General features: G+C 61.8%; 198 protein-coding genes, 6 tRNA genes and 3 pseudogenes (1 of these 207 only partly in view). 132 read left to right on the top strand and 75 right to left on the bottom strand.

The features are described 5' to 3' along the window. From pcaQ to ACIPZ8_RS17245, 5 genes are all read left to right on the top strand, one after another. Positions 1–358, top strand: partial view of a pca operon transcription factor PcaQ gene (gene pcaQ, locus ACIPZ8_RS17265; protein ID WP_400725487.1) — the final stretch only. Its footprint begins 575 nt before the window's first position; 358 of the gene's 933 nt are visible here — the last part of the coding sequence; its start codon lies beyond the left edge, outside the window; it ends in the stop codon at positions 356–358. A gap of 500 nt (positions 359–858) precedes the next feature. Further along, positions 859–1,614, top strand: coding sequence for an FKBP-type peptidyl-prolyl cis-trans isomerase (locus tag ACIPZ8_RS17260; protein ID WP_027918134.1), 756 nt, complete (start codon positions 859–861; stop codon positions 1,612–1,614). A 280-nt stretch (positions 1,615–1,894) separates the two neighbouring features. After that, entirely contained in the window at positions 1,895–2,335 is a 441-nt protein-coding gene (locus tag ACIPZ8_RS17255; RefSeq protein ID WP_400725484.1) for a YkvA family protein, read from the top strand. A 102-nt stretch (positions 2,336–2,437) separates the two neighbouring features. Further along, entirely contained in the window at positions 2,438–2,776 is a 339-nt protein-coding gene (locus tag ACIPZ8_RS17250) for a multiprotein-bridging factor 1 family protein (RefSeq protein WP_400725481.1), read from the top strand. Next, on the top strand, positions 2,773–3,141 hold the full coding sequence (locus ACIPZ8_RS17245; RefSeq protein WP_027918137.1) for a hypothetical protein: 369 nt from the start codon (positions 2,773–2,775) through the stop codon (positions 3,139–3,141). The genes ACIPZ8_RS17250 and ACIPZ8_RS17245 overlap by 4 nt, the downstream gene beginning before the upstream one ends. Here the strand turns inward: ACIPZ8_RS17245 and ACIPZ8_RS17240 are convergent. Then, the gene (locus ACIPZ8_RS17240) at positions 3,104–4,051 is read right to left on the bottom strand and encodes an EAL domain-containing protein (RefSeq protein ID WP_400725478.1); all 948 of its coding nucleotides are present in this window, start codon (positions 4,049–4,051) and stop codon (positions 3,104–3,106) included. The genes ACIPZ8_RS17245 and ACIPZ8_RS17240 overlap by 38 nt on opposite strands. A 114-nt stretch (positions 4,052–4,165) precedes the next feature. After that, positions 4,166–6,247 (bottom strand): carboxy terminal-processing peptidase, encoded by a 2,082-nt coding sequence (locus tag ACIPZ8_RS17235; RefSeq protein ID WP_400725475.1) that lies wholly within the window; start codon positions 6,245–6,247, stop codon positions 4,166–4,168. Positions 6,248–6,390: 143 nt separating this feature from the next. Between ACIPZ8_RS17235 and ACIPZ8_RS17230 the strand changes: the two genes are divergently transcribed. Next, positions 6,391–7,353: an NAD(P)H-quinone oxidoreductase gene (locus ACIPZ8_RS17230; RefSeq protein ID WP_400725472.1), complete on the top strand. Its 963-nt coding sequence runs from the start codon at positions 6,391–6,393 to the stop codon at positions 7,351–7,353. 118 nt (positions 7,354–7,471) lie between these two features. Here the strand turns inward: ACIPZ8_RS17230 and ACIPZ8_RS17225 are convergent, their stop codons facing one another. The 6 genes from ACIPZ8_RS17225 to ACIPZ8_RS17200 form a co-directional block, all read right to left on the bottom strand. Continuing rightward, positions 7,472–8,125 carry an HAD family hydrolase gene (locus ACIPZ8_RS17225; RefSeq protein WP_400725469.1) on the bottom strand — a complete coding sequence of 218 codons (654 nt, stop codon included), beginning with the start codon at positions 8,123–8,125 and terminating at the stop codon, positions 7,472–7,474. A 14-nt stretch (positions 8,126–8,139) separates the two neighbouring features. Further along, on the bottom strand, positions 8,140–9,129 hold the full coding sequence (locus tag ACIPZ8_RS17220) for an ABC transporter ATP-binding protein (protein WP_400725466.1): 990 nt from the start codon (positions 9,127–9,129) through the stop codon (positions 8,140–8,142). A 1-nt stretch (position 9,130) separates the two neighbouring features. Continuing rightward, positions 9,131–9,925, bottom strand: a complete 795-nt coding sequence (locus ACIPZ8_RS17215; RefSeq protein WP_103449557.1) for an ABC transporter permease — start codon at positions 9,923–9,925, stop codon at positions 9,131–9,133. Next, a complete protein-coding gene (locus ACIPZ8_RS17210; protein WP_400725463.1) occupies positions 9,915–10,754 on the bottom strand; it encodes an ABC transporter permease in 840 nt (279 codons plus the stop codon). The genes ACIPZ8_RS17215 and ACIPZ8_RS17210 overlap by 11 nt, the downstream gene beginning before the upstream one ends. Continuing rightward, positions 10,751–11,557: an alkaline phosphatase family protein gene (locus tag ACIPZ8_RS17205; RefSeq protein WP_400725461.1), complete on the bottom strand. Its 807-nt coding sequence runs from the start codon at positions 11,555–11,557 to the stop codon at positions 10,751–10,753. The genes ACIPZ8_RS17210 and ACIPZ8_RS17205 overlap by 4 nt, the downstream gene beginning before the upstream one ends. A 146-nt stretch (positions 11,558–11,703) precedes the next feature. After that, the gene (locus tag ACIPZ8_RS17200) at positions 11,704–12,768 is read right to left on the bottom strand and encodes an ABC transporter substrate-binding protein (protein ID WP_400725458.1); all 1,065 of its coding nucleotides are present in this window, start codon (positions 12,766–12,768) and stop codon (positions 11,704–11,706) included. A gap of 317 nt (positions 12,769–13,085) precedes the next feature. On the opposite strand from ACIPZ8_RS17200, the gene ACIPZ8_RS17195 reads away from it, so the two are divergent. Beyond that, positions 13,086–13,799 carry a UTRA domain-containing protein gene (locus ACIPZ8_RS17195; RefSeq protein ID WP_400725455.1) on the top strand — a complete coding sequence of 238 codons (714 nt, stop codon included), beginning with the start codon at positions 13,086–13,088 and terminating at the stop codon, positions 13,797–13,799. 4 nt (positions 13,800–13,803) lie between these two features. Here the strand turns inward: ACIPZ8_RS17195 and ACIPZ8_RS17190 are convergent, their stop codons facing one another. The 7 genes from ACIPZ8_RS17190 to minC form a co-directional block, all read right to left on the bottom strand. After that, entirely contained in the window at positions 13,804–15,957 is a 2,154-nt protein-coding gene (locus ACIPZ8_RS17190) for a mechanosensitive ion channel family protein (RefSeq protein ID WP_400725452.1), read from the bottom strand. A 44-nt stretch (positions 15,958–16,001) separates the two neighbouring features. Continuing rightward, positions 16,002–16,169, bottom strand: a complete 168-nt coding sequence (locus ACIPZ8_RS17185; RefSeq protein WP_165837385.1) for a hypothetical protein — start codon at positions 16,167–16,169, stop codon at positions 16,002–16,004. Between the two features lie 143 nt (positions 16,170–16,312). Continuing rightward, positions 16,313–17,602 carry a M18 family aminopeptidase gene (locus ACIPZ8_RS17180; RefSeq protein WP_400725449.1) on the bottom strand — a complete coding sequence of 430 codons (1,290 nt, stop codon included), beginning with the start codon at positions 17,600–17,602 and terminating at the stop codon, positions 16,313–16,315. Between the two features lie 44 nt (positions 17,603–17,646). Further along, the gene (locus ACIPZ8_RS17175) at positions 17,647–18,282 is read right to left on the bottom strand and encodes an RluA family pseudouridine synthase (RefSeq protein WP_027918149.1); all 636 of its coding nucleotides are present in this window, start codon (positions 18,280–18,282) and stop codon (positions 17,647–17,649) included. 84 nt (positions 18,283–18,366) lie between these two features. Further along, entirely contained in the window at positions 18,367–18,621 is a 255-nt protein-coding gene (gene minE / locus ACIPZ8_RS17170) for a cell division topological specificity factor MinE (RefSeq protein WP_003252572.1), read from the bottom strand. A 3-nt stretch (positions 18,622–18,624) separates the two neighbouring features. Further along, complete coding sequence (gene minD / locus ACIPZ8_RS17165) at positions 18,625–19,437, bottom strand: septum site-determining protein MinD (RefSeq protein WP_054893840.1); 813 nt, start codon at positions 19,435–19,437, stop codon at positions 18,625–18,627. A 100-nt stretch (positions 19,438–19,537) separates the two neighbouring features. Continuing rightward, positions 19,538–20,302, bottom strand: a complete 765-nt coding sequence (gene minC, locus ACIPZ8_RS17160; RefSeq protein WP_400725444.1) for a septum site-determining protein MinC — start codon at positions 20,300–20,302, stop codon at positions 19,538–19,540. Positions 20,303–20,413: 111 nt separating this feature from the next. On the opposite strand from minC, the gene ACIPZ8_RS17155 reads away from it, so the two are divergent. Continuing rightward, positions 20,414–21,349, top strand: coding sequence for a lipid A biosynthesis lauroyl acyltransferase (locus tag ACIPZ8_RS17155; RefSeq protein WP_159409265.1), 936 nt, complete (start codon positions 20,414–20,416; stop codon positions 21,347–21,349). Positions 21,350–21,364: 15 nt separating this feature from the next. Continuing rightward, positions 21,365–22,513 (top strand): patatin-like phospholipase family protein, encoded by a 1,149-nt coding sequence (locus ACIPZ8_RS17150; RefSeq protein WP_400725441.1) that lies wholly within the window; start codon positions 21,365–21,367, stop codon positions 22,511–22,513. Positions 22,514–22,525: 12 nt separating this feature from the next. Here the strand turns inward: ACIPZ8_RS17150 and ACIPZ8_RS17145 are convergent, their stop codons facing one another. Then, positions 22,526–23,269 (bottom strand): VacJ family lipoprotein, encoded by a 744-nt coding sequence (locus ACIPZ8_RS17145; protein WP_400725658.1) that lies wholly within the window; start codon positions 23,267–23,269, stop codon positions 22,526–22,528. 76 nt (positions 23,270–23,345) lie between these two features. Continuing rightward, positions 23,346–24,644, bottom strand: a complete 1,299-nt coding sequence (locus ACIPZ8_RS17140; protein ID WP_400725438.1) for a serine/threonine protein kinase — start codon at positions 24,642–24,644, stop codon at positions 23,346–23,348. A gap of 189 nt (positions 24,645–24,833) precedes the next feature. Between ACIPZ8_RS17140 and ACIPZ8_RS17135 the strand changes: the two genes are divergently transcribed. Then, positions 24,834–25,187, top strand: a complete 354-nt coding sequence (locus tag ACIPZ8_RS17135; RefSeq protein WP_400725436.1) for a hypothetical protein — start codon at positions 24,834–24,836, stop codon at positions 25,185–25,187. Between the two features lie 141 nt (positions 25,188–25,328). Here the strand turns inward: ACIPZ8_RS17135 and ACIPZ8_RS17130 are convergent, their stop codons facing one another. Beyond that, positions 25,329–26,894: a beta (1-6) glucans synthase gene (locus ACIPZ8_RS17130; RefSeq protein WP_400725433.1), complete on the bottom strand. Its 1,566-nt coding sequence runs from the start codon at positions 26,892–26,894 to the stop codon at positions 25,329–25,331. A 197-nt stretch (positions 26,895–27,091) separates the two neighbouring features. On the opposite strand from ACIPZ8_RS17130, the gene ACIPZ8_RS17125 reads away from it, so the two are divergent. The 3 genes from ACIPZ8_RS17125 to ACIPZ8_RS17115 all read left to right on the top strand — a co-directional run bounded on the left by ACIPZ8_RS17125 (position 27,092) and on the right by ACIPZ8_RS17115 (position 30,140). Continuing rightward, on the top strand, positions 27,092–27,952 hold the full coding sequence (locus ACIPZ8_RS17125; RefSeq protein WP_400725430.1) for a glycine betaine ABC transporter substrate-binding protein: 861 nt from the start codon (positions 27,092–27,094) through the stop codon (positions 27,950–27,952). A gap of 215 nt (positions 27,953–28,167) precedes the next feature. Further along, positions 28,168–28,479, top strand: a complete 312-nt coding sequence (locus ACIPZ8_RS17120) for a DUF485 domain-containing protein (RefSeq protein WP_110639578.1) — start codon at positions 28,168–28,170, stop codon at positions 28,477–28,479. Continuing rightward, positions 28,476–30,140, top strand: coding sequence for a cation acetate symporter (locus ACIPZ8_RS17115; RefSeq protein WP_400725427.1), 1,665 nt, complete (start codon positions 28,476–28,478; stop codon positions 30,138–30,140). Before ACIPZ8_RS17120 ends, ACIPZ8_RS17115 begins: the two co-directional genes overlap by 4 nt. Positions 30,141–30,194: 54 nt before the next feature. On the opposite strand, the gene ACIPZ8_RS17110 is transcribed toward ACIPZ8_RS17115, so the two are convergent. Further along, positions 30,195–30,347 (bottom strand): DUF3309 family protein, encoded by a 153-nt coding sequence (locus tag ACIPZ8_RS17110; protein WP_012271016.1) that lies wholly within the window; start codon positions 30,345–30,347, stop codon positions 30,195–30,197. 203 nt (positions 30,348–30,550) lie between these two features. Here ACIPZ8_RS17110 and ACIPZ8_RS17105 point away from each other — a divergent pair, with 203 nt between their 5' ends. Next, positions 30,551–31,360, top strand: a complete 810-nt coding sequence (locus ACIPZ8_RS17105; protein ID WP_400725424.1) for an SDR family oxidoreductase — start codon at positions 30,551–30,553, stop codon at positions 31,358–31,360. A gap of 128 nt (positions 31,361–31,488) precedes the next feature. Continuing rightward, positions 31,489–31,671: a carbon storage regulator gene (locus ACIPZ8_RS17100; protein WP_400725421.1), complete on the top strand. Its 183-nt coding sequence runs from the start codon at positions 31,489–31,491 to the stop codon at positions 31,669–31,671. Positions 31,672–31,712: 41 nt separating this feature from the next. Here ACIPZ8_RS17100 and ACIPZ8_RS17095 read toward each other — a convergent pair whose 3' ends face one another. The 5 genes from ACIPZ8_RS17095 to mnmC form a co-directional block, all read right to left on the bottom strand. Beyond that, entirely contained in the window at positions 31,713–31,940 is a 228-nt protein-coding gene (locus ACIPZ8_RS17095; RefSeq protein ID WP_003252629.1) for a YheU family protein, read from the bottom strand. 55 nt (positions 31,941–31,995) lie between these two features. Continuing rightward, positions 31,996–33,180, bottom strand: a complete 1,185-nt coding sequence (locus ACIPZ8_RS17090; RefSeq protein ID WP_400725418.1) for an osmoprotectant NAGGN system M42 family peptidase — start codon at positions 33,178–33,180, stop codon at positions 31,996–31,998. Positions 33,181–33,212: 32 nt separating this feature from the next. After that, the gene (gene ngg, locus ACIPZ8_RS17085; protein ID WP_400725415.1) at positions 33,213–34,958 is read right to left on the bottom strand and encodes an N-acetylglutaminylglutamine synthetase; all 1,746 of its coding nucleotides are present in this window, start codon (positions 34,956–34,958) and stop codon (positions 33,213–33,215) included. Positions 34,959–34,961: 3 nt separating this feature from the next. After that, positions 34,962–36,749 carry an N-acetylglutaminylglutamine amidotransferase gene (locus tag ACIPZ8_RS17080; protein WP_400725412.1) on the bottom strand — a complete coding sequence of 596 codons (1,788 nt, stop codon included), beginning with the start codon at positions 36,747–36,749 and terminating at the stop codon, positions 34,962–34,964. 169 nt (positions 36,750–36,918) lie between these two features. Beyond that, positions 36,919–38,886 (bottom strand): bifunctional tRNA (5-methylaminomethyl-2-thiouridine)(34)-methyltransferase MnmD/FAD-dependent 5-carboxymethylaminomethyl-2-thiouridine(34) oxidoreductase MnmC, encoded by a 1,968-nt coding sequence (gene mnmC / locus ACIPZ8_RS17075; protein ID WP_400725409.1) that lies wholly within the window; start codon positions 38,884–38,886, stop codon positions 36,919–36,921. Between the two features lie 106 nt (positions 38,887–38,992). On the opposite strand from mnmC, the gene pap reads away from it, so the two are divergent. Together pap and ACIPZ8_RS17065 are read left to right on the top strand one after the other, a co-directional pair. Further along, complete coding sequence (gene pap / locus ACIPZ8_RS17070; protein ID WP_400725406.1) at positions 38,993–40,486, top strand: polyphosphate:AMP phosphotransferase; 1,494 nt, start codon at positions 38,993–38,995, stop codon at positions 40,484–40,486. 117 nt (positions 40,487–40,603) lie between these two features. After that, positions 40,604–41,557, top strand: a complete 954-nt coding sequence (locus tag ACIPZ8_RS17065; protein ID WP_400725404.1) for a DMT family transporter — start codon at positions 40,604–40,606, stop codon at positions 41,555–41,557. 71 nt (positions 41,558–41,628) lie between these two features. Here ACIPZ8_RS17065 and ACIPZ8_RS17060 read toward each other — a convergent pair whose 3' ends face one another. Then, entirely contained in the window at positions 41,629–43,023 is a 1,395-nt protein-coding gene (locus ACIPZ8_RS17060; protein WP_400725401.1) for a class II fumarate hydratase, read from the bottom strand. Positions 43,024–43,177: 154 nt separating this feature from the next. Here ACIPZ8_RS17060 and ACIPZ8_RS17055 point away from each other — a divergent pair, with 154 nt between their 5' ends. The 7 genes from ACIPZ8_RS17055 (at position 43,178) to ACIPZ8_RS17025 (ending at position 51,060) form a co-directional block, all read left to right on the top strand. Further along, a complete protein-coding gene (locus tag ACIPZ8_RS17055; RefSeq protein WP_027918170.1) occupies positions 43,178–43,702 on the top strand; it encodes a DUF2059 domain-containing protein in 525 nt (174 codons plus the stop codon). Between the two features lie 10 nt (positions 43,703–43,712). Further along, entirely contained in the window at positions 43,713–44,009 is a 297-nt protein-coding gene (locus ACIPZ8_RS17050; RefSeq protein ID WP_400725398.1) for a BolA family protein, read from the top strand. A 205-nt stretch (positions 44,010–44,214) separates the two neighbouring features. Further along, the gene (locus ACIPZ8_RS17045) at positions 44,215–45,147 is read left to right on the top strand and encodes a rhodanese-related sulfurtransferase (protein ID WP_400725395.1); all 933 of its coding nucleotides are present in this window, start codon (positions 44,215–44,217) and stop codon (positions 45,145–45,147) included. Between the two features lie 3 nt (positions 45,148–45,150). Further along, entirely contained in the window at positions 45,151–45,783 is a 633-nt protein-coding gene (locus tag ACIPZ8_RS17040) for a DsbA family protein (protein WP_400725392.1), read from the top strand. Continuing rightward, the gene (locus ACIPZ8_RS17035; protein ID WP_400725389.1) at positions 45,776–47,608 is read left to right on the top strand and encodes an ABC transporter ATP-binding protein; all 1,833 of its coding nucleotides are present in this window, start codon (positions 45,776–45,778) and stop codon (positions 47,606–47,608) included. The genes ACIPZ8_RS17040 and ACIPZ8_RS17035 overlap by 8 nt, the downstream gene beginning before the upstream one ends. A 170-nt stretch (positions 47,609–47,778) precedes the next feature. Then, positions 47,779–50,235, top strand: a complete 2,457-nt coding sequence (locus ACIPZ8_RS17030) for an EAL domain-containing protein (protein ID WP_400725386.1) — start codon at positions 47,779–47,781, stop codon at positions 50,233–50,235. A 39-nt stretch (positions 50,236–50,274) separates the two neighbouring features. Next, positions 50,275–51,060: a TenA family transcriptional regulator gene (locus ACIPZ8_RS17025; RefSeq protein ID WP_400725383.1), complete on the top strand. Its 786-nt coding sequence runs from the start codon at positions 50,275–50,277 to the stop codon at positions 51,058–51,060. Positions 51,061–51,100: 40 nt separating this feature from the next. Here ACIPZ8_RS17025 and ACIPZ8_RS17020 read toward each other — a convergent pair whose 3' ends face one another. The 3 genes from ACIPZ8_RS17020 to ubiG are packed head-to-tail and all read right to left on the bottom strand — an operon-like array spanning position 51,101 to position 53,244. Then, positions 51,101–51,841 carry a YciK family oxidoreductase gene (locus ACIPZ8_RS17020; protein ID WP_400725380.1) on the bottom strand — a complete coding sequence of 247 codons (741 nt, stop codon included), beginning with the start codon at positions 51,839–51,841 and terminating at the stop codon, positions 51,101–51,103. A gap of 30 nt (positions 51,842–51,871) precedes the next feature. Further along, positions 51,872–52,543, bottom strand: a complete 672-nt coding sequence (mupP, locus tag ACIPZ8_RS17015; RefSeq protein ID WP_400725377.1) for an N-acetylmuramic acid 6-phosphate phosphatase MupP — start codon at positions 52,541–52,543, stop codon at positions 51,872–51,874. Between the two features lie 2 nt (positions 52,544–52,545). After that, positions 52,546–53,244: a bifunctional 2-polyprenyl-6-hydroxyphenol methylase/3-demethylubiquinol 3-O-methyltransferase UbiG gene (gene ubiG / locus ACIPZ8_RS17010; RefSeq protein ID WP_400725374.1), complete on the bottom strand. Its 699-nt coding sequence runs from the start codon at positions 53,242–53,244 to the stop codon at positions 52,546–52,548. 112 nt (positions 53,245–53,356) lie between these two features. On the opposite strand from ubiG, the gene mtnA reads away from it, so the two are divergent. The 38 genes from mtnA to ACIPZ8_RS16820 all read left to right on the top strand — a co-directional run bounded on the left by mtnA (position 53,357) and on the right by ACIPZ8_RS16820 (position 102,197). Next, a complete protein-coding gene (mtnA, locus tag ACIPZ8_RS17005) occupies positions 53,357–54,433 on the top strand; it encodes an S-methyl-5-thioribose-1-phosphate isomerase (protein ID WP_400725371.1) in 1,077 nt (358 codons plus the stop codon). Positions 54,434–54,930: 497 nt separating this feature from the next. After that, complete coding sequence (gene gyrA / locus ACIPZ8_RS17000) at positions 54,931–57,693, top strand: DNA gyrase subunit A (protein WP_400725369.1); 2,763 nt, start codon at positions 54,931–54,933, stop codon at positions 57,691–57,693. Between the two features lie 71 nt (positions 57,694–57,764). Then, on the top strand, positions 57,765–58,850 hold the full coding sequence (serC, locus tag ACIPZ8_RS16995) for a 3-phosphoserine/phosphohydroxythreonine transaminase (protein ID WP_400725366.1): 1,086 nt from the start codon (positions 57,765–57,767) through the stop codon (positions 58,848–58,850). Next, positions 58,850–59,944, top strand: coding sequence for a prephenate dehydratase (gene pheA, locus ACIPZ8_RS16990; RefSeq protein WP_085675434.1), 1,095 nt, complete (start codon positions 58,850–58,852; stop codon positions 59,942–59,944). Before serC ends, pheA begins: the two co-directional genes overlap by 1 nt. Positions 59,945–60,099: 155 nt before the next feature. Further along, positions 60,100–62,307 carry a bifunctional prephenate dehydrogenase/3-phosphoshikimate 1-carboxyvinyltransferase gene (locus tag ACIPZ8_RS16985; protein WP_400725655.1) on the top strand — a complete coding sequence of 736 codons (2,208 nt, stop codon included), beginning with the start codon at positions 60,100–60,102 and terminating at the stop codon, positions 62,305–62,307. Continuing rightward, the gene (gene cmk / locus ACIPZ8_RS16980) at positions 62,304–62,990 is read left to right on the top strand and encodes a (d)CMP kinase (RefSeq protein WP_027918185.1); all 687 of its coding nucleotides are present in this window, start codon (positions 62,304–62,306) and stop codon (positions 62,988–62,990) included. The genes ACIPZ8_RS16985 and cmk overlap by 4 nt, the downstream gene beginning before the upstream one ends. A 124-nt stretch (positions 62,991–63,114) precedes the next feature. Continuing rightward, entirely contained in the window at positions 63,115–64,791 is a 1,677-nt protein-coding gene (rpsA, locus tag ACIPZ8_RS16975) for a 30S ribosomal protein S1 (RefSeq protein WP_012313291.1), read from the top strand. A gap of 262 nt (positions 64,792–65,053) precedes the next feature. Next, entirely contained in the window at positions 65,054–65,350 is a 297-nt protein-coding gene (gene ihfB / locus ACIPZ8_RS16970) for an integration host factor subunit beta (protein WP_012313292.1), read from the top strand. A 22-nt stretch (positions 65,351–65,372) separates the two neighbouring features. After that, positions 65,373–65,636: a lipopolysaccharide assembly protein LapA domain-containing protein gene (locus ACIPZ8_RS16965; RefSeq protein ID WP_400725361.1), complete on the top strand. Its 264-nt coding sequence runs from the start codon at positions 65,373–65,375 to the stop codon at positions 65,634–65,636. Between the two features lie 102 nt (positions 65,637–65,738). Beyond that, positions 65,739–67,184, top strand: coding sequence for an MBL fold metallo-hydrolase (locus tag ACIPZ8_RS16960; protein WP_400725358.1), 1,446 nt, complete (start codon positions 65,739–65,741; stop codon positions 67,182–67,184). A 352-nt stretch (positions 67,185–67,536) separates the two neighbouring features. Beyond that, positions 67,537–68,583, top strand: coding sequence for a Wzz/FepE/Etk N-terminal domain-containing protein (locus ACIPZ8_RS16955; protein WP_400725355.1), 1,047 nt, complete (start codon positions 67,537–67,539; stop codon positions 68,581–68,583). A 72-nt stretch (positions 68,584–68,655) separates the two neighbouring features. Next, positions 68,656–69,219 carry an acyltransferase gene (locus ACIPZ8_RS16950; RefSeq protein ID WP_400725352.1) on the top strand — a complete coding sequence of 188 codons (564 nt, stop codon included), beginning with the start codon at positions 68,656–68,658 and terminating at the stop codon, positions 69,217–69,219. Further along, positions 69,216–70,352: a dTDP-4-amino-4,6-dideoxygalactose transaminase gene (gene rffA, locus ACIPZ8_RS16945; protein ID WP_400725349.1), complete on the top strand. Its 1,137-nt coding sequence runs from the start codon at positions 69,216–69,218 to the stop codon at positions 70,350–70,352. The genes ACIPZ8_RS16950 and rffA overlap by 4 nt, the downstream gene beginning before the upstream one ends. Further along, on the top strand, positions 70,333–71,643 hold the full coding sequence (locus tag ACIPZ8_RS16940; RefSeq protein WP_400725347.1) for an O-antigen translocase: 1,311 nt from the start codon (positions 70,333–70,335) through the stop codon (positions 71,641–71,643). The genes rffA and ACIPZ8_RS16940 overlap by 20 nt, the downstream gene beginning before the upstream one ends. Next, on the top strand, positions 71,643–72,551 hold the full coding sequence (locus tag ACIPZ8_RS16935) for a glycosyltransferase (protein WP_400725345.1): 909 nt from the start codon (positions 71,643–71,645) through the stop codon (positions 72,549–72,551). Before ACIPZ8_RS16940 ends, ACIPZ8_RS16935 begins: the two co-directional genes overlap by 1 nt. A 34-nt stretch (positions 72,552–72,585) precedes the next feature. Further along, positions 72,586–73,650, top strand: coding sequence for an EpsG family protein (locus tag ACIPZ8_RS16930; RefSeq protein ID WP_400725343.1), 1,065 nt, complete (start codon positions 72,586–72,588; stop codon positions 73,648–73,650). Positions 73,651–73,723: 73 nt separating this feature from the next. Further along, entirely contained in the window at positions 73,724–74,677 is a 954-nt protein-coding gene (locus tag ACIPZ8_RS16925) for an NAD-dependent epimerase/dehydratase family protein (RefSeq protein WP_400725341.1), read from the top strand. Between the two features lie 17 nt (positions 74,678–74,694). Beyond that, complete coding sequence (locus ACIPZ8_RS16920; protein WP_400725339.1) at positions 74,695–75,834, top strand: glycosyltransferase family 4 protein; 1,140 nt, start codon at positions 74,695–74,697, stop codon at positions 75,832–75,834. Between the two features lie 45 nt (positions 75,835–75,879). Further along, complete coding sequence (locus ACIPZ8_RS16915) at positions 75,880–76,842, top strand: UDP-glucose 4-epimerase family protein (RefSeq protein ID WP_400725337.1); 963 nt, start codon at positions 75,880–75,882, stop codon at positions 76,840–76,842. Next, positions 76,839–77,849 carry a glycosyltransferase family 4 protein gene (locus ACIPZ8_RS16910; protein ID WP_400725334.1) on the top strand — a complete coding sequence of 337 codons (1,011 nt, stop codon included), beginning with the start codon at positions 76,839–76,841 and terminating at the stop codon, positions 77,847–77,849. Before ACIPZ8_RS16915 ends, ACIPZ8_RS16910 begins: the two co-directional genes overlap by 4 nt. A gap of 109 nt (positions 77,850–77,958) precedes the next feature. Beyond that, positions 77,959–79,950 (top strand): polysaccharide biosynthesis protein, encoded by a 1,992-nt coding sequence (locus tag ACIPZ8_RS16905; RefSeq protein WP_400725331.1) that lies wholly within the window; start codon positions 77,959–77,961, stop codon positions 79,948–79,950. Positions 79,951–80,064: 114 nt separating this feature from the next. Continuing rightward, positions 80,065–81,135: a dTDP-glucose 4,6-dehydratase gene (gene rfbB / locus ACIPZ8_RS16900; protein ID WP_400725328.1), complete on the top strand. Its 1,071-nt coding sequence runs from the start codon at positions 80,065–80,067 to the stop codon at positions 81,133–81,135. A 42-nt stretch (positions 81,136–81,177) separates the two neighbouring features. Next, positions 81,178–82,065, top strand: coding sequence for a glucose-1-phosphate thymidylyltransferase RfbA (rfbA, locus tag ACIPZ8_RS16895; RefSeq protein ID WP_400725325.1), 888 nt, complete (start codon positions 81,178–81,180; stop codon positions 82,063–82,065). 432 nt (positions 82,066–82,497) lie between these two features. Further along, positions 82,498–83,802, top strand: a complete 1,305-nt coding sequence (gene wbpA, locus ACIPZ8_RS16890) for a UDP-N-acetyl-D-glucosamine 6-dehydrogenase (protein ID WP_400725322.1) — start codon at positions 82,498–82,500, stop codon at positions 83,800–83,802. Positions 83,803–83,881: 79 nt separating this feature from the next. Beyond that, on the top strand, positions 83,882–84,832 hold the full coding sequence (wbpB, locus tag ACIPZ8_RS16885) for a UDP-N-acetyl-2-amino-2-deoxy-D-glucuronate oxidase (RefSeq protein WP_400725319.1): 951 nt from the start codon (positions 83,882–83,884) through the stop codon (positions 84,830–84,832). Positions 84,833–84,885: 53 nt separating this feature from the next. After that, positions 84,886–85,470 carry a UDP-2-acetamido-3-amino-2,3-dideoxy-D-glucuronate N-acetyltransferase gene (gene wbpD, locus ACIPZ8_RS16880; RefSeq protein ID WP_400725317.1) on the top strand — a complete coding sequence of 195 codons (585 nt, stop codon included), beginning with the start codon at positions 84,886–84,888 and terminating at the stop codon, positions 85,468–85,470. Next, complete coding sequence (locus ACIPZ8_RS16875; RefSeq protein ID WP_400725314.1) at positions 85,467–86,558, top strand: DegT/DnrJ/EryC1/StrS family aminotransferase; 1,092 nt, start codon at positions 85,467–85,469, stop codon at positions 86,556–86,558. The genes wbpD and ACIPZ8_RS16875 overlap by 4 nt, the downstream gene beginning before the upstream one ends. Next, the gene (gene wecB, locus ACIPZ8_RS16870) at positions 86,555–87,640 is read left to right on the top strand and encodes a non-hydrolyzing UDP-N-acetylglucosamine 2-epimerase (protein ID WP_400725311.1); all 1,086 of its coding nucleotides are present in this window, start codon (positions 86,555–86,557) and stop codon (positions 87,638–87,640) included. The genes ACIPZ8_RS16875 and wecB overlap by 4 nt, the downstream gene beginning before the upstream one ends. Then, complete coding sequence (locus tag ACIPZ8_RS16865) at positions 87,637–88,419, top strand: ABC transporter permease (protein WP_400725309.1); 783 nt, start codon at positions 87,637–87,639, stop codon at positions 88,417–88,419. Before wecB ends, ACIPZ8_RS16865 begins: the two co-directional genes overlap by 4 nt. Further along, positions 88,412–90,196, top strand: a complete 1,785-nt coding sequence (locus tag ACIPZ8_RS16860; RefSeq protein ID WP_400725306.1) for an ABC transporter ATP-binding protein — start codon at positions 88,412–88,414, stop codon at positions 90,194–90,196. The genes ACIPZ8_RS16865 and ACIPZ8_RS16860 overlap by 8 nt, the downstream gene beginning before the upstream one ends. Further along, entirely contained in the window at positions 90,193–93,972 is a 3,780-nt protein-coding gene (locus tag ACIPZ8_RS16855) for a glycosyltransferase (protein ID WP_400725303.1), read from the top strand. The genes ACIPZ8_RS16860 and ACIPZ8_RS16855 overlap by 4 nt, the downstream gene beginning before the upstream one ends. Positions 93,973–94,008: 36 nt before the next feature. Then, the gene (locus ACIPZ8_RS16850) at positions 94,009–95,046 is read left to right on the top strand and encodes an acyltransferase (protein WP_400725300.1); all 1,038 of its coding nucleotides are present in this window, start codon (positions 94,009–94,011) and stop codon (positions 95,044–95,046) included. A gap of 8 nt (positions 95,047–95,054) precedes the next feature. Further along, positions 95,055–96,011 carry a hypothetical protein gene (locus ACIPZ8_RS16845; protein WP_400725297.1) on the top strand — a complete coding sequence of 319 codons (957 nt, stop codon included), beginning with the start codon at positions 95,055–95,057 and terminating at the stop codon, positions 96,009–96,011. Between the two features lie 36 nt (positions 96,012–96,047). After that, positions 96,048–97,247 (top strand): glycosyltransferase, encoded by a 1,200-nt coding sequence (locus ACIPZ8_RS16840; RefSeq protein ID WP_400725294.1) that lies wholly within the window; start codon positions 96,048–96,050, stop codon positions 97,245–97,247. A gap of 61 nt (positions 97,248–97,308) precedes the next feature. Then, complete coding sequence (gene asnB / locus ACIPZ8_RS16835) at positions 97,309–99,237, top strand: asparagine synthase (glutamine-hydrolyzing) (RefSeq protein WP_400725291.1); 1,929 nt, start codon at positions 97,309–97,311, stop codon at positions 99,235–99,237. 28 nt (positions 99,238–99,265) lie between these two features. Continuing rightward, the gene (locus tag ACIPZ8_RS16830; protein WP_400725288.1) at positions 99,266–100,468 is read left to right on the top strand and encodes a glycosyltransferase family 4 protein; all 1,203 of its coding nucleotides are present in this window, start codon (positions 99,266–99,268) and stop codon (positions 100,466–100,468) included. Continuing rightward, on the top strand, positions 100,465–101,712 hold the full coding sequence (locus ACIPZ8_RS16825; protein ID WP_400725285.1) for a glycosyltransferase family 4 protein: 1,248 nt from the start codon (positions 100,465–100,467) through the stop codon (positions 101,710–101,712). The genes ACIPZ8_RS16830 and ACIPZ8_RS16825 overlap by 4 nt, the downstream gene beginning before the upstream one ends. 143 nt (positions 101,713–101,855) lie before the next feature. Then, on the top strand, positions 101,856–102,197 hold the full coding sequence (locus ACIPZ8_RS16820; protein WP_400725282.1) for a ComEA family DNA-binding protein: 342 nt from the start codon (positions 101,856–101,858) through the stop codon (positions 102,195–102,197). 59 nt (positions 102,198–102,256) lie between these two features. Here ACIPZ8_RS16820 and ACIPZ8_RS16815 read toward each other — a convergent pair whose 3' ends face one another. Further along, positions 102,257–102,424: a DUF2897 family protein gene (locus tag ACIPZ8_RS16815; protein ID WP_400725279.1), complete on the bottom strand. Its 168-nt coding sequence runs from the start codon at positions 102,422–102,424 to the stop codon at positions 102,257–102,259. A 185-nt stretch (positions 102,425–102,609) separates the two neighbouring features. On the opposite strand from ACIPZ8_RS16815, the gene pyrF reads away from it, so the two are divergent. Then, complete coding sequence (gene pyrF / locus ACIPZ8_RS16810) at positions 102,610–103,311, top strand: orotidine-5'-phosphate decarboxylase (protein WP_054886624.1); 702 nt, start codon at positions 102,610–102,612, stop codon at positions 103,309–103,311. Between the two features lie 63 nt (positions 103,312–103,374). Here the strand turns inward: pyrF and kdsA are convergent, their stop codons facing one another. Continuing rightward, entirely contained in the window at positions 103,375–104,217 is an 843-nt protein-coding gene (gene kdsA / locus ACIPZ8_RS16805) for a 3-deoxy-8-phosphooctulonate synthase (protein ID WP_152959350.1), read from the bottom strand. 57 nt (positions 104,218–104,274) lie between these two features. Next, a complete protein-coding gene (locus tag ACIPZ8_RS16800; protein WP_400725275.1) occupies positions 104,275–105,276 on the bottom strand; it encodes an NADP-dependent oxidoreductase in 1,002 nt (333 codons plus the stop codon). A 172-nt stretch (positions 105,277–105,448) separates the two neighbouring features. Here ACIPZ8_RS16800 and ACIPZ8_RS16795 point away from each other — a divergent pair, with 172 nt between their 5' ends. From ACIPZ8_RS16795 to ACIPZ8_RS16785, 3 genes are all read left to right on the top strand, one after another. Further along, entirely contained in the window at positions 105,449–106,210 is a 762-nt protein-coding gene (locus ACIPZ8_RS16795; RefSeq protein ID WP_400725272.1) for an SDR family oxidoreductase, read from the top strand. Between the two features lie 112 nt (positions 106,211–106,322). After that, a complete protein-coding gene (locus tag ACIPZ8_RS16790; RefSeq protein WP_400725269.1) occupies positions 106,323–107,150 on the top strand; it encodes a lipopolysaccharide biosynthesis protein in 828 nt (275 codons plus the stop codon). Beyond that, positions 107,132–108,085: a hypothetical protein gene (locus ACIPZ8_RS16785; protein ID WP_400725267.1), complete on the top strand. Its 954-nt coding sequence runs from the start codon at positions 107,132–107,134 to the stop codon at positions 108,083–108,085. The genes ACIPZ8_RS16790 and ACIPZ8_RS16785 overlap by 19 nt, the downstream gene beginning before the upstream one ends. Positions 108,086–108,091: 6 nt before the next feature. On the opposite strand, the gene ACIPZ8_RS16780 is transcribed toward ACIPZ8_RS16785, so the two are convergent. Then, a complete protein-coding gene (locus tag ACIPZ8_RS16780) occupies positions 108,092–109,252 on the bottom strand; it encodes an MFS transporter (RefSeq protein WP_400725264.1) in 1,161 nt (386 codons plus the stop codon). A 150-nt stretch (positions 109,253–109,402) separates the two neighbouring features. On the opposite strand from ACIPZ8_RS16780, the gene ACIPZ8_RS16775 reads away from it, so the two are divergent. From ACIPZ8_RS16775 to ACIPZ8_RS16765, 3 genes and pseudogenes are all read left to right on the top strand, one after another. After that, positions 109,403–110,800: a PLP-dependent aminotransferase family protein gene (locus ACIPZ8_RS16775; RefSeq protein ID WP_400725261.1), complete on the top strand. Its 1,398-nt coding sequence runs from the start codon at positions 109,403–109,405 to the stop codon at positions 110,798–110,800. Positions 110,801–110,917: 117 nt separating this feature from the next. Beyond that, a pseudogene (locus ACIPZ8_RS16770) lies at positions 110,918–111,994 on the top strand (HAMP domain-containing protein); the annotation flags it as partial. Beyond that, positions 111,974–112,855 carry a methyl-accepting chemotaxis protein gene (locus ACIPZ8_RS16765; RefSeq protein WP_400725652.1) on the top strand — a complete coding sequence of 294 codons (882 nt, stop codon included), beginning with the start codon at positions 111,974–111,976 and terminating at the stop codon, positions 112,853–112,855. The pseudogene ACIPZ8_RS16770 and the gene ACIPZ8_RS16765, both read left to right, overlap by 21 nt. Before the next feature lie 42 nt (positions 112,856–112,897). Here the strand turns inward: ACIPZ8_RS16765 and ACIPZ8_RS16760 are convergent, their stop codons facing one another. Beyond that, positions 112,898–114,091: a benzoate/H(+) symporter BenE family transporter gene (locus ACIPZ8_RS16760; RefSeq protein ID WP_400725258.1), complete on the bottom strand. Its 1,194-nt coding sequence runs from the start codon at positions 114,089–114,091 to the stop codon at positions 112,898–112,900. A 146-nt stretch (positions 114,092–114,237) separates the two neighbouring features. Here ACIPZ8_RS16760 and ACIPZ8_RS16755 point away from each other — a divergent pair, with 146 nt between their 5' ends. Then, entirely contained in the window at positions 114,238–114,840 is a 603-nt protein-coding gene (locus tag ACIPZ8_RS16755) for a glutathione S-transferase family protein (RefSeq protein ID WP_400725256.1), read from the top strand. 33 nt (positions 114,841–114,873) lie between these two features. On the opposite strand, the gene ACIPZ8_RS16750 is transcribed toward ACIPZ8_RS16755, so the two are convergent. From ACIPZ8_RS16750 to ACIPZ8_RS16730, 5 genes are all read right to left on the bottom strand, one after another. Next, positions 114,874–115,239: a glutaredoxin gene (locus tag ACIPZ8_RS16750; RefSeq protein WP_400725253.1), complete on the bottom strand. Its 366-nt coding sequence runs from the start codon at positions 115,237–115,239 to the stop codon at positions 114,874–114,876. A gap of 58 nt (positions 115,240–115,297) precedes the next feature. Then, entirely contained in the window at positions 115,298–115,843 is a 546-nt protein-coding gene (folE, locus tag ACIPZ8_RS16745) for a GTP cyclohydrolase I FolE (RefSeq protein WP_103449647.1), read from the bottom strand. Between the two features lie 70 nt (positions 115,844–115,913). Beyond that, positions 115,914–116,474 (bottom strand): Smr/MutS family protein, encoded by a 561-nt coding sequence (locus ACIPZ8_RS16740; protein ID WP_400725250.1) that lies wholly within the window; start codon positions 116,472–116,474, stop codon positions 115,914–115,916. A gap of 59 nt (positions 116,475–116,533) precedes the next feature. Beyond that, positions 116,534–116,854: a hypothetical protein gene (locus ACIPZ8_RS16735; protein WP_400725247.1), complete on the bottom strand. Its 321-nt coding sequence runs from the start codon at positions 116,852–116,854 to the stop codon at positions 116,534–116,536. Between the two features lie 88 nt (positions 116,855–116,942). Continuing rightward, on the bottom strand, positions 116,943–117,533 hold the full coding sequence (locus tag ACIPZ8_RS16730) for a cysteine hydrolase family protein (protein WP_027919522.1): 591 nt from the start codon (positions 117,531–117,533) through the stop codon (positions 116,943–116,945). A gap of 180 nt (positions 117,534–117,713) precedes the next feature. Here ACIPZ8_RS16730 and prmB point away from each other — a divergent pair, with 180 nt between their 5' ends. Continuing rightward, positions 117,714–118,622 (top strand): 50S ribosomal protein L3 N(5)-glutamine methyltransferase, encoded by a 909-nt coding sequence (prmB, locus tag ACIPZ8_RS16725; RefSeq protein ID WP_054883674.1) that lies wholly within the window; start codon positions 117,714–117,716, stop codon positions 118,620–118,622. Between the two features lie 37 nt (positions 118,623–118,659). Here prmB and ACIPZ8_RS16720 read toward each other — a convergent pair whose 3' ends face one another. Then, positions 118,660–119,448 (bottom strand): hypothetical protein, encoded by a 789-nt coding sequence (locus tag ACIPZ8_RS16720; protein ID WP_400725243.1) that lies wholly within the window; start codon positions 119,446–119,448, stop codon positions 118,660–118,662. Between the two features lie 102 nt (positions 119,449–119,550). Beyond that, positions 119,551–120,513 (bottom strand): alpha/beta fold hydrolase, encoded by a 963-nt coding sequence (locus ACIPZ8_RS16715; protein WP_313711509.1) that lies wholly within the window; start codon positions 120,511–120,513, stop codon positions 119,551–119,553. A gap of 141 nt (positions 120,514–120,654) precedes the next feature. Here ACIPZ8_RS16715 and aroC point away from each other — a divergent pair, with 141 nt between their 5' ends. The 3 genes from aroC (at position 120,655) to ACIPZ8_RS16700 (ending at position 123,510) form a co-directional block, all read left to right on the top strand. Then, positions 120,655–121,746 (top strand): chorismate synthase, encoded by a 1,092-nt coding sequence (gene aroC / locus ACIPZ8_RS16710; RefSeq protein ID WP_400725240.1) that lies wholly within the window; start codon positions 120,655–120,657, stop codon positions 121,744–121,746. Between the two features lie 73 nt (positions 121,747–121,819). Then, positions 121,820–122,977: an MFS transporter gene (locus ACIPZ8_RS16705; RefSeq protein ID WP_400725238.1), complete on the top strand. Its 1,158-nt coding sequence runs from the start codon at positions 121,820–121,822 to the stop codon at positions 122,975–122,977. Next, the gene (locus ACIPZ8_RS16700) at positions 122,974–123,510 is read left to right on the top strand and encodes an oxidase (RefSeq protein WP_400725235.1); all 537 of its coding nucleotides are present in this window, start codon (positions 122,974–122,976) and stop codon (positions 123,508–123,510) included. The genes ACIPZ8_RS16705 and ACIPZ8_RS16700 overlap by 4 nt, the downstream gene beginning before the upstream one ends. A gap of 126 nt (positions 123,511–123,636) precedes the next feature. Here the strand turns inward: ACIPZ8_RS16700 and ACIPZ8_RS16695 are convergent, their stop codons facing one another. Next, positions 123,637–123,909 (bottom strand): DUF3509 domain-containing protein, encoded by a 273-nt coding sequence (locus tag ACIPZ8_RS16695; protein ID WP_027596016.1) that lies wholly within the window; start codon positions 123,907–123,909, stop codon positions 123,637–123,639. Positions 123,910–124,176: 267 nt separating this feature from the next. On the opposite strand from ACIPZ8_RS16695, the gene ACIPZ8_RS16690 reads away from it, so the two are divergent. Both ACIPZ8_RS16690 and ACIPZ8_RS16685 read left to right on the top strand, forming a co-directional pair. Continuing rightward, entirely contained in the window at positions 124,177–124,701 is a 525-nt protein-coding gene (locus ACIPZ8_RS16690) for an ankyrin repeat domain-containing protein (protein WP_400725232.1), read from the top strand. A gap of 59 nt (positions 124,702–124,760) precedes the next feature. Beyond that, positions 124,761–125,291 (top strand): hypothetical protein, encoded by a 531-nt coding sequence (locus tag ACIPZ8_RS16685; protein WP_400725230.1) that lies wholly within the window; start codon positions 124,761–124,763, stop codon positions 125,289–125,291. A 268-nt stretch (positions 125,292–125,559) separates the two neighbouring features. On the opposite strand, the gene ACIPZ8_RS16680 is transcribed toward ACIPZ8_RS16685, so the two are convergent. Next, positions 125,560–126,498, bottom strand: coding sequence for a ZIP family metal transporter (locus ACIPZ8_RS16680; protein ID WP_400725227.1), 939 nt, complete (start codon positions 126,496–126,498; stop codon positions 125,560–125,562). A 124-nt stretch (positions 126,499–126,622) separates the two neighbouring features. On the opposite strand from ACIPZ8_RS16680, the gene ACIPZ8_RS16675 reads away from it, so the two are divergent. The 4 genes from ACIPZ8_RS16675 to ACIPZ8_RS16660 all read left to right on the top strand — a co-directional run bounded on the left by ACIPZ8_RS16675 (position 126,623) and on the right by ACIPZ8_RS16660 (position 129,901). After that, positions 126,623–126,814 (top strand): PLDc N-terminal domain-containing protein, encoded by a 192-nt coding sequence (locus ACIPZ8_RS16675; protein ID WP_400725649.1) that lies wholly within the window; start codon positions 126,623–126,625, stop codon positions 126,812–126,814. A gap of 143 nt (positions 126,815–126,957) precedes the next feature. Next, positions 126,958–129,015 (top strand): LTA synthase family protein, encoded by a 2,058-nt coding sequence (locus ACIPZ8_RS16670; RefSeq protein ID WP_400725224.1) that lies wholly within the window; start codon positions 126,958–126,960, stop codon positions 129,013–129,015. 142 nt (positions 129,016–129,157) lie between these two features. Beyond that, positions 129,158–129,394, top strand: coding sequence for a hypothetical protein (locus ACIPZ8_RS16665; protein WP_027919510.1), 237 nt, complete (start codon positions 129,158–129,160; stop codon positions 129,392–129,394). A 174-nt stretch (positions 129,395–129,568) separates the two neighbouring features. Continuing rightward, a complete protein-coding gene (locus ACIPZ8_RS16660; RefSeq protein ID WP_110639695.1) occupies positions 129,569–129,901 on the top strand; it encodes a ribonuclease E inhibitor RraB in 333 nt (110 codons plus the stop codon). 125 nt (positions 129,902–130,026) lie between these two features. Here the strand turns inward: ACIPZ8_RS16660 and ACIPZ8_RS16655 are convergent, their stop codons facing one another. Further along, positions 130,027–130,827 (bottom strand): c-type cytochrome, encoded by an 801-nt coding sequence (locus ACIPZ8_RS16655; protein WP_400725220.1) that lies wholly within the window; start codon positions 130,825–130,827, stop codon positions 130,027–130,029. A 478-nt stretch (positions 130,828–131,305) separates the two neighbouring features. Here ACIPZ8_RS16655 and ACIPZ8_RS16650 point away from each other — a divergent pair, with 478 nt between their 5' ends. Next, entirely contained in the window at positions 131,306–132,040 is a 735-nt protein-coding gene (locus ACIPZ8_RS16650) for an amidotransferase (RefSeq protein ID WP_400725217.1), read from the top strand. Between the two features lie 34 nt (positions 132,041–132,074). Here ACIPZ8_RS16650 and ACIPZ8_RS16645 read toward each other — a convergent pair whose 3' ends face one another. The 3 genes from ACIPZ8_RS16645 to ACIPZ8_RS16635 form a co-directional block, all read right to left on the bottom strand. Continuing rightward, positions 132,075–133,046: a magnesium and cobalt transport protein CorA gene (locus ACIPZ8_RS16645; RefSeq protein ID WP_110638272.1), complete on the bottom strand. Its 972-nt coding sequence runs from the start codon at positions 133,044–133,046 to the stop codon at positions 132,075–132,077. Positions 133,047–133,141: 95 nt separating this feature from the next. Continuing rightward, the gene (locus tag ACIPZ8_RS16640; RefSeq protein WP_400725214.1) at positions 133,142–133,861 is read right to left on the bottom strand and encodes a lysophospholipid acyltransferase family protein; all 720 of its coding nucleotides are present in this window, start codon (positions 133,859–133,861) and stop codon (positions 133,142–133,144) included. An 81-nt stretch (positions 133,862–133,942) separates the two neighbouring features. After that, on the bottom strand, positions 133,943–134,632 hold the full coding sequence (locus ACIPZ8_RS16635; RefSeq protein ID WP_400725211.1) for a crotonase/enoyl-CoA hydratase family protein: 690 nt from the start codon (positions 134,630–134,632) through the stop codon (positions 133,943–133,945). A 199-nt stretch (positions 134,633–134,831) separates the two neighbouring features. Here ACIPZ8_RS16635 and ACIPZ8_RS16630 point away from each other — a divergent pair. Next, positions 134,832–134,921: transfer RNA gene (locus tag ACIPZ8_RS16630), tRNA-Ser, on the top strand. A 112-nt stretch (positions 134,922–135,033) separates the two neighbouring features. On the opposite strand, the gene ACIPZ8_RS16625 is transcribed toward ACIPZ8_RS16630, so the two are convergent. The 4 genes from ACIPZ8_RS16625 to ACIPZ8_RS16610 form a co-directional block, all read right to left on the bottom strand. Next, positions 135,034–137,172: a TonB-dependent siderophore receptor gene (locus ACIPZ8_RS16625; RefSeq protein WP_400725208.1), complete on the bottom strand. Its 2,139-nt coding sequence runs from the start codon at positions 137,170–137,172 to the stop codon at positions 135,034–135,036. 113 nt (positions 137,173–137,285) lie between these two features. Continuing rightward, complete coding sequence (locus tag ACIPZ8_RS16620) at positions 137,286–137,666, bottom strand: hypothetical protein (RefSeq protein ID WP_400725205.1); 381 nt, start codon at positions 137,664–137,666, stop codon at positions 137,286–137,288. A 119-nt stretch (positions 137,667–137,785) separates the two neighbouring features. Continuing rightward, complete coding sequence (locus ACIPZ8_RS16615; protein ID WP_400725202.1) at positions 137,786–138,967, bottom strand: MFS transporter; 1,182 nt, start codon at positions 138,965–138,967, stop codon at positions 137,786–137,788. 136 nt (positions 138,968–139,103) lie between these two features. Further along, positions 139,104–139,853 (bottom strand): 3-oxoacyl-ACP reductase family protein, encoded by a 750-nt coding sequence (locus tag ACIPZ8_RS16610; RefSeq protein ID WP_400725199.1) that lies wholly within the window; start codon positions 139,851–139,853, stop codon positions 139,104–139,106. A gap of 117 nt (positions 139,854–139,970) precedes the next feature. On the opposite strand from ACIPZ8_RS16610, the gene ACIPZ8_RS16605 reads away from it, so the two are divergent. Next, on the top strand, positions 139,971–140,909 hold the full coding sequence (locus tag ACIPZ8_RS16605; protein WP_400725196.1) for a LysR family transcriptional regulator: 939 nt from the start codon (positions 139,971–139,973) through the stop codon (positions 140,907–140,909). Positions 140,910–140,924: 15 nt separating this feature from the next. On the opposite strand, the gene ACIPZ8_RS16600 is transcribed toward ACIPZ8_RS16605, so the two are convergent. Together ACIPZ8_RS16600 and ACIPZ8_RS16595 are read right to left on the bottom strand one after the other, a co-directional pair. Continuing rightward, a complete protein-coding gene (locus ACIPZ8_RS16600; protein ID WP_400725193.1) occupies positions 140,925–141,395 on the bottom strand; it encodes a transcription elongation factor GreAB in 471 nt (156 codons plus the stop codon). A gap of 2 nt (positions 141,396–141,397) precedes the next feature. Then, positions 141,398–141,790 carry a hypothetical protein gene (locus ACIPZ8_RS16595; protein ID WP_400725190.1) on the bottom strand — a complete coding sequence of 131 codons (393 nt, stop codon included), beginning with the start codon at positions 141,788–141,790 and terminating at the stop codon, positions 141,398–141,400. Positions 141,791–141,922: 132 nt separating this feature from the next. On the opposite strand from ACIPZ8_RS16595, the gene earP reads away from it, so the two are divergent. Next, complete coding sequence (gene earP / locus ACIPZ8_RS16590) at positions 141,923–143,056, top strand: elongation factor P maturation arginine rhamnosyltransferase EarP (RefSeq protein ID WP_400725187.1); 1,134 nt, start codon at positions 141,923–141,925, stop codon at positions 143,054–143,056. A 48-nt stretch (positions 143,057–143,104) separates the two neighbouring features. After that, on the top strand, positions 143,105–143,674 hold the full coding sequence (efp, locus tag ACIPZ8_RS16585; protein WP_027919495.1) for an elongation factor P: 570 nt from the start codon (positions 143,105–143,107) through the stop codon (positions 143,672–143,674). Positions 143,675–143,730: 56 nt separating this feature from the next. Here the strand turns inward: efp and ACIPZ8_RS16580 are convergent, their stop codons facing one another. The 3 genes from ACIPZ8_RS16580 to ACIPZ8_RS16570 all read right to left on the bottom strand — a co-directional run bounded on the left by ACIPZ8_RS16580 (position 143,731) and on the right by ACIPZ8_RS16570 (position 145,768). Next, positions 143,731–144,159, bottom strand: coding sequence for an organic hydroperoxide resistance protein (locus ACIPZ8_RS16580; protein WP_027596038.1), 429 nt, complete (start codon positions 144,157–144,159; stop codon positions 143,731–143,733). 141 nt (positions 144,160–144,300) lie between these two features. Beyond that, positions 144,301–144,756: a MarR family winged helix-turn-helix transcriptional regulator gene (locus tag ACIPZ8_RS16575; RefSeq protein ID WP_400725183.1), complete on the bottom strand. Its 456-nt coding sequence runs from the start codon at positions 144,754–144,756 to the stop codon at positions 144,301–144,303. 55 nt (positions 144,757–144,811) lie between these two features. Further along, positions 144,812–145,768, bottom strand: a complete 957-nt coding sequence (locus tag ACIPZ8_RS16570) for a LysR family transcriptional regulator (RefSeq protein ID WP_400725180.1) — start codon at positions 145,766–145,768, stop codon at positions 144,812–144,814. 113 nt (positions 145,769–145,881) lie between these two features. Between ACIPZ8_RS16570 and ACIPZ8_RS16565 the strand changes: the two genes are divergently transcribed. Next, positions 145,882–146,631: a sulfite exporter TauE/SafE family protein gene (locus ACIPZ8_RS16565; protein WP_400725646.1), complete on the top strand. Its 750-nt coding sequence runs from the start codon at positions 145,882–145,884 to the stop codon at positions 146,629–146,631. Positions 146,632–146,759: 128 nt separating this feature from the next. Here the strand turns inward: ACIPZ8_RS16565 and ACIPZ8_RS16560 are convergent, their stop codons facing one another. Further along, the gene (locus tag ACIPZ8_RS16560; protein WP_400725177.1) at positions 146,760–147,611 is read right to left on the bottom strand and encodes a LysR substrate-binding domain-containing protein; all 852 of its coding nucleotides are present in this window, start codon (positions 147,609–147,611) and stop codon (positions 146,760–146,762) included. A 96-nt stretch (positions 147,612–147,707) separates the two neighbouring features. Here ACIPZ8_RS16560 and ACIPZ8_RS16555 point away from each other — a divergent pair, with 96 nt between their 5' ends. Continuing rightward, positions 147,708–147,926 (top strand): DUF1127 domain-containing protein, encoded by a 219-nt coding sequence (locus ACIPZ8_RS16555; RefSeq protein WP_400725174.1) that lies wholly within the window; start codon positions 147,708–147,710, stop codon positions 147,924–147,926. 127 nt (positions 147,927–148,053) lie between these two features. Continuing rightward, entirely contained in the window at positions 148,054–149,268 is a 1,215-nt protein-coding gene (locus ACIPZ8_RS16550) for a winged helix-turn-helix domain-containing protein (protein WP_400725171.1), read from the top strand. Here the strand turns inward: ACIPZ8_RS16550 and ACIPZ8_RS16545 are convergent. Continuing rightward, entirely contained in the window at positions 149,249–150,595 is a 1,347-nt protein-coding gene (locus ACIPZ8_RS16545) for a class II 3-deoxy-7-phosphoheptulonate synthase (RefSeq protein WP_079227016.1), read from the bottom strand. The genes ACIPZ8_RS16550 and ACIPZ8_RS16545 overlap by 20 nt on opposite strands. 117 nt (positions 150,596–150,712) lie before the next feature. Between ACIPZ8_RS16545 and ACIPZ8_RS16540 the strand changes: the two genes are divergently transcribed. Beyond that, entirely contained in the window at positions 150,713–151,468 is a 756-nt protein-coding gene (locus tag ACIPZ8_RS16540; RefSeq protein ID WP_400725168.1) for a spermidine synthase, read from the top strand. A 297-nt stretch (positions 151,469–151,765) separates the two neighbouring features. Next, positions 151,766–153,491: pseudogene (locus ACIPZ8_RS16535) on the top strand (DEAD/DEAH box helicase). Between the two features lie 90 nt (positions 153,492–153,581). Here ACIPZ8_RS16535 and ACIPZ8_RS16530 read toward each other — a convergent pair. After that, positions 153,582–154,334: a DODA-type extradiol aromatic ring-opening family dioxygenase gene (locus tag ACIPZ8_RS16530; RefSeq protein ID WP_400725166.1), complete on the bottom strand. Its 753-nt coding sequence runs from the start codon at positions 154,332–154,334 to the stop codon at positions 153,582–153,584. Between the two features lie 101 nt (positions 154,335–154,435). On the opposite strand from ACIPZ8_RS16530, the gene ACIPZ8_RS16525 reads away from it, so the two are divergent. Beyond that, on the top strand, positions 154,436–155,083 hold the full coding sequence (locus ACIPZ8_RS16525) for a thiopurine S-methyltransferase (protein WP_400725163.1): 648 nt from the start codon (positions 154,436–154,438) through the stop codon (positions 155,081–155,083). A gap of 50 nt (positions 155,084–155,133) precedes the next feature. Here the strand turns inward: ACIPZ8_RS16525 and htpX are convergent, their stop codons facing one another. Both htpX and ACIPZ8_RS16515 read right to left on the bottom strand, forming a co-directional pair. Beyond that, complete coding sequence (gene htpX, locus ACIPZ8_RS16520; RefSeq protein WP_003259721.1) at positions 155,134–156,021, bottom strand: protease HtpX; 888 nt, start codon at positions 156,019–156,021, stop codon at positions 155,134–155,136. A gap of 292 nt (positions 156,022–156,313) precedes the next feature. Beyond that, a complete protein-coding gene (locus tag ACIPZ8_RS16515) occupies positions 156,314–157,525 on the bottom strand; it encodes a pyridoxal phosphate-dependent aminotransferase (RefSeq protein ID WP_012313392.1) in 1,212 nt (403 codons plus the stop codon). Between the two features lie 178 nt (positions 157,526–157,703). On the opposite strand from ACIPZ8_RS16515, the gene msrB reads away from it, so the two are divergent. Further along, positions 157,704–158,105 carry a peptide-methionine (R)-S-oxide reductase MsrB gene (gene msrB / locus ACIPZ8_RS16510; RefSeq protein WP_103449682.1) on the top strand — a complete coding sequence of 134 codons (402 nt, stop codon included), beginning with the start codon at positions 157,704–157,706 and terminating at the stop codon, positions 158,103–158,105. A 2-nt stretch (positions 158,106–158,107) separates the two neighbouring features. After that, positions 158,108–158,596: a glutathione peroxidase gene (locus tag ACIPZ8_RS16505; protein WP_400725158.1), complete on the top strand. Its 489-nt coding sequence runs from the start codon at positions 158,108–158,110 to the stop codon at positions 158,594–158,596. On the opposite strand, the gene ACIPZ8_RS16500 is transcribed toward ACIPZ8_RS16505, so the two are convergent. Continuing rightward, entirely contained in the window at positions 158,586–160,940 is a 2,355-nt protein-coding gene (locus tag ACIPZ8_RS16500; RefSeq protein WP_400725156.1) for a response regulator, read from the bottom strand. The genes ACIPZ8_RS16505 and ACIPZ8_RS16500 overlap by 11 nt on opposite strands. Positions 160,941–161,099: 159 nt before the next feature. Here ACIPZ8_RS16500 and ACIPZ8_RS16495 point away from each other — a divergent pair, with 159 nt between their 5' ends. Continuing rightward, entirely contained in the window at positions 161,100–161,987 is an 888-nt protein-coding gene (locus ACIPZ8_RS16495) for an ATP-binding protein (protein ID WP_400725153.1), read from the top strand. 2 nt (positions 161,988–161,989) lie between these two features. Continuing rightward, positions 161,990–162,472, top strand: a complete 483-nt coding sequence (locus ACIPZ8_RS16490) for a GAF domain-containing protein (RefSeq protein ID WP_400725150.1) — start codon at positions 161,990–161,992, stop codon at positions 162,470–162,472. A gap of 110 nt (positions 162,473–162,582) precedes the next feature. Here ACIPZ8_RS16490 and ACIPZ8_RS16485 read toward each other — a convergent pair whose 3' ends face one another. Next, entirely contained in the window at positions 162,583–163,350 is a 768-nt protein-coding gene (locus tag ACIPZ8_RS16485; RefSeq protein ID WP_400725147.1) for a hypothetical protein, read from the bottom strand. A 337-nt stretch (positions 163,351–163,687) separates the two neighbouring features. Here ACIPZ8_RS16485 and ACIPZ8_RS16480 point away from each other — a divergent pair. The 5 genes from ACIPZ8_RS16480 (at position 163,688) to ACIPZ8_RS16460 (ending at position 164,248) form a co-directional block, all read left to right on the top strand. Beyond that, positions 163,688–163,763: transfer RNA gene (locus ACIPZ8_RS16480), tRNA-Glu, on the top strand. Between the two features lie 4 nt (positions 163,764–163,767). Next, positions 163,768–163,843: transfer RNA gene (locus ACIPZ8_RS16475), tRNA-Gly, on the top strand. An 89-nt stretch (positions 163,844–163,932) separates the two neighbouring features. Further along, a tRNA-Glu gene (locus tag ACIPZ8_RS16470) sits at positions 163,933–164,008 on the top strand. 3 nt (positions 164,009–164,011) lie between these two features. Then, positions 164,012–164,087, top strand: a tRNA-Gly gene (locus ACIPZ8_RS16465). Between the two features lie 85 nt (positions 164,088–164,172). Then, a tRNA-Gly gene (locus ACIPZ8_RS16460) sits at positions 164,173–164,248 on the top strand. A 47-nt stretch (positions 164,249–164,295) separates the two neighbouring features. Here the strand turns inward: ACIPZ8_RS16460 and ACIPZ8_RS16455 are convergent. The 4 genes from ACIPZ8_RS16455 to ACIPZ8_RS16440 form a co-directional block, all read right to left on the bottom strand. After that, positions 164,296–165,813: a hypothetical protein gene (locus ACIPZ8_RS16455; protein ID WP_400725144.1), complete on the bottom strand. Its 1,518-nt coding sequence runs from the start codon at positions 165,811–165,813 to the stop codon at positions 164,296–164,298. Positions 165,814–165,877: 64 nt separating this feature from the next. Continuing rightward, positions 165,878–168,079, bottom strand: a complete 2,202-nt coding sequence (locus ACIPZ8_RS16450; protein WP_400725141.1) for an autotransporter outer membrane beta-barrel domain-containing protein — start codon at positions 168,077–168,079, stop codon at positions 165,878–165,880. A gap of 189 nt (positions 168,080–168,268) precedes the next feature. Then, a complete protein-coding gene (locus ACIPZ8_RS16445; RefSeq protein WP_400725138.1) occupies positions 168,269–170,284 on the bottom strand; it encodes a hypothetical protein in 2,016 nt (671 codons plus the stop codon). A gap of 54 nt (positions 170,285–170,338) precedes the next feature. Then, on the bottom strand, positions 170,339–175,240 hold the full coding sequence (locus ACIPZ8_RS16440) for an RHS repeat-associated core domain-containing protein (RefSeq protein WP_400725135.1): 4,902 nt from the start codon (positions 175,238–175,240) through the stop codon (positions 170,339–170,341). Between the two features lie 219 nt (positions 175,241–175,459). On the opposite strand from ACIPZ8_RS16440, the gene ACIPZ8_RS16435 reads away from it, so the two are divergent. The 6 genes from ACIPZ8_RS16435 to ACIPZ8_RS16410 are packed head-to-tail and all read left to right on the top strand — an operon-like array spanning position 175,460 to position 189,452. After that, positions 175,460–177,268, top strand: coding sequence for a hypothetical protein (locus tag ACIPZ8_RS16435; RefSeq protein ID WP_400725132.1), 1,809 nt, complete (start codon positions 175,460–175,462; stop codon positions 177,266–177,268). A gap of 27 nt (positions 177,269–177,295) precedes the next feature. Next, positions 177,296–179,752, top strand: a complete 2,457-nt coding sequence (locus tag ACIPZ8_RS16430; protein WP_400725130.1) for a hypothetical protein — start codon at positions 177,296–177,298, stop codon at positions 179,750–179,752. A gap of 59 nt (positions 179,753–179,811) precedes the next feature. Beyond that, positions 179,812–182,238: a hypothetical protein gene (locus tag ACIPZ8_RS16425; RefSeq protein ID WP_400725127.1), complete on the top strand. Its 2,427-nt coding sequence runs from the start codon at positions 179,812–179,814 to the stop codon at positions 182,236–182,238. 4 nt (positions 182,239–182,242) lie between these two features. Beyond that, a complete protein-coding gene (locus ACIPZ8_RS16420; RefSeq protein ID WP_400725124.1) occupies positions 182,243–185,128 on the top strand; it encodes a hypothetical protein in 2,886 nt (961 codons plus the stop codon). Then, positions 185,125–185,655 carry a hypothetical protein gene (locus ACIPZ8_RS16415; RefSeq protein WP_400725121.1) on the top strand — a complete coding sequence of 177 codons (531 nt, stop codon included), beginning with the start codon at positions 185,125–185,127 and terminating at the stop codon, positions 185,653–185,655. The genes ACIPZ8_RS16420 and ACIPZ8_RS16415 overlap by 4 nt, the downstream gene beginning before the upstream one ends. Then, on the top strand, positions 185,652–189,452 hold the full coding sequence (locus tag ACIPZ8_RS16410; RefSeq protein WP_400725118.1) for an RHS repeat domain-containing protein: 3,801 nt from the start codon (positions 185,652–185,654) through the stop codon (positions 189,450–189,452). Before ACIPZ8_RS16415 ends, ACIPZ8_RS16410 begins: the two co-directional genes overlap by 4 nt. A gap of 46 nt (positions 189,453–189,498) precedes the next feature. Here ACIPZ8_RS16410 and ACIPZ8_RS16405 read toward each other — a convergent pair whose 3' ends face one another. The 6 genes from ACIPZ8_RS16405 to ACIPZ8_RS16380 all read right to left on the bottom strand — a co-directional run bounded on the left by ACIPZ8_RS16405 (position 189,499) and on the right by ACIPZ8_RS16380 (position 197,940). Beyond that, positions 189,499–190,584: a fimbrial protein gene (locus tag ACIPZ8_RS16405; RefSeq protein ID WP_400725115.1), complete on the bottom strand. Its 1,086-nt coding sequence runs from the start codon at positions 190,582–190,584 to the stop codon at positions 189,499–189,501. Positions 190,585–190,640: 56 nt separating this feature from the next. Continuing rightward, on the bottom strand, positions 190,641–193,136 hold the full coding sequence (locus tag ACIPZ8_RS16400; RefSeq protein WP_400725112.1) for a fimbria/pilus outer membrane usher protein: 2,496 nt from the start codon (positions 193,134–193,136) through the stop codon (positions 190,641–190,643). 31 nt (positions 193,137–193,167) lie between these two features. Continuing rightward, positions 193,168–193,923, bottom strand: coding sequence for a molecular chaperone (locus ACIPZ8_RS16395; RefSeq protein ID WP_400725109.1), 756 nt, complete (start codon positions 193,921–193,923; stop codon positions 193,168–193,170). 93 nt (positions 193,924–194,016) lie between these two features. Then, a complete protein-coding gene (locus ACIPZ8_RS16390; protein WP_400725106.1) occupies positions 194,017–194,562 on the bottom strand; it encodes a fimbrial protein in 546 nt (181 codons plus the stop codon). A 451-nt stretch (positions 194,563–195,013) separates the two neighbouring features. Continuing rightward, positions 195,014–195,424: a PA2817 family protein gene (locus ACIPZ8_RS16385; RefSeq protein WP_400725103.1), complete on the bottom strand. Its 411-nt coding sequence runs from the start codon at positions 195,422–195,424 to the stop codon at positions 195,014–195,016. Between the two features lie 68 nt (positions 195,425–195,492). After that, complete coding sequence (locus ACIPZ8_RS16380; RefSeq protein ID WP_400725100.1) at positions 195,493–197,940, bottom strand: acyl-CoA dehydrogenase; 2,448 nt, start codon at positions 197,938–197,940, stop codon at positions 195,493–195,495. A gap of 200 nt (positions 197,941–198,140) precedes the next feature. Between ACIPZ8_RS16380 and ACIPZ8_RS16375 the strand changes: the two genes are divergently transcribed. The 3 genes from ACIPZ8_RS16375 to ACIPZ8_RS16365 all read left to right on the top strand — a co-directional run bounded on the left by ACIPZ8_RS16375 (position 198,141) and on the right by ACIPZ8_RS16365 (position 200,606). Then, positions 198,141–198,764 carry a glutathione S-transferase gene (locus tag ACIPZ8_RS16375; protein WP_400725097.1) on the top strand — a complete coding sequence of 208 codons (624 nt, stop codon included), beginning with the start codon at positions 198,141–198,143 and terminating at the stop codon, positions 198,762–198,764. Positions 198,765–198,897: 133 nt separating this feature from the next. Then, complete coding sequence (locus ACIPZ8_RS16370) at positions 198,898–199,830, top strand: ABC transporter ATP-binding protein (protein ID WP_400725094.1); 933 nt, start codon at positions 198,898–198,900, stop codon at positions 199,828–199,830. After that, positions 199,827–200,606, top strand: coding sequence for an ABC transporter permease (locus ACIPZ8_RS16365; protein WP_003247128.1), 780 nt, complete (start codon positions 199,827–199,829; stop codon positions 200,604–200,606). Before ACIPZ8_RS16370 ends, ACIPZ8_RS16365 begins: the two co-directional genes overlap by 4 nt. 9 nt (positions 200,607–200,615) lie before the next feature. Here the strand turns inward: ACIPZ8_RS16365 and ACIPZ8_RS16360 are convergent. Beyond that, positions 200,616–201,122, bottom strand: a pseudogene (locus ACIPZ8_RS16360) (DUF2062 domain-containing protein); the annotation flags it as partial. A 142-nt stretch (positions 201,123–201,264) separates the two neighbouring features. Between ACIPZ8_RS16360 and ACIPZ8_RS16355 the strand changes: the two are divergent. The 8 genes from ACIPZ8_RS16355 to murB all read left to right on the top strand — a co-directional run bounded on the left by ACIPZ8_RS16355 (position 201,265) and on the right by murB (position 208,108). Next, positions 201,265–203,481, top strand: coding sequence for a DNA internalization-related competence protein ComEC/Rec2 (locus ACIPZ8_RS16355; protein WP_400725091.1), 2,217 nt, complete (start codon positions 201,265–201,267; stop codon positions 203,479–203,481). 89 nt (positions 203,482–203,570) lie between these two features. Then, positions 203,571–204,206, top strand: a complete 636-nt coding sequence (locus tag ACIPZ8_RS16350) for a MotA/TolQ/ExbB proton channel family protein (RefSeq protein WP_016391244.1) — start codon at positions 203,571–203,573, stop codon at positions 204,204–204,206. Beyond that, complete coding sequence (locus ACIPZ8_RS16345) at positions 204,203–204,637, top strand: biopolymer transporter ExbD (protein ID WP_085675533.1); 435 nt, start codon at positions 204,203–204,205, stop codon at positions 204,635–204,637. The genes ACIPZ8_RS16350 and ACIPZ8_RS16345 overlap by 4 nt, the downstream gene beginning before the upstream one ends. Continuing rightward, complete coding sequence (gene lpxK / locus ACIPZ8_RS16340) at positions 204,637–205,638, top strand: tetraacyldisaccharide 4'-kinase (RefSeq protein WP_400725088.1); 1,002 nt, start codon at positions 204,637–204,639, stop codon at positions 205,636–205,638. The genes ACIPZ8_RS16345 and lpxK overlap by 1 nt, the downstream gene beginning before the upstream one ends. A 43-nt stretch (positions 205,639–205,681) precedes the next feature. Continuing rightward, positions 205,682–205,867, top strand: a complete 186-nt coding sequence (locus ACIPZ8_RS16335) for a Trm112 family protein (RefSeq protein WP_003247142.1) — start codon at positions 205,682–205,684, stop codon at positions 205,865–205,867. Continuing rightward, entirely contained in the window at positions 205,864–206,628 is a 765-nt protein-coding gene (gene kdsB / locus ACIPZ8_RS16330; protein WP_400725085.1) for a 3-deoxy-manno-octulosonate cytidylyltransferase, read from the top strand. Before ACIPZ8_RS16335 ends, kdsB begins: the two co-directional genes overlap by 4 nt. Beyond that, a complete protein-coding gene (locus ACIPZ8_RS16325; protein WP_400725082.1) occupies positions 206,628–207,092 on the top strand; it encodes a low molecular weight protein-tyrosine-phosphatase in 465 nt (154 codons plus the stop codon). The genes kdsB and ACIPZ8_RS16325 overlap by 1 nt, the downstream gene beginning before the upstream one ends. Further along, complete coding sequence (gene murB / locus ACIPZ8_RS16320; RefSeq protein ID WP_400725079.1) at positions 207,089–208,108, top strand: UDP-N-acetylmuramate dehydrogenase; 1,020 nt, start codon at positions 207,089–207,091, stop codon at positions 208,106–208,108. Before ACIPZ8_RS16325 ends, murB begins: the two co-directional genes overlap by 4 nt. Positions 208,109–208,217: 109 nt before the next feature. Here murB and rne read toward each other — a convergent pair whose 3' ends face one another. Continuing rightward, positions 208,218–211,502, bottom strand: a complete 3,285-nt coding sequence (gene rne / locus ACIPZ8_RS16315; RefSeq protein ID WP_400725076.1) for a ribonuclease E — start codon at positions 211,500–211,502, stop codon at positions 208,218–208,220. A gap of 800 nt (positions 211,503–212,302) precedes the next feature. Between rne and rluC the strand changes: the two genes are divergently transcribed. From rluC to ACIPZ8_RS16300, 3 genes are read left to right on the top strand one after another with little or no spacing between them, the layout of a single operon-like run. Next, positions 212,303–213,259 (top strand): 23S rRNA pseudouridine(955/2504/2580) synthase RluC, encoded by a 957-nt coding sequence (gene rluC, locus ACIPZ8_RS16310; protein ID WP_400725073.1) that lies wholly within the window; start codon positions 212,303–212,305, stop codon positions 213,257–213,259. Beyond that, the gene (locus ACIPZ8_RS16305; protein ID WP_400725070.1) at positions 213,249–213,944 is read left to right on the top strand and encodes an HAD family hydrolase; all 696 of its coding nucleotides are present in this window, start codon (positions 213,249–213,251) and stop codon (positions 213,942–213,944) included. Before rluC ends, ACIPZ8_RS16305 begins: the two co-directional genes overlap by 11 nt. 2 nt (positions 213,945–213,946) lie before the next feature. Then, a complete protein-coding gene (locus ACIPZ8_RS16300) occupies positions 213,947–214,981 on the top strand; it encodes a S49 family peptidase (RefSeq protein WP_400725068.1) in 1,035 nt (344 codons plus the stop codon). A 58-nt stretch (positions 214,982–215,039) separates the two neighbouring features. Here the strand turns inward: ACIPZ8_RS16300 and ACIPZ8_RS16295 are convergent, their stop codons facing one another. Beyond that, positions 215,040–215,618 carry a Maf family protein gene (locus ACIPZ8_RS16295; protein ID WP_400725065.1) on the bottom strand — a complete coding sequence of 193 codons (579 nt, stop codon included), beginning with the start codon at positions 215,616–215,618 and terminating at the stop codon, positions 215,040–215,042. A 96-nt stretch (positions 215,619–215,714) separates the two neighbouring features. On the opposite strand from ACIPZ8_RS16295, the gene ACIPZ8_RS16290 reads away from it, so the two are divergent. From ACIPZ8_RS16290 to ACIPZ8_RS16235, 12 genes are all read left to right on the top strand, one after another. Next, positions 215,715–216,242 carry a YceD family protein gene (locus ACIPZ8_RS16290; protein WP_027919446.1) on the top strand — a complete coding sequence of 176 codons (528 nt, stop codon included), beginning with the start codon at positions 215,715–215,717 and terminating at the stop codon, positions 216,240–216,242. Between the two features lie 13 nt (positions 216,243–216,255). Next, positions 216,256–216,438: a 50S ribosomal protein L32 gene (gene rpmF / locus ACIPZ8_RS16285; RefSeq protein WP_003247154.1), complete on the top strand. Its 183-nt coding sequence runs from the start codon at positions 216,256–216,258 to the stop codon at positions 216,436–216,438. A gap of 3 nt (positions 216,439–216,441) precedes the next feature. After that, positions 216,442–217,452, top strand: a complete 1,011-nt coding sequence (plsX, locus tag ACIPZ8_RS16280; RefSeq protein ID WP_400725062.1) for a phosphate acyltransferase PlsX — start codon at positions 216,442–216,444, stop codon at positions 217,450–217,452. A 127-nt stretch (positions 217,453–217,579) separates the two neighbouring features. Beyond that, a complete protein-coding gene (gene fabD, locus ACIPZ8_RS16275; RefSeq protein ID WP_400725060.1) occupies positions 217,580–218,518 on the top strand; it encodes an ACP S-malonyltransferase in 939 nt (312 codons plus the stop codon). 15 nt (positions 218,519–218,533) lie between these two features. Next, complete coding sequence (fabG, locus tag ACIPZ8_RS16270; RefSeq protein ID WP_103449709.1) at positions 218,534–219,274, top strand: 3-oxoacyl-ACP reductase FabG; 741 nt, start codon at positions 218,534–218,536, stop codon at positions 219,272–219,274. A 203-nt stretch (positions 219,275–219,477) separates the two neighbouring features. After that, complete coding sequence (gene acpP / locus ACIPZ8_RS16265; protein WP_060513099.1) at positions 219,478–219,714, top strand: acyl carrier protein; 237 nt, start codon at positions 219,478–219,480, stop codon at positions 219,712–219,714. A gap of 173 nt (positions 219,715–219,887) precedes the next feature. Beyond that, positions 219,888–221,132, top strand: coding sequence for a beta-ketoacyl-ACP synthase II (gene fabF, locus ACIPZ8_RS16260; RefSeq protein ID WP_400725058.1), 1,245 nt, complete (start codon positions 219,888–219,890; stop codon positions 221,130–221,132). Further along, a complete protein-coding gene (pabC, locus tag ACIPZ8_RS16255; RefSeq protein WP_400725056.1) occupies positions 221,132–221,947 on the top strand; it encodes an aminodeoxychorismate lyase in 816 nt (271 codons plus the stop codon). Before fabF ends, pabC begins: the two co-directional genes overlap by 1 nt. 4 nt (positions 221,948–221,951) lie before the next feature. Beyond that, positions 221,952–223,079: an endolytic transglycosylase MltG gene (mltG, locus tag ACIPZ8_RS16250; protein WP_400725054.1), complete on the top strand. Its 1,128-nt coding sequence runs from the start codon at positions 221,952–221,954 to the stop codon at positions 223,077–223,079. 9 nt (positions 223,080–223,088) lie between these two features. Continuing rightward, positions 223,089–223,721 (top strand): dTMP kinase, encoded by a 633-nt coding sequence (gene tmk / locus ACIPZ8_RS16245; protein WP_400725053.1) that lies wholly within the window; start codon positions 223,089–223,091, stop codon positions 223,719–223,721. After that, entirely contained in the window at positions 223,714–224,700 is a 987-nt protein-coding gene (locus tag ACIPZ8_RS16240) for a DNA polymerase III subunit delta' (RefSeq protein ID WP_400725050.1), read from the top strand. Before tmk ends, ACIPZ8_RS16240 begins: the two co-directional genes overlap by 8 nt. Before the next feature lie 30 nt (positions 224,701–224,730). Beyond that, a complete protein-coding gene (locus ACIPZ8_RS16235; protein WP_400725047.1) occupies positions 224,731–225,513 on the top strand; it encodes a TatD family hydrolase in 783 nt (260 codons plus the stop codon). Positions 225,514–225,681: the final 168 nt, after the last annotated feature.

Here is a 225,681-nt window from a genome sequence, read left to right as displayed (position 1 = left end):
GGTCGGGCAGTACCCGTTGGTGCTGCCGCCGCCGGGTACCACGATCCGCCAGCATGCTGACAGCCTGTTCGTGCAGTGCGGCATCCAGATGCCGGCGCAGCGGTTGGAGACCTTGTCGTTGGCATTGAGCCGTCGTTACTTGCTGGGTAGCGATGCGCTGTGGGTGGCGCCGCGTGATGCGGTGCTGCTGGATTTGCGCCGGGGTGAGCTGGCTGAGGTCGACCTTGGTGTGCGTGAGCCGGGTGGGTCGGTGGGCATCTGCCGGAATGCGGCATTGCCGCTAACCCTGCCGGGGCAGTGGGTGTGCGAGGTGCTGCGGGAACTGGCGGAGCAGTATCGGGAAGGGCGGTATCCTTGAGGTGCCTGCCGCAAGATTTTCAGCGCCTGTGAGATCGAGCGCCGCCCGCGCGGCGCATCGCAGGCAAGCCTGCTCCTACATCTGTTTCAGGCCAGTGAGTCCTGTGACAGAGGCGCGCGTACCCCTTGGTGTATGGATCGATATCGCGTCGTACGAACAAGGGGTCGCGCGCCAATGGGGCAGGCGTGATTGGCTCTAAACAGATGTAGGAGCAGGCTTGCCTGCGATGCGCCGCGCGGGCGGCGCTCGATCTCACATATGCTGAAGATCTTGTGGCAGGCACTCAGAACCCCCCGAAATAAAAAGCCACAAAAACCAGGAAAACCCGGCACAAAGGGTCAATACTGGCCAATGGCTGTAAAGCTTCCATGAAGAAGCCTTTACCTACTGAACTTCCTTACGAAAACCCGCTCTTATGCCGGTAGCCATTGGTGATGGCCGCCTGATAAGCTCGCGGCTTTACCCTGATTGCCCTTATGGCGCATGAACAAGGAAATAGCATGAAACAGCATCGTCTGGCGGCTGCGGTTGCCCTGGTAGGCCTGGTACTGGCTGGCTGTGATCAACAGGCCAGCAGCCCCGAGCTGAAGACTCCGGCACAGAAAGCCTCCTACGGTATCGGCCTGAACATGGGCAAGAGCCTGGCTCAGGAAGGCATGGAAGACCTTGATTCGAAAGCGGTCGCCCTCGGCATCGAAGACGCTGTCGGCAAGAAGGAGCAACGCATCAAGGATGAAGAGCTGGTAGAAGCCTTCACCGCGCTGCAGAAGCGCGCCGAAGAGCGCCTGGCCAAGGCCAGCGAAGAAGCCGCCAGCGCCGGCAAGAAATTCCTCGAAGAAAACGCCAAGAAGCCTGGCGTGGTCACCACCGCCTCGGGCCTGCAGTACGAAGTCGTGAAGAAGGCCGATGGTCCGCAGCCCAAGCCGACCGACGTGGTCACCGTTCACTACGAAGGCAAGCTGATCGATGGCAAGGTGTTCGACAGCTCGGTCGAGCGCGGCAGCCCGATCGACCTGCCAGTCAGCGGTGTGATCCCGGGCTGGGTCGAAGGCCTGCAGCTGATGCACGTTGGCGAAAAGTACAAGCTGTTCATCCCGGCTGAACTGGCCTACGGCGCCCAGAGCCCGAGCCCGCTGATCCCGGCCAACTCGGTCCTGGTGTTCGACCTGGAACTGATCGCCATCAAGGACCCGGCCCAGCTGCAGGGTGGCGAAGCGCCGGAAGCTGAAGCCCCGGCCGAAGCGCCAGCCAAGTAATAACGGCCGATACCTGCACAACGCCCCGCTCTGTCGGGGCGTTGTCGTTTGTGGGGGACCGTCTGGCGAACCTCGTGCGGCTGGCATTGTCCGAGCTAGGGCAGTGTGAAGAAGCCGCAAGCGTCCTGACGCAAATCGTTTGCGGATCTGAAACGACTGTGTAAAAAACGCCCGATCTGACCGGGGCCCTTGCCTTGTGGGCGCCCGCCGTCACAATATTCGCCCTGTTCACAAGGTTATCCACAATAAATGTGGATAACCTTTCCCTGCTGGAGGCTCCATGAGCGCACCCTGGAATTTCGCCCGTTTCCTGCCCTTGGCCGAGCGCCTGCTCAGCCGTGGCCGGTTGCCGGCGTTGCTGTTCGCGGTGGCCCGCAAAGGCCCACGCATCGGCCAGTTGCGCGACGACGTCAAGTTGCTGCAGTCGCTGTGCCTGGCCTGGTGGCGCGGTGAGTACCGTGCCATCAGCCCCAAGGCACTGGTGACCATCGTCGCCGGCTTGCTGTACTTCGTCAGCCCCATCGACGCCATCCCCGACTGGATTCTGGGTGTGGGCTTTCTCGATGACATCGCCGTGCTCGGCTGGGTGCTGAAAACCGTGGCCGACGAGCTGGCGCGTTTCAAGGCCTGGCGCGACAGCCAGGCGCCTGAGCGGCTGCGGGTGGTCGAACGCCTGCCCGATAACCCCGAAGCGCTGCGCCTGGAGCGCAATACGCACTGAAATTGAGCATGTCCCCCACAGACTCCCGTGCTTGGTAATATAATTGGCATAAGCGTTATGCCTACGGATTACATGCGGTAATCCTTACGTAAGGGGGTTGTAATGGGTATTCAGGTCATTAGCCGGGACGGTCAGCCCGAGTATGCCGTCGTGCCCTGGGAGCAGTATCAGGCGCTGCTCAAGGCAGCCGGGCAGGCACCCGCCGAGGTGGTTGCCGAATCAGCGCAACAGGGCGCTTCGGCAGCCAGCCTGCCTGCGTTCAGTGAAGTGGCGCAACTGCGCCAGGCCAAAGGCATCGCCCCTGAGCAGTTGGCGCGTAATGTCGGGGTCAGCCCGGCTTACCTGGCCATGATCGAATCGGGCGAGCGCCAGCCGGATGCTGCGATCCGCCGTGCCCTGGCCTGGCACCTGGGGGTGGCCGGCTGGAGCGAGCCGTCATGAGCCAGGTCAGGATCAGCCGACAGCATTGGCAAAACCTGCTGGACGAGCTTGACCTGGCCCGCCGTCAACGCCATCTGCTCACCTACCGTGCGCTGATCGAGCGCCTGCAGTTGCCCAGCCCGGCCATGCAGACCCTCACCGCCGCGCTGGAGTACCTGGCGGTGCTCGATGCCCGTGCCGAGCAGCCGCTGCGCAGCTCGCTGGTGATCAGCCAAGGGGCCAGCCGTTTGCCGCGCACAGGGTTTTTCGAGTGCGTGGAGCGCCTGGGGCGCTTCTCCGGGCCGGTGGATGGCATGGAGGCAGCGTCCTGGCATGCCTCCGAGGTTGTCAGGGTGTTCGAGTACAGCTATCCCGAAACGGCCTGATGCGATTCCTGTGAATCGATCCGCAAGACCTGCCGTTGGCGTCTGTCACTTCCAATGTGTCGAGGTGCTGGTGCCGCTCAAATAGATCCAGTAGCTGGCCAAGCGTGGCATTGAGCCGTACCGTTGGTTGTTCAGCCAACGGTACGCTTATCAGCGCTGGCAACTGTCGACTCTCCCGCACCCCCAACTCCTGCGGCCGCCCCAGCAGGTAACCCTGCACCAGGTCCACGCCCATCTCGGTCAACACCGCCAGCTCCTCCGGCAGCTCGATCCCTTCGGCTATCACCTGCGCCTTCGACGCCCGGGCAATCTGCAGGATGGAACCGACGAACTCGCGCTTGAGCGGGTCGAGGTGGATGCCATCGATGAAGTGCCGGTCGATCTTGACGTATTCCGGGCGCAGCTCCGACCACAGGCGCAGGCTCGAATAGCCCGCGCCAAGGTCGTCCAGGGCGATTGAAAAGCCCATGTCGCGATAGTGGTGCAAGGCATTGGACAGCAGCTGGAAATCGTCGGTGGGTGTCTGTTCGGTAAGCTCGATCACCACCCGGCTGGGGGCCAGCCCCACGTGCTCGAGCAGCTTGAGGGTGCGCCCGGAAGGGTAGTGCGGTTCCAGCAGCGATTCAGGTGAGATGTTGAGAAACAGCTTGCCGTCGAGCCCCTGCTCGCTGAAGCGTCGGCAGGCACTTTCCCGGCACGCGGCCTCCAGCTCGGTCAGGTGACCGGCCTGGCGGGCAATGGCGAACAGGTTCAATGGCGAATGCAGCGGGCTGTTGGACGGGCCACGGCTCAAGGCTTCATGGCCGAAGACGCGCCGTTCGCTGAGGCAGACGATCGGCTGGAACAGGCTGTGAATGCTGCGTTGAGCCAGGATTGCGCTCAAGGCACTGAGCTGTTCGGCGACGGTCATGACGGTATCCTGAAAATGAAAGGGCCGGGCATTTGCATGCCCGGCCCGTCTATTTCACGACAGTGCGATGACTATTTGATGACGAGTCACATTAATCTGCCATCATCGGTCGAATCACTTCTTGGCCACCTTGCTGCTTTCGCTCAGGTAGTCGATGAGGATACGACCGGTCTCGGCCAGGTAGGCGTCGTCTTCCGGCTTGGTTTTATCATCCTCTTCCGGCAGGGCGTCCTCGTCGACTTTCTTCAGTTCCTTGAGCGGTTCCTCGCCCTTGGCCTTGCGACGGATGTTCTCCATGGCCAGTTGCTTGGCTTCGACGTCATCGTGGCGGGCACGGCGCTGCTGCTCGTTGAGGCTGACGGTTTTCTCGTCCATCAGCTTCTGGGTCAGGGCCAGGCGGTCACGGATGTAAGTGAACTCGGCATCCTTGGCGCTGCGTGCGTCATGCTTGGCCTTGAGGTCGGCCAGGAACGGCTTGAACGGGTCGACTGCCGGCTTGACCACCGGGCGGATGGTGTCCCACGGCATGGCCTCGGGCAGGGCGCTTTCGCCGATTTCCTTGGTGTCGATGATCGACGGGTAGTCGATGTCCGGGAGCACGCCCTGGTGCTGGGTGCTCTGCCCGGAAACCCGGTAGAACTTGGCCAGGGTCAGCTTCAGCTCGCCATGGTTGAGCGGCTGGATGGTCTGCACGGTGCCTTTGCCGAAGGTCTGGCCACCGATGATCAGCGCGCGGTGATAGTCCTGCATGGCGCCGGCGAAGATCTCCGAGGCCGAGGCTGACAGGCGGTTGACCAGCAGCGCCATCGGGCCTTTGTAGAAGGCGCCCGGGTTTTCGTCTTCGAGCACATCGACGCGGCCGTCGCTGTTGCGTACCAGCACGGTCGGGCCTTTCTCGATGAACAGGCTGGTCAGCTCGGTGGCTTCCTGCAGGGAGCCACCGCCGTTGTTGCGCAGGTCGATGACCACGCCGTCGACTTTTTCCTTCTGCAATTCGGTGAGCAGCTTCTTCACGTCGCGCGTGGTGCTCTTGTACTCGGGGTCACCGGCACGGTAGGCCTTGAAGTCCAGGTAGAAGGCCGGGATCTCGATGATGCCGAGCTTGTAGTCACGCCCGTCCTGCTTGAGCTTGAGCACCGACTTCTTCGCCGCCTGCTCTTCGAGCTTCACGGCTTCGCGGGTGATCGAGACGATCTTGCTGGTCTGGTCGCTCGGCGCGTTGCTGGCCGGGATGACTTCCAGGCGTACCACCGAGCCTTTCGGGCCACGGATCAGCTTGACCACTTCGTCCAGGCGCCAGCCGACCACGTCGACCATTTCCTTGTTGCCCTGGGCGACGCCGATGATCTTGTCCGCCGGTGCCACCTGCTTGGTCTTGGCGGCCGGGCCTGCCGGTACCAGACGCACGATCTTGACCTGGTCGTTGTCGCTCTGCAGCACCGCGCCGATGCCTTCGAGCGACAGGCTCATGTTGATGTCGAAGTTCTCGGCGTTGTCCGGCGACAGGTAATTGGTGTGCGGGTCGTAGGACTGGGCGAAGGTATTGATGTAGGCCTGGAAGATGTCCTCGGCACGGGTCTGGTCCAGGCGCGCCAGCTGGTTCTTGTAGCGCTTGGTCAGGGTTTCCTGGATCTGCTTCGGCTCTTTGCCAGCGATCTTCTGGCGCAGCACCTCGTCCTTGACGCGCTTGCGCCACAGGTCGTCGAGCGCGGCCTGGTCCTTCTCCCACGGGGCATCCTTGCGGTCGATCAGCAAGGTTTCCTGGGTGGTGAAGTCCATCTTGTCGACGCCCTTGGCCAGTTCGGCCAGGGCGAAGTCCAGGCGCTGCTTGACGCGGTCGAGGTAGCGCTTGTAGATGGTGAAGCCGGGGTCGAGGTTGCCACTTTTGAGGAAGTCGTCGAACTGCGTCTTCCACTTGTCGAATTCGGTGATGTCGGCTGCGGTGAAATAGCTGCGGGCCGGGTCGAGCAGCTTGATGTAGCTGTCGTAGATGATCACCGAGCGGGCGTCATCGAGCGGCGGCTTGCTGTAGTGGTGACGCTTGAGCAGCTCCACGACGTTGAGGCTGGCGACGATTTCGTCGCGGTCCGGCTGCAGGCTGTCCCACTTGTTGGCGGCCGCCGCATTGCCGCCGAGCGTGAGGCTGCCCAGGCCAACCATCAGGGCCAGGGCGGTGCTTGGGAGGAAATGCTTCATGCTGATTCGACGTGGAGGCAATTGATCACGCATAGTAGGCCGTCTTTTCCGTTCGCCGGTTCCATCGGAGCCGGACAAATACTGCAAAAAGCCTGGGGAGCGGGCTCCTCAGGCTCAGTCTGTGATTCAACTATGGAGGCACTGTGAAGGCATTGCAAGGCGTTGACGGACATGTGGCCTGGGTCGAGGCCGAACGCCCGGCCTGTGACGCGGGCCAAGTGCGCATTCGCGTGGCCGCTGCGGGGCTGAACCGCGCCGATCTGCTGCAGATGAAGGGCCTGTATCCACCGCCGCCAGGCGCCAGCCCGTACATGGGCCTGGAGTGCGCCGGGGTGATCGAGGAAGTCGGTGCCGGCGCTGACTGGCGTGTGGGGGACCGCGTCTGCGCACTGCTGGCCAGCGGTGCCATGGCCGAGGAAGTGGTGGTCGATGCCCGCCATGTATTGCCGGTGCCTGAGGGCTTGAGCCTGCACGAAGCAGCGGCGCTGCCGGAGGTATATGCCACGGCGTGGCTGAACATCTTCCAGCTGGGTAAAGTGAAGGCCGGTGAAAAGGTGCTGGTACATGCTGGCGCCAGTGGTGTGGGCTCGGCGGCCATCCAGTTGTGCAAGGCGTTTGGCAGCCCGGTGTGGGTCAGTGTCGGTTCCCAGGATCGCCTGGACTACTGTGAGGCGCTGGGGGCTGCGGGTGGGGTGGTGCGTAACCAGAACCTCGACGCGCTGGAAGGCTTCGGGCCGTTCGCTGTGATTCTGGACCCGGTGGGTGCCAGCTACGGCGAGCTCAACCTGAAGCTGCTGGCCCGTGACGGGCGTTGGGTGATAATCGGCCTGATGGGCGGGCGCAAGTTTGAACTGGACCTGGCACAGGTGCTGGGCAAGCGCCTGGAGATCACCGGCTCGACCCTGCGCAACCGCGATGACGGCTTCAAGGCCGAGCTGCTGCGCGAACTGCAGCAGCAGGTGTGGCCGCTGTTCGCCGAGGGGCGCCTGTCACCGCAATTGGTCGATACCTACCCGGTGGAGTTTGCCCAAGCGGCGTATGCAGAGCTTGAGAGCAACCAGGTGTCCGGCAAGCTGGTGATGGTCATCGACCCTAGCCTGGCCTGATATTGTAGGGGCTGCGCTGCAGCCCTTTCGCGACACAAGGCCGCTCCTACAGGGGGAACGCGATCCCTGTAGCAGCGGCCTTGTGTCGCGAAAGGGGCGCAAAGCGCCCTCAAGGCCTTCAGCTCCAGCTCAGGATCGGCCAGCCATTGATCTCGGCATGCTCGCGCAACACCGCATCCGGGTTCACCACATGCGGATGATCCACTTTCAGCAACAGCGGCAGATCATTGCGCGAATCGGAATAGAAACTCGCCCCCTCAAGGTTCTCCTGCTCCTGATCCAGCCATTCCAGCAACCGGGTGATCTTGCCCTCGCGGTAGGTCAGCACCCCATGGGTCTTGCCGGTGTACACCCCATTCACCGCTTCCAGCTCGATCGCCAGGTACTCATCCACCCCCAGCCGCGCTGCAATCGGCCCGACCAGGTGCGTGCCCGAAGCAGAGATGATCAGGACGCGGTCACCCCGCTGGCGATGCTCGGCAATGCAACGGCAGGCGTCGCCGTAGATGATCGGCTCGATCACCTCTTCGACCCACGGCTCCACCAGATGCTCGACTTCCTCCAGCGTGCGCCCGGCAATCGGCTCCAGGCTGAAGGCCATGTACTCCTCCATGCGCAGGTGGCCCTTGCCGTAGGCCTCCATCAGTTCATGGTCGCGGCGCAGGAACGCCTTGCCGTCGACCCAGCCCAGCCGGGCCATCTGTTCGCTCCACAGCGACGCGCAGTCGCCGTGGATCAGGGTTTCGTCCAGATCGAAAATTGCCAGTGCCATCTTGCTGATTCTCCTTAGGCCACTTCGCGCAGCGCCGTGGGGTCGATCGACAGGGAAACCCGCTGGCCGTCGGCATGCAGGTCCTCAGGCGAACGGTTGAGCACGTCGACCACCAGCTCCACCTCACGCACTTTCACGCGGTAGCGAATGACGTTGCCAAGCAGGCTGTGACTGCGTACCTCGGCGTCCAGTTCGCCGTTGACGCCCAGGGTGATCGACTCTGGGCGGATTGCCAGGCGGCCGGCCACCGGGCGTTGCAGCAGGCGGCTGGCGCTGTCGGCGTCGAGCAGGTTGTAGTTGCCGATGAAGCCGGCGGCGAACAGATCCACCGGCGCGGTGTAGAGGGTTTCGGCATCGCCGCTCTGGACGATGCGCCCCTGGTTCATAAGGAAGATGCGGTCGGACATCGTCAGCGCCTCCTCCTGGTCGTGGGTGACGAAAATGGTGGTCAGCCCCAGCTCGCGCTGGATCGCGCGGATCTGCTCACGCAGGTGCTTGCGAATGCGCGCATCCAGCGCCGACAGCGGCTCGTCGAGCAGCAGCAGGCGCGGGCGGGTGACCAGCGAACGGGCCAGGGCCACGCGCTGGCACTGGCCGCCGGACAGCTGGTGCGGGTAGCGCCCGGCGAAGCTGCCCAGCTCCACCAGGTCCAATGCTTCACGCACACGCTGCTGGCTTTCATTGGCCTTGACCTTCTGCATGCGCAGGCCGAAGGCAACGTTCTGCTCCACGGTCATGTTGGGGAACAGCGCATAGCTCTGGAAAACCATGCCGATGCCGCGCTTTTGCGGGCTTACCGGCACGATGTCGTGGCCGTCGAGGAGGATCTTGCCGCCGTCCACCGGAGTCAGGCCGGCAATGCAGCGCAGCAGGGTGGACTTGCCGCAGCCGGAGGGGCCGAGCAGGGTGACGAACTCGCCGCGTTCGATCTGGCAGTCGATGTGCTCGAACACCGGGCTGCCGGCATAGCTTTTTTGCAGGTTCTGTACGCTGACGAAGCTCATGTCAGGTTTTGTCCTTGTTCAGGCGGTTGGCGACCCAGGTCAGCACCAGCACGAAGGCGAAGTACGAGATCACCAGCGCGCTGTTGAAGTGGCCACTGCTGTTGCGCATGTTGTTCAGGTACACCTGCAGGGTCTCGTAGCGGGTGCCGACCAGCAGGTTGGCGAACACGAACTCACCAAACAGGAACGAGAACGACAGCAGCAGCGCCACCATCAGGCCCTTGCGCAGGTTTGGCAGCACCACCAGCAGGGCGGCCTGCCAGGTGCTGGCGCCGAGCAGCTGGGCAGCGTCCATCAGGTCGCGCAGGTTGATCGCCTGCAGGTTGTTGGTGATCGCCCGGTACATGAACGGCAAGGCGATGGTGAAGTAGCAGCCGATCAGGATCCACGGCGTGCCGACCATCGCCATCGGGCCGCTGCCATAGAGTTGCAGCAGGCCCACCGACGACACCACCGGCGGTACCGCGAACGGCAGCAGGATGAGGATGTTCATCAGGGCGTCGAGTTTCGGGAAGTGGTAGTGCACCACGAACAGCAGCGGCAGGATCAGCACCACCGACAGCAGCAGTGCGCCCACGCACACCAGCAGCGATTGGCCGAACGCGGCCAGGAAGCGCGGCTCGCTCCACAGCGCGACGTACCACTTGAAGGTCAGGCCACTGGGCAGCAGGCTCGCCGACCAGCTGGTGGCCAGCGAGTAGAGCAGGGTGCCGGCCAACGGTAGCAGCAGGATCAGGAACAGCAGGTACACCACCAGCCGATGGTAGAGCCCGGCGGATGTTTTTTCAGCGCGCATGGTAGCTCCTCTTGAGCAGCCATTGATGAACCACCGTGACCAGTGTCATCAGCCCCACCAGCACCATCGCCAGGGCGCTGGCCAGGTTCGGGTCGAGGCTGATGTCGCCGGCCACCAGGCCGGCGATACGGATCGGCAGCACGTTGAAGTTGCCGGTGGTCAGGGCATACACCGTGGCGTAAGCGCCCAGGGCGTTGGCCAGCAGGATGACGAAGGTGCCGAGCAGTGCCGGGGTCAGCACCGGCAGGCCGATATGCCGCCAGAACTGCCAGTGGCTGGCGCCGAGCAGCGCGGCCGACTCGCGCCAGTCTTCGCGCAGGGCGTCGAAGGCGGGGTAGAGCAGCAGCACACCGAGCGGGATCTGGAAGTAGGTGTACACCAGGATCAGGCCGCTCTTGGAGTAGATGCTGAAGTCTTCCAGCAGGCCGATCTGTTTCAGCAGCAGGGTCAGCGCGCCGTTGAAGCCGAGCAGGATGATGAAGGCGAAGGCCAGCGGCACCCCGGCGAAGTTGCTGGTCATGTTGGCGAATGCGCTGACGAAGTCACGCAGCTTCGAGTCGACTTGGCGCAGCGAATAGGCGCCGAGGGTGGCGATGACGATGCCGAACAGGCTCGACCAGAAGCTGATCTCCAGGCTGCGTTGCAGTGCCTGCAGGTAGAACTTGGAGGCGAACACCTTGCTGAAGTTTTCCACGCCCCAGCCGGCCTCCGATTGCACGCTGTTGATGGCCACCCAGGCCAGCGGGGCGATCTGGAAGATCACGAAGAACACGGCAAACGGCAGCAGGCAGAGCAGGGCCAGGTAGCGGCCACGGTTGCCGGCCTTCACTTGAGCAGCTCCCGGCACACGGTCTTGTCATGGGCGGCGCCGAGCAGTTCGCAGATGGTCCCGCACAGTTCGGTCTGCAGCGGTTTGGCGGCCGGGTCGAGGCTGAAGGCGTCGCCGAACACGAACAGCGGCACCTCACGTTCCTCGGCCAGCAGGCCGTTGTGCGAGCGGTCGTTGTTCATGCCGTGGTCGGCGGTGACCAGCACCTGGTAGCCCTCTTCCAGCCAGCCTGGCAGGTAGTCGGACAACAGGATGTCGGCGCTGCGCGCGGCATTGCGGTACTGGCTGCTGTCCAGGCCATGGCGGTGGCCGATATCGTCGATGCTCATGGGGTGCACCAGGAGGAAATTTGGCGCATGGCGGCGACGCAGGTATTCGCCGTCGGCCAGCAGGTGCGAATCAGGGTAGCGATCGTCCCAGTAGAACAGGCCGTGCTGGATCGGCAGCTTCGGCGCGTGCGTGTGGCGGTCGCGCTGGGGGTCGAAGGGGGAGCGGTTGTACAGCTCGCTCACCCAGTGATAGGCCGCCGCCGCAGTGCCCAGGTTGGCCTCACGGGCATAGTGGAACACGCTGCGCTGATTGGACAGGCGGTTGATGTTGTTGTGCACGATACCGCTGTCGATCGGCGCCACACCCGTGAGGATGCATTCGTACAGCGGCCGTGACAGCGACGGCAGTTCGCATTCCACGCGGTACAGCGCGGCACGGTCGGCCTCGACGTAGGCGTGCAGGTGGCCCATGGCGTGGTGGGCGACCTGGTAGTTGAGGCCGTCGAGCAGGACCAGGATGACGTTGTGTTGCATGGTGGCTCCAGTCTTTAACCGCGTTGGCTTCTTCGCGGGCAAGCCCGCTCCTACAGGTACAGCACAGCTTTCTAGGCATATGCGGTCCCTGTGGGAGCGGGCCTGCCCGCGAAAGGGCCGGATCAGGCACTACAAAAGCTAGCCCCTTACTCCATCTCGATGATCACTTGCTCCTGCCACATCTGCGGCAGTTTCTTCGAAGTCGCTTCCCACACCTCGGCATTCTTGATCGGTTGGGCGGCCTTGTACTGCTCGTTCGGCAGCAGCTTGGCCTGCACATCCTCCGGCAGCTTCAGGTGCTCGGCACGGATCGGCCGCGCATGCCCCTTGGCCAGGTTGATCTGCCCGGCGTCGCTGAAGATGTACTCACGCGCAAGCTTCGCCGCGTTCGGGTGCTTGGCGTACTTGTTGATGATGGTGGTATAGCCGGAGATCACCGTGCCGTCCGACGGGATCAGCACTTCGAAGCGCTTGGGGTCGATCTGCTCGCGGTAGCTCAGGCCGTTGAAGTCCCACACCACGCCGACTTCCACTTCGCCCTTCTCGATGGTCTGGATGGTCGGGTTGGCCAGCGACAGGCGTTTCTGCTGGGCCAGCTTGGTGAACAGCTGCAGGCCCGGGGCCAGGTTGCTTTCATCGCCCTTGTAGGCAATGGCGGCAGCCAGCACGCCGTTGGCGGCTTGTGCCGCGGTGCTGACGTCACCGATGGCGACCTTGTACTTGCCTTTTTCCAGGTCGTGCCAGCTGGTCGGGCGATCGCCTTCCTTGACCAGGTCCTTGTTGATGATGAAGGCGATGGTGCCGGTATAGGCCAGCGCCCAGTGGCCGTCCTTGTCCTTGGCCCATTCAGGGACCTGGTCCCAGGTGCTTGGCTTGTAGGGTTGGCTCACGCCCTTGCTGGCGGCGATCGGGCCGAAGGCGGCACCGACGTCGCCGATGTCGGCACTGGCGTTGTCCTTCTCGGCTTCGAACTTGGCGATTTCCTGCGCCGAACTCATGTCGGTGTCGCTGTGCTTGAGGCCGTACTTGCTGGCCAGATCCTCCCAGGTGCCTTTCCAGTTGGCCCAGGCATCGGGCATGCCTACGCTGTTGACGGTGCCTTCCTTGCGGGCGGCGTCTTCCAGGGCCTTGAGGTCAGGGCCGGCAGCCATCGCCGAGGTGCACAGGGTAATGGCCGAGCCGAGCAGTGACGCCATGAACAACTTTTTCATCCGAAGCTCCTTGGGTGGGTGCCTTTAGCGATCGTTGTTATGAGTGAAGCTGTTTTTGCTGACCGTTGGTCTAGGTCAGCAAAGCTTGAGCCAAGGTAGGCCGCTTGCGTGACAGTTTGATGTAAGACAGGGCCTGCGCAGGCCTTGAAACTACAGCGTAGACCACGCATTCGCCCCGGCTCTGCTGGGCTGGCGCGTTTCTGGCATTGCCAGGCCAAGGCCTTTGTCACAGGATGTTCATCAGCCCTGCCTAGGCTTGCACTATTCTCCAAAGGCCCCGCCATGGGGCTGGACTAGTCCAGATAGGTAACCTTTTGATGCAGTCGACGCCACCGCGCGCGGTAACAGCCATCTGCCATGCCCTGCAGGAGCAGATCGAGCACGGCTTGCTGGCGCCGGGCGGCAAATTGCCGGCCGAACGCAAGCTCAGCGAAGTGTTCGCCACCACGCGCATCACCCTGCGCGAGGCGCTGGTGCAGCTGGAAGCCCAAGGGCTGATCTACCGCGAAGAACGGCGCGGCTGGTTCGTCGCACCGCAGCGCCTGACCTACGACCTGATCGAGCGTAGCCACTTTCATGCGATGGTGCGGGACCAGGGGCGGGAGGCCAGCACCGAGCTGCTCTCGGCGCGCCTGCAGCCGGCTTCGGCGGCCATTTGCGCGCGGCTGCAACTGCCGGCGCTGTCCAGCGTGGTGCGGATCTGCCGGTTGCGGCGCATCGATGGGCGGGCGGTGCTGTATGCCGAGCACTACCTGAACCCGAAGTACTTTCCCGGCATCCTCGAACAGGATCTGGCGCAGTCCCTGACCGAGATCTACGAGCGGGTGTATGGCATCCGGTACGGGCAGGTGTGCTTCGAGATCCTGCCGACCGCCTTGCCCGTGGACGCGGCGGGCGCGCTGAAGGTCTCGGCCGGCAGCCCGGGCCTGCATATCACCCGGGTCAACAGCGACCAGCACGGGCACCTGATCGACTGTGACCTGGAATATTGGCGGCACGATGCAATCCGCATCCGCGCCCAGGCAGGCTAGGGCCCTATCTGGAGGCGCCGGCCTCTGTCACGCCACCGCCACCGGCAGTCACCACCTGCACCGACAGGCGCGGCGTGGCCAGGTCCAGCCCGGCCTCATCAAGCTGGCGTTTCAATGCCAGGTTGAACGCCCGCGACACCTCCCACTGCTTGATTGGCGCGGTCTTGAACCGTGCCCGCAGGATCGCCGAGCCTGACTCGAAACTCTCCACCCCTTGCAACTCCAGCGGTGACCAGATGTTGCGGCGCATCAGCGGGTCATTGCGCAGCTTTTGCCCCACTTCGCGGATCAGCGTGATCGCCTGGTCGATGTTCATGCTGTGCGGGATGGCCACACGGAAGATCGCGTAGCCGAACTCACGTGAGTAGTTCTTGATGCTCTTGATCTCGCTGAACGGGATGGTGTGCACGATGCCGTCGATGTCACGCAGGCGCACGGTACGAATGGTCAGGCCCTCGACCGTGCCCAGGTGGCCACCGACATCGACATAGTCGTCGATTGCCAGCGAGTCTTCGATGATGATGAACAAGCCGGTGATCAGGTCGGCCACCAGCGACTGTGCGCCAAAACCGATGGCCAGGCCGATCACACCGGCACCGGCCAGCAGCGGCGTGACGTTCATGCCCATGTTGGCCAGGGCGACGATCACCGCAATGATGAAGATCACCACGAACAGCACGTTGCGGATCAGCGGCATCATGGTCTGCGCACGGGCGTTGGCCAGGCCCCGGCGCGACCGCACCAGGGCATGGTGCACGGCGGTATCGGCGAGGATCCACACCAGCCAGGCGACGATCAGTGTGCCGGCCAGGCCCAGCAGGCGCACGCTCACTTCATGGCCGTCGCCCTCGGCGAAGCCGATCATCGACTGGCCCCACACGCGCAGCCCCAGTTCGATGAATACCAGCCAGATGAACAGGTGTACCAGCAGGTAGCCGAAGTTGCGCAGGCGCTCGGCGTACACCGCCTGGCGCTTGCTGGCGCGTTTGGGGTTGGCCGCGTGGCGACGCACCAGGCCGTTGAGCACCATGCACACCACCACCAGCACGGTGCACATCAGCGACTGGCGCAGGGCGGTGCTGGTGTCACCGGCGGAAATGAAGGTGGCGAACAGCGAAACCGCCACCAGGATCAGCGCCGGCACGAACCAGAAGCTGCCGAGGATCTCGATGGTGTCGCTCAGGGTGCGTCGGGTCAGGCGCCGGGCCAGCGGCTGGTTGCGGATCAGGTGGGCGATCGGCCGGCGGAAGCGCAGGATGAACAGGCCGGACGACAGCGCCGCGATGACATTGGCCAGTGTCGCCAGGGCATGGGCCAGGTGGGTACCCAGGGCGACCAGCATGCGCGGGTCGCTCATGGCCTCGCCAAAGGCGGCGAAGCTGCCGATCAGCCACAGCGGGCGGAAGGCCTGGTGGCGCAGGATGTGCAGGGCGCGGTGGCGATGGGGGCCGTCGAGCAGCGAGAAGGCGATCACGCAGATGGCCGAGAAGCAGGTGCCGACCACCAGTGCATAGGCCAGCACCATGGCCAGCGATTTGCCCAGCGACGGCGGCAGGGCGAAGCTCAGGTACACGGTGAAGATCAGGGCCACCAGCCACGGCCCCAGTTTGCGCAGGGCAAAACGCACCAGGTCCCAGGTACGGGGGTGTTGCGGCAGTTCCTCGGTCAGGCCGAAACGCACGCGCACGCGGTGGCCGACCCAGTTGAAGGCATAGGCCAGCAGGCTCCACACCGCGATCACCGCGGCAAAGCCGAACAGGATGGCCGGCCACTGATGCACCGGCACGATCAGCTCGGTGAGTTCGGCCTGGGCCTGTTCGATTTCCTGTGACCAGCGGTAGAACGGGCTGGAGTCACCGCTGAATTGCTTTTCGAGGTCGTTGAGGGCGCCGCCGATGAGGCCCAGGACCCCCTGTTCGACGGTGGGTTGCGATTGCTTGGTGGCGTCGCGCAGTTTCTTCAGGTCGGCCAGCAGCTTGGCGCGTTGCTGGTCGTTTTCGAGGTTTTTGATCACCTCGTCCAGCGATTTGCCCAGCGGTTCGGTGGCTTCGGGCTGGGCGGGGGCGCTTGAGCCCAGGAGGCTGGGCAAACCCGCGGCCTGGACCGGGGACATGAAGATGAACAGCAGCAGGGCTAGGCAACGCAGGAAGGCTGGCACCGGGAAATCTACCTCAGGTCAAACGATTGACCGAGTGTAGAGGTTTATGTCGGCAGTTTCTCCAGGATCGTCCAGCAGGTGAGGCCAAAGATACCCAGCGTGCCGATCCACATCATCAGCACGCCGATATTGCGCTCGCGCATGCTGAACCCGATGGTCAGCAGCATCAGGAACAGGAATACCGGCACGAACAATGAAAGAAAGGGGGACATGGGCAGTGGTCCTTCTGCATTAGAAGCCATACAACAAGCATAGCGGGTTGGGCAGAAGGGGGATTGATCCTGAGCATCTGTTTGCAGGCCCGGCCTCTTCGCGTCGAACCGCCGCGAAAAGGCCAGACCTGCCTAGATCAATCTCAAGGCAGCTCGCGGCTACGGTAGAAGGCGCTCAGCACCTTCACCAGATGCGCCAGGTCATGGCTGCCACACAGCTCGCGGATCGAATGCATGGCAAAGGTCGGCAAGCCGATATCCACCGTGCGTACCCCCAGGTGGCTGGCCGCGATCGGCCCGATGGTCGAACCGCAGCCCATGTCGCTGCGCACCACGAAGCTCTGCACCGGCACTTCCTCGGCCATGCACAGGTGGCGGAAGAACCCGGCGGTTTCGCTGTTGGTGGCGTAGCGCTGGTTGTTGTTGACCTTGATCACCGGCCCGGCGTTGAGCTTGGGGCCGTGGTTGCCGTCGTGCTTGTCGGCATAGTTGGGGTGTACGCCGTGGGCGTTGTCGGCCGAGACCATCAGCGAACGCTGGATGGTGCGCACGTAGGCGTCGCCGTCCGGCAGCAGGCGTTGCAGGGTCTGTTCGAGCATCGGGCCATCGGCGCCGCAGGCCGAGCAGCTGCCGACTTCTTCATGGTCGTTGCACACCAGCACGCAAGTCTCGTCACTGTCGGCACTCAGCAGCGCTTGCAGGCCGGCATAGCACGAGAGCAGGTTGTCCAGGCGGGCGCCGGCGATGAAGTCGCCGTTCAGGCCGATCAGCGCGGCGTCCTGGGTGTCGTAGAAACTCAGCTCGTAATCCAGCACCACGTCGGCGTTGAGGTCATGCTCGCGGGCAAGCTGCTCGGTGAGCACGGCACGGAAGTCGATACGCTCGTCACCGGCCACCTGGGCCAGCACCGGCGGCAGCTCGTTCTGCGGGTTGATCTGCCAGCCTTCGTTGGCGGTGCGGTTCAGGTGGATCGCCAGGTTGGGGATGATCGCGATCGGCAGCTTGAAGTCGATCAACTGGCTCTCTACCTTGCCGTCACGGCGGAAGGTGACGCGCCCGGCCAGCGACAGGTCGCGGTCGAACCACGGCGCCAGCAGCGCGCCGCCGTAGACTTCCACGCCCAGTTGCAGGAAGCCCTGGCGCTGCAGCTCGGGCTGCGGCTTGACCCGCAGGCACGGGCTGTCGGTGTGCGCGCCGACCATGCGGATGCCGTTCAGCAGCGGTGGCTGCTTGCCCAGCTTGATGGCGATGATCGAGGAGTCGTTGCGGGTAACGTAGTAGCGGCCACCGGGCACCGTGGCCCAGCTGTCACGCTCGTCCAGGCGCTGATAGCCGGCCGCCTCCAGGCGCTGGGCCAGGCTGGCGGTGGCATGGAAGGGCGTCGGGGAGGCCTTGAGGAATTCGATCAGGCCGGTATTCAGTGCTTCGCGCATAACTCACTCCAGACAGCAGTGGCGCGAGTTTAGCGCAGATACCTTCAGAAGGGGGCAGGGCACTCGAACTTCAATCGCTCACCGCTGACCGGGTGAGTGAAGCTCAACATCGAGGCATGCAGGCACAACCGTTCATGGGCCGCCAGCGCCTGCGGGTTGGCATACAGGCGGTCGCCCAGCAACGGATGGCCGATCGACAGCATGTGCACGCGCAACTGGTGCGAACGCCCGGTGATCGGCGTCAGCTCGACCCGGCAGTGATCCCCGCAACGCTCGACGATGCGCCAGAAGGTCAGCGCGTGCTTGCCCTGCTCATGGTCCACCACGTGCCGAGGCTTGGTCGGCGGGTCGTAGCGCAAGGGCAGGTCGATGCTGCCGCTGTCCAGCGCCGGCTGGCCCCAGCACAACGCGGTGTAGGCCTTTTCGGTCTCGCGGTCGTGGAACTGGCGCGACAGCTCGCGGTGGCTGTCGGCATCGCGGGCCAGCAGGATGATGCCGGAGGTTTCCCAGTCCAGGCGGTGCACTATCAGCGCATCCGGGTAGCCGTTTTCCTGCAGGCGGGTGATCAGGCAGTCCTTGTTGTCCTCGGCGCGGCCGGGCACCGACAGCAGCAGGGTCGGCTTGTTGATCACCAGGATGGCGGCGTCTTCATGGAGGATCTGGATGTTCGACAGCGGCATTGCGTGTTCTCTGTGAAAATGACAAAAACCACTGGGGCTGCAATGCAGCCCCAGTGGTTTTTGCCTGAGCCTGAAACGCCTGAATCAGCGATCAGGCAAGGTGATGTTCAGTTCCAGAATCGAGCAGCTGCCCTGGTTTTCCAGCTCGATGTGCACATCATCGTTGCCGATGTTCACATACTTGCGGATCACTTCCAGCAGTTCTTTCTGCAGCGCCGGCAGGTAGTCCGGTTCGCTGCGCTGGCCGCGCTCATGCGCCACGATGATCTGTAGACGCTCTTTCGCTACCGACGCGCTGGTCTGTTTCTGTCTGCCACGAAAGAAGTCAAAAAGGTTCATGGTTTACTTGCCTCCAAACAGGCGCGCGAAGAATCCTTGCTTCGGCACTTCGATGAAACGCAGGGGTTTCTCTTTGCCCAGGAGGCGGTCGACAGTATCGCTGTACGCCTGGCCGGCATCGCTTTGGTCGTCAAGGATGACCGGGATGCCCTGGTTGGAGGCCTTGAGCACGGCCTGCGACTCGGGGATCACACCCTTGAGCTTGATCGCCAGGATCTCTTCGACGTCGGCGATGCTGAGCATTTCGCCCTTTTCGACGCGCTCTGGGTGGTAACGGGTGATCAGCAGGTGTTCCTTGATCGGCTCTTCGCCGTTCTCGGAGCGACGCGACTTGCTCGACAGGATGCCCAGCATGCGGTCCGAGTCACGTACCGAAGACACTTCAGGGTTGGTCACGACAATGGCTTCGTCGGCGAAGTACATTGCCAGGTGCGCGCCTTTCTCGATACCGGCCGGGGAGTCGCAGATGACGTAATCGAACTGTTCTTTCAGCTCCATCAGCACCTTTTCGACGCCTTCCTGGGTCAGCGCGTCCTTGTCGCGGGTCTGGCTGGCGGCCAGCACGAACAGGTTCTCGAGGCGCTTGTCCTTGATCAGGGCCTGCTGCAGGTTGGCTTCGCCGTTGACCACGTTGACGAAGTCGTACACCACGCGGCGCTCGCAGCCCATGATCAGGTCGAGGTTACGCAGGCCCACGTCGAAGTCGACGATGACAGTCTTGTGGCCGCGCAGAGCGAGGCCGGTGCCGATGGCGGCGCTGGTGGTGGTCTTGCCCACACCCCCCTTGCCGGAAGTAACGACGAGAATCTTGGCCAAGGTGTTTCACCCCTAAATAAGTCGGGACAGGTGTCCCAGCAAAATGCAAAAAAACGGCAACAGATGAAAAAGTTGCTCTAAAAATGACGGCAAGTATCCGTTAAAGACGGGTGATGTTCAACACGTCACCGGACAGGCTGACTTGCACGCCGGCACCCCACAGCGGGTCGCGGCGCAGGTCTTCGCACACCTTGTACTGGCCGGCGATCGAGACCATTTCGGCGGTCATCTGCTGGCAGAAGATACGTGCCTTGGTATTGCCTTTGATCCCGGCCAGGGCGCGGCCGCGCATGGCGCCGTACACATGGATGTTGCCATCGGCGAGAAGTTCCGCACCCGGGCTGACCGAGGCGGTGACGATCAGGTCGCCACCCTGGGCGTAGATCTGCTGGCCGCCGCGCACGGGGGAGGTGATGATGCGGGTAGGGCGCACTTCTGGTTCCGGAGCCGGGGCAGGGGCCGGCTCAGGGGCCGGCTCGACCTTCTTCACCTCGGGTTCGGGCTCCAGCGGACGCTCACGGGCGCCGGACGGCGGCAGCACCGGCAGGTCGATGGCGATCGCCGCGGCGATGTCCTCGATGCGGTTGGCGCGGATCGCCAGGGTTCGCAGGCCGTGGTGGCGGCAGATACGCATCAGCCCGGGCAGGTCGATCGCCCCTTCGTCGGCCGGCAGCTTGTCCAGCGCCAGCACAAGCGGCGTGTTGCTGAAGAAATTCGGGGCCTGGGCCACTTTCGCCGCCAGTTGGCGGTCGAGGGCTTCCAGGTCGTTACGACCCAGTTCCAGCACAGTGATGGCGAGCATGCTGCCCTTGAGCTGGAACACGGAGGCGGTGTCGGATGTGTGGTTTGGGCTCATGGTCTGCATAGACGGCTTGTTGCGAAAAAAGTGCCCTGACTTATAACGATAAGACCGGTTGGCCGCAACCGGTGCCGATCCGATGTAGAATGCTCGGCCTTTGTCTTGCCGGAAGCTTCAATGGAACGCCCGCGTTTTCGACCCTATTTCCTCCACCCGCGATTCTGGGGCCTGTGGCTGGGCCTTGGCCTGCTGTGGCTGGTGGTGCAGTTGCCCTACCGTGCCCTGCTGTGGCTCGGCGGTGCCCTGGGCGCGCTGATGTACCGCGTGGCCGGTGAGCGCCGGCGCATTGCCGCACGCAACCTCGAGCTGTGCTTCCCGGAACTGTCCGACGACGAACGGCGGCGTCTGCTCAAGGCCAACTTCGCCTCCACCGGTATCGCCTTCTTCGAAATGGCCATGAGCTGGTGGTGGCCCAAGGCCCGCCTGGCGCGCCTGGCTCACATCGAAGGCCTCGAACATCTGCAGGCGGCGCAGCAGGCCGGGCAGGGCGCCATTCTGATGGCGGTGCACTTCACCACCCTGGAGATCGGCGCCGCGTTGCTTGGCCAGGCGCATACCATCGACGGCATGTACCGCGAGCACGGCAACCCGCTGTTCGACTTCATCCAGCGCAGTGGCCGTGAGCGGCACAACCTCGATTCGCTGGCCGTGGAGCGTGATGACGTGCGTGGCATGCTCAAGCTGCTGCGCTCGGGCCGGGCGATCTGGTACGCACCGGACCAGGACTACGGCGCCAAGCAGAGCATCTTCGTGCCGTTGTTCGGTATTCCGGCGGCCACGGTGACCGCGACCACCAAGTTCGCCCGCCTGGGCAAGGCGCAGGTGATTCCGTTCACCCAGAAGCGCCTGGAGGACGGCAGCGGCTATCGTCTGGTGATTCACCCGCCGCTGGAGAACTTCCCAGGTGAGAGCGAAGAAGCGGATTGCCTGCGTATCAACCAGTGGGTCGAGGGTGTACTTCGCGAGTGCCCGGAGCAGTACCTGTGGGCGCACCGGCGCTTCAAGTCGCGGCCCGAGGGTGCGCCGCGGCTGTACGACAAGAAAAAACGCTGATCCAGGACGGAATCCATGGCGCCACCCCCGGTAACCGGTCTCATCCTTTCTGGCGGCGGCGCCCGCGCCGCCTATCAGGTCGGCGTGCTCGCCGGCGTCGCCGAACTGCTGCCGCCCGGCGCGCACAACCCGTTCCCGGTCATCGTCGGCACCTCGGCCGGTGCCATCAACGCCGTGACCCTGGCCAGTGGTGCCACCCGCTTCAACGACGCCGTGCAGCGCCTCACCACGTTCTGGCAGAACTTCCGTAGCCGCCTGGTCATCCGCAGCGACTGGCCCGGCGTGGTGCGCCAGGCCAGCCGCTTCGTCAGCCACAACCTGCTGGGCCTGGGCGGCCAGGTGCCAGTGGCGTTGCTCGACAGCAGCCCCTTGCGTGGCCTGTTGCAGTCGCACCTGGACCTGGATGGCATCGGCCACGCCATCGCCGCCGAGCAACTGCGGGCGGTCGCCGTGACCGCATTCGGCTACGAAAGCGGTCAGGCGGTAACCTTCTACCAGGGCCGCGGCACCATCGACGCCTGGCTGCGCCACCGCCGCATCGGTGTGCCCACGCCGTTGACCATCGATCACCTGCTGGCCAGCGCTGCCATCCCGCTGCTGTTCGCCCCGGTGCGCCTGGGCGACGAGTACTACGGTGACGGTGCGGTGCGCCAGTCGGCACCCATCAGCCCGGCCCTGCACCTGGGCGCCAGCCGCGTGCTGGTGGTCGGGGTCAGTGGCAACCCGCAGCGCCCGGCGGCGCCAATGCCGACCCAGCGCGTGTTCAGCGGGCAGCAGCCGAGCCTGGCGCAGATCGGCGGGCACATGCTCAACAGCACTTTCATCGACAACCTCGAAGACGATATCGAGCTGCTGCAGCGGCTCAACCACCTCAGCCGGCTGCTGCCGGCGCACCTGGATGCACGGCGCCTGGGGCTGGCGCCGATCGAGGTGCTGGTGGTCGCGCCGAGCCAACCGCTGGACGAGATCGCCGCGCGGCACCGGCGCGAATTGCCGGCGGCATTGCGCCTGTTCCTGCGCGGTCCGGGGGCGACCCGGACCAGCGGGGCAGGGGTGTTGAGCTATCTGTTGTTCGAGGCCAGCTATTGCAGCGAGCTGATCGAACTGGGGCGGCGCGATGCCCTGGCCAAGAAGCGCGAGCTGTGCCAGTTCCTCGGAATTTGAGGCCGGGCCTGCTTACTCGGCTATCTGCAGCTTGCGCGCCTGGGTATACACGTACCGCACCTTCTCATACTCGAACGGCGAATTGAGCTGCCCATAGCGGAATTTGGTGGTGTAGCGCTTGTCCACCACGCGCAAGGCGAAGATCTCCGGGTGATTTTCGCTGGCCTCGGCCACGTTCAGGTAATTGACCGCCTGCTCGCCGGCATAGTCCACCACCAGCCCGGTGGTGTCGCGCAGGTTCGACGGGCCGAGCACCGGCAGCATCAGGTAGGGCCCCTCCGGTACGCCATAGAAGCCCAGGGTCTGGCCAAAGTCCTCGCTCTGGCGCGGCAGGCCCATGCGGGTCGCCGGGTCCCACAAGCCCCCCACGCCGATGATGGTGTTGAACATCAGCCGCGCAGTGATCTCCGCCGAGCGCTTGGCCTTGAGCTGCAGCACGCTGTTGAACAGGTTCGGTACGTCACCCAGGTTGTTGAAGAAGTTGCTCACGCCAGTGCGCACGAAGCTGGGGGTGACGTACTGGTAGCCGCTGACCAGTGGCAGCAGCACCCATTGGTCGAGGCGGTAGTTGAAGTGGTAGATGCGCCGGTTCACCGATTCCAGCGGGTCGTACACGTTCAGCGCTTCCAGGGTCGAGCGTTCGAACTCGCGCTGGTCGAGCCCGGGGTTGAATTTCAGTTCGCGCAGCGGGTCGATGAAGCCGTCGGCCTCTGGTGTCAGGGGTGCCTGGGTAACTTGCGGGTCGGCTTCGACCACGCTGGCCCGTGGCGCGGTTTCCGCGGCCAGGGCATTGCCGGCGACGACGAGCAGTGCGGTGGCGAGGAGGAATGGGTTAGCCACGGAAGAACTCCAGCATGGCGTCGCTGTTGACGCGGTAATTGAGGTTGCCGCAGTGGCCGCCATGGGGGTAAAGGGTCAGCCGATCGCCGAACACCTTGCGCAGGAAACCGATATCGCCGGGGCCGAGGATGACATCGTCGGCATTGTGCATCACGGCGATCTTGTCGCTGTTGTGCAGGTAGTCTTCCAGGGCATACAGGCTGACCTGGTTGATCAGTTGCAGGATGCTGTTGCCGTCGGTGCGGGCGCGCCACATCGGGATCACCTGCTCGGTCATGTAGCAGTCGAAGTCACACTGCAGGGCCCGCTTGAAGAACGGCGTCAGGCTGCTGCCCTCGGTGATCGGGAACTTCGGTGGAATGATCAGGCCGCGGCGGTTGATCAGGTCGGAGGTGAAGGCGATGTCGGCTGCCGAGAAGCGGAACGAGGTGCCGATGAGCATGGCCATCTGTTCGTTGGACAGGTGTTGTTTCGACTGCTGGAAGTCGTACAGCAGGGCGTCGTTGAGGTCGATGTAGCCCTTGTCCTGGAAGTAGCGGGTGAGCTTCTCGAGCATCAGCTCGTAGAACGTGGTGCTGCGGTCGATGCCCTTGACCTGGGTCTGCACCAGCTTGTCGAGGTTGTTGATCGAGGTGTACAGGTTGACCGGCGGATTGAGCAGCAGCACGCGCTTGAAGTTGAAGCTGCGACGGGTTTCGTCGAGGTGGCTGACGAAGGCGGCGTCCAGCGCGCCCAGGCTGTAGCCGGTGAGGTAATAGTCGCTGACCGGCAGGCGTGGGTGCTGGGCACGCACGGCTTGCATCACCCGGTACATGTCTTCGGCGTCTTCCTGGCTGACCCCGGGGGTGGCGAAGCGCGAGGCGGCGCTCATGAAGTCGTAGCTGGTCGGCGACGACAGCTGCACCACGTGGAAACCGGCCTGGTAGAACAGTTTCTTGAGGTATTCGTTGATGCTGCTGGAGTAGGGCGCCCCGGTACCGGCGATGAGGAAGATCAGTGGCGCCTGGTGGTCCTGGCGGGCCAGACGGTACTTGAGCTTCTTCACTGCCCAGAAGTTGTCGGGCAGGCTGAACTCGCGCTCCGGGCGCAGGTTCAGGCTGTAGTCGGACTGGTTGATGTCATCGTCGCTGGGCAGGGTCGGGCGCTGCTCCGGCGGTGTGGTAGCGATGGTCGCCTCGAACGGGTTGGTCAAGGGGTAGCCGTAGCTGGCGGCGTCGATATCCCGCGCCGAAGCGGCCGCAGCCATGAGCAGGCCGCCAAGAAGGGCGGCGAGGCGCCAAGATCGAAGCATGTATTCCCCCAGAAGGATCAAGGTCGTGCAGTATGCAGGCTAGGACCACGATTGCCTGGGCAAAGTTGCCGAGTGCGATGGCCTTTGGTGTGCTTGTTATCTGCAAAATAGCTGCAGGGTTGTGATTTTGCCTTACAACAGGGCTTGGGCGATCATGGATGATTTCGATTACCGCTATTGGAGAATGGGATGTCTCGATCGCTGCCGACCGCTCTGCTGCTGATGTTTCTGGCGCTCTGGCTCGCGGCCAGTTATGGCGTGCGTTATGGGTTGATGGAGGATGGGCAGTGGGTAGGGTTGTGCGTGGCGCCGGGCGACCACTGGCAGTGCCAGGTGCGTTCGCTGCTGGGGCTGGGCATTCATTTTCAGGTGATGGCCTGGGCCGGGTTGGGGCTGGCGTTGCTTGCCCAGCTTATTGCCGGTCGCGGCGGCTGGTGGCTGGCGGTGCTGGCGCTGGTCTTCGGCATTCCTGCCCTGGTGCTGTACACCGCCAGCATCGCGGTGTTCGTGGTGGTGCTGGCGGGGTTGCGGCTGGTTCGCTAACCGCGCCGGGGCTGACAGGGGCTGCTTTGCAGCCCATCGCAGGCAAGCCAGCTCCTACAGGTATCGCGTTACTCTCAGGCCTTGCGCTGTGCCTGTAGGAGCTGGCTTGCCTGCGATGGGCCGCAAAGCGGCCCCAGGTTCTCAACCCTTGCGCAGTCGCAAGCTCCGCCACAAGGCTGCGGTCATCAGCACACTGACCACCGCCCACCCCCAAGCCTGCTGATTCTCCAACCCCTCCCGATACAACTGCGGCAACACCCCGGCCCCGACGATAAAGGCCAGCAACGCCACCTCCGCCCGCCGAGCCGCCACCGGTTTCAGCAGGTACACCAGGGCCGGCAATGCCAGCGCCACGCTCGGGAAGCTCCGGTAGCGTGGGTCGAACACCATCGCCAGCATGCTCACCGCCGCTGCAAAACCCGCCGCCAACAACAGCCAGCCCGCCCACGCCTGCAAATGACCGAACAGCCGCCGACGCCAGCCATCGCGGCGTACCAGGGCAAGAGCTGCATGCATCAGCACCAGCAGGTTCAGCCCGGCCAGCACCACCGCCCACACCCATTCCCCGGCAAACCGCGCATGGGTGCGCATCAGCTCGCCCCACAATCCCAGGCAGCCTGCGCCAAATGCAGCCAGCAGCGGCAGCATCAGGGCCGCCAGCGGTGAAGCTGGGCGCCCGGCCAACAGCAGGGTGACCGCCATCAACAGCACGCTCGCCAGCAACCACTGCGGCCAGTAATGCAGGTTGCTGACCGGCCCTTCGAGCACGCCCTTGTCCTGCCGGTCGGCATCGTACAGCCCCCAATAACCCCCCACCGCGCCCTCGCTGGCACGCTTCCATGGCTGGTCGAACGCTTCGATCAGGTTGTAGTGCCAGCCATGGGCCTCGGCCATGCTGACAAAGCCACGAATGAAACGCGCCTCGTTGGCCCGGCTGGGCGCGGCGGTCTCGCGCTGGCGGCCTTCGCTGGGCCAACCGGTTTCGCCGATGAAGATGTCCTTGGGCGCGAAACGGTTGCCGAATACCTGGCGCACCTCGGCGACATGGGCCAGGGCATCATCGATACCGCGCGGCTCGTCTTCCCAGTAAGGCAGCAGGTGAATGGTCAGGAAGTCCACCGCTGGCGCCACCTGCGGGTGCTGCAACCAGAACTCCCAGACATCGGCATAGGTCACTGGCACCTTGACCTGGCTTTTCACTTTATTGATCAGCGCGGCCAGTTGCTCGCCGGTCACTTCCTTGCGCAACAGCGCTTCGTTGCCGACGATCACCGCGCTGACCACGTCCGGGTTGGCATTGGCGGCGGCGATCAGCGCGTCCACCTCCTTCCCGGTGTCCACCGGGTTGGCGTTGACCCAGGCCCCGAGCATCACTTTCAGCCCATGCTTGCGCGCCAGCGCCGGGATTGCCTCAAGACCGCTCATCGAATAGGTGCGGATGCACTGAAATCGCTCGGCCAGCAACGCCAGGTCGGCGTCCATGCGCGCCGGGCGCAGACGGAAAGGCTGGTCGAAGGGCGACTGGTCCTTGTCGAACGGGGTGTACGACGCGCACTGCAGCTTATGCGTCGGGCTGGCCGCGTCGGGCAGCAGGACAGGCTTGCCCAGCCCGTACCAGAGCGCCCCCAGTCCGAGCAGGGCCATCAGGCAGGCGAGCAGGTACAACGGCAGCAGCAGGCGGGAAGCATCAGGCATCGGGCGGTCCATCGTCAGGCGCAAAGCGTTAGATAGTAGCCCGGCGCCAAACCTTTGGCATGCAAGGATCGCGCAGGTCGGCGCAGGCCGATGCCGCTAATGGCACAGTGCTGTCGCTTATGGGGCGGGTACAGGTCGCAGTGGGAGCAGGTCGACCTGTGTTGCAGGAAGATGATGCAATCTCCAAGACCTGACGAGGGGATGCTTTGATGGCTACTTTTACAAGAATGCGCCGTTTCCTGGGGGTGGGCACCGCCCTGGTATTGGCCATGGGCGCTGCACAGGCCATGGCCAAAGAAGTCAGCATTGGTTACGTGGATGGTTGGGCCGACAGTGTGGCGACCACCAACGTGGCCGCAGAAGTGATCAAGCAGAAACTCGGCTATGACGTGAAGCTGCAGGCCGTGGCCACCGGCATCATGTGGCAGGGTGTGGCCACTGGCAAGCTCGACGCCATGCTCTCGGCCTGGCTGCCGGTCACCCACGGTGAGTACTGGGCCAAGAACAAGGACAACGTGGTCGACTACGGCCCGAACTTCAAGGATGCCAAGATCGGCCTGATCGTTCCCGAGTACGTCAAGGATGTCAGCATCGCCGACCTGAAGAACGACAGCAGCTTCAAACAGAAGATTGTGGGTATCGATGCCGGCTCCGGGGTAATGCTCAAGACCGACCAGGCTATCAAGGACTATGACCTGACCGGCTACAAGCTGCAGGCCAGTTCCGGTGCGGCGATGACCGCCGAGCTGGGCCGCGCGTACGCCAAGCAGCAGTCGATTGCCGTGACCGGCTGGGTGCCGCACTGGATGTTCGCCAAGTGGAAGCTGAAGTTCCTCGAAGACCCGAAAGGCGTGTATGGCGCGGCCGAGACCGTGAACAGCATCGGCAGCAAGGAACTGGGCACCAAGGCGCCGGAAGTGGCGGAGTTCCTGAAGAAATTCCAGTGGCAGTCCAAGGACGAAATTGGCGAGGTGATGCTGGCGATCCAGGAAGGCGCCAAGCCTGAAGCAGCGGCCAAGGACTGGGTGGCCAAGCACCCGGATCGCGTTAAAGAGTGGACGGGTAAGTAGCGATCTTTCAAGGCCAGTTTTGGGCGATCGCGGATAAATCCGCTCCTACAAAGATAACGGTAGGAGCGGATTTATCCGCGAAGGGCCCTCGATTTGTTACGCAATCGGTAAAACACCGTTGCATCTAAGACTAAGGTCGTCTGGTTGGCGTCCAACAGCTGCATAAAGTAAGGGTGTGGGTTCCATCCCCTACCTGTGCTGCTAGGACAAAAACAATGAACGACAGCATTTACCTCTCGATACAAAACAGCCCGCGCTTCAAGGAGCTGGTCAGCAAACGTGAACGGTTCGCCTGGATTCTCTCGGCGATCATGCTCGGCCTCTACTGCGCCTTCATCCTCCTGATTGCCTACGGTCCTCAGATTCTGGGCACCAAGCTCAGCCCAGACTCGTCGATTACCTGGGGCATTCCCCTGGGCGTCGGCCTGATCGTTTCGGCATTCGTCCTGACCGCCATCTACGTGCGCCGCGCCAACGGCGAGTTCGATGAGCTGAACAAGGCCATCCTGAAGGAGGCGCAACAATGATTCGCCACGCCAAAGCCCTGGCCGTACTGGCCTGCGGAGCCTTCGCACCCGCCGTTTGGGCCGCCGATGCCCTGACCGGCGAGGTGCAGAAACAACCGCTGAACGTTCCGGCAATCGCCATGTTCGTGGCCTTCGTCGCCTTCACCCTCTGCATCACCTACTGGGCCTCCAAGCGCAACAAGTCGGCGGCGGACTACTACGCCGCCGGTGGCAAGATCACCGGCTTCCAGAACGGCCTGGCAATTGCCGGCGACTACATGTCGGCGGCCTCGTTCCTGGGTATTTCCGCCCTGGTGTTCACCTCTGGCTACGATGGCCTGATCTACTCGATCGGCTTCCTGGTCGGCTGGCCGATCATCCTCTTCCTGATTGCCGAACGCCTGCGCAACCTCGGCAAGTACACCTTCGCCGACGTCGCCTCGTATCGCCTCGGGCAGAAGGAAATTCGCACCCTGTCGGCCTCCGGTTCGCTGGTGGTGGTGGCGTTCTACCTGATCGCGCAGATGGTCGGCGCGGGCAAGCTGATCGAGCTGCTGTTCGGCCTCGACTACCACGTCGCGGTGATCCTGGTGGGTATCCTGATGTGCCTGTACGTGCTGTTCGGCGGCATGCTGGCGACCACCTGGGTACAGATCATCAAGGCCGTGCTGCTGCTGTCCGGTGCCAGCTTCATGGCGCTGATGGTGATGAAGCACGTCGGCTTCGACTTCAACACGCTGTTCTCCGAAGCGATCAAGGTGCACGCCAAGGGCGAGGCAATCATGAGCCCGGGCGGCCTGGTCAAGGACCCGATCTCGGCATTCTCGCTGGGCCTGGCGCTGATGTTCGGTACCGCTGGCCTGCCGCACATCCTGATGCGCTTCTTCACCGTCAGTGACGCCAAGGAAGCGCGCAAGAGCGTGCTGTACGCCACCGGCTTCATTGGCTACTTCTACATCCTGACCTTCATCATCGGCTTCGGCGCGATCCTGCTGGTCAGTACCAACCCGGACTTCAAGGACGCTGCTGGCGCCCTGATCGGCGGCAACAACATGGCGGCGGTGCACCTGGCCGATGCCGTGGGTGGCAGCGTGTTCCTCGGCTTCATCTCGGCCGTGGCTTTCGCCACCATCCTCGCGGTGGTCGCCGGCCTGACCCTGGCCGGTGCCTCGGCGGTCTCCCACGACCTGTATGCCAGCGTCTGGCGCAAGGGCAAGGCCAACGACAAGGATGAGATCCGTGTGTCGAAGATCACCACCGTCGCCCTGGGCGTACTGGCGATCGGCCTGGGCATCCTGTTCGAGAAGCAGAACATCGCCTTCATGGTCGGCCTGGCGTTCTCCATCGCCGCCAGCTGCAACTTCCCGGTGCTGCTGCTCTCGATGTACTGGAAGAAACTGACCACCCGCGGCGCCATGATCGGCGGCTGGCTGGGCCTGTTGAGCGCGGTGACGCTGATGATCCTCGGCCCGACCATCTGGGTGCAGATTCTCGGCCACGAAAAAGCCATCTACCCGTACGAATACCCGGCGCTGTTCTCGATGGCCATTGCCTTCGTCAGCATCTGGTTCTTCTCGGTCACCGACAAGTCCAAGGCGGCCGACGACGAGCGCGCGCTGTTCTATCCGCAGTTCGTCCGTTCGCAGACTGGCCTGGGGGCTTCCGGCGCCGTGTCGCACTGATCCATCCGGCAATGAAAAAACCGCGCCTCGGCGCGGTTTTTTCATCTGCTGTGGCTAGATCATGCCCAGCAGCAATAGCACCAGCAGAATCACCAGCACCACGCCGACGATGCCGGACGGGCCGTAGCCCCAGCTGCGCGAGTGCGGGAAGACCGGTAAGCCACCAATCAGCAAAAGGATCAGGATGATGATGAGGATCGTGGTCATGACGGAGTCCTTGCGTGGTTGAGGGTCAAGGGCCTCGGACTGCTGGCCTCTTGTAGATTCGGACCGGTGCCGCTTGCGAAAGATTCCATTTGTGTACCGACCACACGGTCATGCCCGCCCATTCACTATCCTGATGAACCCTGCCTCCCGGCAAGGCCTTGATTAGACTCGTTGCACAACCTGTCAGAACAAGGCGTGCCACCATGCAAAACCGCATCATGATCACTGGCGCCGGCTCCGGTCTCGGCCGCGAGATCGCCCTGCGCTGGGCGCGTGAGGGCTGGCGCCTGGCGCTGGCCGATGTCAACGAAGCAGGCCTGCGCGAAACCTTGGCGCTGGTGCAGGCCGCAGGCGGCGAGGGCTTCGTCCAGCGCTGCGACGTGCGCGACTACAGTCAGCTCACCGCCCTGGCCCAAGCCTGCGAAGAAAAATTCGGCGGCATCGACGTGATGGTCAACAACGCCGGTGTCGCCTCGGGTGGCTTCTTCGCCGAGCTGTCGCTGGAAGACTGGGACTGGCAGATCGCGGTCAACCTGATGGGGGTGGTCAAGGGCTGCAAGGCGTTCCTGCCGCAACTCGAGCGCAGCAAGGGGCGCATCATCAACGTCGCCTCCATGGCGGCGCTGATGCAGGGCCCGGGCATGAGTAACTACAACGTGGCCAAGGCCGGTGTACTGGCGCTTTCGGAAAGCCTGCTGGTGGAATTGCGCCAGCTTGAAGTGGCGGTGCACTGCGTATGCCCGTCGTTCTTCCAGACCAACCTGCTCGACTCGTTCCGCGGGCCAAACCCGGCGATGAAGGCCCAGGTCGGCAAGCTGCTGGAAGGCTCGCCGATCAGCGCGGCGGATATCGCCGACTACATCCACCAGCAAGTCGCGGCGGGCGAGTTCCTGATCCTGCCCCATGAGGCTGGGCGCCAGGCCTGGCAGCTCAAGTGTCAGGCGCCGGAGCGGCTGTACGACGAGATGGCGGACATGGCGGTCAAGATGCGGGCCAAGGCTCAGTCACGCTGATTGTAGGAGTTGTCTGTAGGAGATATTACCAGCCATTGTAGGTTCGCTCTGAATTGCTAGTGAAGCATTGTCCAGGCGAATATCCCCAAGCATTCTGCGGTTTTTTCCTGTTGCGAGAGGATCGGAGCATGTTGGTGATCGGGCGTGAAGTCGGTGAAGTCATCACAATTGGTGACGATATTCGAATCAAGGTGGTGGAATCGCGCAATGGCATGGTGCGCTTTGGCGTGGAAGCGCCGCGCAAGGTGCCGGTGCACCGGGCCGAAGTCTATCGGCGGATCAAGGCAGCGCAGGCGCGCAAGGCTGATTGACCTGCACCGGCCGCTCCTACAAGGGCTGGCGCAGGTTGATATCAGTCAAGCAGCTCGCGGGGCACATCATGCTTGGCGAGCAACTGGCACTGCTGGCTCTCCAGGTCGAACAGGATGAACGCCTGGCCTTTGGCCAACGCCTGGCGCACCCGCAATACACGGGTCTCCAGCGGGGTGTCGTCGCCGTTGTCGGTGCCGTCACGGGTGACGAAGTCCTCGATCAGGCGGGTCAGGGTTTCGGCTTGCAGTTGGTCGTAGGGGATCAGCATGGGCAGCGTACAGTCTTGTTCAGGAATCCCTGCATGCTACGCGATTCCATGGCCATCAGCTTTTGTTTCCTACCAGGCTGTCCACCGCCGGCACCCGGGTGTCGCTCTCCATTTGCGCATCGTGCTCCAGCTGGTGGCTGAAGCGCTCGAGCGAGGCATTGGCCGGCTGCGAGTCGCTGGCAAATACCGGTGGGCTGAGCAGGTAGGCCGAGAGCAGGCGGCTGAGCGCGGCCAGGCTGTCGATATGGGTACGTTCGTAGCCATGGGTGGCATCGCAGCCGAACGCCACCAGCGCGGTGCGGATGTCATGCCCGGCCGTCACGGCCGAGTGCGCATCGCTGAAGTAGTAACGGAACAGGTCGCGGCGCACCGGCACATCCAGATCGCCGGCCAGTTTCAGCAGGTGGCGTGACAGGTGGTAGTCGTAGGGCCCGGAAGAGTCTTGCATGGCCACGCTCACCGCATGCTCGCTGGAGGCCTGGCCAGGGGCAACCGGGGCGATGTCGATGCCGACGAACTCGCTGACGTCCCAGGGCAGGGCGGCGGCGGCGCCAGAGCCGGTTTCTTCGGTGATGGTGAACAGCGGGTGGCAGTCGATCAGCGGTTGGCGGCCGCTTTCCACCACAGCCTTGAGGGCAGCCAGCAGGGCTGCCACGCCGGCCTTGTCGTCCAGGTGGCGGGCGCTGATGTGGCCGCTTTCGGTGAATTCCGGCAGCGGGTCGAAGGCGACGAAATCACCGATGGCAATGCCCAGCGCTTCACAGTCGGCGCGGGTGGTGCAGTAGGCATCCAGGCGCACCTCGACGTGTTCCCAGCTGATCGGCATCTGGTCGATCGCGGTGTTGAACGCGTGCCCGCTGGCCATCAGCGGCAGCACGCTGCCGCGGAACACGCCAGTGTCAGTGAACACACTGACCCGGCTACCCTCGGCGAAGCGGCTCGACCAGCAGCCCACCGGGGCCAGGGCCAGGCGGCCGTTGTCCTGCAACTGGCGCACGCTGGCGCCGATGGTGTCGAGGTGGGCCGAGACGGCGCGGTCGGGCGAACTCTGCCGGCCCTTGAGGGTGGCGCGGATGGTGCCGCGGCGGGTCAGCTCGAAGGGGATGCCCAGTTCGTCCAGGCGTTCGGCCACGTAGCGCACGATGGTGTCGGTGAAACCGGTCGGGCTGGGGATGGCGAGCATCTCCAGCAGGACGCGCTTCATGTAGTCGAGGTCGGGTTCGGGGAGTCGTTCGGTCATGGGTACTCCTTGGGTAATGCGGTGGTGCGAATTCACGCTAGGGGCCGGCTATGCGGGAACAGCAAATCGACAAACCGCTCCGCCGTAGGCTGCGGTTCATGGTTGGCCAGGCCGGCCCGCTCGTTGGCTTCGATGATCACGTACTCCGGGTGCTCGGCATCGCGCACCATGAAGTCCAGGCCCACCACCGGGATTTCCAGCGCCCGCGCCGCGCGCACGGCAGCATCGGCCAGCACCGGGTGCAGGCGCTCGGTGACGTCTTCCAGGGTGCCCCCGGTATGCAGGTTGGCCGTGCGCCGCACCGCCAGACGCTGACCGGCCGGCAGCACAGCGTCGTAGCCCAGGCCTGCGCCGTGCAGGGTGCGCTCGGTCTCGTCGTCCAGCGGGATGCGGCTTTCGCCACCGGTCGCCGCCTGGCGCCGACGGCTCTGCGCCTCGATCAGCTGACGGATGTTGTGCTTGCCGTCACCGATGACCTGGGCCGGGTGGCGAATCGCTGCTGCCACCACCTCATAGCCGATCACCAGGATGCGCAGGTCGCTGCCGGCATGAAAGCTCTCCAGCAGCACGCGGCTGTCGAAGCGGCGGGCGTTTTCCACGGCCTGGGTCACTTCCTCGATGCAGGTGAGATTGACCGCCACGCCCTGGCCCTGTTCGCCATCCACCGGCTTGACCACCACCACGCCATGCTCGTCGAGAAACGCCAGGTTGTCGTCGGCATTGCCGGCCAGCTGCTGTGCCGGCACCTGCAGCCCGGCGTTGTGCAGGGCATGCTGGGTCAGGCGCTTGTCCTGGCACAGGGTCATGGTCACCGCGCTGGTCAGGTCGCTCAGCGACTCGCGACAGCGAATGCGGCGGCCGCCGAGGCTGAGGGTGAACAGGCCGCCAGCCGCATCGTCGACTTGCACCTCGATACCACGGCGCAAGGCCTCATCGACAATGATGCGGGCGTAGGGGTTGAGGCTGGCTTCCGGGCCGGGACCGAGGAACAGCTGCTGGTTGATGCCATTCCTGCGCTTGACCGCAAAGGTCGGCAGGTTGCGGAACCCGAGCTTCTCGTACAGGCGCTTGGCCTGGCGGTTGTCGTGCAGCACCGACAGGTCCAGATACGCCAGGCCACGGCTCATGAAGTGTTCGATCAGATGGCGCACCAGCACCTCACCGACGCCCGGGCGGGTGCATTGCGGGTCCACGGCCAGGCACCACAGGCTGCTGCCGTGTTCGGGGTCGTCGAACGCCTTGCTGTGGTTCAGGCCCATGACACTGCCGATCACCGCGCCGCTGTCTTCATCCTCGGCCAGCCAGTACACCGGGCCACCGAGGTGGCGCGGGGTGACCAGGTCGGGGTCGACCGGCAGCATGCCGCGGGCCTGGTACAGGGTGTTGATCGCCTGCCAGTCGCCGGGGTTCTGCGCCCGGCGCACGCGGAAGCCACGGAACACCCGCTGCGCCGGGCGGTAGTCGGTGAACCACAGGCGCAAGGTATCGGAGGGGTCGAGGAACAGCTGCTGCGGTGCCTGGGCCAGCAGCTGCTGGGGGGCGGCCACGTACAGGGCGATATCGCGCTCGCCGGGGCGTTCGTCCTGCAACGCGGCGGCCAGGCTGGCGGGGTCCGGGTAGGTGTGGCCGATCAGCAGCCGCCCCCAGCCACAGTGCAAGGCCCGCGGCTGGTCGTGGGGCTCGCTGCCGTCGCCGGCCAGGCGCGCCTGCAGGCGCTCGTAGGACGGCGCCTGGCCGCGCAGCAGGCGCTGACCGTATGCGATCTCGTGGGCTTTCATCGGTCAGATTCCTTGTTCGCTGAGCCACAGGTTCAGGGCCGCCAGTTGCCACAGCTTGGAGCCGCGCAGCGGGGTGAGCTGGCCGTGCGGGTTGCTCAGCAGGCGGTCGAGCATCGCCGGGTTGAACAGGCCGCGGTCCTGGCTCGGGTCGGTCAGCAGGTCGCGCACCCAACCCAGGGTCGCGCCTTCCAGGTGCTTGAGGCCGGGCACCGGGAAGTAGCCCTTCTTGCGGTCGATCACCTCATGCGGAATGACCCGGCGTGCGGCTTGCTTGAGCACTTGCTTGCCACCGTCGGGGAGCTTGAAGCGGGCTGGAATGCGCGCCGACAGTTCGACCAGGCGGTAGTCGAGGAACGGCGTGCGCGCCTCCAGGCCCCAGGCCATGGTCATGTTGTCGACCCGTTTGACCGGGTCGTCGACCAGCATCACCGTGCTGTCCAGGCGCAAGGCCTTGTCCACGGCATCGGCAGCGCCGGGGCGGGCGAAGTGCTCGCGGACGAAATCGCCGGCGGCGTCGGTTTCCAGCAGCCAAGGGGCCTGGACCGTGTCGCGATACTCGTCGTGGCTGCGGTCGAAGAAGGCATCACGGTAGGCGGCGAAGGCATCGTCGGCGCCGTCCACCTTCGGGTACCAGTGGTAGCCGGCGAACAGCTCGTCGGCGCCCTGGCCGCTCTGTACGCCCTTGCAATGCTTGGCCACCTCCCGCGACAACAGGTAGAAGGCGATGCAGTCGTGGCTGACCATCGGCTCGCTCATGGCGCGGAAGGCGGCCGGCAGCTGCTCGATGATCTCGTGTTCGGCGATGCGCAGCTGGTGGTGGCGGGTGCCGTAATGTTTGGCGATCAGGTCGGAATACTGGAATTCGTCACCGCGTTCGCCCCCGGCATCCTCGAAACCAATGGAGAAGGTCGACAGGTCGTCCACGCCGACGTCGCGCAGCAGGCCGACCAGCAGGCTGGAGTCGACACCGCCAGACAGCAGCACACCGACGTCCACGGCGGCGCGCTGACGGATCGCCACGGCATCGCGGGTGGCGTCGAGCACGCGGGTGGTCCAGCCTTCCAGGTCGAGGTCGCGCTCGTCCGGGTTGGGGCCGTACTTCAGTTTCCACCAGGTCTGGCGCTCGACTTCGCCGTGACGGTCGACGCGCATCCAGGTGCCGGGCTCCAGCTTCTGTACATTGGCCAGCAAGGTGCGCGGTGCGGGCACCACGGCATGGAAGTTGAGGTAGTGGTTGAGCGCCACCGGGTCGATCATCGGGTCGATATCGCCACCCTTGAGCAGCGCCGGCAGGGTCGAGGCGAAGCGCAGGCGCTCGCCGTTGCGCGACAGGTACAGCGGCTTGACGCCGAGGCGGTCGCGGGCCAGGAACAGGCGCTGGCTGTCGCGCTCCCAGATGGCCAGGGCGAACATGCCGTTGAGCTTGGGCAGCAAGGCTGCGCCCCAGGCGTGGTAGCCCTTGAGCAACACTTCGGTGTCGCCTTCGGACCAGAAGCTGTAGCCCAGGTCCTGCAGCTCCTGGCGCAGTTCGGGGAAGTTGTAGATGGCGCCGTTGAAGGCCAGCGACAGGCCCAGGGTGTTGTCGACCATCGGCTGCGCCGAACCGTCGGACAGGTCCATGATCTTCAGTCGGCGGTGGCCGAGGGCGATCGGGCCCTGGCTATGGAAGCCCCAGGCGTCGGGGCCGCGGGGCGCCAGGTGGTGGGTGATGCGCTCTACCGCAGCCAGGTCGGCTGGGCGAGGGGCTTGGTCGATGGGGGTGAAACGCAACTCTCCTGCTAATCCGCACATAGGTCCTTACCGGTTTTTCCGTTGGGGAATGAGTGCCCCGGATTAGGGCACCCTGTAAGGAACTGACCTGGGTGGTTTGTGGGAGTTTTAGATCAATCTGTTATAAGCAGTGGTGAGGCCTGCAGTGTATGTAGTTAAATTTGCAGCGCCATACGGCCCCATGCCCCACTCACTTCCCGCGAATAATCCTGCGCAACATGAACCGGTTCGGGTGGCAGGCCTCGGCCACTGCCCGTGGCAACGGCAACGGCTCACCACTGGCCCAGGCAGCAATCAGCTCGCCACTCAACGGTGCCGTGATCAACCCACGCGAGCCATGCCCACTGTTCACATACAGCCCCTCCAGCCACGGGCACGCCACCTCCGGCACCTGCCGCGCATCCTTGCCGAGCACGGCATAAGCCTCGGCAAACAACTCAGGGGCGGCCACTGGCCCGACTATCGGCAGGTAGTCGGGGCTGGTGCAACGGAACGCCGCACGGCCCTGCAACTGCTCAGCCTCAAGTGCCTCTGCCCCCAGACGCAAGGCCAGGTCGGCGGAAATCTCGTCCAGCAATGCCAGGTTGCCCTGGTGCTCGGCTACGGTCGGCGTCAGGTCGTCGTTATGGAAATCGAAACTGGCGCCCAGGGTGTGCTCACCCTCCCGAGGCGGTGCGACGTAGCCATCGGCACAGACCACGGTGCGCAATGCTCGGCTGGCAATGGTGGCCGGCAGGCGGGTGATCTGCCCACGGATACGCTTGAGCGGCAGCTGCGCGCAAGGCTCGAAACGGCGCACATCGGCGGCCCCGGCCAGCACTACCAGCGGCGCACTGGCAAGCAGCCGCTCGCCATCCCACGCCTGCCACAGGCCATCGACCTTACGCAGTTCGACCACGTCCTGATGGAGTTGAACGCGAATGCCCGGATGCTGCAGCTGCGCCTGGCACAAGGCAGGCGGATGTACCCAGCCACCTTCCGGGTAGAACAGGCCGCCCGCCGGCAGCGCCACCCCGGCAACCGCCTCGGCTTCAGCCTGCTCCAGTGCACGCAGCAGGCTGCTGTCGAAGGCCTCGGCAAGCTTGGCCTGGCGCTCGCCTTCCTTGCTGTCGAAGGCCAGCTGCAGCACGCCGCAAGCGTCCCAGTCGCGGCCACGCTGCAACCGTTCGAGCTGGCGCCGGGTGAAGCCGAAGCCTGACAGGATCATCTGCGACAGGGCGGTGCCATGGGCGGACAGCTTCAGGTACAGCACCCCTTGCGGATTGCCCGAGGCTTCCCGGGCAGGGGCATCGTGGCGCTCCAGTACCGTCACCTGCCAGCCGCGTGCGGCCAGGCTGGCGGCACTGGCGCTGCCCGCAAGGCCCGCGCCGATCACCAGTGCCTGGCGCGGGCCTGCCACGGGGGCTGGGCGGGCATACCAGGGCGCGGCGATGGGCGGCGATGAATGGCCGGTGTATTCGCCACTCATCACCTCCCACTTCTTGCCGATGCCCGGGATCTTCTTCATGGTGAAACCGGCATCGATCAGGCCACGGCGTACCCAGCCGGTGGTGGTGAAGGTGCCCAGTGCAGTACCGGGGTGGGCCAGCCGTGCCAGTTGCACGAACAGCTCGGGGGTCCACATGTCGGGGTTCTTTGCGGGTGCAAAGCCGTCGAGGAACCACACGTCGATCCGCGCGTCGAGCTGCGGCAGTTGATCCAGCACGTCACCGATCAGCAGGGTCAGGGTGACCCGGCCATTGTCGAAGCTGAACTGCTGGAAGCCTGGGTGTACCGCCACGTACTGCGCCAGGAACGGTTCGGTGAAGGCCGCCATCTCGGGCCACAGGCGCACGGCGCGGGCCATGTCGTCATGGCCGAGCGGGTACTTCTCGACACTGATGAAGTGCAGGCGCGCATCGGCATGGGCCTGTTCGGCGAACAGCTGCCAGGCGCAGAAGAAGTTCATGCCGGTGCCGAAGCCGGTCTCGCCGATCACCAGGCAGCCGTGTGGCGCCAGGTCGGCGAAGCGTTGCGCCAGGCGGGTCTGCTCGAGGAACACGTAGCGGGTTTCGTCGGTGCCTTCATTCTTGGAGAAATAGACGTCGTCGTACTGCCGCGAGTGGGGGCGGCCCTGGTCGTCCCAGTCGATCTGGGCATGCTGGAGGAGGGTGGACATGGTTGGCTCGGTTGCAGCGGATGTGCGGATTTTATGTCATCTGCCGGGTTTGCACAGGCACTCTGCAAATCCGCTAGTCTTGCTTATCCAATGAAGGAGCCAGTGCATGTTCGAATCCGCGGAAATCGGTCACAGCATCGACAAGGAAACCTACGACGCAGAAGTCCCCGCCCTGCGCGAGGCGCTGCTGGAGGCCCAGTACGAACTCAAGCAGCAGGCGCGTTTCCCGGTGATCGTGCTGATCAATGGCGTCGAAGGCGCCGGCAAGGGCGAAACGGTCAAGCTGCTCAACGAGTGGATGGACCCGCGCATGATCGACGTGCTCACCTTCGACCAGCAGACCGACGAGGAACTGGCCCGGCCACCGGCCTGGCGCTACTGGCGGGCGCTGCCGCCAAAAGGGCGGATGGGCGTGTTCTTTGGCAACTGGTACAGCCAGATGCTCCAGGGGCGGGTGCACGGGGTGTTCAAGGACGCCGTGCTCGACCAGGCGATCACCGGTGCCGAACGGCTCGAACAGATGCTCTGCGACGAAGGCGCGCTGATCATCAAGTTCTGGTTCCACCTGTCCAAGAAGCAGATGAAGGCGCGCCTGAAGTCGCTCAAGGACGACCCGTTGCACAGCTGGAAGATCAGCCCGCTGGACTGGCAGCAGTCGGAAACCTATGACCGTTTCGTGCGCTTTGGCGAGCGCGTGCTGCGCCGCACCAGCCGCGACTACGCACCATGGCATATTGTCGAGGGCGTCGATCCCAATTACCGCAGCCTCGCGGTGGGCCGCATCCTGCTGGAAAGCCTGCAGGCAGCACTGGCCAACAACCCCAAAGGCAAGCATCAGGGCAACGTCGCGCCACTGGGCCGCAGCATCGACCAACGCAGCCTGATCGGTGCGCTGGACATGACCTTGCGCCTGGACAAATCCGACTATCAGGAGCAACTGGTCTCCGAGCAGGCGCGCCTGGCCGTCCTGCTGCGTGACAAACGCATGCGCCGACATGCCCTGGTGGCGGTGTTCGAAGGCAACGACGCCGCCGGCAAGGGTGGTGCCATCCGCCGCGTGGCGGCAGCGCTGGATCCGCGCCAGTACCGTATCGTGCCGATTGCCGCGCCTACCGAGGAAGAACGTGCGCAGCCATACCTGTGGCGGTTCTGGCGGCATATCCCGGCGCGCGGCAAGTTCACTATCTTCGACCGCTCCTGGTACGGCCGGGTGCTGGTGGAGCGGGTGGAGGGTTTCTGCACACCGGCCGACTGGATGCGCGCCTACGGCGAGATCAACGATTTCGAGGAGCAGTTGGCGAATGCCGGCGTGGTGCTGGTCAAGTTCTGGCTGGCGATCGACCAGCAGACCCAGCTGGAGCGTTTTGAAGAGCGCGAGCAGATCCCGTTCAAACGCTACAAGATCACCGAAGACGACTGGCGCAACCGCGAGAAGTGGGACGAATACACCCAGGCCGTGGGCGACATGGTCGACCGCACCAGCACCGAGATCGCACCCTGGACGCTGGTCGAAGCCAACGACAAGCGCTGGGCGCGGGTGAAGGTGCTGCGCACGATCAACGAAGCCCTGGAGGCGGCCTTCGCCAAGGACAAGAAATAGCCAGGCATGCCGCCGGGGAATGACACGATGAATTTATTTCCCGGCATTTTCCTCCGGCCCGGTGCGCCAAGCCCTTAGAATTCGGTTACCCCCACCACGGGCCAATTCGAGGACTGTATGCACACAACTTCCGGCCGTTGGGGCTACGGCCTGTTCCTGGCACTGCTGACCGCGCTGCTCTGGGGCATCCTGCCGATCAAACTCAAGCAGGTGCTGCAGGTGGTCGACCCGCTGACCGTTACCTGGTACCGCCTGCTGGTCTCCGGCGGCCTGCTGTGCGCCTGGCTGGCGGCCCAGCGGCGCCTGCCCTCGCTGCGCCAGCTGGCGCCCAAGGGCAAAGCCCTGATAGGGGTGGCCGTGTTCGGGCTGATGGGCAACTACGCGTTGTACCTGATCGGCCTGAACCTGCTGAGCCCCGGCACCGCCCAGCTGGTGGTGCAGATCGGCCCGGTGCTGTTGCTGGTGGCCAGCGTGTTCGTGTTCAAGGAGCGTTTCAGCCTGGGGCAGGGCATCGGCTTGCTGGTGCTGCTGGGCGGTTTCGGCCTGTTCTTCAACCAGCGCCTGGAAGAGCTGCTGACTTCGCTGGGGGCCTATACCACGGGTGTGCTGACCGTCCTGCTGGCCACCAGTATCTGGGTGTTCTATGCCTTGAGCCAGAAGCAGCTGCTGACGGTGTGGCATTCGCAGCAGGTGATGATGGTCATCTACCTGAGCTGCGCGGCGCTGCTGACGCCTTGGGTGCATCCGCTGGAGGCGCTGCAGTTGACGCCGGTGCAGGGTTGGCTGCTGCTGGCCTGTTGCCTGAACACTCTGGTGGCGTATGGCGCGTTTGCCGAGGCGCTGGCGCATTGGGAGGCGTCGCGGGTGAGTGCCACGCTGGCGCTGACGCCGCTGGTGACCTTTGTCGCGGTGGCGCTGGCGGCCGTGGTATGGCCGGAGTATGTGCAGGCCGAGGACATCAACACCCTGGGCTATGTCGGGGCGGTGACGGTAGTGGCGGGGTCGACCCTGGTCGCCCTGGGGCCTTCGCTGGTGGCGGGGTGGCGGGCCAGAAGGGCGCGGTTGGCTTGAGTTGAAGGGTAGCCTGCACCGGCCTCTTCGCGGGCTTGCCCGTGAAGAGGCCGGTGCAGGCTACTAATGATTCAGCCCTTTCCACCCGGCGCCAGCATGTTCTCCGGCCTCACCCACTGGTCGAACTGCTCATTGGTCAGGTATTTCAACTCCAGCGCCGCTTCGCGCAAGGTCTTGCCCTCGCTGTAGGCTTTCTTGGCAATCTCCGCCGCCTTGTCATAGCCAATGTGCGGGTTCAGCGCCGTTACCAGCATCAGGCCGCGCTCCAGGTGCGCCGCCATCTGCTGCGCATCCGGCTCGATCCCGGCCACGCAGTGCTGCTGGAAGTTGCGGCAGCCATCGGCCAGCAGTTCGATCGACTGCAGCAGGTTGTGGATGATCACCGGCTTGAACACGTTCAACTGCAGGTGCCCCTGACTGGCGGCAAAGCCGATCGCCGCGTCGTTGCCCAATACCTGGCAGGCCAGCATCGACAGTGCCTCGCACTGGGTCGGGTTGACCTTGCCCGGCATGATCGAGCTGCCCGGCTCGTTGGCCGGCAGGCGTACCTCGGCCAGCCCCGCGCGCGGGCCGGAGCCGAGCAGGCGCAGGTCGTTGGCGATCTTCATCAGCGCCACCGCCAGGGTCTTCAGGGCGCCGGCCAGACTGGTCAGCGGCTCATGGCCGGCGAGGGCGGCGAACTTGTTGGGGGCAGTGATGAAGGGCAGGCCGGAAAGGGCGGCGAGCTCGGCAGCCACGGCCTCGGCAAAGCCATGCGGGGCGTTCAGCCCGGTGCCCACGGCCGTACCGCCCTGGGCCAGCTCGCACACCGCCGGCAAGCTGGCGCGGATAGCGCGCTGGGCGTAGTCGAGCTGGGCGACGAAGGCCGACACCTCCTGGCCAAAGGTGATCGGTGTGGCGTCCATCATGTGCGTGCGGCCGGTCTTGACCAGCTTGCCGTGGCGCGCCGACAGCTCGGCCAGCCCGGCCGACAGCTCGGCTATCGCCGGTAGCAGCTGGTCGTGCACGGCCTGTGCGGCGGCGATGTGCATGGCAGTGGGGAAGCAGTCGTTGGAGCTCTGCGAGCGGTTGACGTGATCGTTGGGGTGTACCGGCGCCTTGCCGCCGCGGCCCTTGCCGGCCAGCTCGTTGGCGCGCCCGGCGATCACCTCGTTGACGTTCATGTTGCTCTGGGTGCCGCTGCCGGTCTGCCACACCACCAGCGGGAACTGGTCGTCGTGCTCGCCATCGAGCACTTCGTCGGCGGCCTGTTCGATCAGGCGGGCGATGTCGGCGGGCAGGTCGCCGTTGCGGTCGTTGACCCGCGCAGCGGCTTTCTTGATGAGTGCCAGGGCGTGCAGCACCGCGAGCGGCATGCGTTCCTTGCCGATGGCAAAGTTGATCAGCGAGCGCTGGGTCTGTGCGCCCCAGTAGGCGTCCTCAGGAACTTCGACCGGGCCCAGGCTGTCTGTCTCGATACGGCTCATGCTGCGTTCACTCCTTTGTCAGTCAGAATCAGCAGTTTAGGCCCTCATGCGATCGAGCGGTTCATTCGCTCGTCGTGCCACTTGAGCGCTGCGCCCCGACGGGAGCAGAATGCTCTACTCTGAGGTACCGCCTCCCCCTCCTGAAGGAAATGCAATGACCCGTCTCCGTGTCCTCTGTGCTGCCGTCGCCCTGGCCTGTGCCAGCGGCCAGGTACTCGCTGCCACCGCCAGCCACAATGCTGCCGCCGAGAAATTCCTGACCCTGGCCAATGCCGACAAGCTGGGCACCCCGGTGTACATGCAGGTCCAGCAGATGTTCGCCCAGCGTTTCGCCCAGACCAAGGCCCCGGCCTCCAAGCAGCCGGTGCTCGAGAGCTACCAGGCCAAGGCCAACGCCGCGCTGGACAACGCCATCGGCTGGAACAAGCTGAAGCCGAAGATGGTCGACCTGTACACCCAGACCTTCACCGAGCAGGAGCTCAAGGACCTGGTCAAGTTCTACGAGTCGCCGCTGGGCAAGAAAGTCCTGCGTGAAATGCCCAAGGTCACCCAGCAGTCGGCCCAGCTGACCCAGACCAGCCTGGAACCGGCTGTACCGGTGGTCAACAAGCTGCTCGACGACATGACCAAGGAGCTGGACCCGAACGCAGGCAAGGCCGCCGCCCCGGCCAAGAAGTGAGTCATAGCCGATGAGCATGCAGCAACGCATCGAGCAGCAACTGGCCGCGCTGGCCCCGCAACACCTTGAAGTGCTCAACGAAAGCCACATGCACAGCCGTGGCCAGGAAACCCACTACAAGGCAGTGATCGTCAGCGAGCAGTTTGCCGGGCTCAACAGCGTCAAGCGCCACCAGAAGGTCTACGCCACCATGGCTGAGCTGATGGGCGAGATCCACGCCCTGGCGATCCACACCTACACGGCCGAGGAGTGGGCCAAGGTGGGCGTGGCACCGGCCTCGCCGGTGTGTGCTGGCGGCGGGCACTGAATCCTTTCTGTCGTTCTGGTACAATCCTGCAAAATCCGGGGGCCGCTTTGCGGCCCTTTCGCGACACAAGGCCGCTCCTACAGGAATTCGCATTCCCCTGTAGGAGCGGCCTTGTGTCGCGAAAGGGGCGCAAGGCGCCCCCATGCTCTTTTAAGTCAAACCCGGTCCGCCCCTTACGAGGGCAACCACCTGGAGATCCACCTGAATGTCCCAAGCTATCGTCGTGGCGGCGCTGTACAAGTTCGTCACCCTGGAAGACTACGTCGAACTGCGTGAGCCACTGCTCAAGGCCATGCTCGACAACGGCGTCAAAGGCACCCTGCTGCTGGCCCACGAAGGCATCAACGGCACCGTTTCGGCGACCCGCGAAGGCATTGACGGCCTGCTCGCCTGGCTGCGCAGCGACCCGCGCCTGGTGGATGTCGATCACAAAGAGTCCTACTGCGACGAGCAGCCGTTCTACCGCACCAAGGTCAAGCTCAAGAAAGAGATCGTCACCCTCGGCGTGCCGGGTGTCGACCCGAACCAGGCCGTCGGCACCTATGTCGAGCCCAAGGACTGGAACGCCCTGATCAGCGACCCGGAAGTGCTGCTGATCGACACCCGCAACGACTACGAAGTGGCCATCGGTACCTTCAAGGGCGCCATCGACCCGAAGACCGAGACCTTCCGCGAGTTCCCCGAGTACATCAAGGCCAACTTCGACCCGAGCAAGCACAAGAAGGTTGCGATGTTCTGCACCGGCGGCATCCGTTGCGAAAAAGCTTCCAGCTACATGCTCGGTGAAGGCTTCGAGGAGGTCTATCATCTTAAGGGGGGTGTCCTGAAGTACTTCGAGGAAGTGCCTCAGGAAGAAAGCCTCTGGGACGGCGACTGCTTCGTCTTCGACAACCGTGTCACGGTGCGCCACGACCTGAGCGAAGGCGAGTACGACCAGTGCCATGCCTGCCGCCATCCGGTCGATGCCAAGGACCGCGAGTCCGAGCACTATTCGCCAGGCGTGAGCTGCCCGCACTGCTGGGACACCCTGAGCGAGAAGACCCGGCGCAGCGCCATCGACCGGCAGAAGCAGATCGAGCTGGCCAAGGCCCGCAACCAGCCGCACCCGATTGGTTACAACTACAAAGCCGAGGCTTGAGCCATGACCGCCCGCCTGATCTACGTGATGGACCCGATGTGCTCCTGGTGCTGGGGGTTCGCGCCAGTGGCTGCGGCGCTGATCGCACAGGCCGCCGAGGCGGGTGTCAGCACGCGGCTGGTGCCGGGCGGCCTGCGCACTGGCGGCAGTGCGCTGGATAACTCGACCCGCAAGTACATCCTCGAGCACTGGCAGGCGGTGGCCGAAGCCACCGGGCAGCCGTTCCGTTTCGACGGTGCCATGCCTGACGGCTTCGTCTACGACACCGAACCGGCCTGCCGCGCCCTGGTCACTGCCCGCGAGCTGGACGCCGAGCGCGTCTGGCCGCTGCTGGCGCTGATCCAGCGCTCGTTCTACGAGCAGGGCGTGGATGTTACCCGCGCCCCGCAACTGGTCGAGCTGGCCGAACAGGCCGGCTTCGACCGCGAGCTTTTCGCCCAGCAGTTCGCCAGCCATGACATCCGCGCCGCCACCAGCGCGGACTTCAGCTGGGTGCAGGACCTCGGCATCGCCGGCTTCCCGACCCTGCTGGCCGAGCGCAACGGCCAACTGGCGTTGCTGACCAACGGCTACCAGCCGCTGAGCAGCCTGCAACCCCTGCTTGGCCGCTGGCTACAGCAGGCCGTCTGTGCTTGATCTGCCAGGGTCGCCAGACCCTGTGCCAGGGAAGCCCACCGCTGTGTCTGATCGCCTGAACTGGGCGGAAATCCGCCGCCTGGCCCTGCATCACAAGAAGAACCTCTGGACCGCCAACCTGGTTGCCGTACTGGCGGCCTGTTGCAGCGTGCCGATCCCGCTGCTGCTGCCGTTGCTGGTCGACGAAGTGCTGCTGGGGCACGGCGATGCCGCTCTGAAGTGGATGAACCACCTGCTGCCGGGCAACTGGCAAGTGGCGGCCGGCTACATCGGCCTGATGCTGGCGGCCACGCTGAGCCTGCGCCTGGCGGCGCTGGCCTTCAACGTGGTGCAGGCCAAGCTGTTCGCCGGGCTGGCCAAGGATATCGTCTACCGTCTGCGCATTCGCCTGATCGAGCGCCTCAAGCGCATTTCGCTCAAGGAGTACGAAAGCCTTGGCAGCGGTACCGTGACCACCCATCTGGTCACCGACCTGGACACCCTCGACAAGTTCGTCGGCGAGACCCTCAGCCGCTTCCTGGTGGCCATGCTGACCCTCACCGGTACGGCGGCGATCCTGATCTGGATGCACTGGAAGCTGGCGTTGCTGATCCTGCTGTTCAACCCGCTGGTGATCTATTTCACCGTGCAGCTGGGCAAGCGCGTCAAGCACCTGAAGAAACTCGAGAACGACAGCACCTCGCGCTTTACCCAGGCGCTGTCGGAAACCCTGGACGCCATCCAGGAAATCCGTGCCGGCAACCGCCAGGGCTACTTCCTCGGCCGCCTCGGCCTGCGGGCCCGTGAAGTGCGCGACTATGCCGTGGAATCGCAATGGAAGAGCGACGCCAGCGGCCGCGCCAGTGGCCTGCTGTTCCAGTTCGGTATCGATATTTTCCGCGCTGCGGCGATGCTGACCGTGTTGTTCTCCGACCTGTCGATCGGCCAGATGCTGGCGGTGTTCAGCTACCTGTGGTTCATGATCGGCCCGGTGGAGCAGCTGCTCAACCTGCAATATGCCTACTACGCCGCCGGCGGTGCGCTGAGCCGGCTCAACGAGCTGCTGTCGCGGGCCGACGAGCCGCAGTACCCGGCCGCCAGCGACCCGTTCGCCGGGCGCGAGACGGTGGGTATCGAGGTGCGCGACCTGCGCTTCGCCTATGCCGATGAGCCGGTGCTGGACCAGTTGAACCTGGCCATTGCCCCCGGTGAGAAGGTGGCTATCGTTGGCGCCAGCGGTGGCGGCAAGAGCACCCTGGTGCAGTTGCTGCTGGGGCTGTACAGCGCCCAGGCCGGGACCATCCGCTTTGGCGGTGCCAGCCTGCAGGAGATCGGCCTTGAGACCTTGCGCGAGAACGTTGCGGTGGTGCTGCAGCACCCCTCGCTGTTCAACGACAGCGTGCGCGCCAACCTGACCATGGGGCGCGAATGCACTGACGAGGCCTGCTGGCAGGCCCTGCGTATCGCCCAGCTGGACGCCACCATCGCCGCTTTGCCGCAAGGGCTGGACAGTGTGGTCGGCCGCTCGGGGGTGCGCCTGTCTGGTGGGCAGCGTCAGCGCCTGGCGATTGCCCGCATGGTCCTGGCCGAGCCCAAGGTGGTCATTCTCGATGAAGCTACCTCGGCGCTGGATGCTGCCACCGAGTACAACCTGCACCAGGCACTGGCGCGCTTCCTCAGTGGCCGGACCACGCTGATCATTGCGCACCGCCTGTCGGCAGTGAAACAGGCCGACCGGGTACTGGTGTTCGACGGTGGCCATGTGGCCGAGGATGGCGACCACCAGCAGCTGATTGCCGAGGGTGGGCTGTATGCCAAGTTGTATGGGCATCTGCAGCAGACCTGACATAGCTGCAAGCCATAAGTTGCAAGCTTCCAGCAGATAATCGCCATTCTGCGGAGCTTCTGTTTCTTGCGGCTTGCAGCTCGAAATTTCCCTCCACACAGATGGCAAATGGCCTACGCTGTGCTTGTCTGGGTTGATTCAAGTCTTATCTGCTCTGCGACAGGGACTAAATGAAGGGAAATCGCACTCAAGAAGCGCCAAGGTTGGTAGGTATCATCTGGCCCTTCATCGCCGTTGTCGTATTCCAGGTATTGCTGGGCAGCCTCAGCCTTTATGCATTGTCGGCGGTCCGTGCCTACGTGGCCGGTGAAAGCCTGTGGTCCAAGGCGCAGAAAGACGCCATCTATTACCTCAACCTGTATGCCGATGACCGCGACGAGCGCACCTATCAGCGCTATCGCCAGGCCATAACCGTGCCCCAGGGCGACCACGAAGTGCGCGAGCTGCTCGACCAGGCCAGCCCGGACCTGGAAGGCGCCCGCCGGGCTGTGCTGCAGGGTGGCAATCACCCGGACGATGTCGACCGGATCATCTGGTTCTACCGCAATTTCCGCCAGGTCAGCTACATGCAGACGGCGATCGACTACTGGAACATCGGCGATGACTACCTGATCAAGCTCGATGTGCTGGCCGGCGAAATGCACGATGGTTTCGCTGCAGGCCAGGTCGAGGCCGCCCGGCTCAACGATTGGAAGAGCCGCATCGTCGCCATCAACGAAGGCGTCACGCCCGCAGCCAAGGCCTTCAGTGATGCCTTGGGTGAAGGCTCGCGGATGCTGCTGCGGGTGCTGCTGGTCACCAACCTGCTGACCGCGCTGTTCCTGATTACCATTGCCTGGCGCCGCTCAAGCAAGCTGCTGGCCCAGCGTCAGGCCTTCGCCAGCGCCCTGCGGGAGGAGAAGGAGCGGGCGCAGATCACCCTCGAGTCGATTGGCGATGCGGTGATCACCGCCGATGTCGAGGGCAATATCGTCTACATGAACCCCGCTGCCGAGCAACTGACCCATTGGCAGTCCGGCCAGGCGCAGGGCTTGCCGCTGGGGGCGCTGTTCAGCCTGCTCGACGAGGAGGAGCAGGGCGAAGGCTGCACGCTGGTCGAGCAGGTGCTCAGTGGCAGCCTCAAGGGTGGCGCCGAGCATTCCCGGCTGATCCAGCGCCTGGATGGCAGTACGGTATCGGTCAACCTGGTTGGCTCTGCGATCATCAATAACGACCAGCTGGCCGGTATCGTGCTGGTGCTGCACGACATGACCCAGGAGCGGCAGTACATCGCCAACCTGTCCTGGCAGGCCACCCATGACGCCCTGACCGGCCTGGCCAACCGGCGTGAATTCGAGTATCGCCTGGAGCAGGCGCTCAATGGCCTGGTGCGCCAGGCCGGGCGGCATTCGTTGATGTTCCTCGACCTCGACCAGTTCAAGCTGGTCAATGACACCTGCGGCCATGCGGCCGGTGACGAGTTGCTCAGGCATATCTGCGCGGTACTGCAGTCGGGGCTGCGTGAAGGCGATACCCTCGCGCGCCTGGGGGGCGATGAATTTGGTGTGCTGCTGGAAAACTGCCCGGCCGACCAGTCCGAGCGCATCGCCGAGAACCTGCGCCAGGCCGTGCAGAGCCTGCACTTCGTGTGGAAGGGCAGGCCGTTCGTGACCACCGTCAGTATCGGCCTGGTGCACATGGCGCAGGCACCGGGCACGCTGGAGGCCTCGTTGCGGGCCGCCGACATGGCCTGCTACATGGCCAAGGAAAAGGGCCGTAACCGGGTGCAGGTGTACCACGCCGACGACAGCGAACTGTCCATGCGCTTTGGTGAAATGGCCTGGATCCAGCGCCTGCATGTGGCCCTGGAGGAAAACCGCTTCTGCCTCTATTGCCAGGAAATCGCCGCGCTGAAGGCCATCGAGGGTCCAGGCCATATCGAGATCCTGCTGCGCCTGCACGACGAAAGCGGCCGCACCATCCTCCCGGACAGTTTCATCCCCGCCGCCGAGCGCTATGGCCTGATGACGGCGCTGGACCGCTGGGTGGTGCGCAACGTGTTCGAGGTCATCCGCCAATGCCTGGACGAAGGGCGGGACGGGCCGCTGGCGATGTGTGCGATCAACCTTTCGGGGACGAGCATCGGTGACGACAAGTTCCTCGAGTACCTGCAGCGGTTGTTCGTCGAGTACGCCATTCCGCCGCGGATGATCTGCTTCGAAATCACCGAGACCAGTGCCATTGCCAACCTTGGCAGTGCCATCCGCTTCATCAATGAATTGAAGGGGCTGGGTTGCAAGTTCTCACTGGACGACTTCTGCGCCGGGATGTCGTCATTTGCCTATTTGAAACATTTACCCGTCGACTTCTTGAAGATCGACGGAAGTTTTGTCAAAGATATGCTCGACGACCCGGTCAACCGTGCGATGGTCGAGGTGATCAATCACATCGGCCACGTCATGGGCAAGCGGACCATCGCCGAGTTCGTCGAAACACCGTTGATCGAGCAGGCCTTGCAGGAGATCGGCGTGGATTACGCCCAGGGCTATCTGATTGAACGGCCGCAGGTGTTCACCTGTGACAGTCTGCAGCGCCAACGGATTGCTGCGCGGCCCTTGCTGCATCGGGCGCCAGGTACTTTTCGCTGATAACACGTCCGCAAAATCACAAGGATCAAGGAGCTGAAAGTGATTGATGCATTCGTACGTATCGGGCCCTTGATGGACCCGGCCAGTTACCCCCAGTGGGCCCAGCAACTCATCGAAGATTGCCGTGAAAGCAAGCGCCGGGTGGTCGAGCACGAGTTCTACCAGCGCCTGCGTGATGGCGAGCTGCGCCAGTCGACCATCCGCCAGTACCTGATCGGTGGCTGGCCGGTGGTCGAACAGTTTTCCCTGTACATGGCCCATAACCTGACCAAGACCCGTTATGCCCGCCACCCTGGCGAGGACATGGCGCGGCGCTGGCTGATGCGCAACATCCGCGTCGAGCTCAACCATGCCGACTACTGGGTGAACTGGTGCCATGCCCATGGCGTGCACCTGCACGACCTTCAGGCGCAGGATGTACCGCCAGAGCTGAACGGGCTGAACGACTGGTGCTGGCGCGTCTGCACCACCGAGTCGCTGGCGATTGCCATGGCGGCGACCAACTATGCGATCGAGGGGGCGACGGGTGAGTGGTCGGCAGTGGTGTGCGCCGAGGACACCTATGCCATGGGCTTTCCGGAGGACGTGCGCAAGCGGGCGATGAAGTGGCTGAAGATGCATGCCCAGTATGACGACGCTCACCCGTGGGAGGCGCTGGAGATCATCTGCACGCTGGCGGGCGAGAACCCGACCCTGGGGCTGCGCAACGAGCTGCGCAAGGCGGTCTGCAAGAGCTATGACTGCATGTACCTGTTCCTGGAGCGGTGCATGCAGCTGGAAGGGCGCCAGCAAGGGCGCCTGCGCCCGGCCTTGGCCGCCGGCTGAAATTTCTGGGGCTGCAAGGCAGCCCCGGCAATCTCAAGCCTTACTGGGCGTTCAGCGCCTGCCCGTTCACTGCTTTGCTATCCGGCCCCATCAGGTACAGATAGACCGGCATGATCTCTTCCGGCAGCGGGTTGTTCTGCGGGTTCTCGCTCGGGTACGCCTGGGCCCGCATCGCCGTGCGCGTCGCGCCCGGGTTGATGCTGTTGGAGCGCACCGGCGCCACGCCTTCCAGCTCGTCGGCCAGGGTCTGCATCAGCCCTTCGGTGGCGAACTTGGACACCCCGTAGGCGCCCCAGTAGGCCCGGCCCTTGCGCCCGACGCTGCTGGAGGTGAACACCACCGAGGCATCCTCCGACAGCTTGAGCAGCGGCAGCAGGGTGCTGGTGAGCATGAAGGTGGCATTGACGTTGATGTGCATCACGCGCATGAAGTTGTCCCCCGACAGCTGCTCCAGGGGCGTGCGCGGGCCGATGATCGAGGCGTTGTTGAGCAGGCCGTCGAGGCGGCCGAACTGCTCCTCGATCATCGCCGCCAGCTCGTCGTACTGATGAGGCAGGGCGGTTTCCAGATTGAACGGGATCACCACGGGCTGCGGGTGGCCGGCGGCCTCGATGTGGTCGTAGACCTCGTTGAGGTTGGCTTCGGTCTTGCCCAGCAGCAGCACGGTGGCGCCCAGGGCGGCATAGGCCTTGGCGGCTGCGGCACCGATACCGCGGCCGGCACCGGTGACCAGGATGACGCGGCCGGCGAGCAGGCCGGGGCGGGCGGTGTAGTCGAACATGTCAGGTGTCCTTGTAGAGCCTGGGGGCGATCAGCAACCGCACAGGGCGCTGTCGATCACCTTGCGCAGTTCCAGCGGGTGGTCCACCACCACATCGGCGCCCCAGTTGTTCGGGTTGTCCTCTGGATGAATATAGCCGTAGCGCACCGCAGCCGTACGGGTGCCGGCGTCGCGGCCGGACTCGATGTCGCGCAGGTCGTCGCCGACGAACAGTACGCTGGCCGGGTCCAGGTCCAGGGTCTTGCAGGCGAGGATCAGCGGCTCAGGGTCGGGCTTGCTGTTCTTCACGTGGTCCGGGCAGATCAGCAATGCCGAGCGCTCGGCCAGGCCCAGCTGCTGCATGATCGGTTCGGCGAAGCGCACCGGCTTGTTGGTCACCACGCCCCACAGCAGGTTGCCCTTTTCGATGTCGGCCAGCAGCTCGCCCATGCCGTCGAACAGCTTGCTGTGAACGGCGCAGTCACGCTGGTAGCGCTCGAGGAACTCCAGGCGCAGGGCCTCGAAGCCTTCGGCTTCGGGGGCCATGGCGAAGGTTGCCGCGACCATGGCGCGAGCGCCGCCGGAGATCACGTCGCGGATCAGTTGGTCATCGATGGCCGGCAGGCCGCGCTCGGCGAGCATGGCCTGGCAGATGGCGATGAAGTCCGGCGCCGTGTCGAGCAGGGTGCCGTCCATGTCGAAGAGTACTGCTCGCAAACGCATGCTCATTCCTCGCGCAGGGTCTGGATCATGTAGTTGACGTCAACGTCGCTGCTCAGCTTGTAGTGCTTGGTCAGCGGGTTGTAGGTCAGGCCGATGATGTCCTTGACGGCGAGGCCGGCGACACGGCTCCAGGCGCCGAGCTCGGACGGGCGGATGAATTTCTTGAAGTCGTGGGTGCCGCGCGGCAGCATCTTGAGGATGTACTCGGCGCCGACGATGGCCAGCAGGTAGGCCTTGGGGTTGCGGTTGATGGTCGAGAAGAACACCTGGCCGCCAGGCTTGACCATGCGGTAGCAGGCGCGGATCACCGAGGACGGGTCGGGCACGTGCTCGAGCATCTCCAGGCAGGTGACCACGTCGAACTGCCCGGGCATTTCTTCGGCCAGGGCTTCGGCGGTGATCTGCCGGTACTCGACCTCGACGCCCGACTCCAGCTGGTGCAGCTGGGCAACGGCCAGTGGTGCCTCGCCCATGTCGATGCCGGTGACGTTGGCGCCGCGCAAGGCCATTGCCTCGCTGAGGATGCCGCCGCCGCAGCCGACGTCCAGCACCTTCTTGCCCGCCAGGCCGACGCGCTCGTCGATCCAGTTGACGCGCAGCGGGTTGATGTCGTGCAGCGGCTTGAACTCGCTTTCACGGTCCCACCAGCGGTGGGCCAAGGCTTCGAACTTGGCGATTTCGGCGTGATCGACGTTGCTCATTGAACAATCCTCTGGAACTTGCACTTCAAATGGGGCGCAGTATACCCGAGCGTCTGCGGCCGAGGGTCGCTATAATCGCCGGCTTTTGATATCCGAACGACGGGGAGAGGCGATGCGCGAGCGACTTTTGGCGGCGGAGAAGGTGACCGGGATGCGCTGGCAAGGCGGCGCCCTGCACCTGCTCGACCAGCGCCTGCTGCCGTCGGAAGAGCGCTGGCTGACCTGCGACAATGTCGCGCAGGTGGTGGCGGTGATTCGCGACATGGCCGTGCGTGGCGCCGCAGCCATAGGCATTGCGGCAGCCTATGGGCTGGTCCTGGCGCTGGAAGAGCGCCTGGCCCAGGGCGGCGACTGGGAAATGGACCTGGAAGAGGACTTCCTCAGCCTGGCCGAAGCCCGGCCCACCGCGGCCAACCTGTTCTGGGCGCTGAACCGCATGCGCGAGCGCCTGCTGCGCGTGCGTGGCGAAGACGACGTGCTGGCCGCGTTGGAAGCCGAAGCGATTGCCATTCATGAAAGTGACCGCGAAGCCAACCTGACCATGGCCCAGCATGGCATCGAGCTGATCCGTCGCCATCAGGGCAACGAACAGACCTTGCTGACCTACGGCAACGCCGGCGCCCTGGCCAGCGGCGGTATCGGCACGGCCCTGGGGGTGATTCGCGCCGGATATCTGGAGGGAATGGTCGAGCGGGTGTACGTCGGTGAGACCCGCCCCTGGCTGCAGGGTTCGCGCCTGACGGCCTGGGAGCTGGCCAAAGAGGGCATCCCGGTGACCCTGTGCGCCGACTCGGCGCTGGCCCACCTGATGAAGACCAAGGGGATCACCTGGGTGGTGGTCGGTGCCGACTGTATCGCTGCCAATGGCGATGTGGCGAGCAAGATCGGCACTTATCAGCTGGCTGTCAGTGCCATGCACCATGGCGTGCGTTTCATGGTGGTGGCGCCGAGCACCAGCATCGACCTCAACCTGGCTACCGGCGAGGACATTCCGCTGGAGGAGCGTGAGGCCGATGAGCTGCTGGACTACGCCGGAACCCGTGTGGCGCCGCAGGTCGAGGCATTCAACCCGGTGTTCGACGTGACCCCGGCCGACCTGATCGACGTGATCGTCACCGAGCGCGGCGTCGTCGAGCGGCCGGATACCGCCAAGCTGGCCCAGCTGATGTGCCGCAAGCGGCTGCATTGATCAGAGCGTAGGGCGGGGGATTTTCAGCGCTTGTGAGATCGAGCGCCGCCCGCGCGGCGCATCGCAGGCAAGCCTGCTCCTACATTTGTTTCGGGCCAATTATTCCTGAGGCATTGGCGCGCGCCCCCCCTTGTTTATACGACGCGATTTCGAGCCATGCACCAAGGGCGCGCGCCAATGGCACAGGCTTCACTGGCCCGAAACAAATGTAGGAGCAGGCTTGCCTGCGATGCGCCGCGCGGGCGGCGCTCGATCTCATGGGCGGCACAAAACTCAAGGCGAGCACCCCGGCGCCATATCTCCCCACCGCCCCGCCTTTGTGATAACATCCGGCAGTTTCCAGGACCGCCCACGAAGGCGGCCTTCATTGCGCAGATCCATGCAACAACTCATTGATTTGTCGTAAGTCGTCGCACCCTCATACGCTGCGGCGGCGAGCTTCGTTCGGCCCTTGATGGAGCTGCGAAGTTTCACCAGAAAAAGGAATCAGGCTTCTCATGGGCGAACTGGCCAAAGAAATCCTCCCGGTCAATATCGAAGACGAACTGAGACAGTCTTACCTCGACTACGCGATGAGCGTGATTGTCGGGCGAGCGCTGCCCGATGCGCGTGATGGCTTGAAGCCCGTGCATCGTCGCGTCCTCTATGCAATGAGCGAACTGGGCAACGACTGGAACAAGCCGTACAAGAAATCCGCCCGTGTGGTCGGTGACGTGATCGGTAAGTACCACCCGCACGGCGACACTGCGGTCTACGACACCATCGTGCGTATGGCCCAGCCGTTCTCGCTGCGTTACCTGCTGGTCGACGGCCAGGGCAACTTCGGTTCGGTCGACGGCGACAACGCTGCGGCCATGCGATACACCGAAGTGCGCATGACCAAGCTGGCCCACGAGCTGCTGTCCGACCTGCACAAAGAGACGGTCGACTGGGTGCCCAACTACGATGGCACCGAGCAGATCCCGGCGGTCATGCCGACGCGCATCCCCAACCTGCTGGTCAACGGTTCCAGCGGTATTGCCGTGGGCATGGCGACCAACATCCCGCCACACAACCTCGGTGAAGTCATCGACGGTTGCCTGGCGCTGATCGACAACCCGGAAGTCACCATCGATGAGCTGATGCAGTTCATCCCGGGGCCGGACTTCCCGACTGCGGGCATCATCAACGGCCGCCAGGGCATCATCGAGGCCTACCGTACCGGCCGTGGCCGCATCTACATGCGCGCCCGCTCCGAGATAGAGGACATCGACAAGGTCGGCGGCCGCCAGCAGATCGTCGTCACCGAGCTGCCGTACCAGCTGAACAAGGCCCGCCTGATCGAGAAGATCGCCGAGCTGGTCAAAGAGAAGAAGATCGAAGGCATCACCGAGCTGCGCGACGAGTCCGACAAGGACGGCATGCGCATCGTCATCGAGCTGCGTCGCGGCGAGGTGCCGGAGGTGGTGCTCAACAACCTCTACCAGCAGACCCAGCTGCAGAGCGTGTTCGGCATCAACGTGGTTGCCCTGGTCGACGGTCGCCCGCGCCTGCTCAACCTCAAGGACCTGCTCGAAGCGTTCGTCCGTCACCGCCGCGAAGTGGTGACCCGGCGTACCGTGTTCGAGCTGCGCAAGGCCCGCGAGCGTGGCCATATCCTTGAAGGCCAGGCGGTCGCGCTGTCCAACATCGACCCGGTCATCGCCCTGATCAAGGCCTCGCCGACACCGTCCGAAGCCAAGGAAGCCCTGGTTTCCACGCCGTGGGAATCCAGTGCCGTGCAGGTCATGGTCGAGCGCGCCGGCGCCGACTCCTGCCGCCCTGAAGACCTGCCGGAGCAGTACGGCCTGCGTGAAGGCAAGTATTACCTGTCGCCGGAGCAGGCCCAGGCCATCCTCGACCTGCGTCTGCACCGCCTGACCGGCCTGGAGCACGAGAAGCTGCTGGCCGAGTACCAGGAAATCCTGGAGCAGATCGGCGAGCTGATCCGCATCCTCAGCAGCGCCCAGCGTCTGATGGAAGTGATCCGCGAAGAGCTCGAAGCGATCCGTGCCGAATACGGCGATGCCCGTCGCACCGAAATCCTCGATGCCCGTCACGACCTCAACTACGGCGACATGATCCCGGAAGAAGAGCGCGTGGTGACCATTTCCCATGGCGGCTATGCCAAGACCCAGCCGCTGTCTGCCTACCAGGCTCAGCGCCGTGGCGGCAAGGGCAAGTCGGCCACTGGCGTGAAGGACGAGGACTACATCGAGCACCTGCTGGTCGCCAACAGCCACGCCACCCTGTTGCTGTTCTCCAGCAAGGGCAAGGTGTACTGGCTGAAGACCTACGACATCCCTGAGGCGTCGCGCGCCGCCCGCGGTCGCCCGCTGGTCAACCTGCTGCCGCTGGAGGAGGGTGAGCGCATCACCGCCATGCTGCAGATCGACCTCGAGGCCCTGCAGCAGAACGCTGACCCTGAAGAAGAGCTGGAAGACGGTGACGATGGTGTCATCGAAGGCGAAATCGTCGAAGCGGAAGAAATCGACGAGGAAGACGGCGACACCCCTGAGTGGGTGGCCGAGCCGACCGGCGCCTATATCTTCATGGCCACTGCCTCCGGTACCGTCAAGAAGACCCCGCTGGCACAGTTCGCCCGCCCACGCTCCAGCGGCCTGATCGCCCTGAAGCTGAAGGAAGGCGACACCCTGATCGCTGCGGCAATCACCGACGGCGCGAAGGAAGTCATGATGTTCTCCGACGCCGGCAAGGTGATCCGCTTCGCCGAGAGCGTGGTTCGCGAAATGGGCCGTACTGCCCGTGGCGTACGTGGCATGAAGCTGGGCAAGGGTCAGCGGATCATTTCGATGCTGATCCCGGAATCCGGCGCGCAGATCCTCACCGCTTCCGAGCGTGGCTTCGGCAAGCGCACCCCGCTGTCCAAGTTCCCGCGTCGCGGGCGTGGCGGCCAGGGCGTGATCGCCATGGGCACCAAGGGGCGCAATGGTCTGCTGATCGGCGCCATCCAGGTGCAGGAAGGCGAGGAGATCATGCTGATTTCCGATCAGGGCACCCTGGTGCGCACACGGGTCGGTGAAGTGTCGAGCCTGGGCCGAAACACCCAGGGCGTGACCCTGATCAAGCTGGCCACCGACGAAACGCTGGTGGGCCTGGAGCGTATCCAGGAGCCATCCGAGGACGAGCTCGATGATGTGATCGAGACGGACGAGGAGGGCGTCGAGGCCGATGCGCCGGATGATGAAGCTGCGGGCGCCGAAGAGGCGACCCAGGAATAAGCAAGCGTGAAACCCGAGCGGGGCGACCAAGGTCGCCCCGTTTGACTGATAAGAGCAGAGCGAGAGTGGATGTGAGCAAACGAGCCTTTAACTTCTGCGCAGGCCCTGCCGCGCTTCCTGACGCTGTGTTGCAGCGCGCCCAGGCCGAAATGCTGGACTGGCACGGCAAGGGCTTGTCGGTGATGGAGATGAGCCATCGCAGCGATGATTACGTGGCCATCGCCGAAAAGGCCGAGCAGGACCTGCGTGACCTGCTGTCCGTCCCCTCCAACTACAAGGTCCTGTTCCTGCAGGGCGGTGCCAGCCAGCAGTTCGCTGAAATTCCGCTGAACCTGCTGCCGGAAAACGGCACTGCCGACTACGTCGAAACCGGTATCTGGTCGAAAAAGGCCATCGAGGAAGCGCGTCGCTTCGGCACCGTCAACGTTGCCGCCAGCGCCAAGCCCTACGATTACCTGGCCATCCCAGGCCAGAACGAGTGGAAGCTGACCAAGAACGCCGCCTACGTCCACTATGCGTCCAACGAGACCATCGGTGGCCTGCAGTTCGACTGGGTTCCAGAAACCGGCGACGTCCCGCTGGTGGTCGACATGTCCTCTGACATTCTCTCGCGCCCGATCGACGTCTCGCAGTACGGCATGATCTACGCCGGCGCACAGAAGAACATCGGCCCGAGCGGCCTGGTGGTGGTGATCGTCCGTGAAGACCTGATCGGCCGCGCCCGCAGCAGCTGCCCGACCATGCTCGATTACAAGGTCGCGGCCGACAACGGCTCGATGTACAACACTCCGGCCACCTATTCCTGGTACCTCTCGGGCCTGGTGTTCGAATGGCTCAAGGAGCAGGGTGGCGTCGAGGCCATGGAGCAGCGCAACCGTGCCAAGAAGGACCGTCTGTACGGCTTCATCGACGCCAGCGAGTTCTACACCAACCCGATCAGCCACAATGCCCGTTCGTGGATGAACGTGCCGTTCCGGCTGGCTGACGAGCGCCTGGACAAGGCCTTCCTGGCCGGTGCCGACGCCCGTGGCCTGCTCAACCTCAAGGGTCACCGCTCGGTCGGTGGCATGCGCGCCTCGATCTACAATGCCCTGGGCCTGGAAGCGGTTGAAGGCCTGGTTGCCTACATGGCTGAATTCGAGAAGGAGCACGGCTGATGTCCGAACAGGAACTCAAAGCCCTGCGCGTACGCATCGACAGCCTCGACGAGAAGATCCTCGAGCTGATCAGCGATCGCGCCCGCTGCGCCGAAGAAGTGGCGCGGGTCAAGACGGCCTCCCTGGCCGAAGGCGAAAAGCCGGTGTTCTACCGCCCCGAGCGCGAAGCTGCCGTGCTCAAGCGTGTGATGGAGCGCAACAAGGGCCCGCTGGGCAACGAAGAGATGGCGCGCCTGTTCCGCGAAATCATGTCGTCCTGCCTGGCCCTGGAAGAGCCGCTCAAGGTCGCCTACCTCGGCCCTGAAGGCACCTTCACCCAGGCTGCGGCCATGAAGCACTTCGGCCACGCGGTGGTCAGCCGCCCGATGGCGGCCATCGACGAAGTGTTCCGCGAGGTGGCGGCCGGTGCCGTCAACTTCGGCGTGGTGCCGGTGGAAAACTCCACCGAGGGCGCGGTCAGCCACACCCTGGACAGCTTCCTCGAGCACGACATGGTGATCTGCGGTGAAGTCGAGCTGCGCATTCACCATCACCTGCTGGTGGGCGAGAACACCAAGACCAACAGCATCACCCGCATCTACTCCCACGCCCAGTCGCTGGCCCAGTGCCGCAAGTGGCTGGACGCGCACTACCCGAACGTCGAGCGCGTTGCTGTTTCGAGCAACGCCGAGGCGGCCAAGCGGGTCAAGGGCGAGTGGAACTCGGCGGCGATCGCCGGCGACATGGCGGCCAACCTGTATGGCCTGACTCGCCTGGCCGAGAAGATCGAAGACCGCCCGGACAACTCCACGCGCTTCCTGATGATCGGCCAGCAGGAAGTGCCGCCGACCGGCGACGACAAGACCTCGATCATCGTCTCGATGAGCAACAAGCCAGGTGCGCTGCACGAGCTGCTGGTGCCGTTCCACGAGAACGGCATCGACCTGACCCGTATCGAAACCCGGCCATCGCGCAGCGGCAAGTGGACCTACGTGTTCTTCATCGACTTCGTCGGCCATCACCGCGACCCGCTGATCAAGGCGGTGCTGGAGAAGATCAGCCAGGAGGCCGTGGCGCTGAAGGTGCTGGGTTCCTATCCAAAGGCAGTGCTTTGATCTGAGATTGTCGGGGGCCGATTCGCGGCCCCCTGTGGGAGCCGCGCTTGCCGGCGATGGCCTGCAAAGCAGGCCCCTGCAGTCTTACAGGCTGCCTAGATTTCTGAACAGGGTTCGCACCAGTGGTAAATGCAGCAAAAACCAAACCCGCGCCAATCATCAATCGCCTGGTCGTGGTCGGCCTCGGCCTGATCGGCGGCTCCTTCGCCAAGGGCCTGCGTGAAAGCGGCCTGTGCCGCGAAGTGGTCGGTGTCGATCTGGATGCCCCATCGCGCAAGCTGGCCGTGGAGCTGGGCGTTGTCGACCGCTGCGAAGCCGATCTCGCCGCTGCCTGCATCGGCGCCGATGTCATCCAGCTTGCCGTGCCGATCCTGGCCATGGAAAAGGTTCTGGCCCGCCTGGCCCAGCTCGACCTTGGCGACGCGATCATCACCGACGTCGGCAGTGCGAAGGGTAACGTCGTGCGTGAGGCGCGCGCCGTCTTCGGTGAGCGCCTGCCACGCTTCGTGCCCGGCCACCCGATCGCCGGTTCCGAGCAGAGCGGAGTAGAGGCCTCCAACGCCACCCTGTTCCGTCGGCACAAGGTCATCCTCACGCCGCTGGAAGAGACCGACCCCGCCGCCCTGGCTTTGGTCGATCGCCTGTGGCGCGCGCTGGGTGCCGATGTCGAGCACATGCCGGTGGAGCGCCACGACGAAGTACTGGCAGCCACCAGCCACCTGCCGCACCTGCTGGCCTTTGGCTTGGTCGATTCGCTTGCCAAGCGCAATGAAAACCTCGACATCTTCCGGTACGCTGCGGGAGGTTTCCGCGATTTCACGCGAATCGCCGGTAGCGACCCGACCATGTGGCACGACATCTTCCTCGCCAACCGCGAGGCTGTCCTGCGCACCCTGGACACATTTCGCAGCGACCTCGACGCCTTGCGCGACGCGGTTGATGCTGGGGACGGGCACCAGCTGCTGGGTGTTTTCACCCGTGCACGCGTTGCCCGCGAGCATTTCAGTAAAATCCTGGCCCGCCGGGCCTATGTGGACGCTATGAACGCCAACGATCTGATTTTCCTGGCCCAACCGGGTGGCCGCCTGACCGGGCGAATCCGCGTACCGGGCGACAAGTCGATTTCCCACCGTTCGATCATGCTCGGCTCGCTGGCCGAAGGCACGACCGAAGTCGAAGGTTTCCTCGAAGGCGAGGACGCCCTGGCGACCCTGCAGGCATTCCGCGACATGGGTGTGGTCATCGAAGGCCCGAACCATGGTCGCGTGACCATCCATGGCGTCGGCCTGCACGGCCTCAAGCCGCCACCCGGCCCACTGTACGTCGGCAACTCCGGTACCTCGATGCGCCTGCTTTCCGGCCTGCTGGCCGGTCAGCCGTTCGATGTCACCATGACCGGCGACGCTTCGCTGTCCAAGCGCCCGATGAACCGCGTGGCCAACCCGCTGCGCGAGATGGGCGCCGTGGTCGAGACGGGGCCGGACGGCCGTCCGCCGCTGACCATCCGTGGTGGCAGCAAGCTGAAAGCGCTGACCTACACGCTGCCGATGGCCAGTGCCCAGGTCAAATCCTGCCTGCTGCTGGCGGGCCTGTACGCCGAAGGCAAGACCACCGTCACCGAGCCGGCACCGACCCGTGACCACACCGAGCGCATGCTGCGCGGCTTCGGCTACTCGGTCGAAAGCAATGGCCCGGTCGCCTCGCTGCAGTCCGGCGGCAAGCTCACCGCCACCCGTATCGAAGTGCCGGCAGACATCTCGTCTGCAGCCTTCTTCCTGGTGGCCGCATCGATCGCCGAAGGCTCCGAGCTGGTGCTCGAGCACGTCGGCATCAACCCGACCCGTACTGGCGTGATCGACATCCTGCGCCTGATGGGCGGTGACATCACCCTGGAGAACCAGCGTGAAGTCGGCGGCGAGCCTGTGGCCGACCTGCGCGTACGGGGTGCCAAGCTCAAGGGTATCGACATCCCTGAAGCGCTGGTGCCACTGGCGATCGACGAATTCCCGGTGCTGTTCGTGGCCGCCGCCTGCGCCGAAGGGCGTACCGTGCTGCGTGGCGCCGAAGAGCTGCGGGTCAAGGAGTCCGACCGCATCCAGGTCATGGCCGACGGCCTGATTACCCTGGGCATCAAATGCGAGCCGACCCCGGACGGCATCATCATTGATGGCGGGCAGATCGGCGGCGGCGAAGTGCACGGTCACGGGGACCACCGTATCGCCATGGCCTTCAGCGTTGCTTCGCTGCGTGCCAATGCGCCGATTCGCATCCATGACTGCGCCAACGTCGCCACCTCGTTCCCGAACTTCCTCAAGCTGTGCGCCGATGTCGGTATTCGCGTCGCCGAAGAGGGCAAGTCGTGAATTCGCAAGCGCCGGTCATCACCATCGACGGCCCGAGCGGCTCGGGCAAGGGCACCGTTGCCGGCATCCTCGCTCGCGAGCTGGGCTGGAAGCTGCTGGACTCCGGCGCGCTGTACCGCTTGCTGGCGTTCAATGCCAGCAATCATGGCGTCGACCTGACCAACGAAGAGCTGCTCAAGGCCCTGGCCGCCCATCTGGATGTGCAGTTCATCGCCGCCGAGCCGGGTAAGCTTCAGCAAATCATTCTCGAAGGCGAGGACGTCAGTAACGTCATCCGTACCGAGACGGTCGGTGCCGGAGCCTCGATGGTTGCCTCGCTGCCGGCGGTGCGTGAAGCGCTGCTGCAGCGTCAGCGCGCTTTCCGCGAAGCGCCAGGGCTGATTGCCGACGGTCGCGACATGGGTACCGTGGTGTTCCCGGACGCGCCGTTGAAGGTCTTCCTCACCGCCAGCGCCGAAGAGCGTGCCCGCCGCCGCTACCTGCAGTTGAAGGGCAAGGGTGAAGATGTTAGTCTGTCGAGTCTGCTAGATGAGATTCGTGCGCGTGATGAGCGTGACACCCAGCGTGCAGTGGCCCCGCTGAAACCAGCGGCCGATGCCATTCAGCTGGACTCTACCGAGTTGTCCATCGAGCAGGTGCTGCAACGTATCAGGAGCGAGCTCGCCCAGCGCGACTTGGTCTGATAGCCAGGAGAGCAGGCAGGGGCACCAGTCAACGTCCTGCCGGCTTTCCTTTACTTAAAACAAACCCACATTGTCTGGAATGTGGCGAGGGGCGTCTGTTTCGCCCGAATCTACAGGAATTAAAATGAGCGAAAGCTTTGCAGAACTCTTTGAAGAAAGCCTGAAAACCCTCAATCTTCAGCCGGGTGCCATCATCTCCGGTATCGTTGTCGACATCGACGGCGACTGGGTTACCGTACACGCTGGCCTGAAGTCCGAGGGCGTCATCCCGCTCGAGCAGTTCTACAACGAAGCTGGCGAGCTGACCATCAAGGTCGGTGACGAAGTTCACGTTGCGCTGGACGCGGTCGAAGACGGCTTTGGCGAAACCAAACTGTCCCGTGAAAAAGCCAAGCGCGCCGAGTGCTGGATTGTTCTGGAAGCAGCTTTCGCCGCCGAAGAAGTGGTCAAGGGCGTTATCAACGGTAAGGTTAAGGGCGGCTTCACTGTCGACGTTAACGGCATCCGTGCGTTCCTGCCGGGCTCCCTGGTTGATGTCCGCCCAGTGCGCGACACCACCCACCTGGAAGGCAAAGAGCTGGAATTCAAGGTCATCAAGCTGGACCAGAAGCGCAACAACGTTGTCGTTTCCCGTCGCAGCGTGCTGGAAGCCGAGAACTCCGCCGAGCGCGAAGCCCTGCTGGAAACCCTGCAGGAAGGCCAGCAAGTCAAAGGTATCGTCAAGAACCTCACCGACTACGGCGCATTCGTGGACCTGGGCGGTATCGACGGCCTGCTGCACATCACCGACATGGCCTGGAAGCGCATCAAGCACCCATCGGAAATCGTTAACGTTGGCGACGAAGTCGACGTACGCGTTCTGAAGTTCGACCGTGAGCGCAACCGCGTTTCCCTGGGTCTGAAGCAGATGGGCGAAGATCCGTGGGTCGCTATCACTGCACGTTACCCAGAAGGTACCCGTGTACAGGCTCGCGTTACCAACCTGACCGACTACGGCTGCTTCGCTGAGCTGGAAGAAGGCGTTGAAGGTCTGGTACACGTTTCCGAAATGGACTGGACCAACAAGAACATCCACCCGTCGAAAGTCGTTCAGGTTGGCGACGAAGTGGAAGTCATGGTTCTGGACATCGACGAAGAGCGTCGTCGTATCTCCCTGGGCATCAAGCAGTGCAAGTCCAACCCATGGGAAGACTTCTCCGGCCAGTTCAACAAGGGTGACAAGATCACCGGTACCATCAAGTCGATCACCGACTTCGGTATCTTCATCGGTCTGGACGGCGGCATCGACGGCCTGGTTCACCTGTCCGACATCTCCTGGAACGAAACCGGCGAAGAAGCCGTACGTCGTTTCAAGAAGGGCGACGAGCTGGAAACCGTCATCCTGTCGGTTGACCCAGAGCGCGAGCGCATCTCCCTGGGCATCAAGCAGCTGGAAGACGATCCGTTCTCCAACTTCGTTGCTGTCAACGACAAGGGCGCTATCGTCAAGGGCATCGTGAAAGAAGTTGACGCCAAAGGCGCCATCGTCACCCTGGCCGACGACATCGAAGCCACTCTGAAAGCTTCCGAAATCAGCCGTGACCGCGTTGAAGACGCGCGTAACGTCCTGAAAGAAGGCGAAGAGATCGAAGCCAAGATCATCAGCGTTGACCGCAAATCGCGCGTCATCAGCCTGTCGATCAAGTCGAAAGACGACGCTGAAGAGCGTGAAGCCATCCAGAGCCTGAAAAACGCTCCGGAAGCGGCTGCCGATACCACCATGGCTGCGCTGCTGCGCGAAGCAATGGCCAAGCAGAACTGAGTTCTGTTTGATCGGTAAAAAGGGGTGGCCTTCGGGCCACCCTTTTTTATGCCCGGATTTCTATCCAGGACTTGCGCGGCCCCTGTAGGTGCTGGCTTGTCCATGATGGGGGTGAGGAAAGTCTTGTCCCAAGGGGCTTATTTCCTAACACTCCAATCTTGAATTTTTTTATTAAGTCAAGAACCGCCCTGTTCAAATCCCTCCGAGCGTGCTACAAACTGATTAAGCAATGATCTAGCTGCTTGATAACGAAGGGAAAAATATGACGAAGTCGGAGCTGATCGAACGTATTGTCACCCATCAGGGGCTGCTCTCGTCCAAAGACGTGGAGCTGGCCATCAAGACAATGCTTGAACAGATGTCCCAATGCCTGGCCACTGGCGATCGCATCGAGATCCGTGGTTTTGGCAGTTTTTCCTTGCACTATCGCGCACCGCGAGTCGGTCGCAATCCCAAGACCGGCCAGTCAGTCGAGCTCGAAGGCAAGTTCGTGCCGCATTTCAAGCCGGGCAAAGAGCTGCGCGACCGGGTCAATGAAGAAGAGCATGAGCACCCTTGAGCTTTGAAGAAGGAGCTATCTGATGCGTAATCTCAAGCGCGCCTTGGCGGCGTTGTTCGTGCTGCTGTTGGCGGCTGTGGTGCTGTTCTTCGTATTGGAGAACCAGCAGGCAGTGGCACTGGTATTGTTTGGCTGGTCAGCTCCAGCCATGCCGGTCGCTGTGCCCGTGCTGGCTGCCTTGGTCGTTGGCCTGGCGGTTGGGCCGCTGCTGGGGGCCTACGGTGTGCAACGCAGCAAGCGCAAGATTCGCGCATCGGCACGTCAAGCGGCACTGAGCGGAAGCTGATGAATACTCCTACATATATGTAGGAGTGTCTCACCTATGCGTGCGCACGCCGAAATGAAGTAATAGGCGCTTCATTTTCGGCCTTGGCGAGTGTGCAGCAGTATGGAATTTCCCGCCTTTTCCCATCATGGTGGCACCCGGAGCGTAACCGGTTCATGCCATCAGCTTCATCTCGACCCAACTACCAGCTTGTTGATCGATTGTGGTCTCGAGCAAGGGTGCGAGGTCTCTACAGGCGCGGAGTTTGCGCCTATCGGCTTTGATATCGGCGGTATCCAGGCGCTCGTCATTACCCATGTCCATATTGACCATGTCGGTCGAATCCCGGCACTGCTGGCCGCCGGTTTCCGTGGGCCCATCCTCTGTAGCGAGCCTTCGGCCAGGCTCTTGCCGCTGGTGCTGGAGGATGCCTACAAACTGGGTATCAGTGCTGATCCAGTCCAGGTCGACCGCTACCTGGCACTGTTGCAGCGTCTCATCGTTCCGCTTCCCTATGAGCAGTGGCATTGTGTTCTCGAGCGGGGCGATGCTGCCTGTTCCATTCGCCTGCAGCGTGCTGGCCATCTGCTTGGCTCCGCGTATGTGGAGTGCGATGTGCGCGTCGAGGGTGCTGAAGCCAGTTCACGTATCGTGTTTTCGGGCGACCTAGGGGCGCCAGGTAATCCGTTGCTGCGACCTGTTCGGCCGCCAGAGCGGGCCGATATCCTGGTGCTGGAGAGCACTTACGGTGACCGGCTGCATTCAGGTCGCAGCGACCGTCAGCAGCGTCTGGAGGCAGTGATTGATCGGGCGCTGGCAGATAACGGCACTATCCTGATACCGGCGTTCAGTCTGGGGCGTACCCAGGAGCTGCTATACGAAATCGAAGATATCCTCTATCGCAAGTCGCTGGTCAAAGAAGCTCCTCAGGCTTCTTGTCATGATCCCTTGCAGGCGATCGACTGGTCGCGGTTGCCGGTCATTCTCGACTCACCGCTGGCCCAGCAAATCACGCAGGCCTATCGCGAACTGCATGAATACTGGAATTGTGAGGCCCAGAAGCGCCTGAGCGAGGGCAGGGCGCCGTTTGGGTTTGCTCAGCTGGTGTGCGTGGACACCCATGCAAAGCATCAGAAGGTAGTCAACTATCTCAAGAGCACCGGGCGACCGGCGATCGTAATTGCCGGTAACGGTATGTGTTCGGGTGGACGGATCGTCAACTACCTCAAGGCGATGCTGGGTGATCCTCGGCACGAGGTAGTGTTCGTCGGGTACCAGGCGAAGGGGACGCCGGGGGCAGTGATACAGGCGAGCGAGGGTGCGCAAGGGCTTGTACAGCTGGATCTGGATGGGTGCATGTTTGAAGTTCGCCTGAAGGTACTGTCAGCCCCAGGTTACTCAGCCCATGCAGACCAAAAGGGCCTGATTGATTTTGCGATGGGCGGCGACGGCTCCACGCCTAGGATTTTACTTGTGCATGGTGAGCGGCAGGCGAAAGATGCACTCGCCTCCACGCTGCGTGCTAGAGCGCGAGCGCTAGGTGTCAGGTTGAAGGTCGAAATTCCCTGAGTATAGTTAGTAGGCTAACGGACTGGTCTGATATCTGAAGTTATCGTAAGCGCCTCTTGCAGCGCATTAACAGGTGGCTCATGCTGCGCAGCGGGTTAGGTGGGATAACTGATATTGATTCTCAGCATTCGGATGGGAACTTGTTCGGTGGATGCTCATCTGATTCAAAATGTGGCTTCGGTATGCCGTGCTGGCAGATTAGTGGCTAAAATGTCGCGGCGTTGAGCCTCAGGCTGAACGTTCGGGGTCAGCTGGTTGGAATGCACTGCTGTTTAGAGGATTCGCCTCTGCCTGTTGTGGAATTCCATGGTTTGCTAATGCGCGTCGACGAACTCAAGGATCAGTAGAGTACATGTCAACAGATCAAGTACGCTTGAAAAGCAATAATGACGAAGTAGATTTGTCCGAGTTGGTTCGCGAATTATGGAAAGGCCGTTTTTTGATTCTTTCCATTGCCTTGATATTTCTATTGGTTGCTGCCGTTTATGTTTATATCAAGGCGCCACAATATGAGGTCAAGGCCACAGTGCGCGCCCCTTCGCAGGAAGATATCGCTGCTCTGAATATCGGTCGTGGTGACAAAAGCGGCCTGAAGCTGCTGGAAACAAAAGACGTATACGCCGTCTACCTGCGTAATTTGCAGTCAGAGTCCATTCGTCGCAAGTTCTTTGAAGATGTCTACGTGCCCGCCATGAAGGCGGAGGGTCGTGAAGTCGGCAGTGATCTTACGTACAGGCAGTTCAGCAATGACGTGCGTATAGAGAGTGCAGATGCCAGTCTTTCCGCGCGCGCCAGCATCACCTTGTTGGCGTACCAGCCTCAAACGGCTGTCTATTGGGTTCAGCTCTACTCGAACCTTGCCGCAGCGCAGGCCGCCCGCCAACTGATTGACGATGTTCGCAGCGACGCCGAGGTCAAGGCGAGCGGCCTGGAGCAGCAAATCGGAATCGACAGGGACAGTGCGCGCAGGCAGCGTGAAGACAAAATTATTCAACTGAAGGAAGCCCTTCAGATTGCCCGGGCCGTTGGCCTGGAAAAGCCACCTTTCATTTCCGCAAGCCTGGCATCGGAGTTATCCTCGGAGATCAGTGGTGGTTTGGCTTACATGCGCGGCAGCAAGGCGCTCGAGGCTGAGATCGCCACGCTCGAGGGGCGGGTCAGCGACGACCCTTACATTCCCGGACTGCGCCAGAAGCAGGCTGATCTGACCTTCTATCGCAAGCTGAGTATCGACCGCTCCGCAGTGGAGGTCTACCAACTGGACGGGGAAGTCACGCTTCCAGATCGTCCAGCCAAACCCCAGGTCGTCCTGATTCTATTGGCGGCAGTACTGCTTGGCGTGTTGGTGGGGTTGGTTCTTGTCTTTGCGCGCAAGCTGCTCAAAGACGCCGGGGAGTGACGAGGGTGCGTTGGTTGGGTTGAGGTCCGCGCCCTGGTGCGGGCACGTTATTAGTCGAAGGGATAGAATTGAATGGCCTACCTCAGTGAGGAACAGCTTCTGGCCATGGGCTTCAAGAAGCTGGGCAAGAACGTAAGGATCAGCGACAAGGCGGCCATCTACAACCCAGAGCAGATGGAGCTGGGGGATCATGTCAGGATCGACGACTTTTGCGTCGTCTCCGGCAACATCCGCTTTGGCCGTTTCATTCATGTCACGCCGATGTGCCTGGTGGCGGGCGGCGTTCCAGGCATCATACTGGACGATTTCTGCACCTTGGCATATGGCGTCAAGGTGTTTTCCCAGTCGGACGATTACAGTGGTGAAACGCTGGTGAACTCCAATATTCCCAAGCGTTTCAAGAACGAAAAATTCGCAGCGGTGCACCTGCATCGGCAGGTCATTGTTGGCGCTGGCGCGGTCATCATGCCAGGTGTGGATGTAGCGGAGGGTTGTGCTATCGGGGCCATGGCTCTGGTAACCCGCTCGACTCAGGCATGGGGCATCTATGCAGGCGCGCCAGCCGTGCGGCTGAAGGAACGCAGCCGTGATTTACTGAGCCTGGAAAAACAGTTCCTCGAAGAGTTTGAAAAATGATCCCATTCAACAAACCGCCCTATACGGGTAATGAAGATGCTCACGTGCTGGCTGCTATGCGCAGTGACAAGATTTCCGGTGATGGTGCCTATGGCTATCGCTGCCAGCAGTGGTTCGAAGACCGCTTCTCTTGTATCAAGACGCTACTGACGCCATCTTGCACCCAGGCGTTGGAGATGGCTGCCATTCTGTTGGATATCAAGCCAGGCGATGAAGTGATCATGCCAAGCTACACGTTCGTCAGTACAGCGAACGCGTTCGTCCTGCGTGGTGCGACCATCGTTTTCGTCGATGTACGTCCTGATACCATGAATATCGATGAGAACCTGATCGAGGCCGCCGTCACCGAACGGACCCGGGCCATCGTTCCAGTTCATTACGCCGGTGTCGCCTGTGAGATGGATACCATCATGGCAATTGCCGAGCGCCATGGGTTGTTCGTGGTGGAAGATGCTGCCCAAGGAATGATGTCGACCTACAAGGGCAAACCGTTGGGTACGATCGGTCACATGGGCGCATTCAGCTTCCATGAGACCAAGAACTACACCAGTGGTGGCGAAGGTGGCCTGCTGTTGATCAATGACCAGCAATTTGTCAACCGCGCTGAAATTATTCGTGAAAAAGGTACCAATCGCTCGCAGTTCTTCCGCGGGATGGTGGATAAATACACTTGGATCGACGTTGGCAGCAGCTATCTGCCTAGCGAGCTGCAGGCGGCCTACCTTTACGGCCAGTTGGAGAAAGCGCAAGAGATCAATCACGCCCGCTTGTCCATCTGGAACCGCTACTACAAGGCGCTGAAGCCACTTGCTGATCGTGGCTTGATCGATTTGCCGCAAGTTCCTGTCGATTGTGTGGCCAACGGCCACATGTTCTACCTCAAAGTGTCGGGGCTCGAACAACGTACGCACGTTCTGGAAACCTTGCGGGGCAATGGCATCGGTGCCGTGTTCCACTATATTCCGCTGCACTCGGCCCCGGCCGGTCGTGAGTTAGGGCGGCTGCACGGTGAGGATGTGCACACCAGTCGGGAAAGCGAGCGTCTGTTCCGCCTGCCATTGTGGTTGGCCATGACCCAGCAGGATGTCGATCAGGTAATTCAAGCGGTGATCGATGCAATCGACGTCCGATAACGCGAACGGTGGTGTGGCCGAAAGAAGAAAAGGACGCAGTGGGCTGTTGTTGAGCGCCGCTTTGACGACTTCGGCCCACTTATCCAAGATCGCCGTTGGCTTCCTGCTGCTAAAACTGGTCGCAGTCTATCTGGGCGTCGAGGGGATGGGGCGGCTCGGCAACTTCATGAGTGCTGTGCTCTTCCTGTCGTTGCTGGCAGGTGGCGGGATTCAGAACGGTATCATCAAGTATGTGGCCGAGTACAAGGCTCGGCCGAGGGCGTTGCTACGTTTTCTCGCCGATGCCAGGGCATACTCGCTGGGCTTTTGCGTGCTGATTCTGATTGCTGCCTTGGCTTTTAATGTTCCATTGGCCCACTTTCTCATGGGCGAAGGCGGCTATGGCTGGTTGGTCATCGTGCTGGGGTTGGCCCAGTTCGGATTTGCATTCAGCAACATTGTAAATGGTGCGGCAAATGGCTTGCATCAGACCAAGGTCTACGCAGCCATCCAAATCATCGGCAACCTGTTCACCTTGCCGATTGCCTGGTGGCTTATCAGTCATCATGGGCTGGCTGGCGCGGCGCTGGCGATGGTCACCTTCTACCTATCGTACAGTCTTCCTGCGCTCTATTTTCATGGGCGATCCCGGCTTCGTCGCAGCGTGCGCTGGCAGAAGTTCAGTTGGCAAAGGCTGAGCAGGCTAGGGGGCTTTACCCTGATGGCTATCGTCGGCTCGATTAGCGTTCCGCTTGTTGAAATTGTTGTTCGGCAGTTGCTGACCGGGACGGTCGGGCTCGAAGCAGCGGGGTTGTGGCAGGCCTCGATCAAGCTTTCCAGTGCCTACATGGGCTTTTTCGTTGTGTTCCTGGCGGCCTACTTCATGCCGATCGTGTCGGCTCAGCAAGACCGTGCGCGGATTGCAGGCACCGTGCGTAAATTCATGATGTTGGTAATGGGGCTTTTCTTGGCGGGAGCCTCGGTGTTCTACCTGTTGCGCGAGTATTTTATTCCGCTGCTGCTATCTCAAGAATTTTCCGGGCTGACAGACTTCATACAGTACCAGCTGATCGGCGATTTCCTTCGTATTGCTACATATGTCATTGGCTTCGTCGTGGTGGCGAAGGCGGCCACTCGACTGTATGTGGTACTGGAGATTGGCCAGGGCGTGTTGTTCTGTCTGTTCAGTGTCCTGGCCTTGCACCGTGGTTGGGGGCTGCAGGGTGTGTTCATGGCGCATGTGGCCATGAATGTCATTTACTTCCTGACCTCCGTGATTGGTTTCTATTTCTACTCCAGAAGGACCGTGTGATGTTGACAGCGACTGTCGTCGTTTCATGCTACAACCAGGAAAACTACATTGAAGAGTGCCTGGACAGCATCCTTGGGCAGGACATCAACTTCCCTTGTGAAGTGATCGTGTCGGACGATTGCTCGCCGGACAATACCCAGGCAGTTATCCGCCGCTATGCCGAAGCGCACCCTGATCGCCTGACCTTGATGCTGCGAGACAAGAACGTTGGTGCCGCACTCAATTATCACGGTGTGCATGCCATGGCCAAGGGCGATATCGTCTTCCATTTCGATGGTGATGACGTGATGATGCCAGGCAAGCTGCAGGAACAATATGATCTGTTCGTGGCGAATCCGGATGTCAATATCGTCTTCCATAAGGCCATTTATTTTTCGGATGACCGCAGTTACCAGTCGATGACGGTCTACCCCGGAGATCAAGCGCCCTACCATACGTTTTTTGATTTGCGCCAGCTCGCCCGCTGGGGTGCCACCTGTGTACACAGTTCCTATGCATATCGCCGATCATCGCGTCAAGCAAAGATCGAGCGTGAGTTCATGGAGTGGTTCTTTGCGATGGACTCTCTTATCCGGGGTGGGCGCGGTGTCTACATCAACAAACCTTTGGTGATGTACCGTAGTAATCCGGGGAACGGCTCTTATCTGTCTACGCTTAATGGGCGAAAGAAATCCTACACCATATTCTTCGGAGATCTGTTTCAATATTTTTCAGCTTACCCGTGGTTGCGCAGCGACCTTTACGCCAACTTCTTGATTACTGTGCTGGCCATGTTGCGCTCTACGCGGACATTGTCGATGAGGAATTTCAAGTTTCTGCTGAAAAACATCATCTATTTCCGGCCGGCCAAATTCCTTGAAACAGCTCGCATCAGGAAGATGGTCGGGCCCGCCCAGAAAAACCGCTAAGCAACCTGATGACTGGTGTCGAGAAGGAATTCAAATGATTTACCTGGCACTTTACAGCGACTATTTCTTCATGATGCTGATGTCGTTGTTGGTGTTCGCCTGCGCAAAATTCATGCTGCGCAAGACGCATTCCTTCAGTGTTGTGCTGCTTGTCGAATTCGCGTTGGTGGCTGCAGTGGTGTTGGTCGCCGCGTGGGGGATCAGCGAGCGCCCTGGAAATATCGAGGGGGATACGGCGGTATATCTCAACTTCTTCGATACCATCCGCGCGGGAGGTGATAACCCGTTTGCTACCTTTGAGCCGGGCTTTATCTGGCTGACCTCGGCGTTTGCATGGCTCGGGCTGGACGCGCGTGCACTGTTTTTTCTGGTCCCGGTGGTCGTTGCGGCGGGCTACCATCACCTGGCTTCGCGAGTTTTCGGCCCGCGTTCATCGATGACCGTGTTGGTGTTCGCGTTGATATTGGTCTATCCATTTTTCCTCTCGCTGACTGCCAACGTCATACGCCAGGGGTTGGGGATGGCGCTGGTGTTCTATGCCGTGGCCAAGCTGGTAGAAGAGCGTCCCCTGAGAGCGCAGCTGGGTGGTGTGACGGCGCTGTTGTTCCATCGTTCAACGGTAATTTTACTTCCTTGGTTGTTTTTCAGGCGCACCTGCCAACGCATTCCATTGTGGTTGATATTGCTGATCTGGGTAGGTGTATCATTGTCCTCCTACTTCAGCATGTTCAAAATACTCGCAACGCTGGTGTTCGATCGGCTCGCGGCGTTCGGGCTTTCCGTCAACTACAGCGATACCAGTTATATCGACTACATGACGGGTTTTCGTTGGAGTTTCTGGCTATTTTCCTCCATTTCGATCGCATTGCTGTGCCTGCTCAGGTTGCTGGGGTTTTATTATGAGCGCGCGGCTGTCGTATTCAAGCTGTCCTGTTATTTTGGTATCGTGCATATTCTGACGTTTGACCTTGCCTATAATGACCGTTTCGGGCTTTATGCCTGGATGCTGTACCCCATCCAGGTGCTCTACCTGAGTCGATGCATGCTGATCCGGCTGAGTCAACCGGTCTTGTCAGAATCTGGGGAGCATGTTTCTTAACTCACGCGCATTTGTACTAGCTGGTTAAGCCAGCCAGCAGGTTAACCTTGTTTTCATCCCGCGAGGCAAATTCATGAGAGTAGGCGTTACTGGCGCCAGTGGATTCATTGGCAAGTTGTTGTGCCAGGCCTTGCTGGCCCGTGGTGATCAGGTCGTGGTGCTGAGCCGTCGCGATGAATTGAATATTCCCGGCGTCCTTGTGTGCAAAGGGGATCTGACTGCGGGGCCGGACAGCCTTGCCGCTTTCGTCGAAGGCCTCGAAGTCATTTACCACTGTGCGGGGGAGCTGAAGAACCAGGCATTGATGTATCCGCTGCATGTGGAGGGCACCCGTGCGCTTTTGGCAGCAGCTTGCGCGAGCATCCAGCGAACCGGGCGTACGTTGCATTGGGTTCAGTTGAGCAGTGTCGGTGCCTACGGGCCAGGTGGGCAGGCGGCTAGCCAGGTGCGGCTGGTTGATGAAAGCTGCCATCCCCAACCGGTGGGGGAATACGAGGTAACCAAGACGCTGGCCGATGAATCGTTGCTGGCTGTTGCTGCCGTCGAGCCCAGGCTTTCCTACACGCTTGTCAGACCATCGATCGTGATTGCCGCAAGCATGCCCAATCAGTCGTTTTTCCAGTTTGCCAACGCTGTACGGCGCCGCCTGTTCTTCTACATTGGTAGCCAGGATGCCGTAGCGACCTATGTACATGTCGATGACGTGGTGCAGGCATTGCTCAATTGTTCGAGCCGGGAAGCGGCCATGAACCAGACGTTCATCTTGTCCAATGACTGCGGCCAGCGAGAGCTGGTCGAGGCGATTGCCGCGTGCTATGGAGTGAAGCCGCCAGTGATGGTGGTGCCAGAGCAGTTTCTGCGAGCGATCGTTCGATTGCTTCCCGCCCGGCGATCACCTCTGACTGCGGAGCGCATTGACGCATTGGTCAGGCGTACGTGCTATGCCAGTGATCACGCCGCTCGCGTTCTGGGCTTCGCGCCTGCTCCCATGCCAGTGCAGCTGGCAGCCGTACTGAAATCCTCTTGAGTCTTCTGGAAGCTTCAATGCAACCGCGGAAAAAAATAGCCATCGTCGCGACTGTACCAGTGGTCCTGCACGTCTTCATGCGCGAGCACATAAGACGGCTTTCGGCCAACCACGAGATCACGCTGATCTGCCCTGGCGTGCGTGCGGATGTGGAAGAGTTGTTGGGCGAGCATGTCGGCTTCCTGCCCTACGCGATCGAACGCAAGATCTCGCTTGCTCAAGATATTCGTTCGCTGTGGGTGCTTTGGCAGATCCTGACCAGGCAGCGCTTCGACTGTGTGTTGTCGTTGATGCCAAAATCTGGGCTGATTGCCATGTTGGCCGGCCTGCTGTCGGGTACTCGTTGCCGCGTTCATATATTCACCGGCCAGGTGTGGGCTACCCGGCAGGGGCTGGGAAGGCGCTTCTTGATGTTGCTGGATCGTCTTCTGGCTGGTGCGGCCACTCACCTGCTGACGGATAGCTACTCCCAGCGCGACTTTCTGATTGCTTCGGGTATCGTCAAGGCAGCGAAGATTCGAGTGTTGGGCAAAGGCTCTATCAGTGGCGTCGACACAGAGCGCTTCCGCCCTGATCCATCGAGCCGGCAGCAACTGCGTGCGCAGATGGGCATTCCTGCATCCGCGCTGGTCTACCTGTTCCTGGGGCGGGTCAATCGTGCGAAAGGTATTCTCGATCTGGCCAAGGCATTCTCGCAATTGGCAGAGGCATGCCCGCAGGCCCATCTACTGGTGGTCGGCCCTGATGACGATGGTCTTGACCAAGAGCTTGCCGGGCTACTTGATTCGCGGCGTGGTGCTTTCCATCGAGTCGGCTTTACCAGGACCCCGGAGCGCTACATGGCCATGTCAGATGTTTTCTGCATGCCCAGCTATCGCGAGGGCTTCGGCCAGGCTGTCATCGAGGCTGCGGCTGTCGGCTTGCCGAGTATGGTGTCGAGAATTTACGGCCTGACCGATGCGGTGGAGGACGGTGTTACCGGCATTTTCCACGAAGCAGGCGATGTTCAAGACATCGAGCAGGCGTTCGGCTCGCTTTATCGCGATGAAACCCTTCGTGCTAGGCTCGGTCAGGCTGCCCTGGGCAGGGCTCGCAAGGACTTCTCGAAAGAGGAAGTGGTGGACGAAATGCATGCATTCATCGCATCGATCATCTGATGAGCACTCCGTGATGCAGGGCAAAGAACATTCTGGGGAGGGAAGATGCGCGTACTGTTGACAGGAGGCTCCGGTTTCGTTGGCAAGGCCGTGCTGGAACGCATGGCGGCAATGGAGGGGGTCGATGCTGTGGCGGCTTTGCGTCGTCAGCCGGCTTCACTGCCTGTGGGAGTGTCGGTTCATCTTTTTGATGACCTGGGCAGTGAGGCAGCATGGCCGAAGCAAGGCGGGCCGTTCGATGTTGTCATCCATTGCGCTTCGCGGGTACATGTCATGAACGAGGTCGCAGCCGACCCCTTGGCGGAGTTTCGCAAGGTCAACGTGCAGGCCACCCTGGCGTTCGCACGCCGAGCGGCAGCCGCAGGTGTGCGGCGGTTCGTGTTCATCAGTTCGATCAAGGTCAATGGCGAAGGGACGGAACCAGGTCGGCCTTATCATGCCGAGGATGTGCCGGCTCCGCAGGATCCCTATGGCATCTCGAAGCGCGAGGCCGAGGAGCAACTGCGCCAGCTGGCTGTCGAGACTGGCATGGAGCTCACGATCATTCGTCCGGTGCTGGTATATGGGCCTGGTGTTAAGGCCAACTTCCATAACATGATGCGCTGGCTGGACAAGCAGGTACCGTTGCCGTTTGGCGCGATCAATAACCGCCGCAGCCTGGTGGCGCTGGATAATCTGGTCGATCTGATTGTCACCTGCTGCACGCATCCCGGTGCCGCCAACCAGGTATTCCTGGTCAGTGACGGGCACGATGTTTCCACTACCGAACTGCTGCGCCAGATGGCGCGGGCCCTCGGCAAGGCAGCCCGCCTGTTGCCGATACCAGCCTCCCTGCTGGTACTGGGTGCCAATCTGCTTGGCCGACGTGCATTGTCCCAGCGCCTGTGTGGTTCCTTGCAGGTAGACATCACGCCGACCTGCCATCGCCTGGGCTGGACGCCTCCTGTCACATTTGAACAAGCACTGCGCAAAACCGCTGAGCACTATCTGGAAAACAAAGAAAAATGAACCAATGGATGCTGCTGGCCAGCGTACTGCTTCTCTCATTTGTCGGCACCGCAGCATTGCGTCGTTATGCCATTGCTCGCAGCGTGATGGATATTCCCAACCAGCGCAGCTCGCACACTGTGCCTACACCGCGTGGCGGAGGCGTGGCAATTGTTGTAGCGTTTCTACTGGCCATGCCTCTGGCCTATGGTCTGGGCCTGGTGTCGTTGCAGCTGCTGATCGGCTCGCTTGGCGCCAGCGGTCTCGTGGCCGTCATCGGCTTTCTGGATGATCATGGCCATATCGCCGCCAGATGGCGGCTGCTGGGCCACTTCACAGCTGCGGCGTGGGGGCTGGTCTGGCTTGGTTCAGCGCCGCAGCTGGTGCTGTTCGGCACCACGTACGACCTGTCGGTACTGGGCTACCTGCTCGCGGCCCTGTACCTGGTGTGGATGCTCAATCTCTATAACTTCATGGATGGTATCGATGGGTTGGCGAGCCTGCAGGCCATCACCGTGTGCGTGGGGGCCTGCCTCCTTTATCTGGGCGGCGGCCTTGGGCAGTTGATCTGGGCGCCCATCCTGCTGGCGTTGGCGGTACTCGGGTTTCTGTGCTGGAACTTCCCGCCGGCGCGTATTTTCATGGGGGATGCCGGAAGCGGTTTCCTCGGTCTGCAACTGGCGCTTTTGTCGCTGCACGCGATGAATGCCGCTCCTGTCTTGCTGTGGGGCTGGATTATCCTGATGGGTTGTTTCATCGTGGATGCCACCTTTACCCTGGTGCGCCGGCTGGTACGCGGAGACAAGGTCTACGAGGCCCATCGCAGTCATGGTTATCAGTATGCATCGCGCCAGTTTGGTCGGCATCGGCCGGTGAGCCTGGCGATTGCCGCCATCAATCTGTTCTGGCTCCTGCCCATGGCGGCATGGGTCGTTCTGGGTGGGCTGGATGCAGTGCTAGGCGTGTTGATCGCCTATGCGCCGCTCTTGTGGTTGGCGATCCGCTTCAAGGCGGGGCAAAAGGAATAAATGGCCCATCACGTCTTGTTTCGTGCTTTATTTTCAACTGAAAACAGCGTGAACGTTCAGTTGGCAGTCGTGTGGTTTATTGCAAAAGAACAGTGGTTTGGAGCGCAACATGGATAAGATTAGGGCGTCGTTGCTTGGGCTGTCTCGCCGGCAGAAGCGCTTGCTACAGGTGTCGTTCGACGTCTTGCTGGTCTGGGTTTCGCTCTGGTTGGCATTTGTCGTGCGTCTGGGGATCGAAGATCTGGCCAACCCGGTCGAGCGCTACCCGTGGCTTTTTGTCGCTGCGCCGCTCATTGCCATCCCGCTTTTCATACGCATAGGCCTGTATCGGGCGGTGATGCGCTACTTCGGCAATGACGCGCTGATCGCGATCATCAAGGCCGTAAGTCTGTCCTCACTGATTCTGGCGCTTGTGGTGTATTGGTATGGCAGTACGCCGGTGGTGCCGCGCTCGGTCATCTTCAACTACTGGTGGCTCAACCTGATCCTGATCGGTGGCTTGCGGCTGACCATGCGCCAGTACTTCCTCGGTGACTGGTTTGCCGCTGCCCAGCATGTGCCTTTCACTAGCCGTGACGACGGGCTGCCCAAGGTTGCCATCTATGGTGCGGGCGCCGCAGGTAATCAGTTGGTGGCTGCGTTGCGCATGGGGCGTGTAATGCGCCCCGTGGCTTTCATCGACGATGACCCGAGCATCGCTGACCGGATCATCTCCGGATTGCAAGTGTTCAAGCCGGAAAAGATCCAGCACATGATCGACCTGACAGGGGCCGAAGAAGTGCTCCTGGCCATTCCGTCGGCCACGCGTGGCCGACGCCGGGAGATCCTCGGTAACCTCGAAGGCTATGCCTTGCATGTGCGCAGTGTGCCTGGGTTCATGGATCTGGCGAGTGGTCGGGTCAAGGTAGACGATATCCAGGAAGTGGACATCGCTGACCTGCTTGGACGTGATTCGGTGCCGGCCCAAGGCGACTTGCTGGAGCGTTGTGTCACTGGGCAATCGGTGCTGGTCACAGGGGCGGGGGGCTCGATCGGCTCTGAACTCTGTCGGCAGATTCTTATGCTCAAACCCAAGACCTTGCTGTTGTTCGAGCACAGTGAGTTCAATCTTTACGCCATCCTTGGGGAGCTGGAGCAGCGCGTGAAGCGTGAGTCGCTGTCGGTGCGTGTACTGCCAATCCTGGGCTCGATCCGCAACCAGCATCAGCTGGTCGATGTGATGCGCAGCTGGAAGGTCGACACGGTCTACCATGCCGCCGCCTACAAGCATGTGCCTATGGTGGAGCACAACATTGCCGAAGGTGTGCTGAACAATGTCATGGGCACCCTGAATACCGCTCAGGCAGCGCTGCAGTGCGGGGTTGCCAATTTCGTGCTGATTTCCACTGACAAGGCCGTGCGCCCTACCAATGTGATGGGCAGTACCAAGCGCCTGGCCGAAATGACACTGCAAGCGCTGAGTCGCGAGGCTGCGCCAGTGCTCTATGGTAATACCAGTAACCTTTCCCAGGTTAACAAGACCCGCTTCACCATGGTGCGATTCGGCAACGTGCTGGGCTCGTCAGGCTCTGTGATTCCACTGTTTCACAAGCAGATCAAGTTGGGCGGGCCGTTGACCGTGACCCATCCGAAGATCACTCGTTACTTCATGACCATTCCCGAGGCTGCGCAGTTGGTTATTCAGGCCGGCTCCATGGGGCTGGGCGGTGATGTGTTCGTGCTGGACATGGGCAAGCCGGTGAAGATCGTCGAGTTGGCAGAAAAGATGATTCACCTGTCCGGCCTCAGTGTGCGCAACGAGCGCAATCCCAGTGGTGACATCGCGATCGAGTTCACCGGGCTGCGCCCAGGTGAAAAGCTTTATGAGGAATTGCTGATTGGTGACAATGTCGTTGCTACCCCGCATCCCATGATCATGAGTGCCAACGAGGACTTCCTGCCTTGGGAGACGCTCAAGGAGGCACTGGGCCAGTTGCTGAGCGCCGTATCCGAAGACGATTACGTGCGTGTTCGCCAGCTGTTGCGTGAAACCGTGATCGGTTATGCGCCTGACGGCGAAATTGTCGACTGGATCTACCAGCAGCGCCGACTCGAACCATGAGCGCGGCATCTGTCGCGCCGAGCGGCATCGCCAGCTCGGTCAACAATATGAACCCGCAGGCAGCGTCGGCTCTGGCCGGCGTGGCCTTGCCCTGAATCCGAAAAAGTGAACCCTATGGCTATTCTGGTAACCGGCGGTGCTGGTTTTATCGGTGCAAACTTCGTGCTCGACTGGGTCGCCCAGAGCGATGAAAAAGTTATCAACCTGGACAAGCTGACCTATGCGGGCAACCTGCAGACGCTGGCCAGCCTGGAAGGCAATCCGCAGCATCTGTTCGTGCAGGGCGATATCAATGATGGCGCGTTGCTCGAACAATTGCTGGCTGAGCATCAACCACGCGCAGTGATCAACTTCGCTGCAGAGTCCCATGTGGACCGCTCCATCCATGGGCCAGAAGACTTCATACAGACCAATATCGTCGGCACATTCCGCCTGCTGGAAGCTGTGCGCGCATACTGGAAGGGCTTGCCTGAGGCGCCGCGCGAGCAGTTCCGCCTGCTGCATGTGTCGACCGATGAGGTCTATGGTTCGCTCGAGGCGGATGCTCCGGCATTTTCCGAGCAGCACGCTTACGCGCCGAACAGCCCGTACTCCGCCAGCAAGGCGGCAAGTGATCACCTGGTCCGTTCGTATCACCACACTTACGGCCTGCCGGTGCTCACCACCAATTGCTCGAACAACTACGGACCATTCCACTTTCCTGAGAAGCTGATCCCGCTGGTAATCGTCAATGCCCTGGCTGGCAAGGCGCTTCCGGTGTATGGCGATGGTCAGCAGATTCGTGACTGGCTGTATGTGAAGGATCACTGCAGCGCTATCCGTCGCGTGCTGGAAGCAGGGCAGGTGGGCGAGGTTTACAACGTGGGCGGTTGGAACGAAAAGCCCAATCTTGAAATCGTCGAGCGCATCTGCAGCCTGCTTGATGAGCTTCAGCCCCGCGCCGACGGTAATCCATACCGTAATCAGATCAGCTTCGTCACTGACCGCCCGGGCCATGATCGGCGTTACGCCATCGACGCCCGCAAGCTTGAGCGCGAGCTCGGCTGGAAACCTGCCGAAACCTTCGAGACCGGTATCCGCAAGACGGTCCAGTGGTATCTGGCCAACCAGTCGTGGGTAGAGGGCGTGCAGTCCGGTAGCTATCGGGACTGGGTTGCAAAGCAGTATGGCGGCCAAGGCGAATGACAATGCCCAAGTGGGCCATCACAATCACGACGGGGGAGCACCATGACCAAGCGTAAAGGCATCATTCTTGCCGGAGGCTCGGGTACGCGTTTGCATCCGGCCACGCTGGCAGTGTCCAAGCAGTTGCTGCCGGTCTATGACAAGCCGATGATCTACTACCCGTTGACTACGCTGATGTTGGCCGGCATCCGTGACATCCTGGTGATTTCCACACCTCAGGATACGCCACGTTTCGAGCAGCTGCTCGGCGACGGCCAGCAGTGGGGGTTGAATATCCAGTACGCCGTGCAACCGTCGCCAGACGGACTGGCGCAGGCCTTTGTGATCGGTGAAGACTTTATCGCGGGTGACCCTTCGGCCTTGGTGCTTGGTGACAATATCTTCTATGGCCACGACTTCTACGACCTTCTGGCCAGTGCCATGGCGAGAGAAGAGGGTGCCAGCGTATTCGCCTATCACGTTACCGACCCTGAGCGTTATGGCGTGGTGTCCTTTGACCAGCAAGGCAAGGCGATCAGTCTCGAGGAAAAGCCGAAACGGCCGCAGTCCAACTATGCCGTGACCGGCTTGTACTTCTACGACAAGGAAGTGGTCGACATTGCCAAGCAGCTCAAGCCTTCGGCGCGTGGCGAGCTTGAGATTACCGACGTCAACAGCGTCTATCTGGAGCGAAATGCGTTGTCGGTCGAGATCATGGGGCGGGGTTACGCATGGCTTGACACAGGTACGCATGATTCATTGCTGGAAGCGAGTCAGTACATTGCGACTATCGAGCGACGGCAAGGATTGAAGATTGCTTGCCCTGAAGAAGTGGCGTATCACATGAAGTGGATAACTGCCGAGCAGTTGGAAAAGCTGGCCGCGCCGTTGGCCAAGAATGGTTATGGTCAATATCTGCTGAGATTGCTGGACAGCAAGATCTATCATTAATGCCGATGTAAACTTGCCATGCCCGCTCAAGGGGTGTGGCAAGTTTTGAAACTGAGTACAGGTTTTCGCAATCTTAACTATTGATACTCAAACCTCCCCCTTGTCGCTGTGGTTCATTGCCTCATCGCGTACCGCGCGCGGCCCGACGAATGGCGTATTGACGTGGCTGATTGAATGTGGTTATTGCGTGTTTTTGCTTTCGACCCCTCATTTGAGAGGTCGGGAAGAATCTGGATAAAAGGTGGTTTTCGTCGAAGATAGCCTGGAAATTTCGCTAAATTGCCTATTTTTCTCGATTTAAGGTTGTTCTTTTTTAATCGAGATTGTGGGGGTTGCATCGCAGGTGTCGCGTTGCCATCTCTGGATCCAAAGTGTAATATCTCCGCCATTTTTGAAATAGATTTCTTAACACCTTGGAAGCGGAACTCCACAATGTCATCGGCGGCAGTAAATAAATTCAAGAGCAAGGAAGCAATTATCGGTATCGTTGGTCTGGGGTATGTTGGTCTGCCTCTGATGCTTCGCTATAACGCTATCGGTTATTGTGTTTTGGGTATCGATATTGATCCCGTAAAAGTGGAAAAGCTCAATCAGGGGAAAAGCTACATCGAGCATATTCCATGCGAGTCGGTCGCCCAGGCGCGTGCCAGCGGCTTTTCGGCTACCACCGATTTCAGCCGGGTTGCCGAGTGCGATGCACTGATTCTGTGTGTGCCTACGCCACTCAACAAGTATCGCGAGCCTGATATGAGCTTCGTGATCAACACTACCGATGCGCTCAAGCCATATCTGCGTGCAGGTCAGGTCGTTTCCCTGGAAAGTACCACCTACCCAGGTACTACTGAGGAAGAACTGCTACCTCGCGTTCAGGAGAATGGTCTTAAGGTGGGCGAGGACATCTTCCTGGTCTACTCGCCTGAGCGCGAAGATCCGGGTAACCCGAACTTCGAAACCCGCACCATTCCAAAGGTCATCGGTGGCCATACGCCTCAGTGTCTGGAAGTGGGTATCGCCCTGTATGAGCAGGCGATCGATCAGGTCGTGCCTGTGAGTTCGACCAAGGCCGCAGAAATGACCAAGCTGCTGGAGAACATCCACCGTGCGGTGAACATCGGCCTGGTCAACGAAATGAAAGTGGTTGCCGATCGCATGGGCATCGACATTTTCGAAGTCGTCGACGCGGCAGCCACCAAGCCTTTCGGTTTCACTCCGTACTATCCGGGCCCAGGCCTCGGCGGCCACTGCATTCCGATCGATCCGTTCTATCTGACCTGGAAAGCGCGCGAATATGGCCTGCACACTCGTTTCATCGAGTTGTCCGGTGAAGTCAACCAGGCCATGCCGGAGTATGTAGTCGGCAAGCTGATGGATGGCCTCAACGATCAGGGGAAGGCCGTCAAGGGCAGTCGTGTGCTGGTGCTCGGCATTGCCTACAAGAAGAACGTCGACGACATGCGCGAGTCGCCATCCGTGGAGATCATGGAATTGATCGAGGCCAAGGGCGGCGTGGTCGCTTACAGCGACCCGCACGTACCTGTCTTCCCGCAAATGCGCGAGCATCACTTCACGCTCAGCAGCGAAGCGCTGACCGCGGATAACCTGGCATCCTTCGATGCCGTGGTGCTGGCAACTGACCATGACAAGTTCGACTACGAGCTGATTCAGCGCAGTGCTCGACTGGTCATCGACAGCCGCGGCAAATACCGTGCACCTGCTGAAAACGTAATCAAGGCCTGATTGCGCCCCGCTCTGCCCAGCCGGCATCGACGACGTCGTTGCCGGCTTGTTGCTTACCGAATTTATGCGAGAGGTTAGGATGAAGCGTTTCGCCCTCATTGGTGCCGCCGGCTACATTGCTCCACGTCACATGCGTGCCATCAAGGACACAGGTAATGAGTTGGCCTGTGCTTACGATATCAACGATTCTGTCGGCATCATCGACAGTATTTCGCCGGCCAGTGAGTTCTTCACCGAGTTCGAGCGCTTCTACGATCATGCCTGGCGTCTCAAGCGTGACCCGGCCACCGCGCTGGATTATGTCTCCGTCTGCTCGCCAAATTACCTTCACCACCCGCACATCACTGCCGGCCTGCGTCTGGGCTGTGACGTGATCTGCGAGAAACCTCTGGTTCCTACCGCAGCCATGCTGGATGACCTTGCGCTGGTCGAGAAGGAAACTGGCAGCCGCCTGTGGAACATCCTGCAACTGCGCCACCATCAGGCAATCATCGCGCTGAAAGATCGCGTGCAGAACGGAAAGCAAGACCACAAGCACGATGTCGAGCTGACTTACATCACTTCCCGCGGCAAGTGGTACATGGAAAGCTGGAAAGGTGATCCGCGCAAGTCGTTTGGCGTTGCCACCAACATCGGTGTGCACTTCTACGACATGCTGCACTTCATCTTCGGCAAGTTGCAGCGCAATGTCGTGCACTTTGCCAATGAGCACAAGGCGGCTGGTTACCTGGAATACGAAAACGCGCGCGTGCGCTGGTTCCTGTCCATCGATGCCAACGACCTGCCGGACAGCGTCAAGGGCAAGAAGCCGACCTATCGCTCGATCACCTGTGATGGTGCGGAGATCGAGTTCTCCGAAGGTTTCACCGACCTGCACACCGTGAGCTATCAATCCATCCTCGATGGCAAGGGCTATGGCATCGAAGACGCGCGGCACTGCGTCGAGACAGTCGAGACCATCCGTACCTTGGCATTGAGCCGCCCGACGGACAACGAAGGCCATCCGTTCCTGGCTCACCTGCTGGGTTGATATACATTGCAGCATCGCCGGCCCTGGCCGGCGACTGCAGGTTGAGGTAAGTCATGAGTTTCTTCCAGCACCCAAGTGCCATCGTCGATGATGGTGCGCAAATCGGTGCAGACTCGCGGGTCTGGCACTTTGTTCATGTCTGTGGCGGTGCACGTATCGGTAAGGGCGTGTCCCTGGGGCAGAACGTCTTTGTGGGTAACAAAGTGGTCATTGGTGACCACTGCAAGATTCAGAACAACGTCTCGGTTTATGACAACGTGACCTTGGAAGAGGGCGTTTTCTGTGGCCCGAGCATGGTGTTCACCAACGTCTACAACCCGCGTTCGTTGATCGAGCGCAAGAGTGAGTACCGCGACACGCTGGTCGGCAAGGGGGCTACCCTTGGCGCCAACTGCACCATAGTGTGCGGCGTTACCATTGGTCAGTTCGCTTTTGTCGGGGCGGGTGCAGTGGTCAACAAGAGCGTTCCCGATTATGCCCTGGTCGTAGGTGTGCCGGCGCGGCAGATAGGCTGGATGAGCGAGCACGGAGAACAGCTTGAGCTGCCCCTCGAAGGCGAAGCTGCCGCAGTGTGCGCACACTCGGGAATTCGTTATGTATTGCGCGGTAATGTCGTCAGCAAGGAGAACGGACAGTGATCGATTTCATTGATCTCAAGGCTCAGCAGAATCTGATCAAGGACAAGATCGATGCCGGCATCGCCCGCGTTCTTGCCCATGGTAACTACATCCTCGGTGCTGAAGTTGCGGAGCTCGAAGAGCGCCTGGCAGCCTTCACTGGCGCAGCACATTGCATCACGGTCGCCAATGGTACCGATGCCCTGCAGATTGCCCAGATGGCACTTGGGATTGGTCCTGGTGATGAAGTCATTACACCGGGCTTCACCTATATTGCCACGGCTGAAACCGTTGCCTTGCTCGGTGCCAAACCTGTCTACGTGGACGTTGATCCGAAGACCTACAACCTCGACCCGGCCAAGCTCGAGGCTGCGATCACACCACGTACCAAAGCCATCATTCCCGTATCTCTGTATGGCCAGTGTGCCGACTTTGACGCGATCAATGCTGTTGCCGCCAAGTATGGTATTCCGGTGATCGAGGATGCTGCGCAAAGTTTTGGTGGGCAATACAAAGGCAAGCGTTCCTGCAACCTCACCACCATCGCCTGCACCAGCTTTTTCCCAAGCAAGCCGCTGGGTTGCTATGGCGATGGCGGTGCGATCTTCACCAACGACGCCGAGCTGGCCAAGGTTTTGCGGCAGATTGCCCGTCATGGCCAGGACCGTCGCTATCACCATATCCGTGTAGGCGTGAACAGCCGACTGGATACGCTGCAAGCTGCGATTCTGTTGCCAAAGCTGGAAATCTTCGAGCAGGAACTCGCCCAGCGTGAACAGGTTGCCGCTCAGTATGGCCACTTGCTTGAGGAAGCGGGCGTCGCTGCGCCTTTTGTTGCAGCGCACAATCAGAGCGCCTGGGCCCAGTACACCGTTCAGGTTGCCGAGCGCGATTCGGTTCAGGAGCGCCTGAAGGCCGTAGGCGTTCCCACTGCGGTTCATTATCCGATACCACTCAACCGCCAGCCGGCAGTGCGTGATGACCAGGCCCAGTTACCGATTGGCGACGCGATTGCCGCGCGTGTCATGAGTCTGCCGATGCACCCGTATCTCGATGTCGCCTCCCAGCGTCACATCATCACCGCCTTGAAAGAGAGCCTCAGCGCATGACCCGCAAAATCGTCACTATCGTCGGCGCACGCCCGCAATTCATCAAGGCTGCGGCGGTATCGCGGGAGATTCTGAAGCATCCCGGTGAGATCGAGGAGGTCATGGTCCACACCGGCCAGCACTACGACCCGAACATGTCTCAGGTATTCTTCGATGAGCTGGAAATCCCGGCGCCGAAGTACAACCTTGAGGTATCGGGCGGCGGTCATGGTGCAATGACTGGACGCATGCTTGAAGGTATCGAGAAGATCCTGCTCGAAGAGAAGCCGGACTGGGTACTGATCTACGGCGACACCAACTCTACCCTCGCAGGTGCGTTGGCTGCATCCAAGCTGCACATCCCGGTTGCTCACGTGGAGGCGGGCTTGCGCTCGTTCAACATGCGCATGCCGGAGGAGGTCAACCGAATTCTGTCCGACCGTGTCTCGACACTGCTGCTTTGCCCTACTGACGTGGCCGTTGAGAACCTGGCGCGTGAGGGTATCGTGGCCGGCGTTCAGAATGTCGGTGACGTGATGTACGACGTTGCACTGTACTACCGTGATCGCGCGCGTAGCGAGAGCCGCATCTTGCAGACGCTTGGGTTGCAGGAGGGGGGGTTTGCACTGACAACTTGCCACCGCGCCGAAAACACCGATTCCAAGGAGCGTCTGAGCAGTATCCTTTCGGCTCTGTCGGAAATCGCCGGCTCCTTGCCAGTCGTACTTCCTTTGCACCCGCGTACGCGCAAGTTGGTGTCGGATTATGGTCTTGATGGCCACCTTGAGAACATCACGGTAGTCGAGCCTCTGGCTTTCCTGGATATGGTCGCGCTGGAGCAGTCTGCGAAAGTGATCCTCACCGATTCAGGTGGCGTACAGAAAGAAGCGTTCTTCTATCGTGTTCCCTGCATTACCTTGCGTGACGAAACCGAATGGGTTGAGACCGTGGAGCTTAAGTTCAACCAGTTGGTCGGTGCAGATCATCAGGCTATCAAAGAGGCCATGGGTAATTTGCTAGTTCCTGAAGGAGCTTTCGAAGTATATGGGAATGGGCAGGCTGCAAGTAAGATTGTCGATATTCTGAAGGGTGAGAGGCAATGAATCCGGTCTCCATCATCTGGCGTCATAGTCATGTTTTATGGGCTACGACGCTAACTGATATACGCACTCGCTTTGTCGGTACGGTGTTTGGCGGCGCATGGCTATTTCTTTACCCCATCCTGTTCCTCGGTTTGTATGCCGTCGTATATACGATGATTTACCGAATCCGGGTGGCAGAATTTGGTACCTTTGACTACGTGCTGCTGATCTTCTGCGGCCTGGTGCCGTTCCTGGGGTTCGCCGAGTCCTTGGGCAGTGGCGTAGGTTGTGTCTTGGGTAATAAAGCGTTGGTAAAGAACACGCTGTTTCCTATCGACCTGATTCCCGTCAAGACCGTTCTGGCGAGCAGCGTGACAATGTTGGTTGGGCTGGTCATGCTGCTTGGGGTTTTATGGAGCCGTGGAATCGTCCATACGTCCCAATTGGCCATTCCCTTGATATTCGTCTTGCAAATTGTCTTTACTGTGGGCTTGATCTGGATATTATCGGCAATCAACGTTTTCATTCCAGACTTGAGCCAGATGGTATCGGTCTTGATCTTGTTTCTTATGCTGGTGTCGCCGATTGCCTATACGCACGAAATGATACCAAAGGAACTTGTCCCGTTCATGTACCCGAATCCGTTGTATTACCTGATCATGTTGTATCGGGATGCCGCGTTTATCGGTGAATTCAATCTTGAGTTGTTCTCGATTTTCACAGTTATTTCACTGTCTACTTTTTTCATGGGTGGATTGATCTTTTCACGTTTGAAGCCTTTGTTTGCAGATTATGTCTGAGTCGATCATCGAGCTGGCGTCCATCGCCAAAATGTACCGTACATTCCGATCTCCGCGTCACCGAATGCTTGAAGCACTAGGTTTACCGGTTTCCAAGTCCAGTTATGATGAGTATTGGGCGATCCGTAATATGTCCCTTTCCATCAAGCCTGGAGAACGAGTGGGGCTGGTTGGGCGTAATGGCGCTGGCAAGAGCACTTTGCTCAAGTTGATTGCCGGTCTGATCCAACCATCGGCAGGTACCGTACGCGTTCAGGGCAAAGTGCAGGCACTCATGGAGCTGGGTACAGGGTTCCATCCAGAATTCACTGGACGTGCCAACGTCCTGTCCTCGTTTGCCTATCAAGGCATCACAGGGGCGCGTGCTCGCAAGCTACTTGAAGATGTGCTGGAGTTTGCCGAGCTGGATGATTTCATCGATAAGCCGGTCAAGACATACTCCTCTGGCATGTATTCTCGCCTGGCATTTGCGGCGGCGACTGCGGTTCGTCCGGAAATTCTCATCATCGACGAGATTCTGGGGGCCGGTGACTCTTACTTCGCTGGTAAGTCTGCTAAAAGAATGCGCACTCTGACCGCCGAGGGCTCGACAGTCCTGTTCGTTTCCCATGATATGTCAGCTGTTCAGATGATCTGTGATCGAGCCGTATGGATCGAGCGCGGGCGAATCGTTGCGGACGGTGATCCTATCGAAGTGGGCCGATCATATGCCGCTTCTATTCGTAAGCAGGAAGAGTTGCGGTTGCGGGCTATCAACCTGAAACTCAGTCGCGGTGATGTTAGTGAACTGTTGACAGACACCGAAACCGAACGGGTCAATATCCTCCGCTTCATCACGGCAGAGGACGCTGCCCCGAAACAACCGGTGGCCATTCACGAGTTGGAACTTCTGCAGGGCGGAAATCGAATCGACAATGTGTTGGTCGGTGAGGCGCTTGACGATGATCGCAATCAGAGGTTGCACTTGCTGACGAGCAGGGATCACATGAACTGGGGTGAACCTGGCAGTGATGCGCAAGGCGTTACCTTTCGAGAATTCAAGGATTGTGCTGGCGAGTACAGACATGCGCCTGTTAGCGTGAAAATTCCATTGGGGCTGGGCGAACTGGATACCTTTTCGATCGTCGTCCGCCATGCAGGTTCAGCGCAGGATGAGCGCGTGCTGTTCCAGATCTTTGATGGCATTGAGTATGTCACCCTTGGTGAACTGGGCCACTCCACAGCTGATGGGCAAATACTTTCCCAGGCGTTTTCACTGGGTAATGCCGGCATCGTTAATGCGATTGCCAGCACTCCAGTATCTAACGAGCGCTCGGATTTTGAGTATGGCGAGGGTAGCGCATGGATCGATGATGTCGACTTCCTCGATGGAAACCTTGAATCCAGAAGAGTGTTTTCCTTCGGTGAACCTTTGGTAGTAAAGATCAAGTGGGGCGCTAAAGTTGATATCCCGAACATGGCCTTCATCGTGTGCATCTACGGTATGGATGGACGTTGCGTTTCGCAGGTAGTTTCCCCCTTCGTCTCGGCCACACGTGATTGTCGCGTAGGCACAATCAAAGCCAATTTCGACCCATTGATGGTAGGTGTCGGTGACTATGTCATCTCAGTGGGTATCTTCGACGGAATGACTGAAGAGCAAGCATCTGGTGAGTATCCGCTGGACGTTCATGATCGGCAGTATCGAATTCGCGTGTGTTCCCCTGGTGACGTTCGTATGGAGCGTGGGCAGGTAGTGCACCCGGTAGCCTGGGCTGCCATGGGAGCTTTTGAATGAATAAACGTGCCGAATTTGCCTATTTTTCACAAAATAACTTGTGGGACCGTGACGCCGTTTCCGAGCAGCTCGCGGTTGCCGAGGATCTGATCGAGCTCATTCCCGAGGATGTCGTATCCATTCTTGACGCGGGTTGCGGTAATGGCACGGTTACCAACAAGCTGGCCAAGGATTGGAGCGTCGTTGGCTGTGACTTAAGCGAGTCTGCTGTCAGGCATGTTCAAGCGCCAGCGTTGGTGGCGGACTTGTCATGTATCCCTTTCATGGATCGTCATTTTGACATGGTGCTGTCCAGTGATGTCATTGAGCATCTACCTGATGAGATCTATGCCAAGGCTCTTTCCGAAATCGCCCGGGTATCAGCCAAGTACATCCTCATTGCCGTTCCGTACCGCGAAACGCTTGAGGCCGCGGAGGTGCACTGCCCGAAATGCGGCACGAATTATCATGCTCATTTACATCAACGCTCCTATGAGCTTGAAGATGCTATCGGTTTGTTTGGCGAGGAATTCACGCCTGTAGCGGTTAGCTTTTCTGGCGAGAAGTGGACTTTTGAGGATTCCAAACTCGTCGAGGCGGCTCGCAATACATCGGGGCTAGATTATCCCTTCGAGGATGGCGTATGTCCTGATTGCTCTACTCGGAGAGGGCATGTCCCGCAGGCTGAAAATGCGAAGAGGATCAAGAGGCGATTCGAGTCGTTGCAGGCCATGCAAGTAGCCGAAGGCTTACGCGAAGTGCCTCCGAGCAGTGAAATTCTGGTGCTGTTCGAGAGGGATGCTGCTCAAGCCACCGAGTGGCTTTTGCCACAGCATGTGGGAATGTACGAAGAGTCACATATCAACTTTGCCGCACTGGTGGTACGTGATAATCCAGTGAACTACCCACGAAGCGTTTATCGTATCCATGATACGGCGGGCTTCGGTGTTGTGGTGATGCCGCGTCGGCCGAAAACGCTAGAGGTAGTTCAAGGGGCGGCTGAGTCTTTTGAAGTATACGACCATGTACGCGGGCACTACGTCGCCTGCAGGCAAGCCGATCAACAAAATGGGCGATTACTGATCGCTTCAGTGCCATATGGGCCACATGGCTGCATAATCAGAATCGCTAATCCCAGTCAGGACCTTGATCTGCTTGCTGATTTTGAGCCTGCCGACTTTGTTAAAATAGCCGACAATTGCATGGGCGATGATCCCAGCCTGCAGCAGGTGCGTGATCAATTGATCGATGCTCAAGAGTTGAGCGAGCGGCTGGAGGCCACCCGCTCAGGACTTGAGTTGAAGCTGCAGGCTAAAGAGCTTGAGATCAATAATCATCAGCGGACAATCGAAGATTTAAATGCATTGGCGAATGGGTTGGAAAAAACCCGTGCGGAAATTGAAAGTAGCTATACGTTACTCAGTAGCAAAGCGGCAGAGCAGGAGCGAGCACACAATGCTAGCAACTTGAAAGTTGATCAGCTGACAGAGAGTAATCAACTGCTTGAGGAAAATTGCACGGCGTTGAGATATGACCTGGAGCATCTGCAACTCGATCATGCAGAAAAAAACGAGCAGCTCCAGTGCCTTCAGGAGAAGCTCGAACAGTTCTCGACGCTTGCAAACACGCTCGAGAGCAAGCGTAATGAGTTGGAGCAGCAATGCTGCCGAGATTATGAACAGATAACTGAGTTTACTCAGCGCCTGAATGAAGTCAATGGCTTGGCAAATGATCTGGAGTTACAGCGATCCGATCTGGAGCGCGAACTAGCATCTAAAGATGATCAATTGGCCGTCCTTGAAGCTCGGTATATGGAGCTGCTAACTACAGCTGATGAGTTGGAGGGGCAGCGTGTTGAGCTGGAAAGCCAATGTGAGCGTAACCATGAGCAGTTAACTGAGTTGCTCAATAGCCTCGCGAGCACTAATGAGCTTGCCAATAGCCTCGAGCTTCAGCGAGAAAGGTTGGAAAGAGAGTTGTTCGATCGCGATGCGCGCTTGGCTGTATTGGAGTGTGGTCATACTGAGCTGCTGAATTCAACCAATTTGCTGGAATACAAGCGATGCGAATTGGAAGAGAAGTGCCGGCGCAGCAGTGTTGAGTTGGCAGAGCAACTGCAATATATGGAAAGTTTGAATAATCTCTCGAATCAGCTTGAAGCGCAGCGCGCGGAGTTGGAGCTTGCATTGGGTGTCAAGGACAGTCACTTGAGTGCGATGGAAAAAAGTCAGGCTGAAATCATGGCAGCGGCAAATGCACTTGCATCGCGGCTTGATGAGTCCTCGGCTCGGTTGCTGGACCAGCAAGCACTGCTAGCGCGCATCGACTCACTAGAGTTAGATAAGTCAGCTCTGTCTCTGGAAGTTGAAAGCCTGCAAGTGGATATTAAAGTTCGCGCTAATGAGATAATCGAAAAAAATAAACTGACAGAGCAGCTCGGTGATCTGACCTCGCGATTGGAGTTGCAGCGTCAAATGCTAGAAGATAAAGTTCAGAGCTTCGGTAGCATGATAGACGCGCTGTCGAAAGAAAAAACAGAGTATCAAGTTCTGGCTAAGGCGCTGGCAATGCAGACTTTCCCTGTCGAACATTACAGCGGTGCCGTTCCAAAGGCAGTTCTCGTGGTATCCCACATGTATCCTCGAGAATATAACAAGGTTGGCGGCATCTTCGTTCATGAGCAGGTCAAGGCATTGCGTGCTTTGGGGGTTGACGCGAGAGTGGTCAGCGGCGAGCCTTTCTGGATCAACACCTACAGCCCTCGAATCATTAAGCGCGCACTAGATATCTACAGGAAACAGGCGCTACCTGAGTGGGAGGAAAACGAGGGCGTTCCAGTCATCCGTTTCCCCTACATTGTGAGTGCTCTCTTGCCTTTCCAGACCCATGCATTCACTTACAGTCACGGCTTAATGCGACATGCGGCAAGGCTGCGTGAGAAATTCGATTTCCAATTGATTCACGCGCACACTGCCTATACCGATGGTACGGCGGCGAGGAAACTGGCAGGCAAATACAAGATGCCGCTCGTCATTACAGAGCATACCGGACCCTTCACTACATTGACGCGCACTGCGTATCTGCGACGTACGACGCAAAAAAGTCTAAATGCGGCGGATAAAGTAATTTCGGTCAGTAATGCTCTGCTGGGGGATATAAGAAAAAACGTCCACTTGAGCCCTAAGCTCAAGACACAGGTGATTCCGAATCTGGTAGACACGGAGTTCTTTAGAGTCAAACCATTGCCCAGTGATGGTCAAATTCACATGTTATGGGTTGGTCACTTTGTTCCGGTTAAGCGTATACCGCTCTTGCTTGAAGCCTTCGCAGTCGCATTGAAATCGGAGCCACGCTTAAGATTGAGTTTAGCAGGGGACGGCGAAGGGGAGAATCAGGCACGTCAGCTTGCGGCTCAGTTAGGTATAGAAGACCTTGTAACATTCTTGGGCAGGGCTACGCGGGAAGAGTTACAGACTCATTATCAAAACTGCCACTTCCTGGTGATTTCAAGTGAGACCGAAACTTTTGGCGTGGTAGCGATTGAGGCTATGAGTTGTGGGCGTCCGGTATTGAGCAGTGACTGTGGCGGGCCTGTTGATGTCATCACCCACTCCAACCTTGGTAGGGTGGTCGGCTTGACGGTAGAGGATATGGCTGATGGTATGCTGCATATGGCGGCTTCGTTAGGCGGCTTTGATGCTCAGGTAATTAGAAAGTATTCAGAGATGCGCTTCTCTGCTAGCAGTGTGGCAAAAAATCTGGCTACTGTTTATATGCAAGCGCTGAGTGATAAATAAATTCGTAGTATTTGGATATCAGGGTGGATGGTCTGAATGACAGCGTTATCGCTAAAGAATCCTGCGCTTGCGCATGATGCGAGGTTGGACTTCGTTCGTGTGGTTTCTTGTTTTGCCGTTGTGCTGTTGCATGTGTCGGCAAGGCCGATATATATGCAAAGCGAATTGAGTCCGTGGGGCTGGTTATTGGGTAACGCTGTGAGTTCGCTCACGCATTGGTGCGTGCCGGTTTTTGTCATGCTTAGCGCCGTTTTGATCCTGGGAAATGTGAAGACTACCTATCAGGTAATGTTGAGCTCACGGATTCCGCGCATGCTCGGAGTGCTAGCAGTTTCCACTCTTATCTATGGGCTCTGGATGAAGTTATTTCAGGGTAGCTTCGTGTGGGATGCGTTCTTGCGCTCGCTGATCTTGGGACAACCTTACTACCACTTGCATTTTTTCTACTTGATTATTGGCCTTTACTTTATCGCGCCAGCTCTGTCGCGCGTGGTGGTCGACATGCCGGAAGTCGAGTTGCGCAACGTGGTGATAGTAACGTGCATGCTGACGATGATTGTATTTGCGTGGAGTAGTTTTTCGCGTACCTATACACCCAACGGCGCCACTTTCTCGTGGTGGTATATAAGTTACTATCTGCTTGGTTATTATCTGTACAGATACAAGCCTGCGCTTCCTTATGCGTGGATTCTCATAGGTGGCTACGTTGTCACCGTAGGCGGTACGCAGGCGTTGGCCTACACGATGGGTAACAACTATATTTGGAAATTGTATTTCTACAGCTACTTCAGCCCGACCGTTTTTGCTATGGCAATTGGTGTGTGGGGAATGGCACTGAAGTATTCGCATATGGTCAACGCTCGCTTTATCCGTGCGGCAGCGCCCTTGACATTGTTGGTCTATATATTGCACCCGATGGTGATGGAGTGTTTGCGATCTCAATACGGAAAGATTTCGCCTGAGTTAATGCGCCCGGTTGTCGAAGTTCCAATGACAGTTGTGTTGACCTTTGCAGTATCATTAGCTGCTGCTTGGTTGTTGCGAAAAATCAATTTTGTGAAAAAATATTTCTAAGGTCTTGTATGAAGCAGAGCAGTAAGGTTGCTGTTGGGGTGCTGGCACTGGCAGCAGCAGGTCTGGGCGTTGCGTACAAATCAGGTGCTTTTAATCAAGGGCCTTTTGACTGGATGAGCGAGCCGGTTATCAAGCTTCAGCCAGGCAGTCAGGATTCGCTGCATGTTGAATATCCTTCAGTTTATGCCGCGGGCAGTACTCATTACATGCTGTACTCCGCATATGGTGACGATCGTCGTTGGCGGATCGAGATGGCAACAACGTCCGATGGCGAGACTTTTGTGAAGCAGGGCAACATTTTTGATGAGTCCAAGCTCGCATTTGCTGGTGGCTATGCTTTTCCCTTCGTGAGAAATGTGGCTTCGGAAAAATCCAGCAGCTATGAGATGTATTTCGCTGCAGGTGATAGTATCACCTCAGGTTATACAGGCATCTATAAATCAACCAGTGCAAATGGTTTTGCATGGGGAGCACCAGAGCGCATAATCCAAGAGTCCGGCCTTGATCCCATCGTCATTTCGGAAGGTGATCGAGAGACATTGTTGTACACCGTTGCCAGTGGCGACTTGAATGTCATCAAGGCCGTTGAGCTCAATAAGGATGGTAAGCCACTCCAGAGTAGGGTTGTCTATACACCGCAGCAAGGAATTTACACCTTAGGCCTCCTCCACTGGCAGGAAATTCCCATTGTAATTGTAGAGGCAGCGGATACCTGGCTGCCACTCTGCTTTAACGCGTCAGGCGAGCTTGCAGCTATTCCTGGGGAACCGATTCTCAGGACTAACCTTGAAGGGGACACTTCGTGGGATCGCTTGAAGTACGGCATGTTTTTCTCTGAAACTAACTCCAAAGTTTACTACAACGGCATCGAAGGGCATGGTTTTGAGCAGGGTGGTCAGATTGGCGTGGCCACATACAAACCCGCCAAGCTTTTCCAGAACATGGATTTTTCTTCTTGCCGATAATTGGCTGGGGTGTACTCGGGTAATATGAATATTTTGATGACAACTGCTGATCATCTTATGATTGATCGGCGGATTTTGCAGGAAGCCAAAACCCTCGTCGACCAAGGGCACCAAGTAACGTTGTTGGCGGGTTTTGAGTGCCCTCAACGAGAGTCCTATGTTCAGGATGGTATCAAGATCGAGCGTTTTGTATACGACTGGGGGGACTCACGTTTTCCGCCGCTTGCCCGTCGGTATGGTCTTGAGCCTGGCTCAAAAGCTTACGGCTGGGCGTGGCGCTTGTTCCGTGCCTGGGCCAACCGAGTGTCCAAGCTGAGCAGCTTCGAGCAATTTATCTATGATCGAATGACTGAGTATCAGGTAGATGTCCTGCATGTTCATGATTTCCCAATGTTGGCCCCAGCTGTAGAAATTGCCAAACTTCGTAAAGTACCATTGATTTACGATGCGCATGAGCTGTATTACGCCCAGGTACAGTTACCGAAAGAGGTGCAGGATAAGTACAAGAGAAAAGAAGCAGCGCTGATCAAGGAGGTTGATGCTGCAATCACGGTTAATCCGTATATTGCCCAGCTCATGGCAGATCGCTATGAGGTCAAGGCTCCTCATGTCATCCTCAATGCAGCACCGCTTGCGCCGATGAAGGCTACCTCATTGCTGCGCAACCGATTTAACCTGCCCGTTGATGCCAATATTCTTCTCTATCAAGGTTGGATATCTGACAATCGAGGGATTGAACGTCTTGTTGATGCGGCGGAAAAATTTCAGGACAACATCTATCTGGTGATTGTCGGTTATGGCGCCTACGAAGATGCACTTAAGAAGCAGGTTGCTCAAAAGGGTTTGCAGTCTCGCGTGCTCTTCTATGGCGGTGTTCCATCTGCCGAGTTGCATGAGTTAACGTGTGATGCTGATTTGGGAGTAATCCCATATCACGGTGTTGATGAGAATAACTTCTTCTGCAGCCCCAACAAGCTATTTGAGTTTGCAATTGCCGAGCTGCCGTTTGTTTGCAACGATCTTCCATTCTTGAGTGACGTTGTTAGGACTTATGGTAATGGATTGCTAGCTGATCTGAGTTCATCTACCTCCATTGCTGAGACTGTGAACTCACTGTTTTCTGATTCCACGCGGTTGGCTGCGTTGAAGGAAGGGGCACGGAAGGCCCGCGGCACCATGAACTGGGAAGTTGAATCCGAGAAACTGTTGGGGATCTATAAAGGAGTCGTTGGTTGATTCTGACTGATCAACCAGGGGCAGGTTTACATCGGACTTCGAGAATTAGGCTGGATTTTGTATGTGTGGTATTGCAGGGATAGTTACGCTGTCAGGCGCGCCTGAGGCGATGAAACATGCGGCTCTGAACATGATGGATGCGATCCGCCACCGCGGTCCGGATGGCGAAGGATTGTGGCAGGATGTTGCGCGGCCTGTAGCTTTGGGGCACCGGCGTTTGGCGATCATCGACCCGGAGCATGGCAAACAGCCTATGACCACGGAAGATGGTCGCTACACAGTCGTTTTCAATGGTGCTATCTACAACTATCTCGAGTTGCGCCGCGAGCTGATTAGCAAGGGGCATCCCCTACACAGCTATTCGGATACCGAGGTGTTGCTTTACGCGTACCGTGAGTGGGGAGAGTCGTTCGTCGACCGATTGGTCGGTATGTTCGCTTTTGCTATCTGGGACCGCCATGAGCAGAAGCTGTTCTGTGCCCGTGATCGCATTGGGATCAAGCCTTTCTACTACAGTTTCGACGGCCAGCGGCTGTTGTTTGCGTCCGAAATCAAGGCAATTCTCGCGGATGATTCCATCCGCGCACAAGCTTCGGCCGAAGGCCTGCAGGACTATTTGACTTTCCAGTTTTGCCTAGATGATAAGACCCTGTTCAAGGGCATCCAGAAATTGGAACCAGGGCATAGCCTGTCTGTCCAGTATGTGGGCGATAAACTCGACGTCAAGATTCGACAGTATTGGGATCTACATTACAACATCGATGAGTCCCATGATGAGCGCTACTTCATCGATACCCTTGCGGGTCTGATCGACGATTCCATTCGCCTGCACCTGCGCTCGGATGTGCCACTTGGGGCTCATTTGTCGGGTGGTCTGGATTCAAGTGCGGTCGTCTGCCTGGCTTCTAGAATGTTGAAGGGCGAGCAGCTCAAGACGTTCACTGGCGCATTCAATGAAGGTCCGCAATTCGATGAAACGGGGTATGCAAAAGAGGTCTCCAGGTTCGCCGGTACTGCTTACAATGAGATTTATATCCCGGCGGGTCATGAGTTACCCGAGGTGCTGCCACGCCTGATGTATTACATGGATGAGCCCTTGGCAGGTCCAGGCGTAATCCCACAATATTATGTCTCTCAGCTGGCCAGCGAGCATGTCAAGGTCGTGATGGGAGGCCAAGGTGGCGATGAGCTTTTCGTTGGCTATGCCCGTTACATGGCGGCGTATCTCGAAAAATGCTTGTCGGGTGCGATTTATCAGACGGCTAATCAAAGTCGTTTCGCTGTATCATTGGAGTCCATTGTCCCCAACTTACCACTGCTAGCAACTTATCAACCTATGTTGCAGGGGCTGTGGAAAAACGGTCTGTTCGGTCCACACGATCAGCGCTACTTCAGCTTGGTAGATCGTAGCGAAGGCATGAGTCAGTTGTTTAATCAGGATGCGCTGCTCAGTGATGGCGGATATTCTTCTTTCGCATCGTTCCAGCGTATTTTTAACCGTGGCGAACTACATTCGCTGGTCAATCAAATGACCTACTTCGACTTGAAGGGATCATTGCCAGCTTTGCTTCATGTTGAAGATCGCACCAGTATGGCTGCTTCCATCGAGTCGCGGGTACCCTTGCTCGATCACCGTATCGTTGAGTTCATGGCGACAATTCCACCGAACATTAAATTCGCTGGTGGCCGAATGAAGCACTTATTCAAAGAATCCATCAAGAGCGCAGTTCCCAAAGCAATTAGTGAACGCAAAGATAAGATGGGCTTCCCTACACCGTTGACGCAATGGACCAAGGGCGTTGCCCGTGACTTCGTGCGCGATACTTTGTTGTCGGATCAAGCTCGTCGGCGAGGTCTGTACAACCTGGATGTCGTGGAGAAAATGCTGGGTAATGAGCGAGAATTTGGTCGCGTCGTATGGGGCCTGCTTAGCCTGGAGTTGTGGCATCGTATTTTCATTGACCGGGATCTGAAGCCAAGTGGTATCTAATTCCGCTGGGGCCCGCCGTCGGGTTCTGATGCTCAGCAATGACCGGCAGATAGACCGGAGAATCCTCCTGCAGGCAGATAGCCTGCAGGAGGCTGGCTGGCAGGTCACTATTCTGGCAATGCCGCTAGACAAACGTGTCACTCATGAAGATGAGCGGATTCAAAGAATTGGCGCGTTGGTCGAGACGCAAGCACGCAAAGAAAATCGCATTCTGCAAATTTACCGATTAGCGCGAAGTTTGATGCCGATGAATGGTTTCTTCATGCGTAAAATCAAGTCTTTTGCGTGGCGTTTCGTGATCGACCAAGAGCGCTTTTACATGAATTTGTTCATGGCGGATGGCAGGCGCCATGTTGCAGATGTTGTCGTAGCTCATGATTTACCTATGTTGGCGGTTGGAAGGGCGTTGGCTGAAGAGTTCAATGCAGCCCTTGTTTATGACAGTCATGAGCTTTTTAGTGAGCAAGAGTTTACGCCTGGAGAGCAACGTAGTTGGGCAGACATTGAGAGGCGGCACGTGCGGAGCTGCAAGCGGGTAATCACGGTCAATCCATCGATTGCTCATGAGTTGGAGTCTCGCTATGCGATTTCGGAAGTCGCTGTCATCCATAATGCTGAACGCATCTGCCCATTAGGGGCGCGCTCCTGGTACTTACACGAGCGCTTTGCTATCCCGCGTGACCACTTCGTTCTGCTTTTTCAGGGGGGGTTCTCGGCAGGTCGAAATCTTGAAGAGCTGGTCCAGGCAATGGCATATGTCAGTGATCCACGAATCCATCTTGTGTTTTTGGGAGAAGGGCAACTGTCGGAAAGATTGCAGCGGTTGACCACAAAAAAAAGGGTGGGCTCACGAGTGCATTTCCATCCGGCCGTGCCGCAGGCTCAACTGTTGGAGGTCACGACTGCTGCTGATGCTGGGGTCATTCCATACCAAGCAATTTGCCTCAATAACTATTATTGCACTCCGAACAAGCTGTTCGAGTTTATTTCAGCCGGGCTTCCGATACTAGCAAGTGATCTACCTGAGCTACGACGCCTCGTTGCGGGCAATGCTATTGGGCGGGTGGAGTCATTGGACACGCCGGAGAAAATGGCTAGTGCAATCACGGCAATGTTTCAGAATGCGGATCAGTTGCAGGCATGGAGGGATAACTTGCTGACGGTTCGTGAAACGCTCAGTTGGCAAAGGGAAGGTGAGCGCTTGAAGCAGATCTACGAGGAACTGAAATGAAGGTTGCTGTAGTTTATCAGTATTACCAGGGGCACTCAGCGCCTGGGCACTCGCTGGTTTATGAACTTACTCAGCAACTGGCTGAAAATGGCCATGAAGTCTCTGTGGTTTCAGGTGAGACCGGATACATGAGTAGCCAACAGCCCGCTTTGCCCTGGTACAAGCGACTGTTCCGCAAGGAGTTTGAGGGGCGGGTGACGGTGATTCGAACATTTACCTACACTCAATTGCACCGCAGTTACATTGGGCGACTGATCAGCTTTCTCTCGTTCTCCATTACGGCTCCATTCGGTCTATTGAAAATCAGCAAGCCAGATGTAGTGCTTGCATCATCACCTCCCATCTTTCCGATGTTTACGGTGTGGCTCGTATGCAAGATTCGTAGTATTCCCATGGTTCTGGAAGTGCGCGATTTATGGCCGGAGTCCGCTGTTCAGATGGGTATATTACGCAATAAATACTTGATTTCGATCATGCTGTGGATGGAACGTCTGCTTTACAATCAGGCGCGGCGAATCGTTACCTTGACTCACGGTATTAAAAATGACATTCAACGTCGGGGTTGGCCTGCTAGCCGGCTGCAGGTCATTACTTGTGGAGTAGAAAGTGACATGCTCTATCCCGATGACGATGCGGGCTTTGCGTTACGTCGTAAGTATGGCCTGGAGGACCGTCGGATTGTGCTTTATATGGGGGCCATGGGGGAGGCCAACAATCTCGATGTCATTCTAAATGCAGCATTTCTGTCTCGAGACAGTAATCTGTTGTTTCTCTTGGTGGGTGACGGTATGAGGCGCGCTGAGATAAAAAAGCGTATAGCAGATTCGGGCATGACCCATGTTCAGTGTTGGGAGCCTGTTGCGAAAAGTGAGGTAAGGCAATGCATAAGTGCGGCTGATATTTGTTTGGTCACATTACAGGATATTCCGCTTTTTGAAGGCGCTATCCCTACAAAATTGCTTGATTACATGGCCTGCGGGAAGCCAGTCTTGTGTGGCGTTCGCGGGGAGGCTGCGCAAATTGTCGAGACGGCCGAAGCGGGAGTGGTATTTGCACCAAATGATGAAAGGCAGCTAGCTGTGCTTATTCAAGAGCTAATGGATGATGAGCCACGCCGACGGCAGATGGGTGCGAATGGTGCAGCCCACGTTTTGAAAAATTTTGAAGCCAGTAAGAGTCGTGAAGCCATGGAAAGTTTGCTAATTGAGGTGGCTTCGAAATCCAATATTCAAGATGTTGCTTGAGTGATTTTAAGATGATGGCTCCTGGTTCTGCATGATTTGGTAATAAATGACTGGCACGTACCGGCTTGCGGCTCTTTGAGGGAAGGCTAAAGTTCAGTTGCAGCCAAGGAATAGCTGCCACTCAACCTTACATGGAGCCAAACATGCGTAATACCGTCCTGTCCTACCTGCTGCTCCCGCTCTTCGCATCCCTTCCTTTCACGCTGAACGCGGCCCCGGCGTCTCTGGCTGAGCCAGCATCAATCAGCGCGGCAAAAGAGGTGCAGGGGGGGGCACAACTGCAGCCACGGAAGATCGACCTGAACGACGCAGATGCCCTAACGCTACAACAGGCCCTGAACGGTATAGGCAAAGCCAAGGCCGAAGCGATCGTCGCCTATAGGGAAGCCAATGGCCCTTTCGCTTCGATAGATGAACTTCTGGAAATCAAGGGGATCGGCAAAGCTCTGCTGGAACGCAACCGGGAAAAATTGGTGATCAATTAACACTGTAGGCCTACCGGTTGGCATTGCGCCAACCGGTTTCACCCCAAAGCGATAAGGCTTCAACGTTCTTGCGCATCCTTCGCGTCGGCCTCGGCATTACGCTCGTGAACCTTCCTCAGCTGCTCTTCAGTCAGCGGCAGCTTTTTCGCCGTATCGCGCAGCATCATCAGCCCGCCGATGATCGAGCCGAGGGCTATGATGAGTATCAACCAGGCATACCAGGGCATCGTGCATTCTCCTGTCGGCGTCATTGGGCAGTGCTTGTACAAATATTGAACAATTGCCGGTTGCGTTGGTTCAATTATAGGTGCCGCACCTTGCCGGGCCAATTCCGTTGACCCGCGGGCCCCAAAGCCTGTGCCACTTCGTTTACAATGCGCGCCGTTTACGACTTGCCAAGAGAACCCCGACCATGTCCGCCTGCCAGACGCCCCTGATCGTCGCCCTGGATTTCCCTACCCGTGACGCCGCCCTGAAGCTGGCCGACCAGCTCGACCCCGCCCTGTGCCGGGTAAAGGTTGGCAAGGAACTGTTCACCAGCAGCGCTTCGGGCATTGTCGAAACCCTGTGCGCGAAGGGCTTCGAGGTGTTCCTCGACCTCAAGTTCCACGACATCCCCAACACCACGGCCATGGCGGTCAAGGCTGCTGCCGAAATGGGCGTATGGATGGTCAACGTCCACTGCTCCGGTGGCCTGCGCATGATGGCGGCCTGCCGTGAAGAGCTGGCCAAGCGCAGCGGCCCGCAGCCGCTGCTGATCGGCGTAACCGTGCTGACCAGCATGGAGCGTGAGGACCTGGCCGGCATCGGCCTGGACGTGGACCCGCAGGAGCAAGTGCTGCGCCTGGCGGCGCTGGCCGAAAAGGCGGGCATGGACGGCCTGGTGTGCTCGGCACTGGAAGCGCCAGCGCTGAAGGCCGCACACCCGGCGTTGCAACTGGTGACGCCTGGCATTCGCCCTGCGGGCAGCGCCCAGGATGACCAGCGCCGCATTCTCACCCCGCGCCAAGCGTTGGATGCTGGTTCCGACTACCTGGTGATCGGTCGCCCGATCAGCCAGGCGGCAGACCCGGCCCAGGCGCTGGCAGCCGTAGTGGCGGAAATCCGCGGCTGATATCTGCCAATAAAAAGGGCCGACATGCGCAGTGCATGTCGGCCCTTTTTTATTGCCCTTGAATCAGGCAATAACCAGCGGCTGGAAGCCCTTGATCAGGTCATCCAGCGCCTTGATCTGCGCCAGGAACGGCTCCAGCTTGTCCAGCGGCAGGGCGCTCGGGCCATCGCACTTGGCCTGGTCCGGGTTCGGGTGAGCCTCCAGGAACAGCCCGGCCAGGCCAACCGCCATGCCGGCACGGGCGAGGTCGACCACCTGCTCGCGACGGCCACCGGAGGCAGCGCCAGACGGATCACGGTTCTGCAGGGCGTGGGTCACGTCGAAGATGATCGGTAGGTTGTCGCAGGTGCGCTTCATCACGCCAAAGCCCAGCATGTCGACCACCAGGTTGTCGTAGCCCATGCAGGTGCCGCGGTCGCACAGGATCAGCTGGTCGTTACCGGCTTCCTTGAACTTGTGCACGATGTTCTGCATCTGCGACGGGCTGAGGAACTGCGGCTTCTTGATGTTGACCGGCTTGCCAGTCTTGGCCAGGGCCACCACCAGGTCGGTCTGGCGGGCCAGGAACGCGGGAAGCTGCAGCACATCGACCACTTCGGCCACCGGCGCGCACTGGTAGATCTCGTGTACGTCGGTGATGATCGGGACGCCGAACTCGGCCTTTACCTTCTCGAAGATGCGCAGGCCTTCTTCCATGCCCGGGCCACGGTAGGAGTGGATCGAGGAGCGGTTGGCCTTGTCGAAGCTGGCCTTGAACACGTAAGGGATGCCCAGTTTTTCGGTAACCCGGACGTACTCGGCGCAGGCGGTCAGGGCCAGGTCCTCGGACTCGAGCACGTTGATGCCGCCGAAGAGGACGAACGGGGCGGTGTTGGAGCACTCGATGGTGGGGGTGATCTTGATCATGGTCTACTCTGCAAATCCCAGTCACTGGTTTCAGTGGCGATAGCCAATCTTACAGACTCACACCTTCAACACCAACTTGCCGAAGTTCTCGCCGCTGAACAGTTTGAGAAGGGTCTCGGGGAACGTTTCCAGCCCCTCGACCACGTCCTCCTTGCTCTTGACCTTGCCCGTGGCCAGCCAGCCGGCCATCTCCTGGGCGGCCTTGCCATAGTCCTTGGCGTGGTCCATCACCACGAAGCCTTCCATGCGTGCACGGTTCACCAGCAGCGCCAGGTAGTTGGCCGGGCCTTTGACGGCTTCCTTGTTGTTGTACTGGCTGATGGCGCCGCAGATGACGATGCGTGCCTTGAAGTTGATGCGGGTGAGCACGGCGTCGAGGATTTCGCCGCCGACGTTGTCGAAGTACACGTCAATGCCCTTGGGGCATTCGCGTTTCAGGCCGGCCAGCACGTCTTCGGCCTTGTAGTCGATCACGCCGTCAAAGCCTAGTTCGTCCTTGAGGTACTGGCACTTCTGCGCGCCACCGGCGATGCCGACCACATGGCAACCTTTGAGCTTGGCGATCTGGCCGACGATGCTGCCCACCGCGCCGGCAGCACCGGAAATCACCACGGTGTCGCCGGCCTTGGGCTGGCCGACCTCGAGCAAGGCGAAGTAGGCGGTCATGCCGGTCATGCCCAGCGCCGAGAGGTAGCGGGGCAGGGGGGCGAGGTTGGGGTCGATCTTGTGCAGGCCCTGGGGTTCACCGGTGAAGTAGTCCTGCACGCCGAGGGCGCCGCTGACATGGTCACCGGGCTTGTAGTCCGGGTGGTTGGAGGCGACCACTTCGCCCACGCCCAGGGCGCGCATCACCTGGCCGAGGGCGACAGGCGGGATGTAGGACTTGCCTTCGTTCATCCAGCCGCGCATGGCCGGGTCCAGCGACAGGTACAGGTTGCGCACCTGGATCTGGCCGGCGGCGGGGGCTTCGGCGGGTACCGTTTCGAAGGTGAAATCGTCACGGCGCACGGCGCCGACCGGGCGTTTGGCAAGCAGGAAGCGGCGGTTGGTCTGGGTCATGGCAGGTCCTTGTGGGCGATGAGGCACAGCGGTCAATTTAACCTGCTGATGCAGGTTGGTCCGCAAAATCACTGGTAAGCATGGTAGCCCAACCGCTGGCCTGATGATGCTGCCCAGCCGGGCGGTGGGCTGACTAGACTCTGGGTCCATCCATCACCCTCAGGAGCAGACGATGAGCATGACCTTTTCCGGCCAGGTAGCCTTGGTCACCGGCGGTGCAGCAGGGATCGGCCGGGCCACGGCACTGGCCTTTGCCCGCGAGGGCCTGAAGGTGGTGGTGGCCGATCTTGACCCGGTCGGTGGCGAGGCCACGGTGGCCTTGATTCGCGAAGCGGGTGGCGAAGCGCTGTTCGTGGCCTGTGACGTGACCCAGGACGCCCAGGTGCGCCAGCTGCATGAGCGCGCCATCGAGGCCTATGGCCGGCTGGACTACGCCTACAACAATGCCGGCATCGAAATCGAACAAGGGCGCCTGGCCGAGGGCAGCGAAGCCGAGTTCGACGCGATCATGGGCGTCAACGTCAAAGGCGTGTGGCTGTGCATGAAGTACCAGTTGCCGCTGCTGCTTGCCCAGGGCGGTGGTGCGATCGTCAACACCGCCTCGGTGGCGGGCCTGGGCGCGGCACCGAAGATGAGCATCTACGCTGCCTCCAAGCATGCGGTGATCGGCCTGACCAAATCGGCGGCCATCGAGTATGCCAAGAAGGGCATTCGGGTGAATGCCGTATGCCCGGCGGTGATCGACACCGACATGTTCCGCCGGGCCTACGAGGCAGACCCGCGCAAGGCCGAGTTTGCCGCAGCGATGCACCCGGTCGGGCGGATCGGCAAGGTCGAGGAAATTGCCAGTGCGGTGCTGTACCTGTGCAGTGACGGGGCGGCCTTTACCACTGGGCACAGCCTGGCGGTGGATGGCGGGGCCACCGCGATTTGAGTCGAGGGTGATGTGCGTTGCTTAACCTCTTGACGTTGAACGTTAAGTTGTGTAAAGGCGGATTGTTTTTCGGCTGTCTATACTTCCACTTCTCAAATTTTGGGGAGCTACAGTGGAAACAGACAGTGGCAACAAGCCTGCCCGGCATCCCTCGATCATGGATTTCTCGGCCTGTCGCGGGATTGCCGAAGGGCCCGTGTTCATTGTGGCGTCGGGCGCCTCTGCCAAGGGCTTCCCGATACAGCGCTTCGCGGATGTGCCGATGATCACGCTCAACGGCGCGATCTCGATGTTCCCGGAGCACGGCCCGCGCCCGTACTTCTACGTGTGCACCGACACCGGTTTTGCCCATCAGCAGCCTGACCTCTACGCAAAAGCGGTACGCCTTAGCCAGCGCCTGGCAATCTGGCCAAGTGAAGTCGGGGCACTCCCGGCGTCGACCAAGGCGCAAATCTTCCCGCTGGCCAAGGCAGCCCGCTCAAGCCTTCGTGACTCGCTTTTCAACCCCGACCCGCAGGTGGTGCGCAGCCGCGCATTCTGGGGTAACCGGTCGCGCTCCGTGGGTTTCAGCAAAGACCTTTCACAAGGGTTTTTCGATGCGCGCACGGTGGCCTATGCGGCGCTGCAGATTGCCTGCCACCTGGGTTTCAATCAGGTTTTCCTGGTGGGTGTAGACCTCGACCAGGCCGTGGGGCGTTTTTATGAAACCCCGGGCCAGGCGGCTTCTCGCTGTCATCTGGATGAGTCATACGAGCGGCGCATCCTGCCCTCGCTGAAGCTGATGGCTGACCGTGTGGTCGATGAGCATTTTGCCGTCTACAACCTGTCGGCTACGTCAAAAATCCCGGATTCGGTCATCCCCAAAATTACCGTCGAGCAGGCCCAGGCGATCATCCGTGGCAACGTTCACCAGGCCATGCTGTGCAGCCACCCCGCGTGACCGTCTACTTCCTCGGCTGGCAAGCCCGTTATGAGCAGATCATGATCGAAAACCTGGCGCAGTCGCACGCGGTGCGGGTGTTCCAGTTGCCTGGCTATGCTCGCCGGGGTGTGCGCCTGGCGCGGGCGCTGGGTGGTGCGCCGGCGTTGCTGAGGTGGCTGGGCAGGCGAGCCAGCGCCGCCAATCGGGCCACTGCCAGCGACCTGCTGGTGTGTAACGAGGGCCAGCTCAAACGTGGGCGCCAGCTGCATCTGGTGCAGGGTTTTCCTGGCCAGCGGGTGCTACTGATTCGGGACCTGGTCGATGCCGCCTTTGTTGAACGCATGCGGCCACTGTTCGATCGTGTCTACAGCTACGACCCCGTGCAATGCGAGCGTCTGGGCATGGTTCATCTGGAGCAGTTTTTCCCTTTCGATCCCGAAAGCGTCAGGCAACCGACCGCCGGGCGTGCTGCTGGCAGGCAGGGGCCGTTGTGCTTCTTCCTCGGGCGCGACAAAGGCCGTGCCCGGCGCCTGCAGGCCCTGGCGCAGGAGCTGGTCGGGCTGGGTTGCGCGCTGGATTTCCAGATCGTCAAGGACGGCACTACCCAAGCACCGGGCAGCTACCACGTCGACGCAGCGCTGCCTTACGAGGCCAACCTGGCCAGGGCCATGGCCTGCGATGTGCTGGTGGAGATCAACCAGCCGGGCCAGGCTGGCCTGACCTTGCGGCCGCTGGAGGCCGCGTTCTTCGACAAGCAGCTGATCACCGATAACCGTCGGGTCAGGGACACGGCCTTCTACCATCCCGACCGCTTCTATGTGCTGGGAGAAGAGCAGCGCGAGCTGCAAGCGTTCCTGGCCAGCAAGGCGCCAGGGGTGGCGCCGGATGCCCTGCGCCGACATACCCCGGCGGGGTTGCTGGAGCGCTTGTTGGAGGACGCTGTTCGGGGTTGAGTCGGCTCAATGGCTGCTGGCTTGTTGCACGCTTTGCCGGGTGCCTTGCAACGTCCCGGCAACGGCCACGCAACCCACCAGCAACACCCCGCCAAACCCCAGCAAGGCCACGCCCGAGCCCAGGCGGTCGCTCATGACCCCGGTCAGGATCACCGGCACGCTGAACCCCAGGTAGGCCAGCAGGAAGAACCCCGCACTGGCGCGTGTCTTCTCGGTTCCGGCCAGTTCGTTCACCGCCGTCAGCCCGCCGAGGTAGATGAACCCATAGCAGGCGCTGCTGGCTGCCACCGCGCCGCTCAGCACCGCCCACAGGCGGCCGCTGTCGGCGCCCCAGGCCAGCAAGGCATAGCTGCACGGCAGGATCGCCATGCCCAGCAAGGTGGCCGCGCGGCTTGACATGCGCCTGGCCAGCGGCTGGAACAGCAGGCCGCAGCTGATCACGCAGAACGTCGAGAACCCCGACCAGGTGCTCAAGCCGTGCTGGCGCAGGATCCCGGGCAGCAGGGCGATCACCAGCCCGACGCAGGCCCAGGCCAGCAGGATGGCCAGGCCATACACCACGCTGCCGCGGGGGTAGCAGGGCAGTCGCACCATGGCACTGCGCTGCGCCGGGCGTGGGTCGGGCAAGCGCCACACCAGCAGCACAGCCACTGCGCCCAGCAGCAACTGCAAGTGGAAGCTGCCGGGCGTCAGGCTCGGGCCGCGCAGCAGGTACAGGCTAGTCAGCGCCGCGCCCAGGCCAAAGCCCAGCGAAGTGCTGGCGGTGACCCAGTTGGCGGCACGAGCACTGCTGCCGGCGCCCATCAGCTCAGTCATGTAGGCGGTTGCCGTGGCTGAGGCCAGGCCGGTTCCCAGGCCCAGGAAGAAGCGCGCCACGCCCAGCGCCTGCAGGCTCGGTGCAAACAGCATGAGCAGGGTGGCAACCATCGACAGCACCAGCGCGGTGAGGATCAGCGGCCGTCGCCCGACCCGGTCGGCCAATCCGCCCAAGGCCAGCAACACCGGCAGCACGCCCAGCACGTAACCGGAGAAGGCCACTGCGGTGGCGCCGGCGCCCTGGCCGGAGAGGTCGGCGTAGGTGATGTAGAGCGGGGCCTGCAGGTTGACCGCCAGGGTGATCAGGCACAGGGCGAAGGCGAGCAGGGCGGGGGAGTGGTGCGAGGGCATGGGCGTGGTCCTGGTTCTTGGGTTGTCAGTACCGGCCCTTTCGCGGGGCCGGTAAAGGAGACATTGCCCTCAGCCCAGATACCCAACAAGGCACACCTTGGCCGCATTTATGGTTAACTGTTCGCTCAAAATCAGCAAACACTCAGCGCCATGCACTTCACCCTCGACCGCCAAAGCCCCACCCCGCTGGTGCAGCAACTCACCGACCATCTGCAAGCCTGGATCGAACGGCAGCGCCTGCGTCCTGGTGCCCGTCTGCCCTCGATCCGCAGCCTGGCCCGTGATCAGTCGGTCAGTGCCTCCTGCGTGATCGAAGCCTACGACCGTCTGGTCGCCAGCGGTTGGCTCGAGGCACGTCATGGCACCGGCTTCTTCGTCGCCGAGCGCAAAGCCACCGTCGCCGCCGAACATCAGCCGGTGTGGGGCGAGGCGGGTGATGGCAGCTGGCGCCAGTTCCGCGAAGGCCATGACGAACTGCTCAAGCTCGGCTGCGGCTGGCTGCCGAACAGCTGGCGCGCAGACGTCGAACTGGCCCAGGCGATCCGCCAGGTCAGCCGCGGCAATCCACAGGACCTGTTCGACTACTGCCCGCCGCTGGGCCTGGCCAGCCTGCGCCAGCACGTGCACAAGCGCCTGGCACGGCTGGACATCGCGGCCGGGCCCGAGCGCATCCTCACCACCCAAGGTGCCAGCCATGGCCTCGACCTGCTGGTGCGTACCTTGCTGCGCCCCGGCGACACCGTACTGGTAGAAAACCCTGGCTACTACAACCTGTACAACCTGCTGCGCCAGCATCAGGTGCGCATGCTGCCGGTACCGCGCACGGTTGCCGGCCCTGACCTTGCAGTGCTCGAGCGCTTGCTGGCCGAGCACCACCCGCGTTGCCTGTTCACCAACAGCCTGTACCAGAACCCCACGGGCACCAGCCTCGCGCCCAAGGTTGCCTATCGCCTGCTGGAGCTGGCCCGCGAATACGACCTGCGCATCATCGAGGACGATATCTACGCCGACTTCCAGGAAGGCCCGGCCACCCGCCTGGCCACCCTCGACAGCGAGCAGCGGGTGATCTACCTGGCCAGTTTCTCCAAGACCCTGAGCAGTTCGTTGCGGGTCGGCTACCTGGTGGCCGATGCGCCCTTGGTGGCGCGCCTGGCCGAACTGAAGATGGTCAGTGGCATCGGCACCTCGCGCTTTGCCGAGCAGGTGGTTGGGCAGATGCTGGCCAACGGCAGCTACCGCAAGAGTGCCCAGCGCCTGCGAGTGCGCCTGGGGCAGCACATGGCCAAACTGCTCGGGCAGCTGGAACAGTACGGCTGGCAGGTGTTCTGCGAGCCGTATGGCGGCATGTTCGTCTGGGCGCGGGTGCCCGGGCGGGACTTCGCCAGCCTCGAACGCCTGGCGCTGGAGCATGCGGTGTTGCTGACCCCGGGCAGTGCCTTCGACTACCAGGGCGCCGGCAGCGACTGGCTGCGGATCAATGTCGCCTACGGGCAGGACACCCGCGCCCAAGGCTTTCTTCAGCACGCAAGGCGACCTTCAGCTAGCTGATCGCGACACGTTCATAGCGATTTGACACCATTTTGGCGCCAGCCTCTTGTTACTAGGGCGATAAGGTTGCCACGCTTGGCCCTTGGCAAAACCTTGCACGGTGAAGGGGGATCGGCGATGGCGACGAGCAGGCACGGTGTTCTGGCCAACCTGGGCATGGCCCGCAAACTGGGCCTGGGGTTTGCCCTGGTGTTGCTGCTGACCGTCGCGGTGGCAGCCATCGGCATCGCGGCGCTGCACAGCGTTGGCCAGCGCTTCGACGGCCTGCGCCAGCTGGGCCAGATCAATACCGACCTGCTGCGGCTGCGCCAGCACGAGCAGGCCTTTGCCCTGCGCTCCGACATCAAGGAGGCCGAGGCCTTGCGCAGCGGCCTGCAGAGCCTTGCCGAGCGCGCCCGCAGCTTGCCAGCGCTGGCGGCTGCCGAGGCTGACCTGGCGGCTTACGGCCAGGCCTTCGAAGCTTTCGTCGAAGCGGTACAGGCCAAGGAGCTGGCGCTGGACATGGCCAGTTGGTCGGTGTCCAGCGTGGCCAACAACCTCGATGTGTTGCAGTCCGGCCTGGCCGACGATGCCACCTACACGCTCAAGCAGTCCCAGGGCCAGCAAGGTGGCGAGTTCCTTGAGCAGGCCGGCCAGGTGGCGCAAGTGTCGCGGCTGATGCTGCAGGCCATGGATGAAGCGCGGGTACGCCTGGACAAGAGCCGCAAGGGCGAAGAGGGCGAGCAAGGCCGTATCGCCCAGACGGTCGAGGCGGCGCAGTTGGTGGAGCAGCTCAAAGCCGCCGTCGGTGACGCGGGCTACCAGAGTGTGCTCGGCGAGGTGGCCGGGCACATTGCCAGCTTCTCCGACAAGCTCAATGAATACACCGACCTGCTGGGCAAGGAGCAAGGCATCAAGGCGCAGTTGCAGGCGCGAGCCGAGCAGGTCACGGGCCGGGTCGACCAGGCCTATGCCGTCGATCAGCAGGCGATGCAGGCCGAACTGGCGCGCAACAGCCTGGCCATCGCCCTCGCCACCGGGCTGGCATTGTTGGTGGGCCTGCTCGCCGCCTGGCTGATCACCCGCGCCGTGGTCGGCCCGCTCAAGCGCGTGATCGGCCGTGCCCAGCGCATTGCCGCGGGCGAGTTGAGCCTGGAGCACGAGGCGGCGCGCAGTGATGAAGTCGGCCAGCTGATGCAGGCCATGCAGCAGATGGCCGCCGGGTTGTCCGGGGTGGTCAGTGGCCTGCAGCAGGGTATCGAGCAGTTGGCTGGCAGCGCCCAGGCGTTGTCGGCGGTGACCGAGCAGACCAATCGCGAAGTCGGCAGCCAGAAGGAAGAGACCGAGCAGGTGGCCACCGCCATGCAGCAGATGACCGCCACCGTGCACGACGTGGCGCGCAATGCCGAAGAAGCCGCACAGGCGGCGCAGGCTGCCGATGAAAAGGTCGACGCCGGCCAGCGCGTGGTGCGCGAGAGCATGCAGCGCATCGAACAGCTGGCGACGGCCGCGGACACTGCCAGCGCCGGCATCGACAGCCTGAGTGCCGAGATCCACACCATTGGCGATGTGCTGGCGGTGATCAAGAGTGTCGCCGAGCAGACCAACCTGCTGGCGCTCAACGCGGCCATCGAGGCGGCCCGGGCGGGTGAGCAGGGGCGTGGTTTTGCGGTGGTGGCCGACGAAGTACGGGCGCTGGCCCGGCGTACCCGGCAGTCGACCGAGGAAATCGAGCGCCTGGTGGCCAGCCTGCGCGGCAATGCCCAGCAGTCAGTGGCGCAGATCCGCGGCAGTACCGAGCTGGTGCGCCTGGCCGTGGCGGATGCGCTGCAGACCGAAAGCGCGCTGGGCAGCATCGCGGTGGCGGTATCGTTGATTCAGCAGATGAACCAGCAGATTGCGGCGGCGGCCGAGCAGCAGAGTTCGGTGGCCGAGGAAATCAGCCGCAGCGTGACGCAGATTCGCGGCAGTGCCGACCAGGCGGCGCTGGCGATGCAGGACAATGCCCGCTCCAGTATCGAACTGGCACAGCTGGGCAATGACCTCAAAGGCATGGTCGGCCATTTCAGGCTGTGAAGATCTCTTGTAGGAGCGCCCTTTCGCGACACAAGGCCGCTCCTACAAGGCCTTGCGCGGGTTGAGGATCAGCAAGGTCAACACCCCCGCCACGATTCCCCAGAACGCCGAGCCGATCGAGAACAGGGTCAATCCCGAAGCCGTCACCATGAAGGTGATCAGCGCCGCCTCGCGCTCCCTGCCCTCGCTCATGGCCACGGTCAGTCCGTTCATGATCGAGCCGAACAGCGCCAACGCCGCAATCGACAGCACCAGCTCCTTCGGCAGTGCCGCGAACAAGGCCGCCAGGGTGGCGCCGAACGTGCCGGCAATGCCATAGAAAAGCCCGCACCACACTGCCGCGGTATAGCGCTTGCTCGGGTCTTCATGGGCGTGCGGCCCCGTGCAGATCGCCGCACTGATCGCCGCCAGGTTGACCCCATGCGAGCCGAACGGCGCCAGCAGCAGCGAAGCCAGGCCCGTCGTTGAAATCAACGGCGAGGCGGGCACCTGGTAGCCGTCGGCGCGCAGCACCGCCACGCCAGGCATGTTCTGCGAGGTCATCGCCACCACGAACAGCGGGATGCCGATGCTGATGGTGGCGGCCAGCGAGAAGCTTGGCGTGGTCCACACCGGGGTGGCCACCTCCAGCTTGAAGCCACTGAAGTCCAGCAGGCCGAGGGCGCCGGACAGTGCCGTGCCCACCAGCAAGGCGGCCAGTACGCAGTAGCGCGGCGACAGGCGCTTGACCAGCAGGTAGCTGAAGAACATGCCCAGGACCAGCAGGGTGCGGTGCTGGGCGGCAACGAAGATTTCGCTGCCGATCTTGAACAGGATCCCGGCCAGCAAGGCCGAGGCCAGTGATGCCGGGATGCGCTTGACCAGGCGCTCGAAGCTGCCGGTCAGGCCGCAGATCAGCACCAGCAGCGCACAGGTGATGTAGGCACCGATGGCTTCGCCGTAGCTGACCCCGCCCAGGCTGGTAATCAGCAGCGCCGCGCCGGGGGTCGACCAGGCCACGGTAATGGGGGTGCGGTAGCGCAGCGACAGGCCGATGCTGCACGCCGCCATGCCGATCGACAGTGCCCAGATCCACGAAGAAATCTGCGCGTTGGTCAGGCCGGCTGCCTGGCCGGCCTGGAACATCAGCACCAGCGAGCTGGTGTAGCCGGTGAGCATGGCGATGAAGCCGGCGACCACCGCCGAGGGGGAGGTGTCTGCCAGGGGCCGCAGGCGTGCGGAGGTGGCATCGGTCATGGGGTTGGGTCCTTGTCCATGTGTAAGCATTTTTTTCAGACTAACGCGGGGCGGATTGATCCTTGCCATACAGCAGGCATTGCTTTTAGCCGTACAGTCGCCAACTATTGGGCACGAATGCGCAACTGCATGGGAGGGAATGGGCGATGTTCAAGGTGTATGGCGACTACCAGTCCGGTAACTGCTACAAGGTCAAGCTGATGCTCAGCCTGCTCGACCGCCCGTATGAATGGCACGCGGTGGATATCCTCAAGGGCGAGACCGAAACCCCTGAGTTTCTGGCCATGAACCCCAACGGCAAGGTGCCGGTGCTCAAGCTCGAGGACGGCACCTGCCTGTGGGAATCGAACGCCATCCTCAACTACCTGGCCGACGGCAGCGAGTTCCTGCCCAGCGAGCCGCGCCTGCGGACCCAGGTGTTGCAGTGGCAGTTCTTCGAGCAATACAGCCATGAGCCGTACATTGCCGTGGCGCGGTTCATCCAGTTCTACCTGGGGCTGCCGGACGAGCGCGTGGAGGAATACCGCAAGCTGCACAAGGGCGGTTACAAGGCGTTGAAGGTGATGGAGCGGCAGTTGCAGATGACGCCGTATCTGGTCGGAGACCAGTACTCGATCGCCGATGTGGCGCTGTATGCCTATACCCATGTGGCGCATCAGGGCGGGTTCGACCTGGCCGATTACCCGGCAGTGCGCGCCTGGCTTGGGCGGGTGGCCAGCCATCCGCGGCATGTGCCGATGGTCGACTGAGCTGGCGCCGCTCCTACAGGGACCGCGCAGGGCTTACGCGAAGCGCTTGTCCAGATAGGCAATGATGGCCTTGGATTCATACATCCAGGCCACCTTGCCCGCTTCTTCGATGCGCAGGCACGGCACTTTCACCCGGCCGCCGCCTTCGAGCAGGGCCTGGCGATGCCCGTCGTCGTTCTTGGCATCACGCAACGCCACCGGCACATTCAGGCGGTGCAGGGTACGGCGGGTCTTCACGCAGAACGGGCAGGCATGGAACTGGTACAGCGCGAGGCCCTTGGCCTCTTGCTCGACACGCGCCTGGGCCGCCGCATCACGCTTCTGCTTGGCCGGGCGGCTGATCCAGTCGCCGAACACGATGAGCTGGCCGAGGCCGACCCGCAGGGCTTTGACGATCATGGGCTACTCCTGAAATGCAAAAGCCGACCCCTGGGGGCCGGCTCGGGTCATGCGCCGATCACTTGATCAGGCTGAGGAACTCGCTGCGAGTCGAGGCGTTTTCACGGAACTCACCCAGCATCACCGAAGTGAGCATGGTCGAGTTCTGCTTCTCCACGCCACGCATCATCATGCACATGTGCTTGGCTTCGATGACCACCGCCACGCCAGCGGCGCCAGTTACCTGCTGCACGGCCTCGGCGATCTGGCGGCTGAGGTTTTCCTGGATCTGCAGGCGGCGGGCGAACATATCGACGATGCGCGCGACCTTCGACAGGCCCAGGACCTTGCCCTTGGGCAGGTAGGCGACGTGGGCCTTGCCGATGAAAGGCAGCATGTGGTGTTCGCACATCGAATACAGCTCGATGTCCCGGACCAGCACCATCTCGCTGTTGTCGGAGGTGAACAGCGCGCCGTTGGTGACTTCTTCCAGCGTCTGCTCATAACCGCGGCAAAGGTACTTCATGGCCTTTGCAGCCCGCTTGGGCGTGTCGAGCAGGCCCTCACGGGAGACGTCCTCGCCAAGTTGGCTGAGGATCTCGGTGTAGTTCTGTTCCAGGGACATGTATCTACCTGTGGGTAAAAATCGCAAAAAGGAAGGGTACGGCGCCGCGCGCGGCGCTGCAAGCACGGCGTTACTCGTCGCGGCCTTCCATCATGGTTCGCTTGAGCATCACATAGACCGCGCCAGTGCCGCCATGGCGGGCCTGGCACGAGGTAAAGCCGAGCACTTGCGGGTGCTGGCGCAGCCAGGTGTTGACGTGGCTCTTGATCATTGGGCGCTTGCCGTCCAGGCGTGCGGCCTTGCCGTGGGTCACCCGTACGCAGCGGACTTCCAGCTGAGTGGCTTCGGCGATGAAGGCCCACAGGGTTTCACGGGCCTTTTCCACGCTCATGCCGTGCAAGTCGAGGCTGCCCTCGAAGGCGATCTGGCCAAGCTTGAGCTTGCGAATCTGGCTTTCCTGCACGCCGTCGCGGCGCCACATCAGCTCGTCTTCGGCACCGACATCGATGACAAACTGGTCGGACAGGCCGTCGATCACCAGGGTCTGGTCACTGCGCACTGTCGCGGCCTGGCGCAGGCCGGCCAGCTGCTTGCGGTCGGTTTTCGGCTTGCCCACCTCAGCGCGATCGTGCTTGATCGGCTTGACGCCGCGCACTTCAGCGCTGAACAGGGAAAAATCGTCGTCTTGCATGGTGCCTCCACGTGGGCGGCGTAGTTTACGCGATCAGCCCTGTGGCGTCTGCATTGGCCTCAGTCATGCTTCTTCATCAGGTGCGGCGACAGGTTCAGCTCGCGCCCGCGGCGCAGGCGGATACGGCTGCGGCGCCAGAAGCGCACGCCAAGGTACAGCAGCAACAGCCCGACCACGGCCACGATGCCGGCCAGCGGGCGGTTGGCATTGAGTTCGGCCAGGGCGGTGTAGTTGCCGAGCAGCCCGGCGATGCCGGCCATGGCCAGCAGCACGCCGAGCGTAGCGATCAGGGCCGACAGGCCGGCGGCAATACGCGCACCCCAGTTACGCGGTTCCCGCGGGCGCAGACGCTTGGCGTCGAAACTGCCTTTGAGCTTCATTCCAGTTTCCTCTGTGGACATCCGGAATTCGACCTGGGCCCGGCCCTCGGGTTCCGCCCGGCTGCCGGGCGGTCATCGCAGCGTCAGCTCAGATCAGGCTGGCGGTAGGGGCGACACAGGCGAAGTTGTCGGCCATCACGGCCATTTCGCACGCGTGGATCTGCGCGGCGGGGATCACCTGGTCCTTGAGCGCCAGGTCGCGGGTTGCCGAGGCGTCTTCCACCAGGGTGCAACGATAACCATAGTCCTTGGCGCGGCGCACGGTGGTGCTGACGCTGGAGTGGCTCATGAAACCGCACACGATCAGGTCCAGGTGCCCCAGCTCCTGCAGGGTGTCGTGCAGCTTGGTGTTCTTGAAGGCGTTGGGCATGCGCTTTTCGATGATGATTTCACCTTCGCGCGGCTCCAGGCCCGGGATGAACTGGCCGGCCGGGCCCTGCGGGTCGAAGCGCCCGCCAACGGTACCGAGGTGGCGAACGTGGATGATCGGACGGCCGGCCTTGCGGGCGGCGTCGAGCAACCGGGCGATGTTGGCCACGGCCTCGTCCATGCCCGACAGCTGCAGAGGACCGCTCAGGTATTCCTTCTGCGCATCGATGATGATCAGGCTGGCTTGGCTCAGCTTGGCCGGCGGGTAGTCGCGACCAGTGAGGCGGAACATCGTGGTTGGAACGGACATCAAGGGCTCCTTGGGTAGGGCTTTTGTATACCTATTCTCCCTTGCCTTGGCGCCAATGGGAATGGTTGACATCGCAAGCGGCGTGGTTACTGGCCTGTGGCCTGCCGTTGGGGCATCGCGGCGAACAAATGTGCGGGTGGGGCTGTTAGACTTTTGTACGGTCTGAATTAGGAGTACCCCGTGATCACATCTCGTCTGCGCACGTTGCGCGACCATATCCGCTGGGCGGTCAGCCGCTTCCATGAGCACGAGCTGTTCTTCGGCCACGGTGCCGACAATGCCTGGGACGAAGCCCGCCTGCTGGTGCTGGGCGCCGTGCACCTGCCATGGGAAATCGCCGACAGCTACCTGGACTGCCAGCTCGAGGACGACGAGCGGGTACGCCTGCAGCACTTGCTCAAACGCCGTATCGAAGACCGCGTGCCAACCGCCTACCTGCTGGGCGAAGCCTGGTTCTGCGGCATGTCGTTCATCGTCGACGAGCGTGTGCTGGTGCCCCGTTCGCCGATCGGCGAGCTGATCGAAAAGCGCTTCGAGCCGTGGTTGGCGCAGGAGCCGGCACGCATCCTCGACCTGTGCACCGGCTCCGGCTGCATCGGTATCGTGGCAGCCGAGGTGTTCCCCGAGGCCGAAGTGGTGCTGGCCGACCTGTCGTTCGACGCGCTTGAGGTGGCCAACCAGAACATCGAGCGCCATGGCCTCGACGAGCGCGTATTCACTGTGCAGGGTGACGGTTTCGCCGGCCTGCCGGGGCAACGTTTCGATCTGATCCTGTCCAACCCGCCGTACGTCGATGCCGAGGACTTCGGCGACATGCCGGCCGAGTATCACCACGAGCCGGAAATGGGCCTGGCCTGCGGCAATGACGGCCTGGACCTGGTACGGCGGATGCTGGCCGAGGCGGGCGACCACCTGACCGACAAAGGTTTGCTGATTGTCGAGGTCGGCAACAGCCAGGTGCATGTCGAGGCGCTGTACCCGGAAGTGGACTTCGCCTGGCTGGAGTTCGAGCGTGGCGGGCATGGTGTGTTCATGCTCACCGCCGAGCAGTGCCGTCAGCACCAGGAGCTGTTCAAGGCTCGCGTCTGATGCTGGATTGCTTGGGCCGCAACGCGGCCCCAGCTGTTTACCGGGTAGCGATCCAGATCAGCAACCCCGCCTGGAACACGGCAAACGCCACCAGGCAGGTGATGGTAAAGCGCAACCCGCTGTCCTCACGGCGGTACTTGGCCACCCGTTCATCCCGCTCGCGCAGTTGCCCCTCTTTTTCCAGCAACTGCTGTTCGGCCTGTTGCAGCATCCCCGCCGTATCGAGAATCCCCAACTGCTGCACCTTCTCGGTATTCCAGCCGCCCTTGAGCTGGTTCACCGTGGTGTCGAGGGTGCGGCCTTTGAGGTGCTGCGGGTCGGCGTATTCCACTTCCATGCCGCTGGCAGTGATGAAGCGGTCGCGGCGCAGGCGGGTATCTTCGTTCAGCGCATCCTTGTTCGGCAGCGCCATGCCTTCGACCCGGTAGTTCGACCAGCGCCGCTGCAGCCACTGCACGGCCTGGCCGAGCATGAAGCGGCCGAGGCCACGGTTCAGCGGCTCCAGTTGCAGGCCGCTGTCGCTGCCGAGGGTCACCAGGCGCTCGGTGTGATCCACCCGCACATCCAGCTGGTTCTGCTCCTTGCGCACTTTCTGCCCGGGCAGGCGGATTTCCATGCGCAGCAGGCTGTGGGCCTTGTCATGGCGCTCGGCGTAGGCGAACTCGACGAAGCGCAATGGCCGTGCACCGCTGTTGCGGTCGGTGGGCAAGGGCGCCAGGCGCAGCAGCTGGAAGTGTTCGACGGCAAGGTCGGCCCAGGGCAGGGCGGCAGGTTCCGGGGCGTGCGGCTCCTCGGCTGGCTCTACGGCGGCGGGGGCATCGGTCATCAAGGCATTTCCTCAGATACGGGCGGGCGCTGTCGGAGCCGCAAAGCGGCCCCAATCAGCACCGATACCGCGTTATCGGCAGGTTTTGCCGATATTTGAGGGTCAGGCCGAAGGCAACTGGTGAATGAAACTGACCACCCGCTCGCCGAGCTCCCGCGCCAATGGCAATTCCGGGTTGAGGTAGCTGTCACGCTGCAGGTGCATGTCCTTGGGGCTGATGCGCAGCATGTGGTTCATGCCGTCGATCAGTACCAGCTGGGCATCCGGCTTGGCCGCCTTGAGGCGTTCGGCGTCGGCCACGTCGACCTGCACGTCATTGCGGCCCTGCACGATCAGCGCAGGCATCGGCAAGCGGGCGAAGGCCTGCGCCGGGTCCTGCTGGAGCAGGGTGATCAGGTAGGGCTGCACACTGGGGCGGAACACCTGGCGCAGCGGCGCCGGCACGTCCAGGCTGGTCTGCCCGGCCTGCAGGCGGTCGAGCAGGGCGCTGCCACCGGCCAGTTGCGCCGGTGACATGCGCTGGGCAAGCTGCTCGCGCAGCACGTCCGCCAAGGGCCGGCCCATGCCGGCCAGGGTGATCACCGCGCTGGCGCCGGCACGCTCGGCGGCCAGGCTGGCGATCAGCGCCCCTTCGCTGTGGCCGACCAGGATCAGTGGGCCGAAACGTGGGTCGGCCTTGAGCTTGCGGCTCCAGGCCACCACGTCGTCGACGTAGCGCTGCACGCTGAGGTCGCGCTCATCGGGTGTGGCCGGCTGGCTGGCCGCCACCCCACGCTTGTCGTAGCGCACGCTGGCGATGTGTTCGTTGGCCAGCACCAGGGCCAGGCGCTTGAGGTTGTCGATACGCCCCGAGGCCGGGTTGTTGCCGTCGCGGTCGGTGGGACCGGAACCGGCGATGATCAGCACCACCGGCGGTGGTGTGGCCTGTTGCGGCAGCAGCAGGCTGCCGTGCAGCACACCCTGGCCGGTGTCCAGGTCGATGGGCCGTTGCAGCACGGTGGGGGCGGCGGCCTGGGCCAGGCCAGTGCACAGCAGGAGGAAGAAGGCGACGAGGCGCGACATCATGCGGTACTACATGGAGAGATGACGCTTTGACCCAATGTTTGCGGGAAGGTTCGCAGGCAAGCCTTACGCAGCGCACAGACAGCCATTCCATCTGTATACTCCCTGCTTTCGTTCATCTCAGGCAGATTTCGCGGAGCGTCCATGTCCGGCAATACCTACGGCAAGCTGTTCACTGTCACCACCGCTGGCGAAAGCCATGGCCCGGCGTTGGTCGCCATTGTCGATGGTTGCCCACCTGGGCTGGAAATCTCCCTCGCCGACCTGCAGCACGACCTTGACCGGCGCAAGCCCGGCACCAGCCGGCACACCACCCAGCGCCAGGAAGCCGACGAAGTGGAGATCCTCTCCGGCGTGTTCGAGGGCCGTACCACGGGCTGCTCGATCGGCCTGCTGATCCGCAACACCGACCAGAAGTCCAAGGACTACTCGGCGATCAAGGACCTGTTCCGCCCGGCCCACGCCGACTACACCTACCACCACAAGTACGGCACCCGCGACTACCGTGGCGGCGGCCGCAGTTCGGCCCGCGAAACCGCCATGCGCGTGGCCGCGGGTGCCATCGCCAAGAAGTACCTGGCCACCCAGGGCATCCAGGTGCGTGGCTACATGAGCCAGCTGGGCCCGATCGAAATCCCGTTCAAGAGCTGGGACTCGGTGGAGGAAAACGCCTTCTTCAGCCCCGACCCGAGCAAGGTGCCGGAACTCGAGGCCTACATGGACCAGCTGCGTCGTGACCAGGATTCGGTCGGGGCGAAGATCACCGTGGTCGCCGAAGGCGTGATGCCAGGCCTGGGCGAGCCGATCTTCGACCGCCTCGACGCCGAGCTGGCCCACGCGCTGATGAGCATCAACGCGGTCAAGGGCGTGGAAATCGGGGCCGGCTTCGCCAGCGTTGCCCAGCGCGGCACCGAACACCGTGACGAGCTGACCCCGGAAGGCTTCCTCAGCAACAATGCCGGCGGCATCCTCGGTGGCATCAGCTCGGGCCAGCCGATCGTCGCCCACCTGGCGCTGAAGCCGACCTCCAGCATCACCACCGCAGGCCGCTCGATCGATGTCGATGGCAACCCGGTCGAGGTGATCACCAAGGGCCGCCATGACCCCTGCGTAGGCATCCGCGCCACGCCGATCGCCGAAGCGATGATGGCCATCGTGCTGATGGACCACCTGCTGCGTCACCGTGCGCAGAATGCCGATGTGAAAGTCAACACCCCGGTGCTGGGCCAGCTCTGATCTAGCCAGGCCCGGCCTCTTCGCGGGTCAAGCCCGCGAAGGGGCCGGTACAGGTCTCCACAAGGCCCATTCCATGCAACCGATCCCCTACTGGCGCCTGTCCAGCTTCTACCTGTTCTACTTCGCCCTGCTGGGCTCCACCGCGCCGTTCCTGGCCTTGTACTTCGACCACCTGGGTTTCTCCCCGGCACGCATCGGCGAGCTGGTGGCCATCCCCATGCTGATGCGCTGCATCGCCCCCAACCTGTGGGGCTGGCTCGGTGACCGCAGTGGCCAGCGCCTGCTGATCGTTCGCCTGGGCGCCTTGTCGACTCTGGCCACCTTCTCGCTGATCTTCTTCGGCAAGAGCTACGCCTGGCTGGCGCTGGTGATGGCGCTGCATGCGTTCTTCTGGCATGCGGTGCTGCCGCAGTTCGAAGTCATCACCCTGGCCCACCTGCATGGGCAGACCTCGCGCTACAGCCAGGTGCGCCTGTGGGGCTCGATCGGCTTCATCCTCACCGTGGTCGGCCTGGGCCGGCTGTTCGAATGGCTGAGCCTGGACATCTACCCGGTGGCACTGGTGACCATCATGGCTGGCATTGTCGCCGCCAGCCTGTGGGTGCCCAATGCCCAGCCGGTGGAGCAGGGCGAGCGCCGTGAGGCGGGCGGTTTCCTGCGCCAGCTGACGGCGCCAGGGGTGATCGCCTTCTATATCTGCGTGGCGTTGATGCAGCTCAGCCATGGCCCGTACTACACCTTCCTCACCCTGCACCTCGAACACCTGGGCTACAGCCGCGGTGCCATCGGCTTGCTGTGGGCGCTGGGAGTGGTGGCCGAAGTGCTGATGTTCATGGTCATGAGCCGCCTGTTTGCCCGCTTCAGCGTGCAGCAGGTGCTGCTGGTCAGCTTCCTGCTGGCAGCGCTGCGCTGGCTGCTGCTGGGCAACCTGGCGGGGGAGCCGGCCGTGCTGATCTTCGCCCAGTTGCTGCACGCGGCCACCTTCGGCTGCTTCCACGCCGCGTCCATCGCTTTCGTCCAGGCCAGTTTCGGTGCCCGCCAGCAAGGTCAGGGCCAGGCGCTGTACGCGGCGCTGTCGGGTACCGGCGGTGCGTTGGGCGCCCTGTACTCGGGCTACAGCTGGAAAATGCTGGGGCCGACCTTCACCTTTGGTATGGCCAGCGCCGCAGCGCTGGCGGCAGCCGTTATCATTGCCACTCGTTCGAAATCGACCAGGACCAGCAGCCGATGAGCATCCTCTGTGTTTTCCACCCGTCCAGCCCGGACTTGCCGAGCAAGGTGCTGACCCACCACGACGACATCGCCGCGACCCTGGCCGAGCAGGGCGTGCGCTTCAGCCACAGCCCGCTGGAGTTGCGCGTGCGCCCGGGCAGCAACCAGGCTGATGTGCTCGACGCCTGCCGTGGGCACCTCGATCAGCTGATGACGGCGCAGGGCTGCGCGGCGTTCACGCTGCTCAACCGTGATGGCCTCGATCCGACGCAGGTCGATGTGCGTGACGAGCATGTGCACGACAGCGACGAAGTGTTCGCCGTCGTGACCGGCCGCGCACAAGTCGGCCTGCGTCTGGGCGAGTATGTGTATGCGGTGTTGTGCGAAAAGGGTGACCAGCTGGTGGTCCCGGCAGGGACGCGGCGCTGGGTGGAGCTGGGGGACAATCCGTTCTGCCTGGCGTTGCGCCTGTTTGCCAGTGAGCAGGGTATGGAGCCGCGGTTTACCGGCGATGCGACTGCTCGGGCGTTTCTCGGGATCGACGAGCTTTAGTGACTGACCGGGCCTCATCGCGGATAAATCCGCTTCTACAAACAGGTACCCCGCCATCCCTAGGGGCAATGCAGTATCTGTGTGTAGGAGCGGATTTATCCGCGATGAGGCCGGTACAGACAAACCTCAGCGGTAGGTCGGCAGCGCAAACCGTTGCTGGCTCTGCAGCATGGATATCACCGGCAGTTCACTGGCCTGCTCGGCCAGGTCACGACGAATGGCACTGATCGCCCAGGACAACTGCTCGGCACTGTGCAGCTGGCCGTAGGTCAGCACACGGCGGGTGACCTTGCCGTCGGCGGCGCGCAGGGTCAGCAGCACGCCACCGTCAGGGCGGGGCTGGGTGGCGACCTGGTAAGCCGAGAACACCGAGACGAATTTTTCCTGGATGAGGTCCATATCAACTCCTGACTGTTGTGTGGGCAGACGTGAGTTGATCTTTGCAGTGACCGTGCCAGAACGTGGAGGCGGGGAAAGTCCCGTAAATACAGGGCCTTATGGGGTATTTTCAGTAGCGGCATCGTGCAGGCTGCATGGTCGTGCATTTAGCACAGTGCATTTTGCACGGTTCAGGCTTTGCCTATCAGCCCCATAGAATCTGAACCTTTGACCGCAATGGCATGCCTGACAAAAACTTGGGCAATCATTTATGCCAGGAGGTTCCCGATGTCCGCTCAACCCACCGCTACCGCCATGACCGATGACGAAACCGCCGCTTTTGCCGAGCAGGTCTTCGAGCGTGCCCGTCAGGGCGACGCCGAGATGCTCGGGCGCCTGCTTGCCGGCGGCTTGCCGGCCAACCTGCGCAATCACAAGGGCGACACCTTGCTGATGCTGGCCAGCTACCACGGCCAGCATGAAGCGGTGGAGGTGCTGCTGGCCCACGGTGCCGACCCGCTGATCGCCAACGACAACGGTCAGTTGCCCATCGCCGGCGCGGCGTTCAAGGGGGACCTGGCAATGATCCGCCTGCTGCTGGAAAGCGGCGTGCCGGTGGATGCTGCCGCGCAGGACGGGCGTACCGCGCTGATGCTGGCGGCGATGTTCAACCGTGGCGAGATTCTCGACTACCTGCTGGCACAGGGTGCCGACCCGGCGCGCCAGGACGCCCGTGGCGCCACGGCGCTGATGGCGGCGCAGACCATGGGCGCGGTGGACGCTGTCGCACGCCTGCAAGCGCTGGCCGGCTAACTGCCCGGGGGCATTTGCGGCTATCCTTGGCGACTTTTCACCCGTCGCAGGCCCCCTTCATGAAAAACCAGTTGCTCGAATTCATCAGCCTCATCGGCGCCGGCTGCATGCGCGATGAGGACATCGAGCGCATCGCCGACGAGGCCGCCCAGGCCTACGCTGACCCCGCTGCCTTCCTCGCCGCCAACCCTGATATCAACTACGACGACAGCTTCCCGATCCCGCTGGGTGAATGGGTGGTGCTCGGCAGTCTGCCAGACACGGTGGTGTTCCAGGCCGACAGCTATCAGGCGCTGTTCCAGCACATCAGCGATTCGTTCGACCAGAGCGTGCCGTTCACCCTCAAGCCCAAGCAGCTGGCGCGCACCGAGCCGCTGACCGCACTCAACCGCATCCAGGTGCAGATGGGCGCGCTGAACAAGGAAGCGGGTGGTTATGTGCTGCTCAACTTCAGCCAGCTACTCGATGACGAACTGCAGATGGTGATGGTTGGCCAGCAGGACCTGGCGCGGGTGCTGGAGCTGGGGGCCGAGGTGGGGATCAAGGTGGAGCCGGCACTGGAGGCCTTGAAGGTCGCGGTTCATGTCTGATTTGCAGCGCCTGTGAGATCGAGCGCCGCCCGCGCGGCGCATCGCAGGCAAGCCTGCTCCTACATCTGTTTCGGGCCAGTGAGTCCTGTGGCAGCGGCGCGCGTAACCCTTTGCGCATGGCACGATATCGTGTAGTACAAACAAAGGCCCGCGCGCTGATGGCACAGGCATGACTGGCCCGAAACAAATGTAGGAGCAGGCTTGCCTGCGATGCGCCGCGCGGGCGGCGCTCGATCTCACAGGCGCCGCAAATCCAGCGACAAGCCCCTCAGCCCAACGCGGTATCCAGAAACATCATCACCGCAAACCCACCCATCAATCCCAGGGTCGCCGAGGTCTGGTGCCCGTTGCGGTGGGTCTCGGGAATCACTTCGTGGGACACCACGAAGATCATCGCTCCCGCCGCCAGCCCCATGCTGATCGGGTAGGCCAGGGCAAACCCGGTGGAAATGCCCAGGCCGATCACCGCGCCCAGAGGTTCCATCAGCCCTGAACCAATCGCCACCAGCGCAGCTTTCAGGTTCGACAGCCCGGTCGCCCGCAAGGCCAGGGCCACGGCCAGGCCTTCAGGGATGTCCTGGATGGCGATGGCGCTGGTCAGCGGCAGGCCGATGTTCATGTCGCCATTGGCGAAGCTCACGCCGATCGCCATGCCTTCGGGCAGGTTGTGCAGGGTGATCGCCAGCACGAACAGCCACACCCGGCTCAGCCGCTCGGCCTCCGGGCCGCACGGCCCGGTGCTTTCATGCTCGTGCGGGGTGAAGCGGTCGAGGCCGAGCATCAGCAGCACGCCCAGGCCCATGCCCAGCACCACGGTGAACGCCGCCGCCGGGCCGTTGCCGGTGATCGCCCGGGCGGCATCCAGGCCCGGCAGGATCAGCGAGAACGAACTGGCAGCGAGCATCATGCCGGCGGCAAAACCGAGCATCACATCCTGGCTGCGCGCGCTGACATCGCGCAGCACCACCGCCAGCACCGCACCCAGGGCGGTGGCAGCAAAACCGGAAAGCCCGCCGAACGCGGCCAGGTGCAGGTTGTCGGCGTGGTCGCCATTGATGGCGTTCCAGAAGCTGGCCGCCAGCAGCACGATGACCGCCAGCAGGCTCACGCCCAGGCCCGCGCTGAGCCATGGGGTGCTGAGCGCCTGCTGGCGCCAGGCGCTGAGCAGGGAAGGTGGGGTGGCGCTGTGGCTGTGGGCGGGGGGCATAGGAACCTCGAATCCATGAATGCTTGCAGTCTATGCAGTGACCTGTGCGGCTGGCCAAGGATTCCCTTCTATGGCGCCGATAGAGGACTATGCTCAGCAACAGCCTCTCAAGGAGAACGTGGCAATGGGCTCTACATTCAATGGCCTGGTCGGCCTGATCATCCTCGCCCTGGACATCTGGGCGATCCTCAATGTGATCAAGAGCGGCAGCGAAGTGGGGATCAAGGTGCTGTGGATTCTGCTGATTGCCCTGCTGCCGGTGATCGGCCTGGTGATCTGGGCGATTGCCGGGCCGCGGGGTGATGTCCGTATATGAAAGCCGCGTCGCAGACAAAATCAGCAATAGTGTCGTGACAAAATTTTCACATTGGTTTAAACAGAATCCGCTCCCGCATAATGCAGCGTTGGGCCAGCCCCAACGCCATCTCCGCAAACCGCAATCCTAGGACCTTCCCATTCATGGCTAACACGGATGCCTTGAGGCAACAGGGCGCGCGAGCGTTCACGCCGACCTTGAAATCGCACCTGGCCTATACGCTGCTCAGCGGCCTGGTGATCATGTTGATGCTCAGCCTGGTGCGCCTGGCGCTGCTGGTCTACAACAGCGACATGATCGGCGACACCCCTTACTCGACCGTCGCCGAAGGCTTCTTCAACGGATTGCGCTTCGACCTGCGGGTGGTGGTGTACCTGAGCATTCCTCTGCTGCTGGCAATGCTGAGCCCCTGGCTCATGGCCCGGCGCGGGCTGTTCCGCTTCTGGCTGACCCTCGCCTCGAGCGTGGTGATGTTCCTCGGCCTGATGGAGATGGACTTCTACCGTGAGTTCCACCAGCGCCTCAACGGCCTGGTCTTCCAGTACATCAAGGAAGACCCGAAAACCGTGCTGAGCATGCTCTGGTACGGCTTCCCGGTGGTTCGCTACCTGCTGGCCTGGGCCTTCGGCACCTGGCTGCTGAGCCTGCTGTTCAAGGGCATCGACCGCCTGACCCGGGGTACCGGCGAACAGCGCGTGGCGCCGTGGTACAACCGCCTGGCGGTGTTCATGGTGATCTTGCTGGTGGCCGTGGTTGCCGCCCGTGGCACTCTGCGCCAGGGCCCGCCGATGCGTTGGGGTGACGCCTTCACCACCGACTCCAACTTCGTCAACCAGCTGGGCCTGAACGGCACCCTGACCCTGATCGACGCTGCCAAGAGCCGCTTCGGCGAAGACCGCGCCAATATCTGGAAGCCGGTGCTGAAACAGGACCTGGCCACCGAGACCGTGCGCAAGCAGCTGCTGACCGCCAACGACACCCTGGTCGACGCCGACGAGGCAGCCGTGCGCCGCGACTTCGTGCCGCCGGCCGACCGCACCCTGCCGATCAAGAACGTCGTGGTGATCCTCATGGAAAGCTTCGCCGGTCACTCGGTCGGCGCCCTGGGCAGCCCGAACAACATCACCCCGTACTTCGACAAGCTGGCCAAAGAAGGCCTGCTGTTCGACCGCTTCTTCTCCAACGGCACCCATACCCACCAGGGCATGTTCGCCACCATGGCCTGCTTCCCCAACCTGCCAGGCTTCGAATACCTGATGCAGACCCCTGAAGGTGGCCACAAGCTGTCGGGCCTGCCCGCGCTGCTCAGCGCCCGTGACTACGACGACGTCTATGTCTACAACGGCGATTTTGCCTGGGACAACCAGTCCGGGTTCTTCGGCAACCAGGGCATGACCACGTTCATCGGCCGTAACGACTTCGTCAACCCGGTGTTCTCCGACCCGACCTGGGGTGTGTCCGACCAGGACATGTTCGACCGCGGCAACGAGGAACTGGCCAAGCATGACCAGAAGAAGCCGATCTACGCGCTGCTGCAGACCCTGTCCAACCACACCCCGTACGCGCTGCCAAGCAACCTGCCGGTCGAGAAGGTCACAGGGCAAGGCCGCCTGGACGAGCACCTGACCGCCATGCGCTATTCCGACTGGGCGCTGGGCCAGTTCTTCGAGAAGGCGCGCAAGGAGCCGTACTTCAAGGACACCCTGTTCGTCATCGTCGGCGACCACGGCTTCGGCAACCAGCAGCAGGTCACCGAGCTGGACCTGGGCCGCTTCAACGTGCCGCTGCTGCTGATCGCGCCGGGCATCCAGGAGAAGTTCGGTGCGGTCAACCACACCGTGGGTACCCAGGTCGACATCGTGCCGACCATCATGGGCCGCCTGGGTGGCGAAACCCGTCACCAGTGCTGGGGCCGCGACCTGCTCAACCTGCCTGAGGGCGACCCGGGCATCGGCATGATCAAACCGTCGGGCAGCGAGCAGATCGTCGGCCTTGTCAAGGGCGATCACCTGCTGATCGAGTCCAAGGACATGAGCCCGCGCATGTACCGCTACCAGCTGGGCAGCGAGTTCAAGGCCGAGCTGATCGAAAGCCCTGAGCAGCCGCAGATGCTGCAGCAGCTCGAGGCCTTCATCCAGACGGCGACCAAGAGCTTGCTGGACAACACCGCCGGTGTTGTCCACGGTACGCCAAAGAAATAAGCATCCTGTAGCAAACAGAAAGGGCCGCATTGCGGCCCTTTCTGTTTCTGTTGCTGGCAGTTGCATGAACGAATTCCCAGGCCCAAGGTCTGCATCTACAGGCGTCACACACCAGGTGTTCTTTGATTGAGAGGGCAATTCAATGAAAGAGTGGGAAGTCATCTTTGCCGACCAGAAAGGCGAGCCAACCACCTTGCTGTTGCATGGTGAGCAGTGCCCCAGCGAGGAGGAAGCGGCCCGCGCCATCCGTTCGCATCTGTTTCCGGTCATGGATGAGCTGGACCTCAACGACTTCCAGGACCGCGCCCCATCCCCCACTGCACGCTGGCTCAAGGAGCAGAACGGCGTGATCATCACCAGCATCCACGAAGCGCCCTGAATCACGGGTTGGCGTGGTGCCTGCGCAGGCACTACGCTGGAGGGAGGTGCCGGCCTTTTCTGCGGGCCTGCACCCATTCAATTCGCGTCTTGCATCAGCTCGATCTGTCGGCAGTGCCGGCAGGTGCGTAGTGCACGGAAAGTCTATCCATCGCATTATTCGGGAGGACGATTCATGAGCAGCCTGAACGACGATATCAGCAGCAATGTCCTGCGCCAGATGAAAGCTGGCGGTTTCGACTTCACCCGCATCCACCCCATCGAGTTCTACGCGGTATTTCCAGATGAAGCCGGCGCGCGACGGGCAGCCGGGCAGTTTCGTGGTGAATCGTTGAATGCTCAGGTGCGTGAACTGGACGATGGCGCGTGGCACCTGGAACTGAGCAAGGTCATGTACGCCACCTATGGCGGGATTGGTGATTTCGAGGAAGCCTTCGAGCAGGTCGTTTCACCCTATGGTGGCGAAGTCGAAGGGTGGGGCGTCAAGCAGGAGAGGCCGATTGCCTGAAAGGAATGTGTTGCCTTCTTCGCGGGCACGCCCGCTCCCACAGGGATATCACCGCCCTCAGGCCCTGTGATGTCTCTGTGGGAGCGGGCTTGCCTGCGATGGGCCGCACAGCGGCCCCGACAATCTCAAGGCCTGCGCCCAGCCATATGCCCCAGATAAGCCAATAGCGCATCCAGCTCCTGCTCGCTCAACACATTCTCGGCAAACCCCGGCATCCGCGCCTGCGGCCATTGCCGCAAGCCCTGCGGGTCACGGATGTACAGGCGCAGGTACTCAGGCCGGAAGTACTCGGTCGGGTTGTGCGGCACGTTCAGGTCGGGCCCGAACTGCGCATCCCCCGCACCATTAAGCCGATGGCAGGCCAGGCAGTTCTGCTGGAACAGGGCAAAGCCTTGGCGCACCGGGTCATTGGCCGGCAGCCTGGGGTCGGGCAGCAGCGCCGGAAAACGCTGTTCGACCGGCGCCAGTCGACGAATCGTGGCGACCTGGAAGGGCCATTGCTCGGGGCGGATGCCGCTCGCCTGCGGGTTGCTCCACACCAGGTAGAACGGCCCGGCGCTCGGCTTGCCATCGCCCAGCGCTGGCCAAGGTTTGGCCGGGTCCTCGACGGCCAGCCAGGCACGTGCCGGGCCTTCCTGCAGCAAAGGCCCAGCAGGCATTTCTGCGGCAAAGCCGTCCAGTGCTACGGCCTGCAGATGGTCATCGGCCTTTACCCCTTGCAGCAGCGTTGCCAGGGGCACGGCGCGATAATGCATGGGCCGCTTGTAGGAGACGTCCTGATCGATGTCGATGTCGCGTGCCTGAGGGTGCTTCAGCAGTTCGTCGCTGGACCACTGCCGGGCACTGTCACCCAGCTCCAGGTACAACTGCGCCGCCGATAGCGGCAGGCTCAACAACAGGGCCAACAGGGCAATGCAATGGCGCATGGGCAATCTCCGACCGGAAAGTCGCAGGTTAACCCAAGCGCGGCATTGGCGCTTTCAGCCGAACAACCGCGTGAGGTTGGGAAGAATCAGCAGCAAAGTCGTGGCGAAGAGAATGAGCCCGGCTTGGCGAAGTTTCGATTGTCTGAACATGGCGGACCGCCTTCTTGTTGTTATTCCTGAATACCCGGTGGCTTCCTTGTCGGGTCTGCTTGCCTCATGTATGTGGATATAAACCACCCACAGGGCGAGCGTTAACCAATATTGAGAACCCTTTGTTCTAAATAGCTTGAACGGAAATTCCGATTGGCTATGAGGCCAGTGGCCATAGCGCTGGCACGCTCTGCCTAGACAGCCGCGTATCCAGCTGCGGTTCTCCGACAAAATGTGACCGTTCGTCAGTGCAGCCTACTTGCTTGTACGTGGCTTTCGCGTCAGTCTCTACAACAGATTTCCACCCATGTCGTTCAGGACTATCCCTATGTCGTTACGCATCTGCATCCTTGAAACCGATGTCCTGCGACCGGAGTTGACCGCGCAGTACCAGGGCTACGGAAGGATGTTCGAGCAGCTCTTCTCGCGTCAGCCGATCGCCGCCGAGTTTCGTGTGTACAACGTGATGAACGGCGACTACCCGCCCGACGGCGAACGCTTCGATGCCTACCTGGTGACGGGCAGCAAGGCCGATTCGTTCGGTAGCGACCCCTGGATCCAGACGCTCAAGGCCTACCTGCTCAAGCTCTACGAGCGTGGCGAGAAGCTGCTGGGTGTGTGTTTCGGTCATCAGCTGCTGGCACTGACCCTGGGTGGCAAGGCCGAGCGCGCCGACCAGGGCTGGGGCGTGGGCGTTCACCGCTATTCGCTGGCGGCGCATGCGCCGTGGATGGACCCGGAGGTTTCCGAGCTGACCTTGCTGATCAGCCACCAGGACCAGGTCACCGAGCTGCCGGAGGGCGCCACGGTGATTGCCTCCAGCGACTTCTGCCCGAATGCGGCATACCACATCCGTGACCAGGTGCTGTGCTTCCAGGGCCACCCGGAGTTCGTCCACGACTACTCACGGGCGCTGCTCGATGCGCGTCAGGAGTACCTGGGGGACGAGGTGTACCACAAGGCCATTGCCAGTTTGGCCACCGAGCATCAGGGTGACCTGGTGGGCGAGTGGATGATGCGCTTCATCCAGCAGCCGGCCAAGGCCAGCGACAGCGCTGCCTGATCAATTGCCGGGGCTGCAAAGCAGCCCCGGCATTCTAAAGCCAGCCAGATTTCTTGAAGCTGGCAAACAGCCCGGTACACCCCAGCACGATCACGCCGAGTACCCCGAAGTAGCCATAGTGCCAACCCAGCTCCGGCATGTTCTGGAAGTTCATCCCGTAGATCCCGGCAATCGCCGTGGGGAAGGCCAGGATCGCCGCCCAGGCGGCAAACTTGCGCTGCACGATGCTCTGCCGTGACGATTCCAGCAGCATGCCGATCTCGATGGTCTGGCTGGCGATGTCGCGAATCCCGGCCAGGTCCTCCATCTGTCGCGTCACGTGGATCTGCACATCTCGAAAGTACGGGCGCATGTTCTTGTCGATGAACGGGAAGCTCAGGCGCTGAAGTTCTTCGCTGACTTCCACCATCGGCGCCACGTAACGGCGCAGGCGCAGGATGTCGCGGCGCAGGCTGTGCAGGCGCTGGATATCCTCCTCCTGCAATGTGGTGCTCAGCACGCTCTGTTCCAGCTCCTCGATCTCGCCATGAATGGCCTCGCTGACCGGCTGGTAGTTCTCGGTGACGAAGTCGAGCAGGGCATACAGCACGAAGTCTTCGCCATGTTCGAGCAGCAGCGGGCGCGCCTCGCAGCGCTGGCGCACCAGGGCGTAGGATTTCGAGTGGCCGTTGCGGCAGGTGATGATGTAGCCGTTGCCGGCAAAGATGTGGGTTTCGATGAACTCCAGCTTGCCTTCGTGACGTACCGGCGAATAGGTGACGATGAACAGCGCGTCGCCGAAGGTTTCCAGCTTGGGCCGGCTGTGCTTCTCCAGCGCATCCTCGATGGCCAGTTCGTGCAGGTTGAACTGGCACTGCAGGTTGGCCAGCTCCTCGGCGTTGGGCTCTTCCAGGCCGATCCACACGAAGTGCCCCGGCTTGCGCGCCCACTCGCTGCCCTCGTCGATATTGATGTTGGTGACCTTTCTGCCGGCGGCATACACCGCCGATGCCACGACTCGACCCATGGTTATCCACTTATTCGGTTGCACACGGGCTACAGCTTGGGCTGTAGTTGGCCGTAGAGCAACTGTAGGAGCGAGCTTGCTCGCGATGAAGCAAACTAGGTCTTTTTCAGTTCACTTTCCATAAGGTCGATACATTGCTGCATCTGGGTGCGGCACTGTTCGATCAGTGCCGGCAGGTCCTGCTGGCTGAGGCCGCTGGTGGCGATCGGTGGCAGCGAGCGCACGATCACGGTACGCCGCCGCCAGCTGTTCAGGCCCAGGCGCCGGGCATAACGGCTGACGCACACCGGTACGATGGGCACGCCGGCCTCCACGGCCATGTGGAACGCACCTTTCTTGAACGCCAGCAGTTGTTCTTCGGGGTTGCGCGTGCCTTCCGGGAAGATCCAGATCGAGGTGTCGTCGCGCAGGATGCCCGTGGTGGTCTGCATGGCCTTGCGCGCCAGGTAGGCATTGTTGCGGTCGATCAGCACATTGCCGCCGAGCCAGAACAGCTGGCCGAACAGCGGGATCCAGCCGAGGCTTTTCTTGCCGATGGCTACGGTGCGTTGCGGCACCACACGGCCGAGGATGAACAGGTCGAAGTTGGACTGGTGATTGGCGACGATCACGCAGCCGGGCGGTTGGTCCCATAGCGGGCCGACTTCGGCCTTGACCTTGATGCGCATCAGCCAGGTGGCCGGCAGGCTGTAGAGGCGGGCAAAGATGCGGCTGTTGTCACGGTTGAAGGGGCGCAGCAGGCCGATCAGCAGGCCGAGGGCGCTCGCCAGCAGGAAGTGCAGCGCCAGCAGGAACATGCGAAGCGAGTAAAGCATGGTACGACTCACACCAGACAGTCGCGGCGCAGTGTACGGCTGTGCACTGGCCGCGGCAAACCTTGGTGTGAGTCAGTGCACTCAGCCCATGTGGCCCTGGTCGAGCAGAATCGCCTCGTCCAGGGTATCCAGCAGCCCCTTGCGCACTTTCAGCTTGGTGTTCTTGTGCGCCAGCATGTTCAGCTTCTTCAGCTCGCGGGCAACGCCCTGGGCAACCTCAAGCAGTTGCTCGGCCGGCACCACCTTGTCGAGGAAGCCGGCATCCAGTGCATCCCTGGGTTCGAACATCTCGGCATTGATCACCGAGCGGTGGAAGGCCGAGCGGCGCAGGCGGTCGCGGGCCAGCTCGATGCCGGCGTGGTGCATGGTCATGCCGATCTGCACTTCGTTCAGGCCGATCTTGTACGGCCCTTCGACGCCGATGCGGTAATCCGCCGACAGCAGCAGGAAGGCACCCTTGGCCACGGCATGGCCGGGGCAGGCGACGATCACCGGGAACGGGTGCGACAGCAGGCGACGGGCCAGGGTGGAGCCGGCGGTGACCAGGGCGACGGCTTCTTTAGGGCCGGAGGTCATCACCTTGAGGTCGTACCCCCCGGAGAGAATGCCTGGCTGGCCGGTGATGATCACCACGGCACGCTCCTGCGTGGCGCGGTCGAGGGCGGCATTGAAGGCCGCGATGACGTCCGGCGAGATGGCGTTGACCTTGCCGTTGTCCAGGGTCAGGGTGGCGATGCCATCTTCGGCGTGGTAGGTAATCAGCTCGCTCATTGCAGGATCCTTTGGGTGACGTGGCGCTGACGTTACCCAGCGCCGAAGGCCAGGTAAAGCAGCAAGGCTGACTGGTCGGTCAGCGTTTATTGGTCCCTCCATGCAAATACATGAAAAATTTGAAAAAAATGCTTGCCAAAGAAAAGCTCTTCTACTAAATTAGCGCGCCTCGACGGGGTGAAAGCCTCGAAGGGAAAACGGTGAAGTGTCCGAGTGGTCGAAGGAGCACGCCTGGAAAGTGTGTATACGAGAAATCGTATCAAGGGTTCAAATCCCTTCTTCACCGCCACATTCTGCGAAAGCCCCCGAGCTGAAAAGTTCGGGGGCTTTTTGCATTCCGGGGCCTTGTAGGAGCGCCCCGGCAAGGCCGCTCCTACAAGGCCGTCACTCGCTCCAGAGACTCAAAAGTTCACTGAGGCCGACAACCGCGCTGTCCGCGGCGCCCCCTGGAACAGATAGTTGTCACCCAGGTAATCCCCCACATCACGCCAGTAGCGCTTGTCGAAAACGTTATCCACTGTCAGCCGCAGCACGGTGTCATACCCACCGATCTGCGTGCGGTAGCGGCTACCGATATCGAACACGGTGTACCCACCCACCTCGACGTTGCCAGCCTGGCTCGCATACTTGCTGGCGCTGTAGCGCGCCCCGCCGAGCAATGCCAGGCCGGGTACTGGCAAGCTGTACTCGGCCTGCAGGGCGGCGCGCAGCCGCGGCACGTTGATCGCCTGATGGCCCTCATAGGCATCGGTGCCGCTGTCCTGCACCCGGGCGCGAATCGCTGCGGCGCTGGCCTGCAGCTGTAGATTAGAAGTTGCCCAGCCGCTGGCGCCCAGTTCCAGGCCGATGTTCTTCTGCTGGCCCTGTTGCACATAGGTGAAGCTGCCGTCACCTTCGGGGCGTGCGTACTGGTAGGCCTGGCGGATCTGGAACAGCGCGGCACTGAAGCTCATGCCTTGCCAGTCACGCTTGATGCCAAGCTCCAGCTGATGCGAGAGGGTAGGGGCGAGTATCTCGGCCGCGTTGCTGGCATACCAGGGTGCTGTGCCGCCAGCCGACAACCCCTTGGCGTAGCTGGCATACACCGTGGTGTCGGGGCGTGGTTTGTAGATGAGCGCGGCATTGGGCAGCAGCTGGTATTGCCGGGTATGCCGCCCGGCCACGCCGTTCTCGTCCCAGGTTTTTTCATCCAGGCGCACTTCGCGGGCTCCAAGCACGGTCTGCCATTGTTCGTTGAAGCTGATGCGATCGCTGACGAACAGGCCGTACTGGCGGCTGTCCAGGCGCTTTTCGCTGGCACCGACCGGCTTGTCCGACGGCGCAACGGCCGGCGCGCCGGTATAGATGTTGCCGCTGCCGACCAGCTCGTTGTAGTAGGGGCGCTGGTCGAGCGTGCGGCGTTGGGCGCTGCTGCCCACGGTCAGGTCGTGCTGCACACCCAGCGCGTCGAAATGGCCATTGAGCATGGCCTGGGCCTCATCGGTGCGGCGGGTATCGTCGGGGCTGCGGAAGTCGTAGATGTCGTAGTCGCCTTCGGGGCTGAAATGCGACTGCCAGCCACCCTCGCTGCCCCAGGCGAACGCGCTGTAGTCGTCGATCACCAGCTTGCTGCGCGATGCACTCAGGGTGCCGGTCCAGGCCTCGTTGAAGCGGTATTCGAAGCGCCCGCCCAGGTTCAGCGAATCGTTCTGCACAGGCTTTGCCCAGTGCTGGTAGGCCAGGCGGTCGCTCGGGTCGATACCGTGGGGCAGTTCGCTGCCGCCCAGCAGCTGATAGCCCGGTACCGAGCGCTGTTCGCGGTGCTGGTACTCGGCGTCGAGCTGCAAAGTGGCATCGGGGTTGATCTGCCAGTCGAATGCCAGCGAGGCGAAGTCGCGTTGGCCGTCGGCATGGTCGACGTAGGAGCGGATGTCCTCGTGGGCCAGGTTGACGCGCAGGCCGAACTGCCGCTCGTTGCCGAACCAGCCGCCAAGGTCGGTGGCCAGGTAGCGTTCGCCTTGGGCGTTGGTTGAAACCGTCACGCTGCGTACGTCGGCGGCGCGCTTGGTCACGTAGTTGATCAGCCCGCCCGGCTCCGACACGCCGCTCTGCAGGCCAGACAAGCCCTTGAGCAGCTCGACCTGCTGCTTGTTCTCCAGCGCCACGTTCTGTTCGCCGGCGATGGTCTGGCCATTGATGCGATAGCTGCTGGCGGCGTTGAGCTCGAAGCCGCGCACGTTGAAGTTTTCGTAGTATCCGATCGGGGCATAGCTTTCGCCTACCGAGGCGTCGCTTTGCAGCACTTCGCTGAGCAGGCGCACCTGGCGGTCTTCCAGCAGTTGCTGGCTGAACACGCTGACCGAAGCAGGGGTGTCGAGCAACGGGGCGGGCTGGAAGCCGCCGACCGAGGCCTCGCGCACCTGGTAGCCCTCATCGCCGTAGGTGTCGGACACCTGCACCGGGGCCAGTTCCAGGCTGTCTTCGGCCAGGCCATGGGGGCTGTGCAGGGCCAGGCCCAGGCTGAGCAGGCTCAGGGGCAGGTGAGGGCGAAGCAGGGGCATGCAGGGGCGTCCTTGGGGTGAAGCGCACTGGCCCCTTCGCGAGCTTACCCGCGAAAGGGCCAGTACAGGCAGAAAAAGGCCGCTATCTTAGCAGGCCCAGGCCCTGCAGGGGCTCAGTCAGCAGTTGACGGGCGGCGATGCTGGCGCCAGGTGTCGTCGATCTTCGACCAGGTCTTGCCATCGGTGATGGCCATCAGTTTGCGGCCATCCTTGAAGGTGGCCAGGAAGGTGGCTTCTTCCTCTTTGCCGCCCAGCCAGAGCCCGGCCAGCAGGCCCACCGGGCCGGCTACCAGTGCCCCGGCCACGCCCCAGCCGAGGGCGGTACCCAGGCTGCGGCTGGACTCCAGGCTGGCCAGGCGCAGGTCAGCGATGCGGGCCAGAGAAATGCGTTCGCCGGGTGAAGGGCTGCGCGGGGTCTTGAGTGTGAGCGATCCATTGCGAAACTCGCCTTCACCTTGCAAGAAATCGCCGGATTGCACCGTGAGTCTTGTCATTGATTCATCCTGTCAGTGAAAGGTCCTTGACCAGCGCCTACTGAGCGCCGCCTGGGCAGGCAAGTCAACGACCAGGCGACGGAGGGTAATACGGAGGTCTGTTGCCCTCAATGGTGGCTTCAGGCTAGCTGGGGGGCGGCCTTGCGCTGTGCCAGGCCCCATACCACCAGGGCCAGCGTGCCGATTGCCAGGCCTGCCACGACGATGCCCATCCACCCTTGCCGCTGGAACAGCTGCGTGCCCAGCAACGAGCCTAGCGCACCGCCGATGAAGTAGCAGGTGATGTAGCCGGCATTCAGTCGCGTACGTGCTTCAGGTCGCAAAGCGATCACCGCATTCTGATTGCTCACGTGCACCAGTTGCACGGCCAGGTCGAGCACCAGCACGCCTGCCAGCAAGGCCAGCAGCGAACTTTCGGCAAAGCCCAGCGGGATCCACGACAGCAGCAGCGCCACCAGCCCGACGGTGGTCCCCAGCGAGCCCTTGCCGCGGTCGGCCAGGCGCCCGGCCCAGTTGGCTGCCAGTGCACCGGCCGCACCGGCCAGGCCGAACAGTCCGATGACCGCATCGGAGTAATGGTAGGGCTCGCGTGCCAGCAGGAAGGCCAGTGGTGTCCAGAACAGTGCGAACAGGCTGAACGCCAGCAGGCCAAGCAGCGAGCGCAGGCGCAGCACCGGCTCTTCGATGAACAGGCGGAACACCGAGCCGATCAGCGCCGGGTACTTCAGACCGGCATGGCTATTGTGTTCAGGCAGGTTGCGGTACAGCGCCAGTGCTGCGAGCGCCATCAGCACGGCAGCGAGCACATAGATGCTGCGCCAGCCGCCCAGTTCGGCCATGAAACCGGCCGCGGTACGTGCCAGCAGGATGCCCAGCAGCAGCCCGCTCATCAATGTGCCCACCGCGCGGCCGCGCTGATGCGGCTCACTCAGGGTGGCGGCCATCGGCACCAGGATCTGCGCCACCACCGAAAACAGGCCGGTGAGCGCGGTGCCGAGCAGCAACCAGGGCAGGCTTGGGGCACAGGCGCTGATGACCAGGCCCAGGGTGGAAATGGCCGTCATCACCACGATCAGCCGACGTTGTTCGAACAGGTCGCCCAGCGGCGCCAGCAGCAGCAGGCCGGCGCCATAGCTGAGTTGCGCGGCGATGACGATGCTGCCGGCGCTGGCAGTACTCAGGCCGAACTGTTGGGCGATGCTGTGCAGCAGCGGTTGCGCGTAGTAGTTGCTGGCCACGGCCAGGCCGGTGGCGGTGGCCATCAGCAGGATCAGGGCGCGGCTCAGGGAGGGGGCTTTCATGAGATTCTCGTTTGGTGCTGGGGGTGTTCTTCGGTGATTTTGTTGTGCCTGTGGGATCGAGCGCCGCCCGCGCGGCGCTCGATCTCTGCACCAGCATACAACTCAAGCCATGCACGTTGCCGCCTTCATACAACCCTCAAGCCGCAAACCCACCATCGGCCAACAAGCTGGCCCCGGTGATGTAACCCGCCTCAGGCCCTGCGAGATAGGCCACGAAGCTGGCAATCTCGTCCGCCTGCCCGTACCGCCCGATGGCCATCAGCGGAATCAGGCTTTCGGCAAACTCGCCACTGGCCGGGTTCATGTCGGTGTCCACCGGGCCCGGCTGCACATTATTCACGGTAATCCCCTGCGGCCCCAGGTCACGGGCCATGCCCTTGGTCAGGCCGACCAGCGCCGACTTGCTCATGGCATACGGGGCGCCACCGGCGAACGGCATGCGTTCGGCATTGGTGCTGCCGATGTTGATGATGCGCCCACCCTGGCCCATATAGCGGGCAGCGGCCTGGCTGGCGACGAACACGCTGCGCACGTTGACCGCGAGGGTGCGGTCGAAGTCCGCCAGGTCGAACTCGGCCAGCGGCGCAACCGCCAGCACGCCAGCGTTGTTCACCAGGATATCGAGGCGGCCGAACGCCTTCACGGTGTCGTCCACCGCCAGTTGCAGGGCTGCGGCGTCGGCGCTGTCGGCGCGCAGGGCCAGGGCCCGGCCGCCAGCGGCCTTGACCTCTTCGGCCAGCGCTTCGGCAGGGCCGGCAGAGCTGACGTAGGTGAAGGCCACCTGTGCACCTTCGCGAGCCAGGCGCCGCACGATGGCCGCGCCGATACCGCGCGAGCCGCCTTGGACGAAGGCGACTTTGCCTTCGAGGGTAAGTTGCTTGGACATGCTGATCTCCTGCTGGAAGCAAGGCCGGATGCCTTGGATGGACGCAGTATCGACCGATGATTACCTGCTGATAAGATGGCAATCACTATCAGCAGAGTAAACCTTTGGTTGGTAATCATGGCCATGGAGTCTTTCAACGCCCTCGAGTGCTTCATCCGAAGCGCCGAGGTGGGCAGTTTCGCCGAGGCGGCCCGGCGCCTGAGCATCACCCCGGCGGCAGTGGGCAAGCACGTTGCCCAGCTGGAAGCGCGCCTCGGGGTGCGGCTGTTCCAGCGTAGTACGCGCAAGCTGACCTTGACCGAGGCGGGGCAGCGTTTTCTCGGTGAGGTGAGCGACAGCTTTCGCACCATCCAGTACGCCGTGGCCAACCTGGCCAGTGCTGAAGGTCAGCCGGCCGGGCTGCTGCGGGTGAGCATGGGCACCGTTTTCGGCCGCCTGTACGTGCTGCCGCTGCTGGGGGAATTTCTGCGCCGCTACCCGGCGATCACCCCGGACTGGCATTTCGACAACCGCCAGGTCGACCTGATCGGCCAGGGTTTCGATGCGGCCATTGGCGGTGGTTTCGAGCTGCCGCTGGGCGTCGTGGCGCGCAAGCTGACCCCCGCGCATCGGGTGCTGGTGGCGGCGCCCGCGTACCTGGGCCGGCATGCCGTTATCGACGATCCGCAGGTGTTGCAGCGTCATGACGGGATTCTGATCCGCTCCCCGCAGACCGGGCGGGTACGTTCCTGGCCCTTGACCAGCCGTTGGCAGGAACAGCAACCGTTGCTGTTGCGCCAGGCGATGACCATGAGCGATTCGGATGCAGCGTGTGCGGTGGCGCAGCAGGGGTTGGGGATTGCCCTGGTCAGTTTGCCGTTTGCCGTGCCTTATCTGGAGGCCGGGCAGCTGCAGCGAGTGCTGCCGGACTGGTATGTGGATGATGGACATATCAGCTTGTATTACGCCGAGCACAAGCTGTTGCCGGGCAAGACCCGGGCGTTCATCGACTTTGTGGTGGAGCAGTTTGCCGAGCGGGGGTTGGCGACTCGCTTCGATGCGCTCTCAGGGGCTTAGAAGTGGGTTGCCAGCTCAGGCAACATCAATGATGTAGAAAAACTGAGTGCCGAGACGCACCTCATCATCGACTTTCTTGGCCACCAGTTGCTGTCCCAATGGCGAGCGCGGGGTGATCACGGTCACCCGTTCATCCCCCTCGCCAATCTTCAAGCCCGCCGCCTCTGGCCCGAGAAACAGCAACCGCCGCCCGCCATCTTCATCTTCCAGCGTCACCAGGTTGCTCACCTGCACCCCTCGCGCCGGGTCATACTCGCGCAACAGCAATTGCTGGTAGGTCAGCAGCGCCTGGCGAATTTCAGCCGTGCGCCGCGCCTGCCCAGTGGCCAGGTACGACGCTTCCAACCCCAGAGTGTCGTACTTGTTCTCGGCGATGTTCTCTTCGGCAGTGGCCGCTTCGTAGGCGGTCTGGGCCGCGCGGCGCAATACCTCCATGTCGGTTTCCAGGGCTGCGACGATGCGCGTGAGCAGGGTGGCCTTGTCCATGGTCAGTAGCAGAACTCCAGTACGTTGGCCTGGCTCTTGTCGGTAGGCGCGGTGCGGTTCTGGGCAAGCCAGAACTGGCACTTGGGGCTGTTGAGGTTGCGCGGGTTGCCCTGGGCGGCCTCGGCGGCCTGTTGCATTTCCTGCTTGTGCAGGATGTCCTTGTAGCGCTCGAACATCTCGCCCTGGGCGTCCACTGAGGGCACCGGTGCTGCGGCCGGCTTGCTGTAGGCCGGTGCAACCGCCAGGGCCACGGGTTCCAGTTGTTCGGGCCACGCTTGCAGGGCCAGCCACAGGCTCAGGGCGATCGCCACGGCGCCGAGCCAAAGGCCAAAGGCCACGCAGAAAATCAGTTGCAGTGGTTTGAGGGTAATCTTCAGTTCGCGGTGGCGGGGCATGGCGGCCTCCTGGCAGGGCGGGGCGAGGGTGCCATTGTCGCATGGCGCTGGCGCTTTTTTCCGTGTGATGCTTTTGTCGACGACAATTTATCCGCAGAATTCGCAGTTTTTGCGCAGGGCGAGGCAGGGCACATGAAAACCACCTGGGACATATTCTGCAGCGTCGTCGACAACTATGGCGACATCGGTGTGACCTGGCGCCTGGCCCGGCAGTTGGTGGCTGAGCACGACCTGGCGGTGCGCCTGTGGGTGGACGACCTGAATGCCTTCGTGCCGCTGTGCCCAGGTGCCGATCCCCGTGCCGCGCAGCAATGGCAGCAAGGCGTCGACGTGCGCTTTTGGCCTGCCGACTGGCAGCCTGCTGAGCCTGCCGACGTTGTGATTGGTGCGTTTGCCTGCCAGTTGCCGGCAGCTTACGTCGAAGCGATGCGCACACGCACGGCGCCGGTGCTGTGGCTGAACCTCGAATACCTCAGCGCAGAGGACTGGGTCGAGGGCTGCCATGGCTTGCCATCGCCACAACCCAATGGCCTGCGCAAGGTGTTCTTCTTCCCGGGCTTCACCGACAAGACCGGCGGGCTGTTGCGCGAGGCCAGCCTGCTGCCGCGCCGGCAGGCCTTCGAGCAGTCGGCCGAAGCGCGTGCGGCATTCCTCCAGGGCCTGGGCGTGCAGGTGCAGCCCGGTGCACTGCTGATGTCGCTGTTCGCCTACGAAAACGGCCAATTGGGCCGTTGGCTCGATGCGCTGGTCGAGGATACCGAGCCGGTTCACCTGCTGGTGCCGCAGGGGCGCATTCTCGGCGACCTGGGTGCCTGGCTGGGTGAGCAGCAGCTGCAGCCAGGCGATGTGCACCGGCGCGGCACGTTGACCGTGCAGATCCTGCCGTTCGTCAGCCAGGACGATTATGACCGCCTGCTGTGGAGCTGCGATTTCAACGCGGTGCGTGGCGAGGATTCGTTCGTGCGCGCCCAGTGGGCCGGCCGGCCGATGCTGTGGCACATCTACGTGCAGGACGAAAATGCCCACTGGGAAAAGCTCGAAGCCTTCCTCGGCCATTATCGACAGGGCTTGTCGGACGCCGCCAACGAGGCGCTGATGGCCTTGTGGCGTGCCTGGAACATGGACCGCGACATGCACGCGGCCTGGCAAGGCGCCCGCAAACACTGGGCGGAACTGCAGCAGCACGCCGCCGATTGGGCAGTGAGTCAGGCCGCTCGGCCGGACCTTGCCGCAGCGCTAGTACACTTTTACCGAAATTCGCTATGATACGCGGCCTCGATTTTTATAAATCCATCCAGATTCGGATATTTTGCAATGAAAACTGGTAAAGAAATCAAACCCGGTACCGTTCTGCGCATCGATAACGATCCGTGGCTGGTTCAGAAAGCTGAATTCACCAAGTCGGGCCGTAACAGCGCGATCATGAAGACCAAGCTGAAGAACCTGCTGACCGGCTACAAGACCGAAACCGTGTACGGTGCGGACGACAAGCTGGACGACGTGATCCTGGATCGCAAAGAAGCGACCCTGTCGTTCATCAACGGTGACGAATACACCTTCATGGACACCACCGACTACACCATGTACGAGCTGAACGCCGAGGACATCGAAGCCGTTCTGCCGTACATCGAAGAAGGCATGGAAGACGTCTGCGAAGCCGTGTTCTTCGAAGGCCGCCTGGTATCGGTTGAACTGCCGACCACCATCAGCCGTAAGGTCGTCTACACCGAGAACGCTGCTCGTGGCGACACCTCCGGTAAAGTCATGAAGCCTGCCAAGCTGGCAAACGGTACCGAGATCCAGGTTGCCGACTTCATCGCTATCGACGAGTGGATCGACATCGACACTCGCGACAACAGCTTCAAAGGCCGCTCCAAGAAGTAATCCTTCTTGCGAAACGCAAAAACCCGGCCTTGGCCGGGTTTTTTTGTGCCTGTGATTTACACGGTCACATGCAAACGCACATCCACATTGCCGCGGGTGGCGTTGGAGTAAGGGCAGACCTTGTGGGCCTTTTCCACCAGCCCTTCGGCATCGGCCTGGGCCAGGCCTGGCAGGTTGATGTGCAGGTCGATGTCCAGACCGAAACCACCCGGGATCTGGCCGATACCGACGTTGGCGGTGATCGAGGCATCCGCAGGCAGGGCTTTCTTCTCCTGGCCGGCCACGAACTTCAGGGCGCCGATGAAGCAGGCCGAATAGCCGGCGGCGAACATCTGCTCAGGGTTGGTGCCGTCACCACCGGCGCCGCCGAGTTCCTTGGGGGTGCTCAGCTTGACTTCCAGCTTGCCGTCGCTGGAGCGGGATTTGCCGTCGCGACCGCCGGTGGAGGTGGCTTCTGCGATGTACAGCGGAGTGACCTTTTGCATCTTGAGCCTCGCTAGTGTGCTGTGCGCCCCTGGTGATCAGGTGGCGTCGGGTGGGTACGGGATTTAAATTAGCGCGCAATTAGTTAGTGCGCAAGATAAATTTTCACCGCTCATCCGAACGGGCATCACACAGCGTAGCCGTCAGAGGTTTTTTTGCAGGCTTTCGCGCAGCTCCAGCAGGTCGGCCTGCAGCTGTTGCAGGCGTTCGAGGCTGAGGCCGCAGGCCTTGAGGATGCACTGCGGCACTTCCCGGGCCTGCTGCTGCAAGGCGCGGCCCTTGTCGGTCAGCTGCACCAGCACCACCCGCTCATCCTCGCGGCTGCGGTTGCGCTGCAGCAGGCCTTCGCTTTCCAGGCGCTTGAGCAGGGGCGTGAGCGAGCCGGGGTCGGTCAGCAGGTGCTGGCTGATCTCGCCTACGGTGAGGCCGTCCTGCTCCCACAGCACGAGCATGGCCAGGTACTGCGGGTAGGTCAGCCCCAGCGTTTGCAACAGGGGCTTGTAGACCTTGGTCATCAGCAACGAGGTGGAATGCAGGGCAAAGCAGACCTGGTTGTCCAGCAGCAGCTCGTCACAGGAAGCTTGGGTGTTGGCGTTCATGCAGGTCCTTGAATGTCATCAATGGAGAAATCTAGCACGCTGAAGGTTGGGGCGCTTATTGCCAGCGCAGTTCACTGCGCAGCGCCAGGTCCCAAGGTGGAACCGGGCTGAAGCGGCTCTTGAGAAATTCGAGCAGCAAACGGCTGCGAGAGTTCGTTTCATGTTCAAGGCGCAGTGCATAAATACCGCTGGTTTCAGCCTCCGGCAGGCCGTTGTCGCAGAACAGCGGCAGCAGTTCGCCGCGCAGCAGGTAGTCGCTGATCAGCCAGGTCGGCAGGTGGGCGATGCCGAGGCCGGCGAGGGCGCCGAACAACAGGGTCTCGGCGTTGTTGGCAGCCATGCGCATGCGTGCCGGGCGATACAGGCGCATCTGCCCGTCGACCGCGAAGCGCCAGGCGAAAGGTGGCGCCAGGCCGTCCCAGTCGAGGCCGTCGTGGCCGGGCAGTTCGCTGGGGCAGCTGGGCATGCCGCGGCTGGCCAGGTAGGCAGGGCTGGCGCAGGCGATACGCACCATGTGCGCCAGTTTTGTTGCGACCAGGCGGGTGTCGGCCAGGGGGCCGGCGCGCAGGACCAGGTCGACCTCGCCCAGGTGGCTGCCCTGCAGGTCGACGAAACTGTCGATCAAGCGCAATTGCACATCCAGGCCTGGATAGGCCAGCAGAAAGTCGGCGATCGCCGGCGCCAGGTGACGGCGGCCGAAGGCGGCCGGGGCGTCGATGCGGATCAGGCCCTCCGGGGCATTGCTCAGTGATACCGCCTCGGCGCGGGCCAGGCGCAGTTCCTCGATGATGCGCCGGGCTCGCTCGGCGAAGGCGTTGCCCGCCGGGGTGGCGCGTACGGCATGGGTGCTGCGGGTGAACAGGCGACTGCCCACGGCGCTTTCCAGGTTGTCGATGCGCCGCGCCACGGCGGACGGTGTCAGCGGGTGGCGACGGGCGGCGGCGGAAAAACTGCCGCTCTCGAGCACATCGAGAAACAAGCTCAGTTGTTCAGTCAGGGTATCGGGGCTCATGGTCACTCTGCTTGTGCGTGAAGCGCACAGCCATTGTGCGTTGCTGTGCGTTTCCCCGCTAGCGCCCAGTCGTTAGCATGCTCGCATTCAAACTGCTGGCGGATGAGGCCCTGATGATCGAGTGGTTGTTGTATATCGTGCTGGGTGCCGGCCTGGGCACCATGGGTGGGTTGTTCGGTATCGGCGGCGGCCTGATCGCCATCCCGGCATTGGGCGTGCTGTTCGGTCTCGATCAGCAGTTGGCCCAGGGCACGGCGCTGGTGATGGTGGTGCCGAATGTGCTGCTGGCGCTGTGGCGCTATCACCAGCGCAACCGCATCGAGTTGCGCCATGCCGTGCCGCTGTCGCTGTGCAGCTTCCTGTTCGCCTGGCTGGGGTCGATCTGGGCGGTGGGTATCGACGCCCACTCGATGCGCCTGGGCTTCGTTGGCTTCCTGGTGGCGCTGGCTATCTGGAACGTGGCGCGGATGATTCTCAAGGTCTCGCCGCCCAGTGCCGAGCTGCGCCATGCCTGGCCCTGGCTGGGCGTGCTGGGCAGTTTTGCCGGGACCATGGGTGGCCTGTTCGGCGTGGGTGGGGCAGTAGTGGCCACGCCGATCCTGACCAGTGTGTTCGGCACCACCCAGGTGGTGGCGCAGGGGCTGTCGCTGGCGTTGGCGGCACCGAGTACCTTGGTGACCCTGGTGACCTATGGGGTGCACCACAGCGTTGACTGGAGTGTGGGCATTCCTTTGGCGGTCGGTGGGCTGCTGAGCATCAGCTGGGGGGTGAAACTGGCCCATGCACTGCCGGAGAAAGCATTGCGGGCGATGTTCTGTGTGTTCCTGGTGGTGTGTGCGGTGATGCTGGGCTTCGAACTGTGAGATCGCCGGGGCCGCTTTGCGGCCCATCGCAGGCAAGCCAGCTCCCACAGGGATAGCGTAGGCTTCAGGCGTTGTGCAGCACCTGTGGGAGCTGGCTTGCCTGCGATGGGCTGCAAAGCAGCCCCAGATTATAGGAACCCTTCAACGATGTAATCGGCCATGCAGTCGGTGATAGGCGACTGACCCTGGCTGTTGCGCAGCAGCATCACGTTTGCCAGTGGTAACTGCGGCAACCCATCGTTCTCGCCGAGAATGCGGATGTTGCCACCGACCAGGCTCTGCAATTGCGCCGTCACTGCAAGCCCGGCGGTAACGATGGCAAAGATCGCCGCCAGGCTGGGGCTGGTGTAGGCGATGCGGTAGTCGATGCCCTGGGCCTCCAGGGCGTTGCAGGTCCAGGCGCGGCAGAAACAGTCGGTGTTGAATAACGCCAGTGGCATTGGCCGCTGTTCCTGTGGGCAGAAACCTTCAGCCGCCGCCCACACCAGGCGCTCCTGGCGCAGCAACTGGCCAACCTCGTTGCCCGGCTCGCGGGTCACGATGGTCAGGTCCAGGTCCTGGCGCAGCATCAGCTGCTTGGACGAGTCGCAATGCACCTCCACCTGCACCAGCGGGTAAGCCTGGGCGAAGCTCGCGAGGATGGTCGGCAGAAAGCGCATGGCGTAGTCATCTGGCGTGCCGATGCGCACCATCCCGACCATGTGCGGCATGCGCAGGGTGTTGAACACTTCGCCATGCAGCTTGAGGATGCGCCGGGCATAGCCGAGCAGGACCTGGCCCTCGGCGGTCAGCCTGACCTGGCGGCCGTCGCGCTCGAACAGCTGGCGCTGCAGGATGTCTTCTTCCAGGCGTTTCATCTGCATGCTCACCGCCGACTGGGTGCGGTTGACCACTTCGCCGGCGCGGGTGAAGCCGCCTTGCTCGGCGATGGCGACGAAGGTGCGCAGCACATCGGCATCGAGGCTCTGGTACTGGGACATTGCATCAATCTCCGAGATGCATGGCATCAGAAACATTCGTTGGATTGATCATAAGCCTGGGCAGAGACTGGAGCCATCAACACGGAGGGCTTCACGATGAAAGGTCATGTCAGCAGCATCCAGCAACCTGCCTTTTCCCTGAACCACCTGTGGCATGTGGCCCTGGACCGCCCGGTCCGGTGGCTGCAGCTGTACCGCCAGCGCCAGGAACTGGCCAGCCTGAGTGATGCGACCTTGCATGACCTGGGCTTGAGCCGGGCGGATATCCAGCAAGAGGCCGAGCGGCATTTCTGGGATGACCCGTTGCGCAAATAGGCTAAGTTTGTCGGTGGGTCTACCTGCCTCATCGCGGCTAAAGCCGCTCCTACAGGGGATTCGGTAAACCTGTAGGAGCGGCTTTAGCCGCGATGAGGCAGGTAGACCTACCACAAGGAGATCAGGCTTGCCGCTCAAGATGTCCATCAGCCAGGCCCGCCGCCTGGCCTTGTCTGCCCAAGGATTCGGCAAACAGCCTGACTCCCCACCGACCCTGCCCGCATTGAAGCGCATGCTGCAACGTCTGGGCGTCGTGCAGATCGACTCGGTCAACGCCGTGGTTCGCTCCCATTATCTGCCGTTGTTCTCCCGCCTCGGCGGCTACCCACCGGAAATGCTCGATCAACTTGCCTGGGGCCGTGGTCGCCAGCTGTTCGAATACTGGGGCCACGAAGCGTCATTACTCCCCCTGAGCCTTTACCCGCTGATGCGCTGGCGCATGGCTCATGCGGCCGACGGCCGCGGCATCTACCGCCAGCTTGCGCAGTTCGGCCGCGAACGCCAGGACGTGATCGCCCGCGTACTGGCCGCCGTGCGCGAACAAGGCGCGCTGGGCGCGGGCAGCCTGTCCACCCGGCAGGAGCGGGCCGGCCCGTGGTGGGACTGGAGCGAGGAAAAGCACGCGCTGGAATGGCTGTTCGCCGTCGGTGAAGTGACGGTGGCGGGGCGCCGCGGCTTCGAACGGCTTTATGACGTACCGGAAAGGGTCCTGCCCAAGGCGGTTCTGCAACAGCCGTTGCCGAGTGAAGCCGAAGCCCATCAAGGCCTGATGCTGCATGCCGCCACGGCCCTGGGCGTGGCCACCGAGCGCGACTTGCGTGACTACTTCCGCCTCGAACCCGGCCAGGGCAGGGCGGCGCTGGACGAGCTGGTCGCCGACGGCCGCCTGCAGCCGGTCGAGGTGCAAGGCTGGAAGCTGCTCGCCTACTGTGCCGGCACCCCACGCATCCCTCGGCGTATCGACGCCAGCGCGCTGTTGTCGCCGTTCGATTCGCTGGTCTGGGAGCGCAATCGCACCGAGCGGCTGTTCGATTTCCACTACCGCCTGGAGATCTACACCCCGGCGCACAAGCGGGTGTACGGCTACTACGTGCTGCCTTTCCTGCACCGCGAACGCATCGCCGCGCGCCTGGACCTGCGCGCCGAGCGCGCCCAGGGGCAACTGGCGGTGCATGCCGTGCATGCGGAATCGATACCGTTGGACGCGGAGGGCTATCAGGCCCTGGCGGGCAATCTGCTGCGCATGGCCCGGTGGCTGGGCCTGGAGCGGGTGCAACTGAACTGCCCTCGGGCTGAGGGCAGCCAGTTGCGTCAGGCCTTGCTCAGCGCCGCACCTGCTTGAGGGTTTCGGCGATCAGGAAGGCCAGTTCCAGCGACTGATCGGCGTTCATCCGCGGGTCGCAGTGGGTGTGGTAGCGGTCGGACAGGGCATCCTCGGTGATCGGCCGGGCGCCGCCGATGCACTCGGTGACGTTCTGCCCGGTCATTTCGATATGGATACCGCCGGCATGGCTGCCCTCGGCCTGGTGCACCTGGAAGAACTGCTTCACCTCGTCGAGGATCTGTGCGAAGTCGCGGGTCTTGTAGCCGCTGCTGGCCTTGATGGTGTTGCCGTGCATCGGGTCCGAACTCCACAGCACCTTGCGCCCCTCGCGCTCGACGGTGCGGATCAGCCCGGGCAGGTGTGCGCCGACCTTGCCGGCGCCCATGCGCACGATCAGGTTGAGGCGACCGGGGTCATTGGCCGGGTTGAGCGTGTCGATCAGGCGGATCAGCTCTTCGGGGTTCATGCTCGGGCCGACCTTGACCCCGATCGGGTTGTGCACGCCGCGCAGGAATTCGACATGGGCGCCGTCGAGCTGGCGGGTGCGGTCACCGATCCACAGCATGTGCGCCGAGCAGTCGTAGTAGTCGCCGGTCAGGCTGTCCTGGCGCACGAAGGCTTCTTCATAGTTGAGCAGCAGCGCTTCGTGGGCCGTGAAGAAACTGGTTTCACGCAGTTGTGGTGCGCTGTCGAGGCCGCAGGCGCGCATGAACGCCAGGGTTTCGTCGATGCGGTTGGCCAACTGGTGGTATTTGTCGGCCAGCGCCGAGTTGGCGATGAAGTCGAGGTTCCACTTGTGCACCTGGTGCAGGTCGGCGAAGCCGCCCTGGGCGAAGGCGCGCAGCAGGTTGAGGCTGGCAGTGGCCTGGTGGTAGGCCTGCAACAGGCGCTCCGGGTCCGGCACGCGGCTCTTTTCGTCGAAGCCGATGCCGTTGACGATGTCGCCGCGGTAGGCCGGCAGGGTGACGTTGCCGATGGTCTCGTCGCCCGAGGAGCGCGGCTTGGCGAACTGCCCGGCCATGCGCCCGACCTTCACCACCGGGCAGCCGGCGGCGAAGGTCATGACGATGGCCATCTGCAGCAACACCTTGAAGGTGTCGCGGATCTTCGCCGCCGAGAACTCGGCGAAGCTCTCGGCGCAGTCGCCGCCCTGCAGCAGGAAGGCGCGGCCCTCGGTGACCTCGGCGAACTGCCGGCGCAGCTCGCGCGCCTCGCCGGCGAACACCAGCGGCGGGTAGCTGGCCAGGGTCTGCTCGACCTTGAGCAGGTGCGCGGCGTCGGGGTAGGTCGGTTGCTGCTGGATCGGCAGGGCACGCCAGCTGTCAGGGCTCCACGGTCGGTTCATCACAGGCTCGGTATTGTCTGTTTAGGCTGCCTGCCATGGTATCAGTTGGCGCCGCGCTTGTTGCATCCGGGGCGTTGACGGACAATGCGCGTTTTTGCGCGGGTGGGTGGCAGGTAGATGGCGACGGAGCGGGAAGAGAAGCTGTTGGCCCGGGTCGAGGATGCCTTTGGCGTCATCAGCGTGTACGAGGTGGAGGATTACCGCTTCCTCGAATTCGGCGATGCCATCGAGCAGAGCTGCGTGTTCACCGCCGACCCCAGCTGGCTGGAGTACGACTATACCCGCGCCATGCTTGTCGGCGCGCTGTGCCATGAACAGCCGGAGAGTGCGCTGTTTCTCGGCCTGGGCGCCGGCACCCTGACCCAGGCGTGCATGAAGTTCCTGCCGCTGGAGGACATCGAGGCCATCGAACTGCGTGCGGACGTACCGCGCCTGGCCATGGAATACATGGGGCTGGACGATGACCCGCGGCTGTACGTGCGCATTGGTGACGCCCTGGAGTTGCTGCCCACGGCCGAGCAGGCCGACCTGCTGTTCGTCGACCTTTATACCGACTACGGGCCGGGTGTCGGGCACCTGGCGTGGAAGTTCCTCGAGAACTGCCAGAAGAAACTCAACCCGGGTGGCTGGCTGGTGATCAACCAGTGGGCCAACGACGACGGCAAGCCGCTGGGCGCGGCGCTGTTGCGCGGGTTGTACCACCGGCATTACTGGGAGCTGCCGGTGAAGGAGGGCAATGTGATCCTGCTGGTGCCGGCGGACCTGGAGCAGCACCTGGACCTCGACGGCCTGCGGGCGCGGGCCGAGGCCTTGGCGCCTCGGTTGGGGTATAGCCTGGAAGGGCTGATTCGCGAGATCCGCCCTGCGACCTGATAGCCGCGCGGGCTTGCGTAGAAAACCGATTCAGCTGCTGCCGCCTGATGGCCCGATACTGGCCGTTGGGCCAGAAAAATTTACTCACTCCTCACTATTATTTCGGGTATAGTACGCGCCGGTCTTTTAGCGGACCTCAAAATCAGGTGGTGCAAATCCTCCGAGTCCAGCTTCGGCTGCACGTCCGCTAGGCGGACCTTCCCAAAGTTTTCTTTTTCAATCGTTTTCGCAAATCCCCGCCGACAAAGCTGCCTGGGTGACCGTTCCGGTCTTTCAAGGCATGTGCAGCTTTGCAGCATGGGTCTTTGCGGATGCACTTAGAGGCAGACCCATGACCCAGGAAACCGGCGGCTTCGCCGCTCTCGATCTTAATCCGAACATTGTTGCTGCCGTTCTGGCTACCGGCTACGAAGAGCCGTCCGCCATTCAGCAACAATCGATCCCGATCATCCTCGCCGGTCACGACATGATCGGCCAGGCGCAGACTGGCACCGGCAAGACCGCTGCCTTCGCCCTGCCGATCCTCAACAAGATCGATGTGAGCAAGCGCGAACCGCAAGCCCTGATCCTGGCGCCAACCCGTGAGTTGGCGCTGCAAGTAGCCACCGCTTTCGAAACCTACGCCAAGCAGATGCCAGGCGTTAATGTAGTGGCCGTTTACGGTGGCGCCCCGATGGGCCCACAGCTGCGTGCCATTCGCAACGGCGCGCAAATCGTCGTCGCCACCCCGGGCCGTCTGTGCGACCACCTGCGTCGTGACGAGAAAGTCCTGTCGACCGTGCAGTACCTGGTACTGGACGAAGCCGACGAAATGCTCAAGCTGGGCTTCATGGACGACCTCGAAGTGATCTTCGATGCCATCCCGGCCAGCCGCCAGACCGTACTGTTCTCCGCCACCCTGCCGTCGTCTATCCGCTCGATCGCCGAACGCCACCTGCGCGAGCCCAAGCACGTCAAGATCCAGAGCAAGACCCAGACCGTCACCGCGATCGAGCAGGCCCACCTGATGGTCCACGCCGACCAGAAGATCCCGGCTGTTCTGCGTCTGCTGGAAGTCGAAGAGTTCGACGCGCTGATTGCTTTCGTGCGCACCAAGCAAGCCACCCTGGACCTGGCCGCCGCGCTGGAAGCCAAGGGCTACAAGGCTGCTGCGCTGAACGGCGACATCGCCCAGAACCAGCGTGAGCGCGTGATCGACTCGCTCAAGGATGGCCGCCTGGACATCGTCGTCGCCACCGACGTCGCTGCCCGTGGTCTGGACGTACCGCGCATCACTCACGTGTTCAACGTCGACATGCCGTACGACCCGGAGTCCTACGTGCACCGTATCGGTCGTACCGGCCGTGCCGGTCGTGATGGCCGTGCGCTGCTGCTGGTTACCCCGCGTGAGCGTCGCATGCTGCAGGTGATCGAGCGCGTGACCGGGCAGAAGGTTGCCGAAGCCCGCCTGCCGAACGCCCAGGCTGTACTGGACGCCCGCATCAAGAAGCTGACCTCGAGCCTGGCGCCGCTGGTGGCCGAAGCGGAAGCCACCCATGGCGAGCTGTTCGACCGCCTGACTGCCGACCTGGGTTGCAGCGCGCGTGCCCTGGCTTCGGCCCTGCTGCGCAAGGCCACCAATGGCCAGGCGCTGGACCTGGCCGCCGTAGAGCGCGAGCAGCCGCTGGTACCGAGCTTCGCCCCGCGTGGCGAGCGTACCGAGCGTGGTGAGCGCAGCGACCGTGGTGATCGTGGCGACCGTGGTGGTGACCGTGAGCGTCGTGCGCCGATGCCGCTGGCCGAAGGCCGTGTGCGTTGCCGTACCGCCCTGGGTGCCCGTGATGGTATTGCCGCCAAGAACCTGCTGGGCGCGATCCTCAACGAAGGTGGCCTGGCACGTGACGCCATTGGCCGCATCCAGGTGCGCGACAGCTTCAGCCTGATCGAGCTGCCGGAAGATGGCCTGGAGCGTCTGCTGACCAAGCTCAAGGACACTCGTGTGGCCGGCAAGCAGCTGAAGCTGCGCCGTTATCGCGAAGATTGATCCTGGCGCAATAAAAAAATCCCCGGCCTTGGTCGGGGATTTTTTTTGCCTGTGCCGGCCTCTTCGAGGGCTTGCCTGCGAAGAGGTCCTTCAGTCGAACCGGTAGATGTCCATCCCCAGCGCCCCCAGGGTGAAACCCTGGTGCACGATCCCGAACCTGTCTCCAGCCCCCAAGGCAAAGAACAGCGGCAGCAAATGCTCGTCACTGGGGTGGTTACGCGCTGCAAATGGCGCCTGCTTCCGGTAATCCAGCAGCGCTGCCTGGTCATCTGTCTTGAGCCGCTCCACCACCCAATCCCGGAACGCCAGGGCCCAGGGCTCGATCACATCGGGTCCGGCATGCCAGTCCAGTTCACCCAGGTTGTGCGTGATGCTGCCGGAACCCACCAGCAAAACGCCTTCAGCACGCAACCCGGCCAGCGCCTGGCCAACCTTGATCTGCAACCCCGGCCCCATCTGGCTGGGCAACGAAACCTGTATCACCGGAATGCCTGCATCCGGGTACATCAACGACAGCGGCACCCAGGCGCCGTGATCGAACGGTCGCTGCGGGTCCAGGCGGGCCTGTAACAATTCTGCGACCCGGCTGGCCAGGACCGGCTCGCCCGGCGCCGGGTATTGAACGGCGTACAGTGCCGGCGGGAAGCCGTAAAAGTCGTGCCAGGTTTCTGGCTGCGCGCCGCTGGTCACCAGCAGCTCGCGGCTCTCCCAGTGCGCCGACACCACCACGATCGCCTTCGGCCGTGGCAAGGCATTGGCCAGCCCGGCCAATGCCGGCCCGCTGGCGCCGGGTTGCAGGGCAAGCATGGGAGAACCGTGGGAAATGAACAGGCTGGGCAGCATGGCGGGGTCCTGAGGGTTAAGATGCAACCATCTTCGATCAACTACCGATCGAAATCCAAACCAAGTTTTGCCGAAAAACCATCTAAAAATCGGGAGTGATCATGGAGCCAGCGTTCTGGCAGCAGCGGTGGGCCGACAACCAGATCGGTTTTCATCAAGCGCAGGTGAACCCTTATCTGCAACGGTATTGGCCACGGTTGCAGCTGGCGCCGGGCAGCCGCGTGCTGGTGCCGCTGTGTGGCAAGAGCCTGGACCTGGCCTGGCTGGCGGGGCAGGGGCACCGGGTGTTGGGGGTCGAGTTGTCGCAGCGGGCGGTGGCGGCGTTCTTCCATGAGCATGGGCTGGAGCCGCAGGTGGTGCAGCAGGGTGCCTTCGAAGTCTGGCGCAGTGGCGATGTGGAGCTTTGGTGTGGCGACTTCTTTGCCTTGCGCACGGAGGATGTGGCGGATTGTGTGGCGCTCTATGATCGCGCCGCACTGATTGCCCTGCCGCCTGAAATGCGCGAGCGATACATGCATTTGCTTTCCCAGGCGTTACCGGCAGGTGTCGGGCTGCTGGTAACCTTGGATTATCAGCAGGAATGGCTGGCTGGGCCGCCGTTTTCAGTGACCGATGATGAAGTGCGGCGTGGGTTTGCCGGTTGGCAGGTGCAAGCGCTGGAGGCGCACGAAGTGATCGGGGAGAGCCCGAAGTTCCTGCAAGCCGGGGTGAACAGCCTGATTGAACGGGCCTACCGCGTACAGTTCTGAGCGTTTACGAAAAAGGGCGACCGAAGTCGCCCTTTTCCTTAGCGGTTGGATCAACCGCGGCGGCGCAGGGCCTCGATGCGGTCTTCCAGCGGCGGGTGGCTCATCAGCAGGCCGGCCAGGCCGTGCTTGAGGCCGCCATTGATGCCGAAAGCCTTCATGGTGTCGGGCATGTGCACCGGCAGGCCTTGTTCCACGCGCAGGCGCTGCAGGGCGCCGATCATTGCAGCGGTACCGGCCAGTTGTGCACCGGCTTCGTCGGCACGGTACTCGCGACGGCGCGAGAACCACATGACGATCATGCTGGCGAGGATGCCCAGGATCAGCTCGGCGACGATGGTCGCCACGTAGTAGGCGATGCCCTGGCCTTCTTCGTTCTTGAAGATCACCTTGTCGACGAAGTTGCCGATGATGCGGGCAAAGAACATCACGAAGGTGTTCACCACGCCCTGCACCAGCGCCAGGGTGACCATGTCACCGTTGGCCACGTGGCCGATTTCGTGGGCCAGCACGGCGCGCACTTCATCGGGCGAGAAGCGTTCCAGCAGGCCCTGGGATACGGCTACCAGCGCGTCGTTGCGGTTCCAGCCAGTGGCGAAGGCGTTGGCCTCGTAGGCCGGGAAAATGCCCACCTCCGGCATCTTGATGCCCGCCTCGCGGGACAGCTCTTCGACCGTTTGCAGCAGCCACTGCTCGTGGCGCGTGCGCGGCTGGCTGATGATCTGGGTGCCGGTGGTCATCTTCGCCATCCACTTGGAGATGAACAGCGAGACCAGCGAGCCGGCGAAGCCGAACACGGCGCAGAAGACCAGCAGGCTGCTGAGGTTGAGGTCAACCCCGTTGGCGGCCATGAACCCGTTGAAGCCGAACAGGCTCAGGGTAATGCTTGCAACCAGCACCACCGCAAGGTTGGTGGCTACAAACAACAGAATGCGCATCATGGTTGTTACGTTCTCCTGACGGATGAGTTGTCGCTTACTGCGGGGTATATAAGGTCCCTGCCGCGGCGATTCAATCGGGCGACTATTTCAAACTGTGTACGGCGGAGTATGGCAGAGGATTTTGCGCGGGCTGTGAGATAGAGCGTTGCAGGATGTAAGAAACATTCTGCGAGGGTGCATGGGGCCGCTTTGCGGCCCATCGCCGGCAAGCGCGGCTCCCACAGGGATGTCACAAGTCTCGAACCCTGTGCAACTCCTGTGGGAGCGGGCTTGCCCGCGAAAAGGCCATGACTTACTGCGAATAAGTCCGCAGGAAATTACCGATCCGGCCAATCGCGGCTTCAAGGTCGTCCACCCGCGGCAGGGTCACCACGCGGAAGTGGTCCGGCCACGGCCAGTTGAACGCCGTGCCCTGAACGATCAGCAGTTTCTCCGACAACAGCAGGTCGAGGGCGAACTTCTCGTCGTTGAGGATCGGGCAGACCTTCGGGTCGATCCGCGGGAAGGCATACAGCGCGCCCATCGGCTTCACGCAGCTGACGCCCGGGATGTCGTTGAGCAGCTCGTAGGTGCGGTTGCGCTGCTCCAGCAGGCGGCCCGGCGGCAGCACCAGGTCGTTGATGCTCTGGTAGCCGCCCAGGGCGGTCTGGATGGCATGCTGGGCCGGCACGTTGGCGCACAGGCGCATGTTGGCCAGCATGTCGATGCCTTCGATGTAGCTCTGGGCGTGATGCTTGGGCCCGGAGATGATCAGCCAGCCGGAACGGAAGCCGGCCACCCGGTACGACTTGGACAGGCCGTTGAAGGTCAGGCACAGCAGGTCCGGGGCCAGCGAGGCGGTGCTGATGTGCACGGCTTCATCGTAGAGGATCTTGTCGTAGATCTCGTCGGAGAACACCACCAGGTTGTGCTGGCGCGCCAGCTCCAGCATGCCCAGCAGCAGCTCTTTGGAGTACACCGCACCCGTCGGGTTGTTCGGGTTGATGATGACCAGGGCCTTGGTGTTCGGGGTGATCTTGGCCTTGATGTCTTCCAGGTCCGGGAACCAGTCGGCCTGCTCGTCGCACAGGTAGTGCACCGGCTTGCCACCGGCCAGGCTCACTGCGGCGGTCCACAGCGGGTAGTCGGGGGCCGGGATCAGCACTTCGTCGCCGTTGTTCAGCAGCGCCTGCATCGACATCACGATCAGCTCGGACACGCCGTTGCCGAGGTAGATGTCCTCGATGGTGACGCCTTCGATTTCCTTCTGCTGGCAGTACTGCATCACTGCCTTGCGCGCGCTGAACAGGCCCTTGGAATCGCTGTAGCCCTGGGCGGTGGGCAGGTTGCGGATCACATCCTGAAGGATTTCGTCCGGCGCCTCGAAGCCAAACGGCGCCGGGTTGCCGATGTTCAGCTTGAGGATGCGGTGGCCTTCCTCCTCCAGGCGTTTGGCGTGCTTGAGCACTGGGCCGCGAATGTCGTAGCAGACATTGGCGAGCTTGTTCGATTTGCTGAACTGCATGATGTGGTCCCGATTGAGAATACGCACTGCGGCCCTCTTCGAAACCTTCGAAAGGTTTGAAAGGGCAGGAAGCGGGTGCCAGACTTGAGGCCTTGCACACGAAGCCAACTAATATACGTGCCACCCGCGCTACGGAAAAGACAGTGCGAGGTGAAATTCAGCCTGCCGAGGTCCCCATATGCAAAAGATCGACAAGACACTTGAAGAATGGCGCGAAATGCTCGATCCCGCCCAGTATCAGGTGTGCCGCCTCAAGGGCACCGAACGGCCGTTCAGCGGCAAGTACAACAGCGAGCGCCGTGCCGGCGTGTACCACTGCATCTGCTGTGACCTGCCGCTGTTCGACTCGCAGACCAAGTTCGACTCCGGCTGCGGCTGGCCGAGCTTCTACGCGCCGATCGAGGAAAGCGCGATGGTCGAGATCCGCGACACCTCCCACGGCATGATCCGCACCGAGGTCACCTGTGCCCAGTGCGATGCGCATCTGGGCCATGTATTCCCCGACGGCCCGCCACCGACCGGCCTGCGTTACTGCATCAACTCGGTGTGCCTGGACTTCAAACCCCGCGACGGAGCCTGAAAATGGGCGGATCGATGCTGGATATCCCTTGTGTGACCCTGGGCGGCGAGCAGAAAAAGCTCGGCGACTTCGCCGGCAAGGCGCTGCTGGTGGTCAACACCGCCAGCCAGTGCGGCTTCACCCCGCAATACCAGGGCCTGGAGCAGCTGTGGCGGGACTACCGCGGGCGCGGCCTGGTGGTGCTGGGCTTCCCTTGCAACCAGTTCGGCAAGCAGGAACCGGGCGATGCACGGGACATCGCGCAGTTCTGCGAAGCCAATTTCGGCGTGAGTTTCCCGCTGTTTCGCAAGATCGAAGTCAACGGCCCTGGCGCCCACCCGCTGTTCGTCGAACTCAAGCAGCGCGCTCCTGGCCTGCTGGGTACGCAGAAGATCAAATGGAACTTCACCAAGTTCCTGCTCGACCCGGCCAGCGGCAAGGTCACCCGCTACGCGCCGAGCACCAAGCCGCAGGCACTGGAAGCCGACATCGAGCGCCTGCTCAGCCGCTGAACGGCACCCAGTGGTCGATCAGCGCCAGTAGCTCTTCGCGGCGGAACGGCTTGGCCAGGTAATCGCTCATGCCCGCCGCGCGGCAGCGCTCGCGTTCCTCGGGCATGGCGTTGGCGGTCAGGGCGACGATCGGCAGCTCGGGCCAGCGCCCGCTCTGGCGAATGCGCCGGCTGGCCTCGTAGCCGTCCATCACCGGCATGTTGCAGTCCATCAGCACCAGGTCAAAGTCTTCCCGTTCCAGCCATTCCAGGGCCTCGACGCCCTGGGTGGCAAGCTGCACCTGGCAGCCGAGCTTGGCCAGCATGCCCTTGGCCACCAGTTGGTTGACCGGGTTGTCCTCCACCAGCAGGATGCGCGCGCGGCCGTCGGCGGCAGTGAGCAGCGGGGTCGCCAGTGGGTGCTCCGGGGCGTGCCCCTGCAGGGTGCGGCGCAAGGTCTGGTACAGCGCGTTGCGTGCCAGCGGGCGGGCCAGCTGGTGCAGTGGCGCCAGTTGCGCCGATTGCTCGCCGGGCAGGAAGTTGCCGTAGGCGGTCACCAGCAGGATCGGGGCCTTCAGGGCCGGGCGTAGCTGGAACAGCTGCTCCAGGTCGTCGGTGATCAGCAGGTCGATGCTGTTGTCGAGTGCTGCGCTGCTGTCATGCCGCTGGTAATCCAGCCCCCAGCCCGGCAACAGGCCTTGCAAGAGTTCGCTCAGGCCGCTGCCGGCGTTGCTGAGAGCGATCACCTTGCCCTGCAGGGCGGTTGGCGCAATGGCCTCGGTGTGGGTGGTCAGCGGCAGTTCGGCGCTGAAGCGGCTGCCAAAACCAGGCTCGGACTGGATATGCAGATGGCCCTGCATGGCCTTGCACAGGTTGCGAGTCAGGGCCAGGCCCAGCCCGGTGCCGCCGTATTGGCGGGTAATGCCGGCACCGGCCTGGGTGAACGGCTGGAAGATCCGCGCCTGGGCAGCTTCGGGAATGCCGATGCCGGTGTCGCGCACTTCCAGGCGCACACCGCCGACGATCGTTGCCAGGCGCACGTCGACGCGGCCGAAGCGGGTGAACTTGAGGGCGTTGGACAGCAGGTTGCTGACTACCTGGCGCACCCGCGTCGGGTCGCCGAGCACTGAACTGGGGAAGTTGTCGGCGATCAGGCAGGTCAGCTCGACGCTCTGCGCGGCGTTCTGCGACAGCAGGTTGGCGGTGTCCTCGACCATCGCGCCCATGTCGAACGGAATGCGCTCCAGCTCCAGCTGCCCGGCATCGAACTTGGACAGATCGAGGATATCGTTGAGCAATTCCACCAGCACCTTGCCCGAGTCATGGGCGATCGACAGCTGCTGGCGCTGTTCACCGGACAGCGGGCTGTCCAGGGCCAGGGCGATCATGCCGAGCATGCCGTTGAGCGGGGTGCGGATCTCGTGGCTCATGTTGGCCAGAAAGGCCGCGCGCGCCTGGGCCATGTCGAGGGCTCTCTGGCGGGCCTCTTCGAGCTCCTGGTTGGACTGGCTGAGGCGACTGTTGCTGGCTTTGAGTTCTTCGGTACGGGCCGAGACGATGTCTTCCAGCTCGTTGAGGTATTGGGTCAGGCGGTTTTCCGCGGTGCGCCGTTGCTGGATCTCGGTGGCCATGCTGACGAACTGCTGGTTGGCGACCTTGACCAGCACGCCGATCTCGTCGAGTTCGTGGCCGGGCGGGCAGTCCACCCGGGTTTGCCCGGGCTGGCGCGGGTCGCGGCCGGTGAGGGCGCCGATCACCGTCACCAGTGGCTTGGTCAGCATCATGTAGAACAGCGCCAGGAGGATGCCGGTGAGCACCAGGCTGCGGGCGAAGCCGTTGAGCAGGGTAACCCCGGCGCGGTCGAGGAAGCGACTGCCGAAGGTGTAGGTGTCGACGTCCAGGTACAGCGTGCCGAGGTATTCCTCGGGCATGTGGGTCAGGTACAGGCGTTCCTTGAACTGGCGTTTCTCACCGAACAGGAAGTCGCTCAGCGGCCGGTAGCGGTCCTGCAGGCGCGGGCGCTCGACATCGGCCAGCACGGTTTCGTTGTTGTCGATCAGCCGCGCACGGATGACGGCCGGCGACTGCAGCAGGCCGCGGGTCAGCTCCAGTGCCAGCTCCGAATCGATGTTGTAGGCGATGCGCGAGGCCGGATTGTGGCTGATTTGCAGCAATGCCCGCACTTCGCGGTTGATGGATGCGTCTTCGCTGGCATAATCGATGCCGATCTGGATGAGACTGAGCAATGTTCCCAGGATGAAGCCGACCAGGACTGTCAACCGGGCTTGCTTGTATGACAGGCGATTGGTGAACTTGATATCCATGAGTCCCGAGCCGGTTTCACGTCCCTTGCGCTGCGCAAGCATAGCCTGTAGGAGCGGCCTTGTGTCGCGAAAGGGCTGCAGAGCAGCCCCGGCATTTTCAGCGTTGCAGCTGATCCCCTGGGGCCGCTTCGCCGCCCTTTCGCGACACAAGGCCGCTCCTACAGGCGAACGGTTCTAAAACTGAAATTTGCAGGAGTCGTCATGGACGCTCGCTTGAATGCTTTCCTGGAACGCGCAGAATCGGTGCTGGCGCGTCTCGAACCCTTGTTGCCGGCGCCGCGCCCGCAGATCGACTGGAGCACCACCCTGGCTGCGCGCTGGCAGCGTGACGGCCGCACGGGCTACCTGATGCCGCTGGATGTCAGCCTGGACATCCGCCTGACCGACCTGATCGGTGTCGACAAGCAACGTGATCAGCTGGGCCGCAACACCCACCAGTTCATCAACGGCATGCCCGCCAACCATGCCCTGCTGTGGGGCTCACGCGGCACCGGCAAGTCGTCGCTGGTACGCGCCCTGCTGGCCGAGCATGCAGGCGCCGGGCTGCGCCTGATCGAAATCGAGCGCGACCACCTGGCCGACCTGCCACGCGTCGTCGAGCAGCTGCAGAAGCTGGCGCAGCGCTTCATCCTGTTCTGCGACGACCTGTCGTTCGAAGCCGGGGAGGGCGACTACCGGGTGCTCAAGAGCGTGCTCGACGGCTCGCTGGAGCAGGCGCCGGACAACGTGCTGCTGTACGCGACGTCCAACCGTCGCCACCTGGTGCCGGAAAAACAGAGCGACAACGAAAACTGGAAGATGGTCGACGGCGAGCTGCACCCCAACGAGGCGGTGGAAGACAAGATCGCCCTGTCCGACCGTTTCGGCCTGTGGTTGTCGTTCTACCCGTTCAGCCAGGAACACTTCCTCGACGTGGTCGAACACTGGATCGGCCAGCTGGCCCGCCCTGCAGGCCTGGCCTGGCAGCGTGACGAAGCCCTGGACATTCTCGCCGTGCGCTGGGCAACCGGGCGCGGCAACCGTAATGGCCGTTGTGCCTATCAGTTCGCCCGCTACTGGGTCGGGCTGCAATTGCTGGAGCAAAAGTAACCATGATCGACCTCAATGCCAGTGGCGCCGGCCTCGACGGCTACAACCTGCTGGCCGCGCAAGTGCAGGCGCTGTTTGCCGACGAGCGCGACTTCATCGCCAATGCCGCGCAGTTTTCGGCGTTTCTCTACAACCAGGTGGACGACCTGAACTGGGCGGGGTTCTACCTCAACCGCAACGAAGAGCTGGTACTCGGCCCGTTCCAGGGCCAGGTGGCCTGTGTGCGCATTCCGTTCAGCAAGGGCGTGTGCGGCGCGGCTGCGGCCACCCGGCAGACCCAGCGGGTCGAGGATGTGCATGCGTTCCCGGGGCATATTGCCTGTGACAGTGCGTCCAACAGCGAGCTGGTGATTCCGCTGGTAAAGGAAGGGCGGTTGATTGGCGTGCTGGATCTGGACAGCCCGAAGCTGGCGCGCTTCAGTGAGGTGGATCAGGTGGGGCTGGAAAGATTGGCGGCGATTTTCCTGGAGCTGACCGACTGCTGATGCTGTGTTGCCTGTACCGGCCTCTTCGCGGCTAAAGCCGCTCCTACAGGGATCGCGCAGTACCTGTAGGAGCGGCTTTAGCCGCGAAGAGGCCGATACAGGTTTCAGGATCAGTCGTAGATCACCCGCTTTTTCCAGGTCTCGTCCTCATCGGTCTTGAGCCCTTCGGTCAATTCGTTCTGTTCGTTCTCCGCCGGCTCCATCTTGTCCAGCACCTGGGCATTGGCCCGCGCCAGCAGTTTCTCCAGATACGTCAGCTGCTCTTCATACACTTTCGGTTCCGGCTGCTTGCGCAAGTACTGCACGCCGCGTTCGAAGGCCAGCCGCGCCTGCCCCGGCTGTTCCTGCTGCAGCGCCTGCTGGCCGAGGTTGTTGAAGAACTCGATGTGCAGCAGCACCAGGATGTGGCGGATTTCCCTGACCCACTGCTTGCCTTCGTTGGTCGGCAGCACGTTTTCCTGGGTGGCCTTGGCGATCTGGTTGTGCAGCGCCTCGAGCAGGAAGCGCACATCCTTGGCCTTGACCTCGGTCTGGATCGGGCAGGGCGGGTTGTTCACCGGGATGTGCTCGCCCTTGGCAATCAGCCCTTCAAGCTCGGCGATGCGCGCCTTGAGCTGGGCGTTGTGCTTGTCCAGCGCCAGTTGCCGCTGGTTGAGGTTCAGCTCCAGGCGCGCCAGCAGCAGCTTGAGGGCCGGGGTCATGAACTGGCCCGGGAAGGTCTCGGTGATTTCGCCACAGCGGCGTACCCGGTCAGCGAGTTCGACTTTCAGCCGCGCGCGTTCGAGCTTGCTGTTTTCGACCACGTTGTTGAGGTAGCCGATCACGATCAGCAACGCGATACCCGCCACGATGAGCAGAGTGATCAGAAGTGGTGTCACCGTTAACGCCTCATCAAGAAGTTTTGCTTAATAGAGTGTAGTGGTAGCGGCCGCTGCCGCGAAGGGATCGACGCGGCCGCCTTGATGCACTTTGTCGGCCGAGCGCCGCATTCCTCAAGTGATGGCACTTTGCGACGGCTGTGTCAGAAAATCAACGCCAATCCATCGGCACCGCCTGGAGGCACCTCCTATATGGACCGAAGTCATTGATTTAAATAAATTTCTACAAAGGGGTTGACGGCCCTTCGAAGCATCCATAGAATGCGCGCCACTTGCAGCGTAAAGCACACAGCGAAACGCGGCAGGGAGTGAAAGCAGGCAGTAATGCCAGCAGCGTGTCCCCTTCGTCTAGTGGCCTAGGACACCGCCCTTTCACGGCGGTAACAGGGGTTCGAGTCCCCTAGGGGACGCCAAATTGCGGGAATAGCTCAGTTGGTAGAGCACGACCTTGCCAAGGTCGGGGTCGCGAGTTCGAGTCTCGTTTCCCGCTCCAGTTTCTCCGGCAGCGCTTCGGCGAGGCAGGAAAAGAAAATCCAGGCTGAATCGTGAGGTTCTGTTCTGGTGCACTGAAAAGTGTTGTGTGTCCCCTTCGTCTAGTGGCCTAGGACACCGCCCTTTCACGGCGGTAACAGGGGTTCGAGTCCCCTAGGGGACGCCAAATGCGGGAATAGCTCAGTTGGTAGAGCACGACCTTGCCAAGGTCGGGGTCGCGAGTTCGAGTCTCGTTTCCCGCTCCAGTTTAAATACTGTGGCGTCTATGCGGTGCAGTGGTGGTGAAGGTCTTCATGGCGCTTCACGCCGGTAGCGGTAAAGCTTCAAATTGCGGGAATAGCTCAGTTGGTAGAGCACGACCTTGCCAAGGTCGGGGTCGCGAGTTCGAGTCTCGTTTCCCGCTCCAAACATAAAAAACGCCACTCTTCGAGTGGCGTTTTTTTTTGTCTCGCATCAGGCCTCGTCTACCAACTGGGCGGCCGCATCCGGGAATTTCAGCCAACTCACCTTGTCGTCGAACGACACCTCCACCGATACCCGAAACTGGTAGTTGAGTGCCAGTTTCACCAGGTCGGTCTTGCTGACAGAGCCCAGCGTCATGACGCCAGCCTCGGTGGGCACCGGCAACTGCGTGGCAATGGGCAGCCTGATTTCGCGCGTGATGTTGCCTCGCTCCACCCCTAGAATCCAGGCGTTGACGAACTGCGATGTATGCCGGAATGACCAGCCATCGAGGGTGAAACTGGCGCTATTGCCCAGGTTGCGCAGGTTCAGCGCACCATTGCGGATATCGCTGCACTGTACGATTGGCAGGCCTTCGATTTTCCGTACCGTGACAAAGTGCGAGGGCGATGGCGGCACGTCAGGTTTGTTGATCTGGTAATGCAACTCGACCCGGCTGTTCATGTGCGGTGGCACATGCACGCGAGGGATCAGGTATTCACGCGCACCTGGCGATGTGGGCGTGCTGGTGGAATAGCCGCCGAGGGTGCCTGGTTCGCCCCAGTACACGGTGACTGTTTCTCCGGGTCTGATGTCTGCATCGTTCGGTATGACGCATGTGACGCCATTGAGCGCCTTGGCTGGATCCAGCGTGCTGAAGAAGTCACTGCCTGTCGCCTCCTTGATGCGGGGCGGGGGCAGCTCGCGCGTTGGCGGGGATGGGTCTGAAAGCAGCGAACGCGCCAAGGCCCGCTGAGGTGCCGTACCGGCCCGATCCTGCACTTCATAACGGGCGAAGCGAGTACCGTTGCCGGACTGGCGAATGAAGGCGCCTGGAAAGTCCAGTTCCAGCGGTTTGCTGCTACTTTGTGTACCCAGGATTTCGATGTCGTCTTTGGTCAGCTTGATCATGCCGACCATCTGCTCCCCGACCGGGTCGTCGCTCCAGTACCACTTCACACTGTCGCCTGGCTCGGCACCGAGGAAGGGCGGGACTGTGGCCGTAACCTTGTCGTCATTGGCCTTCAGGTAGTCCTCGGTCACCCCTTCACGAATGATGAAATCGGGAAATTGCAGCTTGTCATCACCGGGTGCGAGCAGAGGTGGGGTCTTGTCGATGTAGATCGTCAGTGGCCGCGACGTGGAGGGTTCTCCCACGTAGTTGACCACGTGATAATGCAGTTCGTGCTCGCCCTCGATCATGAATTTGACAGGTGCAAGGATGAACAGATCTTCAGGCTGAATTGGCTTGTCGAAAGACTTGCTATCGACCTCGACACCATTCCAGTACAGCGTCAGGTGTTCGGTGCCAAGCTCTGGGGCCGAGTGCGCCCACATGGGGAACTCGACGCGCAATGGCGTGTAGGTGGCGACAAAATCTACGACATTGCTCGGTGCGCCCTCCGCATCAGGCACCAGGTCCAGTACGGTTGGAGGAACGAGCAGTGCGGTATCCGTGGCCGGTGAAGGCGCTGTGGTCGATGCATTGCTGGGCTCTTTGGTTTCCTGGGTGGTTCTTTTACGAGTCATCGGCCTTCTCCCAGCCTGACGTTGAGATGAAAAAGGGAAGGCACTGTGGCCTTCCCTCAGGTGTTCACCAGTTGTAACGCACCCCGAGATTGACGCCCCAGGGCTGTTCGATCTTGTTACCGTTGCTGTAGTCGAGGTCGGCATGCGCTTGCCATCGGTCTGCCCAGGACAGCGCCAGGCCCACACCGACCTCTGCGCGTGTACCGGACAGGTCGTTGGCGAAGCGGTTGCCGTTAACCTTCACTTGGTTATCGTTGACCCATTCATGCACGGCCGCGACGCGCAGGTAGGGCTGGAGGGTGCGCCCGTCCGCAGCGCTGAAGGTGCGCCCTGTCGTGGCGCCGAGCTTGCCCAGCAGCGAGCGAGTGCGTTCGCCCTCGGTACTCATGCCGTTGTCCAGGCTGTAATCCTTGCTCTGGACCACCAGCCCCGAGAGCTGGGCGAATGGCTCGAGGAAGTATCCGTCCGTCAGGCTCAGGTGGCGGCCGACTTCCAGCGACACCCCCAGCCCATGGCTGGTGGAGTCACCCTCGGTCTTCTTGCCGTCGCTCAGGCGTACATCAACGCTGTTCTCGAAGCGATTGAGCCGAGCCGTGGCGTCGAAGTAGTAACCGCTTTCGGCCTCGAACCAGCTGGTATAGGCACCGACGTGGTAGCTGTCGACGGTTGCGGAGGAGCCGCGTACAAGGTTCAGGTCGGATGTGCTGATGCCCGCCGTTACCCCGACCAGCCAGTTGCCATCACCGGCTGACAGCGGGGTATCGGCACCGAATGACAAACCTTGCTGTTGTTGCTGGTAGGCCACGCCAGCGCTGGCCGCGACATTGTATTTATTGCCGAAGGTGCGCACCCAGGCACCCGAGTTGGCCGGGTTGCGCCGCACTTCGCCCATGCGGCTGCGCAAGGTGCCGAGTTCGCCGTACCAGATGGTTGGGGCTGCATTGGCCAGGGCCATGACCGATTGCGTACCAGGGCTGACCACTCGCGTGGTCAGGTCGAGGAACCAGTCGTTGTCGCCTTTGCGCACCAGGTCATAGGAATAGGCACCGAGGTCCACCGGCCCGCCTTGCAGTGCGAACTGCGCGTCGCCGCCACCGATGTGCACCATGTGCAGGCTGCTTTCCGCGTGCGGGTCCCGGCCACTGCTGTTGATCAGCAAGGTATGGTTGCCGCTGGCATTCCCCGTCACGTCCAGTTTGTCCGATTGGCCGTTGCTGAAGTCAGCTTCCATCACGAAGGTGCCGTTGCCCGCCAGGCTGTCCACCGAAAGGGTGAAGAAATCGTTCGGCTCGCCAAAGCGCACCGAGCCGCCGTCCATGCTCAATGCGCCGACGTGGGCATCGCCGACCATCACCCATTGGGCATTGCTGTTGATGCCCAGGCTGGCGACGTTCTCCAGTCGGCCTTTGAGGGTGGCGGCATTCTCGAGCTGAACCGCGGCATTGCCACCTTCGGCGACGACAACGTCGCCCTCCAAGTGACTGTCATTCACCCGCAGGGTTGCGTCGGCGCTGTGCGCGACCTCGAGCAGCACGCCATTGCCAGCGCGCAGGGTCGAGCGGTTGAGCACATCGATGTGCGCTGTAGCCGGGCGGATGGCGCCGATGCCCACGACGATTGCCGATCCGTTCACCCCCTCCACGTGGCTGTTGTCCAGCACCAGCGTGGAGTTGCCGGCAGGATTGCTGCCTTCACGCAGGCGCACGCCGTTCTCGCTACCGCTGATGGTGGAGCCTTCGCGGGCTATCAGCGTGCCATTGGCCAGCTCGGCGCCGAGGCTGGCTGCGCCAGTGCCACGCAGTTCGCTGCGTTGCAGCTCGAGCGTACTGTCGTTGACCAGGGCGCCCTGGCGTGCGCCGCTTATGTTGCTGTCCACGGCCAGTGCCTGGGAGCGTGTGCCCGAGATGGCATCTGCTGTCAGGCTCAGGCCGCGGGACTCACTCACCACGCTGGTGCGCTCCAGCGTGGCAACGGCACCGCGCAGGCTAAGGCCGTTGGCATTGTTCTGGGCGTCGATCCGGCTGTCGCTGAACGTGACGGTGGCACCCGTCTCTGCGGACACCTGCAACGCCTTCGCGCCATTGGCGGTCAATGTGGCGGGGCCTATGACGCGGTAGCTGTCGAGCGCGCTGCGGGCATCGATCAGGGTGTCCTTGGTAATGTTGGTCTGGGCCCAGGCCGAGGTTGCCAGCAGCAGCGGGCTCAGTTTGCCCAGCATGGTCAGATGCCGAAGAGCATAGAAGGTTGATCGCGGGTGGCTAGACATGGAATTTCCTTGTGTATATGGCTGCGTTTGTAAGATCCATCTCTCCTTTTTGTAGGGGGATCTTTCAGGTCGTCAGCCTATGTGCGCCACTTCGCCATGAATGTAGGAATTACCCTACAATTCACCAGGATAAGTCCTACATTTAGTGCTGGCAGCGGCCCGATTTCCTAAGGCCGCTGCCAGCGGCGGTCAGGGTCGGGTCAAATCGCACGTGTTTCCTGTGCTGTTGTCACCGATGCTGACTTTCTTTTCCGCAGTTGCCGATACCAGTGCTTTAGCGGGGAAGCTGTACTTCACCCGACCGCGTGCCGCCAGCGGTGACGGGACATAGATCGGCAGAATACGGTCCTCATACGGCTGAATTTTCCAGACGAAGCCGTCGTCGATCATTGCTTGGGTCAGGGGCAGCGTTTCGGGGGGGCCCACGTCGATGGGGTCTTCACCGCTAAGCCCCTCGACGACGGTCCATTCGAGCGTGATCTCGTCGCCAGGGACGAGGTTGTACTGTGCACTGGCCGGGATCCTGATCCTGAATGCAGGAGGTGCCGTGCTGTCGTCCGGGTCCCACAAGGATGAGCAACCCAGCCAGTCTCGGGAGGTCAGCCCCTCGAACACCCCGGCATCCGGGGTAATGGTGACCGCATTGGCATCGACGTACTGGCGTTCCGACTCTTGTTCATTGAGCGCGTCGGGTTCGGCGCGCACGGTGTAGTGCACGGGTAGCGTCGGGTTGTTCCCTGCCGCGCGGATGTACTCCCAGAGGATCGTGACGTCCTTGGGCGCGCCTGTTACCCGGTCGACCACCCAGGTTGCCTCTTCTACCAGGGTGCCATCCCAGTAGAAGTCCACGACTTGCCCGAGCTCGATGCGGTCGTACAGATCGAAACTCAGCGTCGCGTCCTTACCTTCGTCAGCGCGCACCAGTCGGTTGCTCAGCCCCGAGTCGCTGGTGATCTCGGGGGCGTTCAAGCCGGGGTTGACTGGCGTCGGCCATTCGGGGTCCGGGTCGGGGCGTTCGGGGCCTACGTAGGAAAAATCGACGTTTATGTCATCATCTACCGGGCCATAGGGCACTTCGCCGCGCAAGATTCGATAGCTGACATGGGTGACTTCGACACCTGTGCTGGTGCCGTATTCTTCTCGCAGTACCTCTGGGGGAACCGGGACGCTGATAGGGAAGGGGCGTGAGCCCACAGGCTCAGGGCGCAACACGGAGCCGGCTGGGGTTGCACTTTTCCATGTGACCTCGATGGTGTCGCGTATGCCGCGGTTCTTGTACTCCGGAATTTCCACCTTGATGCCGAGTTGAGCATCCTTGAGGTCCAGTACGCCGTCCAGGGCCAGCGGGACTTCGGGTGGCTGCAGGTCTTCCGGTTCGTCGCCGAGCACTACGTCGACCGAGCCTGGGTAGGCCATACGGCTCATGTTGGTCGCTTTATCGAACTCGAAGTAGGTGACGAAGAAGCGGCCATCGCCCAAGTGCCGTACCTGGTCGGCCGGGATGATTACCTTGCGGCCGGCGGGAACGGGGCCCTCGGCCACCGGCGTGCCGAACTCGCTCTCTTCTTCTGGCCATTTCTCGAGGTAATACAACTTGAACGTATCGCCAGGCTGCTCATCGGCCCGCGGCGGCAATGTGGCTTCAATGCCACCCGGGTTGGCGGTCAGATAGGTTTCGTTGATATAGCCTGCGGGCAGCTGTACCGGATTCGGCACGACCTGTTCACCCCACGGCGGGATGCTGTCACTGATCAGTTTGACGGCCGTCGACCAGGTGTCCACGCCCAGGTAATCGACGTGTTTGTAGCGGATCCATAACTCACCATTGACGGGGATGTCGCGCTGAGGGAATGACAGCAGAATAGGGAAATCGGCTGGTTCGATCGGCGGGTCGAATCGCTCCAGGGGGCCGATATCCTTGAAAGAGCCGTCGGTACCGGTCAGGGAATACTCCAGTTGCAGTTCTTCCCAGCCTAAAGCGGGGTCGTCCGGCAGAATCGGCCATGGTGGAATGCGGACTTCAAGATCTTCAGTCAAGGCATCCCGGTGTAGCGTGCCATCTGAGGGATCGATGATGCCTTTGACATCGGGGGCGTTGAGACTCTTTGGGGATGGCTGCAAACTGGCTGTTTTTGATTTCAGATAGCGCTTGCGGGCTAATTCAGCATCGGCTCGCTGGGTTGAAGTGCTCGCTGGCTTATGCATTTCAATGCTCCCGGAAAGTAACTTTGAAAGTTTGTAACTACAGGGACGTTGTTTTTAATCTCTGATGTCGTATAAGTAAGCCTCGTTGTTGGAGGTAAATGAATTTCTATTGGCTCGGTTATAGCGGGGGTGCCTGATATGGGGGTTGGCCTTCGGGATTTTTATTGTTTCCTCGGGTACCGACTTAAAAGGCTCATAGGGTTCTATGGCAGGATTCGATTGATAATTCCCACTTCTCGATTTAGGCGCGCCTAACGCCATCGACCCCCACGCTGCTAGACCTAAGACGCCAGCCGCATAGTTAAGGGCCGAGCCGATGTTGTTTCGGGTTTCATTTCCGGAAAGGATACTTTCCGTTTGTATCGCCGTGCCAGCCACTGAGAGTAGGGACGAGGCAACCAGCGCGAGCTTGGAGGCTACGATTAAGGCGCTCCCAGCTGTTGTTACCGTTGCCGCCAATGCCGCAGACCCAGCCGCCGCACCCGCACCTACAGCCGCAGCCGCGCCTGCGCCCGCGCCCACAGCTGAACCGGCTCCCGCCACGGCGGCAGCCACCGCAGGCGCAGCCAGACCGCCCGTGATTACAATCGCCACTGTCGCGGCCACGGCGGCGAAAAAGATGCCAAACCCGATGCCGACCCAGCCCCATGTGCCGATCTCAAAGCGTGGTGAGATCACATGCCGCTCAAGCTCCTGCCGCGACTGGCTGGTACCGCTGTAACCGGTGCTGTAGTGCCCTGTAGGGTCGCGGAAGGTCACCGGGTTGCCCTGGCAATAGGCGTAATAGTTCAGCCCCCCTTCGCCAAACGGGCTCAGCGAGTCCGGGCTGTGGAAGCGCATCAGCATCGGGTTGTAGGCGCGATAGCCGTTGCCCAGCAGGTACCAGCCGCTGTCCGGGTCAAGCGCCTCCCCGTTGTAGCCCAGCGCAGCGAGCGTGGGGTCGTCGCTGTGGCCTTCGCCGTAGGCCGTGTAGCGCGTGGCCCGCGTGCTACCGGCCTGGCTTTCGGCAATCACGCTGTGGCTGGCACTGGTGTGCAGCAGCAACGGTGAGTGCGCACCTTTGCCGCTTTGCTGCACACCCAGGGATTGCTCGCCGTGGTGCAGGTACAGGGTCTGCACGCCGTCACGCACGGCCAGGCGCAAACGTTGACCGTCATGCAGCAGCAGCGTGCGCTTGCCGGCGTCGTGGCGACTGACCAGCAGGCCATGGCCGTCATAGCCATAGGTATCGGGCTGGCCCGCAGCGTTCAGGCCCAGCAACCGGTTCTGGCTGTCATAGCGGACCGGGCGGCCACGCTCGTCGCGGGTCAGGTTGCCGTTGGCGTCGTAGCTGAAGTAAGGATCGGGCTCGGTACGCGCAGGTGTGTACTTGATGCGTTGCAGCTGGCAGGGGTCGCGCTCTGCATGAATGAACTCGGCCCTTTCCGGGCGGGCTCCGCCGCTGAAACTGGTAAGCGTGGTCAGGATGTTGTTGAAGGCATCGAAGGTGAACACCTGTGATTCGATGCTCCGGCCCAGCGCATCGCGAGGCAGGTCCGGCCCCTTGCAGGTGTGCCGGACCAGGCGCGCATGGGTGTCGTAACCAAAGCCTTCTTCAAGGCGCAAAACACCCGCGACATGCAGCGTGCGGCTGAGCATCAGGTTATCCGCGCCCCAGACTGACTCTTGGAGGCGATCTGGCTGACCGCTCTGTCGCCAGGTGCGTTTGGTTTCGTGATCGTGATCATCGTATTCGATCGTCGTTACAAGCGCATGGGCGCCGGTCCGGTCGTGGCTGGTGATCACTTGCACGCGGCCCAGGTCATCGTATTCAAAGATGGCTTCCAACTGGCCCTGCAGCGTGGATTTCAGGTGACCATTCGGGTAGTACTCGTTCGCGGTCGTTAAACCATTGGCTTCATGTGTACTCATCAACCGGTTTCGCAAGGTGTTGACGTGGGTCCTGCTCCAGGACTTGCCTGTGTACACGTCATCCCAATGTTCTGCAGTCAGCTGGTTGGCGATGTTGTAATCGAAACGTCGTTTGCCTTGGCCGTTGTCGCTGCTAAGCAGGCGTGCGCTGGTGGCGTGGTAGTCGAAGCGGGCGTGGTCTTCGGGCGCGTTGTTGCTGGTCGGCATGTCGGTGAGCTGCAGGTTGTAATCCAGCTCGATGGTCTCGCCAGCAGGGGTAATGTGCTGGCGTGGCCTGCTTTCGCCTTCGCGGAACACGAAGTATTCGGTCCGCCCCCCTGTGGTAGCACCGACCAGTCGGTCCAGCCCGTCGTGGTACTGCGTGCCAATCTCGCGGGCGGGTAACAAGGCGTTCGCCGGGGTGACCACCAGGCTGGCGGGCAGCTCTTCGGTGGAGTGCTCGGCATAGGTACGGGTGAGCCGGGTCTTGTTCGGCTGGCTAGTGACCAGCATGCGGCCCCAGGGGTCGTAGGTAAAGGTTGTGGTGTAGTTGCGCTCGTCCGTTTCGCTCAGGGCGTGCCCGAGGCCGTCATAGCTGTACCTGCGCTCGCCGAGCAGCTCGTCGAAGGCATCCAGGCGCTTGCGCCGCACGGGCTTGTTGAACAGGTTGAGCCAGGTTTCGGTCTTGCCGCTGATCGCACGCGCCACCTGGGTTACCCGGGTTTTGACACCGTTGCGGGTCTTTGTCCGGGTGCGTGATTGCAGCTTGCCGCCTTCGCGCCAGGTGTAACGGATGGCGCCTTTGTGAGCGGCATTCCCGATAGGGTCGAGCACGTCGTGTTGTTCAACGCCATCCGGGCCAATGGTGCAGCATTGTTCACCCCAATCGTCGTACCTCAGGCTGTTGGTCAAGGTCAGGAACTGGCTACCTTGCAGCCAGTCGGTAACGGTCTCCCGGACTCGGTTGCCGAAAGCGTCGTACTCAAGGGCCATGACTTCGAAAAAACTGCCCGGACGGGAGGGGTGGACGTTGTCCCGCTGCTCAAGGACAGGCCTGCCCAGGCCGTCCAGTACCGTCTCGGTGGTAATACCGCGCGCGTTGGTCACACGATGGCGGGCGATGTCCCCGTCGCGGGCACACAGTTCATAGGCATAGCGTCTGCCTGCCACGAAGTCGGTTCCCGGCGATACCCGCTCACGGGTAACCCGGCGCAGGGCATCGTGTTCCCGATGGATCTGCACGCCGTTCTCATCGCTTTCGAACACCGTCTCACCGACCAGCAGCGAACGCATTTCAGCGGTTGTGCGACGCGTGCCGTCATAACCGATGAGCGTAGTGCGGGTTTCCAGAACCGGGTGTTTGCCGAGCGGGTCGACCATCGGCTTGAACTGATACTGGGTGGTGGTTTCCAGCTTGTTGCGTTTGACCGTTTGTTGGTAGCGGCGGCCATGCAGCAGGCTGGCTAAGGGCGCATCGATGTAGTTGCTCACGGTTTGCGCGAGCACCTCTGCCGGGTTGGCTTCATCCACCAGTGTCTCAGTGTGCTCGACAACCATTGGGTTGAGCGTGATGGTAGTGCTCGCCAGCGGACTCAGCGCACGATACTGATAGTGGTGGGTGAGGGTGGGGGTTGGCCCGTCTGCGTCGCTGGACGGGGTGGTGGTTCGGCTCTTGAGGTGGCGGACGAAACCATTGGCATCACCTGGGTAGCCGTCTTCAGGGTCCAAGCCATACCAGGTATTGGTCTCGGTCACGCCGCTGGCGAGTTTGCGCCAGGTGATGTTGCCATGGATGTCGTATTTGGTTTCTACGGTTTCCAGGCGGCTGCGGGTAATGTCGTTGGCCAAGGACCAGCGGACCTGCTCCCGGATTGGTATCTGCAGGGTTGGTGCTTGCTCGTCGAACGAGCCCGGCTTGAGGTTGTAGGTGGTGGTGACTTCATGAACGCAGTTGTTCTGTACGGTTTTGGTGGCGGTCAGCAGGTGGAAGCGGTTGAAGGTACGGGTGACGACCTGCAGTGGGTTGGTGTCTGCGCCCGATAAGGTTTCGACGGTCTGGTACTCATAGTCGCCCGAATACTTGTAGAGGTTGTCCAGCCCGTCGTCACTCCAGCTAATACCACTGCCAAAGCCCAGGAAATTATGCGAACCCGGGTAGGCATAGGCTCGCTGAAACGCGGGTTGGCCCTGACCTGGCTCGACGATGTGGCGGTTAACACGGGGCAAGGCCAGGGGGCGGCTGGTACCCGGGAACTGATGCCCGCCATCTTGATAAAGCAGGTGCTCCCGGGCGCCGGTAGGGGTCTCGACCTTGCTCAGGCACAGATGGTCGAGCACCTGCCTGTATTCCAGGCGCCAGCTTGCCTGCTCGGCAGTTGGCAGAACGATCGAGTCGACCCAGTCGGTGTTGATCAGGTTCATCACATAGCGGGCGACGGGCTGGCCGTCGTCGCCCTGGTAAGGCCGCTCGCGCAACTCGATGCGGCCATCCTTGCGTTCGATTTCCAGAAGGATCTGCCCGCTGCCATCGGTGATCGAACTGAGCATCATGTATGCCGGGTTGAAGGGCTGGTACGCGAGGCTGACCTTATGCCCTGTTGCCGAATAGATCTCTACCGGCAGCGCGATGCGCCCCGTCATGCTGCCCATTTCTTCAAGAACTTCCACCACACCGGAACGGTGTACCACCCGATAGCGCGCGTTGCCGCCAGGCCCGGCGGGTTCGCGATACAAATGAAAGTGCGCCAGCCGCTGCTCGCGCATTTGCAGGCGGTTGCCGACGCTGCCGGTGACTTTGAAGGTTTCGCCGGTATAGGTGGCGATGACCTGGTTGTGTGCAGTGAACTGGGTCAGTGACAGGTTCCAGCCTCTGCCCCAGCCAGAGTCGCTCTTGTTGAGCGGGCTGAAGTGGAGGCTGAGTTCTGGATCGGGGCCCTGGAAGTTATTGGCATGCAACGCTGGAAGTTTGACCGACAAGGTGTACTGGCCCGTGCGCGTATCGACACCGTTTTCCATGGAACTCATGAAGTTAAGGGCGTTGGAGTGAAGTGAAGGTTCTGAACTCATGGAGGTGTCTCTCACTGTGCATGAGGAATGAACAAAGGCGTTTCAATTTCATTTGCGCCCGGGCCGTACAGGGCAGCGCAACGGCTGCGACATGGGGCGACAGTAGATGAAGTTGCGTGGGCTGGCACCTAGCAGTTTTGTCAGGTGTCGACCGGCAGGGCGGGTGTTATATCTAGTTCAACTTGCCGATTGGCCGTGGTTTGCAACGGAGACACAATAATGGAAATGCCAGAGGTCGAGCACCTTGATGAACGGAGCAACTCAGTCAACTTGGATGAACTAGGCCTGGACGCGCTGTCGACCTGGATCAACTACCCCGGTATCGCTGTGGGGCAATACATACATGTCAACTGGCGGGGGTGCAGGGCAGACAATACGGTCGATGATATTTTTGGCGCTCGCCAAGTCCTTCGCCTGGATCCCGACAAGGGCTGGATGTTCTCTGTATCAAACGACCGGATCACCGCCTTGCGCGGAGGGCAAGTCTTCTACTCGTACATGCAAGTAACGTCAGCAGGCGACCCGCTGAGCGAGGAGTCCAAGCGTCGGGCCTTCTATGTTCAGCGGCCGGACGATGGCTACTGGTCATTGGCTGTTCCCCATCTTCAAGACGCCCACGAGTGTGTAATTGATGCCAGTGAGTTGAACACTGAAGGCGTGCTGTTGGCGACAGCGCCTTATGCGGCCATGAGTAAAGGTGATGAGATTACCCTGATCTGGACGCCCTTCTATGACGAGTTTGCGGAAGGCACGCCGGTTCAGCAGAAACATGTGGTCGAGGAACGTGACATCGGCCAACCACTGTTGTGGCATCTGGAATATGGCGATGTCTACAACTATCTGTATGGTTACGGGTTGTTGCAATACTCCATCAAGTTCGCCAATGGCGCTTCCATTTCATCTCCGGTGCAGCGCTTCGATATCGTCTGGCCCGAACCTACCGATCCGCCACTCGCGCCACTGTTGCGGGCACCCAGCATTGACGGGTTTACGGGTGGTGCCCTGGACCCCGATGACGATGCCTACCAGGACGGGGTTTGGTTGGAACTGGAAGATGACCCGAACTTGCAGGTGAGCGACTCACTGATGCTCTACGCAGTAGGCCCTGAAGTGACATTGCGGGGTGTGCGCGCAGATGTGAGCTCTCTGGAAGGTGGGCGGATTGCCGTGCGGTTGGACCGCGCGTGGCTGCAGAGTGACGAGAACCGCGGCAAGCAGGTCGCTTTCAGCTATGAATTTGCGCGGCAAGGTGTGCAGAAGCGCTCTGAGGTGCTCACCGTGATATTGCAACGCAAACTGCACCTTCCCCTGCCGGTGATCACACATGCAACGCAAGAGCCCGGTGACGACTCTCACCAGGGCACGGTCCACCCACGCAACCTGAACAATGGTGCTGAAGTAAGAATTCCACCGGATGCAGAACTCGCCGAGGGAGAGCTGCCGGCGCCGCAGGTCAACATGCACTGGGAGGGACACGGCAGTACAGGGGGCGCCATTGTGCCACAGCCTGCTTCCGGCGACCGGCGCTTGTTCAAGGTGCCGCGATCGGCAATGGCTGCCAACCTGGGCAGGCGGCTTGAAGTGTATTACACGCTCACGCGCTCCGGCGAGACGTCTCGGGAGTCGGAAAAGTTCGACCTGCGGGTGGCCGATTTCGGTACTGAAAACTACCCCCTTATTCAGGTTGCTGGTGTCGAGAATCGGCAATTGTCGTTGAGCAAAGTGCCAAAGGACGGCGCCAGGTGCACGCTGGATAGTTGGAGTTTCATGGCAGAAGGGCAGCAACTTGGCATCGAGGCAGAGGGCTCTCCGAAACCCGGTAAGCCCGCCACGCATGTTCTACGTCCGCGTACGGCCGAAGTGAGTGAAGATGAGTATTACGAGGGTGGTATTGAAGCGCTGCTTCCCAAACAGTTTCTCGATGGCCTCAATCTTAATAGTACGTTGAGGCTGACAGCATCTGCCAGTTTCGATGATGGTGAGACTTGGCGGGACTTCCGCTCAGTCGATATAGAACTGATTGGCTGAAAACATAATTTGATTCGGAGGTGACTTGTGTCGACTAATTCGAAGGCGGCGCTGCTGGAGTGGTTCAATTCCGGTGATCGCATGCTTAATTGCGATTCGATTTTTGCCATTGACAAGAACAAGGCCAACGCCTTGTTGACCCAGGAATACATTAGGCGTTTCCACACCGGTTCGTACCTGAGCCCGGTCAATGGCGAAACGCCTCCGGATAACGGTTATAAAGTTTACATGCAAAACTTTATGCTGGATCATCCGCGCTTGTCATTTGATAACGCCGAAATTACCAGTTCGCGAGCCAGCCTGCGCATGAAGATTGTTGGCGGCAACCAAGTCGGTTTAAAGCAGGTCGGCGCCCATTGGTACCCCCAGCGCATTGATCGGATTGAACCCCTGGTGGGCCCGGAGTTGCGCCTGCGGCTTGAGCTGACAGACGTACCAGGCTATGTGAGTGAAGAGGCCAACCTGATCCTCGATTTGCGTAACAGTGATGATTTCGTGTTGACCTTCTCCGATTCCAGACGTATTCGGGAACTGGGAGGCGACTTTTTCAAGACATTGTTCAGGGCGTTGCCCGACTCGAAGCGTATCTGGTCGCTGGGGCGTATCGAGCACGGTGATGATGAACTGCTTCGACCCGAGTCGTTCCGACTGTTCACTCAGCGCAATCCTGCAGTCGAGCTATCACCGATGGACGACGGTGATGAGGATGTTGACGGTGCGGTACTGGGATTGGTCAGCATGGTTGCTGGCACCGGGAAACCGGATACACCAGGGCCGGAATATCGCTACTTGATCCCTGATGACAGTGACGATTATTCGGCGAGTGTTGTTTTCGAGCGTTCACGCGTCGCGCTTGCGACCGTGATGAGACACCTTCCGCGTGACATTTTCAAAGATGTCGAGTTCAAGCTTGAGCGGACGCCTGATGGTGGGCTGTCAGCAATCGCAACAGCGGGTGAGCTGAGGATGGATGCAGAGATCATGTCCCCCAGCTACGAAAAAACCACCAGCTATGGACGCGTTCACTGTGTAGCTGGAGTTTTGGTGCATACCAAGAGCACTCCCCTTGCAGGAATTCTGAAAATTGATGTGACGGGAGATCGCGTCACGCTGGAAATTGTGAGTCCTCGGAGTGAGGTCATCACGTTGGTGACCGGTTACACGGAAATCATCCACGAGCCGGGCCCTTGGATAAACCCAGATTGGGTCAAAGCGTGGTGGAAGGCTGACACCAGTTTCGAAGTACGCGGCGAATGGCGGATGAAGGACCTTCAAGGCGCCCGGTTGGAGTTGTCCAGTTTTACCACAGAAACAGGAGTTAACAGGAACGCTGAGCGAGTTCCTCCATTTGGACCTGACCCGGGCCGTGAGCTGGATTTGGAGCATGGCTTGTTTGTCCTGTATCTCGCCAGCAATGGCTTCTACCAGCTTTTGAGATCCAAAGCCTATGGGCCTATCAGGGACGCGCTCGCCAAAGACTTGGCTTCCAACTTCCGTATGGATGAGGTGGTCGAGAACACCATCAAGCTGAACTTCGGCGGCGCAATAGTGAGCCGCGAGCAGCACATGCTCCGTGACATCGTGTGTTTCGGCCATGTTGACCCACGGTCGACCACGTTCACCGTGATACCGCTGGAAAAAATCCTGGTCCAGGGCGACAAGTTGCAGCTTGCGTGCGTTCCTGCGCAACCCGGTGTGAAGTGGTCGGCCGAGTCGGTTGAGGGGGCGACGGACGATGCGGGCCATTTTGACCAGAACACCCACGGCTTGTATCTGGCGCCGGGCAGCACAGGCATCAAGGGTGAATTCACGCGCGTTCGGGTTACTGCCACTGATCCGGTCACCGGGTTTTTCAGTTCTGCCCTGCTCACCGTGGTCAAGCACGCCCTCCAGGTCAGCCCTTTGCTGGAGGTGTGTCAAGCGGGCGACGAAGGGGTCAGCCTGAAGGCAGATCACGTAGCGGGTGGTGATCTGCAGTGGCGCATTTTGGGCTCACAACCCTTTGGTCAGTTGGCTCATACGACGGGCAAGGCCAACACCTATCGACCTGGCGCGGACGTGGCGGGTAAATCGTTCGTGGTCGAGGAGGTAGAGGTCAGCAACAGGCTGACCGATGAGCGTCGAACGCTGTGTATGGTCACCCAGATGACCGGAAACCGCCCCGCCGACGTGCTTGTGGACAAGCGCGATGACACGTTGGGCAGAGTCTGGCTATCGATCAGTGCGGGGGGGATGTCCGGTGTCAGTGAGCTGACCGTCGTGCATGGCCCGGGCCGGATCGACACTGACCAGGCCGGCAAACCTTATTACCAGGCAACTGCCGAGAGCTCCGCACATTTCTGCGTGGTCCGCGCCTTCTGGGAGCCCATGCCGGGGTTCCCCTTCAACTTCGAGGGTTTCATCGTGTTGCCGCTCCCGCTCGGTGCGCACGTCAACGCTTATCAGGCCCTCGAACAGTCTGCACAACGCGTATTGCGCCGTTAACGGGGCCGCATTCACGTACACGAATGCAGTCCAGCACTTCAATGGAACAGGGCTAAATCATGGCTACCAATTATCTGTCGGTCATCACGGCTTGGATGAAGCAGCAAACAAGCCATCTGAACTGGGACCTCACATTTGCCACACGTCCCGAGCAACTGAACCACCTGGTCGAGCAGGCCCACTACAGCCTGGAAGATAGCGTCCGGGACGATATCGAAGGCGAGATCGCCCTGCCGGGTTCCGGCGTCACTCACATCCTGACGGGCTACCGCATGGGGCCGCCATTACTGGTGGCCATGCAGGCAGCGCATGCCTCGGCAAAAGTCCAGCAACGTATCGCCCTGGACGGTGGTACTCACCTGATCGTGGACAAGGTAGACGGCCTGCTCGGCCTGGCGGTGCATGATGTGCTGGACCCATTGCCCGTGTCCCAGGCATTGGTGCTTGGCACCGATGCCCAGGGCGTCAGGGCCGACCTGCGCGAGGGCACTGATACCGAACTCGATCTGGGCGGCGGGCTACCCCAGCGCCTGGCCGCCGGGCGCTTCTTCAAGGATGTGCTCAGCGGGGTGGGCAGTGCCCGGCAAGTCTATCCGTTGGTGACGTTCGGGCCGCAGCCCAGCAACCCTTACCTGCAAGTGCGCCGCAGTGAAGTACGCACCCATGTCAGCAAAGCCAACGGCAATCCCGCCTTAGTCATATTTGCAGGCGTAAACAACGGGCCGACGGGCAACCTGCCTGGCGAGGACTCCGGGTTCCCTTTCCTGCTCCCTGACGACCTGGAGCAACCAGTCAGCAGCAGTGTGTTGTTGACTTCGCGCTTCCTGCATCGGGCTGCCTACGGTGTCGGCCTCGCGCATATGCTTGAAGGTGGGGCGTTCGACGCCACGCACGACACCGACAACAACCTGCAGCGCCTGGATGCCAAGGCTGGCCTGCTGCGTGTGCACCCGAGCACATACGAAGGCAACAGTCATGAATTCAAATGTGATGGGTTCGACATTGCCGTGGCCGGCGCGCCGCTTGCTGCCGATACCCACCAGCGTATCGCCAGTCAGCATGGCCAGGGATGTTGCTGCTGCGCATCAGCCCTGAGCAATGTTCAGGGCCAGGAGCCTCAGGCCGATTTCCAATCGCCCCTGAGTATCTCGTTCGAGCGCGACGAAGTGCGTCAGCACTGGAAGTCCTATTGCACCCTGCCTCTGAGCTACAGACCCAAGTCGGGTGGAGCCTGGCGGACGCACGCGGCGACCTTCCAGTTCGACCTGCAAACCCTGTTCTACCTGAATGAACCGACATCATCCGAGGAAAGCGCTGGCGGCATGCTGCTCGGGCAAGTGATGTGGCCATGGCAACAGGCGGCCGAAGTGACCCCCGTCAGCGGGCTGCCGAACGACATGCCAGCCGAGCTGCGCGATGAGACCTGCGCGTTTGTCGCGTACGTGATCAAGCAGGCAGTGCTGGAAGGCCTGGCCAAGCAGTTGACTGCGTTGATTCCGGAGCAAGTGCTGGGCGGCGTAACGTTGGCAGGGTGGCACCAGCTCGCGCCTTTCCGGCACGAAGTGCCCGATGGCATGGCCCTGTTTGCCGGTCACGGCGGCGTTGCAGGTTTTCGAGTCGTCGATCCGCCCCTGAAACTGGCCCCGGCGCAGCGGCACACCTTTACCGTCGATCCGCCGCTGGAAGAGGTGACATGGTCGTTGCGGGCGCTTCCTGGCAGCGTCGGCGACCTTGGCCGGCTCGATCCCGCTACCGGTGACTATCGGGCGCCTCCAGCGCATGCCATGGGGGACGATTCGATGCGTGCCATGGTCGTCGCCACTCACTCGAAAACCGGTGCGCACAGCACCACGCTGGTCACCGTGGTGCCCTCTGCAATGACGGTCAACCCACTGGTTCAGGTGTGCTACTTCAATGACACGTTTCCCCTGACGGCCGGCACGCTGGACGGCGTCCTGAAGTGGTCTGTGGCAGATGCGGACGAGGAAGGACGCGGTTCGGTAGTGCCTGACGTGGGCAAGCGTTGCACTTACATCGCAGGTGCCAAGGTGGAAGGCAACCAGACCTATGTGCTCGACGAAGTCAGGGTGCGCAATGAGCTGACAGACGAGACGCGCTCGATCTACGTGCTGGTGCGCCAGCGCGGCCCGGAAATGACGGTGACGCTTGCCCAGCAGCAAGACGGCAAGTGGCACTTGCAGGGGCGCGCCTACGGTACTGACCTGCAGGGCGTGGAGTGGACGCTGCCGATCGCGGGTACCGGCACGATCGATGGCGAAAACAACGACTGCTACACCCCGCCCTCTGATGATTCCGATGCACGCTTCACCCTGATCATCGGCAAATGGGTGCTACCGGGTACCGAGTTCATTTTCGAAGGCCACCTGCTGCTACAGCTGCCTTTGTCCCTTCATTTCGCAGCCATGCGGCGCGCTGCCAATCCGGCCGGCCTGCGCGTGGCCCCTGCACCATCGTTTGGAGGTTGATGCCATGTCCAATTCATTGGAAGAACTGCTTGAAAAAATGCGTCAAGGTTCGGTGACGCTGGGCTGGGGCGCAGTCGCAGCTTACAGCCGCCCCCAGCTCAATCGCTTGCTGGAGCAGCAGTACCTGCAACGCCTTGCGGAGAACAACTTTCTTCCGCCGTTCAGCGACATACTGAAACGCACGGCACCAGGCCAGACAGTCTCGGTGGCAGGGCTCGAGTTCGGCACACCTTTGTTGTCATTCAGCAGCGCCTCTGTCAGCAACTCCAGGGCCACGCTGACCATGAACATCATCGCAGGCACGCTGACCTTCAACGGGGAACTGCTGCGCAGCTACGTGATCACCGAAGCGCAGGGGCACTCGCTGTCGATGGAGGTCGACCTGGAAACCGTTCGCGGTGAGGTCGCCCCCTATGGTCGGGTCGCGCTGAACCTGGCCAGGGGAGCAAAATTCACCAGCGATCTCTTTGATGACGAGGACAAGGACCATCTTCACCAGCAGCTGGACAAGGCACTGGGAGCCTGGCTAGGTGACATGCCTGCGCGCTGCGTGATGTTTGAACTGGGCACGGTGGACTTCGCCGGTTACGACGAACTGACCCCTACCAACTTCATTCTGCGCACCCAGGCGGCCCCCGGTGCGCGTATCAGAAGCGCGGACAATTACGGTGATGGCGCAGTGTTGGTGTTCATGCGCTTGCGTGGCAACGCGAGTGATGGCCAACAACCTGATGAAACGTACCCCTTTCTGCTCCCCGATGGCGACTATTCGGCCACGCTGGTGCTGAACAAGGACCTGTTGGGCTATGCCTCCGAAGAAGGCGTCGAGCTTCTCGCCACCCTGCTGTTTCCGGAGCTCAATGCCTTCGTCAAGAAGGAAGACCACACGCCGCTGGATCGGGCCCTTTTCGGCAACATAAATCCGTTGCTCATGAGCTTGAAGGTAAAGCCGACCATGGGTACGGTCGTACCGGCCGGCAAAACGCAGCAGTTCGTGCTGCACGATGGTGAGGACAAGGTGCTGAAAGCCAGCGCTTGGTCAGCGCTCAACCCACAAAGCCATGACGACAAAGGGCATGGCACGATCAACGCCAATGGCCTTTACACTGCCCCTGCTGCGGATGAGGTGGGGGAGGATGTGCTGACCGTCATCATCACAGCGGAATTCAAGAAAGGTAACGATACCTACAAGGCCTCTGCGCGCTTGCTGGTGACATCGGCGCAGGTACTGCCGATGCCCGTTGCCGGCGCCTATCAGCCCACACAGAGTGCAAGAGGGATAGACGTGTGGAACGCGGGCAATGATCAGGTCAGGTTCCGCATGCTGGGCCAGCCGTTGGGCGAGCTGGCGTATGTGGGCGGCGGGCGATCAAGGTTCGTACCTGGTAAACAAGCCCGCCGACGCGTCATGAGTGTGCAGGAACTGCAGGCCGAGTCAGCGGAGCAGAACCGAACTGCGCTGGTGCTGGTTCACAACCAGCCACTGGTGGCGCTCGACCCACCCTTCGTGCCGAAGCAAGCCTTCGGTGGCACTACCCAGCTGCGCGAAGTGAATCGCATCATGCCCAATGAACAGCGGCGCTGGCGAATGTTGTCAGGCCCCGGCGACGTCACCCAGTCGGGACAGTTCACAGCCTCTACACAACGCATACAGCAACCCAACGTGGTGGCCTGCGAAGTGGTGCGCAATAGTGTGGTATTCGCATCAGGCTATAGCGTGCTGAAAGAGACTCCCGTGCAGCCGCTGAGCAGCTGGGTGGCGCTCCAGCGCTTCGCTGTCACGGTTGGCAAAAGCAGCGAGGGCGTGCGTGGGTTAGTCGGCTCCAGTGGCTTCCAGCAACTGGAAATCGAGATCACTGTGGAAACCTTGCAAGCGGATGGCAAGGACTACAAGTTGAGCCCGGCAGAAATTGCCACGATCACGCTCTTCGATCGCGCGGGGCAGAAGATTGCCAGCCTGTGCGACAACGAGGAAGGGATCGGCTCGGTGTATGGCAATGTCTGGCGCACCAGCCTGACGAAGAACCGTTTCATACTGGCCAATGAAGGCTCCACGCAACCTGCCACGCCGCGTGGTCCGGAAGACCGGACCATACGCCAGACGCTATACCTGCACCGCCGCGGAGCATCCGGGTCGCAAGTGTTTTACGCCGGTTTCAAGTCCGCGAGTGGCGTCTGGTTCTACTCCAATGACACCGACCATCGCAACGCCAACATCGAAGTTCAGGTACGGACACCGGAGCCGTTCAAGTCCAGCGATTACACGTTGATTCGCAAGCGTGTTGATGGGGGAGGAGGTGACTTGGGCGGGGCGGACCCGGAAGCTGACGATTTCGACTTGCACCCGGTCACTGAAGATTACTGGTTGCTGGACTTCAGGAACGGAACGTTCTACACAGCAGAATTCATCAAGGCCAACGCAAATGCTGATGACCATTATCTAAATACTTCGATTGCGCGTTGGGAAAGCCCCTACCCCAACGAGCGTTTCCACAGTTACACAGGGTGGATTTTCCAGAATCACGGCGAGCCGGAACCTCGTGCTATTTCCTTCGATAAACTCATCAAGGCTGTCGTGGGTTCGGAAGAATACCAGCGCCCAGTGCGTACGCAATATGAAGCAGGGCTGTTGGTGATCGCCAACTACCGAAATATGAATCGCTACCTAGATGACGTTAGCTGGCGGTATGTGTTGTCTAAGCTGTCAAAGCCGTTGCGCGTGCAGTTGCGTGATGCGCAGGGCAATGTCCACGTGGTGCAAGTCGATTATCTGCCTTCCACCACCATCGGTTCTCGAAACGTATTGGTGCACAGTGTGCCTTCACGGCCAACGGCTGGCGACGACTCGATCATTCGCCTAGTCAACTTTAATGCAGGGGAATCGGTATGAAAACAAAAACGGTTTATGTACTCATGGTTTGTTTTCTTTCGGGTTGCAGTAGCGCATGGGTGGATCAGCAAAGTTCTCCGCAGCAGAACCTGGGTAGGATCGAGTTTGCGGAAAAGATGGATGGCGACCAGCTGCCGGGTGGTAAGCGATGTTCGGTCAGCGTTCCGAGCAAGGGCAACGAACAAACTAAAATGACCGATGCCGGGTGTGGTGATAATGTTGTGAGTTTTTTCAGGTTTGTCGATGTCCCGTCCACGACGGTTGTGCTTTTATCATCTGAAAAGAGGTGTTACGACGGAGATTGGACATTTGGTGTGCAGGCGTACAAGCATCCCACCACCTCGAAGTGGGCGGAAATTCAAGAGCTCAAGAACATGCCAGTAGATACAATTATTCAGGCCGGCCTGATCAAAAGTTACGACCGCTACAGTCATGGGAATATCAAAGGCAAGCTGAGTTGCGCTGTTGTCTACGCGCCAGGAGATAAAGACATGCCCGACGCATCCCATGAGGGCGACCGACCATGAGCGCATCCACCGCTGTGCACTCCAATGCTTTCAATTACGCTGACTATATCGACACCGGTGTCGATTCACGGACCGGTCAATACACCGTATCCATCAGATTGCCCGCATTGAAGGGCAACGACCTTCAGGGCCCGGACTTTGACCTGGCGTTGTTCTACAGCCCCTTGAATGGCGATGATTCCGGTTTCGGTAAAGGCTGGAATCTGCAACTGACGCAAGTGCGCAATAACGTAGTAACGCTGAGCAGTGGTGAGTCTTACAGAATTACCGGCACGTCTTCGTCCACCGGGCGCCTGGAAATGCGCGAGCAGAAGCTGCGGCGCTTCGATCTGTACCCGGAACCTGCAGGGCCCGACGGTGCCGAGCGTTACCGCGTGGAGCATAGCTCCGGCCTGGTCGAGGTGCTGAAGACGATGGGCTCGGGCGCCGGCCAGGTTGCCTTGCCCGTCGAACTGCATTCGCCGCTTGGCCACGTGCTGTACCTGGATTACACGCCTTTCCAGAACGGTCACATGCTACTGAGCGAGGTGTGGGACGAATATGAAACACTGCTGACGTTGCAGCGCGCGGGTAGCCGGGTCGAGATCCTGTGTTATCCCTTTGGCGGCGGCGGCGGCGAGCCGCTGGCGCGCTACGGCATGACCTTGAGCGGCAGCGACTACCGGGTCAGCGAGATTATCCTGCCCACGGCCAATCAGGCGCGTTGGCGCTTCGCCTATCGGGAAGTGCGTGGGCACCTGTGCCTGAGCGAGATGCGCACGCCTTTTGGTGGGCTCGAGCGCATTTTCCACGATGACGCCGGGCACGAATTTCCGTCGAGCGCCAACCGTGCCAACCTGCCCCGAGTCACCCGTCACGAAACGCTGCCCGGTTTTGGCCAGCCTGCCAGCGTGGTGCGCTACGAGTACCCCGGCACGCGCAATTTCATCGGTGGTGGCAGCACTATTCCATGGTCCGATGAAGGGTTGGACAACCTTTATCAGGTAGAGAAGGGGTATGCCTACCAGACCGTGGAGCACCATGAACAGAAGGGTATGGCCGTGCGTACGATCATGCGCACGTTCAATCGTTTTCATCTGCTGACGGTTCAGGATACCGTCAAGGGAGACAAACGGTTGCAGGCGATCAACGTCTATGGTGAGGTGGACGGCTCTTTCGATCAGCAACCGCCATACTTCCAGTTACCCCACCAGGAAACCCAGCGTTGGTCGTGGGTCAGCGACGCCTCCAGGCAACGCGAAGAAACACAGCTGACAACCTACGATACACACGGCAACGTTTTGACTCGCATTCTGCCGAACAAAGTACTGGAGACCAGTGTCTGGTACCAGGCCGCAGAAGAAGGCGACCCGCACGGTTTCGTGCGCAACCTGAAATCCAGGGAGATAAAGCCGGCAGCTACAGGGGCGGGCAGTGCGCCTACCTTGATCCAGCAATACCGGTACAGGGAAATGGCGCCACTGGGCAGCTATTTGAAGAAAGCATGGCGGTTGGTCGAGGTAGAGACGCTGAGCGACCCCGGCGCCGATCCTGACGAATTCCACGAGAAAATCGCCAGTGTCTATTTCGACGCCCCTGCCGAGCCAATGAGCTATGGTCGAGTCCAGCAGCGGACCCTGAGTTACCCGAGCCAGGAGCTGGGCAAGACCCTCGACACCACGACCGAGTACGCTTACAGCCTGCCCAAGGACACCCGTGCCCTGCAGACCTTGGAAACGCTGGTGGGCTTTGACGGTGAAACCAAGACCATTACCTTGCAGCATGGCCTTGAAACGGGTGAGCCGTTGCTCAACCGGGACGACAACGATGTCGAAATTCGCTATGAATACGATGCCTTGCGCCGGGTGACCCGTGAAATCGTGGCGCCAGGCAAGCCAATCGAGGCGAACCGTCGATACAAGTACTTCCTTTGCGCTTATGACAATGAGCAGGCACAGCAGTGGACCTACGACGTCAAACAGGTAGAGACCCATACCTTGTTCGACGGCCTCAGGCGCCCGGTGTTCGAAGAGCGCGAAGACCACGACAGCGCGACCTTTGCCGGTGCATCACGGCCAATTTATCGCGCGCAGTACGACGAACTGGGCCAGTTGACCGAGGAAACCGAGATCGATTGGCTGGGTGATCGCTTGCTCGAATTGACCAGCACCTACGACTACGACGACTGGGGTCAGCAGTACAGCGTCACGCTGCCCTACGGTGTGACCGAGGTCGAGGAAGTCGATCAGGTGGCAAGCAAGGATGGGCCGGTGCATCGTACCTGGCGAGAAGTGGCTGGTGCGCGCTGCAGCGGTATTACCGAGACCTGGCAAAACCTGTTCGAAAAACCGTGGCGGATCGAGCGTTTCAAACTGGACGGCGAGACTGTGGTCAGTTTGCAGATCAATGAGTACGACGGCCTCGGTCGCCTCAGTGCCGAAAAACGGGGGAGCGGTACTGGCCAGCGCATCGATGAATATCGCTATGACGTTTTTGACCGAATTCTGCAACATGACCTGCCGGATCGTGTCAACAAGGTTTATCGTGCGTACGCCCTTCACAGTCGCAACGACCTGCCTGAAAGCATCAAGGTAGGTAATTCCGAGACCAGCGCGCTTCTGCTCGGACTGCAGGAGTTCGATGGCCTCGAGCGGCGTATCAGCGCGACCACGGGGGGGCGTCGGCAGGAATTCAAGTATGCGCCCGGCGAACGGCAACCGCGTTGGGTGAAAGCGGCTGATGGCGAGCTGATCGAGTATCAGTATGACCCTGCATTGGGTGAGGATCCGGTAAGGCGAGTGCTGGCCCGCAATACCGCCCGATTCGACTACGACCCTAAAAACGCCAGGCTGTTGCATTGCGAAGAGGCCGGTGAAGGGGAGGCTTCTCACTATCTGATGGACCGTGACTACTTCCTCGGCAATGGCGAGGTCAGGCATGAGAAGCGGACCGTGGACGGTGAAGCGTTCACCATGGTCTACGACTACAGCTACCGCAGTCGCCTGCTCGGCTACCTGGATGTGCTGAACCAGATGCAATCCTACGAGTATGACGATTTCGGCCGCCTGGTGAAGACTGTGCTGAGCGCGCCGGTGGCTGCGAACTCCCGCTACCGAATGCGTCGTAAGCCAACTGCGCAGCTGGTGCTGCTGACGTCGACGTTCGAGTATGACGAACAGGGGCGCATGGCATCTTATTCCACGCAGGATGTCGTCGCCGGGCAGGCGTTGATCACGCGGCTTGATTACGACGAGTTCGACAGGGAGGTACTTCGTACCTTCGATTTTGGCGACACGCTGCAAACCCTGGAGCAGGATTACGACGAGTTCGATTGCCTGAACTATCGAATCCTGAAACAGCGCGCCATGGGCGCTGACCCAAGCGATGCCGAACTGCTGCGTCATGAAACATACCAGTATGATCGGCGTGGTCGGCTGCAGCTGTACACCTGCGAGGGCCCCGAGGCGCCTGTCGATCCTTCTGGTCAAGTCATTGCCCGACAGACATTCGGCTTCGATGCGGTGGACAACATCATCTCGGTCATCACCCAGAGCCCAGGAGGGGCCCCACAGCGGACACGGTACGAGTTCACCAATACTGACGACCCGGCGCAACTGACCAGGATCCTTCCACCTGCCCCGCAACCGCCAGTCGAACTGGAGTACGACCTGAATGGCAATTTAACCAGGGATGATCAAGGCCGAGTGCTGACCTACGATTCACTCAACCGCCTGCTGCGGGTCGACACCCCCGAGGGTGAACACTGCCTCTACCATTACGACCCCGAGAACATCCTGTCCGGGACCTCGCCTGCCTGAGGGCACACGCTGAAGCAAGGCCGGCGTCATGGCCGGCCTTGTTCTGCTAGCGGTAGCGAATGGTAAAGTTCAGGGCCCCTTTGGCGAGGCCGGCAACCACTGCGCTGCTCGCCTCCAGCTGATAGAAGCGGGCTTCGAAGTCCAAGGGTACCTCGCCCTTCCTCAAGGGCATCAGTTCGTGCTCCGTGCCCAGTTGCATCGGCTTCCCGGCGTAGAGCATCTGGATGCCCACACCGCGTGCATCGGAGTCGTCGGTCAGGCTGAACACGTGTTCTCCCGGGGGGCCTACTGGTTTTGAACCCTTGATGCCATGGAGCTCGATGGTGGCCAACGTCTCATTGTCCGGGTCGCTATCAACCTGGCAATTGCTCAAGCGAATCTGGAAAGGCTGCGCGGTCGTGGTGAAGCCCGGGCCGGTGAAGTCTTTGGTGTTCCACTCGCCGAGACTCACCGGTATGGCGCTGGTCGCAGCGAGAACATCGCACTGGGTCTGGATGATCGATGCCCGCAGGCTGTATTCGAGTACCTTGCCCAGGCCGGTGTCCACGTGGCCAGTGATCATTGGGTCGTCCATTACATGGACCCCAGGCGACAAGTCGCCCGTCTTGACCAAGGTGAGAGTGTGGTTAAAAAAGTGCATCTCAACGGGGGCCAACCTCACTTGCTCGTACCAGGACGTGAATGGCACATACGGTGAAGGTTCCGGGTTGAATTGGTCGGTCCCCCCCTGAAACGGAAGCCCCATCATTATGATTGCGCCGACGCCGGGGATACTGGTGTTCAGGATAGGCGCATCCGAAAGGTGGCTGTCAACAGTGGCTATGGGGGGGTGAACACCGAAGGAAGCTACCATGTCGAAGTTGATTCGGTTGCCCTTGGGATCACAGGTAAGGACCAAAAGGTTTCTGTCAGGGAGAGACGTAAACCCGTAAGTGGCGATCGTTCTGCCGATCCGCGCATCGCGCGGGACGTAGAGGGTGCCCAGGTCGCGTTCATATTGCATGATCCCGGCGCTGCGCAGGGGATCGAACCAGCACCGCTCGTCTCGGTCGGACGTTGCCATGGCCTGAGCTGCTGGCCAGACCAGCGCCATCAGCAAGGCTCGGCGCAGGTTTTTCTTTATGTCTTTCATGGCTTTCCTGAAGCACGTGGGGCAGCCACTTGCGAGGCTGCCGTGCGGTTGGTTTGCTAGATACAGGTGAGGGTTTGCAGGCGATAACCGTCGACCAGCGGGGCGGCCAGCGGGTCGACGTGCAATTGGCAACTGGCCTCGGGCTGGTCACCCCAACTCACCAGCAGGGGGTGCTCCACACTTGGGCTGGTGAGCATGACCACGCCGGCTTGCCCCACCATGCCAATCGGCTCCCCGTCTTTACCCAGAACGTGGGCACCAAAGGGCAGCGGCTGGCCGCCAGCGTCGTGCAGGGTCAGCACCAGACGCGAAACGCGGCTGGCCTCGAAGCGACGTTTCACCACTGCACCTCGGCGTGGCACCACGTGTGCGATGCCATTGTCGATTTCCACATCAGGGTCAAGGCGGTCGGTTTCCAGCACTATCGCGTTGGCCCTGTAAGGTTGCAGGTAGGGCAGCAGCGCATAGCCGCGAGCATCGGTGCGGGTGCCGATCGCGTTCTGCAAGCCGACATCGGCCACGCCGGGGACTTCGACCAGGGCTGCGGTATCACCCAGGTAGCGACCGAATGCCAGCCCATCAGCGTGCAGCAATACAGCGCCACTGGCATTCAACGAGAGGCTGCGGTAGGCGTCGCCCTCGGTATAACCACCACTCAAGCTTGCATAGGGCGCCTGGTGGCCAAGGGACAGGGCCGCTGTTTTACGGTCGCTCTCATCACGGCTCAGGCTGGCGCTGTAGCTCAGCGCGTGTTCGGTGTTGCTGCCGCTCAGCGTTGCACGCTGGCTGTGGCCTCTGGCGTTGTGCTGCAGGCCGAAAGAGGTATTGATGGGGCGGCCGAAATGCAGCGGCATGGACACGCTGAGGCCGAGCTGGCGATCGCTGCCGTAGCGGTCGGCCAATGACTGCGAGGCGAACAGGCTGTAACTGACCCCGCGGTGATGAGTGTTGAAATTGAACTGATATTGCCGCTGGGTAGCATTGCGCTGCCAGTAGTCCTGTTGTGACAAGGTGAGGGTCATCGAGCTGCTCCTGCCCAGGCTCTGGTGCACCGATGCCTCCAGCCGGCTACGACGGCCGCCACTGAAACTGGCGTCATTGCTGCGCTGGCGCACCGCCTCATCGAAGTCACGGTAGCCTTGCGTCGAATAGCGGTAGCCGGCGAAACGCAGATTGGTCTGGGTAGTGAACGCTTTACCGTACTTCAACGCGTAGCTCGTACCCTGCACATCCTGCTCATGGGCGTTGTCTATGGCGCTGAATGCCTGGGTAACGTCGAAGGCCAGCGCACCCAAGTTGCCGAGGTCCTTGCTCAGGCCCAGATTGCCCGCGCGGTAGAACTCACTTGCCATCAGCCCGCCGTAAAGGGTGGTATTCCACTGAGTGCCGAGTGCCAGTGTGCCTTGCCAGAGCAGGGGGGTGTCGAATTGAGTCGAAGGTTTGTAGCGCCCCAGGGTGGCACTGTAGCGCCAGACCCCCGGCCGCATCAGGCTGTTGATGGTCGAGTAGGGCTGGATGAACCGCCGCACCTGGCCATCGGCCTCGGTCAGGACGACTTCCAGTTCGCCACTGCCTGCTGCACTGAGATCGTCGATGGCGTAGGGCCCGGCGCTGACGTATGTCGAATAGATCGGATAGCCGTTCTGCCACACCTCGACCTTTGCCCTGCTTTGCGCTACCCCACGAATGACCGGCGCGTACCCGCGCTGGTTGTCGGCCAGCATGCTCATGTCAGACGCCACCCGCACGCCGGTAATCGGGACTGAACGAAACACGTCGCTGTCGGTGAAGGTTTCGCCAAGCGTCACATTGGCACGGGTACCCGGTATATCCCGTTGGGCGAAAGTCTGCACCCGGGTCCATTCACGTCCACCCTGGCTATCATGGCGCCAGGACTGCGTGCTGCGCAGGCGCCACTCGCCCAGGTTGACGCCGGCGTTCAGGTACAGGTCGTCACTGTTGAAACGGCCTGAGTAGCGGTTTTGGCCTTGCAGGGTCGACGCTTGATAGCTGATGAATGCTGCATTGATACCGCTTTCCCAGCGAGACGGGTCGAGCTGACCGGCGCTGTCTCGGCGCATGGCGATCTGGGGTATGGAAATGGCCAGGTGCAGCTCCCCCGGGTAAAAGACGACTTGTGCGCCCGGCACCACTGCCTCGAGGTCCAGGCAAGCATTATTCTGATCATCCGGGTTGGCCAGCGCTTCCAGGCGCAGGCCCCATTCACCCAGCAGCCTTGCGCCGAGGCAAGGTAGCAGTTCGCCCTCCGGGTTCGGCTGGAAGTCGAGCTCATGTTGACCGACGGATTCGAGGTTGACCTGCACGCTGACGCGGTAAAGGCCTGGCGTCAGTGCCTGGTCGCTGGTGAGCTTGCTCAGGGACCAGGCGCCAACGTCTTCGGGCTGGCCCGGTACCTGGCGCAGAAAGCCGCTTTGGAACGCCGAGTCTGCTTGTGCGCACGGCAGTGCGACCAAGGCCGAACTGCCCAGCAGGCGCAACAGTGCGCTGCGCTGACTGTGCGAAATGCACCAGCGTAGTGAGGGGAGGAACATGATGATGTCCTTTGTTACTGCGAGGCCGGCCCTAGTTGGGCAAATGAATGGGTGAAGTCAGCGGGGTGGTGTACCCGCCGTAGTCATTGATAACGGAAAATTCGGCGCGCAAGCCGGCGGATCGGGTAATACCGTCAACCGGGTAGTCCTGAGCAGCGAAGGGCGCCAACATGGCGGTGTTCCTTAGTTTTTGTTGCTGCCCTGAGCCATGTACGCTCAGGCGAATGAAGGTGACATGGAACGGTGAGGGGTTATCAACCCGCAAATGGGGCTTGCCGTCCTTGTCAATCAATGAAAATTTCAGCGATTTCAATTGGCTGGTGGACGTACCTTTCAGTTGCTGCGGTCGGTAGAACATCTTGATGCGGGTTCGCATCGCAATGTTGAGGGTATTGCCGGGCGCGCCGCTGGCTTCGGGTATTTCCTGAACATTGAGGAAAAACAGCGACTCGCGATCGTCGGGCAGTGTGCGGGGTAGTCCATTGATTTGCACAAGCTGCTCTTTGCCGGGGAGCAATTTGAACAACTGTGGCGCTGGCAGAAACGGTACGGCGGTCGTATTGTCATCGGCACTTGTGTTGATCCACGCCTGCACGGCATACGTCTGTTTGCTAGGGTTGCGCACGACCACCGTTGTATTGCGCTTGTCACTGTGGAACACCAGCCGGGTATTGTTCAGAGCCAACGCCGCCTGGGCACTGGTAATGGGCAAGGTGTACAGCAATATGGCCATGCAGGCGCCCATGATCGGGCGCAGGCGTGCCGCCGCTGGAAATAAGCCGGGCATGAAGAAGGTTCCTTTCGGACCCAGACGTCAAGGACGCCTGGGTAATGCGATGAAGCGAAGTTACACGCCAGGTCAGGCCGGGTGCGCTTTATATCAGATGATATCGAGTACGAAACTCACGGTTGCAGAGGCTGCGCCAGCGGTCACAGTAGCTGCAGTCGAGCGATAGTAGGCGTCAAATGGCAGGCGTGTTTCACCGGTGTTGTTCAGATCAAACGCGTCAGTGACGCTATTGGGTTTGACCCCTTTGTTGTTTTGGTCACGCAGCGAAATGGCCACACCTTTTGCGCCGTCACTGGTTGGCGTCACTGCGAAGTAGTCACCGGTTGGATCTGCGGTACCCGCGAATTTGACAGTGGCGGTATTGTCAGCCAAGCCGCATGCAGCGCCATCGCGAATTACCAGTTCGAAGCGTTTGCCAACATATTCTTCACCCACGCTCTTGAACTGACTGGCTGGCAAGTCGCCCAGGCGGATGGTGCTGCCTACACTGCCGTCACCAGGATTGACGATTTCAATCGGGCAACCGCCTGCTGTAATGCGGCCCTCGAAATCCAGGGTGCCGGTATTGGCAAAAGCCGAAGTGCCTGCGGTGAGAGTAAGCAGGCCGAGCGAAAGTGCCACGACAGATTTTTTCATGGTTCGATGATTCCTGAGTTAGTGAGGAATAGGATGTAATTGAAGGCATGTCAGTGTGGTAGTGCGTTGTGCAATACCGTGGCTGTGCTTCGGCGTCGATTCTAATAATGGCGATTGATTTGTTTCAATATAAATTTGAAACTTTTATTTATTATTTTCTTATGTATAGGTGGTGTAGTTATTTGTTGTTGTCTTTTCTGTTTGTGATGGGGGATAAGTTCTGATGCTGTATTGATTGATGTGGGTGCAATAAGGGTTTTCGGAATCGTGGTGGGGCGCGATGCCGTCACGGAACAAGATGAAAGTGCAAAGTTAGGGAGGTGAGCGGGGGGAGGTGGCGGGCGAGCACTGGAAGAACAGTTGCGAGCTGGTGACAAGTCAGATTCAGTGCGTAACTTGTAAAGGTGCAGACGCCTCGCAGCTGCATGACCGAGGCGTCGGACAAAGGGCGCTAGTGCGAAGTGTCGCGGCCACTGAAGCTCAGCAGCTGTTTTTCCTGGTTCCAGTCAAAGGGTTCATCAGCCTGTTCGGCCTCATAACGACGCTCTTCCAGTTGCTGGTAAAGCGCCAGTTCTTCGTCTGGCATGAAGTGCAGGCAGTCGCCGGCAAAGAACCACAACAGGTCACGTGGTACCAGGTGGGCGATTTGCGGGTAGCGCTGTATCACCTGGCAGATCAGGTCCTGGCCCAGGTACTGGCTTTCCAGCGGATCCTGCGGCAACAGCGTCAGCAGTTCGTCGAAGCGTTCGAGGAACAGGGCGTGGCTTTCTTCCGGCACCTGTTCTGCTTCACCCAGCGCCACCAGGATGGTGCGCAGGTGCTGGAGCAGTTGCAGGTGATATTCCAGGTGGGGGGGGGCCATGGAATGGGTCCTCGGTATGGCTGAAACGGGGGCGGAGTATACGCCGCCCCCCCCTTGCTCGCGAAGGGTCAGCGTACCTTGCCGGGTTCTGGTTGCAACTGGGCCTTGTCGAAGGCATCGACATCGATCACCCTGCGGCGTGCCTGTTCGGCTTGATGCAGACGCTGGCCTTCGCCAGGTTGCAGCACGCCGCTTTCGATGGCGGCGTCGATGGCTGACTGGCCAGGTGCAGGCTGGAGTTTTCCTTCCTTGATGGCCTGGTGCAATGCCTTGCCTGAAGGCGCCACCTCGTCGAGCAGATCGCTGGCCTTCTGCAGGGCTGCCACCGGGTCATCCTCCCCCTGCGGGCGGTAGCAGCCCGCCAGCAGCTCCTCCAGCGCGGGGTCGCCCTTGCGACGGCCAATCAGCTCGGCCACTTCGGCGTCCAGTTCATCACTGGGGCCGGTATGGCGACGGCCGAAGGGGAACACCAGCACCCGCAACGCAAAGCCGACGAAGCGGTTGGGGAAGTTGTCGAGCAGGCGGTCAAGCGCGCGCTCCGCCTGGCCCAGGCTTTCTTCCATGGCCCAGCGCAACAGCGGCTGCAGGTATTCGGGCGAGCCCTGATCGTGGTAACGCTTGAGTGCTGCGCTGGCGAGATACAGATAGCTCAGCACATCGCCAAGGCGGGCACTGAGGCGCTCGCGGCGCTTGAGCGCCCCGCCCAGCAGCAGCATCGACAGGTCGGCCATCATCGCGAACGCCGCGGCCTGGCGGTTGAGGGCGCGGAAGTAGCCCTGGCACAGGGCATCGCCCGGCACCTGCTCCAGGCGGCCCAGCCCCAGGCCGTAGATGAGGGTGCTGGCGGCATTGCCAGCGGCGAACATGATGTGCTTCATCAGCAGCTCATCGAACTCGACCAGCGCCTGGTCGTGATCCTCGCGCGCGGCCAGGGCCATTTCCCGGAGCACGAACGGGTGGCAGCGGATCGCGCCCTGCCCAAAGATCATCAGGTTGCGCGAGAGGATGTTGGCCCCTTCGACGGTGATGAAGATCGGCGCCCCCTGCCAGTTGCGCCCCAGGTAGTTGTTAGGGCCCATGATGATCGCCTTGCCGCCGTGCACGTCCATGGCGTGCTGGATACACTCGCGGCCGCGCTCGGTAAGTTGGTACTTGAGGATCGCCGACAGCACCGAAGGTTTTTCGCCCAGGTCCACGGCTTTGGCCGTGAGCAGGCGGGCGCTGTCCATCAGCCAGGCGTTGCCGCCGATACGTGCGAGGGATTCCTGAATGCCCTCAAAGGCCGCCAGGGGCACATTGAACTGTTCGCGGATGTTGGCGTACTGGCCGGTGACCAGGCTGGTGTACTTGGCGGCGCCGGTACCGACCGCAGGCAGGGAGATCGAGCGGCCCACCGACAGGCAGTTCATCAGCATCATCCAACCTTTGCCGAGCATGGCCTGGCCGCCGATGAGGAAGTCCAGCGGCACGAACACGTCCTTGCCGCTGTTGGGGCCGTTCATGAACGCCGCGCCCAGCGGCAGGTGGCGTTTGCCGATCTCCACGCCGGGTGTGTCGGTGGGGATCAGCGCCAGGCTGATGCCCAGTTCTTCCTGATCGCCCAGCAGGTGGTCCGGATCGTAGGCCTTGAACGCCAGGCCCAGCAGGGTGGCCACCGGACCCAGGGTGATGTACCGCTTCTCCCAGTTCAGGCGCAGGCCGATGACTTCTTCGCCATCCCATTGGCCTTTGCAGATGACCCCGGTGTCGGGCATGGCGCCAGCGTCGGAACCGGCCAGAGGGCCAGTTAGGGCGAAACAGGGGATCTCGTCACCACGGGCCAGGCGCGGCAGGTAATGATTGCGCTGCTCATCGGTACCGTAATGCAGCAGCAACTCTGCCGGTCCGAGGGAGTTCGGTACCATCACCGTGGACGCCAGGTCGCCGCTGCGGGTGGCCAGTTTCATCGCCACCTGGGAGTGGGCGTGGGCGGAGAAGCCTTTACCGCCGTATTCCTTGGGGATGATCAGGGCGAAGAAGCCGTTCTGCTTGATGTGCGCCCAGGCCTCGGCAGGCAGGTCGAGATCCTGGCCAATCTGCCAGTCGCTGACCATGGCGCAGAGTTCCTCGGTCGGGCCATCGATGAAGGCCTGTTCTTCTTCGGTCAGCTTGGGCGCCGGGTAGCTGAGGAGGGTGCGCCAGTCCGGGCGCCCGCTGAACAGTTCGCCGTCCCACCACACGGTGCCGGCATCAATGGCTTCGCGCTCGGTCTGCGACATGGGCGGCAGGGTGCGCTGGAACCATTTGAACACCGGGCCGCTGAACGCCTTGCGCCGCCATTCCGGCAGCACCACGAGGGCAGTCTTGAGGGCCAGCACGATCCAGAACAGCGTCAGCAGCCAGCCAGGGGCACGGCTGAAAATGCCCATCAGCAGCACGTAGGCCGCGATGATGCCGAGAATCTGCAAGGGCGCCAGGCGCCGGTGCGTAAGGTACGCCGCGCCGATCACCAGCACCACCAACCACAACAGCAACATAATCGGTCCTCCTTGGAACCAGGGGTTTGAGCCGTCCCACAAAGCTTAGACGCACCCTGTGAACGGCAGGGTCAGAACAGTGACAGGGTGTGGCGCTGGGAGTTTCAGTTGTTGTTTTCCTGTGCCCGCGAAGAGGCCGGTACAGGCGATAAAGCTCTGGAGTAGACTGTCCCACCTCCGCATTTCATAAGGACGTTGCCATGCTGAAGATCTGGGGCCGCAAGAATTCGAGCAATGTGCGCAAGGCACTGTGGATCGCCCATGAACTGGGCCTGGATTTCGAGTCGATTGACGCGGGTGGCGCTTTCGGCGTGGTCAACGAGCCGCATTACCGTGCCCGCAACCCCAACGGCCTGGTGCCGATGCTGGAAGACGGCGACCTGACCCTGTGGGAGTCCAACACCATCGTCCGCTACCTGTGCGCCGAGTATGGCGCAGAGCAGGGCTGGTACCTGGAAGACCCCCGTCAGCGCGCCCTGGCCGACAAGTGGATGGACTGGACCACCTCGTCCTTCGCCGCACCGTTCCGCCCGCTGTTCTGGGGCCTGCTGCGCACCGCTGAAGACCAGCGCGACTGGGTGGCGATCAACGCCGCGCACAAGCAGTGTGCCGCGTTGCTGGCCATCGCCGATGAAATCCTGGCCAGCCAGCCATACCTGTCCGGTGACCAGATCGGCATGGGCGACATCCCACTGGGTAGCTTCGTCTACGCCTGGTTCGAGATGCCCATCGAACGCCCGGCCATGCAACACCTGCAAGCCTGGTACGAGCGCCTGAAAGCCCGTCCTGCCTACCAGGCTGCGGTGATGACTGCGCTGACCTGACCCGGCTTCGATAGTCATTATCAATAGATGTGACTGTACTTGTGCGGCCTGGCCTTGCACCATGGCCGCACTCACTGCGCCAGTGATCTGCCCTGGCGTGTCCTGCACCTTCTTCTTCGGTAAGTGACCCGCTATGAGTTCCGCCCTGTCCATCCGACAGCTGACCAAGACCTACGGCAACGGCTTCCAGGCCCTCAAGGGCATAGATCTGGACGTTGCCGAAGGCGACTTCTTCGCCTTGCTCGGCCCCAACGGTGCCGGCAAGTCCACCACCATCGGCATCCTCTCCACCCTGGTGAACAAGACCAGCGGCACGGTCAACGTGTTCGGCCACGACCTTGACCGCGAACCCTCGGCGCTCAAGCGCTGCCTGGGCGTGGTGCCGCAGGAGTTCAACTTCAACCAGTTCGAGAAGACCTTCGACATCGTCGTCACCCAGGCCGGCTACTACGGTATCCCGCCCAAGGTGGCCAAGGAACGTGCCGAGCAGTACCTGACCCAGCTGGGCCTGTGGGACAAGCGCGACGTGCAGTCGCGTTCGCTGTCCGGCGGCATGAAGCGCCGCCTGATGATTGCCCGCGCGCTGATCCATGAGCCGCGCCTGTTGATCCTCGACGAGCCCACCGCCGGCGTGGACATCGAGCTGCGCCGTTCGATGTGGAGCTTCCTCACCGAGCTCAACCAGAAAGGCATCACCATCATCCTCACCACCCACTACCTGGAAGAGGCCGAGCAGCTGTGCCGTAACATCGGCATCATCGACCACGGCACCATCGTCGAGAACACCAGCATGCGCCAGTTGCTGGGCAAGCTGCATGTCGAGACCTTCGTCCTCGACCTCAAGCAGGACCTGGCCACAGCCCCCGTGCTGCAGGGCTACCCGTGCCGGCTGCTGACGCCGCACACCCTGGAAGTGCAGGTGGAAAAAGACATCGGCATCACCGCACTGTTCGGCCAGCTGGCGCTGCAGAACATCGAGGTGCAGAGCCTGCGCAACAAGACCAACCGACTCGAGGAGCTGTTCGTGTCCCTGGTGGAAAAAAACCTGTCGAAGGTGGCCGTATGAGTGTGGAACTGCGCACCAACTGGGTCGCCCTGAACACCATCGTCTACCGCGAGGTACGGCGTTTTCTGCGCATCTGGCCGCAGACCTTGCTGCCGCCGGCGATCACCATGGTCCTGTACTTCGTCATCTTCGGTAACCTGATCGGCCGGCAGATCGGCGACATGGGCGGCTTTACCTACATGCAGTACATCGTACCGGGGCTGATCATGATGTCAGTGATCACCAACTCCTACGGCAACGTGGTGTCGAGCTTCTTCGGCAGCAAGTTCCAGCGCTCGATCGAGGAACTCATGGTGTCGCCTGTATCGCCGCACACCATCCTTGTCGGTTACGTGCTGGGCGGCGTGCTGCGCGGCCTGGCGGTGGGGGTGATCGTGACCATCCTGTCGATGTTCTTCACCGACCTGCAGGTGCATCACCTGGGCGTGACTGTGGTCGTGGTGCTGCTGACGGCGACCATCTTCTCGCTGCTGGGCTTCGTCAACGCGGTGTTTGCGCGCAACTTCGACGACATCTCGATCATTCCGACCTTCGTGCTGACGCCGCTGACCTACCTGGGCGGGGTGTTCTACTCGATCAACCTGCTGCCACCGTTCTGGCAGACCGTGTCGTTGGCCAACCCGGTGCTGCACATGGTCAACTCGTTCCGTTACGGCATCCTAGGGGTGTCGGACATCAGTATTGGCACGGCGATCACCTTCATGCTGGTGGCCACCGCGGTGCTCTACGTTGTTTGCGTTCGCTTGCTGGTCAGCGGCCGCGGCATGCGGGCCTGAAGTCTTGCACCGGCACTGGCGGCGACGCCACTGCCGGCCTACCCACCAGCGCCAGTAGAGCATGGTGGTGAAATAGCCCAGGATGCCCAGCACCACGCCGCACACGACCGAACCGAGCAGGAAGGGTTGCCACAGCGTCGACAGCTGGTCGGTGATCCACTGGAAGGTCAGCTCGTCGGGCAGGCTGCGGGGTGGCACCTGCATCAGCCAGGCGCCGGTCATGTAGGTGACGAAGAACACCGGCGGCATGGTCAGCGGGTTGGTCAGCCAGACCAGGCTGACCGCAATCGGCAGGTTGCCGCGCAGCGGAATGGCCAGCGCGGCAGCCAGCAGCATCTGCGCCGGCATCGGGATCAACGCCGCAAACAGGCCAACGCCCATGGCCCGCGCCACCGAATGGCGGTTCAGGTGCCAGAGGTTCGGGTCGTGAAGCAGCTTGCCGAAAAAGCGTAAGGACTTGTGTTCCCGAATACTGGTCGGGTCCGGCATGTAGCGTTTGAAAAGTCGGCGCGGCATGTAGGCTCCCGGAGCGTTGATCCAGGAAGTATGCCTCGATTCGCGTTCAGCCTCGTTTAGAGTTTGTGACAATTGTTGAGCGGGCAATGCCGGCTTTTCGTCTATGCCTCAGTAAGCGATTCGGCTTCTGGAGCTCTACCTCATGCGCACAGGGATGTTTGCGCTCGCGCTCGGGCTGTTGTGCCTGGGCTTTCTCCCCGCGTTGCCATCGGTCGGGTGGCTGTTACTGCTGTTGCTGGCTGGTGGCGTCTGCGCGTGCACGCGGCTGTGGCCACTGGGCTGTTTTCTGCTGGGGCTGTGCTGGGCCTGCTGGTCTGCGCAGCTGGCGCTGGATGACCGCCTGGCGGCGAGCCTGGATGGCCGCACGCTATGGTTGCAAGGGCGGGTGGTCGGGCTGCCAACGCGGACCGCACAGGGCGTGCGTTTCGAGCTGGAGCAGCCGCATTCGCGTCGTGCCGAGCTACCCCGGCGCCTGCAGCTGAGCTGGTTCGATGGCCCGGTCTTGCATGCTGGCGAGCACTGGCGCATGGCAGTCACCTTGCAGCGACCGGCCGGATTGCTCAACCCCCATGGGCCGGATCGCGAGGCGCAGCTGCTGGCCCGACGCATCGGCGCCACCGGCACGGTCAAGGCGGGCCAACTGATGCACGCGGTGACACCAGGGTGGCGGGATGCTCTGCGCGAGCGCCTGCTGAAGGTCGATGCCCAGGGGCAGGAAGCGGCATTGGTCGCCCTGGTGCTTGGCGACGGGGCGGGCCTGGCCCGCGAACAGTGGCAGGCGTTGCAGGCGACCGGCACGGTGCACTTGCTGGTGATTTCCGGGCAACACATCGGCCTCGTCGCAGGCTTGTTGTATGCCGTGGTCGCGGGCCTGGCGCGCTGGGGGCTGTGGCCGCGGGGGTGGCCATGGTTGCCGTGGGCGTGTGGCCTGGCGCTGGCGGCGGCGCTGGGCTACGGCTGGCTGGCCGGCGCGGGCGTGCCGGTGCAGCGCGCCTGCCTGATGCTGGCAGTGGTGCTGCTATGGCGCCTGCGCTTCCGCCAGCTGGGGGCGATGTTCCCACTGCTGCTGGCATTGAACCTGGTGTTGCTGGCCGAACCCCTGGCGGCGTTGCTGCCCGGTTTCTGGCTGTCGTTCGCGGCGGTGGCGATCCTCATCTACAGCTTTGCGGCACGGCTTGGCGGCTGGCGACCCTGGCAGGCGTGGACGCGGGCCCAGTGGGTGATCGCCGTCGGTCTGTTGCCGGTGTTGCTGGCCACGGGGTTGCCGGTCAGCCTGAGCGCGCCTGCAGCGAACTTGCTGGCGGTGCCCTGGGTCAGCCTGGCGGTGTTGCCACTGGCATTGCTCGGTACGCTGTTGTTGCCGCTGGCGGGCGTTGGTGAGGGGCTGTTGTGGGTCGCGGGTGGCTTGCTGGATATCCTGTTTCGCTTGCTTGGGTTGATGGCGGGGTGGCGGCCGGTATGGATACCGCCGGCACTGCCGGTGTGGGCCTGGTTGCTGGTGTGCTGTGGAGCGCTGCTGTTGCTGTTGCCTCGCGGTGTGCCGCTGCGTGGGCTGGGCGGGATCATGCTGTTGGCATTGTGGGTGCCGAGGGAGCCTGTGCCCCATGGGCAGGTCGAGATCTGGCAACTGGACGTCGGCCAAGGCTTGGCGATGCTGTTACGCACGCAGCATCACACCCTGCTGTACGACGCCGGGCCGGCCAAGGGCGAAACCGATCTGGGCGAGCGGGTGGTACTGCCAACCTTGCGCAAGCTGGGGGTGGATCGCCTGGACCTGATGCTGATCAGTCACGCCCATGCCGACCATGCGGGCGGTGCTGCGGCGATCCAGCGAGGCTTGCCGATCGGTCGGATAGTTGGCGGTGAAGCACTGGGTGACGTTCAGTTGCAACCTTGTAGCAGTGGCGAACAATGGACATGGGATGGCGTGCACTTTTCGCTATGGCACTGGGTGGATGGGCAAAATAGCAATGACCGCTCCTGTGTGCTGATGGTCGAGGCGCAGGGTGAGCGGATGTTGCTGGCGGGGGATATGGAGGCTGGCGCCGAGCAGGCTTGGCTGGCGGACACCGATGCACCTCTTGTCGACTGGCTGCAGGCGCCTCACCATGGTAGCCGTACATCTTCCACCGAGGCCTTCATCCGCGCCACGGCACCGCGTGGCGTGCTGATTTCGCGGGGGCGCAACAACAGCTTCGGGCACCCGCATGCACAGGTGGTCGAGCGGTATCGACGGCATGGGGTGATGGTGCATGACACGGCGGTGGAGGGGGCTTTGCGCCTGGTCCTGGGCGGGCAGGCTGAGGTTGAAGGTGTGCGCCGGCAGCGACGCTTCTGGCGTGAATCAGGTACTGGCTGATCTGGTCTGCCATTTGCCTGACCTCCGGCAGATGAGCCCCTTGCGCTCCTGTGTTAGAGTGGCGGCCTTTTTCCAGAGGGGCGTTTACTGTGTGGGAATTGGTCAAGTCCGGTGGTTGGATGATGCTGCCGATCATTCTGAGTTCCATCGCCGCCATGGCTATCGTGGTCGAGCGCCTGTGGACCCTGCGCGCCAGCCGCGTCACCCCGCCGCACCTGCTGGGCCAGGTGTGGATGTGGATCAAGGACAAGCAACTCACCAGTGACAAGCTCAAGGCCCTGCGCGCCGACTCGCCGTTGGGCGAAATCCTCGCTGCAGGCCTGGCCAACTCGCGCCATGGCCGCGAGATCATGAAAGAGTGCATCGAGGAAGCTGCCTCGCGCGTCATCCACGAGCTCGAGCGCTACATCAGCACCCTCGGCACCATTGCTGCCATGGCACCGCTGCTCGGCCTGCTGGGCACCGTGCTGGGCATGATCGACATCTTCAGCGCCTTCATGGGCTCGCAGATGACCGCCAACGCCGCCGTGCTGGCCGGTGGTATCTCCAAGGCCCTGGTCACTACCGCGGCCGGCCTGATGGTCGGTATCCCGGCGGTGTTCTTCCACCGTTTCCTGCTGCGCCGCATCGATGAGCTGGTGGTGGGCATGGAGCAGGAGGCGATCAAGCTGGTGGAAGTGATCCAGGGCGACCGCGAAGTGGAAGTGGCCGGAGGCAAGGCGTGAAGTTTCGGCGCAATCGCCAGCGGGAGAACGTCGACATCAACCTCGCATCGCTGATCGATGTGGTGTTCGTCCTGCTGCTGTTCTTCGTGGTCACCACCACCTTCACCCGCGAAACGCAGTTGCGCGTCGAGCTGCCCGAAGCGGCCAGCGCCGAGCAGGCACCGGCCGATCAGGGCAAGCTGGTGGAAGTGACCATCAGCGCCGATGGCGTGTATTCGGTGAACAACCACCTGCTGCCCAAGAGCGACCTGGCGACCCTGACCGAGGCCATCGAGCGCGAGTCGGGTGGCGACAACAAGCTGCCGCTGGCCATCAGCGCCGACGGCAAGACCCCGCACCAGGCCGTGATCACCGCAATGGATGCCGCCGGCAAGCTCGGTTTCAGCCACCTGCGCATGACCACCGTCGAGGCCGCCCAGGGGACACCTTGATGGCGCTCGCCGATCGCTTGCTCGCTGCCTGGTACGCCGGGCATCCGGCCCTGGCGCTGCTGCGCCCGCTCGAAGCGTTATACCGGCGCGTGGTGACACGCAAGCGCGCGCGTTTTCTCAGCGGTACAAGTGCCAGCTACCGGGCGCCGGTGCCGGTGATCGTGGTGGGTAACATCACGGTGGGTGGCACCGGCAAGACGCCGATGATTCTCTGGCTGATCGAGCATTGCCGTCGCCAGGGCCTGAAGGTGGGTGTGGTCAGCCGTGGCTATGGCGCCAAGCCGCCGCACTTCCCTTGGCGGGTCGCCGCAAGTCAGCCAGCCGAACAGGCCGGTGACGAACCCTTGCTGATCGTCCAGCGCACCGGCGTGCCGCTGATGATCGACCCTGATCGCTCTGCCGCAGTGCGGGCGCTGCTGGCCAGCGAGCCGCTGGACCTGATCCTGTGCGACGACGGCATGCAGCATTACCGCCTGGCCCGTGACCTTGAACTGGTGCTGATCGATGCCGCCCGCGGCCTGGGCAATGGCCGCTGCCTGCCGGCCGGGCCGCTGCGCGAGCCTGCCGAGCGCCTTCAGGAAGCTGATGCCGTGCTGTTCAACGGCGCCAGTGAAGACTGCGCCGAGGGTTTCGGTTTCCGCCTGCAACCGTCCGCCCTGGTCAACCTGCGCAGCGGCGAGCGCCGCGAACTCGATCATTTCCCTGCAGGCCAACGCCTGCACGCGGTGGCCGGTATCGGTAACCCGCAACGTTTCTTCAACACCCTGCTGGGGCTAAACTGGCAGCCGGTGCCGCATCCTTTTGCCGACCATGCGCAGTTCAGCGCCGAAAGCCTGGCATTCAGCCCGACGCTACCGTTGGTCATGACCGAGAAGGATGCGGTGAAATGCCGGGCCTTCGCTGCCGACGACTGGTGGTACCTGGCTGTCGAGGCACAGCCCACGCCAGCCTTCGGCGCCTGGTTCGACAGCCAGCTGCAGCGCTTGCTGCGCAAGCCCTGAGCCCTTCTTCAATTTCCGGCCATCCGGCCTCAAGGACGCTTCCATGGACACCAAACTGCTCGATATCCTGGCCTGCCCGATCACCAAGGGCCCGCTCAAGCTCAGCGCCGACAAGACCGAGCTGATCAGCAAGGGCGCCGGCCTGGCCTACCCGATCCGCGATGGCATCCCGGTGATGCTGGAAAGCGAGGCGCGTACCCTGACCGACGATGAGCGCCTGGACAAATGAGCGTGAATTACACCGTGGTCATTCCCGCTCGGCTGCGCTCCACGCGCCTGCCGGGCAAGCCGTTGCTGATGATCGCCGGCAAGCCGATGGTCCAGCATGTCTGGGAGCAGGCGGGCAAGAGTGGTGCCAGCCGAGTGGTCGTCGCCACGGATGACGCCAGCATTTTCGAAGCCTGCCAGGCCTTTGGCGCCGAAGTGCTGATGACCCGCGCCGACCATGAATCGGGTACCGACCGCCTGGCCGAAGTGGCCGCGCACCTGGGCCTGCCGGCCGATGCCATCGTGGTCAACGTGCAGGGTGACGAGCCGCTGATCCCGCCGGTGATCATCGACCAGGTGGCTGCCAACCTGGCCGCCCACCCGGAAGCCGGCATCGCCACCCTGGCCGAGCCGATCCATGATCCGGAAACCGTGTTCAACCCCAATGCCGTCAAGGTGGTCAGCGACAAGAATGGCCTGGCCCTGACCTTCAGCCGTGCGCCGCTGCCCTGGGCCCGCGATGCCTTTGCCAAGGATCGCAACGTGCTGCCGGAAGGCGTGCCGTATCGTCGCCACATCGGCATGTACGCCTACCGCGTCGGCTTCCTGCAGGACTTCGTCAGCTGGGGCCCATGCTGGCTCGAGCAGACCGAGGCCCTGGAGCAGCTGCGTGCGCTGTGGCATGGCGTGCGTATCCACGTCGAGGACGCCATCGAGGCGCCAGCCGTGGGTGTCGATACCCCTGAAGACCTGGAGCGCGTACGGCGCTTGCTGGAGGCTTGATGCGCGTCCTGTTCGTCTGCCTCGGCAACATCTGCCGCTCGCCCACCGCCGAAGGCGTGCTGCGCCATCAGTTGCAGGCGGCCGGCCTGGCTGAGCAGGTGCATGTGGCGTCTGCCGGTACTGGTGACTGGCATGTCGGCAAGGCCCCTGACAGCCGCACCTGCAAGGCCGCGCTGGCGCGTGGTTATGATTTGTCGCGGCAGCGTGCCCAGCAGGTCAAGCCGGCGCATTTCGCCGAGTACGACCTGATCCTGGCCATGGATGAGAGCAACCTCGGCCACTTGCGCGCCATGCGCCCGCACAACGCCGCTGGCGAACTCGACCTGTTCCTGCGCCGTTATGGCGCGGCCCTGGACGAGGTGCCGGACCCTTACTATGGTGGCGCTGAGGGCTTCGAGCAGGTGCTCGACCTGATCGAGGCTGCATGCCGCGAGCTGGTTGTGGAAATCAAGGGGCGGCTATGACAGCGGTTTGGCAGGAGCAGGTTTCGCTGAAGCCCTACAACACCTTCGGCATCAATGTGAAAGCACGGTATTTCACCCAGGCGCACGGCGATGACGACGTGCGCGAGACGTTGGCCCAGGCGCGTCAGCGTGAGTTGCAGGTGCAGGTGATCGGTGGTGGCAGCAACCTGCTGCTGACCCGCGATATCGATGCTGTGGTGTTGCACATGGCCAGCCGTGGTCGACGCGTGCTGAGTGATGACGGCGAGCGGGTGGTGGTCGAGGCAGAAGCCGGCGAACCCTGGCATCCGTTCGTGCAATGGTCGTTGGCGCAAGGCTATTGTGGCCTGGAGAACCTCAGCCTGATCCCAGGTACTGTGGGTGCTGCGCCGATGCAGAACGTCGGCGCCTATGGTGTCGAGATCAAGGATGTATTCGCCGGGCTGACCGCGCTGGATCGGGAGACCGGCGAGCTGCGTGATTTTGGTCTGGAGGCGTGCGCCTTCGGTTACCGCGACAGCGTGTTCAAGCGCAACCCGGAGCGCTGGTTGATCCTGCGTGTGCGTTTTGCCTTGAGCCGTACGTTGCAAGCCCACCTGGATTACGGGCCAGTGCGCCAGCGTCTGGCAGAGCAGGGTGTCGAGCAACCGACCGCACAGGCGATCAGTGACGCCATTTGCAGCATTCGTCGCGAGAAATTGCCGGACCCGGCAGAACTGGGCAATGCCGGGAGCTTCTTCAAGAACCCGGTGGTGTCGGCTGAGCAGGTGGAGCGCATCCGTGCCCAGCATCCGGGTGTGGTCGCTTATCCCCAGGCTGACGGCCAGGTGAAACTGGCAGCGGGCTGGCTGATCGAGCAGGCGGGCTGGAAAGGCTACCGCGAGGGCGATGCCGGCGTACATCGGCTGCAGTCGCTGGTGTTGGTCAACTATGGCCAGGCGAGCGGGGCGCAGGTCTATGCGCTAGCGCAGCGGATTCAGCAGGACATCCTGGAGCGGTTCGGGGTGGAGCTGGAGATGGAGCCCAACCTTTACTGATTGCAAGGGCAGCGCGACTCCCACAAGTACTGTGCACGCCTGAAGGCCGTAGCCAAGAAAAAGCCCCGCCAGTTCGCACTGGCGGGGCTTTTTCATTCGGCGTCAGCTATCAATGAGGCTTGTGCTCATCGGCGGCTTCCAGCGCTGGCTCGACAGCTTCCTGCGCAGCCTTGGCAGCGGCCTCAGCTTCACGCTTGCGGCGACGCACTTCGCGTGGGTCGTTCGGCGCGCGGCCGTTTGGCAGCATTACGGTGGCGGCTTCGGCGACGGCCGGTACTTCTTCGACCGGGGCTGGCTCGACGGCTACCGGCGCGGCTTCAACGATGGCAGGCGCGGGCTCTGCAGCCACTTCTGGCTGGGCTTCGACGACAGCAACGGGCTGCTCGGCAACCGGTGCTTCCTCAGCGACAACCTGAGCCTTCTCGGCTTCACCGCTCTCGACCACTGGCGCTTCGACGGCCTCGGCTACGACAGCTGGGGCCTCGACTGGTGCTTCGGCAACCACTACCGGCTCGGCGGCAGGGGCTTCTTCAACCACTGGCTGCGGTGCGACTTCGGCCACTGGCTCGGCGCTGGCTTCGACCACGGCGACCGGCTCGCTGACGGGCTGTTCGACGACTGGCGCGATGACGGCTTCCTCGGCCTGAGCGGCCACTTCAACCTGCTCGGTCGGCTGGGCGACTTCGCGGGTTTCGGTGGTTACGGCTTCGGCGCTGGCGCGTTCGGCCTGCTGGTTGGCTTCAGCTTCGGCATTGGCGCTGATGTGGCTGCTGGCGACAGCGGCGGTGACAGCCAGGCCGGCAGCCAGTTCGGCGCCCAGCTCGGTGGCCTGGTGCTGCTGCGGCTGTTCTTCGCTACCTTCCTCGTCGCTGCCTTCGATCAGCTCGCCATTGGCATTGCGCTGACGCTCACGACGGTTGCTGCGGCGGCGCTGGCCACGGGAGCGACGACGCGGACGCTCGTCATCGGTACCTTCCTGCTCGTCCTGCAGCAGCTCTTCGTTCGGCAGTTGCTCCTCGGCGAGCTCGGCAGCCTGCTCGGCGGCTTGTTCGGCCGGGCGTGGCTGGCGCTCTTCACGCGGTGGGCGAGGCTGGCGTTCTTCGCGAGGTGCACGCTCTTCACGTGGAGCACGTTCTTCGCGAGGTGCGCGTTCTTCTCGTGGAGCACGTTCTTCGCGAGGTGCGCGTTCTTCACGTGGAGCACGTTCTTCGCGAGGTGCGCGTTCTTCACGTGGAGCACGTTCTTCGCGTGGCGCGCGTTCTTCACGTGGCTGACGCTCTTCGCGTTCGGCAGGCGGGGTGGCGTCCAGTGGCTCACGCAGCTCACGTACGCGTTCTTCGCCACGGTTGCCACGGCGGTCTTCGCGTGGCTGGCGGGGAGCACGTTCTTCACGTGGAGCACGTTCTTCACGTGGAGCGCGCTCTTCACGAGGTGCGCGTTCTTCACGGGGCGCACGCTCCTCGCGAGGTGCACGTTCTTCGCGTGGCTGGCGCTCTTCACGCGGGGCGCGCTCGGCACGCTCTTCGCGCGGCTTGCGTTCTTCATCGCGACGGCCGTTGCGGTTGCGGCTCTGCTGGCGCCCGTTGCGGCGCTCTTCGTTGCGCTGGCTGCGCTCGGCGGCCGGCTTCTCTGCGGCAGCTACGACCGGTGCGGCGGCAGGTTCTTCCTTGCCGGCGAACAGGCTGACCAGCGACTTCACCAGGCCCTTGAACAGGCTTGGCTCAGGTGCGCTTGGCGCAGGGGCTACCGGTGCGGCAGGCTGAGGCTGCTCTTCGGCGGCGCTCGGTGCCGGGGCGTTGGCGCGGGCCGGGGCGGTCTTCACCGCAGCTTCCTGGCGAACCAGGGTGCGGGTGGCGGTCGGCTGCGGCGCTTCTTCGGCTTCGGCGGCGGCGATTTCGTAGCTGGACTGGTTGTTCAGCACTTCCGGGTTGTCGTCGCGCAGGCGCTGGACTTCGAAGTGCGGGGTTTCCAGGTGGTCGTTCGGCAGGATGATGATGCGCGCGCGGGTGCGCAGTTCGATCTTGGTGATCGAGTTGCGCTTCTCGTTGAGCAGGAACGCGGCCACCGGAATCGGCACCTGGGCGCGTACTTCGGCAGTACGGTCTTTCAGGGCTTCTTCTTCGATCAGGCGCAGGATGGCCAGCGACAGCGATTCGACGTCACGAATGATGCCGGTGCCGGAGCAGCGTGGGCAAACGATGCCGCTGCTTTCGCCAAGCGACGGGCGCAGGCGTTGACGGGACATCTCCAGCAGGCCGAAGCGCGAGATGCGGCCGACCTGGACACGGGCACGGTCGGCTTCCAGGCATTCACGCACGCGCTCTTCTACAGCGCGCTGGTTCTTCGCCGGGGTCATGTCGATGAAGTCGATGACGATCAGGCCGCCGATGTCACGCAGGCGCAGCTGGCGGGCGATTTCCTCGGCCGCTTCCAGGTTGGTCTGCAGGGCGGTTTCTTCGATGTCGCTGCCCTTGGTGGCGCGCGCCGAGTTGATGTCGATGGAGACCAGGGCTTCGGTCGGGTCGATCACGATCGAGCCACCGGACGGCAGGTCGACGACGCGCTGGAAGGCGGTCTCGATCTGGCTTTCGATCTGGAAGCGGTTGAACAGCGGTACGCTGTCTTCGTACAGCTTGACCTTGCTGGCATACTGCGGCATCACCTGGCGGATGAAGGTCAGGGCTTCTTCCTGGGCATCGATGCTGTCGATCAGCACTTCGCCGATGTCCTGGCGCAGGTAGTCGCGGATGGCGCGGATGATGACGTTGCTTTCCTGGTAGATCAGGAATGGCGCGGCGCGGTCCTGGGACGCTTCCTTGATGGCGGTCCACAGTTGCAGCAGGTAGTCGAGGTCCCACTGCATTTCTTCGCTGCTGCGGCCAAGGCCCGCAGTACGTACGATCAGGCCCATGTCGCCCGGCACGGTCAGGCCGTTCAGGGCTTCACGCAGTTCGTTGCGCTCTTCGCCTTCGATACGGCGGGAAATGCCACCGGCACGCGGGTTGTTGGGCATCAGCACCAGGTAGCGGCCAGCCAGGCTGATGAAGGTGGTCAGGGCGGCGCCTTTGTTGCCGCGCTCTTCCTTCTCGACCTGGACGATGACTTCCTGGCCTTCGCTCAGGACTTCCTTGATGTTGACCCGGCCTTCAGGGGACTTCTTGAAGTATTCGCGGGAGATTTCCTTCAGCGGCAGGAAGCCGTGACGTTCGGAGCCGAAGTCGACGAAGGCGGCTTCGAGGCTGGGCTCGATCCGGGTGATCTTGCCTTTGTAGATGTTGGCCTTTTTCTGCTCGCGCGCGCCGGACTCGATGTCCAGGTCGTAGAGACGTTGGCCGTCCACCAGGGCTACACGCAACTCTTCGGGTTGAGTTGCGTTAATCAGCATTCTTTTCATGTTGTACCGTCGGTTTCCGGGCTGCCGGAAACGGCGTTCGGCACACACGACTTCTCATGGTCGGTGCCAAGGTGCGCAAAGGGTGGCCGGGCCACCCCCGTGTCGAGCAACGTTCGGCACCAGCCGGTTGCCCAGCCTGCCGTTGTCGCGACGACGCGTCCTGTTTGCTGCGGTGCCTACCAGGCCCCGGTGGCTTCGAATGGGTATCCGAATCAACCAGGCGGGCCTCGTGCACTCAGTCAGGAGGAGGAATCAACCGTCAGCCGTGGACGCCCGAGGGCATCTGTTCAGGACCTTATCCGCTCGCCGGCCATTCAGTGGGCCGGTGGCCGGACGCGGTGCTACACGGTCCGAGGGCTGTGCATCTCCACCCTGCACGTATCCCTGATAATTCGGGTGCTGCCGCGCGCTGAATCCGCAACGGGTTGCATTTTTCGCCAGCTTCGAATGGGAAGCTGACGCCATTACATATCCAAGGCAGGTATTTCCGAAGCATTCGCCTGGCGTTGCGTGGAAGCGACGGGGCGGGCAGAGGTGCAGCGAAAAGAATCGGGAAGCAGGTGAAAAACCACACTTGTCGTTTTTTTTCGGTCTTCTCTACACAGCGCTGGTGGCGATTCCAGGCAATTCGGTAAACTGGCGAAAACCCCGTAGGACGGCCTCGCGTCCTGGAGAACTGCTTAGGTCAGGAACCGGCCCAGGGCCTGGTTTCACTGGCCTGCCGCTTTTGGCGGCGTTCGCGACTATAGCATTGATGATTAAGTGCTTCAATTCCATAAATAATTGTTATGATTCCCGCCATGACGACCAATACCCCTCCGACTTCCGGCGTTCAGCTGATCGAAGTCGCGCCGGAACTTGCCGGCCAACGCATCGACAATTTCCTTATCACGGCGCTCAAGGGTGTGCCCAAGACCCTGGTCTACCGCATCCTGCGCAAGGGTGAGGTGCGGGTCAACAAGGGGCGGGTCAAGCCCGAATACAAGATCCAGGCCGGCGATATCGTGCGCGTGCCGCCTGTCCGGTTGCCTGAGCGTGACGAGCCGGCGCCGGTGGCCCAGGGGCTGCTGCAGCGGCTGGAGGCCGCCATCGTCTACGAAGACAAGGCACTGATCGTGATGAACAAGCCGGCCGGCATCGCCGTGCATGGTGGCAGCGGCCTGAGCTTCGGCGTGATCGAAGCGCTGCGCCAGCTGCGCCCGGACGCCAAGGAACTGGAGCTGGTGCACCGCCTGGACCGCGACACCTCGGGCCTGCTGATGATCGCCAAGAAGCGCAGCATGCTGCGCCACCTGCATGCCGCCCTGCGTGGCGATGGCGTGGACAAGCGTTACATGGCACTGGTGCGCGGCCACTGGCCGACCTCGAAGAAGCAGGTCAACGCGCCGCTGCTCAAGAGCAACCTGCGCTCCGGCGAGCGCATGGTCGAAGTCAACGACGAGGGCAAGGAGGCGCTGACCCTGTTCCGCGTGCTGCGCCGTTTCGGCGAATTCGCCACCATCGTCGAGGCGCGCCCGATCACCGGTCGTACCCACCAGATTCGCGTGCATACCCTGCATGCCGGGCACATGATCGCCGGTGACAGCAAGTATGGCGACGAGGACTTCAGTCGCGAGATCCGCGAGCTGGGCGGCAAGCGCCTGTTCCTGCATGCCTACGCGTTGACCGTGCCGCTGCCGGATGGTGGCGAACTGAAACTCGAAGCGCCTGTGGATGACGTCTGGGCAAAGACCGTGGAGCGTTTGAGTGCGTCGTGATCTGTCGGGCAAGCCTTATGAGTTGCTGATCTTCGACTGGGACGGCACCCTGGCCGACTCCATCGGCCGGATCGTCGAGGCGATGAATGCCGCTGCCGAGCGTGCCGGCGAGGCGCCAAGCGCTGAAGATGCCGTCAAGGGCATCATCGGCCTGGCGCTGGGGGAAGCCATCTCGACGCTGTATCCGCACCTTGATCCGCTGCAGGTCGAAGCCTTCCGTCAGCACTATGCCGACATCTATATGGCACTCGATCAGCAGCCTTCGCCGCTGTTCGAGGGTGTGGTCGAATCGCTGGATGCCTTCCGTGCCGAGGGTTATCGCCTGGCGGTAGCGACCGGTAAGGCGCGCCGTGGGCTGGATCGCGTGCTCAAGGCCAATGGCTGGGAGCAGTTCTTCGACATCACCCGTGCTGCCGATGAAACTCGTGGCAAGCCGCACCCACTGATGCTCGAGGAAATCCTCGGGCACTGCGGCGTCGAGCCCGGGCGGGCGCTGATGGTCGGCGACTCGGCATTCGACCTGCAGATGGCCAGCAACGCCGGCATGCATTCGGTGGCGGTGGGTTATGGTGCCATGTCGCTGCAGGCCCTGGCCGAGTTTGGGCCGCAGGTGTGCATTGATCACTTTTCCCAGCTGCGCGAGTGGCTGGCAGGTTCCAGGCAAGTTCAATTCCAAGGTAGGTGAGCATGGCTGACGAGTGGAAAGCGCCGGTTAACGAAACCGAAGAGGAGCGCCTCGCTCGCGAAGCGCGTGAAGCGCAGAACGAGGAGGCTCGTGTCGAGCAGAAGAGCTGGAAGCTGCTGGAAAAGACCCTGCTGGCCGGGGTTCAGGAGCAGCGTCGGTCCCGGCGCTGGGGGATCTTTTTCAAGCTGCTGACCTTCGTCTACCTGTTCGGCATCCTCGCCCTGTTCCTGCCGTTCATGGATGTGGACAAGGCCGCGTCGCGCAGCGGCAATCACACGGCCCTGGTTGAGGTGCGTGGCGTGATTGCCGATCAGGAGGCCGCCAGCGCCGACAATATCGTCAAGAGCCTGCGCGATGCGTTCAAGGACCCCAAGACCAAGGCGGTGGTCCTGCGCATCAACAGCCCGGGCGGCAGCCCGGTGCAGGCGGGCTATGTATATGACGAGATCCGTCGTCTGCGTGGCGAGCACCCGGATATCAAGCTGTATGCGGTGATCGCTGATCTGGGGGCTTCCGGTGCCTACTACATCGCCAGTGCGGCGGATGAGATCTATGCCGACAAGGCCAGTCTGGTCGGTTCCATTGGCGTGACGGCGGCCGGCTACGGCTTTGTGGGCTCGATGGAAAAACTGGGTGTCGAGCGGCGCACTTACACCGCTGGCGAGCATAAGGCATTCCTTGATCCGTTCTCGCCTGAGAAGCCTGATGAGCGAGTGTTCTGGCAGGGTGTGCTGGATACCACGCACCAGCAGTTCATCGCCATGGTCAAGCAGGGGCGGGGGGATCGCCTGAAGGACAAGGAGCATCCGGAGTTGTTCAGTGGCCTGGTCTGGTCGGGTGAGCAGGCCAAGGCGCTGGGGCTGGTGGATGGCCTGGGCAGTGCCAGCTATGTGGCGCGTGAGATCGTCGGTGAGAAGGATCTGGTTGATTACACCGTGCAGGAATCGCCGTTCGATCGCTTCTCCAAGCGCATTGGCGCCAGCGTGGCCGAGCATCTGGCCATGTGGATGGGCTTCCAGGGGCCTCAGCTGCGCTGAGTTCGGCGCGCCTTTTTGCGGCGCCCGATCTCACGGGCGCCAAAGCTCTCAAGCCAGGCTAAGGAATCACCACGCCTTCCCGAGACAGCATATCCACCAGCCGAATCAGCGGCAGCCCGATCAGGCTGGTCGCATCGCACCCGTGTGTGCTCTGAAACAAACTCACCCCCAATCCCTCGGCCTTGAAGCTCCCTGCGCAATCCAGCGGCTGCTCCGCCGTCACATAGCGCTCCACGCGCTCCCGATCCAGTTCACGCATCGTCACCGTAAACGGCACGCAGTCGACCTGGCAGTGCCCGCTCGCGGTATTGAGCAGTGCCAGCCCGGTCAGGAAGGTCACCTGCTGGCCGCTGGCCTCGAGCAGCTGCTCGCAGGCGCGCTCGAAGGTGTGTGGCTTGCCGAGGATCTGCTCGCCCAGCACCGCGACCTGGTCGGAGCCGATGATCAGGTGCTGCGGGTGGCTGCCTGCAAGGGCCTCGGCTTTCTGCCTGGCCAGGCGCCGTACCAGTTCCACGGCAGGCTCGTCAGCCAGGCGCTGCTCGTCTAGGTCGGGGCTTGCCCAGGTGAAGGGCAGGCGCAGGCGCGCGAGCAGTTCGCGCCGATAGGCAGAGCTGGAAGCCAGCAACAGAGGCAGCATGATAGACTCCTGGTCAGTTGAACCTGATTCTAACATGCGAGATGCCGCCGAATTTCCTTTGACAGGGGCGGGGGGCATCCCTAGAATGCTGCGCCTATGTTGAATGACCCGATTCCACCTCACGTTGACCCGCGCAAATTAGCCGACCGAGGCGTATCCATCACTGGTACGCTGCAACTCGCTGATTTGGAAAGACTCTGCGACCCGCTTTCCGACGATGTCGGTACGGTGCAGGCGAAGTTCGATTTTGAACGAGATGAACAGCACGTGGTGGTTATCCACAGCGAGCTGGACGTCGAAGTCAAAATGGTTTGCCAGCGTTGTCTTGAGCTGGTCACCCTGCCGATCCACAGCGAATGTACTTACGCCGTGGTGAAGGAGGGTGCGAATACCCAGTCGTTGCCGAAAGGCTATGACGTGCTGGAACTGGGCGAAGATCCATTGGATCTGCAGGCCTTGGTCGAGGAGGAGCTGCTGCTCGCCTTGCCTATCGTGCCTGCTCATCATCCGGAAGAATGCCAGCAGCCGGCGGGCGCAGACGAGCCCGAATCGAGCAAGGACGAGGTATCGCGGTCCAACCCGTTCAGTGTTTTGGCGCAGTTAAAGCGTGACCCAAACGTTTAGGAGTTAATCAATTATGGCTGTTCAGCAGAACAAAAAATCCCGCTCTGCCCGTGACATGCGCCGTTCGCACGACGCCCTGTCGGAAAACGCGCTGTCGGTAGAGAAAACCACCGGTGAAGTACACCTGCGCCACCACGTTTCGCCAGAAGGCGTATACCGTGGTCGCAAAGTGGTCGACAAGGGCGCTGACGAGTAATCCTTGTCCGCTCAGATCATCGCGATCGACGCAATGGGCGGGGACTTCGGTCCCCGCAGCATTGTCCAGGCTAGCATTGCCTGCCTTTCGGCTACCCCCTCGCTGCACCTGACCCTCGTCGGTCAACCCTCCCTCCTTGAAGATCTTGTCAGCGGCCTTGCGGCTGCGGATCGCGCGCGCCTGCAGATTGTCGCCGCCAGTGAGGTGATCGGTATGGACGAGCGGCCATCCCAGGCGTTGCGTGGCAAGCCGGACTCGTCGATGCGCATCGCCCTTGAACTGGTGCGTGATGGCAAGGCCCAGGCCTGCGTGAGTGCCGGCAATACCGGGGCGCTGATGGCGTTGTCGCGTTTCGTGCTCAAGACCCTGCCAGGTATCGATCGGCCAGCCATGGTGGCGGCGATCCCGACCCAGGCGGGTTACTGCCAGCTGCTCGACCTCGGTGCCAACGTCGACTGCAGTGCCGAGAACCTCTACCAGTTTGCCGTCATGGGCTCCGTGGCTGCCCAGGCCCTGGGTATTCACCGGCCGCGCGTGGCGCTGCTGAACATCGGTACCGAGGACATCAAGGGCAACCAGCAGGTCAAGCTGGCGGCCACGTTGCTGCAGAACGCCCGCGGCCTCAACTATGTCGGCTTCGTCGAAGGTGATGGCCTGTACCGCGGTGAGGCGGACGTGGTGGTGTGCGATGGGTTTGTCGGCAACATCCTGCTCAAGTCCAGCGAAGGCCTGGCGACCATGATCGGCGCGCGTATCGAAAAGCTGTTCAAGGGCGGCGCGTTGTCGCGGTTGGCCGGGGCGGTGGCGATGCCGCTGCTCAAGCGCCTGCAGGCCGACCTGGCGCCGGCGCGGCACAATGGCGCGAGCTTCCTCGGCTTGCAGGGCATCGTCATCAAGAGCCACGGCTCGGCAGGGGTGCAGGGCTTCCAGAGCGCGATCCAGCGGGCGCTGATCGAGATTCAGGAAAACCTCCCGCAGCGGCTGCACGGCCGTCTCGAAGATTTGTTGCCTTAGGCATTTCGCCGATGAAGTGCTTAAATGTGACCGCTTGGTCTGCGTTTCCATCCAAGTTTTCATATTCTGCGTCTAGCCTTGGGCTCGGCGCACCCTATTCGACGACAAGATCATAAGGGCTTGTTCAATGTCTGCATCCCTCGCATTCGTCTTCCCCGGTCAAGGTTCCCAGTCGCTGGGCATGCTCGCCGAACTCGGCGCTGAAAAGCCGGTGATCATCGAGACCTTCAAGGAGGCTTCCGAGGCTCTGGGCTATGACCTGTGGAAGCTGGTCCAGGAAGGTCCGGAAGAACAACTCAACCAGACCGACAAGACCCAGCCGGCAATCCTCACCGCCTCCATCGCCTTGTGGCGCCTGTGGCTGGAAGAGGGTGGCGCGCAGCCAGCCTTCGTTTCCGGTCATAGCCTGGGTGAATACAGCGCCCTGGTCGCTGCCGGCGCCCTGTCGCTGAAAGATGCCGTGCGCCTGGTCGAGCGCCGTGGCCAGCTGATGCAGGAAGCTGTGCCTGCCGGTCACGGTGCCATGGCTGCAATCCTCGGCCTGGATGACGCCGTCGTGGTGGAAATCTGCGCCGAAGCGGCAGAAGACGAAGTGGTCAGCGCCGTGAACTTCAACTCGCCAGGCCAGGTGGTCATCGCCGGTAACAAGGCCGCGGTCGACCGCGCCATGGAGCTGTGCAAGGCCAAGGGCGCCAAGCGTGCCTTGCCGCTGGCAGTCAGCGTGCCGTCGCACTGCGCCCTGATGAAGCCGGCTGCCGAGCGCTTTGCCGAGTTCGTCAACGCCGTCGAATGGAAGGCCCCGCAGATCCCGGTGGTGCAGAACGTCACCGCCGCCGTCGCCGCCGACCTCGATGCCCTGAAACAGGACCTGCTGGCACAGCTGTACCAGCCGGTGCGCTGGGTTGAATGCGTGCAGACCCTGGCCGCCAACGGTGCGGTCAACCTGGTCGAGTGCGGCCCGGGCAAGGTCCTGGCTGGCCTGAACAAGCGTTGCGCCGACGGCGTGACCACCTACAACCTCAATACCCCTGACGCTGTCGCCGCCACCCGCGCGGCGCTGGCCTGATTTGGAGAAGCTTGCATGAGTCTGCAAGGTAAAGTTGCACTGGTCACCGGCGCCAGCCGTGGTATCGGCCAGGCCATCGCCCTCGAGCTGGGCCGCCAGGGCGCGACCGTGATCGGTACCGCCACTTCGGCTTCCGGCGCCGAGCGCATCGCTGCCACCCTGAAAGAACACGGCATCACCGGCACCGGCATGGAGCTGAACGTCACCAGCGCCGAGTCCGTGGAAGCAGTGCTGGGCGCCATTGGCGAGCAGTTCGGCGCCCCCGCCATTCTGGTCAACAACGCCGGCATCACCCGCGACAACCTCATGCTGCGCATGAAGGACGACGAGTGGTTCGACGTGATCGACACCAACCTGAACAGCCTCTACCGTCTGTCCAAGGGCGTGCTGCGTGGCATGACCAAGGCGCGCTGGGGTCGTATCATCAGCATCGGTTCGGTCGTCGGTGCCATGGGCAACGCCGGCCAGGCCAACTACGCCGCGGCCAAGGCTGGCCTCGAAGGCTTCAGCCGCGCCCTGGCGCGTGAAGTGGGTTCGCGTGGCATCACCGTCAACTCGGTGACCCCGGGCTTCATTGACACCGACATGACCCGCGAGCTGCCAGAAGCGCAGCGCGAAGCCCTGCAGACCCAGATTCCGCTGGGCCGTCTGGGCCAGGCTGACGAAATCGCCAAGGTGGTTTCGTTCCTGGCGTCGGACGGCGCTGGCTACGTTACCGGCGCAACCGTGCCGGTCAACGGCGGGATGTACATGTAAAACTGCAACGCAATGTGACGGATTGCTTCAAAAAAGAGTCATACTGCGAGCCTAAAATCCGTTATAAAGCTGCAACCAGATTCCAGGGAGCGGGTGCGGTGGCTTAAGGGAAGGTGCGTTCCGCTTGAAAAGCGAACGTCTTTCTATAAACTTGGTCACCGGCCAGCTGCCTGACATATGTCCATTAGGAGTGAAAACTAGGTATGAGCACCATCGAAGAACGCGTCAAGAAAATCGTCGCCGAGCAACTGGGCGTCAAGGAAGAGGAAGTGACTGTCGAGAAGTCCTTCGTCGATGACCTGGGTGCCGATTCGCTTGACACCGTTGAGCTGGTGATGGCTCTGGAAGAGGAATTCGAGACCGAAATCCCTGACGAAGAAGCCGAGAAGATCACTACCGTTCAAGCTGCAATCGACTACGTCAAAAACCACCAGGCCTAAGACGTTGTAGTCGACGCTTCTTGTCGAGAAGAACCGCACTGCCTTTGCCGGCGTGCGGTTTTTTCTTTGCGAGCCTTCAGCGTCGCTTCACTCGCGCCGAGAGCTTGTTGCCATTTCATTCCATTGCTTGAATGCAATGGCAAGAAACTCTGTGATTAGAAAAGGAGAGTACTGTGTCGCGTAGACGCGTCGTGGTCACCGGTATGGGCATGCTGTCGCCACTGGGTACCGATGTACCGAGCACTTGGCAGGGCATTCTGGCTGGCCGCAGTGGCATTGGTCCGATCGAACACACGGATCTGTCTGCCTACTCCACCCGTTTTGGCGGCTCGGTGAAAGGCTTCGAGGTTGAGCAGTACCTGTCGGCCAAAGAGGCCCGCAAGCTTGACCTGTTCATCCAGTACGGCCTGGCGGCCGGTTTCCAGGCGGTGCGTAATGCCGGCCTGGAAGTCACCGACGCCAACCGTGAGCGCATTGGCGTGGCCATGGGCTCGGGTATCGGCGGCCTGACCAACATCGAAGAAACCAGCCGCACCTTGCACGAGCAAGGTCCGCGCCGTATTTCGCCGTTCTTCGTACCGGGTTCGATCATCAACATGATCTCTGGTTTCCTGTCGATCCACCTGGGTCTGCAGGGGCCGAACTACGCCATCGCCACCGCCTGCACCACCGGCACCCACTGCATCGGCATGGCCGCGCGCAACATCGCCTACGGCGAAGCTGACGTGATGATTGCCGGTGGCGCCGAGATGGCCGCTTGCGGCCTGGGCATGGGCGGCTTCGGTGCGTCCCGTGCGCTGTCGACCCGCAACGATGAGCCAACCCGTGCCAGCCGACCGTGGGACAAGGGCCGTGATGGCTTCGTGCTGTCCGACGGTGCCGGTGCGCTGGTGCTCGAAGAGCTCGAACACGCCAAGGCCCGTGGTGCGACCATCTATGCCGAACTGGTCGGTTTCGGCATGAGCGGTGATGCCTACCACATGACGTCGCCACCCGACAGCGGTGAAGGTGCAGCCCGGTGCATGGCCAATGCCCTGCGCGATGCTGGCATCCAGCCGGAAGAGGTCAGCTACATCAATGCCCACGGTACCTCGACCCCGGCCGGTGACATCGCCGAAGTTGCGGCGATCAAGCGCGTGTTCGGCGAGCATGCGTACAAGCTGGCGGTCAGCTCGACCAAGTCGATGACGGGCCACCTGCTTGGCGCTGCCGGTGCGGTAGAGGCGATCTTCAGCGTGCTGGCGATCAACAGCCAGATGGCGCCGCCGACCATCAACCTCGACGAGCCGGACGAAGGCTGCGACCTCGACTTCGTGCCGCACGAAGCGCGCAGCATGCCGATCGACGTGGTGCTGTCCAACTCGTTCGGCTTTGGCGGCACCAACGGTTCGCTGGTATTCCGCCGGTTCGCCGGTTGATGCACAGCTGGATCGACGGCCAGCCCGCGACTGCGATCAACTTGCAGAACCGCGGCCTGGCCTACGGCGATGGCCTGTTCGAGACCATCGCCGTGCGCGGTGGCCGGCCCAGTCTGCTGGACGGCCATCTGGCCCGCCTGGCACTGGGGTGCCGGCGCCTGGCCATCGACGCCGACCTGGCGCTGGTGCGTGATGAAATCCTGCGCTTCGCCAGCCAGCTGGGTGACGGTGTCGCCAAGCTGGTCCTCACCCGTGGCGACAGCCAGCGTGGCTACGCGCCGGTTGCCGGCGTTGCGCCGCGCCGTATCCTTCAGGGCAGCCCGCTGCCCAGCTATCCTGTCGAACATGCCGAGCACGGCGTGCGGCTGTTCCCCTGCCAGACCCGGCTTGGGGAGCAACCGTTACTGGCCGGTCTCAAACACCTCAATCGCCTGGAGCAGGTGCTGGCCCGTGCCGAATGGCAGGACAGCGAACATGCCGAAGGCCTGATGCGTGACGGGCAGGGCAGGGTGATCGAAGGCGTATACAGCAATCTGTTCCTGGTGCGCGATGGCGTGCTGTTCACGGCCGACCTCAGCCGTTGCGGCGTTGCTGGCGTGATGCGCGGTGCCCTGCTGGAGCAGGCGCAGCGGCTGGGCATATCGGTACAGGTACGAGATATCACCTTCGACGAACTGCAACAGGCGGATGAAGTGTTCGTCTGCAACAGTGTCTACGGTGTCTGGCCCGTGCGTGGAATTGCTGCGCTGAACTGGTCGCCGGGCCCGCTCACCCGTAAACTGCAGGCCGTTGCCCGTACGTTACTGGATACCTGAATTCGTGAGACGCAAATTCCTGCTGCTGCTGGAAATGGGCTTGATCCTCGCCGGCCTGGCCCTGGGCTGGTCGGCCTGGAAGATCAACTCGGTGCTGGAGCAGCCCCTGCATGTGGCCGAAGAGCGCCTGCTCGACGTGCCCAGTGGCACCAACCCCAACCGCATGTTCTATCGCATGCAGGCCGAAGGCTTGCTCGATGATGCCGTCTGGCTGCGCCTGTACTGGCGCTTCAACATGGCCGGCACGCAGTTGCATACCGGCGAGTATCGCCTCACCCCCGGCATGACCGTGGAAGAACTGTTCGACGTCTGGCGCCGTGGCGATGTGGTGCAGTACAACCTGACCCTGGTCGAAGGCTGGACCTTCCGCCAGGTGCGTTCGGCGGTGGCCAAGCATGAAAAGCTCAAGCACACCCTGGATGGCCTTTCCGACGCTGAAGTGATGGACAAGCTCGGTCACACCGGCGTGTTCCCTGAGGGTCGCTTCTTCCCCGACACCTACCGCTTCGTGCGTGGCATGAGTGACGTCGAGCTGCTGCAGCAGGCGTACATGCGCCTGGATGAAGTGTTGGCCAAGGAGTGGGCCGAGCGCACCACCGACCTGCCTTACCGTGATCCCTATCAGGCCTTGATCATGGCCTCGCTGGTGGAGAAGGAAACCGGCATCCCCCAGGAGCGCGGGCAGATCGCCGGCGTCTTCGTCCGCCGCCTGCGCCTGGGCATGATGCTGCAGACCGACCCAACGGTGATCTACGGCATGGGTGAGCGCTACAACGGCAAGATTTCCCGCGCCGACCTGCGCGAACCGACACCTTACAACACCTACACCATGACCGGCCTGCCACCGACACCGATCGCCATGGTCGGGCGCGAGGCGATCCATGCCGCGCTCAACCCGTCCGATGGCACCAGCTTGTACTTCGTCGCCCGTGGCGATGGCAGCCACGTGTTCTCCGATGACCTGGACGATCACAACTCGGCGGTGCGCGAGTTTCAGCTCAAGCGTCGTGCGGATTACCGGTCCAGCCCGGCGCCACAAAGTGCACCTGCGGACGCAGCCGAGCCGGCTGAGCAGGATCCTGCCAGCGAGGCCGAGCCGGCCGACGCGGCAACGCCTGACGAACAACATTAAGGACTGCCTGTGAGCGGCTTGTTTATTACCCTTGAAGGCCCCGAAGGCGCGGGCAAGAGCACCAACCGTGATTACCTGGCTGCGCGCCTGCGCGAGCAGGGCCTGGACGTGGTGCTGACCCGAGAGCCTGGCGGTACGCCGCTGGCCGAAAAGGTCCGCGAGCTGTTGCTGGCGCCGAGCGACGAAGTGATGGCCGCAGACACCGAGCTGCTGCTGGTATTCGCTGCCCGTGCCCAGCACTTGGCGGAGGTGATTCGCCCGGCGCTGGCCCGTGGTGCGGTGGTTCTTTGTGATCGCTTCACCGATGCCACCTACGCCTACCAGGGCGGTGGCCGCGGCCTGTCGGTGGAGCGTATTGCTGCACTGGAGCAATTCGTCCAGGGGGATCTGCGCCCGGACCTGACCCTGGTCTTCGACCTGCCGGTGGAAGTCGGCCTGGCCCGTGCCGCCGCGCGCGGTCGCCTGGACCGTTTCGAGCAGGAAGGCCAGGCCTTCTTCGAAGCTGTGCGCCAAGCCTATCTGCGACGCGCCCATGGCGCGCCGCAACGTTACAGCCTGCTTGACGCCGCCCAGCCACTGGAGGCCGTGCAGCGTGCCATCGATGCGCTGCTGCCCGATATCGTAGGGCGTAGCCGTGGCTGAGGCCTACCCCTGGCAGCAGGCGCTCTGGCAACAACTGGCCGGGCGTGCCCGGCACGCCCATGCCTACCTGCTGCACGGGCCGCAGGGGATCGGCAAGCGCGCCCTGGCCGAGCGGCTGATGGCGCGCCTGCTGTGCCAGCATCCGCAGGGGCTGGATGCCTGCGGGCAGTGCAAGTCGTGCCTGCTGCTCAAGGCCGGCAGCCACCCGGACAACTTCGTGCTGGAGCCGGAGGAGGCTGACAAGCCGATCAAGGTCGACCAGGTGCGCGAGCTGGTATCGTTCGTGGTGCAGACGGCGCAGCTGGGCGGGCGTAAAGTGGTGTTGATCGAGCCGGTCGAGGCGATGAACGTCAATGCCTCCAACGCCTTGCTCAAAAGCCTGGAAGAGCCTTCGGGCGATACCGTGCTGCTGCTGGTCAGTCACCAGCCCAGCCGTCTGTTGCCGACGATCAAGAGCCGCTGCCAGCAAGTTGTCTGCCCGCAGCCAAGCCTGGCGCAGAGCCAGGCCTGGCTGGCCAATGCATTGACTGACAGCGACGAGGCCGAGCGCGAGGAGCTGCTGACCCTGGCCGCCGGTTCACCGCTGATGGCTGTCAGCCTGCAAGCGCAAGGTGTGCGAGAGCAACGGGCCTTGGTGACCGACGGGGTCAAGAAACTGCTCAAGCAGCAGCAATCCCCCAGCCAGCTGGCCGAGGCCTGGAGCAGTGTGCCGTTGTTGCTGCTGTTCGACTGGTTCTGCGACTGGTCGCACCTGATCCTGCGTTACCAGTTGACCCAGGATGAAGAGGGATTGGGTTTGGCCGACATGCGCAAGGTGGTGCAGTACCTGGCGCAGAAGGCCCGCCAGGGCAAGGTGCTGGAGGTCCAGGCGTGGATCCTCGAGCAGCGCCAGAAGGTGCTCGGCAAAGCTAACCTCAACCGTGTATTGCTGCTGGAGGCGCTGCTGGCCCACTGGGTGCAGCTGCCGGGTTCCCGCTGATTTTCCATCTTTTCATGTGTGCCGCCTCCCATGCTCGTAGATTCCCATTGCCATCTCGACCGTCTTGACCTGAGCGCCCATCAGGGCTCCCTCGATGCTGCCCTGCAGGCGGCGCGCGAACGCGGGGTCGGGCATTTCCTGTGCATAGGCGTCAGCGCCGAAAATGCCGGGGCGGTGAAGGCGCTGAGCGAGCAGTACGCCGATGTCGACTGCTCGGTGGGTGTGCACCCGCTGGACCTGGCGCCGGGCGAGACGCCGGCGCTGGAATGGCTGCTGCGCGAGCTGGCCCACCCGCATGTGGTGGCGATTGGCGAAACCGGGCTGGACTACCACTACGAACCGGAAGCCGCCGATTTGCAGCAGGCATCGTTCCGCCTGCACCTGGAGGCGTCGCGCCAGACTGGTAAACCGGTGATCGTGCATACCCGCGCGGCGCGGGCCGATACCCTGGCGCTGCTGGGTGAAGCGAACCTGCCTCAGGCGGGGGTGTTGCACTGCTTCACCGAAGACTGGGACATGGCCAAGGCGGCGCTGGACCTGGGGTACTACATTTCGCTGTCGGGCATTGTCACCTTCCGCAATGCCGATGCCCTGCGCGACGTGGCGCGGCAGGTGCCGATCGACCGCCTTCTGGTGGAGACCGATTCGCCGTACCTGGCGCCGATCCCGCATCGTGGCAAGCCTAACTTGCCGCAGTATGTACGGGAGGTGGCGGAGTATGTGGCATCGTTGCGTGGGGTCAGCTACGAGCAACTGGCCGAGCAGACCACGTCCAACTTCAAGCGCCTGTTCCCGTTGGCGCGAGTGGCCTGAATCCAGGCCAGCTGCTTTTGCTCTGTTTTTGCTCTGTTTTTGCTCTGCTTTTGCTTCTAAGCGCGCGGTAGTCCAGGCGACGCAGAGTGCGACTTCAGGAGGCCGAACGCAGGCGTCTGGAGGGCCAGGGTGCGTAGCACCCCTTCGGCGTAGCCGAAGGCGCGAGAT

The sequence above is a fragment of the Pseudomonas sp. NPDC089422 genome, assembly GCF_044749405.1.
Classification (GTDB): Bacteria; Pseudomonadota; Gammaproteobacteria; order Pseudomonadales; family Pseudomonadaceae; genus Aquipseudomonas.
The sequence above is the reverse complement of the archived record's forward strand: the minus strand, read 5'-3'. Positions and strand labels throughout refer to the sequence as shown.

Bases quoted from the DNA above. Each gene is read 5' to 3' on its own strand.
- ACIPZ8_RS17260 (WP_027918134.1), top strand. From the start codon at position 859: ATGAAACAGCATCGTCTGGCGGCTGCGGTTGCCCTGGTAGGCCTGGTA.
- ACIPZ8_RS17255 (WP_400725484.1), top strand. From the start codon at position 1,895: ATGAGCGCACCCTGGAATTTCGCCCGTTTCCTGCCCTTGGCCGAGCGC.
- ACIPZ8_RS17250 (WP_400725481.1), top strand. From the start codon at position 2,438: ATGGGTATTCAGGTCATTAGCCGGGACGGTCAGCCCGAGTATGCCGTC.
- ACIPZ8_RS17245 (WP_027918137.1), top strand. From the start codon at position 2,773: ATGAGCCAGGTCAGGATCAGCCGACAGCATTGGCAAAACCTGCTGGAC.
- ACIPZ8_RS17240 (WP_400725478.1), bottom strand. From the start codon at position 4,051: ATGACCGTCGCCGAACAGCTCAGTGCCTTGAGCGCAATCCTGGCTCAA.
- ACIPZ8_RS17235 (WP_400725475.1), bottom strand. From the start codon at position 6,247: ATGAAGCATTTCCTCCCAAGCACCGCCCTGGCCCTGATGGTTGGCCTG.
- ACIPZ8_RS17225 (WP_400725469.1), bottom strand. From the start codon at position 8,125: ATGGCACTGGCAATTTTCGATCTGGACGAAACCCTGATCCACGGCGAC.
- ACIPZ8_RS17220 (WP_400725466.1), bottom strand. From the start codon at position 9,129: ATGAGCTTCGTCAGCGTACAGAACCTGCAAAAAAGCTATGCCGGCAGC.
- ACIPZ8_RS17215 (WP_103449557.1), bottom strand. From the start codon at position 9,925: ATGCGCGCTGAAAAAACATCCGCCGGGCTCTACCATCGGCTGGTGGTG.
- ACIPZ8_RS17205 (WP_400725461.1), bottom strand. From the start codon at position 11,557: ATGCAACACAACGTCATCCTGGTCCTGCTCGACGGCCTCAACTACCAG.
- ACIPZ8_RS17200 (WP_400725458.1), bottom strand. From the start codon at position 12,768: ATGAAAAAGTTGTTCATGGCGTCACTGCTCGGCTCGGCCATTACCCTG.
- ACIPZ8_RS17195 (WP_400725455.1), top strand. From the start codon at position 13,086: ATGCAGTCGACGCCACCGCGCGCGGTAACAGCCATCTGCCATGCCCTG.
- ACIPZ8_RS17185 (WP_165837385.1), bottom strand. From the start codon at position 16,169: ATGTCCCCCTTTCTTTCATTGTTCGTGCCGGTATTCCTGTTCCTGATG.
- ACIPZ8_RS17180 (WP_400725449.1), bottom strand. From the start codon at position 17,602: ATGCGCGAAGCACTGAATACCGGCCTGATCGAATTCCTCAAGGCCTCC.
- ACIPZ8_RS17175 (WP_027918149.1), bottom strand. From the start codon at position 18,282: ATGCCGCTGTCGAACATCCAGATCCTCCATGAAGACGCCGCCATCCTG.
- minE (WP_003252572.1), bottom strand. From the start codon at position 18,621: ATGAACCTTTTTGACTTCTTTCGTGGCAGACAGAAACAGACCAGCGCG.
- minC (WP_400725444.1), bottom strand. From the start codon at position 20,302: ATGCAGACCATGAGCCCAAACCACACATCCGACACCGCCTCCGTGTTC.
- ACIPZ8_RS17155 (WP_159409265.1), top strand. From the start codon at position 20,414: ATGGAACGCCCGCGTTTTCGACCCTATTTCCTCCACCCGCGATTCTGG.
- ACIPZ8_RS17150 (WP_400725441.1), top strand. From the start codon at position 21,365: ATGGCGCCACCCCCGGTAACCGGTCTCATCCTTTCTGGCGGCGGCGCC.
- ACIPZ8_RS17140 (WP_400725438.1), bottom strand. From the start codon at position 24,644: ATGCTTCGATCTTGGCGCCTCGCCGCCCTTCTTGGCGGCCTGCTCATG.
- ACIPZ8_RS17135 (WP_400725436.1), top strand. From the start codon at position 24,834: ATGTCTCGATCGCTGCCGACCGCTCTGCTGCTGATGTTTCTGGCGCTC.
- ACIPZ8_RS17130 (WP_400725433.1), bottom strand. From the start codon at position 26,894: ATGGACCGCCCGATGCCTGATGCTTCCCGCCTGCTGCTGCCGTTGTAC.
- ACIPZ8_RS17125 (WP_400725430.1), top strand. From the start codon at position 27,092: ATGGCTACTTTTACAAGAATGCGCCGTTTCCTGGGGGTGGGCACCGCC.
- ACIPZ8_RS17120 (WP_110639578.1), top strand. From the start codon at position 28,168: ATGAACGACAGCATTTACCTCTCGATACAAAACAGCCCGCGCTTCAAG.
- ACIPZ8_RS17115 (WP_400725427.1), top strand. From the start codon at position 28,476: ATGATTCGCCACGCCAAAGCCCTGGCCGTACTGGCCTGCGGAGCCTTC.
- ACIPZ8_RS17110 (WP_012271016.1), bottom strand. From the start codon at position 30,347: ATGACCACGATCCTCATCATCATCCTGATCCTTTTGCTGATTGGTGGC.
- ACIPZ8_RS17105 (WP_400725424.1), top strand. From the start codon at position 30,551: ATGCAAAACCGCATCATGATCACTGGCGCCGGCTCCGGTCTCGGCCGC.
- ACIPZ8_RS17100 (WP_400725421.1), top strand. From the start codon at position 31,489: ATGTTGGTGATCGGGCGTGAAGTCGGTGAAGTCATCACAATTGGTGAC.
- ACIPZ8_RS17095 (WP_003252629.1), bottom strand. From the start codon at position 31,940: ATGCTGATCCCCTACGACCAACTGCAAGCCGAAACCCTGACCCGCCTG.
- ACIPZ8_RS17090 (WP_400725418.1), bottom strand. From the start codon at position 33,180: ATGACCGAACGACTCCCCGAACCCGACCTCGACTACATGAAGCGCGTC.
- ngg (WP_400725415.1), bottom strand. From the start codon at position 34,958: ATGAAAGCCCACGAGATCGCATACGGTCAGCGCCTGCTGCGCGGCCAG.
- ACIPZ8_RS17080 (WP_400725412.1), bottom strand. From the start codon at position 36,749: ATGTGCGGATTAGCAGGAGAGTTGCGTTTCACCCCCATCGACCAAGCC.
- mnmC (WP_400725409.1), bottom strand. From the start codon at position 38,886: ATGTCCACCCTCCTCCAGCATGCCCAGATCGACTGGGACGACCAGGGC.
- pap (WP_400725406.1), top strand. From the start codon at position 38,993: ATGTTCGAATCCGCGGAAATCGGTCACAGCATCGACAAGGAAACCTAC.
- ACIPZ8_RS17065 (WP_400725404.1), top strand. From the start codon at position 40,604: ATGCACACAACTTCCGGCCGTTGGGGCTACGGCCTGTTCCTGGCACTG.
- ACIPZ8_RS17060 (WP_400725401.1), bottom strand. From the start codon at position 43,023: ATGAGCCGTATCGAGACAGACAGCCTGGGCCCGGTCGAAGTTCCTGAG.
- ACIPZ8_RS17055 (WP_027918170.1), top strand. From the start codon at position 43,178: ATGACCCGTCTCCGTGTCCTCTGTGCTGCCGTCGCCCTGGCCTGTGCC.
- ACIPZ8_RS17050 (WP_400725398.1), top strand. From the start codon at position 43,713: ATGAGCATGCAGCAACGCATCGAGCAGCAACTGGCCGCGCTGGCCCCG.
- ACIPZ8_RS17045 (WP_400725395.1), top strand. From the start codon at position 44,215: ATGTCCCAAGCTATCGTCGTGGCGGCGCTGTACAAGTTCGTCACCCTG.
- ACIPZ8_RS17040 (WP_400725392.1), top strand. From the start codon at position 45,151: ATGACCGCCCGCCTGATCTACGTGATGGACCCGATGTGCTCCTGGTGC.
- ACIPZ8_RS17030 (WP_400725386.1), top strand. From the start codon at position 47,779: ATGAAGGGAAATCGCACTCAAGAAGCGCCAAGGTTGGTAGGTATCATC.
- ACIPZ8_RS17020 (WP_400725380.1), bottom strand. From the start codon at position 51,841: ATGTTCGACTACACCGCCCGCCCCGGCCTGCTCGCCGGCCGCGTCATC.
- mupP (WP_400725377.1), bottom strand. From the start codon at position 52,543: ATGCGTTTGCGAGCAGTACTCTTCGACATGGACGGCACCCTGCTCGAC.
- ubiG (WP_400725374.1), bottom strand. From the start codon at position 53,244: ATGAGCAACGTCGATCACGCCGAAATCGCCAAGTTCGAAGCCTTGGCC.
- mtnA (WP_400725371.1), top strand. From the start codon at position 53,357: ATGCGCGAGCGACTTTTGGCGGCGGAGAAGGTGACCGGGATGCGCTGG.
- gyrA (WP_400725369.1), top strand. From the start codon at position 54,931: ATGGGCGAACTGGCCAAAGAAATCCTCCCGGTCAATATCGAAGACGAA.
- pheA (WP_085675434.1), top strand. From the start codon at position 58,850: ATGTCCGAACAGGAACTCAAAGCCCTGCGCGTACGCATCGACAGCCTC.
- rpsA (WP_012313291.1), top strand. From the start codon at position 63,115: ATGAGCGAAAGCTTTGCAGAACTCTTTGAAGAAAGCCTGAAAACCCTC.
- ihfB (WP_012313292.1), top strand. From the start codon at position 65,054: ATGACGAAGTCGGAGCTGATCGAACGTATTGTCACCCATCAGGGGCTG.
- ACIPZ8_RS16965 (WP_400725361.1), top strand. From the start codon at position 65,373: ATGCGTAATCTCAAGCGCGCCTTGGCGGCGTTGTTCGTGCTGCTGTTG.
- ACIPZ8_RS16960 (WP_400725358.1), top strand. From the start codon at position 65,739: ATGGAATTTCCCGCCTTTTCCCATCATGGTGGCACCCGGAGCGTAACC.
- ACIPZ8_RS16955 (WP_400725355.1), top strand. From the start codon at position 67,537: ATGTCAACAGATCAAGTACGCTTGAAAAGCAATAATGACGAAGTAGAT.
- ACIPZ8_RS16950 (WP_400725352.1), top strand. From the start codon at position 68,656: ATGGCCTACCTCAGTGAGGAACAGCTTCTGGCCATGGGCTTCAAGAAG.
- rffA (WP_400725349.1), top strand. From the start codon at position 69,216: ATGATCCCATTCAACAAACCGCCCTATACGGGTAATGAAGATGCTCAC.
- ACIPZ8_RS16940 (WP_400725347.1), top strand. From the start codon at position 70,333: ATGCAATCGACGTCCGATAACGCGAACGGTGGTGTGGCCGAAAGAAGA.
- ACIPZ8_RS16935 (WP_400725345.1), top strand. From the start codon at position 71,643: ATGTTGACAGCGACTGTCGTCGTTTCATGCTACAACCAGGAAAACTAC.
- ACIPZ8_RS16930 (WP_400725343.1), top strand. From the start codon at position 72,586: ATGATTTACCTGGCACTTTACAGCGACTATTTCTTCATGATGCTGATG.
- ACIPZ8_RS16925 (WP_400725341.1), top strand. From the start codon at position 73,724: ATGAGAGTAGGCGTTACTGGCGCCAGTGGATTCATTGGCAAGTTGTTG.
- ACIPZ8_RS16920 (WP_400725339.1), top strand. From the start codon at position 74,695: ATGCAACCGCGGAAAAAAATAGCCATCGTCGCGACTGTACCAGTGGTC.
- ACIPZ8_RS16915 (WP_400725337.1), top strand. From the start codon at position 75,880: ATGCGCGTACTGTTGACAGGAGGCTCCGGTTTCGTTGGCAAGGCCGTG.
- ACIPZ8_RS16910 (WP_400725334.1), top strand. From the start codon at position 76,839: ATGAACCAATGGATGCTGCTGGCCAGCGTACTGCTTCTCTCATTTGTC.
- ACIPZ8_RS16905 (WP_400725331.1), top strand. From the start codon at position 77,959: ATGGATAAGATTAGGGCGTCGTTGCTTGGGCTGTCTCGCCGGCAGAAG.
- rfbB (WP_400725328.1), top strand. From the start codon at position 80,065: ATGGCTATTCTGGTAACCGGCGGTGCTGGTTTTATCGGTGCAAACTTC.
- rfbA (WP_400725325.1), top strand. From the start codon at position 81,178: ATGACCAAGCGTAAAGGCATCATTCTTGCCGGAGGCTCGGGTACGCGT.
- wbpA (WP_400725322.1), top strand. From the start codon at position 82,498: ATGTCATCGGCGGCAGTAAATAAATTCAAGAGCAAGGAAGCAATTATC.
- wbpB (WP_400725319.1), top strand. From the start codon at position 83,882: ATGAAGCGTTTCGCCCTCATTGGTGCCGCCGGCTACATTGCTCCACGT.
- wbpD (WP_400725317.1), top strand. From the start codon at position 84,886: ATGAGTTTCTTCCAGCACCCAAGTGCCATCGTCGATGATGGTGCGCAA.
- wecB (WP_400725311.1), top strand. From the start codon at position 86,555: ATGACCCGCAAAATCGTCACTATCGTCGGCGCACGCCCGCAATTCATC.
- ACIPZ8_RS16865 (WP_400725309.1), top strand. From the start codon at position 87,637: ATGAATCCGGTCTCCATCATCTGGCGTCATAGTCATGTTTTATGGGCT.
- ACIPZ8_RS16860 (WP_400725306.1), top strand. From the start codon at position 88,412: ATGTCTGAGTCGATCATCGAGCTGGCGTCCATCGCCAAAATGTACCGT.
- ACIPZ8_RS16855 (WP_400725303.1), top strand. From the start codon at position 90,193: ATGAATAAACGTGCCGAATTTGCCTATTTTTCACAAAATAACTTGTGG.
- ACIPZ8_RS16850 (WP_400725300.1), top strand. From the start codon at position 94,009: ATGACAGCGTTATCGCTAAAGAATCCTGCGCTTGCGCATGATGCGAGG.
- ACIPZ8_RS16845 (WP_400725297.1), top strand. From the start codon at position 95,055: ATGAAGCAGAGCAGTAAGGTTGCTGTTGGGGTGCTGGCACTGGCAGCA.
- ACIPZ8_RS16840 (WP_400725294.1), top strand. From the start codon at position 96,048: ATGACAACTGCTGATCATCTTATGATTGATCGGCGGATTTTGCAGGAA.
- asnB (WP_400725291.1), top strand. From the start codon at position 97,309: ATGTGTGGTATTGCAGGGATAGTTACGCTGTCAGGCGCGCCTGAGGCG.
- ACIPZ8_RS16830 (WP_400725288.1), top strand. From the start codon at position 99,266: ATGCTCAGCAATGACCGGCAGATAGACCGGAGAATCCTCCTGCAGGCA.
- ACIPZ8_RS16825 (WP_400725285.1), top strand. From the start codon at position 100,465: ATGAAGGTTGCTGTAGTTTATCAGTATTACCAGGGGCACTCAGCGCCT.
- ACIPZ8_RS16820 (WP_400725282.1), top strand. From the start codon at position 101,856: ATGCGTAATACCGTCCTGTCCTACCTGCTGCTCCCGCTCTTCGCATCC.
- ACIPZ8_RS16815 (WP_400725279.1), bottom strand. From the start codon at position 102,424: ATGCCCTGGTATGCCTGGTTGATACTCATCATAGCCCTCGGCTCGATC.
- pyrF (WP_054886624.1), top strand. From the start codon at position 102,610: ATGTCCGCCTGCCAGACGCCCCTGATCGTCGCCCTGGATTTCCCTACC.
- kdsA (WP_152959350.1), bottom strand. From the start codon at position 104,217: ATGATCAAGATCACCCCCACCATCGAGTGCTCCAACACCGCCCCGTTC.
- ACIPZ8_RS16800 (WP_400725275.1), bottom strand. From the start codon at position 105,276: ATGACCCAGACCAACCGCCGCTTCCTGCTTGCCAAACGCCCGGTCGGC.
- ACIPZ8_RS16795 (WP_400725272.1), top strand. From the start codon at position 105,449: ATGAGCATGACCTTTTCCGGCCAGGTAGCCTTGGTCACCGGCGGTGCA.
- ACIPZ8_RS16780 (WP_400725264.1), bottom strand. From the start codon at position 109,252: ATGCCCTCGCACCACTCCCCCGCCCTGCTCGCCTTCGCCCTGTGCCTG.
- ACIPZ8_RS16775 (WP_400725261.1), top strand. From the start codon at position 109,403: ATGCACTTCACCCTCGACCGCCAAAGCCCCACCCCGCTGGTGCAGCAA.
- ACIPZ8_RS16765 (WP_400725652.1), top strand. From the start codon at position 111,974: ATGCAGGCCATGCAGCAGATGGCCGCCGGGTTGTCCGGGGTGGTCAGT.
- ACIPZ8_RS16760 (WP_400725258.1), bottom strand. From the start codon at position 114,091: ATGACCGATGCCACCTCCGCACGCCTGCGGCCCCTGGCAGACACCTCC.
- ACIPZ8_RS16755 (WP_400725256.1), top strand. From the start codon at position 114,238: ATGTTCAAGGTGTATGGCGACTACCAGTCCGGTAACTGCTACAAGGTC.
- ACIPZ8_RS16750 (WP_400725253.1), bottom strand. From the start codon at position 115,239: ATGATCGTCAAAGCCCTGCGGGTCGGCCTCGGCCAGCTCATCGTGTTC.
- folE (WP_103449647.1), bottom strand. From the start codon at position 115,843: ATGTCCCTGGAACAGAACTACACCGAGATCCTCAGCCAACTTGGCGAG.
- ACIPZ8_RS16740 (WP_400725250.1), bottom strand. From the start codon at position 116,474: ATGCAAGACGACGATTTTTCCCTGTTCAGCGCTGAAGTGCGCGGCGTC.
- ACIPZ8_RS16735 (WP_400725247.1), bottom strand. From the start codon at position 116,854: ATGAAGCTCAAAGGCAGTTTCGACGCCAAGCGTCTGCGCCCGCGGGAA.
- ACIPZ8_RS16730 (WP_027919522.1), bottom strand. From the start codon at position 117,533: ATGTCCGTTCCAACCACGATGTTCCGCCTCACTGGTCGCGACTACCCG.
- ACIPZ8_RS16720 (WP_400725243.1), bottom strand. From the start codon at position 119,448: ATGACCGATGCCCCCGCCGCCGTAGAGCCAGCCGAGGAGCCGCACGCC.
- ACIPZ8_RS16715 (WP_313711509.1), bottom strand. From the start codon at position 120,513: ATGATGTCGCGCCTCGTCGCCTTCTTCCTCCTGCTGTGCACTGGCCTG.
- aroC (WP_400725240.1), top strand. From the start codon at position 120,655: ATGTCCGGCAATACCTACGGCAAGCTGTTCACTGTCACCACCGCTGGC.
- ACIPZ8_RS16705 (WP_400725238.1), top strand. From the start codon at position 121,820: ATGCAACCGATCCCCTACTGGCGCCTGTCCAGCTTCTACCTGTTCTAC.
- ACIPZ8_RS16700 (WP_400725235.1), top strand. From the start codon at position 122,974: ATGAGCATCCTCTGTGTTTTCCACCCGTCCAGCCCGGACTTGCCGAGC.
- ACIPZ8_RS16695 (WP_027596016.1), bottom strand. From the start codon at position 123,909: ATGGACCTCATCCAGGAAAAATTCGTCTCGGTGTTCTCGGCTTACCAG.
- ACIPZ8_RS16690 (WP_400725232.1), top strand. From the start codon at position 124,177: ATGTCCGCTCAACCCACCGCTACCGCCATGACCGATGACGAAACCGCC.
- ACIPZ8_RS16685 (WP_400725230.1), top strand. From the start codon at position 124,761: ATGAAAAACCAGTTGCTCGAATTCATCAGCCTCATCGGCGCCGGCTGC.
- ACIPZ8_RS16680 (WP_400725227.1), bottom strand. From the start codon at position 126,498: ATGCCCCCCGCCCACAGCCACAGCGCCACCCCACCTTCCCTGCTCAGC.
- ACIPZ8_RS16675 (WP_400725649.1), top strand. From the start codon at position 126,623: ATGGGCTCTACATTCAATGGCCTGGTCGGCCTGATCATCCTCGCCCTG.
- ACIPZ8_RS16670 (WP_400725224.1), top strand. From the start codon at position 126,958: ATGGCTAACACGGATGCCTTGAGGCAACAGGGCGCGCGAGCGTTCACG.
- ACIPZ8_RS16665 (WP_027919510.1), top strand. From the start codon at position 129,158: ATGAAAGAGTGGGAAGTCATCTTTGCCGACCAGAAAGGCGAGCCAACC.
- ACIPZ8_RS16660 (WP_110639695.1), top strand. From the start codon at position 129,569: ATGAGCAGCCTGAACGACGATATCAGCAGCAATGTCCTGCGCCAGATG.
- ACIPZ8_RS16655 (WP_400725220.1), bottom strand. From the start codon at position 130,827: ATGCGCCATTGCATTGCCCTGTTGGCCCTGTTGTTGAGCCTGCCGCTA.
- ACIPZ8_RS16650 (WP_400725217.1), top strand. From the start codon at position 131,306: ATGTCGTTACGCATCTGCATCCTTGAAACCGATGTCCTGCGACCGGAG.
- ACIPZ8_RS16645 (WP_110638272.1), bottom strand. From the start codon at position 133,046: ATGGGTCGAGTCGTGGCATCGGCGGTGTATGCCGCCGGCAGAAAGGTC.
- ACIPZ8_RS16640 (WP_400725214.1), bottom strand. From the start codon at position 133,861: ATGCTTTACTCGCTTCGCATGTTCCTGCTGGCGCTGCACTTCCTGCTG.
- ACIPZ8_RS16635 (WP_400725211.1), bottom strand. From the start codon at position 134,632: ATGAGCGAGCTGATTACCTACCACGCCGAAGATGGCATCGCCACCCTG.
- ACIPZ8_RS16625 (WP_400725208.1), bottom strand. From the start codon at position 137,172: ATGCCCCTGCTTCGCCCTCACCTGCCCCTGAGCCTGCTCAGCCTGGGC.
- ACIPZ8_RS16620 (WP_400725205.1), bottom strand. From the start codon at position 137,666: ATGACAAGACTCACGGTGCAATCCGGCGATTTCTTGCAAGGTGAAGGC.
- ACIPZ8_RS16615 (WP_400725202.1), bottom strand. From the start codon at position 138,967: ATGAAAGCCCCCTCCCTGAGCCGCGCCCTGATCCTGCTGATGGCCACC.
- ACIPZ8_RS16610 (WP_400725199.1), bottom strand. From the start codon at position 139,853: ATGTCCAAGCAACTTACCCTCGAAGGCAAAGTCGCCTTCGTCCAAGGC.
- ACIPZ8_RS16605 (WP_400725196.1), top strand. From the start codon at position 139,971: ATGGCCATGGAGTCTTTCAACGCCCTCGAGTGCTTCATCCGAAGCGCC.
- ACIPZ8_RS16600 (WP_400725193.1), bottom strand. From the start codon at position 141,395: ATGGACAAGGCCACCCTGCTCACGCGCATCGTCGCAGCCCTGGAAACC.
- ACIPZ8_RS16595 (WP_400725190.1), bottom strand. From the start codon at position 141,790: ATGCCCCGCCACCGCGAACTGAAGATTACCCTCAAACCACTGCAACTG.
- earP (WP_400725187.1), top strand. From the start codon at position 141,923: ATGAAAACCACCTGGGACATATTCTGCAGCGTCGTCGACAACTATGGC.
- efp (WP_027919495.1), top strand. From the start codon at position 143,105: ATGAAAACTGGTAAAGAAATCAAACCCGGTACCGTTCTGCGCATCGAT.
- ACIPZ8_RS16580 (WP_027596038.1), bottom strand. From the start codon at position 144,159: ATGCAAAAGGTCACTCCGCTGTACATCGCAGAAGCCACCTCCACCGGC.
- ACIPZ8_RS16575 (WP_400725183.1), bottom strand. From the start codon at position 144,756: ATGAACGCCAACACCCAAGCTTCCTGTGACGAGCTGCTGCTGGACAAC.
- ACIPZ8_RS16570 (WP_400725180.1), bottom strand. From the start codon at position 145,768: ATGAGCCCCGATACCCTGACTGAACAACTGAGCTTGTTTCTCGATGTG.
- ACIPZ8_RS16565 (WP_400725646.1), top strand. From the start codon at position 145,882: ATGATCGAGTGGTTGTTGTATATCGTGCTGGGTGCCGGCCTGGGCACC.
- ACIPZ8_RS16560 (WP_400725177.1), bottom strand. From the start codon at position 147,611: ATGTCCCAGTACCAGAGCCTCGATGCCGATGTGCTGCGCACCTTCGTC.
- ACIPZ8_RS16555 (WP_400725174.1), top strand. From the start codon at position 147,708: ATGAAAGGTCATGTCAGCAGCATCCAGCAACCTGCCTTTTCCCTGAAC.
- ACIPZ8_RS16545 (WP_079227016.1), bottom strand. From the start codon at position 150,595: ATGAACCGACCGTGGAGCCCTGACAGCTGGCGTGCCCTGCCGATCCAG.
- ACIPZ8_RS16540 (WP_400725168.1), top strand. From the start codon at position 150,713: ATGGCGACGGAGCGGGAAGAGAAGCTGTTGGCCCGGGTCGAGGATGCC.
- ACIPZ8_RS16530 (WP_400725166.1), bottom strand. From the start codon at position 154,334: ATGCTGCCCAGCCTGTTCATTTCCCACGGTTCTCCCATGCTTGCCCTG.
- ACIPZ8_RS16525 (WP_400725163.1), top strand. From the start codon at position 154,436: ATGGAGCCAGCGTTCTGGCAGCAGCGGTGGGCCGACAACCAGATCGGT.
- htpX (WP_003259721.1), bottom strand. From the start codon at position 156,021: ATGATGCGCATTCTGTTGTTTGTAGCCACCAACCTTGCGGTGGTGCTG.
- ACIPZ8_RS16515 (WP_012313392.1), bottom strand. From the start codon at position 157,525: ATGCAGTTCAGCAAATCGAACAAGCTCGCCAATGTCTGCTACGACATT.
- msrB (WP_103449682.1), top strand. From the start codon at position 157,704: ATGCAAAAGATCGACAAGACACTTGAAGAATGGCGCGAAATGCTCGAT.
- ACIPZ8_RS16505 (WP_400725158.1), top strand. From the start codon at position 158,108: ATGGGCGGATCGATGCTGGATATCCCTTGTGTGACCCTGGGCGGCGAG.
- ACIPZ8_RS16500 (WP_400725156.1), bottom strand. From the start codon at position 160,940: ATGCTTGCGCAGCGCAAGGGACGTGAAACCGGCTCGGGACTCATGGAT.
- ACIPZ8_RS16495 (WP_400725153.1), top strand. From the start codon at position 161,100: ATGGACGCTCGCTTGAATGCTTTCCTGGAACGCGCAGAATCGGTGCTG.
- ACIPZ8_RS16490 (WP_400725150.1), top strand. From the start codon at position 161,990: ATGATCGACCTCAATGCCAGTGGCGCCGGCCTCGACGGCTACAACCTG.
- ACIPZ8_RS16455 (WP_400725144.1), bottom strand. From the start codon at position 165,813: ATGACTCGTAAAAGAACCACCCAGGAAACCAAAGAGCCCAGCAATGCA.
- ACIPZ8_RS16450 (WP_400725141.1), bottom strand. From the start codon at position 168,079: ATGTCTAGCCACCCGCGATCAACCTTCTATGCTCTTCGGCATCTGACC.
- ACIPZ8_RS16445 (WP_400725138.1), bottom strand. From the start codon at position 170,284: ATGCATAAGCCAGCGAGCACTTCAACCCAGCGAGCCGATGCTGAATTA.
- ACIPZ8_RS16440 (WP_400725135.1), bottom strand. From the start codon at position 175,240: ATGAGTTCAGAACCTTCACTTCACTCCAACGCCCTTAACTTCATGAGT.
- ACIPZ8_RS16435 (WP_400725132.1), top strand. From the start codon at position 175,460: ATGGAAATGCCAGAGGTCGAGCACCTTGATGAACGGAGCAACTCAGTC.
- ACIPZ8_RS16425 (WP_400725127.1), top strand. From the start codon at position 179,812: ATGGCTACCAATTATCTGTCGGTCATCACGGCTTGGATGAAGCAGCAA.
- ACIPZ8_RS16420 (WP_400725124.1), top strand. From the start codon at position 182,243: ATGTCCAATTCATTGGAAGAACTGCTTGAAAAAATGCGTCAAGGTTCG.
- ACIPZ8_RS16415 (WP_400725121.1), top strand. From the start codon at position 185,125: ATGAAAACAAAAACGGTTTATGTACTCATGGTTTGTTTTCTTTCGGGT.
- ACIPZ8_RS16410 (WP_400725118.1), top strand. From the start codon at position 185,652: ATGAGCGCATCCACCGCTGTGCACTCCAATGCTTTCAATTACGCTGAC.
- ACIPZ8_RS16405 (WP_400725115.1), bottom strand. From the start codon at position 190,584: ATGAAAGACATAAAGAAAAACCTGCGCCGAGCCTTGCTGATGGCGCTG.
- ACIPZ8_RS16400 (WP_400725112.1), bottom strand. From the start codon at position 193,136: ATGTTCCTCCCCTCACTACGCTGGTGCATTTCGCACAGTCAGCGCAGC.
- ACIPZ8_RS16395 (WP_400725109.1), bottom strand. From the start codon at position 193,923: ATGCCCGGCTTATTTCCAGCGGCGGCACGCCTGCGCCCGATCATGGGC.
- ACIPZ8_RS16390 (WP_400725106.1), bottom strand. From the start codon at position 194,562: ATGAAAAAATCTGTCGTGGCACTTTCGCTCGGCCTGCTTACTCTCACC.
- ACIPZ8_RS16385 (WP_400725103.1), bottom strand. From the start codon at position 195,424: ATGGCCCCCCCCCACCTGGAATATCACCTGCAACTGCTCCAGCACCTG.
- ACIPZ8_RS16380 (WP_400725100.1), bottom strand. From the start codon at position 197,940: ATGTTGCTGTTGTGGTTGGTGGTGCTGGTGATCGGCGCGGCGTACCTT.
- ACIPZ8_RS16375 (WP_400725097.1), top strand. From the start codon at position 198,141: ATGCTGAAGATCTGGGGCCGCAAGAATTCGAGCAATGTGCGCAAGGCA.
- ACIPZ8_RS16370 (WP_400725094.1), top strand. From the start codon at position 198,898: ATGAGTTCCGCCCTGTCCATCCGACAGCTGACCAAGACCTACGGCAAC.
- ACIPZ8_RS16365 (WP_003247128.1), top strand. From the start codon at position 199,827: ATGAGTGTGGAACTGCGCACCAACTGGGTCGCCCTGAACACCATCGTC.
- ACIPZ8_RS16355 (WP_400725091.1), top strand. From the start codon at position 201,265: ATGCGCACAGGGATGTTTGCGCTCGCGCTCGGGCTGTTGTGCCTGGGC.
- lpxK (WP_400725088.1), top strand. From the start codon at position 204,637: ATGGCGCTCGCCGATCGCTTGCTCGCTGCCTGGTACGCCGGGCATCCG.
- ACIPZ8_RS16335 (WP_003247142.1), top strand. From the start codon at position 205,682: ATGGACACCAAACTGCTCGATATCCTGGCCTGCCCGATCACCAAGGGC.
- kdsB (WP_400725085.1), top strand. From the start codon at position 205,864: ATGAGCGTGAATTACACCGTGGTCATTCCCGCTCGGCTGCGCTCCACG.
- ACIPZ8_RS16325 (WP_400725082.1), top strand. From the start codon at position 206,628: ATGCGCGTCCTGTTCGTCTGCCTCGGCAACATCTGCCGCTCGCCCACC.
- murB (WP_400725079.1), top strand. From the start codon at position 207,089: ATGACAGCGGTTTGGCAGGAGCAGGTTTCGCTGAAGCCCTACAACACC.
- rne (WP_400725076.1), bottom strand. From the start codon at position 211,502: ATGAAAAGAATGCTGATTAACGCAACTCAACCCGAAGAGTTGCGTGTA.
- rluC (WP_400725073.1), top strand. From the start codon at position 212,303: ATGACGACCAATACCCCTCCGACTTCCGGCGTTCAGCTGATCGAAGTC.
- ACIPZ8_RS16300 (WP_400725068.1), top strand. From the start codon at position 213,947: ATGGCTGACGAGTGGAAAGCGCCGGTTAACGAAACCGAAGAGGAGCGC.
- ACIPZ8_RS16295 (WP_400725065.1), bottom strand. From the start codon at position 215,618: ATGCTGCCTCTGTTGCTGGCTTCCAGCTCTGCCTATCGGCGCGAACTG.
- ACIPZ8_RS16290 (WP_027919446.1), top strand. From the start codon at position 215,715: ATGTTGAATGACCCGATTCCACCTCACGTTGACCCGCGCAAATTAGCC.
- rpmF (WP_003247154.1), top strand. From the start codon at position 216,256: ATGGCTGTTCAGCAGAACAAAAAATCCCGCTCTGCCCGTGACATGCGC.
- fabD (WP_400725060.1), top strand. From the start codon at position 217,580: ATGTCTGCATCCCTCGCATTCGTCTTCCCCGGTCAAGGTTCCCAGTCG.
- fabG (WP_103449709.1), top strand. From the start codon at position 218,534: ATGAGTCTGCAAGGTAAAGTTGCACTGGTCACCGGCGCCAGCCGTGGT.
- acpP (WP_060513099.1), top strand. From the start codon at position 219,478: ATGAGCACCATCGAAGAACGCGTCAAGAAAATCGTCGCCGAGCAACTG.
- pabC (WP_400725056.1), top strand. From the start codon at position 221,132: ATGCACAGCTGGATCGACGGCCAGCCCGCGACTGCGATCAACTTGCAG.
- ACIPZ8_RS16235 (WP_400725047.1), top strand. From the start codon at position 224,731: ATGCTCGTAGATTCCCATTGCCATCTCGACCGTCTTGACCTGAGCGCC.